Genomic DNA, 230686 nt, shown 5'->3' on the forward strand with positions numbered 1-230686 from the left:
AGCAGGAGGTGGAGCGCCTTGCAGCGCGCGTTGCAGCGCAGCTTCGAGATCGGCGCGCGGGGTGCGGGCCAGCACGGCCATCCATGCGCGCCGCGTGGCGGAGGAAGGCGAGGCGGAAGTGGCACTCATCGAAATTCCTGTTGATCCAGCGAGTGGACATTTAAGCATCTATTCATCTAAACGTCTAGACGTTTAGGGGTATGCTTGCGGAGCGTTGTCGTGCATGGCCGCCGTTTCACATTTCCATCACGGCTTGCGCACTACAATGCATGGCATAGCGAATATTTGAACCCAAGGGAATGACAGCACCATGACATCGAACGACAACGCGACGCCGGGCACGCTGCTCGAACGCGGCGCGGGCGTTGCCGTCTGGCGGCAGATCGAACAGATTCTGGCAGCGGAAATTGCAGCGAGCGGCTTTGGCGAAGACGGCCGTTTGCCGAGCGAGGGCGAACTGGCCAAACGCTTCGACGTGAACCGGCATACCGTGCGCCGCGCCATGCTCGGTCTTGCCGCATTGGGCCTCGTCAGTGTCGAGCAGGGGCGTGGCACCTTCGTGCAGCCCGGCGCGATCGACTATTCGATTGGCCGGCGCACGCGGTTTACAGAAAACTTGCGGCAGCAGCACCATGCGGCGGCGGGCACGATGTTGTCGTCCGCACGCGTGAAGGCCGAGCCGAATGTGGCGAAGGCGCTCAGCTTGCGGGCGGGCGCCGCGGTCTACCGGATCGAGACCTTGCACGAATCGGATGGCGTGCCGCTTACGTTCGCGCGTAACTGGTACCCGGCTGGGCGTTTCCCAGACTTGCCGGAGGTGCTGGAGCGTACCGGCGGCGTGACCAAGGCCATGGCCGAATTGGGCGTAACCGATTACCTGCGCAAGTGGAGCCGTATCGGCAGCGTGTTGCCTGAGCCGGAAGTGGCGCGGCGTTTGAATATCAACCGGCAGCAGCCGGTGTTGTGGGTCGAAAACGTCGACGTCGATCTGGAAGGCACACCGATTAAATACGGCTTCACGCATTTTGCGGCGGACCGTGTGCAGTTGCTGGTGGAGCACGAAGTATGAGCGCCGTGGTGGGGAACACCGGTGATCAGGTCGAATGGAATGCCGACGCACGGTTCGCGGTTTATTACGCGCCGTCGCGCGAATCGGCATGGTGGGCCGCCGGTTCGGCGTGGCTGGGGCGTGACGCGGAAAGCGGCGAGCGCTGTGTGGCGCCGCAACCGGAAGGCCTGGCGCGTGCGCTGGCGGAGCTAACCGAAGCACCACGTCGCTATGGCTGGCACGGCACGCTGGTCGCGCCGTTTCGTCTCGCTGACGGCGTGACTCAACAGCATGTGCTGGAAGCGACGCGTCAATGGGCGCATACGCAAAACCCATTCGCATTGCCGGTCGAAGCCGCAACGCTGGGCGATTTCGTCGCGCTGCGTCCCGCGGATCAGAACGGCGAAGCAAACATTGGTGCTGTTGCCGCAAGTGCATTGCGCTCGCTCGATGCACTGCGCGCCAGACCCTCCGCGGCCGATCTCGCGCGCCGTCTTGCCGCGCCGTTGAGTGAGCGGCAACGTGCGCTGCTGATCGAATGGGGTTATCCGTACGTCTTCGACGAATTCCGTTTTCACATGACGTTATCCAGCTCTCTCGCCGATGCAGATGAGCGCGCAACGCTGGTTGCATGGTGGCAGGCGCAAACGCCCGGGCTCGGGCCGCTCGCGGTCGATCACGCGGCGCTTTTTGTCGAACCCGCGCCTGGTGAGCCGTTCGTCCTGTGGCAGCGTGTGCCGTTTCAGACCCGCGAGGTGAAATAACAATGGCAGGTCGTTTGATTTATGTAATGGGGCCGTCCGGCGCGGGCAAGGATTCGTTGCTGAGTTTTGCGCGCAGCCGCCTGATGGGCGAGCCGATTCTGTTTGCGCATCGCTACATCACGCGGCCGAGCGGCAACGGTGAAGAGCATGTTGCGTTGAGCGTCGAGGAATTCGCGGCGCGTTCGGTGCTCGGTCTGTTCGCGCTCGAATGGTCGAGCCATTCACTGCGGTATGGCATCGGCATCGAGATCGATGCATGGCTTGCACGCGGGTGCACGGTCGTCGTCAACGGGTCGCGCCAGCATTTGCAGCATACGTTGGCGCGTTATCCGCGCATGGAAGTCGTGCATGTGGACGCCGCGCCGCATATCCTCGAAGCACGGCTCGGCGCGCGGGCGCGTGAGTCGGCGGAACAGGTTGCGGCCAGGCTTGCGCGACGGGCACCGTTTTCATTGCCGGAAGGGCTTCGATGCACAACGATCGATAACTCCGGAGCACTGGAAGACGCGGGGCACGCGCTGATCGCTTTTTTGCAGGCGGAAGCGGATATTCCCCGCGTTTCCCATGCTCCCCACGTTCGCTAGGCTCGACTACCCGGCCGCCGCCATGCGCTTCCGGGTCGCTTCCTGCAAACACGATACCAACTGCAGCACCGCCGGCGTGGGCAGCAAATCGCGCCGCGAGATGATGCTCAAGAAACAGTATCTTGTTCGAAAAAGATGGCGTGGCTATAGTGCTCGTCTGTTTGCCGCGTGATGCGGCGTGAATTCCATGGAGCGATAGATGAGCGAAGCCGCGCGTTTTACCGAAGTGTCCGACCTGGCGCCTGCAACCGAGAGCCTGCGCGAGATCCGCCATCACATCCACCATCATCCAGAATTGGCCTACGAGGAAGTCCAAACCGGCGCACTGGTGGCGGAGAAGCTCGAACAATGGGGCTGGCAGGTCACGCGCGGGGTCGGTCAAACCGGCGTGGTGGGCACGCTGAAGGTGGGCAACGGCACGCGCAGCATCGGTATTCGCGCTGACATGGATGCGCTGCCGATCATCGAACAAACCGGCCTGCCGTACGCGAGCGGCACGCACGGCAAGATGCACGCCTGCGGCCACGACGGCCACACGACGATGCTGCTTGGCGCAGCGCAACATCTTGCCGCCACGCGCAATTTCTCGGGCACCGTGCATCTGTACTTCCAGCCGGCCGAAGAAAGCGGCATCGACAGCGGCGCGATGAAGATGATCAACGACGGCCTGTTCGAGCGCTTTCCGTGCGACGCCGTGTTCGGTTTGCACAATCATCCGGGCGCCGAACCGGGCGTGATGTTGTTCCGCAAGGGGCCGTTCATGTCGGCGGGCGACAAGGCGATCATCACGATCGAAGGCGTCGGCGGCCATGCGGCGCGTCCGCATCTGACGGTCGATCCGGTGGTGGTGGCGGCGAGTATCGTGATGGCGTTGCAGACGATCGTGGCGCGTAACGTCGACCCGTCGCAGCCGGCGGTGGTGACGGTCGGCTCGATGCATGCGGGCACCGCGAATAACGTGATTTCGAGCAGCGCGAAGCTGGAATTGAGTGTGCGTTCGTTCAGCCCGGAAGTGCGCGCGCTGCTGAAGAAACGCATTACCGAACTCGCCGAAAGCCAGGCCGCGAGCTATGGCGGCAAAGCGGTGGTGGAATATATCGAAGGCTATCCGGTGGTGATCAATTCGGATGCCGAAACGGACTTCGCGGTGCAGGTGGCGCGTGAGTTGGTTGGCAACGACAAAGTGGTCGAGCAGACCGACATATTGATGGGCAGCGAAGATTTCGCTTTCATGCTGCAGAAACGGCCCGGCACGTTCCTGCGGATCGGCAATGGGGCGGGCGAAGACGGCTGCATGGTGCACAACCCCCATTACGATTTCAACGACCGCAATCTGCCGGTCGGCGCGGCCTTCTGGACGCGGCTGGTGGAGCGGTACCTGGGGCAATGAAGCGCCCGGATTGCTAATGAGGCGCCGCGTCAGGCGCAATGGGCGCGCGTGCGAGAAGCGCGCGCCCTGATCGAAGCCACCGGCGCGCAATCAACCGCGCCGCGCCACCATCTCCGAGACCGTCTGCGCAGCCTGCTGCAGCGGCTCCAGAAACGCCTTCACCATCTGCTTGGCCGAATTGCGCTGAGCATTGCCGCTGATGTTCATCGCCGCGATCACGCGCCCCTGGCGATTGCGAATCGGCGCGGACAGCGAAATCAACCCGCCTTCCAGTTCCTGGTCGACGATCGCCCATCCCTGGCGGCGCACCTGCGCGATCAGCTTTTTCAGCTCCTCCTTGTCGGTCACCGTGCGCGGCGTATGCGCATAGAGCGGCGTCGAACTCAGGGTCGCTTCGAGCGCTTCGTCGTCGAGCGCGGACAGCAGCACGCGGCCCATCGACGTGCAATACGCCGGCAAGCGGCTGCCGATCGACAGGTTGATGGTCATAATCTTGTGCGTCGGCACGCGCAGCACGTAGACGATCTCGGTGCGGTCGAGCACGGCCGCCGAGCAACTCTCGTGAACCTGCGACGACAGATTTTCCATCACCGGTTCGGCGAGATTCCAGAACGGCATCGAGGTCAGATACGCGAAACCCAGATCGAGAATCTTCGGCGTGAGGCGGAACAGGCGCCCGTCGGCCTCCACGTAGCCGAGCGTCTGCAGGGTCAGCAGAATGCGGCGTGCGCCGGCGCGTGTCAGGCCGGTGGCCGCGGCGACGTCAGTGAGGGTCTGTTCGGGGCGGGTGGCATTGAACGCGCGAATCACCGAGAGGCCGCGCGCGAACGACTGCACATACGAGTCGCCCGGTTTGTCCGCGGCCGGTTCGGCGCTGGCAGGAACGGCAGAAGGCGGTGGCAGGGCTTTGCTCATGGACCTTGAAAGATGCGTTCGAAGAAGGGCGCGTAGCGTTCGCGCGTTTCAGCCGGCGCGATGCGGTGCAAAGGCGTGACGATAGCGTAAGCCTTCTGTTTCGCCAACTTTGCCCGCTTTTGCGCCTAGGTCGCCGCGGCTGAAATCTGCTTTGCGCCAAGTGGCTAAGCCATTGATTATAAATAATTCGTTGACTCGGGAGGCGGACTAAACGCTAGCCTGCCTCCTGCGCGGCAGCGTCCCGATGATGATCGGCGGCGAGAAACATATACATCGCAGGCACCACGAACAAAGTAAAAAGGGTGCCGATCGAGAGCCCCGTGAAGATCACGAGCCCCATTGCATTGCGGCCCGCGGCGCCCGCGCCCGAGGCGAACACGAGCGGCACGACGCCAAGCACCATCGCCGCGGTGGTCATCAGAATCGGGCGCAGCCGCACGGCCGCCGCTTCTTCCAGGGCCTCGCGCTTCGACTTGCCGGCGTGTTGCAGCTCGTTGGCAAACTGGACGATCAGGATGCCGTGTTTGCTGACCAGCCCCATGAGCGTGACGAGCCCGACCTGCGTGTAGATGTTCAGCGTGGTCAAGCCGATGTTGATGAAGATGAGCGCACCGAACAGCGCCATCGGCACCGAAACCAGGATCACGATCGGGTCACGGAAGCTTTCGAATTGCGCCGCGAGCGCAAGGAACACGATGATCGTGGCGAGCAGCAGCGTGATGACGAAGCCGCCCGATTCCTGCACGAACTGCCGAGACTGGCCCGAATAATCTGCCGCATAGCCTGCCGGTGCGACCTGGGTGGTCGCCTTACGCAGAAAATCGAGCACCTCGCCTTGCGACACGCCCGGCACGATCACGCCTGAGATCGTCGCCGAGTTGAGTTGCTGGAAGTGGTTGATCGATTCCGGCACGACGTTGTGTTCGAGATGCGCAATCGTCGAAGCCGGCATAACACTGCCATCCGGCGTGCGCAGGTAGTAGTCGAGCACCTGCGAAGGATTCAGACGATCGGTCTGCAAGACCTGCGGAATCACCTTGTACGAGCGCCCGGCGATCGAGAAGTAGTTGACATAGCCGCCGCCGAGCGCCGACCCGAGCGCTTGCCCGACGTCGCTCTGCGAGAGCCCGAGGGAGGCGACCTTGTCGCGATCGACCACGAGCGTGGCCTCCGGCTTGTCGAGCTTCAGATCGCTGTCGACGAAGAAAAACATCCCACTTTCGCGGGCTTTTTGCAGGACCGCCTGTGAAACTTCGTTGAGGTTCTCGAACGGCTCGGTCGTGCTGATGACGAACTGCACCGGCAAGCCTTGCGAGCCCGGCAGCGGCGGAAACTGGAACGCCGCGACGCGCGCACCTGAAATCTGATTCCATTTCTGCTGCAATTCCTGCTGCAAGGCGGTCGCGCCCTTGCTGCGCTGGTCCCATGTCTTGAACAGCACACCACCGATCCCCTGGTTGAGTGTCGGCGCGCCCGTGAGCTGGAACATCTGCGCGTATTCAGGCAGCGCCTTGGAGATATCGAACACCTGGTCCGCGTACATCTGCATCTGCTGAATGGTCGCGTTCGGCGGCCCCTGGATCTGCGACAGGACGATCCCCTGATCCTCCTGCGGCGCAAGCTCCGCCTTCGAGGTCATGAACAGGTAGACCGTGCCGCAGAGCAGCAGCGCGCCCATGATGGTGAACACGGGCCACGTGTCGAGCGTTGAGTGCAACAGGCGGCCATAGCCACGATGGACGCGTTCGAACTGGCGGTCGACGAAACGCGCGAAGCGGCCGGACTCCTGGTCCGCGCGGAAGAAGCGCGAGCACATCATCGGCGACAACGTCAGCGCGATCACACCGGACACGGTCACCGCGCCGGCGAGCGAGAAGGCGAACTCGGTGAAGAGGGCGCCCGTCAGGCCACCCTGAAAACCGATCGGCACATACACGGCGATCAGCACGACAGTCATCGCGAGAATCGGTCCGCCGAGTTCGCGCGCGGCGATCAGCGCGGCATCGAAAGGCGCCTTGCCTTCCTCCTTCATATGGCGATCGACGTTTTCGACGACGATGATCGCGTCGTCCACGACGAGCCCGATCGCGAGCACGAGCGCGAGCAGTGTCAGCAGATTGATCGAATAGCCGAGCAACTGCATCACGAAGAACGTGCCGATGAGCGACAGAGGCATCGCGATCAGCGGCACGATGACCGCGCGGAAGCTGCCGAGGAACAGGAAAATCACCGCGGTGACGATCAGCAGCGCCTCGACCAGCGTCTTGATCACCTCGACGATGGCCGTGTTGACGAAGTCGGTCGCGTCATAAACGATCTCGCCGGTCATGCCGGTCGGAAACTGCTTCTGCAGCCCGGGAAACACGGCCTTCACGCGTTTGGCGACATCGAGGATATTGGCGTCCGGCGCCACCTTGATGCCGATGAACACCGAACGCTTGCCGCTGAACGCGACGTTGAAGTCGTAGCTATCGGCGCCGAGCACGACGTTCGCGACGTCTTCGAGGCGCACGATCGCGCCGTTTTTCTGCTTGATGACGAGTTGCTTGAAGTCGTCGACGGTATGCAGGTCCGTGCCCGCGTTCAGGTCGACGCTGACCATTTGCCCCTTCGTCGTGCCGAGCGTCGCGAGGTAGTTGTTGTTGCCGAGCGCCGTGAAGACGTCGCTCGCTGTCACGCCGTGCGCGGCGAGCCGTGTCGAATCGAGCCACGCGCGTAACGCGAACTGCCGTCCGCCGAGAATTTCCGCCGTCTGCACGCCTTCGATCGAATCGAGCTTGGGCTTGATGACGCGCAGCAGATAATCCGTGACGTTGTTGCTCGGCAGCACGTCGCTGTAGAAGCCCATGTACATCGCGTCGGTGGTCTGCCCGGTCTGTACCGTCAGCACCGGCTGCTGCGCCTGCGGCGGCAACTGGTTGCGTACCGAGCCGATCTGCGTGTTGATCTCGGTCAGCGCGCGGTTCGCGTCGTAGTTCAGGCGCAGTGTCGCCGTAATGGTCGACACGCCGGTGCTGCTCGTCGACGACATGTAGTCGATGCCTTGCGCCTGAGCGATTGCCGCCTCGAGCGGCTGCGTGATGAAACCGGCGATGGTGTCGGCGTTCGCCCCGTAGTAAGCCGTGCTGATCGTCACAACGGCGTTTTCGGTTTGCGGATACTGGCTGACTTTCAGGGTCGCCAGCGAGCGCAGTCCGAGCACGAGAATCAGCAGGCTGACGACCGATGCAAGCACGGGCCGCCGGATAAAGAGATCGGTGAATGTCATCGCGCGGTCTCTCTATTGTTCCTGCGGCGTCGGGTTCGGACTGTCCGAGGGCTGCACGCTGTTGTTGATGACGAGCGGCGTGCCGTTCTTGAGTTTGAGCTGCCCGCTCGTCACGACCTGCGTGCCGGCCTCGACGCCTTTGAGGATCGCAACCTGATCGCCGCGCGTCGGCCCTGGCGTGACGAACACCTGCTGCGCGACGGGCAGCTTCTTGCCTTGCGCATTGGCTTGTGTGCCCGGCTTGACGACGAACACGGTCGCGCCATAGGGGTTGTACGTGATCGCCGTTTGCGGCAGCGTGAGGTAGCGTTGTCCGGCGCCCGCGTCGATTTTCACGTTCGCATACATGCCCGGCAGCAGCTTGCGCTCGTGATTGTCCACGCTCGCTTCGATCTGCACGTTGCGCGTGGTGCTGTCGACTTTCGGGCTGAGCGACTGGATCTTGCCCACGAATGTTTGGCCGCTAAACGCGTTGGTGTCGACCACGATGGTCTGGCCGATCGCGAGCTGGCCGAGCTGCTGTTGCGGCAGGTAGAAATCGGCGTAGATCGGATCGATCGCCTGAAGCGTGACGATCGCATCGCCCGGATTGATGTATTGGCCCGGATTGATCGTGGTGATGCCGAGGCGCCCCGCAAACGGTGCGCGGATGGTCTTCTTGTCGACGAGCGCGACCTGTTGCGCGACTTGCGCCTTCTTGCCCTTCAGGTCGGCGGCGTCCGCGTCGAGCTGCGCCTTGGCGATGGCCTTGATGTCGTACTGCGCCTTGTCGCGCGTGTAGACCGTCTGTGCGAGTTCTGCTGCAGCCTGGAGCGACTGGAGCAGCGCCACGTCGCTGTCGGCATTGAGTCTGACGAGGACTTGCCCGGCCTTCGCTTCCTGCCCCGAGCTGAACGCCACCTCGCGCACGAGGCCCGCGACTTCGGTCGTAACGTCGACGCCGCGCACGGCGCGCAGGCTGCCGACCGCCGCCAGCTGCGGTTGCCACGACTGATAACCGGCGACGACCGCCGAAACGGTGGCGGGCGGCGCCGCGTTGCCCGCCATGAACTTGGCGAACATATACGAGCGGAACTGGTTGAAGCCGACGAGTGCGGCCAGCAGCAGGCCGACACAGATCAGCATGATCACCATCCGCTTCGTCATCGGTTTTCTTTCGGTCATCGTGATGTCCTTGCACGGCATTGGGCGAAGCGCCGGACTTTGCATGCCTTCGTGTCTGACAGCGCGTGTTGCAAAGAGCGGTACGGCGAGCGTTCTGTCTGGTTATGTCAATGCGTCGGTCGCTGCGTCATTGCGTTGTTGCGGCGGCGGTCGGCGCTGCAGCGTTCCACCAGCCGCCACCGAGCGCCTGGAAGAGGGCCGCGGTGTCGGCGTAGCGGGAGGCCTGGGCCTGCGCGAGGCTCACCACCGTTTGCTGGTACTGGCGTTGGGCATCGAGGAGCGCCAGGTAGCTCACGCCGCCGACGCGATACTGCCCGCGCGTCAGTTCGAGCGAATCGCTGGCGGAGCGCCAGGCGTCCGTCTGCGCTTTCAGGCCGGTCGCGTCGTGATCGAGCGCGCGCAGCGAGTCCGCGACGTTCTGGAACGCCAGCAGCACCGTTTCACGATATTGCGCATCGGCCTGTTCGTATGCCGCCTCGGCCGCGCGCTTCTGCGCGCTCAGTTGTCCGCCGTGGAAGACCGGTTGCAGCAAACCGGCGCCCAGGCTCCAGATCGTGCTGCCGGCCTTGAACACCTGGGCCGGCGTCAGGGCCTCGGCGCCGTAGCTCGCGGACAGCGTGATCTGCGGATACATCGCCGCGGTCGCCACGCCGACTTGCGCGCTGGCCTGATGCAGCACGGCGTCGGCGGCGAGGATGTCGGGCCGCTGCTGCACCAGTGCCGACGGCAGGCTCACAGGCAGCGCTTCGGGCAACGAAAACATCTCGAGCCTGAATTCGGGCAAGGTGGCGTCGCTGGGCAATTTGCCGGCCAGCACGGCGAGCTGGTGACGCGTCTGGTCGAGTTGCTGTTGCAGAGGCGGCAGCGTGGCGCGGGTCTGCGCAAGGAGGGTTTGCTGCGCGAGCACCGCCGTGCGGCCCACGCCGCCCAGTTCGAACTGCTTGCCGAGTACGCCGAGTTGCTCGTCTTCCTCCGCGGCGATCCGCTCGGTTGCCTCGATCTGCGCGCGCAGCGACGCTTCCTTGACGGCCGCGGTCACGATGTTGGCGGACATCGCGAGATAAGCGGCCTGCAACTGGAAACGCTGGTAATCGATTTGCGCGTGCAGTGCTTCGAGCTCGCGCCGTGAGCCGCCGAACACGTCGAGTTTGTACGACACGTTTACCGATGCGTTGTACAGATTGAACTCATCGACCACGCCGGGTTGGCCGAATGCGATGCCGTTCAGTTTCTCGCGCGTGGCGCCAAGCTGCGCGTCGACGCTAGGCAGAAGGGTGCCGCCGGCCTGCGCTGAGAAGTTTTCGCGTGCCTGCCGCAATGCGGCTTGCGCCGCGGTGATGTTTGGACTGTTGACGAGGGCCTGACGAATCAGCGCGTCGAGCGGTTCGCAATGAAAGAGCGCCCACCAGGCGGCGGGAATGTCCTGTCCCGGCACAAAGCGCTGCGGCAAGCCGGCGGCTCCCGGAGAAGAGGCCGTCTGGTCGGGCAGTGGCGAGGCGGTGTAGGTGTCGGTAGCGGGCGCGGGGGGAGTACGGTAATCGGGACCGACCATGCAGCCGGCGACTGCGGCGCAGCCGCATAGGGCGACGCACAGGCGCCGCTGCCGGACAATATGCTGGATAACGTCGATCATCGATCCACCTTATATCGCCTGCGTTTAACCTAAACGACAGAGCGGGCGCGGATATTCAGGCAACTTGAACTTTCGATGTTTCTTTTCCCGACGCCGCAATTTATACCACGCGGGACATTTCTACGCGTAGCCTAGCATGGCCGATCGCTGCGCTTGCGCACGAGATCACGTAGTCAGGGCGCTTGACGGACTTTCGGGCTTGGGGATTAACGTCGCCGGGACATCCAGATGAAAGAGATCGCCGCATTTCCCTTCTTTAGCCGCCGCGACAGCGAAGCGGTCCCGTGGCAGCGATCGGCCGTCGCCCCTGGCGTTGAAGTCAAAAACCTCGGCACCGCGGACGGCCGCGCAATTCAGTTAGTGAAATTCGCTCCGGGCGTGACCTTTCCGGACCATTTCCATACTGGGCCGGAATTCATTTACATGCTCGAGGGTGAGGCTGTTCAGAACGGCGAGGTCCTGTCGGCAGGATGGGTCGGCATTGCCAGCGCGGGAACCATCGATCACGGCTTCAGGAGCGAAACGGGGTGCGTGTTTCTGTTTATCTATGACCATGGGCAGGTATTTGATTCTGTGCAGCCGCCAGTGAAGGAATAGGAACACCACCGCCGACTGATGTCCGATCGGCCGTTACGACGTGCGCGCCATAGGCGTCGCGCGACTGTGCCCAGAAAACTCAGGGTTTGCATCGATGCCGCCCGAGCCTCAAATTTGTATGATGACCCGACAACCTGATTCTTCGGGGCCCCCATGTTCGACAAGATTCCTGCCCGCGCGCTGAGCGATACCGTCGCGCAGCAGTTGCTCAAGCAGATCGACAAAGGCACCTTCGCGCGCGTCGGCAAGCTGCCGACCGAGGCGGTGCTGGCGCAGCAGTTCGGCGTAAGCCGCACGGTGATCCGCGAGGCGATTTCGCGGTTGAAAAACGAGGGCGTGGTCGAGCCGCGCCAGGGCAGCGGCGTGTTTATCGCCGCGCACGGCGCGATCCGGCCGCTGCGCATCGACTATGCGGAAGCGGTCGAAACCGGCTCGGTGCTGCAGATCCTCGCGCTGCGGCGGGCGATCGAGGCGGAAGTCGCCTCGGAAGCCGCCATGCGCCGCAGCGACGCGGACATGATGTCGATCGACGCCGCCCTCGCGAAGATCGACGAAGCGGTGGCCGAAGGCGAGAACGGCGTGGCCGAAGATGTTGCTTTCCATCGCGTAATCGCCGCGGCCACCGGCAATCCGTATTTCCTCAAGACACTCACCTTCCTGAATCAGTACCTCGAGGCCGGCACCTTGGTCACCCGTCGCAACGAAGCGCTGCGCGATGACTTCTCACGCCAGGTGCGCGAAGAGCATGCGGCCATCGTCGCGGCGATCCGGGCCGGCGATTCGATGGCGGCGCGCAATGCGGCGAGTACGCATATGAACAATGCGGCCCGGCGGCTCGCCGACGCGGGCATTTGTTGAGCTGAACCAAGCCGGCGCGGGTGCCGGGTTGGGTTTTATCGCTGCGCTCGCGGCTAACCAAAGTAGAGGTCAGGCATGTCCAGAAATGTCGGCGTTATCGGTCTCGGGGCGATGGGCATGGGCGTCGCGCGCTCACTGCTGAGCGCGGGTTTTCAGGTCCACGCATGCGATCTGCGCAGCGAGATCCTGCAAGCGTTCGTGGCGGCGGGCGGCGTCGGCTGTGCGTCGCCTGCCGAGCTCGGCGCGCAATGCGAGGTAGTCGTCACGCTGGTCGTGAATGCGGCCCAAACCGAAGCGGTGCTATTCGGCGCGCAAGGCGCGGTCGCCGCGATGAAACCCGGCAGCGTGGTGATTGCAAGCGCAACCGTCGCTCCGGACTTCGCGATCGAACTCGGCAAGCGCATCGAAGCGGCCGGTTTGCAAATGCTCGACGCGCCGGTCTCCGGTGGCGCGGCGCGCGCCGCGTCCGGCGAAATGACGATGATGACGTCCGGCCCGGACACCGCTTATACCGCGTGCGAGGACGTGCTGGCCGCGATGGCGGGCAAGGTTTATCGGCTGGGCTCGGCGCACGGCGCGGGGTCGAAGGTGAAGATCATCAATCAGTTGCTGGCCGGCGTGCATATCGCCGTGGCCGCCGAGGCGATGGCGCTCGGCTTGCGCGAAGGCGTCGATCCTGATGCGCTGTACGAGGTGATCACGCACAGCGCTGGCAATTCGTGGATGTTCGAGAACCGCGTGCCGCATATTCTGAGCGGCGATTACACGCCGCTCTCGGCGGTCGATATCTTCGTGAAGGATCTTGGTCTCGTGCTCGATACCGCGCGCCGCTCGAAATTCCCGCTGCCCCTATCGGCGGCGGCGCATCAGATGTTTATGATGGCGTCGACTGCAGGGCATGGTGGCGAGGACGATTCGGCTGTGATCAAGATCTTCCCCGGCATTGACTTGCCGGCGGCGAAGTAAGCGCGGAGCCTGCCATGACCACTCCGTCCAGACGCGCGCTGCTCGGCTGTATCGCCGACGATTTCACCGGCGCCACCGATCTCGCCAACATGCTGGTGCGCGGCGGCATGCGCACGGTGCAGACCATCGGCGTGCCCGCGTCGAACGATGCCGTCCAAGCCGACGCGCTGGTCGTCGCGCTGAAATCGCGCACGATTCCCGCCGCCGACGCGGTCGCGCAATCGCTCGCCGCGCTCGACTGGTTGCGCGCACAAGGATGCCGCCAGTTCTTTTTCAAATATTGTTCGACGTTCGATTCGACCGACGCCGGCAACATCGGTCCGGTCACGGATGCCTTGCTCGACGCGTTGTCCGCAGAGGTTGGCGCAACGGCTTTCACGATTGCCTGCCCGGCATTTCCCGAGAACGGCCGCACGATCTATCGCGGCTATCTGTTCGTCGGCGACACCTTGCTGAACGAATCGGGTATGGAAAACCATCCGCTGACGCCGATGCGCGATGCGAACCTCGTGCGTGTGCTGCAGCGACAGACTGGATCGAAAGTCGGCCTCGTGCGTTATAACACGGTGGCAAAAGGCGTGTCGGCAGTACGCGAGTCTTTTGCTGCGCTTCGCGGTGACGGCGTGCGAATAGCGATTGCCGACGCAGTATCAGACGCGGATCTTTACGTGCTCGGCGAGGCATGTGCCGACCTCACGCTGATCACCGGTGGGTCCGGCGTGGCGCTAGGTTTGCCCGCCAATTTCCGTCGCGCTGGTTTGCTTGCGGAAGGCAATGATGCCGCGCAATTGCCGCGTGTCGAAGGATTGTCGACGGTGCTGGCCGGCAGTGCTTCGAAAGCGACTAACGCGCAAGTGGCGGTCTGGCGCGAAACACGGCCCGCGTTCCGCATCGATCCGCTGGCGGCGGCACGCGGCGAACCGGTGATCGAGCAGGCGCTGGCCTTTGCGCAGCCGTACCTGGACAAAGCCGAGCCCGTATTGATCTACGCCACCGCCACGCCCGACGAAGTCAAAGCGGTGCAACGCGAGCTCGGCGTCAACGAAGCGGGACACCTGGTTGAATCCACGCTGGCGTCGATCGCACGCGGTTTGCACGAACGCGGCGTGCGCAAGTTCGTGGTGGCGGGCGGCGAGACTTCCGGCGCCGTAGTGCAGGCGCTCGGCGTGCGCACATTGCGGATCGGTGCGCAGATCGATCCCGGCGTGCCGGCGACCGCGACGACGGACGCCGACCCGCTCGCGCTCGCATTGAAATCCGGCAACTTCGGCACGACCGACTTTTTCGACAAGGCGCTGCGTCACCTCGATGGAGGCGTGCAATGACCGGCACACCCGCACTCCACACGACGAGCGAAGCACGCGTGCGCGAAGAAATCTGCGTGACCGGTGCGAGTCTCTATCAACGCGGCTATACGGTGGGCAGCGCGGGCAACATCAGCGCGCGCCTTGACGACGGCTGGCTGATCACGCCGACCGATGCCTGTCTCGGCCGGCTCGATCCCGCCGATATCGCCAAGGTCGATTTCGCCGGCAATGCGGTGTCCGGCGGCAAGCCGTCGAAAACGCTGGCGCTGCATCGGGGCATTTACGCACGCAATGGCGAGGCACGCGGCATCGTCCACACGCATTCGACGCATCTGGTTGCGTTGACGCTCGCCGGCGTATGGCACGACGACGATGTTCTGCCGCCGATCACGCCGTACTACGTGATGAAAGTGGGTCACGTCCCCCTGATTCGTTACAAGCGCCCCGGCGACCCGCAAGTGGCCGAGCAGATCGCCGCACTCGCCGGCACCGTTCGTGCGGTGTTGCTCGAGCGCCTCGGCCCGGTGGTGTGGGAGCGTTCGGTGGCGCAGGCGGCGTATGCGCTTGAGGAGCTCGAAGAGACCGCCCGCCTGTGGCTAATGACGAACCCGCGACCGGCGCCGCTCGGCAATGCGGCGCTCGAAGAACTGAAAACCGCGTTCGGCGCGCGCTGGTAGACGCATGCGCCATCGTGAGATTTTGTGTGCGGAGCATGCATTCATGGCGGCTTCCGCACGCTGAACGAAACCGTTTTAAAGGAGTTGCTGCCATGCCTCGCTTTGCTGCGAATTTGACCATGATGTACAACGAGCACGCCTTCCTCGACCGTTTCGCCGCCGCGGCTAAAGACGGCTTCAAGGCTGTGGAGTTTCTGTTCCCCTACGATTTCCGTGCCGGGGAAATCAAGGCGCGGCTCGAAGCGAACGGCCTGACTCAGGCGCTTTTTAATGCGCCGCCCGGCGACTGGGCCGCGGGCGAACGCGGCATTGCTTCGCTGCCCGGGCGCGAAGACGAATTTCGCCGCAGCATCGAGACCGCGCTCGATTACACGCGCGTGCTCGGCAATCGCAAACTGCATGTGATGGCCGGTTTGATCGGCGCGGATCAGCCGAGGGCGAAGCATCGCGAGGTGTATCTGAAGAATCTCGCTTATGCCGCGAAGGCCGCGCAAGGGGACGGCATTACTGTCGTGATCGAGCCGATCAATACGCGCGATATACCGGGCTTCTTTCTGAACCGCCAGGATGATGCGCAGGCGATTTGCGCGGAAGTGGGTGCACCGAATCTCAAGGTGCAGTTCGATTGTTATCACTGCCAGATCGTCGAGGGCGACCTCGCGGTCAAGCTCAAACGCGATATGGCAGGTATCGGCCACATTCAGGTCGCCGGCGTGCCGGAACGTCATGAACCCAATATCGGCGAACTGAATTATCCCTACCTGTTCGATCTGATCGACACGCTAGGCTACGACGGCTACATCGGTTGCGAGTACCGCCCGCGGGCCGGCACGTCGGCTGGGCTCGATTGGCTTAAGCCGTATCTGAATGCCGCGCGCTAGCAAGCGACAGAGCAGCCGATCATGCAAGGACAAAGCACATCATGAAAGTACTGATTACCGGCGGTGCGGGTTTTCTCGGCCAGCGTCTCGCGCGCGAATTGTTGGCGCGCGGTTCACTGAAGGATGAGCACGGCAAGCCGCAAGCGATCACCGAACTGGTGCTGCTTGACGTGGTGCACGGAAGCGATTTCGGCGATGCGCGTGTACGCACGGAAGTGGGCGATATCGCCGAGCGCAGCGTGCTCGAGCGCGTGATCGACGACAGGACGTCGGCCATCTTCCATCTTGCCGCGATCGTGAGCGGGCAGGCCGAGGCGGATTTCGATCTCGGCATGCGCATCAATCTGGACGCGTCGCGTCTGCTGCTGGAAACGTGCCGGCAGCGTGGGCATGCGCCGCGTGTGGTGTTTACGAGTTCTGTGGCCGTGTACGGCGGCGATCTGCCCGCAGTCGTGCAGGACGACACCACGCTGAATCCGCAATCGTCGTACGGTGCGCAGAAGGCGATCGCAGAGTTGTTGCTCAACGACTACACGCGGCGGGGTTTCGTCGACGGGCGGGTATTGCGCCTGCCCACGATTAGCGTGCGCCCGGGCAAGCCGAATGCGGCGGCCTCGTCGTTCGCGAGCGGCATCATTCGCGAGCCGCTGAACGGCGAAGCGGCGGTGTGCCCGGTAGCGGGCACGACGCGTTTGTGGCTGCTGTCGCCGCGCAAGGCCATAGAAAGCCTGATCGCCGGACTCGAAATCGATGCCGCTGCGCTCGGCAACCAGCGTGTGCTGAATCTGCCGGGGATTTCGGTGAGCGTCGACGAGATGGTGGCGGCGCTGCGCGAAGTAGCGGGAGAAGAGGCCGCGAAGCGGATCGTGTGGCAGCCGGATGCGCGGGTGGAGAAGATCGTCGGCAGCTGGCCGGGGCAGTGGGATCCCTCACGTGCCGAACGGCTCGGCTTGACCGGCGACCACAGCTTTGCCGATGTGATTCGCGGCTATATCGCCGACGAGGGTATTCAGATCCGCTGATAACGCGCGTGTTGAAGCTGCCATTTCAATAATGGCATCCCGGACAGCAGAACCGTCCAAAGCCTCATGCCGGCAGGCGTAAGAACACGCTTGCCGGCATGAGCGAGTCAATCTTCAGACCTTTTGACGGGTCACGGCTAAACGCCACCGGCCTGCAGATATTCCCTGGTCCGAGGCCGGCTTTGCTTGACATGGTTTCGGGCACACGCCTATTATCGAGCCTAAGTTGTTCGATATATGACCTTGTGTTCGTATATCGAACAAATGGCTAAGATCCTGAGCCCATCGTTCATCATCCTGCGCTAAGCTGATCTGTCGCGACGGCTGCCATGTGACCGTTCCCGTTGCGTCAGCCGGGTCGATACCGCACGGTATCCAGCGCGCGTCACGCGCGAGCGGCCGGCGTCACGAACCGATATCCGCGAGCGGCGCAGCGCATGCAGCACATCAACTGGAGACATCACATGACCGAAGCATTCCTGTGCGACGCGATTCGCACCCCCATCGGCCGCTATGCGGGTTCGCTGTCGTCGGTTCGCGCCGACGATCTGGGCGCGGTGCCGCTCAAAGCGCTGATGGAGCGCAACAAGGACGTCGACTGGAACGCGATTGACGACGTGATCTACGGCTGCGCGAACCAAGCCGGTGAAGACAACCGCAACGTGGCGCGCATGTCGTTGTTGCTGGCCGGTTTGCCGCAAGGCGTGCCGGGCTCCACGGTGAACCGCCTGTGCGGCTCGGGCATGGATGCTGTCGGCATTGCCGCACGCGCGATCAAGTCGGGCGAGGCCGCGTTGATGCTTGCCGGCGGCGTCGAAAGCATGAGCCGTGCGCCGTTCGTGATGGGCAAGGCCACCAGCGCGTTTTCGCGCCAGGCCGATATCTTCGACACGACGATCGGCTGGCGTTTCGTGAACCCGCTGATGAAGCAGATGTACGGCGTCGATTCGATGCCCGAGACTGGCGAAAACGTCGCGACCGATTACAAGATCAGCCGTGCCGATCAGGACGCGTTTGCGCTGCGCAGTCAGCAGAAAGCGGCACGCGCACAACGCGACGGCACGCTCGCGCAGGAAATCGTCGGCGTGACCATCGCGCAGAAGAAAGGTGATCCGATCACGGTGTTGCAAGACGAACACCCGCGCGAAACCAGCATCGAAACGCTCGCCAAGCTCAAGGGCGTGGTGCGTCCGGACGGCACGGTCACGGCAGGCAATGCGTCGGGCGTGAACGATGGCGCGGCGGCTTTGCTGCTCGCGAATGAAGAGACCGCCAGGCGCTTCGGCCTCACGCCGCGTGCACGCGTGCTCGGTATCGCAACGGCAGGCGTCGCGCCGCGCGTGATGGGCATCGGCCCGGCGCCGGCCACGCAGAAGTTGCTGGCGCGTCTGAACATGACCATCGATCAATTCGACGTGATCGAACTGAACGAAGCGTTCGCGTCACAAGGCCTCGCGGTGCTGCGCGCACTCGGCGTGGCCGACGACGACGCCCGTGTGAATCCGAACGGCGGCGCGATCGCGCTCGGCCACCCGCTCGGCATGAGCGGCGCGCGTCTGGTGACCACCGCGATGTATCAACTGCACCGCACGCAAGGCCGTTTTGCGCTGTGCACGATGTGTATCGGTGTCGGTCAAGGCATCGCGATCGCGATCGAACGTGTATAACGGTTTGGCGTTTGCGCGGGGAAGTGCCGCAGCATCTTGCGTGTCGACGCTTCGCGTATAGCAGTCCCGTAGCCGCATAACGAACAGCCCCTTCGCTCAGGCGACGGGGCTGTTTTATTTTGCGCGGCGCGTGAATTCACAGGCTATTGAATTGATGTTTAATCGGTGTTAATGCAATTTCCTATTGCGTTGCAGCGAATGTCGTCGATAAAAGAATAATGAAACCATTGGGTCATCATGCGGTATGTATTTAATGCTTTATGCATGGCGAGTATTGTCGCCATATATAGATGATCTGGCAGGTTAAAGCAATGCTGTCAACTCGCTAGGTGCCGCTACGACGGCACGTTGTGGCATTTTGCAGCATGCCGCACGCTGATTTTAAAATCAGCAATATAAACGGCCGTAGCTTCTTGTAAGGCATGTACAATCGTTGCGCCGTACCCTTTTAGTAATTGTCACCCCGAAACTGGATGCATTCGTGGCGTTAATCGGCATCCTGCGGTTTCAGATCGCCGTCACGCCAGATCGAACAATTTCTCGAGGAGAGAGTAAATGAAGGCAGCGACGATTGGAGCAGCGTTGATGGTAGCGGCTTTCGCCGCGGCACAACCGGCGTGGGCGCAAGATGCGATGGCCAGTGCTGCGCAGGGCATCGTCAGCGCAGTGCAACCGGTGCACGTGAAGGCGCAGATCGTCGGTATCGATCCGGGCACCCGCACACTCACGCTCAAAGGGCCGGGCGGCAACGTGGTGGTCGTGCTGGTGAGCCAGGAAGTCGCGGGCTTCGATCAACTGAAGATCGGTGATCGGGTGGACGTGCTCTACAAGAATGCGTTGCTGGTGAAGGCAGACAAGGTCACCGGTCCGGACAAGGGTATTCGTGCGCGCGTCGATACCCAGGTGTATGCCCCGGCCTCGGGTGGATTTGCATCCGCGCGTCAGGTCGAAGTGCTCGCCACCGTGCAGAAGATCGATCACAAGAAACGCCTCGTCACGCTGCGCGGCGCGTATCAGACGCAAACGCTCGAAGTCGGACCGGACGTCGATCTGAAGGGTGTCAAGGTCGGCGATACGATTCACGCGGTATTCGTTTCGGCAGCGGCCGTGCAGGTGACGCCGCAATAGGTGGCACCACATCAGGTGGCGCAGTCAATGCCACGTCAGCAAACACCCCTCATTGCAGGGGTGTTTGCTTTTCTACGGCACGAAAGTACGAAGTTCGAATCGCGAGGGGCGCGCTATCGAGCCGCCGGTGGCCCCAGGCCTAACCATGCGAGCCGCCCCAGCCATCGCCTGACGAAACCACGTCTGGCAGGCAGCGCGCAACTCAACGACACGCGCGCGGTGCGTTCGCTATCCGTGCTGAGCCACACGCGTTCGCCGCGTTGCAGCCGGAACTCGTTGCCGGGTTCGAGCCAATGATCGTAAGGCGAGCTGACGCGCGTGAGCCATAGGCGCGCGCCTTGAACACTGAGCGTGCTGTCGGCATCGACACGCCACGTCAGCGTCGCGCCTCGCACTACGGAAAAATGTACGACTACCTTCGGCAGACGCTCGTCCGGTTGATATGCAGACAGACTTGAGTCGTCATCCATGCACTGCGGGCTTGCCTGATCCATCTTGCTCTCCGTCATCGAGCCGGCGGACGGAGGTACCTACAAAACAAAAGGCCCCTTCCGTTACCGGCGGGGCCTTTGGGTCCTGTTTGCAGATTCAGACTGCTAACGCGCACATGCTCCCAAACGCCTGCCGATGATGGCATGCATTGTTCGGTTTTTAATCGCGACTGCGATGGAGGTGTGCGTCAACATGCGAATGAGTGTGCCGTTTTGCCGCACGTCTTGTCAATAAAAAAATCGCAATGGATTCAAGCGACAACGCGAGGCAGGCAGAGCCGGCTCGCTTTGCTTGCTGAGACGCTGACGCGGATTTGCGCGGCGAGTGCGCTTCGCAATGCGTAGCGCTTGCGACGGATTGCGCTGCCGGTATTGTCGCCCTGACGTTCAGCCAGATAACGTGCCGGCGGTGCGAGAACGAACCAGCCATTCCAGCGCGCGAGCGCCCCGCACTCGATCGACAGCCGATCGTAGTCCGCGGCCACGCGACGCTTTCTCAGGCAATAGCGCCAGTTCGCGTAGATGTGCGCCTGCTTCGAAACGATGAAGGTGCCGCCTGCATCGAGCGCCGCGGCGACACATTGCGCGAGGTAAATCACCAGCACTTTCGGCCGCAGTCCGTACCAACGCTTGGTGAGCGCGCGAAACAGCTCGCGGCCATTGACTGAAGTGTCCGGACCCTGGACGGAGCCGATGCAAAGACGCGGCCGCCGCACTTTGCCGCCGAGATAGGCGAGGCTGAAGGTGCAGGAGACAATGCGCCGGTCCCGCGCATCGCGGATGCACAAAGTCCAGTCGCCTTCCTTCTGAAACTGTTCGATCGACTCGAGCGACACGTGCCAGCGCTCGGCGCCTACCTCGAACGATGCGATCGGCGCCGAGCCGGCTGCGGCGATGCGCGCGGCAAGTTGCGGCACGCGCTGCTGGGTCAGCGCATGATGATCGAGGCTCGCCGTGAGGCGTTCGCGCGGACTGAAGCGGGTATGGAGGAACGGCCGATGCATGCGTTCGAGCGCGGTGGGATGACGTCGCACCAGATCTTGCAAGGGTGAAATGGCGCAGCCTTTGAGCCATACTTGCGTCGAACGCCACGACATCAGCGAGCGCAGCCATAAGCGCAGGCGGCGCCAGCGATGAAACACGCTGGTGCCGGGATAGAGTGCATGAGCGGCTTGCTGAATGACCGCAAAGGACGCAGTGGCTTTCGCGAACCACGGCGAGTGGGCGCGAGCCCCCTGGCTGGAAACGGTCGTCATGGCAGATCCCTTGGCTATTTCAACGAGGCGATGCTAGTGGCGGGGATCGCGCTGCCGTGTCGAATTGCTTGAGTGTTTGTCGAGTTTTGTCGCGCTTGTCGCATGATGTGCGGCGCATCCGCTATGCTGTGCGTCGAGCCGCCTCGTCCGGTTCGTTGCCGGCCGGGTCCGCGCCGTGCGGATGCGCATGCTGAGCGGCGCCGTCGCTTGCTGGCCGTGCAGCGCTTCGTACCGTTGCCCGCCGCTATTAAATGAGTTAGCCCTGAACGATTCGTCCCATGCCATTCCGGATCCTGCTTGTCGAAGACGATGACCGCTTGTCCGCGCTGGTCGCCGGTTATCTGCGCAAACACGAATACGAAGTCGAGACCGTGCTGCACGGTAACGACGCCGTGCCGGCGATTCTCAAACGCCGCCCGGACCTGGTGATTCTCGACGTGAACCTTCCCGGCAAGGATGGGTTCCAGATTTGCCGCGAGGCGCGCGAGCAATTCGACGGCGTGATCATCATGGTGACCGCGCGCGACGAGCAATTCGACGAAGTGCTGGGCCTCGAATTCGGTGCGGACGACTACGTGCACAAGCCTGTCGAGCCACGCGTGCTGCTGGCGCGCATCAAGGCGCAGTTGCGTCGCGTGAGCGCACGCACGCCGGAGTCCGGCCGCCCGGAGAGCTATACCTTTGGCAAGTTCGAGATCAGCCGGGCCAGCCGCACGGTCAAGCTGCCGGACGGCAGCCTGCCCGATCTGACATCGGCCGAATTCGATTTGCTGTGGGCCTTGGTGAGTTGCGCGGGCGAGGTGGTGAGCCGTGACGAGCTGATGCGGCAACTGCGCGGCATCGAATTCGACGGCCTCGACCGCACGATCGACGGCGGCATTTCCAAGCTGCGCCGCAAGCTGCATGACGACGCCGGCACCCCGCAGCGCATTAAGACGGTACGCGGCAAGGGCTACCAGTTCAGCAAATCGGCGTGGGATTGACGAGGCTTACGGCAGTTGCGCTTGAGTGTGGTCGCAGTTCGACGGAGTCCGCATTGAGTTTCAATTGAGTAATACGTCGAAATATCGGCCGACAAAACTCCACAAACGCGGCATCAAATCGACAGTCACGCGAGACGGGGATGATTAGCATCGCAGCCTTGTGTAATGACAGGCTTATCGATGTCCGCTCGCGTTTCCCCACTTTCCCGCCATGCCGTGTTGATGATTCACGGCTTGGGTGGCACACGCCATGATTTCGGCGCGCTCGACCGCAAGTTCGAGCAGATCGGTTGCGACGTGCATTTGCCGTCGCTGCCGGGCCACGGTTCGAACCCTGACGCATTGAGCCGCGTGACGTTGAGCGACTACATGCAGTTGCTGAGCCGCACCTACCGCGAACTGGCTAAACGTTACGAGCGAGTCGACGTGGCGGGCATTTCGATGGGGGCCTTGCTTGCATTGATGTTGAGTGCGCGGGAGCGCATGACGACAGGGCGTCTGATTCTGCTTTCGCCGCCGTTATTCCTCGACGGCTGGGGCGGTTCACGCCTGCGTCCCTTGCGCTACCTGATGTATTGCGTGCCGGGCCTGCGCCGATTGATTCGCGTCCCGGAGGGCGAGCCGTTCGGCATCAAGAATGCGCGCATACGCAACCTGATCCGCCGCCATTTGCAGAAGGGCAGTGGCGTCCACTACCCGTACGTGCCGTTAGCGGCGATCGAGCAGGTCGACTGGATGCGCTTCGCGGTGAAGCGAGCCCTGAGCCGCGTGACATGCGAGACCCTGGTCATGCATTCGGAAGAAGACGAGGTGACGAGCATCCGTTCCGCGGAATTCGTGTGCGAACACTTGGGAAGCCGCGCCGTGACCTTGGTACGCTTGACCGACAGCTACCACATGATCACACTGGACAACGAACGAGACAGGGTAGCGGAGCAAACCTTGGCGTTCGTGCAGAGGGCGTAAGCGGCGAGCGGAAGGATAAGCAAAAAACGCATTTCAGACCCAAGCAAACCACCGATGCGCCTTGAAGAAACCAAGCTAAACTGCCGATTGGTTTTAAGAAGAACGCTTCGGCGCGCGCAGCGCCGCCGGAAGTATGACGCCCTTGTCACAAGCTTATGCACGGGCACGAACACAGATTCCAGATGCACCACTACCCTGTGTGGGCTGCGGGACCCGCTTAGCAGGGGCATCTAGCCGCTTTCTTTGCTTACTTTCTTTGCGGCGGCAAAGAAAGTAAGTGCCGCCCCGCACAGGGGCAACACTAATAGACCACTAACGCATTAAAGAACGCGAAGAGAAAAAAAATGCCACCCCCAGCGGAGCAAAAAAAACTAACCCCCTACCGCTATTGCAAATGGCGCTGGCACCGTTTCCGCCGCTCATGGACGGACACCCGAGCAGACAGAATCCCGAGCTGGTCGAGGCTATACCTGCGCGTCTACACACGCCTACTGACACTGACAGTACTGGTGCTAGCAGCATCAATAGCAACCCTGGCCCTGACACTAAAAACCTCACCATCAATCTGGCAAACGCTAACAACACCAGAAGCATCAATCCCAATCACATTGGCAACCCTACTGCTACCAGCAGTAACCGCCTACCGCTGGATGCGCCCAGTCTGGCTAGACCTGGTAATGGTCCGCGAACGCGCAATCGACTTCACAGGCGGCCGCTTCAACACCCGCGCCCGCGAATCGCACAGCGTCATAATCGGCCCACTGGCCCGCACGTTAAACGCCCTTGCCGAACGCATGGAACGCCTGATCGCCGCACAGCGCGAACTCACCAACGGCATCTCTCATGAGCTGCGCACACCTTTGGCCCGCGTGCGCTTCGCGCTAGAAAACCTCCGCGAACCCGCGTCCGCGGCCGAGTACAACAGCGCATTAGCGAGCATCGACCAGGACGTCACCGAGCTCGACGAGCTCATCGACATGAGCCTGACCTACGCGCGCCTCGAATACAGCTCCCTGCAATCGAACCTCGAATCCACCTTGCTCACGGCATGGTTCGACAGCCAGATCACCGACGCCACGCTGCTGTACGCGGACAAGCAACTCGTCCCGCAAGCAGACGTCGACGCATCGCTACGCGTGGTGATGGACAAGCGTCTCATGTCCTACGCAATGCGAAACTTGCTGCGCAACGCGAGCAAATACGCCCATTCGCGGATCATGGTCGGATTGAGCGTCAAGCATGGCAACGTGGAAATCTACGTGGAAGACGATGGCGCAGGCGTGCCGCCTGAACAGCGCGAACGCATTTTCAGTGCCTTCGTGCGGCTCGATCGTCAGACTGGCGGCTACGGGTTGGGTCTCGCGATTACGCAACAGGTGCTGCGCGCCCACCATGGCCGGATCGCCGTGACCGATCCGTTGATGCTAGGCGGAGCACGCTTCGAAATGAGCTGGCCGGTGGGCACAGTGGCGTGAAACACAAAACACACCGTACCCGCGCAGCGTCAATAGGTATGTCCCAACTGGAAGTAAAAGTTATGACGGCCGCCCGGTGCGAACGCTACGCCCAGATAGATCGGTCCGAATGAACTGGTCATCGCGGTGAAGGCAGTCACGCTGCGCTTCAGTGGCCCGCTGCCGAACTGCGAATCGCGGTTCCAGACGTTGCCGGCTTCAAGGCTCAGCCCCGCAAACAGACCGCGAATCGGCGACGCATTGAACGTGGCGAGCTGATTCATATAGGTGATCTGGCCGTACACCATCGAGTTGCCGGACAGTTGGTCGGCAGCATAGGCCGACAGATGCTGGAATCCACCCAGTGTGAAGCCGAACGGATTCGTCAGATTGGTGCCGCCGAAGTCGTTACCCGCTTCGATGCCTGCGTTGATGCTGTGCCGTCCATAGCTCGCTGCAACAAGGCTTTTTCCGTATACCTCGGTGAAGCTGTCGCTGCCCGCGAACAACGAACGTTCCACGCGTAGTTCGCCGAAATAACCTTTGCGGGCAAACAGCGGATCGTCGAGCTGATCGATCACGAGACGTGCGCGCGCGCTAAGCTGCCGTCCGTAGATATCGGGGAACAGCAACGGCGAGTTGAACGCGTCCTCGAGCGGCAAGTTGTATTGCGGCGACGCGTAGCCATGAGCGTATGCCACGCCGATACGGAAGTCGCCGAGACGGGCGAGCGGTACGCCGAAGTCGACCCCGGCGCGCTCGGTTTGCAAGCTGTATTGCGTGATCTTGACGTTGCCGGAATCGTCGTAGAGATTGGCATAGCGGCGCTGAAACTCGAGATAAGGCGCCACGTAATAGCCAAAAGAACTCGACAGTGGTTGCCGCAGCTCCGCATGCAGGTCGATCAGATCGCTGCCAACGGTCCCGTCCACTCGCCCTTCGAGCCCTGACGACGTGAGCCACGGGCGGCGATAACCGAGATGCAGCCGGAAGCCGCCTTCATCTGTCGAGCTGCTCGACAAACCCAGCCCGAACAGCAGGAAATTCGGTCCCCACAGCTTCTGCTGCGCGGAAACAATGAGCGTGTGCGCGTCGCCGTCGTCGACGAGTTGCTGGCTCACGCTGTCGAAGTCACCCGCGGTGGTGAGCGCCAGCAAGTCCTTGTTGAGCGCGACCGGATCGTAGACATCGCCGGTTTTGACATGCAGTGCGGCGCGAATACGTGCCTCAGGTACGTAGCCCTGCGAGGCGATCTCGATCTGCGTGATCCGTACCGGATGCGCCGCGGGCACACCGTGCCGGGCGCGCCACGCGGCGTAGTCGGCGGGCGAAAGCGCCAGATGCTGAAGCTGCGGCATGGCCGCGCGCGTGGCAGCAGCACCGGCGGCGATGGCCTGGCTGGCGTTGGCAAAATCGGTGAAGCTCAGCGAGCCGAGCGCCGGTTCGATCAGGACGTCACCGGCCTGCAGCTGTTCACGTTGCCGCGCAACGTTCTGGTGAATCAGAATGCCGATCATCTGCTGCATCACGTCGGCGGGCGAAGCCAGCGCATCCAGCGGTCGCAGCGGCGAGCCGATATCGACCGCGATCACGACTTTCGCACCCATATCGCGCGCCGTTTCGATCGGCAGATTGCTGACGATGCCGCCGTCCACCAGCGTGCGCCCGTCGATATCGGCCGGAGCGAACAGGCCGGGCAACGCCATGCTGGCGCGAATCGCTTGCGGCAGCGAACCGCGATCGAGCACCACCTTCTGGCCGGTGCGCAGATCGGTTGCGATCGCGCGATAGGGGATCGGCAGCCGGTCGAACGAGACGTTGCCCGGTACGGCGGACGTCCAGTCCTGCAGCAGCGCCTGCAAACGATTGCCCTGCACGAGCCCGACCGGCAAGCGGAAGCCATTGGTGCCGAAGCCGAGCGAAAGGCTGTTCACATACAGCCGCTCGTCTTCACGGCGCGATTGCGGCAGGTCGGCACGGTCGGTGACGTCGAACGCGATGTCCGCGAGATTGATGCCCGCGAGGCGGTTTTGCATGTCCTGCGCCGTCATACCGCTCGCATACAGGCCGCCGACCACGGAGCCCATGCTGGTGGCGGCGATGCAATCGACCGGGATGCGGTTTTCCTCGAGCACCTTCAGTACGCCGAGGTGGGCATAGCCGCGCGCGCCGCCGCCCGACAGCACGAGGCCGACGGAGGGGCGGCCGGCTGGCCCGGCTTCTGCGCTGCACGCGGATTCGGCTGCGAAAGCGGGGCGTGCGACGGCGGCGACCCCACACGCCAGCAACGCCACGGTGCAGTGAAAACGAAGAACGATGGGCCGGCGCCGCGTGTGCGCCGCCGTTTGTTGAAGTTGTTCGCTCGCCAACGCTCGACTCATCTGTTTTGATGCCGGAAGAAAACCGAGAGATTACATGGTTTTGCCCCGGTAAAAACAGGTGATTTTGTGCAAACGCGCGTTTGCGGAAAAACGTAGTCCTGATGCTTTTTATCCGGCATCGCGGCGGAATACGTGTTGCGGCCACGAGCGCGGTCCCTGAAACACGTCCCTCGTTCTTCGCCGCTAGCGGCGCAGCAAAGCTCGCACGGCACGGGCAGCCATCGGACGCCCCAAATCGGATGCGACGAAATGAGCCACTTTGCGCTCGGCGAGGTTGATCGTCACGTAGTCGTTCGGCGCTTTCGTGTTGAGGCCGTCGGACGCCGAGTGATACTCGATACGCAACTGCGTCGCGGTCACGACCACGCGCAGATAGCCGTAGTTGGTGTCGTCATAGTTTTCCAGCACGACCTGATCGGTAGTGGCTGAAGCCGCCTGCATGATTTGCGGCGCACGGATGGCAGGCGCACCTTGTGCAGCGAGCTTGACTAAACCGTGTCCGCCATTCCCGCACACGAGGTAGGGAATCTGCGTGCCGTCCGCATTTCGCGTGCGCGTGAAGCGTTGATAATTGTGTGCATGGCCGGACAGAAATGCATGCGGCCACACACCGTTGGCTTCGCACACCTTGTCGATCTGCGCCAGCATATCGACGCTCGACCCGTGTCCGCCCGCGCTGTACGGCGGATGGTGATCCGCGATCAGCAGGGCGCCAGTGAACTGCTCGGCCTTGACGCGCTTGAGCGCGGCGTCGAGAAAATCGAGCTGAGTACTCCCGATCTTCGGGTCTGAAATCACACCGGGATCTTCGAGCGTGTTGCTGTAAATCACCAGCACGCGCACGAACGGCGCCTCGAGCGTGAAGAAGACGCCGGGCTGGATTTGCGCGGTGCGCGACAAGCCACCGGCTTCGGGCGTAACGGCGAACGTCTCCGCACAAAAATTTCGCAGGAACGCAGTGAGACTCGCGGCGTGCGCTTCCGGCGAGACCATTCCGTCATGATTGCCGGCGCAGGCGAGGATCGGCGCCGGGTAGTCCCGATACGGTTCGTAAAACTGATCGTAATAGTACTGGCTCTCGCCGAAGCTATAGACGACGTCGCCGAGCAACAAGGCGAACTGCGGCACCTCACTGGCGTTGGCTTCGTTGAAATCCGCGGTCAATTTGTCGGCCACTTCGTTCTGCGTCGCCGGGCCTTTCGTATTGCCGCAATCTCCCAGCGCATGAAACACCAATTGTCCGGCGGCTGTGATCCTGTCGATGGCAATTGCGTTGCCGCCCATGACCTCGGCCAGCGTGAGCTGAGGCTCCACGCCGCCTCGCGGTGCGGGAAACGGCAACGGAAACAGTTTGTGCTCTGCATTGAGCTTGTCGATTTCCTTATAGGCCGCGTCGTCCGATGGATGAGGCACACGAAACACCGTCGGGTCCGCGGTCGGCTGAGGCTGTGCGAACACGGGCTTGTCCAGCATCCGCGGACGGAGCGCCGTCGCGCCGACGCTCGCCACGGGCTGGTTCGAACTGCTGGCTAGCGCAGTAGCCTTTTTGCCGGATGCCGCAGCCTTGCTGGGCGACTTTCGTTTGCCTTCTGCTTTCGCCGTGCTTTCTTTTAGCTTGGCCTGGGATTTCGACTCGCGTTTTGCCGACATGAGCGCCTCTTGAGGAAGAGTAAGCGGAGGATTGCGCAAGCGGCTTTCGCCGTTGTGTTCATCGAACCCTACGACATGTGTATTTCGGAAAAGTGTCGCGGCGCTGTCGAAACTGGCCTGCTGAAGCGCTTGGTCCCACGCGCGGAACGGGCGGAGTCTGCCCCTGAAACAATTTATGTCAGCTTATGTCGCGGTGCCTCCGAATCGCCCGGAAAGCCTTGCCCAGCGGGCCCCTGTCGTGGTGAAACAGGGTGACATATCTTCGCTGCTGATTAAATCCAGGCGTCCTTCTATAGTCCGTTTGTCGCCACGCAGCAGTGCGCAGAAGTGGCCCGAAATCAAGAAGGACATACCGTGAAAAACTGTTCGTTCGTCGTCGCAGCCACCGCCGCTTCTCCTGCCTCCGTGACGCCCGCCGCATCCGTACGTGGCGCGCTGCGCAAGCTCGCGCTCACCGCAACCGTTACCGTGCTCGCGCTCAGCAGCGCTTCTGCTTTCGCCTGGTCGCAGCACGGCACCGCCTACACGTCGCGTGGCACCTATAACGGCGCGCGTTACGGCTCGTGTGGCGGCGGTAGCTGTTCGCATGCTGGCGGCGTGGCCGGCCCCTACGGTGGCGTGGCGACCAACACGGGCACGGTGACCCGCAACGCGCCGGGCCAGTTCTCGAATTCGGGCACCGCGACGGGACGCTACGGCAACCAGGTCCAGCACGCCGGCGACACCAACTGCGCGGGCGGCACGTGTTCCCACACCGGCACCCTCACCGGACCCGACGGTAAAACAGCCACGACCTCAGGCGATGTGACCAAAACCGCACCCGGCCAGTATTCGTCGTCCGGGTCGGTCACGGGCTCGAACGGCAACACGGTCAACCACTCGGCATCGACCAACTGCGCGGGCGCGTCGTGCTCACGTTCCGGCACGGTGACCGGGTCTGATGGCGGAACCGTCAATCACTCCGGCACGGCAACGCGTGTAGCACCGGGCGTCGTGACGACGTCGACGAGCGCGACGGGCACCCATGGCAACACCGTGACGACGAGCGGAACGGTCACGACTACCGGCGTCGTTACGACGGGCAGCACGACGGTCGTGGTCGCACCGAAGCCGGTTGTTGTCGTACCGCCGCCAGTCGTTGTTCCGCCGCCGGTTGTGTATGTGCCGCCTCCTCCGGTTGTCTACGTTCCGCCGCCCCCGCCGCCGGCTGTGTATGTCGCGCCGCGTGTTGTCTATGTGGCTCCTGCGCCGCGCCCTGTCGTGTGGGTGCCGGGGCACTGGGTGGGGAATGTCTGGGTGCCGGCGCACTGGTCATGAGTAAAAACGTGCGAGTGAGAACCGGCGATGAGGCCGGCCGGATCGGTCCGCAGTGGATGAGCGAGGAGGGAAGTGCTCGGACGCTGCGGCCACGTTTCAACGCGATACGCACACGGACGCTATGCAAGGTCGGTGCGTTGGCAACGATGATCGTTGCAACGGGGATAGCGATTGCAGTCGGTGAGGGCATCGCAAGCACGGAAACGCCTGCTGTGCACCGAGCGATTGAACCTGAACAGGACTGTTCGGCGAAATATGCAGCGTTGCTTGACCTCGCCGAACTGGCGAGACGTGATGGCAAGTCGTCCGAAGTTGTGATGCGGGGACTGAGCGACCGCGGCGGCGCAATGGGCGACTGTTTGCCGACTGGCGGGAACGCCGGGGCGAGATAAACGAAGCGCGCGAATGGCCGAAGCGGCCATTCGCGAATTGTCAAAAGCGGTCTTTTAGAAAAGGCATGCCTTTGACCAACGGCCGGTCGCTACCGGCCCTGCTGCTGCAGATACTGCCTGACATCGCTCATGGTCACGCTTCCTTTGTGGCTCGTGTCGATCTGATCGAAGTGCTTGGCAACGTAGCCGAGCCCCGCGGTCTGAGCCTGCGTTTTCGTGACCGCGGCGCCATTGCTGAGAGCCGTGTTCGCTCCCAGTCGCGCTTCAAGCCGCTGCTGGGCTTCCTGCTGCAGCGCCGTGCCGGTCGTCGGCGTGACGGGAGCAGCACGGTTTTGAGGAAAGAACGGACCGTCGACTCCCCTGGCCCCGTTTGGCGGCGTCGCCGGCGCTACCGCTTGCGGCGGTAACGCATGCGCGCTGCCAACAAAGCAGCAGAGGGCGATCAACGGGGAGACACGCCGCAACATATCGATAAGGGACATGATGACTCGCATTGATTGAGTGAATAGAGTAGCGCGAACGAGGCGCATCGCGTCAGTTCAGTCAGGGTGCCGTGACTTGCGCCGTGGCAGTAGCGGTCGGCTGACTGGCTGGGCTCTCGTCGCGCCACGGCGGCGGCAGCGTCCAGAGGGCGAGCGCATCCGGAAGCGGCGTGCCGCGGTAGAAGCGCACCAGATCCCGTTTCATCAGCGGACGGGCGACGTCATCCAGATAGATCATATGTCCGCCCTGGAAGAAGTTGACCTGCAAATCCGGATTCAGACCGGGTACCGTCTGCAGCCGTGCCAGTTGCTTCTCGGTATTGAAGAACGGTGTGGCCAGATCGTGAAAGCCGTTTTCCGAGAGTACCCTGAGCTGCGGATTGAGCGTCAACGCGCCCAGCAGATCCGGGATCGTATCGGGCAAGGGCTTTCCGTCATGCGAGAAATCCCATACCTCGATGATGTTGTCGTTCAGCGGCAAGTAGGTCGCGTTCGGCGCTGTGTAGCCGAGGTAGTCAGGCATCTGCGTCGCCAGAGCCGTGGTGAACGGCTGGGAGATCAGGATGTCGGACGGGTCCCCGTCGTTTTGCAGACGCGGATCCGAGTTCGGCAATGACACGCGTCCGTCGTACCGGCCGATCGTCGTGCCTGGTATGAGGCTCGTCGAGAACGGGTTGGCGCCGAAGTAGCCTTGTAGCGCCTGCAGGGTCAAACTGGATGGCAAGGCCCACGACTGAAGCGTTTTCGCATTGGGGAACACCGGCGTGCCCAGAGCGTCCGGTATACCGAGCTGACTGAGCACCCACGACTGCGAGTACCGCCTGAACTTGTTGTATTCGTTCGTGACGAACAGGCTTGCCTGGTATGCGTAAAGGTCCTGATTGAGCGGCGCCGGCGACACCTGGTTGTAGTAAGCCGCTACTTCCGCGTAACCGGGGAAATAGCCCGCCAGCGTATCCGTATCCAATGCCAGCGCGCTCGTCGAGTTCGTGATTGCAACGGCCTCGATCGCATCTGCGAAATAGTTCAGGATTGCAGACTGAAGGACGATGCCGGTCAGATGCACGCCGGCCGATTCGAGCGCCAATGCGAGCATGTCGGTGCGCGGCGTGCCATATGACTCGCCGTACAGATAAATCGGCGAGCTGCTGCGACTGTTGACCGTCAGATAGCGCTGGATAAAGTCGCGCATGATGTTGACGTCCGCGTCGGTCGTCCAGTACTTCTGGTTCGTATTCGGCAGAATCGCCTCGGACAGACCGGTTCCGGGCGGGTCGATGAAGACCATGTCCGTGGTGTCGATCAGGCTCTCCTTATTGTCGACGAGCGGATAATTCGGCCAGTTCCCGAACACCGGGTCAGGTGTGGCAACCCGCGTCGGCGCGAACGATCCGAGCCGCAACCAGATGGAAGAGGACCCGGGGCCACCGTTGTAGACGAACGTGACAGGCCGCGGCGAGCCGTTCGTACTCGGCACGGTGTACGCGACATAGGACATCGTGGCTTCGGGGTTGCCGCTCGAATCGGTGGCGGTCAAATGGCCGGTCGTGGTGGTGTAGTTGATCGGCGTTCTGCCTTGGGTCCACTGGTAGTGCATGACCGCAGCTTTCTCGGACGCCTGAGCCGGCGCGAGGCCATCTGTGGCATTGCCCGAATAGGCGACCGGGTCGATATAGGTTTGATTGGCCGTTGGCGATTGCGACTGCGCGGCGGCCTGTGCGGTGAGCTGCTGATTCGCTGCAGTCTGCTGCATGCTCACAGCCGTGCCGGAGGACGAACCGCCGTCCCCTCCGCCGCATCCGCCGAGAAGCAGGATCGCGACTGTTAATGTGCCCAGGCTCGTTCCCAGGCCCGGCAGCCTGTTTTGGCGATGTTGGCTATTGCCGGAAAGACGCTCGTCTCGTTTCATCTCTATCCTTGGTGGTGGGTTCAGATACCGTTTCACAAAGGCCGCTATCGCCGATGAAAATACATCGGAGTTCGAAATATTAGTGATGCATCGTCGGCATGCAGCGGTGAGACCAACTTACTTCAAAGCGCATAGATTCAGATCTCTATGCAGTATGCGTAGAATAACTAAATATCTGGATTGGATATTCCGGTTCTTTTCGGGGCATTTTTCCGCAATCGAATATTCGTATATTGGCGGCAGATGAAAAATAGGTGACGCCACCAGCCTTTGTCAAGGATGTACCGGATTTCCGTAATTGCAACTTCGGGAAATTGTGCTTGAAGTCGCGCAGGGCCCGGCCGGTCGGGGCGTGACGCGTGTGTGAGTTAATCGATTATTTATTACGAAGTTAAATGTGTTTGTTTGTTAATCGTAATAATTAAAATGTACTGATCATCCGGTTTGGGTGCCGGATGCCGACAGGTAGTTATTCGGCTTCGGTGAGCACGAGCGGGAACCGGATTTCGAACGTCGTTCCAACGCCTTCGTGTGACGCAAAATCAATCTGGCCGTTTAGCACGCGGCACAGCTCCTTGACGATCGCAAGGCCGAGACCCGTGCCGGGAATATCGTCGCCTGCAGCGCGCTCGAATTCGTCAAAAACGCGGTTCGCGTCCGCAGGGGCGATGCCCACGCCGGTATCCGACACGCGAATCGACCAGTGCTCCGCATCGGCCATGGCGAAGGCAAGTTGGATCTCGCCGGACTTCGTGTACTTCGTCGCGTTGGAGAGCAGATTGACTGCAATCTGCTTAAGCTTGAGACGACTGGACGTGACTACGGATAGCGCCGGATCGAACGCTGCATGTAGCTTAAGTCCTTTGGCTTCGATGGCCGGGCGCGAGGAGGCGACGAGCTCATCGTAAAGCGCATGCAGATCCACTGGCTCGAATGTGTTCGGCGTGCCGTCGCCGAGCACGACGGAGTACTCGACCATCTGGTCAACGAGTTGCTTCATATCCGCAGCTTGCCGGTTGGCCAGCGTCAGTGCTATGTCGGCCTTTGAAGGCGCCCGTTCGATCAGTTGCAGCGCAACCGAAAACGCGTTCAGAAAATTGCGCAGATCGTGAACCACGCTGCGGGTGATCTGCATGCGCGACTCGTAAAGATCTCCGACCAGCCGCTGCTTGAGGGTCAGTTCGTGATTGGCGCGCTCGAGCCTGCCGGTGTATTCATCGATCTTGCGGTCCCGTTCGCTGACCACCTCCTTGATCGATGTGAGCGTCACCATGCTGAGCGTTTCCGCGATCAGGCGCCGCGCCCGTCCTTCATGGCGGCGTGTGAACGTACTGTCCTGCTCGGCGAATTCTTCCAGCGCGTCAGCGAGCACCTGATGGAACAGATCGAGCTCGCGCACGAGTTCCTCGATCCGGTAGCCCTGACGCCAGCGGACCAGGCCGTGTTTTCTCGCATCGCGTTCGATCGCCGGCTCGACGCGTTCGAGATCTTCGACGTCGAGCGCAAGGCATAGTCCTTCGAGAATTTCCGGCAGGTGATCGGCGAGTTGTTGGTAGGTGAGCTTGTCCGCTTCGACGAGGTCGACATCGCCGAAAACGGTTTTCATCCATTGCGCTGTCAGGCGCGTCCGCTGCTCGCGAACGAAATCGGCAAATTTGCGCAGCGGGGTAACGCGTGTTTCGGTCATAGTCGGTGCATCGGGGGTGAAGGTCCTAACAGAAGTTTCTGCCCCATTATGGCCGCAATTGCTGATTGTGGAACATGCTCTTGCGTAAGCCAGGCCAGATGAACACCAGGTTCAACCCGGCGGTCCCGATGTAGTTGTTCACGCGGCTTCATGTCCGGCAATCTTTGCCGTTCGCGTGCGGGGGAGTAAAGGCAAGGGCTCGACCTTACCGACAACGAACAGATACGACAGGGCGCCGACCACGCATAGCGAGCCCGCAACCATCAGCGGAATCACAAACGAACCCTTTGTGATCGCCAGCATGACCCCGGTAAATGTGGTGATAAAAATCCCGGCGAGATTCCCTGCAAAGTTCTGAATGCCGCCGAGCGACGCCACATGAGCGGGTGTCGGCGCCACTTCGCCAACCAGGGTCCATACATTAGCGCCGGCGAACGACAAGCTGGCGTAGGCAAGCGCGAACAGTGCGAGACATGCCCACGTGCTCTGAACCAATACCGACAACGCAATCGACGACGAGAGAAGCATGCCGATCACAAGGCATGTCTTGCGAGCCGCGGTTGCGCTCCATCCGCGCTTGAACAGACTGTCCGACACGAGGCCGCCAAGCCAGCCGCCAGGAATGGCCAGCAGCGCCGGCAGCATGCCCCATGTGCCGAGTGACGCGAGCGAGAATCCACGTGACTGCAGCAGATAACTCGGGAACCACGTGATGAAAAAATAAATCGCGAAGTTGAGACAGAAGAGCCCGATCATCATGCCCCACACCGTGCGGTAGCGAAACAGATCGAGCCACGATACCGTGCCGGCGTTCTCGTCTGACGTAACGGCTGCGGCAGGGGCGGCACGCTGTGCCAGCAGGGCGTCGACGGCCGCAGGCGCAATCGCTCGGTAGCGCTCCGGGTCACGATAGATGAACCACCAGGCGAGCGCCCACACCACACCAAGGCCCCCTGTGATCACGAACGAGCCACGCCAGCCGACAAGCGATATCAACCACGCAACCAGGGGCAGCGAGAGCGCTGAGCCGACGCGCGAGCCGCTATCGAAGATGCTGCTCGCAAGCCCACGCTCGCTGCGCGGAAACCAGTTGAACGCAACCTTGGCGAACGACGGAATCGCCGCGGCTTCGCCGACGCCGAGCATCAGTCGCACGCCCACGAGTTGCGCGAGACCGCGAGCCGCGCCGGTCGCGATCGTGAAGGCCGACCACCAGCCGACCGCCAGCGCCAGACTCACGCGCACGCCGACCTTGTCGATGAACCAGCCGGCCGGCAGTTGCAGGAACGCGTAGGTCCAGAAGAACGCGCTGAGCACGAGCCCCATGCCGACGGCGTCCAGACCCAACTCCGCGCGAATGCTCGGCGCGGCGATCGCCAGGTTGGCCCGATCGACAAAGTTGATGACGTTGGCGAGGAAACACATGAAGATCATGGTCCATCGGATGCGTGGCATGGGAGTCTCCGTTTTTTATAGCGTTATGGCGGCGCCGGCTGGCAGGGCGCCGGCGCCTTTGGTCTGGATCGTTTTATTCGGGCTTCAGGAAAGCTTGTCCATCGCTTCCCACAAGCCGTTGATATACACGGCACCGAGCGCGCGGTCGTACAAGCCATAGCCAGGCTTGCCGGTTTCGCCCCAGATCATGCGGCCATGGTCCGGGCGGAAATAGCCTGTGAATCCGGTGTCGTGATACGCCTTCACGATCGCGGCGATATCCAGCGAGCCGCAGCTAGACAGGTGGGCCGATTCTTCGAAATCGCCCTCGGGCGTGATCTTCACATTGCGAATGTGCGCGAAGTGGATGCGCCCCATGCCGCCGAATTCGCGCACGAGTGCTTCCACGTTGTTCTGCGGTCCGGCGCCGAGCGAACCGGAGCAAAGGGTGAGGCCGTTCGCCGGCGAGTCCACGATCCCTACGATGCGCGCGAGGTCGTCACGGTTCTTCACGATACGGGGCAATCCGAAGATAGGGCGCGGCGGGTCGTCCGGATGAATGGCCATTTTCATGCCGCATTCTTCGGCGACGGGAATGATCGCTTTCACGAAATATTCCAGATGCTGCCAAAGCCTTGTTTCGTCGACTTCGCGGTACTCGGCGAGCAGCGCTTTCAATTGTTCGGGCTTGTAGCTCGAATCCCAGCCGGGTAGCGCAATGCCGTTGTTCGGATCGATCTCGTCGATTTCCTTCGTGCTGAACGCGAGGCATGTCGAACCGTCTTCGAGCGTTTTCGACAGTTCCGTGCGGGTCCAGTCGAACACCGGCATGAAGTTGTAGCAGATGACCTTGATGCCCGCCGCCGCGAGGTTCCGGATGGTCTGCTGATAGTTGGCGATGAGACGGTCACGGCCCGGCTTGCCGAGCTTGATGTCTTCATGCACGGGCACCGATTCGACAACTTCGAACCGAAGCCCGGCCGCTTCGATCGTCGACTTCAGCGCGGCGATCCTGTGCGCGGGCCACACTTCGCCCACTGGCTCGTCGTAGATGGCGGACACGATATCCGTCATGCCGGGAATCTGGCGAATGTACTGCAGCGTGACGGGATCGGACTCGCCGTACCACCGGAAAGACATCTTCACGATTTCACTCCTTGGGTTGATTGCACCAGCCTTGCTGGCTCGGGAGGGAACGCGTTGTCCGGTCTCCCGATTCAGGCGGATTATGATTGGTTGACCAATTTGAGGCGATAGTGGTTTACCAGTCTATTTCCGTGCTGAGCCTTGTCCCTGCGTGATGAGCGGGCGGTTGGCGTTGATTTCAACGAAGGGAAAGCTGCTGGCGGACGAAAGTGGTGTACCATTTTTTGCGCGAGGGCCACAGATGGCGCCTCGCTATGCCTATCCACGAGCACTTGATGACCGATTTCTCCACCCAGCCATTCGCCCACAGACAGGACGCAGAAGCCACGGACCGCTCGTACATCGGCCTCGCGAAACAGATCCACGCGTTGATCGCGGCGTCTGGAGAGTTCGAAGCGGGTTCGAGATTGCCCTCGGAGCGCACCCTGGCCGACAAATTCGGCGTGAGCCGCACGCAGGTTCGCGAGGCGATCATCGCGCTGGAGGTGCAAGGTGTGGTCGAAGTGCGCGGCGGGTCGGGCATCTATGTGTCGGCAGGCATCGGCGCCAAGCCAGTGACCTTCGAGCTGCCACGCGGCCCCGGCCCGATCGAAACGCTGCGTGCGCGTGCGTTAATCGAATCCGAAGTGGCGGCGCTCGCGGCAACCGAGCGCAAGGACAGCGACCTCGACCGTATCTTCTCCGCGCTCACCACAATGCGCGAGCAGATGCATGACAAGCAGGCTAACGACGCGGCTGATCGTCAGTTTCATATGCGCATTGCCGAAGCGACCGGCAATGCGGTCCTGTTGCATATGGTCACCGCGATGTGGGACTGTGCGCGAAGCGATCCGCTGTGGGCCAAGATCGAGGAGCACTTTCATACGCCGGCGATGCGGGCGGCGTCACAGGAAGATCATCAGCGTATCTTCGCTGCCATCATGGGCCGCGATCCAGTTGCAGCGCGAGAGGCAATGCAGTCGCATCTGTCCCGCGTGGTGGGGGAGTTTACTCAAGCGTGGCGATAAGGATGCGCGCCTTTTACGCTTGACATGGCGCGTTGTCTGAACGTGCCATTTACGTGTTCTTTTTCCACCACGACACTTTTATTTTTGACGCGGAATTTATTTTCACCGTCATATGATTGCACTGTTCATTTTCGGCAGCGGCTCGCAAGATACGCCTGCGTAATTCAATTGAAAACCATGTTGTAGTCAGCACGCGCTACCCACACGTTATTAAATGCGCCACACGCAATAATCAATAAACAATATCGGATGTTTTCGCAATTCTCATGGCATCGGCCATGCGAATGCGTTGCCTATCCGTTGCCCATGCGTTCGTAGATCCTGTTGGCGGCCAACGCGCTCGCCAGTGGGAATCGAACGCACACAATTAATTACGTTCAACATCGCTCAATCACGGAGCCAACAGTTATGAAAAAGTCTTTACTCGTGGTCGCGCTTTCCGGCGCCTTTGCTATTTCGGCGCATGCGCAAAGCAGCGTGACGCTCTATGGCCTCATTGATGCAGGATTGGTCTACACGAACAATCAGGGTGGGCATAGCAACTGGCAGGAAGTGAGCAGCTCGACGCAAAACACGGTCTTCGGCCTCAAGGGTTCGGAGGATCTCGGTGGCGGCTTGCATGCGGTCTTCAAGCTGGAGCAGGGATTCCTTTTGAATAACGGAGCCCAGGCTTTCTCCGGCGATGGTTTCGGCTCTCAGGCGTGGGTCGGTCTGCAAAGCGATCCATACGGCACGGTGACGTTCGGCCGCCAGTTTGACGTGATGAACGACCTGGTCGGTCCGCTCACGGCGGAGTTCAACACGTGGGGCGGCAACATGGCTGCGCATCCGTTCGAAAACGACAATCTTGCCGCCAATTCGGTCGTCTTCAACAACACGGTCAAGTTCACGAGCCCGACGGTCCGCGGCGTCACATTCGAAACGATGTATGCCTTCAGCAATAAGGCCGGCAGCTTCGCGAACAACCGCTCATACGGCTTCGGTGTGTCCTATGCGCAGGGGCCCGTCAATCTTGCTGCCGGCTACCTGCAATTGAATAACGCGGGCAGCGCGGGCGGCGCCGCTACCACGGGCGACACCAGTGCGAACTTCCTTGCACAGCGCCAGCGTATCTGGTCGCTTGGCGGCAACTACACGTTCGGACCGGCTACCGTAGGCCTCGTCTGGAGCCATACGCAGATGGACAACGCGTCGGGCGTCTTCTCGTTCGGAACCGGCACTTACCTCGGTGCGAACGACGCTTCCGCCGGAACCCTGAGCGGCTCGCTGCGCCTCGACAACTACGAAGCGAACGTCAAGTACGCGCTCACGCCTGCGTTGACTTTATCGGGCGCGTATACCTACACGCATGGCGCGTATAACGGCTCGTCGCCGGGATGGAATACGGGGATGCTTCAGGCCGACTATTCGATCAGCAAGCGCACCGACTTCTATCTTGAAGGCGTCTATCAGAACGTGCACGGCGCACCGGCCGATTCCGTGCTCTCGCATGCCATGATCAACACGCTCTCGCCTTCGTCGACGAATACGCAGGTAGCTGTTACGGTGGGGATGCGTCACGCATTCTGATCGGCCTCGCGTCACGCGATCCGTTACGACGGATGCCTGCACTTTGGCAGGTATCCGTCGACACTGACGGTTTCATGCGTGCGATGGTCTGCACGGGTTCTTAACGGCTGAACCGCAGTTAAAAGGCTCACGCTAATCACCGGCCTTCAGGAAATCGACAAATGCGCGCAACGGTGCCGGCAAATGACGCCGGCCCGGATAGTACAGAAACGGCCCAGAAAAGCGCTGCCACCACGGCTCCAGAATCGGCTCCAATGCCCCGCTATCGAGATGCGGGCGCAGCATGTCCTCGAACAGGTGAATCACCCCCACGCCGGCGACAGCGGCACTGACTGCGAGGTCGATTGCAGCGCCGGGTCTGACGAGAAGCGGTCCCGACGGATTCAGTTGCACCACCTCGCCGTCACGCTCGAAATACCAGGTCGGCGTAGCGCCGCCGGCAAACTGGCCACGCAAGCACGCATGAGCCAGCAGGTCGCGCGGATGCTCGGGTCTGCCATGCGTGTCGAGATAGCCGGGCGTCGCGGCGGTAGCGAAGCGCTGCACACGTGGACCGATCGGCATCGCGATCATGTCCTGCTCGAGCCGCTCGTCGTAGCGAATGCCCGCGTCGCAACCGATCGACAGCACATCGACGAAGCCATCCTCCACCACCACCTCCACGCGTATGTCGGGATAGGCCTTCAGGAACTGGGGAATGACGGTCGGCAACACGATGCGTGCGGCGCTCGACGGCACGTTGAGTTTGAGCGTGCCGCTCGGCTTGTCCCTGAACCGGTTCAGGACATCCAGCGCGGCTTCCATCTCGCTGAACAATGGCGTCAGCTTTTCGATCAGACGTAATCCGGCTTCGGTCGGGGCTACGCTGCGTGTGGTTCGGTTGAGCAGACGCATACCCAGCTTCGACTCGAGACGGCGCACGGCAATGCTTAGGCTGGAGGCGGAGACGCCGCTGGTGCGCGCGGCGTCACGAAAGCCGCCGGCGCGCGCGACCGAGACGAAGGCGGCAAGATCGTTGAATTCCATGGCCATTGTTCAAAATGTTTAACAACCTGTGCAATTTAGGCCTGGTTATCGAACAATGCAATCCTCGTCATACTGCCGCTCAACCTCTCACCTCAAGGAGCGCGCTATGTCGAACTTCAGCCCTGTGGACACATTCCCGCTGGCTGGCCACCCCATGCGACGCATGGGCTATGGCGCCATGCAATTGGCCGGACCCGGCGTATTCGGACCGCCGAAAGATCGCGACGCGGCGTTCGCCGTGCTGCGCGAAGCGGTGGCGTCGGGCGTCAATCACATCGATACGAGCGACTTCTACGGCCCTCACATCACCAACCAGCTGATTCGCGGAGCACTGCATCCGTATCCGGATGACCTCGTGATCGTCACCAAGGTTGGCGCGGTTCGTGGCAGCGATGGCTCGTGGTTGCCGGCGCTCGAGCCGGAAGATATCGAGCGGGGCGTTCACGACAACCTTCGCAATCTCGGTCTCGATGCACTCGACGTCGTCAATATGCGAATCATGGGCGACGTGCATGCCCCGTCCGAAGGCTCGATTGAAAAGCAGGTCGTGGCGCTTGCCGAACTTCAGCAACGAAGGCTGGTTCGCCATATCGGCTTGAGCAATGCAACCGCGACTCAGGTTGCCGAGGCACAGGGCATCGCGGAGATCGTCTGCGTACAGAATCACTACAACCTGGTTCACCGTGAAGACGATGCGCTGGTCGACGAACTGGCAGCGAAGGGCATCGCCTATGTACCGTTCTTCCCGCTTGGCGGATTCACGCCGATCCAGTCGTCAGCGCTTTCCACGATCGCGCAAAAGATCCGCGCGACGCCGATGCAGGTGGCGCTCGCCTGGCTCCTGCATCGCGCGCCCAACATCTTGCTGATTCCGGGTACTTCGTCGGTAGGGCATCTGCGGGAAAACATGCAGGCAGCACACTTGAAATTGACTGACGAGGTGCGCGCTGAACTGGACGCAATTGGCGAATCGCTCAGGTAATTCGCGCCAAACTACCCAAACGTTCCGCCATCACAGCAGGAATTGCCGCATGGTGTGCAGGTTTTGCCGGATTGCGATGGTAGATTGAGCCCCGCGTAATCAGGAGGCGATACTGATGGCGGTGAGCTTGAACCAGTCCGGCGGTGCGTTTCCCGCGTTGACCAGTATCCGGTTCATGGCCGCATTTGCGGTTGTCATCTCGCACTACTCAGAAAATCAACTCCTGCCGTTGCCGGCCTCCGTCTTTAACTTCCTGGACGGGGGCCGTTCTGCTGTGTCGCTGTTCTTCGTCCTTTCCGGTTTTATCCTCACCTTCACCTATCGCGACAAACTCGTCCACGGAGGCGTTCGGACTTTTTACGAGGCACGTATCGCACGGATCTATCCGGTGATCCTGCTCGGCCTTCTGATGTGCGTTCCGGTGGTGATCTACCTTCTGCATGCTGCCGATACTTCGCTGATGCTGAAGTGGTATGCCCTCAAGAGTGCAATCTACCCGGCATTGGCCATTAGCCTGATTTGTCAGTTGCTTCTACTCAATGCATGGTTTCCTTTTTCGGCCATCAATCAACCCTGGAACGGACCGTCAGACAGCGTCTCCTGCGAGGCATTCTTTTATCTGCTGTTCCCGTTTCTGGTGCGCAGGATGGCTGGGTTGAGGCCTGCACGGCTCGCATTTTTTTGCATTGCGTTGTGGCTCGCGACTGGAATGTGGATCGCGCTGCTGGATGCCTATATGCCGGTCTCACGCAGCGGCGCGATGATTTACGCCATGCCAGTGACGCGGCTCGCGGAGTTCGTCATGGGCATCTGTTCGGCTCTTTACTACCAGCACCTTCAGGCAAGCGCCGGATCGCAGCATGTCAGGGGCAAGGCGCTTGTGGTCCTGGCTTTGACGGGTCTCGTGGGACTGAGCGTATGGAGGCCCGTGTCACCTTCGTTCTTCATCGACGCTCCGTTTTTTGCTGCACTGATACTGGGCCTCGCGCTACTGGAGCGGCCTGTTGTGGGCATATTGAGCTGGCGGCCTCTGGTGCGGTTAGGCGAGGCGAGCTATTCGCTTTATCTCACGCACATGCCCATCGCACTCTGGTCGTTGATGATCGGATTCGGACGATCGAATGGATGGATTGTGATTGTCTTTAGTGTGCTGGTAAGCCTGCTCTGCTTCAAATTCTACGAAGAGCCCATCCGCAAGCGCATCAAGGCACGCTTTGCGGATATGGCGACGCGGGTTCCCAATGGCGAACCGGGACAGTCGGTGATTTGATTTGAATAGCTTCGTTGCGAAGGCCACGCCATCGTGTATACGGGATTGAACGGCGGTCGATTCAAGCCGCGCGATTTTCAGCCGCTCATTGCGTTGGCGCCGACCTGTGCTTCGGCGCATACACAGGCGTTCAAGTCGCCACCGCGTCCACAATGCATTCCCGCAACCATTGGTGCGCCGGATCTCGATGGGAGCGCTCGTGCCAGAGCATCGCCATTTCATATCCCGGCACTTCAACCGGTGCCTCGACGACCCTGAGCGCGCCATTGCCGCGCACCAATCGCGCCGGCACCATCGCCACGAGGTCGGTGCTCGCGAGGACTGACATCACGAACAGGAAGTGCGGAACCGAAAGCACAACCCTGCGCGTGAGACCCACCTCAGCCAGTGCCTCATCCGTGACGCCGCTAAACCCGCCACCATCCGGCGACACGATCACGTGCTCCAGTTTGCAGAACTGGGCAAGCGTTGGCCGGCGTTTCAGGCGCGGGTGATCCGCGCGGCCTGCCAGCACATACCGCTCCTTGAAAAGCAATCGCCCGCGCAATTCGGGCGGCGCGCCTTCGCTGGTATGAAACGCCAGATCGATGTCTCCCTGTTCCGCCTGCTTCGCGATGCGTGGCGGAGCAGCTTCCACGATCGCGAGCCGCGTGCCGGGCGCGGCCGCGCGCAAGCTGGAAAGGACGGGCAGCAGGATCGTCGATTCGGCATAGTCGGTCGCGGCAACGCGCCATGTATGACTCGCTTCGGCTGGATTAAACGGGCTGGCTGGCGATACCGCGTGCTCAAGTGCGTCGAGCGCCTGGCGCAAAGGTTCGCGCAATTCTTCGGCTCTCGCGGTGGGGCGCATGCCTCGGGGACCCGGCAGCAACAACGGGTCGCCAAAGATATCCCGCAGCTTGGCAAGATGCACGCTCACCGAGGGCTGAGAGAAGTTCAGGCGTTCGGCTGCGCGGGTCACATTGTGCTCCGACAACAGGACATCGAGTGTTACCAGCAGGTTGAGATCCAGCCGTCTGAGATTATTCATAGCAATACCTGACATATTGGTTATTCATTTCCAATATACCGGCAAGAGACCTATCGTGGTGCTTTCTTGCAATGGAGGTCAGGTCATGAATGTTCTTCTCGTCTATGCACATCCGGAACCCAGGTCATTGAACGGATCCCTTAAGGACTTTTCGGTCAAGCGTCTCGAGGATGCCGGACACGTCGTCCAGGTATCCGATCTGTATGCGATGAACTGGAAAGCATCGCTCGATGCAAACGACAGCCTCGACAGGCAACCAGGCGCACGTTTCGATCCCTCTCTCGATTCGAAGCGTGCTTTCAAAGACGGACGGCAAAGCCAGGACATCGCGCTCGAACAGGAGAAGCTGAAGTGGGCGGATGCAGTGATTTTGCAGTTTCCGCTGTGGTGGTTCTCGATGCCTGCGATCCTGAAAGGCTGGGTGGAACGTGTCTATGCATATGGCTTCGCGTATGGCGTCGGGGAACACTCCGACGCGCGCTGGGGCGACCGCTATGGTGAAGGCAACATGGCGGGCAAGCGGGCGATGCTGGTCGTGACAACAGGTGGCTGGGAGTCGCATTACAGCCCGCGTGGTATCAACGGTCCGATCGACGACGTGTTGTTCCCTATCCAGCACGGCATTCTGTATTACCCTGGTTTCGACGTTTTGCCACCGTTCGTGATCCATCGGACAAGCCGGATCGATGAAGCACGCTTTTCCGAAGTGCAGAACGCGCTCGGGCACCGTCTCGATGATCTCTGGAAGACTGCTCCGATACCGTTTCGCCCGCAGAACGCTGGCGCATATGACATCCCGGCGCTCACACTGCGGTCTGATGTTGCTACGGATGAGGTCGGCTTTTCAGCGCACATTGAATAGATGCGTTGCGTTCCCCACATTCGTGAGCAGGGCGTAATTGTTAAATAGACGTTCGGTTTGGGCCGTTCCAGCTCGCCCGGAATGGCGCCAAGCTGACGGGACCGTATGCTTCGTTGAAATTTGGTTGTAAGTCGCCGTTGTTAGAGTCATTGACAGAATTTTGCCGCTAGATGCCAGACAGTGTTCTTTGGACACATAGAAAGGGGGAGAGCGACAAACCATGAAAATGAATCGTGCGTTCTGGCTCATTCTGACGCTGCTTTTGACGAACCCGGTCTGGGCGTTCCAGTCCAGGATCGTCACCATTCCCAGCGCGGCCATGCATAAGTCGCTCGAGGCGACGGTGGTGCTGCCTGACCAATACACGCACGGCAAGGCGGCCGATCGCTTTCCCGTCGTCTATTTGCTGCACGGTTCAGGTGGCGACTACACCGACTGGACCACGAATTCGCACATCGGCAAACTGGCCGACCGCTATCACGTGATCCTCGTTATGCCCGACGGCGGTCACGAGAGCTGGTATATCGATAGCCCTGTCGATCCGCGCAGCCGTTACGAAACTTATGTAGGCACAGAAGTCGTCGGATATATCGACACGCATTTCCGCACGATTGCGACGCGTGAGGCGCGCGCGATTACGGGCTTGAGCATGGGCGGTTTCGGGGCGCTGCATATCGCGCTAGACCGGCCGGACGAATTCGGCGCCGCGGGAAGTATTAGCGGAGCAGTCGATCCGCGCGGGTGCGAGGATGAGCCTGGGATCGATCAGGTGTTTGGGGATCCGACTCGCCACGCCGACTTCTGGAACAACGAGGCGATTGTCGAGAACGCGCGTAATTTCGGAAATGCGCATATTGCGCTGACGATCGATTGCGGGGTGAACGATTCGCTTGTTCAGTCGAACCGGATGCTGCATGCGCGGCTTGTCGAGTTGGGCGTGCCGCATGATTACGCGGAGCGGCCTGGCGGCCATACGTGGAAGTATTGGTCGAATGCGGTGCAATACCAGGTGCTGTTCTTTGCCAGTTCATTCAAGCGGAATGGCGCAGCGGCACAGACGTGAAGCGTGCATGGCTTGAGCCATCACTGCATGCCTGAATGCTCGGCTAGAAACTGGCAGACAATGCGATGCATTGCCTGTACGCCGGGACTCGATTCGAGCGCACGCCAGCACCCGTGTACGAGTCCAGTTCCAATCCATAACCGGGCCTGTCCGCCAGCTGCATTAACGCGTTCGACAAACACGGTCGCGTCGTCCCGCAACGGATCGTGTTCAGCCCCTAAGGCAAGTGTCGGCGGGAGCCGGTCGAAGCGTGCCGCATCGAGCGGTATCGTCCACGCAGGATAGGGCGGCCGTTCGCCCCAATACAGATCGCGAAACGCATGGACGTTGGCAAGCGTGAGCATCGGCGCGTGCGCTTCGCTTTCGCGCGCTGGCATTTGCGGGTCGGTGCCGAGCATTGGATAGACGAGCGCAAGTCCGCGCACGCCTTGAATACCGTCATCGCGCAAGCGCATCGCGACGCTGGCAGCGAGTGTGGCGCCGGCGCTGTCACCCGCCAACTGCAGTGCACCACGTGAGAGCGAATCGAACGGCAATTGGCCGGCCAGTGCGGCAAGCGTAATCTCCAGGCAATCGTCATGAGCTGCTGGAGCGCGGTGTTCGGGAGCCAGCCGGTAGTCGACCGCAATCACATCGAGTCCGGTATCCGCGGCAATTCGTGCGGTTACGATCTGGTGACTATCCAACGAGCCGAGCACAAAGCCGCCACCGTGAAAGTACAACACGGTGCCGACGGGTGTCCCGCTCGCCTTTCTACGATTCCGATAAAGCCGCAGTTTGATTGGATGGCCGGCGCTTGCGCGAAACACAGCGTCTTCGGTTGTCACATCGGCTGGCAAAGGCGGCGTGAGCGCCGCAGCATAGCGCTCGTAAATCGTGCGCTGTTCGCTCGGCGGCAATGAAGTCGAATGCCCCGCATAGATGGCAGCGGTCCGTTCGATGAACGCGGCGATCTCCGGTTCAAGCATGCTCACTCCTCGCGGCTAATACGCGGCGCCTTGACCGGCAAGCCGATCACGCGGCCCGCAAACCTGGCCGCCGGCAACACAGTATGCGCTTCTGCCAACGCCCGCACGCGCGCCTCGACATCCGGGTCGAAGGCGATAGCGCGCGGTCCACCCGTATCCACATGCAGCAGCATCTGTTCGCCCGCGGCCACCGGTTCAACGCCATCGTCAGCGAACATTTCGAGGTACAGATGCAGCCGCTTTGCATCATGCCCAAGCACGCGCATATCGACGCGAACCTGCACACCCTCCTTGATTTCATGCAGGTAGTTGATATGCGCTTCGAGCGTATAGATCGAGCGGCCGCGTTCCTTGCGCACCGAATCGGGCAGCCCGATCACATCAATCAACGCATCAGTCGCGAAGCTGAAAATCAGCATGTAGAACGCGTCGCGCAAATGGCCGTTGTAGTCGACCCACTCGGCGCGCACGACGTCGCGATAGCAGGGCAAAGAAGCGTGGTGCGGCGTTGGCATATGCAATCGTTTCCTTTATCCCTATGAAGTGCTGGCCGCAGCGATTTTATGCCGACGATGCACCCCGGCAGAGCGGGGCGTCTTTCGACACACAGTATCACTCTGCGGCAAGTATGCCGTGCCGTGCTTTGGCTTCTCCAATCGCCGCCAGCACGCTCGTAATGCAATCGTCCCGATAGCGTTCGAGTTGCTTGATCGAGCGCGCCCCGACCTGTTCAGACGTTCCGTCCACCACCCGGTTGATCAATTCGTCAGTAAGCTGCGGCGCTACCAGTTTAGTCCACGGCAGTTCCAATGCGGGGCCAAACTGCTGCATGAAGTGGCGCATGCCAGCGTCGCCGCCCGCCAGGGTATAGGTCAGAAACGTGCCCATGAACGACCAGCGGATGCCCGCGCCGAAGCGGATCGCATCGTCGATTTCGCCCGTGGTCGCCACGCCTTCGTTGACCAGATGCAGCGCCTCGCGCCACAGCGCTTCGAGCAAACGATCGGCGATAAAGCCCGGTACTTCCTTGCGTACGAGAAGCGGGCGCATCGACAGCGAACGATAAATCTGCATCGCGGCGTCGATGGTGGCCGGTGCGGTACTTTCGCCGCCGAGCACTTCGACGAGCGGCAGCAGATACACCGGGTTGAACGGATGCCCGACGATGCAACGCTGCGGATTCACCGCTCGTGCGTAGAAATCGCTTGGCAGCAGGCCGGACGTGGATGAGGCGATGATTGCATCAGGCTTCGCCGCACGGCTGATCTGCTCGTGCAAGGCGAGCTTCAATTCTTCGCGTTCGGGCGCGCTTTCCTGAATGAAGTCCGCCTGTTCGACGCAGGCTTCAATCGTATCGACGAAACGCAACCTGTCGGGCGTTGCGCCCTCGGCGAGGCCGACGCGCTCCAGGGCCGGCCACGCGTTCGCGATGTTCTCACGCAACTGTTTCTCCGCGCCGGGAGCAGGGTCCCACGCGACGACATCAAGGCCGTGCGCGAGCGCGCGCGCTACCCAGCCGCTGCCGATCACGCCCGCGCCGATTGCCGCAAATGTTTTGATATCGACGATCACTGCCATTGCTGATGTTTCCTTTGCCTATGAGTTCTCAGGTTTCGATGCGCGCTTTATCAAGCGACGCGACACCTTCACGCGTACTGTCCCGCGGCACGCCGCTCCAACTGCCGCTCGCCACGCGCGGGCAGGCCGAGCTTGCGGCGGCCTTCCGCAGGTGTCAGCGCGCGACCGCCGAGCCGTTCGATGATCTCAACCGCGCGTTGCACCAGCGTGCCGTTCGTTGCAGGCACACCTTTGTCGAGCCAGATGTTGTCTTCGAGGCCGACACGCACGTGGCCGCCGAGGAGCATCGCCTGCGCGACCATGGGCATCTGCATGCGGCCGATGCCGAAACCGGCCCATTGCGCGCCAGACGGAAGACTGTCCGCCATCGCTTTCATCGTCGTGGTATCGGCGGGCGCGCCCCATGGAATGCCGAGGCAGATCTGAAACAGCGGCGGCGCGTCGAGCAAGCCTTCCTTGAGCAATTGCTTCGCGAACCAAAGATGTCCGGTATCGAAGATCTCCAGCTCCGGCTTTACGCCGAGCTCCTGAATACGTTGCGCGCCGGCCCGCAATTGCGCGGGCGTCGACACGTAGATGTAGTCGCCGTCGCCGAAATTGAGCGTGCCGCAATCGAGCGTGCAGATTTCCGGCAGCAGTTCCTCGACGTGCGCGAGCCGCGTCAAACCGCCCACAAGGTCGGTTCCCGCGCCGAAGCGCATCGGGTCTTCGCCGGGACCGATCTCGAGATCGCCGCCCATGCCCGCCGTCAGATTGATGATTACGTCGGTGCCCGACGAACGGATCCGGTCGACAACCTCGCGATACAACTGCGGATCGCGGCTGCCGCGACCGGTTTTCGGATCGCGCACATGGCAGTGTGCGACAGTGGCGCCGGCCTTTGCCGCTTCGATAGCGGCTTCGGCGATCTGTTTCGGCGTGACGGGGATGGCCGGATGCTTGCCGACCGTATCGCCCGCGCCGGTGACCGCGCAGGTCACGATGACTTCATGATTCATGCGTGCTAGTTCCTGTGGATTGAAATGCGCGACTGGATGGATGCAAGCCGGACCGGGTTAAAGCCCAAGATAGGCTTTCACCGCAGGCAAGCCGTCTTTCCCGTCATACGTCTTCACGCCTGCGAGCCACGCATCCAGTACTTGCGGGTTCTTCTTCAGATACGCTTTGGCGGCATCGGCAGGTTTCTCCTTGTTCATCACCGACTGCATCACCACGTTCTCCAGTTGCGTCGAAAAGCGCAGATTGCTCACGAGCTTGCCGGCGTTCGGGCAACGTGTCAGAAAGTCGGGGGACGTCAGCGTATAAACGCGTGCTTCGCCATCGTTCGGACCGAATACGCCGTCGCTGCCGGTGAGGTATTTCATGTCGATCTGGATATTCATCGGATGCGGCTCCCAGCCGAGGAATACCACCCATTTCTTCGCGCGAATGGCGCGATCCACGGAAACCAGCATGCCCGCTTCACTCGATTCGATCAGCTTGAAATCGCCGAGGCCGAACTGATTGCTGGCGATCATTTTCTGAATCGCCGCGTTCGCGCTGCTGCCGGGTTCGATGCCATAGATCTTGCCGTCGAGCTGATCGCGATGTTTGGCGATGTCGGCGAACGTCTTCAGGCCGGCGTCGTATTCGTAGCTCGGTACGGCGAAGGTCGCTTTAGCGCCAGTCAGGTTGGGCGGTTGCAGCACCTGAATCGATTTCGAATCGATGAACGGCGTAATCGCTTTCTCCTGCACGGGCCACCAGTAGCCGAGCGACACATCGAGCTGTTTGCTCTTCAGGCCCGCGAACGAAATCGGCACCGAAGCGACGGTCGTCACAGGCTGATAGCCGAGTCCCTCGAATACGGTCGAGGCGAGCGCCGTGGTCGACGTGATGTCGGTCCAGCCGATGTCGGCAAAATGCACCGCGCGGCAGGTGGAGGGATCCTGTGCAAGTACCGGCGACGCAGCGACGACGGCCGCCAGACAGACAAGATGGGCAAGCAAGGCTTTGACGCGTAACTTCATGACGTTCCCCCTTCGGACACGTTGAACTGCGTGTTACGAAATGGCCGCGGCGAGAAAAACCGAGCGGCCCCCGGACCTGCGCGATACGGCTCGAGCCATGCTTGAGCAGGGCTTGAACTGCACGAGTGACGTAACGTTAATGCCCCATATTCTCGCCAAAGCGACCGCCAGCGACCCGTTCTTGCTTCCACGCGACAACGAGGGAAAACCAGCACCATTCGTCATTGCGGCGCAGCATCGATTCACCGCGTTGAATTTTGGTGCGCCTTGCCGGCTTGGGCGCTGCTTGCTACGCTCGCCCGGGACCCCGCGTTCGCTTGCGGTTTGTGTCCCTCTGTTTCCCTGATCGAGTTTGCGCACGATGCCCGAAGATATGTCGTTCCTGCTGCTGCCTGGCTTTTCGGCGATCGGCTTCATGTCGGCGGTCGAGCCTTTGCGCGTGGCGAACCGCTTTCGCGGCGATCTCTACCGCTGGCGCATTCTGAGTCTCGACGGCGCGCCGGTCGCGGCCAGCAACGGTATATCGATCAATGCAGAAGCGGCAATCGCCGATGTCCACGAGGCGCAGACGGTATTCGTCGTGGCGGGCTTCGAGCCGCTCGCCTGCTATACGCGCGTACTTGGCGATTGTCTGAAGCGGCTCGAGCGCGTCGGCGCGACGCTCGGTGGCATCGACACGGGCAGCTTCATCCTTGCGGAGGCCGGGCTCCTGAGCGGCTCGGACAGCGTGACGGTGCACTGGGAAGCGCTGTCGGCGTTCAGCGAGCGCTATCCCTCACTAAACGCAAGCCAGGAACTGTTCGAAATCGGCGCGCGGCGCATCACCTGTGCGGGCGGCACGGCGTCGATCGATATGATGCTCGACCTGATCGGCCGCAAACACGGCGCAGCGTTGGCCTCGGCGGTGTCGGAACAGTTCGTCGTGAGTCGGATCCGGCAGCGTTCGGATCATCAGCGGATGGAAATTGCGGCGCGTTACGGCGTGCACAACCGCAAGCTGATTCAGGTGATCGGCGCAATGGAACAGCATATGGAAGAACCGCTGACGCCCGACCAACTCGCCGAGGAAATCAGCGTGACGCGGCGGCAACTGGAGCGGCTGTTTTGCGCGTCGCTGAAGGACACGCCGACGCATTTCTATCAGCAACTGCGTCTCACCCGTGCGCGCGAGTTGCTGCAGCAGACCGACATGTCGATCACCTCGATTTGTGTCGCGTGCGGATTCGAGTCGCCCTCGCATTTTTCGCGGACATATCGTGCGCGGTTCGGCGTGAGTCCGAGAAGCGACCGGCAGGTGACGGGCGGCAGAAATGGCAGCGCGGTGTTGTCAGCAAGCGCGGCAACCCTTGCATCGGCCCCGGTATTGTTGGAAAGCTGAGTTCGTTGCGCGCGAGACCTCAAACATTGGGAGCCCGATTTGCCGGCTTGACGATCCATATTTCAACAAGTGTTCACGGCAATTGTGCCGTTTCTAGCAACAGTGAATTCGTTTATTAGGGGTTTACCCTATATCAGCTGCCTCCTAGACTGTCGTCACTGGCTGCAAACAAACAGGTTTGCGGCGCCGCATAAAACAATCTCTGGAGGTAGTCATCATGAAATCGCTGATCGAAGCTGTTGTTATCGCCGCTCTCATTACTGCGCCGCTCGCTGCTTTTGCTCAATCCAATCAGCCGGTAACCCGCGCTCAAGTGCGTGCGGAGCTGGTGCAACTGGAAAAGGCAGGGTACAACCCGGCTTTGTCGAATGCGGATGACTACCCGGCAAACATTCAGGCTGCTGAAGCCCGCGTCGCTGCACAAAACGGCGTCGCCCAAACCAGCGGTTATGGTTCGGCAACGAACGGCTCGTCGCAAGCAGGCAGCCGCACCGAAACGACGTCGAGCTCGTATTCGGCTCCGGTTGTCTACGTCGGTCATTAATAGGCGGTGGCGCGAGCAGTAGTCTCGCGCCTGCCTGATTGACTGCGATACACAGCGGCCCCGCTTTCACATTCAAGTGAAAGCGGGGCCGCTGTGCTATTGAGCGTTAAACGACGCCGTCGGCGCTCGTGGCCTCATGTGAGCCGTTACCCCTGAGTTGCAGTCAACTGCCTGAGTTGCTCCAACAGCTTCACTGCCGGACTCGGCAAAATCCCCTGACGGCGTCGAAACGCCGTCAACGTACGGCGCGCGACGAGACCCGGAATCGGCAGCGTATCGAACACGCCAGCCGCGCTTTCGGTGTCGTACATCGGCGTCGCCATCCAGCTTAGAAATCCCGCACGCGTCACCAGGCTTTTCAGCACCGTGATCGAGCGCGTCTCGACGGCAATCTGCGGCATGCCGAGCCCATGCTCGGCAAACACATGCTGCATATGCTCGAACGGACCCGTCCCACGAGGCGGCACGCACCACTGCTGATCGAGTGTGTCGGCAAGCGACAAATCCGTTTTGTTTCGTAGCGGATGATCGAGCGCGGCGACCACATAGCTCGTGTCTTCCCATCTGCAATCGGCAATCGCCGTAATCTCATCCGTGTCCGGCACCGCCATGCTGAGCGCGAGATCGATCTCGTGTTTCATCAGGCTGTCAGCAAGCCGGTCCCATACCCCCTCCGTGATCTCGACACGCAGATTCGGCCAGCGTGCGAGCACGCCGCTTACCGCGAGCGGCAGCACGAGCGTCGCGATGCTCGCCACCGCGCCGACGCGAATCGTCCCTTTCGCGAGGCCGCGCATCGCGTCGATTTCCTCGCGGGCGTGATCGGCTTCGCGCTGCAGCAGCGTGGCGTGAGGCAGCAGCGCGCTGCCGATCGCAGTAAGCTGCATACCCTTCGAGTGCCGTTCGAACAGCGGTGCGCCAACCTGATCCTCGAGCCGCTTGATGGTGCGGCTCAGCGCAGGCTGGGTGACGTGCAGCACTTCCGCGGCACGGCCCAGACTGCCGCTCGCGACGATGGTTGCAAACGCGTGCAATTGCTGAAGATTGAAAGTCATGCGCAAAAGTAATGCCTTTTCTCAAAAAAGGCAATTTTCAATCAACCTTGAGCTTCCGATAATGAGCCTTCAAGAAACGGCGCTCATCACTAGGAGACATGGATGACCAGCAACGCGCCCCGTTCAGACGCATCGGGATCTTCTCAACACGCATCGTTCACCGTGCGCCACGCCGTCATCGATCTCATGCGGCGCCTCGGCATGACTTCGGTGTTCGCCAATCCGGGGTCGACGGAATTGCCGCTGTTCCGCGATTTCCCGCAAGATTTCCGTTATATGCTGGGTTTGCAGGAAGCCGTCGTGGTCGGCATGGCCGACGGTTACGCGCAGGCCACCCGCAACGCTTCGTTCGTCAATCTGCATTCCGCGGCGGGCGTGGGCAATGCGATGGGCAACATCTTCACCGCGTTCCGCAATCGCACGCCGATCGTGATTACCGCCGGGCAGCAGGCCCGCTCGATTCTGCCGTTCGACCCGTTCCTCGCGTCGACGCAAGCCACCGAATTGCCGAAGCCGTACGTCAAATGGAGCATCGAACCGGCCCGCGCCGAAGACGTGCCGCTGGCGATCGCGCGCGCCTATCACGTGGCGATGCAGGAGCCGCGCGGGCCGGTGCTGGTGTCGATTCCCGTCGACGATTGGGACCGCGCCGCGGAGCCGGTGCCGGCACGCGTAGTCAGTACTGAGACGCGGCCTGAGCCGTTCGTGCTGGCGCAGATTGGCGCGTCGCTCGATGCCTGTGAACGGCCGGCTTTCGTGGTGGGCGGCGCTGTCGACCGCGCCGGCGGCTGGGACGAAGTCGTGCGTCTTGCCGAACGCCACAACGCCCGCGTGTTCGTCGCGCCGATGACAGGCCGCTGCGCGTTCCCCGAAGACCACCGCCTGTTCGCCGGTTTCTTGCCGGCCATGCGCGAGAAGATCGTCGAGTTGCTCGGCGGCCATGATCTGATCTTCGTGATCGGCGCACCAGCCTTCACGTATCACGTCGAAGGTCACGGCCCACATCTGCCGGCCGGCGCAACGCTGTGTCAGTTGATCGACGATCCGGCCATTGCGGCTTGGGCGCCAACCGGCACGGCGGTGGTCGGCAATATTCGCCTCGGCGTGGCCGATCTGCTGACACGGCCCGCGCCGAGGACGCGCCCGTTGCCCGCACTACGCACCGTATCGCCGCGCGCAGAGCCGTCTTCGTTGATGTCGGTGGCGTTCGCATTGCAGACCCTCGCCGAGGTGCGCCATGCGGACGACATCGTGGTCGAGGAGGCGCCGAGCTCGCGCCCGGTGATGCAGAACTATCTGCCGTTTACGCGCAGCGGCACCTTCTACACGATGGATAGCGGCGGCCTGGGTTATGGCATGCCGGCTGCTGTCGGCGTGGCGTTGGCGAAGCCCGGCACGCGCGTGATCGGCCTGATCGGCGACGGCTCCAGCATGTATTCGATCCAGGCCATCTATAGCGCCGTGCAGATGAAACTGCCGATCACATTCGTGATCCTGAACAATTCCCGCTATGCCGCGTTGCAGGACTTTGCCCCGGAATTTGGATTTGGTCCGAGCGATCCGGTGCAAGGCACCGATCTGCCGGGACTCGACTTCGTAGCGCTTGCTGCAGGCATGGGTTGCCGGGGCACGCGCGTGACCGACGCCGAACGCCTGCATGACGTGCTGCGCGACGCGTTGGCGTCACCCGGACCGATGCTGGTCGAAGTCGTCGTGGCTTGACATTAAGCGAGCGCCGCGCCCGCATTCATAAAACTTTCCGCAGGAGACAGGACGATGCAGAGTATTTCGATGCTGATCAACGGCGTAGCCGTGCAAGCGAGCAATGGCGCCACCTTCGAGCGCCGCAATCCGCTCGACGGCGAAGTCGCGACGCGTGCTCCCGCGGCGACGGTTGCCGACGCGGTAGCCGCTGCCGATGCCGCGGCAGCGGCGTTTCCGGCATGGTCCGCGCTGGGGCCGAGCGAGCGCCGCGCGCTGCTGATGAAGGCCGCGCATGCGCTGGAAGCGCGCAGCGAGGCGTTCGCCGCGGTGATGGCAGCGGAGACTGGCGCGTCGGCAATGTGGGCGGGGTTCAATGTGCATCTCGCCGCCGGCGGATTGATGGAAGCGGCGGCGCTCACTACGCAGATCGGTGGCGAGTTGATCCCGTCCGACGTGCCCGGCAGCCTCGCGATGGGCGTGCGCCAGCCGGCCGGCGTCGTGCTGGGCATCGCGCCGTGGAACGCACCGGTGATCCTCGCCGTGCGTGCGATCGCGTTGCCGCTCGCATGTGGCAATACAGTCGTGCTGAAGGGTTCGGAAGTCTGCCCCGGCACGCACGGACTGATTATCGAAGTGCTGCAGGAAGCGGGCTTGCCGAAGGGCGTGGTGAACTTCGTCACCAATGCACCGGCCGATGCAGGCGCGGTCGTCGAAGCGCTGATCGCGCATCCGAAGGTCCGGCGCGTCAATTTCACCGGCTCCACACATGTGGGCAAGATTATCGCGGCGACGTGTGCGCGCTATCTGAAGCCGTCGGTACTGGAACTCGGCGGAAAGGCGCCGTTGATCGTGCTCGACGACGCGGATCTCGATGCGGCCGTCAACGCCGCTGCATTCGGCGCGTTCGCCAACTCGGGGCAGATCTGCATGTCGACGGAACGGATCGTCGTCGACGAGCGGATCGCTGATCAGTTCGTTGCAAAGCTCGCGCAGAAAGCGCGCGGCCTGTCGCTTGGCGACCCACGCAAAGGGCCGGTCGTGTTGGGATCGGTCGTCGACATGAGCACGGTGCAACGCTGCAATGCGCTGATCGACGATGCCCTGGCCAAAGGCGCCACGCTCGTCTGCGGCGGCAAGGCGGAGAGCACGTTGATGCCCGCCACGCTGCTCGACCACGTCACGCCCGCCATGCGCATTTATGGCGATGAATCGTTCGGACCTGTGAAGGGCATCGTGCGAGTCAACGGCGAAGACGAAGCCGTGGCCTGTGCGAACGACAACGAGTATGGGCTTTCTTCGGCGGTGTTCAGCCGCGATATAGCGCGCGCGATGAACGTCGCGCGGCGCATCGAATCGGGCATCTGCCATGTCAACGGGCCGACCGTTCACGACGAAGCGCAAATGCCGTTCGGCGGCGTGAAGGGTAGCGGCTTTGGACGTTTCGGTGGTCAGGCGGGGATCGCGGAGTTTACGGATATGCGCTGGATTACGGTGCAGACCACGCCGCGTCATTACCCGTTCTGAAGGGCGGAGTGCCGTTGTAGCCGCTACGTGTCGCTGCGCGCAATTTCTTCGCAGCGGTACGCAGTGTCGTGAAAGCCATGCATACATGTCATGGCTTTTGCGCGAAACGGCAATGTCGGAAGCCGTTCACTCGCTCACATACTGACTAAAAAACGTGACCTCAAAAGCGCGGCGCTCAGATCGCGCGCCCAAACCAGGAGACAGCTTCATGACCAGTTATGTACCGCCGGCCGGCTCGGCCAGTGCGGCAACCGGCGAGGCCAATGCGCCACTTGCCGGCCATCAGGCGGGAGTCGAGGAGGGGCGCCATGCCGTCGATATCGGCCGCACGCTCGACGAAGGCCCTTACACCACGATGCAGAAGATCGTGGTGTTTCTCGCGGCCTTGTCGATCGTTCTGGACGGCTTCGATAGTCAGTTGATCGGCTTTGCGATTCCGGTGCTTATCAAGGAGTGGGGCGTCACGCGCGCGGCTTTTGCACCAGTGGTCGCGGCCGGCTTGATCGGCATGGGCATCGGCAGCGCGTGCGCCGGGCTGCTCGCCGATCGCTTCGGCCGCCGCTGGGCGGTGATCGGTAGCGTGCTGGTATTCGGCGCCGCCACTTGCGGCATCAGCTTTGCGCCCGACATCGTGACGATTGCCGTGCTGCGCTTTATCGCCGGCCTCGGCATTGGTGGCGCGTTGCCGAGCTCGACGACCATGACCGCGGAGTTCACGCCGGCTCGCCGCCGCACCTTGGCGGTCACCGCGACAATCGTCTGCGTGCCGCTCGGCGGCATGGTGGCGGGATTGTTCGCGCATGAAATTCTGCCGACGTACGGATGGCGCGGCTTGTTCATGATCGGCGGTGTGCTGCCTCTCGCGCTCAGCGTGTTGCTGTTCTTCACATTGCCCGAATCGCCGCGCTTTCTCGCCCGGCAGCCGCAGCGCTGGCCGGAACTCAAACGCCTGCTTGGCCGGATGTCGCGTCCGGTGGCCAGCGGTTGCGTGTTTACCGACTCGCGCGAACAGGCTGTTGAAAAACACACGGGCTTTACCGCGTTGTTCCGCGAGGGCCTGGCGCTTGATACGGTGGCGATCTGGTGCGCGTTCTGCCTATGCCTGCTGGCCGTCTATAGCGCCTTCAGCTGGCTGCCCACGATGCTGAGCACGCAGGGTCTGTCGGTGTCGGTAGCGGGGTCGGGACTCACCGCGTACAACCTCGGCGGTGTGGTCGGCGCGCTGTTGTGCGCGGTGGTGATCGCTCGTACCGGTTCGCGCTGGCCGTTGATTCTCTGCAGCGCGGGGGGCGCGGCGAGCGCGCTGCTGTTGCTTGGTGTGAACATCTCCGACCACACCGGCTTGCTGATTTTCGGTCTTGGCGTGCACGGCCTGTTTGTCAACGCGGTGCAGTCGACGATGTTTGCGTTGTGCGCTTATGTCTATCCGACCCGTGTGCGCGCAACCGGTACCGCATCGGCGCTCGCGTTCGGCCGGCTCGGCGCGATTGCCAGCGCGTTTGCGGGTGCGGTGGTGATTACGGCTGGCGGCGCGTCGTCATACCTGTGGATGCTCGGAATCGCGATGGTGATCGTGATGGTCGCGCTGATGGTGGTCAAACGCCATATTCCGAAGCCGGGCGGTTGAGGGACGCAATGTCCTGAATCGCGGCGATCCGGTGTGGCACGCGGATCGCCGCTATCTGAAGCAGTCAATCTTTGGCGTATCGGACGGCTTGCATAGCGGTCGGTATTGTCACGTCTGTCATTAGTATCGCTACATAAAAACGCTGCGTGCGGACCGCATACGGATTGGTGTGCGTTCACACAAAGCACTGGTCCAGGAGACTCGGAGAAAATGAAATACAAACTCGCTTTGGGCAGTATGTTGCTCGGTATCAGCGCTTCGTCGTTCGCACAGAGCAGCGTGACGTTGTACGGGATCATCGACACCGGCATCGAATTCGTGACGCATGCGAACGCTGCGGGCGATAGCGTCGTACGGATGCCGGGCATCACGGGCGAATTTCCGTCGCGCTGGGGGATTCGCGGCAAGGAGGGATTGGGTGGCGGGTTGTCCGCGGTCTTCGTACTGGAAAGCGGCTTTAACACCAAAGCCGGCACGCTCAATCAGGGTGGCCGTATGTTTGGGCGACAAGCCTTTGTAGGTCTCGAGAGTCCCTACGGCACGTTGACTTTCGGCCGCCAGTACACGATGACGTATTGGGCGATACTTGATTCCGATCTGCTCGGCCCTGACATTTATGGCGGTACGGGATCGTTCGATCAGTACATGCCGAGCGCGCGCAGCGACAACACGATTGCGTATAAGGGGACGTTCTCGGGCTTTACGTTCGGTGCGACCTATTCGTTCGGCCGCGATTCAGCGGGTACAGGCAATTCGCCGGGGCAGGGCACCTGTGTGGGGTCGATCCCGGGCAGTTCGCAGAGTTGCCGCGAATGGTCGACGATGCTGCGTTATGACATGAACGGCTACGGTGTGGCGGGGGCCTACGACGAACAACGCGGCGGCCCGGGCGCAGCCGCGAATCTGTACGACGGCACGGCACCTTTTGCGCTGACACAATCCGGTGACAAGGACGTGCGGATGCAATTGAATGGCTACGGACACATCGGCCCAGTAAAACTCGGGGCGGGTTGGCTTGGCCGTCACGTCGAGACGGTGTCCCCGGCGTTGCCGGATGTGCGCTCGAATCTGTACTACGTCACGGCAGCGTATAACGTGACGCCTGCCTTCATCCTGGACGGTGGCGTGTACCGCATCATCAATCGCGCCGACGACACCCGCGGCACCATCGCCGCGCTACGCACCACGTATCTGTTGTCGAAGCGTTCGGCGGTTTACCTGCAGGGTGCGTATCTGTTCAATAGCCCGCACGCCGCTTATACGGTGAGCCAGGGCGGCGGAGGCACGACGCCGGCGCCGGGCATCGGGCAACTCGGCGTGATGGCCGGCATTCGCCATTCGTTCTGAGCGATTTAAAAGGCCACGTCAGATAATCCGACGTGGCCTTCGTTGCTTTAGATACCGCCGACACACATGTACTTGATGACGACGTAGTCGTCGATACCATAGTGCGAGCCTTCGCGGCCGAGACCGGATTGCTTTACGCCACCGAACGGCGCGACTTCGTTCGAAATCAGACCGGTGTTGATACCCACCATGCCATATTCGAGCGCCTCTGCAACACGCCAGACACGGCCGATATCGCGGCTGTAGAAGTACGACGCGAGGCCGAATTCCGTATCGTTGGCGAGGCGGATCACTTCTTCATCCGATGAGAAGCGGAACAGCGGCGCGAGCGGGCCGAAGGTTTCGTCGCGAGCGACCTTCATGGCCGGCGTGACATCCGCGAGCACGGTCGGCTCGAAGAAACCATGACCGAGCGCATGGCGCTTGCCGCCGGTGACGATGCGTGCGCCTTTGGCGAGGGCGTCTTCGATATGCGATTCGACCTTGAGCACGGCGGCTTCGTTGATCAGCGGACCTTGCGTGACGCCGTCTTCGGTGCCGCGGCCGACCTTGAGTTGTTCGACGGCAACGCGCAGTTTTTCGGCGAATGCGTCGTAGACTTTATCGTGCACGTAGAAGCGATTCGTGCAGACGCAGGTCTGTCCGCTATTGCGATATTTCGACGCGATGGCGCCGGCTACGGCCGCATCCAGATCCGCGTCTTCGAAGACGATGAACGGTGCATTGCCACCGAGTTCGAGCGACACTTTCTTGACCGTCGGCGCGCACTGCGCCATCAGCAGACGGCCGACCGGCGTCGAACCGGTGAACGACAATTTGCGCACGATCGGATTGCCGGTCATTTCCGCGCCGATGGCTTTCGGCTCGCCGGTGACGACGTTGAACACTCCGCGCGGCACACCGGCGCGTTCGGCCAGCACGGCTAGGGCGAGGGCGGAGAGCGGCGTGGCTTCGGCCGGTTTGACGATGATCGGGCAGCCGGCGGCGAGCGCGGGGCCGACTTTGCGCGTGATCATCGCTGCCGGGAAATTCCACGGCGTGATGGCTGCACAGACACCGATCGGCTCTTTCGTTACGACGATGCGTTTATCGTTTGCCGGTGTGGGGATGGTGTCGCCGTTGACGCGTTTGCCTTCTTCCGCGAACCATTCCAGGAACGAGGCGGCGTAGAGGATTTCGCCTTTGGCTTCGGCGAGAGGTTTGCCTTGTTCGGTGGTGAGGATCGTTGCCAGATCGTCGGCGTTTTCGAGCATGAGGTCATGCCATTTACGCAGGATCGTGGCGCGTTGTTTGGCGGTGGTGGCTCGCCATGCTGGCCAGGCGGCGTTGGCCGTGTCGATTGCACGGCGGGTTTCGGTTGTGCCCATGCGGGGCACTGTGGCGATTGTTTCGCCTGTGGCGGGGTTTTTTACTTCGAACGTCGTGGCGTCGTCGGCGGATTGCCATTCGCCTGAGATGTAGGCTTTTGTTTTTAGGAGAGAGGGGTCTTTTAGGACTAGCGTCGGCATTTTGGGTTTGTTCCTGGGTTTTAGATGTGGGGTTTTTGCCTGCGCGGCGCTTATTGTCCGTGTTCCTGGGGCTTTGGCCTTTCCTTGTTCTGGCTTTCGTGCCTTTCCTTGTTTTGTTAGTGGTCTATTAGCGTTCCCCCTGTGCGGGGGGGCACCTACTTTTCTTTGCCGCCGCAAAGAAAAGTAGGCAAAAGAAAGCGGCTAGAAGCCTCTGCTAAGTGGGCACCGTGGTTTGCCTGGGGTAGTGGTGCGACTGGAATCTGTGTTCGTGCCGCTGCATAGGCTTGTGACAAGGGCGTCATACTTGCGGCGGCGCTGCGCGCGCCGAAGAGCCGTTCATAAAACCACTCGCTACGTTTTCGCGCTCACGCCACGTTCGCTGCGGTGGCCCGGCGTGTATCACCGCTACTGCTTCGGTGTCTCGCCGAGGCGAAGCCGATGGCCCCCACAAACCTCAACCGAAGCTGGCGGTTTCCCATGCAGACCCGTCCGCGACGCACGCAGTGCGGAGTGGGAGCTGATGACTCCTTTGTCACTAACGCGGAATGTGCGAGAACACGGATTCCAGATGTACCACTACCCCTGGCAAACTACGGTTCCCACTTAGCATTAGCGGTTTGAGCCGCTTTCTTTTGCCTACTTTTCTTTGCGGCGGCAAAGAAAAGTAGGTGCCGCCCCGCACAGGGGCAACGCTAATAGACCACTAACAATTCAAGGAAAGGCACGAAAGCCAGAACAAGGAATGGCACCAAAGCCAGAACAAGGAAAGGCAACGCCCTAAGAACACTAACAACAAGCGTCACAAAGGCAAAAAAAGCAAAGCCCACGCGGCACGCGTCCACACACCCCGCGCGCCGCGCAGGCAAAAAAAACCATCAAACAGCTACAGCAACACTCTCCTTAAGCACCGCTTCAAGAATCCCCATAGCCTCATCAAAAACGGAGTCTTGAATAGTAAGCGGGAACAGGAACCGAACAACGTTCGAATAAACACCACAAACCAGCAGCAACAACCCGCGCTCCAGCGCTCGAGCCTGCACCCGCTTGGTGAACTCCGCATCCGGCTCCGTGCCACCTGCCTTGCAGAACTCAACAGCAACCATCCCGCCCGGCCCACGCACATCGGCGATCTGCGGAACTTCGCTCTGCAGCGCGATCAGCTTCGCCTTAACTCGATCACCCAGAACCGTAGCCCGCTCGCAGAGCTTCTCTTCATCGATGATATCGAGCACAGCATGCGCGGAAGCAACCGCCAGCGGGTTACCCGCATACGTGCCACCCAGACCGCCAGGCGCCGCCGCATCCATCAAATCAGCACGCCCAACCACGCCCGACAACGGCATGCCGCCCGCCAGGCTCTTGGCCATCGTCATCAGATCAGGCACCACGTCATAGTGATGCATCGCAAACAACTTGCCGGTACGGGCAAAACCCGTTTGCACTTCGTCGGCAATCAGCAAGATGCCATGCTCGTTGCACAGCTTGCGCAGCGCGCGCACGAACTCGGCCGGCGCCGGGTAGAAACCGCCTTCGCCCTGAACCGGTTCAAAAATAATCGCCGCGACGCGTTTCGGATCGATGTCGGCCTTGAACAGAAATTCGATCGCCTTCAGCGAATCGGCCGTCGTCACACCATGCAGCGGATTCGGGAACGGAGCGTGGAACACATCAGCCGGGAACGGACCAAAGCCGATCTTGTACGGCGCAACCTTGCCGGTCAGCGCCATGCCCATCATCGTGCGGCCATGGAACCCGCCGGTGAACGCGATCACGCCCGGACGGCCGGTCGCGGCACGCGCAATCTTGATCGCGTTTTCGACGGCTTCGGCGCCCGTCGTGAAGAAAGCAGTTTTCTTCGGATAGTCGCCCGGGGCGCGTGCGTTGATCTTCTCAGCCAGTTCGACGTACGACGCGTACGGCACGATCTGATACGCGGTGTGCGTGAAATGATCGAGCTGGTCGCGGATCGCGGCCAGAATCTTCGGGTGACGGTGGCCGGTGTTGCACACCGCAATGCCCGCGGCGAAATCGATGAAACGGCGGCCTTCGACGTCCCACAGCTCAGCGTTCTCCGCGCGCTCGGCATAGAAATCGCACATCACGCCGACGCCACGGGGCGTAGCGGCGTCTTTGCGGCTCTTCAGGTCAGCATTCTTCATGGTTATCTCCTTCGCTCCTCGGTTTTTGCGGGGGGGCCGCCAACGGACGCCGCACGCTCAGCGCAGCACATGCAGCGACTATAATGAGATTTGGCTCTTAACTTCAGAGCCATTTCAATAAAAATGTAGGAGCCAATCATGCGCGCGAGCGTTTTGTCCGACTGGCTGGCGCAGCGCCTTGACCGTGGCAACGGCCAGCCGATCTATCGTCAGCTGCATCGGCTGTTGCAGCAAGCGATTCTGTCGCGTGAATTGCCGGCGGGCAGTAGGGTGCCGTCGTCGCGTCTATTAGCGCAGGAATTGGGCATCGGCCGCAATACCGTCACGCAGGTGTACGAGCAGTTGGTGCTCGAAGGCTATGTGAATTCGGCAACCGGCCGCGGCACGTTCGTCGCCGAAAGCGCGCCGGACGAGATCGTCGGCGTGCCCGATGCCGAGGCGTTGGCCGCGCCGCTCGAGTCGTTGCCTTTGCCGCTGCCTTTGCAGGGCAGCCGCGCGTTGTCGACGCGTGGCACGAGGCTCATTTCGGGGGCAGGTGTCTCGAAGCGGCAATGGGGCGCGTTCATGCCCGGCGTGCCGGATGTCACGAAGTTTCCCGCGCGCGTGTGGAGCCGCCTGCACAACAAGTATTGGCGCCGGCCGCGCCCGGACCTGCTGACCTACGCGCCGGGCGGCGGGCTGGCTTCTTTGCGGCACGCGTTGGCGGACTACTTGCGGACGTCGCGCTCGGTGCGTTGTACGCCCGAGCAGATCATTGTCACGACCGGGATCCACCAGTCGGTCGACCTGGCGGTGCGCCTGCTATCCGATCCGGGCGACGTGATCTGGACCGAAGACCCTTGCTATTGGGGCGTGCGCAGCGTGCTGCACGTGTCCGGCCTGCAATCGCGACCGATCGCCGTCGACGAAGAAGGCATCAATCCCTCCGCCGACGATCTCGCGCAGCCGCCGAAGCTGATGCTCGTCACGCCGTCGCATCAATATCCGCTGGGCATGGTGATGAGCCTCGCGCGGCGCCGCATGCTGCTCGAGTACGCGCGGCAGAATCAGTGCTGGATCATTGAAGACGACTACGACAGCGAATACCGCTACGGCAGCCGGCCGCTCGCATCGTTGCAAGGTCTGGATAGATCCGGGCAGGTGATTTACGTGGGCAGCTTCGGCAAGACGCTCTTTCCGGGCTTGCGCATCGGCTACCTGGTCGTCCCCGAAGCGCTGGCCGAGAGCTTTGCGACCGCGAGCGCGGAGTTGTATCGGGAAGGGCAGTTGTTGCAGCAGGCGATGCTCGCGGAGTTCATCGCGGAAGGGCATTTCACGTCGCATATCCGCAAGATGCGCACGCTGTACGGGCAGCGTCGCCAGACGCTGCTGGACGCCGCTGCGCACCGTTATGGCGATGCGCTGCCGGCCGTGGGCGGAGATGCCGGTTTACACCTGGTGATGCAATTTCCAGAGGGCAGTAACGACCGCGCGGTGGCTATGGCGGCACTGGAGCGCAATATCGTCGTACGGCCGTTGTCGGGGTATTACGCGCAGCCGTCGCTGGCACCTTCGGGTTTGTTGATTGGCTACGCATGTGTGCCGGACGAGGAGATCGCGCCGGCGTTCAATACGCTGGCTGAGGCGATTGACACGACGCTTGTGCAGTTTGCGTGAGCGTGGACTTGAGGGCGGGCGGGGGCGCTTTTCAGATAGCGATGCTGTAGGGGCGGACCATTGAAACGGTTTGAGTGAGGCCTAGGCCGGCAAGCGTGTCGAGGTATTCTTCGACGGACTTGGGCGGATTTTTCAACGACTTTCTGTGTTCAGCCATCGCTTCGAGAACCTTGGCTTGGTTCAGGTCGAAGAGATCAGCAATGAAGTCATCAGGATGCTGAGCGGCCACGTTGAATGTGCTCAAGGCCTCGACTGGAAAATCCTTCAGGTTGAACGTGACGATGAGTTCCGCGCCGCAATGCACGGCGGCGGCGACCACATGTGCATCACCAGGATCCGGCAAATCGATGGCCGGCATCAGATGCTCATAGTTGTCGACCAAGGCATCCCGCACATGCGCGTCCATCAGGTCGCGGACGCGATGGATCTTGACGGGGTCGAGGTCAGGACGGTTTGCAATCAGATTGCGGGTCCACTCGTCATGAATGGCCGGCGTCCAGCGCGCACGATAGAGGTCGGTTAGCGCGAGACGCATCAACAGATTTCGTAATGGTTGGGAGTACAGAACGCAAGCGTCGTAGATCGCGGTGAAATGTGACGACATCGATTATTCCAAACCCATTTCCTGTGACAACGCTGCGAGTTCGTCCAGGGCCTTGCGCCGCTCCGAATCGATTCGATCCTTATACGCCATCACGTCTTCATAACGCACTCGCCGATGCGTATTGACCTTCCGGAAAGGGATTTCTTTCTTCTCCAGCAACTGGACGAAGTATGGCCGCGACACGTTAAGCAGATCGGCCGCTTCCTGCGTAGTCAACTCGGCGTGAATAGGGATGATCGACACGGCGTTGCCCTGGCCGATTTCCGCGAGGACGTCGACGATCAGACGCACAACCGATGTCGGCAACTCCACGCTGCGCGTTTCGCCCTTGCTGTCCTTGAAGTCGAACTGTTGCGTTTCGGCGCGGCTTGAAAGCACGACAGACAGATTCCGGCCGGAGACACGGGCGAGCTCAGCCTCTTGCGCTGACGGTAGCGGCGTAGGGTGGATCGAGGTGTTCATGGCGCGGTTCCTTTCGAATTCGGTATTGTAAATCGAAATATTCGAAATCGCAATAAACGAAACGGGCGTGAGCAGGTGCGGCAGTCCCTCAAATCCGAATCAACACAGCCCCCAGCGTAACCAGTGCGCAGGCCAGGATCCGCCGCGTGGTGAGCTTCTCCCTCATAAACAGCCAGCCGATCAGCACCGCGAAGATCGAACTGAGTTCACGCAGCGCCGAGACCATCGCAATCGGCAGATAGCGGTAGGCTTCGATGATCAGGCAATAGGCGGTCAGTGCGAGCACACCGGACGCGATGCCCTTAAGCACCACGATGCGGCCGATGAACAACCCCTTCGCACCACCGCGCCAATGCCAGGCAAGCAGAAACTGCGGGACATTCCAGATCAGATAGACCCACATGATGTAACTCAGACCGTTGCCCGCCACGCGTGCACCGATTCCGTCGACGACCGAATACGTGGCGATAAAGAAGCCCGTCAGCAGCGCGAATGGCACGCTTTCGCCGGAAAAACGCATGCCGCGGCGGAACGCGAGTGAGACGATGCCGAGCGACACCAGCGCTACGCCGATGGCCGCCAACGGCTTGAGCGATTCATGCGCGAAGACCAGCGCGCCGACGAATACGAGCATCGGCGAAAGACCGCGCGCGATCGGATAGATTTGCCCGAAATCGCCGCTCTTATAAGCGCGGATCAGTGCCAGCAGGTAGCCAAATTCGAGTACGACCGACGCGAAGATATAAGGCCACGCCTCAGGTGCAGGCAAAGGAAGCACGATCACGCCGACCGCGCTGACTGCGACATACGGAATCGCCATCATGCCAAGCAGCCATACGCGGTCTTCTGATAGGTGCAGAAACGCGTTCCAGGTAGCGTGAAGCAGCGCGGAGAGCAGCACCAGCAAGACGACAAAGGTGTCCATCAGAAACCAGGGAGAGGAGAAAGAAGGCCAGCGCGCCGGCTGCAAGCACGTGATTATTCCAGCAGAACGCCGGAATGGAGAGGTGGACGACTAAAGTAAAGGGGTTTTGTGTGGCAAAGGCGGGTGATTTATGGCGCCAGGAGCCCGCCGCTTAACTCTGGCGCAACGCTTGTACTATGGCGCCCTTACACATCGGCACACCGTATCGAAGCGACCTGAACGAGGGTTGGCGAAGCGCGTTTCGCCAACCACTTGGCATTCAGGAATCGTGAAGCGGTCACGTTACACGTTCACGCAGCCACGCGGACGCCAGATCGATCACTGTCACGACCACGATCACCATGATCATTACCGCGGCCGTCTGCGCATAATTGAACGAGCGGATCGCCTCGTACAGCACCACGCCGATCCCGCCCGCGCCGACCATGCCGACCACCATCGCCGAGCGCACGTTCGATTCGAAGCGATATAGCGCGTACGAGATCCACAACGGCAGCACTTGCGGCAGCACGCCGTAAATGATTTCGTCGAGACTGGTCGCGCCGGTAGCGCGCACGCCTTCGGCCGGACGCGGATCGATTGCCTCGACCGCTTCGGCGAAGAGCTTGGCGAGCACGCCGGTGGTATGCACCCACAACGCCAGCACACCGGCGAACGGACCGAGTCCCACCGCGACGATGAACAGCATCGCGAAGACCATTTCATTGATCGCGCGGCACGCGTCCATCATGCGACGCATCGGCTGCACGACCCACATCGGCGCCATGTTGTGCGCGGACATCAGCCCGCACGGCACGGCGCACACCAGCGAAAGGGCCGTGCCCCACACCGCCACCGACAGCGTTACATACATCTCGTGCAGATAGCTGCGCCATTCGGTGAAGTCCGGCGGGAAGAAGTCCTTGGCGAACTGGCCCATGTTGCCGGAGTCGGAGAGCAGGTCGAGCGGCCGCATATCGGCACCGTGCCAGGCGCCACCCAACACGGCGAGCACGGCGATCCAACCGATAAGCGACAGCCAACTGCGCTTGCCCGCAGCGGGAGTAGCGCGCGCCGCCTGCGCGGCGAGCGCTTCGCTCGCACGCGTGGGCGACGTGATCAGATCAACAGTGTTCATTGCTTGGCTACGGCGGTGTTGAGTGCGCTCAGCTTGGCGTCGAGTGCGGCCAGTTGGGTCTTGCGGTCGTCGTCGGAAAGATGCGTGTCGCTCTCGATCTTCTGCTTCTGCTGGAACAGCGCGACCTGGCGAATCGGCAGCAACTGCTCATCCGACGATGCCGCGAAGCCGGCGTAGCCCGTGATGGCAGCCATCACCTGTTTTTCATGCGGATCGGTCTTGCCGTAGTTCACGAAGAAGTTGCGGATCTTGTCCTTGGTGGCTTGCGGCAGATCCTTGCGCCATACGAGCGGATCCGACGGAATCAGCGGCGACGTCCACAACACGCGCACTTGCGCAAACTTGTCCGGATGCTGCTTCTTCAGCGTGTCGAGCATCTCGGTGTTGTTGGTCGCGATGTCGATCTTGTTGTTCACGACAGCCAGCAGATTTGCTTCGTGGCTCGACGGCAGCACGGCCTTGAACGAGGTGTTGACCGGCGTCTTGTGCTGGGCGAACAGGTAATAGCCGGGGATCAGCGTGCCCGAGGTGGAGTTCGGATCGCCGAAACCGAGTGTGACGTCCTTCGTGTTCTTGAACACGTCGTCGAGCGTCTTGAAGCGGCTGTTCACGTTGGTGATCAGCACCGACTTGTAACCGGCGTCGCCATTCAGATACAGGACCTTCGCGAACACTTCGCCTTGCGAGCGATCCACCGCTTCGATCGCCGACGCATTGCCGAAATATCCGACCTGTACCTTGTTAAAGCGCATGCCTTCGATGATGCCGGCGTAGTCGGTCGCGAAGAACGCTTTGACGTTCAGGCCGGTTTGCTTGTTCATGTCGTCGATCAGCGGCTCCCAGCGCTGTTTCAGCACGGAGGAGGAGTCGGTCGAGATGATGCCGAGATTGATGTCCTCGGCTTGTGCGGTGGCGACGCAGGCAAATGCGGCCGCGCCGACGGTCAGCGTAATCAATGAACGCAGGAATTTCATCGCTTTGAGGTCCGGTTGAGTGAACAGAATGAGTGGGCGCGCTCAGTTCGAGTGCGCCGGATTGAGGGCGAACGCATAACGCGTCGAGGTGGATTCGGTGTCTTGCGCCGGTGCGTTGCTGTCCGCCTGATTGGCCGCGCCATCTGCGGTAGCCTCCTCGAGCAGTTCACGCGCATCGTCGCCGTAGAGTTTTTTGAGCAGGGCAGGGCTCAGCGCGGCGGAGGGGCCGTCGTAGACCACCTTGCCGCGACGCAGTGCAACGGTGCGCGGGCAGTACTGCATCGCGATGTCGACCTGATGCAGCGACACCAGCACGGTCAGTTGATGGTCGACGTTGAGGGTGCGCAGCATTTCCATCACGCGGCGTGACGATTCGGGATCGAGTGAGGCGATTGGTTCGTCGGCGAGCACGATGCGCGCGCGTTGCACCAGCGCACGCGCCAATGCCGCGCGTTGCTGCTGGCCGCCGGAGAGGTTGGCGGCGCGCTCGCGTGCATGGTCGCCGATGCCGACTTCATTGAGCGCGGCCATCGACAACGCCCGCTCCGCAGCCGGAAAGCGCCCGCTCAAACGGCGCCACAAAGGCAGCCGCGCGAGCGCGCCGATCAGCACGTTGCTCTCCACGGAAAGCCGGTTCACCAGATTGAATTGCTGGAATACGAAGCCGATATCGCGGCGAATGCTGCGCACTTCGCGCACAATGCGGCCGTTCTGCTGGATCGGCCGGCCGAGAATCGCGATCTGCGACGGTTGCGCATCCGAGGCCGTGAAGCCCGCGATATGCCGCAGCAGTGTCGACTTGCCCGAGCCCGAGGCGCCAATCAACGCCACCATTTCGCCCGGCTCGACACGCAGATCGATTTCGTCCAGCGCCTTGCGACCGTTGCCGAACGTCTTGCTCAACCGTTCGATACGAATTGCTTCCCGAATTGCTTCCATGAGTACCCCTTCATGCATCCGGCCATTGCCGGCATGTGTGGGGCTCATTCTAGGAAGCGTCTGTGACGGTTGAGTGAAGGCATCGCAACGTCTAGACGACTATATCTATATGTGTCTTTTTTGAGTCGCCAGGAAGACAGGCAGAAGTCATTCATTCGAATGGAAAATGACACCCGCATGACATGATTTGCATTGGGCGGGGCGGGCTGCGCATGATCACCTGCAGCCAGGCTATATTGCGTCATTCGGTGAGCCGTCCCCAATAACCTTGCAGTTCCTTTTCGACGTCGTCATGCAGCCTTTGAGCTTTCTGCCCGACAGTTTTGCGGAGTACGAAGATCTCAAGACGATCCTCGACCAGGGCAGCGCCAGCTTCGAGATCCGCACGGTCTGCGAGACAACGGTGCGGGGCCGGCACTTCGCTGTGCACACCGCGAGCATCGGTTCAACCGATCCGCTCGCGCCGGCAATCGGGTTTTTTGGCGGCATTCACGGACTCGAACGGATCGGCTCGCAACTTGTGCTCGACTACATGCGCGCGCTGCTCGCCCGGCTCGAATGGGACGAACTGCTGGTGCGGCAGTTGCAATCGATTCGTCTGATCTTTATGCCGATCGTCAATCCGGGCGGCATGTGGGCCGCCACGCGGGCCAATCCCAATGGGGTCGATCTGATGCGCAATGCGCCGCAGAACGCCGACGAACGCGTGCCGCTGCTGGCCGGCGGTCAACGCGTGGGCGCGTGGCTGCCGTGGTATCGCGGCCGGCAAGGCGAGCCGATGGAGCCCGAGGCCGCGGCGCTCCTGCGGGTGGTCGAAACCGACATGGCCGCGCGGCCTCTCAGCATTGCGCTCGACTGCCACTCGGGGTACGGCTGGCGCGACAGCATCTGGTTTCCCTACGCGCGCACGCGCAAGCTGATGCCGCATCTGCCGGAAATGTACGTGCTGAAAACCATGTTCGAGCGCGCGCATCCGCATCATGGCTACGCGTTCGAGCCGCAGAGCCACCAGTATCTGTTGCATGGCGATCTGTGGGACTTCGCGTACGACCGTACGCCGCCGCCCAACGTCTTCCTGCCGATGACGCTCGAACTCGGTTCGTGGCTGTGGATCAAGAAGAACCCACGTCAACTGTTTTCGCGCCAGGGCATGTTCAATCCGGTCAAGGCGCACCGCACCGCACGCGTGCTGCGGCGTCACGCGAATCTGCTTGATTTTCTCGCGCGCGCAGCGTTCTCTTCGCAACGCTGGCTGCCGCAAGGCAATCGTCGCGAGGAACTGCTGCAAAGCGCGATCGATCACTGGACCACGCCGGAAGCGCCATGAGCACTTGGATTCTGTTGCGTGGACTGACGCGCGAAACACGCCACTGGGGTTGTTTGCCTGGCTTGCTGCGCGAGGCGACCGGCACGGATCGCCTGTTGCTGCTCGATCTGCCCGGCAATGGCGAGTTCGTGCACTTGCGCGCGCCGGCCACCGTCGAAGATATGGTGGGCTTCGTGCGGATTGCTGCATTGCAAACGGGTGCTGCAGGTCCCTATCGCGTGCTGGCGATGTCGCTCGGCGGCATGGTGGCGACCGACTGGGCACAACGGCATCCCGGCGAGATCGAGCGGCTCGTGTTGATCAATACCAGCATGAGGCCGTTCAGCCGCATGCACGAGCGCTTGCGTCCATCAGCATGGCCTGGCCTGCTGGGCGTCGCAGCACACTGGCGCGATGCAACGCGCGCGGAAAGCGGTATTCATCGGCTGACGTGCAACAACGTCGAAACGCTGGGCGCCGATCTCGATGCATGGAGCGAAATTCGCCGCAGCGCGCCGGTGAGCCGCGGCAATGCGTTGCGGCAGCTTTGGGCCGCCGCGCGCTTTAGTGCGACTGCGGCGAAACCGCATTGCCCGTTGCTGATTCTCTCTTCACGCGCCGATAAGCTGGTCAATCCGGTGTGTTCGGCCAATCTCGCGGCAGCGTGGGGCGCAGCGCACCGCGAGCATCAATGGGCCGGTCACGACCTGCCGCACGATGATCCGGCCTGGACCAGCGAACAGGTTCAGGCATGGCTGAGGCAGGAGGCTGGCGAATTGAAGGCCGCGCTTTAAACGGAGGCGGCACGTTCTCCGGCAGCGGGTATAACCTAAGTGAGCTCGCGCATCGATTTCCAGGTGGCAGGCGCATAATCCTCGTTCAGACGATGCATGCGAATCAAGCGATACTCGCTATTGCCGCCCGCCGGGGGAGTTGATCATGCAAGCAAAGAATGAAGAAGCCGTCACGCACCTGCTGAACGATGTCTTTGAATTTGCGCGTGGACGATTGCCGGAGCCAACCTTCAAAGTCGTCGAGCCTTTCCTGCGGCACTACTACGATTTCGTCGACGCCGACGATCTTCAAAGCCGCTCCATCGCTGATCTTTACGGCGCAGCGCTTGCCCATTGGCAAACCGCGCAGCGCTTCGTGCCAGGCTGCGAACGGCTGCGTGTCTACAACCCGATACTCGAACAGCATGGCTGGCATTCCGATCACACCGTGATCGAGATCGTCAACGACGATATGCCGTTCCTGGTCGATTCGGTATCGATGGCGGTCAACCGCCTCGGGCTCGCACTGCATTCAGTCGTGCATCCGGTGTTTCGCATCTGGCGCGGACCGGACGGCAGCATTGTGCGCGTGGGTCAGGGCGCTGAAGATGCCGCCGATACGCGCTCGCAGCTTGCTTCGTTCATTCACTTCGAGGTCGACCGTTGCGGCGACGCAGCGAAACTCGACGCATTGCGTGACGAGATCGCAAGAGTGCTGCGCGACGTGCGCGCCGCAGTGGAGGATTGGCCGAAGATCGTCGAACTCGCGCGCGTCACCGTCAAAGGCATGAAGGCCGGCGAGGCAGGGCCGGAAGGTATGGAAGCCCGCGCGTTCCTCGAATGGATGGTGGCCGATCATTTCACGTTTCTTGGCCAGCGCGACTATGAATTGGTGCAGCACGATATCGGCTTTGGCCTGCGTGCGGTACCCGGCTCGGGCCTCGGCATTCTGCGCGACGAGTTGCGTCCCGCGGGCGCAGCGGAAATCACGCCATTGCCACCGGCGGCGGCCGATATCATCTCCGGCTCGTCGCCCATTTTCCTGACCAAGGCCAACTCGCGCGCGACGGTGCATCGGCCGGGCTATCTGGATTACGTCGGCATCAAGCTGACCGGTGCGGACGGCAAGGTGACCGGCGAGCGGCGCTTTATCGGCCTGTATACGTCCACCGCGTACCTGGTGTCGGCGGCGGAGATTCCGATCGTACGGCGCAAATGCGCGAACATCGTACGGCGGGCCGGTTTCCTGCCCAAGGGCCACCTGGCCAAATCACTGGTGACGGTGCTCGAAACCTATCCACGTGACGAACTGTTTCAGGCCGACGAAGACCGGCTCTACGATATCGCGCTGGGCGTGCTGCGTTTGCAGGAGCATCAGCGCACGCGGATGTTCGTGCGGCGCGACCGCTTTGATCGCTTCGTGTCGTGTCTCGTGTTCGTGCCGCGTGACAAGTACAACACCGATCTGCGGCAGCGCATCGCCAATCTGCTGACCGATGCGTTCAACGGGGAAAGTGTCGAATTCACGCCCTTGTTGTCGGAGTCGACACTCGCGCGCATTCACTTCGTCGTGCATGCGAAGCCCGGAGGCATGCCCCATGTCGATACGCGTGAGCTCGAAGCGCGCCTCGTTCACGTCACGCGCCGCTGGCAGGACGATCTCGCCGACGCGTTGCTCGATGCATTCGGCGAAGAGCAGGGCAACCGTCTCCTGCAACACTATGCAGATTCGTTTCCTCCCGGCTATCGCGACGATTATCCGGCCCGTACCGCCGTGCGCGATATCGAGTTGATCGAGCGCGTGCAGGGCAGCGAGCGGCTCGCCATGAACCTGTACCGCCCGATCGAATCAGGGCCGCGCGCGTTCCGTTTCAAGGTTTATCGTGCGGGCTTGCCTATTGCCTTGTCGCGCAGCTTGCCGATGCTCGAACATCTCGGCGTGCGTGTCGATGAAGAGCGGCCTTATCTGATCGAAGCACTCGACGCCACGCCTGCCTGGATTCACGATTTCGGCCTTGAACTCGCGGACGATGCGGAGTTCGATATCGAACGGGTGAAGGATCTTTTCGAAGATGCGTTCGAACAGGTGTGGACCGGCGGAATCGAAAGCGATGATTTCAACCGCCTGGTGTTGCGCGCGCAACTGAGTGCGCGCGAGGTGACGATTCTGCGTGCCTACGCCAAGTACCTGCGGCAAGTGGGTTCGACGTTCAGCGACGCTTATATCGAACGCGCGGTGACCGGCAATCCGGCGATTGCCCGCATGCTGGTCGAGTTGTTCATTGCACGTTTCGATCCGGTGCTTGGCGACACACGTGAGGCCCGTGTCGATAGCTTGCTGAAGACGATCGACAGCGCGCTCGATCAGGTGCCGAATCTCGACGAGGACCGGATACTCCGGCAATTCCTCGGCGTCATCAAGGCCACGCAGCGCACGAACTACTATCGCTTCGATGCTGACGGCCATCCGAAACCGTATCTGTCGTTCAAATTCAATCCCGCCCAGGTGCCCGGTTTGCCCGAACCGAAACCGATGTTCGAAATCTGGGTGTACTCGCCGCGTGTGGAAGGCGTGCATTTGCGCGGTGGACGGGTTGCGCGCGGCGGCCTGCGCTGGTCGGATCGGCGTGAGGACTTCCGCACGGAAGTGCTCGGCTTGATGAAGGCGCAGATGGTCAAGAACGTGGTGATCGTGCCGGTTGGCTCCAAAGGCGGTTTCGTCGTGAAGAATCCGCCGCCGCAGACTGAACGCGACGCGTGGATGCGTGAGGGCATCGCCTGCTATCAGACGTTCTTGCGCGGCTTGCTCGACTTGACCGACAACCTCACGGGTACGACGGTGGTGCCGCCGCCCGATGTGGTGCGGCATGACCCCGACGATCCCTATCTGGTCGTCGCCGCCGACAAGGGCACCGCCACCTTCTCCGACTACGCGAACGCGATCTCCCAGGAATACGGCTTCTGGCTCGACGATGCCTTTGCATCGGGCGGCTCGGTCGGTTATGACCACAAGAAAATGGCGATCACGGCGCGCGGCGCATGGGAGTCGGTCAAACGGCACTTCCGCGAAATGGGCGTCGATACGCAAGCAACCGACTTCACGGTCGTGGGCGTCGGCGATATGTCGGGCGATGTATTCGGCAACGGCATGCTGCTCTCGCCGCATATCAAACTGGTCGCCGCATTCGATCATCGGCATATCTTTCTCGATCCGAATCCCGATCCGGCGGCAAGCCTTGCCGAGCGCGGGCGACTTTTCGGGCTTGACCGGTCGAGTTGGGCCGACTACGACCCGTCGCTGATCTCGGCGGGCGGCGGCGTGTTTCCGCGCACCGCCAAGACGATTCCGTTGTCTCCAGCCGTTCAGTCGGTGCTTGGCATCAGCGCGCCGGCGCTCGCGCCCGCTGAATTGATGCGTGCGATTCTGCAGGCGCCGGTCGATCTGCTTTACAACGGCGGTATCGGCACCTATGTGAAGGCGAGTCGCGAAACGCATCTGCAGGTGGGCGACCGCGCCAACGACGCGATCCGTGTCAACGGCGCCGATCTGCACTGCAAGGTGGTCGCGGAAGGCGGCAATCTCGGTCTTACGCAACTCGGACGTATCGAGTTCGCGCAACGCGGCGGTCGTATCAATACCGATGCGATCGACAACTCCGCCGGGGTCGACTGTTCGGACCACGAGGTCAACATCAAGATCCTGCTGGGGCTGGTTGTCTCCGACGGCGAAATGACCGAGAAACAGCGCAATGCACTGCTCGCGGAAATGACCGATGAAGTCGGCTTGCTCGTCTTGCAGGACAACTATTACCAGACCCAGGCGCTCTCGATTGCGGGCCGCTACGGCGTCGAGTTGCTCGATGCCGAAGCGCGCCTGATGCGTTATCTCGAACGCGCGGGCCGTCTGAACCGCGTGATCGAGTTCTTGCCGACCGATGAAGAAGTCGCCGAGCGCCAGGCCGCGAAACAAGGGCTCACCACGCCCGAACGCGCGGTGCTGCTTGCCTATAGCAAGATGTGGCTCTACGACGCGCTGCTCGAATCGTCGATGCCGGAAGACCCGCTCGTCAGCGACATGCTGATCGAGTACTTTCCGAAGCCGTTGCGGCAGCGCTTTAGCGAGCCGATGCAACGTCACCCGTTGCGGCGCGAAATCCTTGCGACGCATCTGACCAATGCGTTGGTGAATCGCGTGGGCTGCGAGTTCGTGCATCGGCTGATGGAAGAGACCGATGCGCAGCCTGGCGACATCGTGCGCGCCTGCATCATGGCGCGCGACGTGTTCGATCTCGACGACGTGTGGCGCAGTATCGATGCGCTGGATAACCGTGTCGCCGACGATGTGCAGGCACGCATGTTCGTCGAAGTGGCGCGGCTCGTCGAACGCTCGGCGCTGTGGTTCCTGCGGCAATTGCAATCAGGGGCGGTTAGCGCCGGCGATGTTGCCGGCCTGCTTGCGCGCTGCCGCGACGCGGCGCAACGCCTTGCGCCGCAATGGCCCGCGCTGCTGCCGAGTGCCGATCTCGACGCGCTGTCCGAGCGGCAACGCGTGCTCGTGGACGCGGGCGTCGATAGCGAACTGGCAGTGCGGATCGCCAGCGGAGAGATATCGGCCGCTTTGCTCGACATCGCCGAGGTGGCGTCGACTTGCGGGCGCAGTCTCGAACTCGTGGCGGGCGTCTACTTCGCGCTCGGCACGCTGCTGAACTACAGCTGGATCAGCGAGCGCGCGGCCGCGCTGCCGGCTCCCACGCACTGGGACATGCTGGCGCGCGCCACGGCTCTGGCGGAACTCGCACGCCTGAAACGCGCGCTGACCACGAGCGCACTGGCCGGCGCCGACGAGGCATCCACGCCGGACGCATTGGTTCAGGCATGGCGCGAGAAGCGCACCGCGCAACTCGAGCGTTATGCGCGTCTGCTTGCCGATCTGCGGGCCACGGGCGGCGCAAGCCTGTCGATGCTTCTGGTGATCGTGCGGGAGATGGCCGCGCTCGAAAGGGCATAGCACGACGGGGCGCGAGAGCAAGCAGATGTGCTGCATACGTCACAGAACCCGGCGCGGAACAGCGCCGGGGTTGGACGCATGCTACCTGGCATGTCCATAATACGAACTATTGCCAACCGAAAGCGCTCTGCAAACTCACGGACCCTCTCCACGACGATGAAAGAAGAATCGCCGAAAGCCATTTTCTATGCGCTTGCCGCCAACCTCGGCATCGCTATCTGCAAGTTCGCTGCTGCCGCGTTCACCGGCTCCGGCTCGATGTTCGCCGAAGCCATTCATTCGACCGCCGACTGCGGTAACCAGTTGCTGCTGCTATTCGGCTTGCGCGAAGCGCGCAAGCCGGCAAGCCCCTTGCATCCTATGGGCGGTGGCCGCGAGATCAATTTCTATTCGCTGCTGGTGGCATTGCTGCTGTTTTTTGTCGGCGGCGCGTTTTCGGTTTACGAAGGCGTGCATCGTCTATTCGCGCGCGAGCCTTTGCAGTATGCCTATGTGGCGCTCGTCGTACTGGGCGTTTCGGTGGTGCTCGAAACGCTTTCCTTGTGGGGCGCGGTGAAGGAGATCCGCAAGTCGCATCCCGACAAACATCTGTGGCGCTGGTTTCGCGAAACGCGCGAGTCCGAACTGCTGGTGGTGGCCGGCGAGGACATTGCCGCGCTGGCGGGTCTTGCGATCGCCTTTGTCGCCGTGTTGCTGACGATGGTGACCGGCAATCCCGTCTACGACGCACTGGGCTCCATCGGCGTCGGCGTGTTGCTGATGGTGATTGCGTGGCTGGTGGCGCGCGAAGTGAAGTCGATGATTGTCGGCGAATCGGCGAGCCCGGAAGTGCGCCGCGCGATCGAGACGCATCTGCGCGGCCGCTCCGAGATTCGCAGCATCATCAACATGATTACGCTGCAGTGGGGCCGTCACGTGGTGGTGGCGGTGCAGGCGGAAATGATCGACTACGCGAGCGGGCGCGCGATGGTCGACGCGATCAACGTGATCGAAGCGGACTTGCAGGAGGCATTTCCGCAAGTACGCTGGGTGTTTTTCGAACCGGACGTGCCGCGGGTTTGATGCGTTGCCTCACTGGCGAGGATATGTCCGGTTCGTCGGTGGCCAGCGGATCGCGCTAGTGTCTCCGCTTGGGACGGCCCTTACTTTCGCGTCCGCTGGCCAGTGCACTGGCTGCTTATTTGAAACCGGTCACCGCATGGGGCACGTACAGCTCTTCCAATTGGCGGATCTCGTCCGCGCTCAGATTCAACGTCAGTGCTGCGACCGCATCGTCGAGATGATGCAGCTTGGTCGCGCCGACGATAGGCGCGGTGATCGGCTTCTTCTGCAACACCCAGGCTAGTGCGACTTGCGCGCGCGGCACACCGCGTTCCTTCGCAATCTGGCTGACGCGCTCCACGATCCGGCGGTCCGCGTCTTCGGTATGTGCGTACAGAGTGCGGCCGAATTCGTCGGTCTCGGAGCGTGCGCTTTCAGTGTTCCAGTCGCGCGTCAGGCGTCCGCGTGCCAGGGGGCTCCATGGAATCACGCCGATGCCTTCGCTTTCGCACAGCGGCAGCATCTCCCGCTCTTCTTCTCGATAGAGCAGATTCACGTAGTTCTGCATCGTCACGAAGCGCGTCCAGCCATGGCGTTCAGCCACATGCAATGCCTTGGCGAACTGCCACGCATACATCGACGACGCACCGATATAGCGCGCCTTGCCGGCCTTCACCACGTCGTGCAGCGCCTCCATGGTTTCTTCGATCGGTGTGTCGTAGTCCCAGCGGTGGATCTGATACAGATCGACGTAGTCCGTACCGAGACGCCTCAGGCTGTTGTCGATTTCCGCCATGATCGCCTTGCGCGACAGACCCGCACCGTTCGGGCCCGGATGCATGCGGCTATTCACCTTGGTGGCCAGCACGATCTCGCCGCGTTTCGCAAAGTCCTTCAATGCGCGGCCGACGATTTCCTCGCTGGTGCCGTCCGAGTAAACGTTGGCGGTATCGAAGAAATTGATGCCGTGGTCGAGCGCCTGCTTGATAAAGGGGCGCGCCGCTTCATCGTCGAGCGACCAGGGGTGGGTGCCGCGAGCGGGCACGCCGTAACTCATGCAGCCGAGACAAAGACGCGATACATCGAGGCCGGTGCGGCCCAGTTTCACATAGTCCATCGAGGTGCTCCTGTGTTGAAGTGCACAAACGCGGTGCGTGCTGACGACCCCCCATTATAGGAACGGACGCGTTGACGTGCTGGAGGGCAGATCAAACGCGCGGGTCAGCGGAGTTCAGTCGCGGTGGGTGACTTGCTGCAATACGTAGTGGAAAATAATTTCTTCGCATCTATACTTCTTTCGGCTTGAAAGCGGCCTTTCTCCCAATCTGCATCACAAGCAAAAAGGAAGAATTACGATGCTGACTCGCACACTTGGCGCAATCTCTGCCATTGCACTCGCGGCCTGCGCCGCCTTTACATCCGGCCCTGCCAGCGCGGACGACAACGATGGTTTCTCGCAAGGCGACGGCGGCTCGCACGGGCGGCCGGTCAAGGTGATGATCATTTCGATGTTTGGACCGGAAGGGCAGGTATGGCTCGATCGGCTGGGTCCATGGCGCGAGATTACGGTCGATGGCTTATCGCCCGACTACCCGACGGTTCATTGCAATAAGCAGGACGTGTGCGTCATGACGACGGGCATGGGGCATAGCAACGCTGCCGCGTCGATTATGGCATTGACGTTTTCATCGCGTTTCGATTTGCGGCATACGTACTTTATGGTGGCGGGGATTGCCGGGATCGATCCGCAGCAAGGCACGGTTGGATCCGCCGCGTGGGCGAAGTACCTGGTCGACTTCGGGATTCAGTGGGAGATCGATGGACGGGAGATTCCGCCTGGCTGGAATACCGGATACCTGGGGATCAACACCACGAGTCCGACGGCTAAGCCACCGCTCGACTATCGGACGGAGGTGTTCCAGTTGAATACCCAGCTAGCCGATACGGCGTTTGCCTTGTCGCGTAGCGTTGTGCTGTCTGATAACGCTCAGGCGCAGGCTGCGCGGGCCAAGTATACGTATGCGCCGGCGAATCGGCCGCCTACGGTCATTCAATGCGACACGCTCGCGGGTGATACCTGGTGGTCGGGGACGCTGCTTGGGCAGCGGGCGCGGGATTGGACCAAGATTCTGACGGATGGCAATGGCGTGTATTGCACGACGCAGCAGGAGGATAACGCGACGTATGAGGCGCTTAAGCGCGCGGCCTCGGTGCATAAGGTTGACCTGAGCCGCGTTGCGGTGCTGCGGGCTGGGTCTGATTTTGATCGGCCATATGATGGGCAGACCAGTGCGGATAATCTGCTTAACTATGCTGCGCAAGGGGGCTTTACGATTGCTATTGAGAACCTGTATAGGTCGGGGAATCCGCTTGTGCAGGATATTGCTACTCATTGGGGGGAGTGGCGGCAAGGGGTGCCTAAGAGGTAGGTTTTTTTGCCTTTGGCGGCGCTTATTGTCCGTGTTCCTGGGGCTTTGGCCTTTCCTTGAATTGTTAGTGGTCTATTAGCGTTCCCCCTGTGCGGGGGGGCACCTACTTTTCTTTGCCGCCGCAAAGAAAAGTAGGCAAAAGAAAGCGGCTAGAAGCCCCTGCTAAGCGGGTCCCGCAGCTCGCTCACGGTAGTGGTGCGACTGGAATCTGTGTTCGTGCCGCTGCATGCGCCAGTGACAAGGGCGTCATACTTCCGGCGGCGCTGCGCGCGCCGAAGAGCCGCTCATAAAACCAATCGCTGCGTTTCGGCATTCATGGACCTCAATCGAAGCCCGTGGTTTCCCATGCAAACCCGTCCGCGACGCACGAAGTGCGGAGTGGGAGCTGATGAATCCTTTGTCACTAACGCCGAATGTGCGAGAGCACGGATTCCAGTCGCACCACTACCCCAGGCAAACCACGGTTCCCGCTTAGCATTAGCGGTTTGAGCCGCTTTCTTTTGCCTACTTTTCTTTGCGGCGGCAAAGAAAAGTAGGTGCCCCCCCGCACAGGGGGAACGCTAATAAACCACTAACAAATCAAGGAAAGGCCAAAGTCCTAAGAACACTGACAAACAAGCGCCGCGAAGGCAAAAACAAAAACCAAAGCCTTACCGCTGCGGCGCCCGAAATGGCACCCACGCCCCCACATCCACATCCCAATCATCAAGTTCAGACGGTGTCATAACATGCTCCTTTATAAAGAGTGCAAACAACCCACCGCGATGAAAATTTCTTTTGGAAACCGAATCATCGCGGCGCATTCGCCTTACTGCCCATTCGCCACGCGAGTAACATCGCCACTAGTCCCTTCCTGCAATGCAATGCGCGCAGCCTGCGTCTGACCAATCAGACCTTTATTCGGATACGACGTACGATTCAACGCAGGCAACGACCCATCGCGATACGCCGCGACCAGCTCAGCGTTAACTTCAGCACGCGTTTTGCCGACGGTAGTCGGAGCAGGCAACGTTTGGTACGTGCCAGCATGCCCAATGCCCCCGCCGTTGCTTTGAGCAAACACCGGTGCGCTGGCAAGCAGCGAAAGAGCCAGACCTGCTAAGAGATTGCGCTTCATGATTCACTCCTGTCGATTCGTTTGCAGCACGAGCGGCGCTGCGACAGGGTGAAATGTAGACTTCGAGGTGATGAGGATAAATCGCACTTTCGCGAAATGAATTGTCGCGAATCTAGAACAATCGTGACGACGTACGCGTTATCCGGTTACTGCAGGGCAACCGCGGCATTAGAGCCGCGGTTGAAATTCACTTTTCCATAATCTGTACTTCAACTCACGCGAATCAGGCAACCCACTCCGTTATCACCGGCGTGTCGGCTATCGGAGCAGATTCGCGTTCTTCGAAAGTACGCTTCGTGCACATCGTGTCGAGACTGCCGCGTCCGCTCAGCAACGGGCAGCGGTCGAACAGCTCGGCAATCCAGTCTACGAAAACACGGACTTTAGGCGACAGATGCCGACTGTGCGGATAGACTGCGGAAATCGGCATCGGCAAAGGTTTCAGCTCCGGCAACACTTCAACCAGCTGGCCCGAACGCAGATGCGGCAGCACCATGAAGAGCGCCGGCTGAAACAGGCCGAAGCCTTCCAGACCGCACGTTACGTAAGCATCGGCGTCGTTCACCGACACAATGCTCTTCATCTTCACTTCGACTTCCTTGCCATCAACCATGAAGGCCCAATCGATCGTGCGCCCCGTGCGGCTCGAAAAATAATTGACTGCTTTGTGATTCTCGAGGTCTTCGAGCGATGTCGGCATGCCCGCACGCTCGATGTAGCTGGGGGCCGCGCATGTCACGCCCTCGAACAGACCGATACGGCGCGCCACCAGCGAGGAATCCTGTAGCGCGCCCACTCGCACCACGCAATCCACGCCTTCCTGCAGCAGATCGACGGGCCGGTCCGTCAATCCGAGCTGCAGGTCGATGTCCGGGTATCGCGTGTGGAATTCACACAGCGAGGGGATCACGAGCAAGCGCCCGATCGATCCCGGCATGTCGATGCGCAGCTTGCCGTGAGGCTTTTTATTGCCGCTCTGGAAGCTGGCCTCGGTCTCTTCGACGTCCGCGAGGATGCGCACGCAGCGTTCGTAATACGCCGCGCCGTCCGGCGTCAGCGACAAACGCCGCGTGGTCCGGTGCATCAAACGCGTGCCGAGGAACGCTTCGAGGTTCTGAATGATGGTGGTAACTGATGCGCGTGGCAGATCGAGCGTTTCCGCCGCGCGGGTAAAGCTGTTGGTGTCGACGACGCGCGTGAACACTTGCATGGCCTGAAGCCGGTCCATTGCAAACCTCCAGAAAGGGGCGGACGCACCGAGCAGGAATCGAATCCGCAGAGCAATCGCATTCGATTGTTCAGGGGCGCCGAATTGTGTTGCCGGATTATAGGCATTTATTTACGAGTCTGCCGAACCCACAATTCGCACCATTGAAGTTCTATGCGCATTGCGCGGCTCGACATGGATGCATTTAAACCGCCGTACTCGTTTGTGCCCGCCGGCAGCGGCCCGGCACAGGCTGACAGCACGGCACTCGACGTCACTGACGTGCAGATCGAAGGGCACGCACAGGACATTACGTTGCGTTTGTACCGCCAGGCACAGAAAACCGCACTGCCGGTATTGCTTTACTTCCACGGTGGCGGATTTACCAAGGGTTCGATCGATCAGGCGGACTTCGCCGCCCGGTATTTCGCAGAACACTTACCGGCGCTGGTCGTTTCGGTCGGTTATTCGCTGGCGCCGCAGTTCCCATTTCCGGCGGCGCCTGAAGACGCCCATCGCGCGGCGCTGTGGGTGCAGACACGAGCACGCGCGTTCGGCGGCAATAGCAAGAAGGTCGGCGTGGCGGGCCACGATGCCGGCGGGCAGTTGGCCAACTGCCTCGCTTTCATCGCGCGTGATCGCGGCGACGTGCGCATTGCGGCGCAAGCGCTGTTCGGACCGATGCTCGATCCAAGCCTGACGCGCCTCGGCGACGAAAAGCGCCTCGGCTCAGATATCACCGCGAAGGAATGCGCGGCGTGTTATCGCGCGTATCTGCCGCAAGCGTCGCAACGCATGCATCCGTATGCCGCGCCGCTCGAATCGTCGCGCCTCGCGGGCCTGCCGGCCACGCTGATCGCGACGGCGCAAAACGACGTGCTGCATGTGGAAGCGGAGAAATACGCGAGCGGTCTGATCGACGCGGGTGTGCTGACCCAGGTGGTCCGCTATCCCAGCGTTTCGCACGCCGCGTTGGCCGACCATCCGCCCGCCTTGCAGGAAGCGGTGCGATTTTTTCAGTGGCGCTTCGATGCACGCGCCCATCGCTGAGACACCAATAAGCAAGACTTTAATCAACGATACCGGGAGCTTCTCATGACCATCCTTCCTCTTTCCCGTCGCCGTGTGGCGATTGCCGTGCTAGCCGTCATCGTGGTGGCCGGGCTGGGTACGTTCGGCGCGATCCGCGTCGACGCGAGCTCGCCTGCTGCGCCGACCATCGTGCCGGAAGTCGACGTGGCCACCGTGGTGCAAAAGACCATCACCGACTGGCAAAGCTATTCGGGCCGCCTCGAAGCGGTCGAAAAAGTGGACGTCCGTTCGCAAGTGCCGGGCACGATCGTGTCCGTCAATTTCAAGGACGGCGCCCTCGTGAAGAAGGGCGACACGCTGTTCGTGATCGATCCGCGTCCGTACGCGGCTGAAGTCGATCGTACCGAAGCACAAGTCGCGGCGGCGCAAGCGCGTACGGGCTATACGCAAAGCGATTGGGAGCGCGCGCAACGCCTGATCGCCGACAACGCGATCGCCAAGCGCGATTACGACGAGAAGCAGAACGCGGCGCGCGAAGCGAGCGCCAACCTGAAGGCCGCGCAAGCCGCCGTCGAAACCGCGCGTATCAATCTCGGCTACACGAAGATCGTCGCGCCGGTATCGGGTCGCGTCTCGCGTGCGGAAATCACGGTGGGCAATGTGGTGTCGGCGGGTGCAAGCGCGGCGCCGTTGACCACGCTGGTGTCGGTTTCGCCGATCTACGCATCGTTCGACGTCGACGAACAAACCTATCTGCAGTACCTGAGCCGCGCGAAGGATGGCAGCAAGGTGCCCGTGGACCTGGGGCTGGCGGATGAAAGCGGCTACTCGCGCAGCGGCACGATCGAATCCGTCGACAACCGGCTGGATACGTCGTCCGGCACGATCCGGGTGCGCGCGCGCTTCGATAACCAGGACGGTGCATTGATCCCTGGTCTCTATGCGCGCGTGAAGGTCGGCGGCAGCGAGCCGCATCCGGCACTGCTGATCGACGACGCCGCGGTGGGCACCGATCAGGACAAGAAGTTCGTGCTGGTGGTCGATCAGAGCAACCACGTCGTGTACCGGGAAATCGCAGTGGGCGGCATGCAGGGCAACCTGCGCGTCGTCAAGGGCGGTTTGCAGGCAACCGACCGGATCGTCGTGAACGGTGTCCAGCGCGTACGTCCGGGCGATGCAGTGCGCGCTCACATGGTGCCCATGACCACCGATCAGGATCCGAACAGCGCGCCGCTTGCGCAGACGCGAGCAAAAGCAGCGGACAAGAATTCGTGAGTCTCGTGCGCCGCGCTTGGCCAGTCACGTTGACCGGCCGTAGCAGGCGCATGCTCCAACGTTAAGAGCTTCCCATGAACATATCCAAATTCTTCATCGATCGACCGATCTTTGCCGGCGTGCTATCGGTATTGATCCTGCTGGGGGGCATTATTTCGCTCTTCAAGCTGCCGATTTCGGAGTACCCGGAAGTGGTGCCGCCTTCGGTGGTGGTGCACGCGCAATATCCGGGCGCCAATCCGAAAGTGATCGCGGAGGCCGTTGCGGCGCCGCTTGAAGAGCAGATCAACGGCGTTGAGAACATGCTGTACATGCAGTCGCAAGCCAATAGCGACGGCAATCTCACGCTGACGGTGACCTTCAAGCTCGGCACCAATCCGGACCTGGCGACGCAGCTCGTGCAGAACCGCGTCAACCAGGCGCTGCCGCGCCTGCCGGAAGACGTGCAACGGCTTGGCATCACGACCATCAAGAGTTCGCCGACGCTGACGATGGTGGTCCACCTGATCTCGCCGAACAATCGCTACGACATGACGTACCTGCGCAACTACGCGTTGCTCAACGTCAAGGACCGCCTGGCGCGGATTCAGGGCGTCGGCGAAGTGCAGTTGTGGGGTTCGGGCGACTACGCGATGCGTGTCTGGCTCGATCCGCAGAAAGTCGCACAGCGCGGTTTGACGGCGACCGAAGTGGTCAACGCAATCCGTGAGCAGAACATTCAAGTGGCAGCCGGTGTGATCGGCGCATCGCCTTCGGTGCCGGGCACGCAACTGCAGTTGTCGGTGAATGCGCGTGGTCGTTTGAAGACTGAGGGCGAATTCGGCGACATCATCGTCAAAACTGCGCCGGATGGCGGCGTGACGTACCTGCGTGATATCGCACGCGTCGAACTGGCGGCGTCGGAATACGGCTTGCGTTCGCTGCTCGACAACAAGCCTGCTGTGGCGCTCGCTATCAACCAGGCGCCGGGCGCGAACTCGCTCGCGATTTCCGACCAGGTTCGTTCCGCGATGAAGGAACTGGCGGAAGACATGCCGGCAGGCGTCGAATACAAGATCGTTTATGACCCGACGCAGTTCGTGCGCTCGAGTATCGAGGCGGTGATTCACACCCTGCTCGAAGCGATCGCGCTGGTGGTGATCGTGGTGATCGTGTTCCTGCAGACGTGGCGTGCGTCGATCATTCCGTTGATCGCAGTGCCGGTGTCGATTGTCGGTACGTTCTCGTTGCTGCTGGCGTTCGGCTTCTCGATCAACGCGTTGTCGTTGTTCGGGATGGTGCTGGCCATCGGGATCGTGGTGGACGATGCGATCGTGGTGGTGGAGAACGTCGAGCGGAACATCGAAAATGGGCTCAGTGCGCGCGATGCGACTTATAAGGCCATGCAGGAAGTGAGCGGGCCGATTATCGCCATCGCGCTGACGCTGGTTGCCGTGTTCGTGCCGCTCGCTTTCATGACCGGCTTGACGGGTCAGTTCTACAAGCAGTTCGCGATGACCATCGCGATCTCCACGGTGATCTCGGCGTTCAACTCGCTGACGTTGTCGCCGGCGTTGTCCGCGATGCTGTTGCGTGGCCATGGTGCCAAGGAAGACTTCCTGACGCGTGTGATGAATCGCGTGCTGGGCCGCTTCTTCAAGGGCTTCAACAAGGTGTTCCATCGCGGCTCGACGGAATACGGCCGTGGCGTGAAAGGCGTGCTGCGTCGTAAGGGCGCGATGCTCGCGGTCTACGCGATCCTGCTGGGTGCAACGGTGCTGATCTCGCGCGTCGTGCCGGGCGGTTTCGTGCCGGCGCAGGACAAGGAATACCTGATTGCGTTTGCGCAATTGCCGAACGGTGCATCGCTGGACCGCACGGAAAAGGTGATCCGCGACATGAGTGCGATTGCCTTGAAGCAGCCTGGCGTGGAAAGCGCGGTGGCGTTCCCTGGTTTGTCAGTGAACGGCTTCACCAATAGTTCGAGCGCGGGCATTGTGTTCGTCACGTTGAAGCCTTTCAAGGAGCGTGGCAACAAGAAGCTCTCGGCCGGTGCGATTGCCGGTGCGCTGAACCAGCAGTACGGCGCGATCAAGGATTCGTTCGTCGCGGTGTTCCCGCCACCTCCGGTGCTGGGCTTGGGTACGCTGGGCGGCTTCAAGATGCAGTTGGAAGATCACGGCGCGGTGGGCTATGCGGAGTTGAACAAGGCTGCGGAAGCGTTCGTGAAGAAGGCAGCGCAAACGCCTGAACTCGGACCGACGTTCTCGAGCTATCAGATCAACGTGCCGCAATTGAACGTCGACCTGGATCGCGTAAAAGCCAAGCAACTCGGCGTGCCGGTCACGGACGTGTTCAACACGATGCAGATCTATCTGGGCTCGCTGTATGTGAACGACTTCAACCGCTTCGGCCGTGTGTATCAGGTGCGGGTGCAGGCTGATGCGCCGTTCCGTCAACGTGCCGACGACATCCTGCAACTGAAGACGCGCAATGCTGCAGGTGACATGGTGCCGTTGTCGTCGCTGGTGACGGTGACGCCCACGTACGGTCCGGAAATGGTGGTGCGTTACAACGGCTATACGGCTGCCGACATCAACGGTGGTCCGGCGCCGGGCTTCTCATCGGGCCAGGCGCAAGCCGCGGCCGAACGCGTGGCGGCGGAAACCTTGCCGCATGGCGTGAAGCTCGAATGGACCGACCTGACGTATCAGCAGATCATCGCCGGCAATGCGGGCCTGTGGGTGTTCCCGATCAGCGTGCTGCTTGTGTTCCTCGTGCTGGCCGCGTTGTATGAAAGCCTGACGCTGCCGCTCGCGGTGATTCTGATTGTGCCGATGAGCGTGCTGTCCGCGCTGACCGGTGTGTGGCTCACGGGTGGCGACAACAACATCTTCACGCAGATCGGTTTGATGGTGCTGGTGGGGCTGTCGGCGAAGAACGCGATTCTGATCGTCGAGTTCGCTCGCGAACTCGAACATGACGGGCGTACGCCGCTGGCTGCGGCAATCGAGGCGAGCCGCTTGCGTCTGCGGCCGATTCTGATGACGTCGATCGCTTTCATCATGGGTGTGGTGCCGCTGGTGCTCTCGAGCGGAGCGGGTTCGGAGATGCGTCACGCGATGGGTATCGCGGTGTTCTTCGGCATGCTCGGCGTGACGCTGTTCGGCCTGATGCTGACCCCTGTGTTCTATGTGGTGCTGCGTACGCTGGCGGGCGGGACGATTCACGTCGCGCAGAAAGACGCGCCGCACCTTGGTGCGCCGGTGACGGACGCCTGAGGAGAAAATAATAATGAAGCGTTTTGAATCTTTAAGCGGGTGGGGCAGAGCGGCTGCCAGCGGTTTGCTGCTGGCATTGCTCGCGGCCTGCTCCGTGGAGCCCACGTATAAGCGGCCCGACGTGGATACGCCGGCTGCGTTCAAGGAAACGCCGACTGCTGCGTCGGCTGCGTCCGGAGCGTCGGCTACATCGGCTACCTCCGCCGCATCGCCGCAGGACACGGGCACCTGGAAGCAGGCTCAGCCCGCCGACGACGCGCATCGCGGCGAATGGTGGACGATTTTCGGCGACCCGCAGTTGAACGCGCTGGAAGAACAGGCGGCTGCCGCGAATCAGGACTTGAAGGCGGCTGCAGCGCGCGTGCAGCAGGCGCGTGCGGTGACGCAGGCGGCGAAGTCGGACTGGTTCCCGAAGTTCGACGCGGGCTTCGGCCCGACGCGTGAACGGGCTTCGGCGGCCTCGCAGTTTCAGCCGGATAGTGCGGGCGGGACGAACGGCACGATTTGGCGTGCGCAGGTTGGCGCATCGTATGAAACCGATCTGTTCGGGCGGGTTGGTTCGAACGTGAATGCGTCGCGGGCGGACGAGCAGCAAAGTGAAGCGTTGTTCCGGTCTGTGCAGTTGTCGCTGCAGGCTGATGTTGCGCAGAACTACTTTCAATTGCGCGAGCTGGACACGGATCAGGATCTGTATCGCCGTACCGTGGCGTTGCGCGAGGACACGCTGAAGCTGGTCGAACGCCGTTTCAAGGAAGGCGATATCGGCGAGCTGGATGTTTCGCGCTCTCGCAACGAACTGGCGAGTGCGCGTGCCGATGCAGTTGGTGTGGCACGTCAGCGCGCGGCCTCCGAGCACAGCCTGGCGATTCTGCTCGGCAAGCCGCCGGCGGATTTCTCGTTCGCGGAGGCACCGCTCGTGCCGGTGACGGTGCGTGTGCCGCCAGGTTTGCCTTCGGCTCTGCTCGAACGTCGACCGGACATTTCGGCGGCGGAGCGGGCGATGATGGCGGCGAATGCGCGGGTCGGTCTGGCGAAGTCGGCGTTTTTCCCGAAGCTCGATATCACGGGTGCGGCTGGTTTTGAATCGGCGACGCTGGGCGATCTGTTCAAGTGGTCGAGCCGCGCGTTTATTCTCGGGCCATTCGCCGGTACCGCGCTGACGTTGCCTTTGTTCGACGGTGGCCGCCGCAAGGCAAACCTCGCGCAAGCTCGCTCGAAGTACGACGAAGATGTCGCGCAGTATCGTCAACAGGTGCTGGTGGCGTTCCGTGAGGCCGAGGACAACCTTGCCGATCTGCGTTTGCTCGACGATCAGATTCGCGAGCAGAACGATGCAGTCGTGGCCTCGCAACGCGCGGCGCATCTGTCGCGCACACAGTACACGGAAGGCGCGGTCAGCTATCTGGATGTGATCGACGGCGAGCGGCAGGTGCTGACATCGCAACTGCAGGCGAGCCATCTGTCGGGTACGCAGGCGGTGGCGACGGTCAATCTGATTCGCGCGCTGGGCGGCGGCTGGGGTGATGTGAAGCCTGCGGGCGATGAGGCGGTGGGGGCGGTCGCGCCGGCTTCGGGTGCGGTTGGTGCGTCTGCTTCTACGTCTACGTCTGCTTCTGCGTCGGTGGAACAGGTGGCGAAGCGCTAAGGTTTAGGTTTAGGTTTAGTTTGTTGGCTGGTGAAGAACGCCGGGTTGCGCGAAAGCGCGGCCCGGCGTTTTTTCTTTGGTGACGTGGTGTGCCTGCTCCATGGGGCAAGCCCCAAATCATTTTTCCGGCTTTCCTTCCAAAAATCCGTTCGTAGACCGCCGGTTTCCCGCCGTCTATGATGATTCGCACCTCATCTGGAGAGAGGCGATGACCTGTCCGACCTGCCGCTGTCCGCGCTGATCCGCCCGCGCGTTCTATCGCTGCCGCACGCCGGTTAAACCGCGTGCTGCAGATTTCTGTTGTCCGACCGATTTCGGCGCGCCTGCCCGCATGCCGCGGGACCGGCTCGCCTCGAAACACACCACGCCCCCATCCTAACGAGTTCACCATGCGCATTTCTCTGACCACTGCACGGCGTTTTTTCAAGGCGCGGACGCTGACGTTCCTCGGCGCGTTCGGCCTCGCGCTAACGTTGTCCGCAACGCCCGCGATCGCGGCGGACACGCCCACGCTGAAAATCGGCACTTCCACCAGCCCGCAAATCGAGGCGCTCAAAGTCGCCGCGCGCGAAGCGAAAGAGCAAGGGCTGGACGTGAAGATCATCGAGTTCACTGACTGGAATACGCCGAATGCGGCGCTCGCCAACAAGGATATCGACGTCAACTATTTCCAGCACATCCCGTTTCTCGAGAACGCAAAGAAGCAGGGCGGTTATAACTTCGTCGCAATTGCACCGGGCACGATCATGAAGATCGGCCTGTATTCGAAAAAGATCAAACGCTTCGATGAATTGAAAGACGGCGCCACCGTTGCCATCGCTAACGATCCGGTCAACGGCGGTCGTGGTCTGTTGTTGCTGCAACGCGCCGGTCTCATCAAGCTGACGCCAGGCATTGACTATCGCGCTACGACGCTGGACATCATCGACAACCCGAAGCACCTGAAGATCGTTCAGCTCGAGGCCTCGCAATTGGCCCGCTCGCTCGACGACGTCGATCTCGCCCAAGGCTACCCGAGCTTCATCAAGCTCGCGGGCACCACCGACCCGAATAGCGCATTGTTGTTCGACGGTCTGGAAAACAAGAACTACGCGATCCAGTGGGTCGTGCGTCCGGAAAGCGCAAATGATCCGCGTATCCGCAAGTTCATCTCGATCTATCAGCATTCGCCCGCTGTGCGCGCGGCGCTCGACAAAGCCTTCGGCAGCCTCTACGCCGTCGCCTGGTAAGGCGCGCCGCTAGCAACGTTGCAACCAGCAAGGAGCCGCACGATGGCGAAGAAAAAGATCCTGCTGAACGCGTTCAATATGAATGCGGTCGGTCACATCAATCATGGTCTGTGGACGCATCCGCGCGACCGTTCGGCGCATTACACCGACCTCGACTACTGGACGAGCCTCGCGCAAACGCTCGAGCGCGGCAAGTTCGACGGGATCTTTCTCGCGGATATCGTCGGCGTATACGACGTTTATCAGGGCAGCCCGGAAACTCCGTTGCGCGAATCGGTGCAGATTCCGATCAACGATCCCTCGCTGATCGTGCCCGCGATGGCACACGTGACGAAGCATATCGGCTTCGGCGTCACGTCGAATCTCACTTACGAGCCGCCGTACCTGTTCGCGCGCCGCATGTCGACGCTGGATCACCTGACGAAGGGCCGGGTGGGCTGGAACATTGTCACCGGCTATCTGGACAGCGCCGCGCGCGGCATGGGTCTCGCGCAACAGATCAGCCACGACGACCGTTACGATCGTGCGGACGATTACATGGACGTGGTCTACAAGCTATGGGAGCAAAGCTGGGAAGACGACGCGGTAGTGCGCGATCGCGAGGCGCGTATCTTCTCGCATCCTGACAAGGTGCATCGCGTGAAGCACGACGGTCCGTACTATTCGATCGACGCCATTCATTTGAGTGAGCCGTCGCCGCAACGCACGCCGGTGCTATATCAGGCGGGTTCGTCGAGCCGGGGCGTCGATTTCGCGGCGCGTCACGCGGAATGCGTGTTTGTCGGCGGGCAGAACAAGCAGCTCACGCGCTCCATTGTCGACGACATTCGCGCACGGGCGGTTAGCTTCGGCCGCGCGCCGGACGATATCAAGATCTTTGCCGGCATCACCGTTGTAGTCGGTGAAACAGAACGCGCTGCGCAGGAAAAATTCGAAGAGTACCGGCGTTATGCGAGCGCTGAGGGTGGCATTGCGCATTTCTCCAGTTCGACCGGCATCGACTTCTCACAGTACGAACTGGACGAGCCGATTTCGTATGTGAAGACCGAATCGATGCAATCGGCCGTTGAAGCGATTTCGAAGAAGAGCGTGAGTGGTGTATGGACCAAACGCAAGGTGCTCGAACAGATGACGCTCGGCGGCCGCGCGAAGCCCGTAGTCGGGTCGCCGCAGCAGATCGCGGACGAGCTGGTGTCGTGGATAGAAGAGGCCGGCGTTGACGGATTCAATCTGACGCGCACCGTCATGCCCGAATCGTTCGAAGACTTCGTCGACCTGGTGGTGCCGGAATTGCAGAATCGCGGCGTCTACAAGGAAGACTACGATCCGGCGCCGACGCTGCGCGAAAAACTTTTCGGCGGCGGCCGCGCGCGACTGCCTGAGGTGCATGCCGGCGCGCAGCATCGGCGTAATGTACCAATTACGCAAAGCGGCGCGCGATCCACCGTGGACGCTTGAGAGGAACGAAGCCATGGCTCATCTTTTTGACGCGCCGCAATTCATTGAAGACGCACCGTCTCTCGCCTTGAATCGTGATGCGGCCGATGCCGCGCAAGAAGCCGTGGTATTCGACGACGTGGGCAAGGTGTTCGCTAACACTCGCGGTGTGTCGACTGCGGCCCTGGCGAACATCACGCTGAAGGTGGCGCGAGGTGAAGTGTTCGGCATTATCGGCCGAAGCGGCGCAGGCAAATCGACCCTGCTGCGGCTCGTCAATGGTCTGGAAAAACCGAGTTCCGGCGCCGTGCTTGTGAATGGCGTGAGTGTCGGCGAGCTCGACGAACGCGGGCTGGTCACGCTGCGGCGGCGTATCGGCATGGTGTTCCAGCACTTCAATTTACTCTCCGCGAAAACGGTGCGCGAGAACATTGCGTTGCCGCTAAAAATCGCCGGCGCGCCTAAAGCTGCGATCGACAAAAAGGTTGACGCCTTGCTCGAACTGGTCGGCTTGTCGACCAAGCGCGATGCCTATCCGGCGAGTTTGTCCGGCGGGCAGAAACAGCGCGTCGGGATTGCGCGCGCCCTTGTGACCGACCCGGACATACTGCTGTGCGACGAGGCGACCTCCGCACTCGATCCTGAAACGACGCAAGCCATTCTCGCGTTGTTGCGCGATATCAATCAGCGGCTCAACCTGACCATCGTGCTGATTACGCACGAAATGCAGGTCATTCGCGAGGTCTGCGATACGGTGGCCGTGATCGAGCGTGGTGAAGTGGTGGAGACGGGGCCGGTATGGCGCGTATTCGGCGACCCACAGCATGATGCGACGCGCGCGTTGCTGCGGACCCTTGTGCATGATCTGCCTGCGGATCTCGCCGCGCGCGTCAAACCGTTGCACGAGATCGAACAAGCGGATGCGCAGATTCTGCTCGACGTGCGCTTCACCGGCAACGATGCGCGTGAGCCTGACCTGGGCGGGTTGACGTCCGCATTGAGCATTGAAGGTGGCCGCGTGAGTTTCGTGCATGGCGGCATCGACCGGATTCAGGGGCACGCGCAGGGGCGTCTGGTAGTGTCGGCGGAGGTGCGCGCGGACGCGGAAGGCACGGTGCAAAAGCAAATCGCGACACTGCTCGAGCGTGCGCGTCACTATGCCAATCACGTCGAGGTGCTCGGTTATGTCTGATCTCTGGCTCTCGGAACTCGCAGATGCCATTCGCGACACCATCGTCATGGTCGGCGTATCGGCCTTCGTTGCGGCGCTGATCGGAATTCCCCTTGCACTGGTGCTGGTTACCACCACACGCGGCGGCATCTTTGAAAAGCGTGTGGTGAACAGCACACTCGGCGCGCTCGTCAATGCGTTCCGCTCCACGCCGTTCATCATTTTGCTGGTCGCGCTGTTGCCGCTCACGCGTTTGCTGATCGGCACGACGATCGGCGTATGGGCTGCCATCGTGCCGCTCAGCATCGCAGCGATTCCTTTTTTTGCGCGCGTGGCCGAAGTGAGCTTGCGCGAAGTGGACCGCGGTTTGATCGAAGCCGCGCAGGCAATGGGCGCGCAGCGCCGGCATATCATCCGGCATGTGCTGCTGCCTGAAGCGCTGCCGGGCATTCTCGGCGGCTTCACGATCACGGTGGTGGCGATGATCGGTTCCTCGGCCATGGCGGGCGCGGTGGGCGCCGGTGGTCTCGGCGATCTGGCGATCCGCTACGGCTATCAGCGTTTCGATACGACCGTGATGGTGACGGTGATCGTATTGCTAATCGTGATCGTGACGGCGGTGCAGTTTGTCGGCGATCGCTTCGTGCGACGGCTTGCGCAACGCGCATGATCTTCGCCTTTCGCCCGCTATTTGCATGACGAATACGCGCTTGCGGCCCACGTTTTCAGCGCTGACGCCACGGTCTATCATCCTATTTGCGACGCTGGGCGCAGCGAGACTCCCGCTCGCCAAACTTCTCCACGTGGACATTGCATGAACGAACCTCGACATCCCGAGGCGCTGCAACCGCTGCAACCGCTGCAACCGCTGCAAACCGGCGCTGCGCCTGTGGTGCGCGATCTGACCGGCTTGCTCGATGCGTTGCGCGCCAGCGCGGCTCAGCGCGATCGCGACGGCGGCCACGCCGCGCAGGAAAAACAATGGATCGCCGACGCAGGGCTGCTCACGCTCGCCGTGCCGCGTGAATTCGGCGGTTCCGGCACGCGCTGGCCCGAGATCTACGAGACGATCCGCCAGATCGCGCGAGTCGACAGTGCGCTCGCGCATCTGCTTGGCTTCACGTGCCTGCAGGTGGTCAGCGTCAATGTATGGGGCAACCCGGAACAACGTGCCCGCTATCTGGGCGGCACCGTGGAAGAGCGCTGGTGGTGGGGCAATGCGGTCAATCCGCTCGACACGCGACTCGTTGCAAGCGCAACCGCCGACGGTGGCTATCTTTTAGATGGGCAGAAAGGATTTTGTTCGGGTACGCGCGGCTCGCACATGATGACGGTTTCCGGGCACGATCCGGTCGCCGGCAAAGCGGTGTTCGCGGTGGTGCCAACCGCGCGTGAAGGCATTACCGTTCACGAAGACTGGAATCCGATCGGTCAGCGGCAAACCGATAGCGGCAGCGTCTCCTTTGTGCAAGTCAAGGTTGAACCGCACGAGGTGCTGGAGCGGGCCGACACCTCATACGCGAGCCTCCGCACGCTGATCTCGCAGCAGGTGCTGATCAATCTGTTCGTCGGCATCGCGCAGGGCGCGCTCGAAGAAGCACGCGCCTATGTCACGCAGTACGGCAAGCCGTGGATATCCTCGGGCGTCGAAAAAGCCACCGACGATCCTTACCTGATCCAGCGCTTTGGCGAGATGCGTCTGCAGGCGGTGAGTGCGGAAGCGCTGGCAGTGCGTGCCGCCTACGCGCTCGAAGACGCATGGCAACAAGGCCCGACGCTGGACGCCGAAACCCGTGCACAGGTGGCGCTCGCCACCTCGGAGGCGAAAATCGTCGCGCACCGCGCCGCGCTCGACGTCAGCGAAAAACTGTTCGATGCCTGCGGCGCGCGCGCCACCCACGCGCCACTCGCGCTCGACCGCTTCTGGCGCAACGCTCGCGTGCATACGCTGCACGATCCACTCGACTATCGCGTACGCGACGTCGGCCGTTATGCGTTAAGCGGGACATTGCCGGAAGTTTCTTTGTACACTTGAGGCGGTTCGCGGCGGCCTGCATGAGGCGTCGCGGTTTATCCCCTTCAAGAGACCACCGGCTTGCAGTTCAAATTACCGACCACCGCAACGGCGCCGTTTTGCCCATCCGAGGTGCAAGGCACGGTCGCCGTTACGCAAGGCGCGCCGTTCTGGAAAAAAATCCTGCAATTCGCGGGGCCAGGCCTGCTGATTTCGATCGGCTACATGGACCCCGGCAACTGGGCCACCGATATCGAAGCGGGCTCACGTTACGGCTACAGCCTGCTGTTCGTCGTCATGCTGTCGAGTCTTGCGGCGATGGCGCTGCAATGTCTGAGCATGCGGCTCGGCATCGCCACCGGGCGGGACCTCGCGGAATTGTCGAGACTGCGTTACTCACCAGGTGTCGCGCGCTTTCAGTGGCTGCTTGCCGAACTGTCGATCGTGGCCTGCGATCTGGCCGAAGTGCTCGGCGGCGCGCTGGCTTTCCACCTGCTCTTCAAATGTTCGCTGACCACCGGCGTGTTGCTGACCGCGTTCGACACGTTGATCGTGCTCGGCCTGAAGGGCAAGAATTTTCGCGACCTTGAAGCGATCATGCTGGGGTTGATCGCAACGATCGGCGTCGGTTACATCATCGAACTGGCGCTGGTGAAGCCGCATTGGCCGTCAGTCGCGCAAGGACTGATTCCTTCGTGGCAGGCACTCAGCAGCCGCGAGCCGATGTATCTGGCGATCGGCATTCTCGGTGCGACCGTGATGCCCCACAACCTCTATCTGCATTCGTCGATCGTGCAGACCCGCGCGGTTAAACGCGACTCGGCCAGCATCCGCTCGGCGATCGGCATGTCGCGCATCGATACGATCGTCTCGCTGATCATTGCGCTGCTGATCAACATGGCGATCCTGATTCTCGCGGCGGCTGCGTTCCACGCGACCGGCCACAACCAGGTTACCGAAATCGAAGACGCGTACAAGCTGCTGGCGCCGATCGTCGGCACCGGTTTCGCGGCGGTGCTGTTCGCGATCACGCTGCTGGCGTCGGGGCAAAGTTCGACCTTCACCGGCACGGTGGCGGGGCAGGTCATCATGGAAGGCTTCCTGAAGCTGAAAATTCCGTGCTGGCAGCGGCGCTTCATCACGCGGGCGCTCGCCTTGATTCCGGCGCTGATCGGCGTGCAGATGATGGGCAACGGCGCAGTCGGCAAACTGTTGGTCGCAAGCCAGGTTGTGTTGAGCCTGCAACTGCCGTTCGCGCTTTATCCGCTGATCCGCATGACCAACGATCGTTCTCTGATGGGCGAATTTGCCAACAGGCTGCCGACGCGGCTCGTCGCCTGGTCGCTGTTCGTGGTGATCAGTGCGGCGAATCTGTGGCTGGTGGTGCAGACGGTGGGACTGGTCGGCTGATGCGGCAAAGGGGGGTAGCGGGGTAGCGCCTGGTGCCTGGCGTCGGTTGCTAGATGTGAGGTGTCCGCGTCAGGCCGAGAACCACACAAAAAAAAGTCCGCGGGATGGCGGACTCTTTCCAAGGTGCTTCGGTTCGAATCAGGCTGGACCGGCCCTCATCGATTCCACTTAACTCAGGCGGCTTGCGCGATCTGCGCTGCTTCGAGCGCTTCCTGACGAGCGGCGGCCGCCTTTTTGGTCTTGCCGGCGCGCGATGGCGGTTGGCATGCGCCACACACCACGTTGTGTTGGAGGTCGTGCTTGTGCGCGACGAACTTGCCGGTGCAACGGCAGCATTTGGTCAGTTGCAGGATGTCGGCGTCGAAGAAACGCACCAGCGTCCATGCCCGCGTGAGATCCAGCACCGGTTCGGAGTCGCTGTGCTGGCAATGTTCCAGATACAGGCGATACCCTTTGGTCAGCGCATCCAGGTGCGAGCAACGCGCTTCGTTCTTCAGGAACAGGTACGTGTTGTAGAACAACGACGCGTGGATGTTCGCCAGCCACGTCATGTACCAGTCCGCTGAGAACGGCAGCATGCCCTTGGGCGGCGACACACCTTTGACCTCGCGGTACAGGCGGATCATGCGGTCGCGCGAAAGCGTCAACTCGCTTTCGAGCACCTGCATGCGCGCGCCGAGTTCAATCAGCGCGATGGCACGGAATACTTCTTGTGCGTCTTCCGTCAGGCTACGCTTGAGCATCGCGGTCACCTCGATTAAGCAAACTGCTCAGCAGGCTGGCCTGCAAGCAGGATTGCCGCGTGAGTCGGTGCAACTGCTGCGTGCTTCGTCGTTTGCGTCAACGCCGACAACATCGAGTGGTCGTTGAAGCGGAAGAAGCATAAAAGCTGATCGGAAGCGGCCAGCTTGACGATCTGCGCGAGCGACAGCCCGGCTAGCAAATCAGCCAGTTCCGACGACAGTCCCAGTCGGAACATGCCGACCGGTTTGTCCTCACGCAACATACGTTGCGCGAGCATGATGTAAGACAAGTTGATCTCGCGGATTGAATCCAGCGTCTCGCTGCTACGGTCCATTTTCTGTTTTCCGAAGCCCCGAATTACTAAGTCGGCTTTTTTTGCCGTTATGTCTTTTATGCCTCGCCGGAAACGTTGTCCTCCGGCTACATGTCACCACCTGATACAGATGGCGACTTTTTGATACATCGCGTTACATTTCGTAACAGCTTGGGACGAATTGTATGAAGGGCAAAACAAGAAATCAATCCCTTCTCAAAAAAATATCTCAAAAAGATACATCAAATTTCGGTAAGTCTTTCACGGTCCTGTAATAGACGATGCTTAGCGGGTTTTTTGCGGCCTCGGAATTTCGTCTGATCCATGAAAACCCTTGTGTAGTGGGCTTCAGAGTCATCCATCTGAGCAATGGCGTGTACCCGGTCGAGAACCGGAAAATCATGACGGAATCAGAAAGGAAATAGAAAGCGAGCCCAATTGAAAGTAATAAATACCGTTCGTTGGAACTGCAATGGGGACGAATCAGACGTGTAACATGTTGATGCGGCCCCAGTTACAAACGAGGCCGCATTTGTAACTTCTAGCAACCGTTTGCGCGGATCCGTTCGACTTCGAGGCCGAACAGCGGGCGCAAGCGGGTGCCGAGCACGTTGCCGGCGAAGGCGGCGACCAGCCACAGCCAACCGTGCAAGCTGCCTGACACGATGCCGCTGAAATAGGCGCCGATGTTACAACCGTAGGCCAGACGGGCCCCGTAGCCGAGCATCAGGCCGCCGACCACCGCCGCGATCAGCGAGCGGGCCGGCACCTTCCAGACCGGTGCGTAACGGCCGGCCAGTGCGGCGGCCGTCATGGCGCCGAGGATGATGCCGATGTCCATCACCGTGGTGACGTCATGTGTAACAGGAGCGGCCAGTGCGCCGGCGTTGGCGTGAGAGGCCCAATACGGCCAATTGGCCACGTTGATGCCCAGTGCGGCAAATATCTTGGCGCCCCACAGCGCAAACGCCGACGTCACACCCCATGGGCGACCGGACAGCGCCAGCGTCGCGAAGTTGAGCAGGACCAGCGCGATTGCACCGACGAACAACGGCCACGGACCGTGCAGCCATGGCGACGCGTGCGGCGGACGCTGCGGCTCGTCGACCAGCCCGCCATGGCGGCGCCGTTCGACCCATACGGTGAGCGCCGCGATCGCAGCGAACATGAGCAGATTCAGCGCGATCGCCCAGCCGAGACCGAGCGCGGTCACCATCGAAAGCGGTTTGAGAGACGGCAGTGCGGTCCAGAACGGCATATGAGCGGTCGCGACAACCGAACCGATGACGAACGCCGCCAGCGTGACGATCATGCGCGTGCTGCCGCCGCCTACGGTGTAGAGCGTGCCGGACGCGCAGCCGCCGCCCAGCTGCATGCCGATGCCGAACATGAAGGCTCCGACCAGCACGGATGTGCCGGCCGGTGCGACGAGGCCGACCACCGGCCGGCCGAACAGCGTACCCGCGGCGAGCGCCGGAAAGAACAGCAACACGCCGAGCGCCAGCATCAGCATCTGGGCGCGCAGACCCGCGCCGCGGCCGTCGGCGATAAAGACTCGCCACGCCGAGGTAAAACCGAACGCCGCGTGATAGAGCGACAAGCCCAGCAAGGTGCCGACGATGTAGAGCGCTGCCTGACGACCGCTCACGGTCTGTGCCAGATAGACGGCGCCCAGCGCGATAAGAAGGAGTGCGGCACCTAGCGGTTTCGGATTGATGTCGAAACGGCGTGGTACACGCGGAAGGGAAGTGGCAAGGTCGGACATGGTGTTTGACTGGCGAGCGGCAAATCGAAGATAGCCCGAGGGCGGCGGATAAGCCGCTTCGGGGTTGGTGCAGCGGAAAGGTGATTGAAAAAGATAGCACGTATCGCGCGTTGAAGCAGGGCACCCGAAAGCCGTTACATGAAGCGCGCCATCAGATCAGCATCGTGAAACACGCCGCCGACGTTCAATGCTTCCACCTCGCAACCATATTTGCGAAAGCCAAGCGACTCATAGAGTTTGCGTGCCGCTTCGTTGCGGCTACCCACCATCAGCTGGATTTGCCGTAGACCTTCTATCTGCGCCGCTCGCGCCAGCAACTCATTAAGCAAGGCGCGCCCGACTCCGCGGCTCGCTGCTTCCGGCGCGACATACATACCGACGACGGAAGCCTTGTGCCTTTCCTTGTCGCTCTGGTTACGAAGCAATCCCACTACACCGATCAATGGCGTATTAGCCGATTCATAAGCACCGAGCAAAAAATCACCTTCGGCTGCGCGTGTGCCTTCCAACATCGCATCGTGCCGAGCGGCGCCCTTGGCCACCGCGTCCTCGTAGCTTTGACCGAACGACTCCGGATGCGCCTTCAGCCCGCGCAGGCGAAGCTGAAAGTAGGCGTCGCGGTCGGCGAGACCGAGTTGGCGGACCAGTAGGGCGTTGTTGATCAAGTGTGGCTCTCCGTGTGGTTTGAACGATGCTGCAAGCGGGAACAATTCAGCTTTCGATATTGCGCTCCAGGTTTCTGTGGTGCTGCTATGACTTCACAGCTTCAGCCCCTTGGCCTTCGGCGCGCTGGCTCGCGGCAAACTCACGCAGCGCGGCCGCGGTTTCCTGATCGGCGGGAAAGAACGCTTCAATAGCAAGCTCCGACAGTGTGACATCTACCGGTGTGCCGAACACCGTGGTCGTGCTGAAGAACGACAGGACGCCGATCGGCGTGCGCAACCGCAGCGGCACGGCGATCTGATTACCTACCGTGTCGTCGTGGTCGGCCGCTTCCGCGCCGGGTGGAGCGGGATATGCAGCGAGTTCGTCGCGCAGTGCGCTTAACGTGTCGTCACCGCTCACCTCGATTTGTCGCTGAAGCCGGGACAGCGCGTGCGCCCGCCAGGCATGCCAGTTGACGATCGACGCCGCGATGCCTTCCGGATGCAAGCTCAATCGCATCGCATTGACCGGCGGTTTCATAAGCTCAGGGCTTGCGCCTGCAAGCAGCGGCGCAAGCGCATTGTTCGCGGCAACGATGGTCCAGTGACGGTCGATCGCGAGAGCCGGATACGGCTCGTGACCTTTGAGCACCAACTCAACTGCCTCGCGTGCGGCGGCTAACTGCGGGTCCGTCAACGGGCGTTCGCGGAACAGCGGCGCATAACCCGCCGCAATCAGCAGTGCATTGCGCGCGCGCAGTGGCACGTCGAGCCGCTCAGCGAGGTGCATGACCATTTCCCGGCTAGGCACCGCACGGCCTGATTCGACGAAGCTCAGATGCCGCGTTGAAATATCGGCTTCAGCGGCGAGCAGCAACTGACTCATTCTTCGCCGCTGCCGCCATTCGCGCAGCAGATCGCCGACCGTGCGGCTTGCTGTCGGCCCGTTCGACGGGATGGTTTGTGCAAGAGAGAGTGTGTTCATGTTGCCGATGATAGCCAAAGCGCGTTAGCGATCCATTACCTGACAGGTAATGGAATACCCCGGGAATACCCGGGAATGCTAGGCAATACCGTGGAATGTCCGAGAAAGCGTAGGAGCACCCACGAATACGCAGCTCATTCAGGGCGTCACCCCAGGCGACAACACGCCAGGCGCGAATCAGGCGGGCGCTACGCCTTCCGGCACGGCGTTGAGTTTGACGCCCAGCGCGCGCAGCAATTTGAACACCGTGTCCATGCGCGGTTTGGAGCCGGGCGCGAGGGTTTTATAGAGGCTTTCGCGCCCGAGTCCGGCGTCCGCCGCAACCTTCGCAATGCCGCGTGCTTTTGCGATGTCGGCGATCGCGGCGAGGAGCAGGTCGGCGTCGCCTTCTTCCAGCGCTGCGTTGAGATACTCGGCGATCATCTCTTCGCTATCGAGGTAATGCGATGCGTCGAACCGTGCGGTTTTGACTTTGCTCATGACAGTTCCTTTCTGATGTCTGCCCACATTGATTTGGCATGCCTGATGTCGGCTGGCTGCGTGGATTTATCGCCACCGCAGAGCAGCAGGAACACCATGCGCCCTTCGCGCGCGAAGTAGACCCGATAGCCGGGACCGCAATCGATGCGCATCTCGGACACACCGTCTTCCAGCAGCTTGACGTCGCCGAAATGACCTCGCTCAGCACGCCGGACTCGTACCAGGATTTTGGCCCTCGCTCTCAAGTTTGCGAGGCCGGCAAGCCAGTGGTCGAATTCCTCGGTGCGCTTGACCGTGTACACAGGCGGTGAACCGATTTGTTGATGAGTGTATCCCGTTGGATACGGTCTTGCAAGTGTGAAAACCATATTAAAAAAGCGGCTTGTGTCCGCGCCCATTCAGTTCGTCACATGCCGCGAGTCGACGCTGCGCGGCCCCCAATTCCGCCATGAGGTTAGCGGCTGACGAAGTCGGTGACGATTCAGCCAAATGGCCTATCCGGTGGGCAAAACAGCGCGGTTCTTCACGCCGGTGCATCTCGATGCTTACCTCCAACGTAATCGACGCGCTGCGCTCGAGCCGTCAATCTTCACTCCGAGCCCGCCGCATACAACGTGTCTGCCGAGCGTAGTGCTCAGTCATGCCAATCAAGGAGTCTGAGATGAATGCGCATACCGATCTGATCGACCGTTACTTCGACGCATGGAATGAAACCGATGCAGTACGCCGCCGGGAACTGATCGCCGCGACATGGACCACCGATGCCGACTATCGCGATCCACTGCTGGCAGGCGCGGGCCATGAGGGCATCGACGCGATGATCCGCGCGGTGCATGAACGCTTCCCGCATCACACGTTTCACCGCACGACGGAAGTCGACGGTTTCGCGAACCGCCTGCGTTTTTCGTGGGCACTCACCACGCCGGCCGGCGAGGCGATCGTCAAGGGATCCGACTTCGGCGTGCTCGACACGCACGGCCGCTTGCAGGCGGTGACCGGTTTCCTCGACCAGGTCCCTGCCGCTACCTGAGCTCACGCAGTCTTTTTCACGGAGACGATCATGCACGAGTCCGTTGCCGTCACGGCTCCCGGTACTGTCCTCACGGTCACGCGCCTGTCGGGCGCTGTCGACGCGCTCTCCAGCGCGATCGCCGGCTTTGCTCTGCTGGCCGGCACGCGCGCGTTCACCTTCACAGCGTTGCTGGCCTGGCGCGAGCCGGTGCTGGGCGGCGCGGGTCTCGTGCTGCTCGCATTGGTTGGATGGTTGCGGTGGCGGTGTCGCGCAATGCCGCTCGCCGCATCGTGCGGGAAAGCGGATTGACGGTGAGCCGCCGGCAACGGACCGTGCGCCACGGTCTTGCTACAATCGATCGCGACGCGCCACAAGGACAATCCGCTCGAATCCGGGTGGCCGGCGGCCAATCGACCCTCAAGGAGACACCGTGCTGAAGAATCTGGACCCGCTGCTGAATGCCGATGTGCTGCATGCGCTACGCTCGATGGGGCATGGCGACGAACTGGTGGTTTGCGACGCCAACTTTCCGGGCGCGTCCGTTGCGCAGGAGACGGTGTTGGGCAAGCTACTGCGTCTCGATGGCGTGAACGCGCCGCGTGCCATTCGCGCGATTCTGTCGGTGATGCCGCTGGATACCTTCATCGAGCGCCCTGCGTCGCGCATGGAAGTGGTCGGTGAGCCGAATACGATTCCGGCGGTTCAGCGCGAAGTGCAGCTCGAGATCAATGCGGCGGAAGGGCGCGAGGTGCCGTTTGCTTCTGTTGAACGTTTCGCTTTCTATGAGCGGGCGCGCAAAGCTTATTGCGTGATCGCAACCGGCGAAGAGCGCGGTTACGGCTGCTTCGTTTTTACGAAGGGTGTCCTGCTCGCGCCGGATGCGCCGCAGCAGTAGCACCTCATAGCACCTCACGACGGTGACGAAATCCATGAGCTTCTCGATAGACAGTCTCGATCATCTCGTTCTGAATGTCGCTGACGTGGAAGCCAGTGCGGCCTGGTATGCACGCATGCTCGGCATGCGGCGTACCGAGTTTAAGTCGCGCACCGGCACGCGCGTGGCGATGACATACGGCAATCAGAAGATCAACTTGCGTCCCGCGGATGCGGACACGGTCGCATGGTTCACCGGGCGTGAGCCGGTGCCGGGGAGCGCCGATCTGTGTTTTGTCACCACCGCGAGCCCCGCTGAGGTTAAAGCTCACTGGCTCGCTCAGGGTGTCGAGATAGAAGCCGGCCCGGTTGAACGCGACGGCGCACGCGGCAAGATGACCTCGGTGTATTGCCGCGATCCGGATGGCAATCTGATCGAGGTCGCGACATATCCCCGCGCTTAGGCACGACGTCGATACTGTCCGTGGCGTGCACGATCGGGCACGCGCTGTGCGCTCGGACACTGTTTTCCTTCCCTTGAGACGGCGCAGATTGCGCCGTTCATGCCGGCCCACGCTTGGAAAAGGCGGGCAGCGCACCTATTCTCAGATGCAAAGTAGGGAACTGCGGCCGTCTGGCCGGGTCTGCTGCTTATTCATTTACAGGAGCCCCTCATGACGCGTCCCGTCGATTCCGGCGTGATCCTCATCGCGCGTATTGCCCTTGCCGTGCTGTTCTTATGGGGCGGTGTGATGAAACTGCTGGGCTATGCGGGCTTTGTCGGCTATCTGAATGCGAAGGGAGTGCCGCTCGTCCAGGTCGCCGCACCGATTGCAACGGCGGTCGAGGCAATCGGTGGCCTACTGCTGATCGTCGGCTTCAAGATCCGCCCGCTCGCGCTCATCATGGCCGTCTACACCGTGGCAACCGCAGTGCTGGGCCACGATTTCTGGAATGTTACCGATCCCGCTTTGCAACGCGACATGGTGATCCACTTCTGGAAAAACATCGGTATCGCGGGTGGTTTCCTGCTCCTGTTTGTGACCGGAGCGGGCCGGATCAGTATCGACGGCGCACGCTCGCCACGCGGCGGGCTGAATCTCTGATCACGCAATTGAGGTAGTCTGTGCAGGTCGCTTTTGATTGTGGCTGTAATCAAGGGAGCAAATAATGATTCAAAGCTTTGAGCAAACCATTGGCGGCAAGGTCACGCAGTTGTGCGCAAGTCTCGGCGAAGGGCCTACGCCGCATCGCGTCATCATCAGCCTTGCCGATTCGGCGAAAACGCTGGTGGTTCTGGATGCATCGGGTCTTATCAGCACGATCAAGGCCGAAATCGAGCAGCCGGAAAAACTGATCGCCGACGCGATCACCAAGGCGCAAAACGAAGGATTGATCGAACGCGCGATCGACACCGGCACGATTCAGGAAGCTCCGCTGTAAATACGTGCGGAGGCAGCGCGAGTTGTATCGCGCCTGCTGGCGCCGTATAAGCGTTGAAAGAAGACTCCTGCGATGCCTAAGCATCGTGGGGTCTTGTTTTGCACTCAGGTTGAATCGGTGCGATGTTCAGTGCGATTTGCCAACTTGCCCACGACAAGTCCCGTGCGGCCTCAAGGCCGACGCCTGCGGCTCCGGATGGACAAGGCAGCCCGTTACGCCACCAACCACCAGCAAACCGACCGAAATGGCCGTCGCGGCCTGCATCCCGGCGACGATCTGCGTGGCAGCCGCGCCGCTCGCCAATGCGCCGAAGGCAGCCACACCCACCGCACCGCCGGCTTGCCGGGCGGTATTCAGCACGGCGGACGCAGTGCCGGCGCGCTGCGCTTCGACGGAAGCCAGCACGGCGGTCGTCATCGCCGGAACCGCGAGACCCATTCCGGACGGAATTAGCAGGAACGGCAACAGCAAGCCGATGAGCGGCGTGGACACATCGACGAAATGCAGCAGGCCGTAGCCGAGCCCCGCCGTGATTGCGCCGGCGATCATCGGCACACGTACGCCGAAGCGCCCGACCACCCAGCCGCTCGCCACGTTCGAGAGCAGAAAGCCGCCCGTCAACGGCAGGAACGCGAGGCCCGCCTGCAGCGGGGTGTAGCCGCGTACGCGCTGCAAATACAGGCTCAGCACGAATACCATGCCGTAGTACGTCAGATTCACGCAGATGCCGAACAGCACCGCCGCATTGAAGGTGCGCTTGCTGAATAGCGAGAGCGGCAGCATCGGTGCTTCGACACGCGATTCCACGACGATAAAGGCGGCGGCCGCGATCAGAGCGAGTATGAAACCGCAGGCGACCAGCGGATGGCTCAGCCCCAGCGGCCGCCATTCGATCACAGCGGCGACGAAGGCGGTGAGCGCGACGATCGCAAGGGCCTGGCCGCTCAGATCGATGCCACGGGGGATTGCTGTGGTCGTAGCCGATGCTGTTGCTGTAGCGCCAGTTGCAGTTCTTGCACCAGTGCTCGCCGTTGTCTCAGCCCCCGTGCGAGTTTCAGTCGTAGCAGGAGGCGAAACCGCTCCTTGCGTATCTTTCCGCGCGGACCCAGACCGCGGCACCCAAAGCAAAGTCGCCAGCAAACCGGCTACGCAAATCGGCAGATTGACGAGAAAGATGCTGCGCCAGCCGAATGCCGCGATCAGCACACCACCGACCACCGGTCCGGCCGCGATCGAAATCGCGCCCGCGGCGGTCCACAGTCCGACGGCGCGTGCCCGGAGCTTCGGATCGTGGCCGTATGACTGATTGAGTAGCGCCAGCGAGTTCGGTAGCATGGCGGCGGCGCCGATGCCTTGCACGGCGCGTGCGGCGACCAGCATGGTGGCATCGAGCGCGAGTCCGCAGGCGAGCGACGCGAGCGCAAACAGCACGATGCCGGCCGCGTACATGCGCCGTGTGCCGAGCCGGTCGCCGAGCGCGCCCGCCGAAAGCATCAGCACGGCGAACGCGAGCGTGTACGCGTCGACGACCCATTGCAGGCCAGCAACGTCTGCATGCAGGTCTGCGCCGATCTTCGGCAGAGCGATGTTGACGATGGTCACGTCGAGTTGCGTGACGACGAAGCCGATGCTGACGGTCGCAAGGACGCGGCCGAGGGCCGGCGAGACGGGGGTATGGGAAGAGTTCATGAGACACATCGTAGGCCGATGCGGCGCACGATGTTTCGGTCCGGCGTGAAGTGTCGATGTCGCCGGAATTGCCGGAGAGGCTGAGCGTGAAGCCGATGGAAACAACGGCGCACCAGGCGATGCGCCGTTACAAAACAGCTCGATTAGCGCGCTTGCGGCGCGTCTTTGATGAACAGTGTGGTCAATGCTCCGACAATGCAGATCGCGCCGACATACAGCGGCGCGGCCATCGGGTTCGACTTCATCATCAGCGAAACGGCGATCGGTGTGAGGCCGCCGAACACTGCGTAGGCAACGTTATACGAGAACGAGATGCCTGAGAATCGCACGACCGGCGGGAACGCCTTCACCAGCACGAACGGAATCGCGCCGATCACACCGACGAACAGGCCGGCCACCGCGTACAGCGGCACCAGTGCCGACGTATCGACGGCAAGTTGCTGGAACATCACGTAGTACGTCACGGCCAGCGCGAGGCCGCCGATGAAAATCGTGCGCCCCGCACCGATGCGGCCGGCGATTGAGCCCGCCATCACGCAGCCGATCGTCAGACACAGCGTCGCCACGCAGTTCGCCAGCAACGCCGTGGCCGGCGCGATATGAAACTGCTTCTGCAGCAGCGTCGGCGTCATCAGAATCACTACGACGATTGCAGCCGACAGCATCCACGTGAGCAGCATCGACACGATCACGGCGCGGCCGTGGTCGCGCAGCACAGCCTTGAGCGGCACTTCCGCGGCGATCGCCTTGCGTTGCTTGAGCTCGGCGAACACCGGCGTCTCATGCAGCCAGCGGCGCAGGTAAACCGAGAACATGCCGAACACGCCACCCACCAGGAACGGGATGCGCCATGCGTAGGCGGAGATTTCCGCCGGCGCGAAGTTGCGGTTTACCGCCGAGGCGATCAGCGAGCCGAGCAGGATGCCTGCCGTGAGGCCGGCTGTCAGCGTGCCGCACGCATAGCCGATGTGCCGCTGCGGCACGTGCTCGGAAACGAACACCCATGCGCCCGGCACTTCGCCGCCGACCGCAGCGCCCTGCATCACGCGGAACAGCAGCAGCAAGACCGGCGCCATCACGCCGATGCTGGCGTAGGTAGGAAGCAGACCCATCATCAGCGTCGGCACCGACATCAGCAGCACGCTCAGCGTGAACATGCGCTTGCGGCCGAACAGGTCGCCGAAGTGCGCCATGATGATGCCGCCCAGCGGCCGGGCCAGATAACCGGCCGCGAAGATACCGAAGGTCTGCACCTGACGCAGCCAGTCCGGCATCGCGGCGGGGAAGAACAGCTGGCCGATCGCCGGCGCAAAGAATACGAAGATGATGAAGTCGTAAAACTCCAGCGCCCCGCCGAGCGCGGCGAGGCCGAGCGTCTTGTAGTCGCTTCGCCCAAGAGGGCGTGGGGTGACAGCCTGCGCTCCACCCAGATTTGTCGCTTGCATTGCTTGCTTCTTGTCTTGAATTGGAAACCACACGTGGCGCGTGGAAATACGGCGGTCGTCGGGCGAGAAGTGTGGCAAGCGCTGGGTAGAGCACGGGACACCGGCGCGCCGGCCCGGATAGGGCAAGCGCGATGACGACTGGGGCCAGGGCGGGGATTTTACAGGATGAAAGCCGATCGCTTTGGGAAGTGCTTAATTAGATTGGGAAAAGTTCCCGAAACGGGGTTTTTCGAAGGCAGCCAGGACGGCTTGCCTGTGTGTCGTGCGAGCCGCAGCGGTCGCGTGTAGGAATGCAGCACACACGGGTCGGAAGGGGGCGATTGACGCGCAAATTAGGAATGCTCCTATGGGATGGCTTGGGCGTCCCTCCGAGAATCGCGTCCGAGCTATCAGTTAAGAGTCATCCCATGCGCATTGCCATCCTTCAGCGTGACCCCGTCACACGTCAGTCGATCGAAAAGATTCTCATGAGTGCCGGCCATACCTGTATGGTCTACGACGACGGTCTGAGCATGTCGAAAGCGCTCGCCCGTTCCACCGTGGATCTGCTGGTGCTGGACTGGCAAGGCACTCGCCTGTCCGGCGCCGAAGTCCTGAGGTCGGTGCGTGCGGTCGGTGGCGACCGCCTGCCGGTGCTGTTCGCTTCGGCCGAGACGTCGGAGGACAGCGTGGTGCGCGCCTTTGTCAGCGGGGCAGACGACTATGTCGGGCTGCCGTTGCGTCCGGGCGAGTTCCGCGAGCGCGTTGCGGCCTTACTGCGCCGCGCCTATCCGGACCGTTTCAGCGCCGCGAGCTTCGATGTCGGCCCCTACCACTTCGACACGCATCGCCAGCTCGTTATGCTGCGCGGTCAGCCGGTGCCGCTATCGGGTACGCAATACCGGCTGGCGTCGCTGTTCTTTTCCAATATTGGCCGCGTGATGTCGCGCGACCATATCTTCGCGATGGTGTGGGGCCGTGAGTTCCGCGAATTCACCCGCACGATCGACAGCCATGTGTCGCGCTTGCGTTTGCTGCTCGAGATCGAGCCGCAAAACGACTTCCGGCTGCAACCCGTTTACAAGAGCGGCTATCGGCTGCTGCATTTGCGGCAAGGTGAGGTGGCCGCCGAAAAGCAGGCGGCCTGACAAACTGGCACATCACCGGCCGCGCCGCGGCCGGGAGCACCTACCCATCAACTCGCCGCAAGTTAAACCGCAACTTAAACCTGCGGCAGCGTCGGCCGGTTTTCAATCGACTGGCGGATCAACGCTTCAACGGCTTTGCGCTCATCCCCGGCCAACGGCAGACGTGGCGGCCGCACCGGCTCCGTGCCGAGCCCGACGATCGTCTCGGCCAGCTTGATGTTCTGCACCAGCTTCGACGAAACATCGAGTGCGAGCAGGGGCGCGAACCAGCGATAGATCGCGCGCGCTTCTTCAAGACGGCCCGCCTTCAGCAACTTGTAAATCACGACCGTCTCGCGCGGAAACGCGCACACGAGACCGGCCACCCAGCCATGCGCGCCCATCAATATCGCTTCCATCGCGAGATTGTCGACCCCGCACAGAATCGCGAAGCGGTCGCCGACCACGTTGATCAGATCGGTCACGCGCCGCACGTCGCCGCATGATTCCTTGATCGCGACGATCTTCTTTTCGTCGGCGATTTCCGCGAACATCTCGGGCGTCATGTCGACGCCATAGGCCAGCGGATTGTTATAGATCATTAGCGGCAGCGCGCTCGCATCGGCGACGCTGCGAAAGTGGTGCAGCGTTTCGCGCCGGTCGGACAGATAGCGCAGCCCAGGCAGCACCATGAATCCGGCCGCGCCATGCCGGCTGCCGGCTTCGGCCTGGCGGCATGCGTCGAGCGTGCCGTTCTCGGCGATCGTCAGCAAAACGGGCACACGGCCGCGCGACGCTTCAACGGCGATGTCGAGCACTTGCAGCTTCTCGTCCAGCGAGAGCGTCGATGCTTCGCCGAGCGATCCGCACACGATGATGCCGTCCACACCCGCGTCGATCTGCGCCTCGATATTCTTGCCGGTCCATTCGCGGTCTATGCTGAAATCCGCGTGAAACTTGGTGGTAACTGCGGGCAATACGCCTTCCCAGATATGCGCCACGACTGCTCTCCTGAGTGTGTTGAGTCGAAGCGCAGTGTAAGCAGGGAAAATGCTGCCGTCTTGCGTGATTCGCGCGTGACGGATGACGATTTCAGCATAGCGGCTGTGCCTGTATGCCTAGCAAGGCCAAGCGGACCGGCTATTTCAGCACAGGACGCAAAATACGTCGAAAGCATGTGGACTGGGCCTCACATGCATTCTGGACCTCGCTCGATAGAGGTTGTGCAGACGCGGCACCAGCCTGATTTCAATAGTCGACGCCTGCGCGGATGGACAGATAAGATATGCTGAAATCGTCACAATCCACGATTATGCACACCAAGACTTCGGCGCCCGGCATTCCTACCATGTGCGTCATGAAAACCCTAGATATCATCGACTCGCACACCGGCGGTGAACCGACCCGCCTGGTGGTGTCGGGTGGCCCGGAGCTTGGCGGCGGCACGCTGGCGCAGCGTCTCGACGTGTTTCGCACGCATTTCGACGACTGGCGCGCGGGCATCGTCACCGAACCGCGCGGCTCGGACGTGGTGGTCGGCGCGCTGCTGTGCGAACCGGACGACCCTTCGTGCGCGGCCGGCGTGATCTTTTTCAACAACGTGGGCTATCTCGGCATGTGCGGGCACGGCACGATCGGTCTCGTCGTCTCGCTCGCGCACATGGGGCGGATCGGGCCGGGGCTTCATCGGATCGAGACACCGGTCGGCGTCGTCGAAGCGACGCTCAACGAGGACGGCAGCGTGGCCGTGCGCAACGTGCCGGCGTATCGCTATAGGCAAGGCGTGCAGGTGGACGTGCCGGGCTACGGCATGTTGACTGGCGACATCGGCTGGGGCGGCAACTGGTTCTTTCTCGTCGCTGATCACGGGCACTCGCTGGAGGCGGCGCGTATCGCCGAGCTGACCACGTTCAGTACGGCAATCCGTGATGCGCTGATCGCGCAGCGCATCACTGGCGCGGACGGCGCCTTGATCGACCACATCGAACTCTTCGGACCGGGCTCGCGAGACGGCATCGACAGCCGCAGCTTCGTCCTCTGTCCCGGCAACGCGTATGACCGTTCGCCGTGCGGTACCGGCACGAGCGCGAAAATCGCCTGCCTCGCCGCCGACAGCAAGCTGCCCGAAGGCGCGGTGTGGCGGCAGGAGAGCATCATCGGCAGCGTATTCGAGGCGAGCTATCGCCGCGCCGGCGATGGCGTCTCGGTGATTCCGACCATCACCGGCCACGCGCACATCATGGCCGAAGGGCGTTTGTGTTTCGACGAGCGCGACCCGTTCGCATGGGGCATCCGCACGGCATGACAGCGGACGCGTTGATCGTCGGGGCCGGCATTGTCGGCGCGGCTTGCGCGGCGGAGCTGGCCGCGCTCGGCATGCGCGTTAAGGTACTCGACGCGCAGGGCATCGGCGGCGGCGCGACGGCAGCGGGCATGGGCCATATCGTCGTGATGAACGACTCGCCCGCGGAATTCGCGTTGAGCCGCTATTCGCGCGACTTGTGGCTGGCGCTCGCGCCGCAGCTGCGCACGCGCGACGCGTTCGCGCGCTGCGGTACTTTGTGGGTCGCCGCCGACGATGAGGAATGGCAAGCCGCCCGCGCCATGCATGCCGCCTTCGAAGCGCAGGGCGTCACCGCTCAACTGCTCGACGCGGCCGCGTTGCGGGCGTGTGAGCCGGCGCTGGCGGCATCGATGGCGGGCGGCCTGCGGATCGAACACGACAGCATCGTGTATGCGCCGACGGTTTCCGAGTGGCTGCTGACGCAATCGTCAGGAGTCGAGAAGATCCGTGTGCGGCTCGGTACGCGGGTTACCGCAATTAGCGCGCGTGGCGTGACGCTGGCCGACGGCGAGCGCGTCAGCGCGGAGCACGTGATCGTGGCCAATGGTCTGGGTGCTCAGCAACTGCTGCCGTCTCTGCCGTTGCAACCGAAGAAAGGTCATCTGCTGATCACCGACCGTTATCCCGGACTCGTTCGCCATCAGCTGCTCGAGCTGGGCTACATCAAGAGCGCACATCATGCGGCCGGTACCTCGGTGGCGTTCAATGCGCAGCCGCGGCCTACAGGCCAGTTGTTGATCGGCTCGTCGCGCCAGTTCGATACAACCGATCCTGCCGTCGACATGCCGGTGCTCGCGCAGATGCTGCAGCGCGCAGCACATTATCTGCCGGTCCTGCCGACGCTCAATGGCATTCGTGCGTGGACCGGCTTTCGTGCTGCGTCGCCGGATGGTTTGCCGTTGATCGGTCCGGCCGGTGATTTTGCACCCGGCGTGTGGCTTGCGGTTGGACATGAGGGTCTTGGCGTGACGACTTCGCTGGCAACCGCAAAGTTGCTCGCCGCACAGATCACTGGGAACACTGCACCGATTCCCGTCGAGCCTTACTTGCCGGTCCGTTTTGCGCAACAGGTGGCCCATGGCTGACGCCGATGCAACATACCTTCACTTGACGATCGACGGTAGAAGCGTCGAGGTCGAAGCCGGCACGATCGTGGCCGCGGCGCTTGCCATGGCGGGCGCGGGCCGTACGCGGACGTCGGTCAGCGGCGAGCCGCGTGCAGCGCTGTGCGGGATGGGTATCTGCCAGGAGTGCCGCGTCACGATCGACGGTCGGGCGCATGTATTGGCATGCCAGACGCTTTGCCGCGAAGGGCAGGTGGTTTGCACTGACGCGGCTGCGACAAACGCGGCCAATGCAGTCAACGTGGCCAGCGGGCTAGGCGCCACTACCAACACAACCACCACGGACAACCGATGAAGCAGCACTTCGACATCGTCGTGGTAGGCGCCGGTCCAGCCGGGTTGAACGCCGCGCAGGCAGCGGCGCGCGCGGGTGCCACGGTCGCGGTGCTCGACGACAATCCGCGCGCAGGCGGTCAAATCTGGCGGCAAGGTCCCGGCCATCCGCCGCAAGTGCCGCTACAAGGCCTGCTCGCCGTTTTGAAGGCGCAATCCAACGTCACCGTTTTGCCATCCACTCGCGTAATCGCGCCTTTGAGTCCGCGAGGTTTGCTGCTCGAGTCGGCTGAGCACGGTGGCGTGTCGATCAGCTACGATCGATTGATTCTCGCGACCGGCGCGCGCGAGCGGCTATTGCCATTCGCCGGCTGGACGTTGCCCGGCGTGACCGGTGCGGGCGCGCTGCAGGCACTCATCAAAGGCGGCATGCCGGTACGCGGCGAACGGATCGTGATTGCAGGCAGCGGTCCCTTGCTGATCGCGGCGCTTGCCACCGCGCGTGCGGCGGGGGGGCGCGTGCTGGCGGTCGTGGAGCAGGCCTCGGCATTTGAGGTCGCCCGCTTCGGAGCCTCATTGCTGGGCGAGCCGGCGAAGTTACGGCAAGCCTTTACCATGACGCGCGGCTTCGCGGGCGTGCGTTACTGGACCGGCAGCATTGTCCGGAAAGTTCATGGCGATGGCCGCGTCGAGCGCGTGACGATCCGGCGCGGCGAGCATGAGTCGACGCTCGACTGCGACCGCATCGCCTGCGGCTATGGACTCGTGCCGAACATCACGCTTGCGCAAGCGCTCGGCTGTGCGACCACCGAAGCGGAGGAGATCGTCGTCGACGACGAACAGCGGACTTCGGTCGACGGCGTGCTGGCGGCAGGCGAATGCACGGGCGTCGGCGGCGCGGAATTGGCGGGTGTGGAAGGCGAGATTGCCGGGCTGGCCGCGAGCGGCGTCTCGGCAAACCGCACCGCATTGCAAGCGCAACGAGCCCGATGGCAGCGTTTCGCGAGGCGCGTCGAAACGGCCTTTGCCTTGCAGACCGCCGCGCGCACGCCACCCGACGACGCCACGCTGCTCTGCCGTTGCGAAGACGTCAGCCTCGGCGAGGCGCGCGCCTATCCGGATTGGCGCGAGGCCAAGCTGCATACCCGCTGCGGGATGGGCGCATGCCAGGGCCGAATCTGTGGCGCCGCGGCTTCGCTGTATTTAGGCTGGCAAGCTGCAGCGCCGCGCCCGCCGTTCAGTCCTGCGCAAATCGGTACGTTGATGGCAATCAGCGAGGAGCCGTCGTCCGCTGAATGACACAGCCGTCCATTCGTCCGCTGGATATTTTCGGCAACGCGTGGCCCTATAATCGACCGCAAGCGCCACCCCGTGCAGTCGCGCGGATGAACGCACCAACGGCACCCAACGCACAACCGCACCGACCACGGAACCCGCACGATGAACACGCTGGCTCATCCGCTCGAACCGGACGACGCAACGCTGTCCGGCATGCTGTCGCATTTCACGCTACTCGAGCCCGTGTTCGATGCGATGCCGGACGTCGTGTTCTTCGTCAAGGACGCGCATGCCCGCTATGCGCTGGTCAATCGCACGCTGGCTTCACGCTGTGGCTTCAAGGAAAAGTCCGCGCTGCTCGGCAAGACCGCCGAGGACGTCTTCCCGCACCGTTTCGGTCGCATCTACACCGCCCAGGACAAAGCAATCATCAACGTTGGCAGCCAGATGATCGATCAGCTGGAGCTGCACCTGTATCCCGGCCGTCAGCCGGGATGGTGCCTGACCTGCAAGCAGCCGTTGCGCGATCCGGCGGGGAAGGTGGTCGGCCTTGCCGGCATCTCCCGCGACCTGAAAGCGGACGAAAGCAGTCATCCTGCTTACAGCCGGCTGGCTGAAGTGGTGCAGTCCATTCAGGAAAATTACGTGCAGCCGCTGAATCTGAAACAGCTTGCTGCAATGGCGGATATGTCGGTGGCGCAACTGGAGCGTTACTTTCACAAAGTGTTTCATTTGACGCCGCGCCAGGTGTTGCTGAAAACGCGGCTAGACGCCGCTACCGCCTTGCTGGTTTCACACGACAAGGTCACCGACGTGGCCGCACTCTGCGGCTACACCGACCACAGCGCCTTTACGCGTCAATTCAAGGCGACCGTCGGCGTCACGCCGACCGAGTACCGGATGCTGCTGCACGGAACCTCGCGAAGCTGAGCCGCCGCGCACATGGTTCGTCGCAAGCATCATTACTACGTCTATGTCGTCGCACTGGACGACACCGTCTGGAACGAGGCGCGCTTTCGCCGCGCGAATCCGGATTACCGGTTCGACAAGCCGTGCGTGTATGTGGGAATGACGGGACTGGACCCGGATCTGAGATTCGACCGGCACAAGGCCGGCATTCAGGCAAATCGCTATGTGCGCGATTACGGCCTGCGCCTCATGCCCGAATTGTATGAAGTTTACAATCCGATGCCTTACCGCGGCGCACAGGATATGGAAGTGGAATTGGCGATTGGACTACGGGAGGCGGGGTACGGCGTCTGGCAGGCGTAACTAAAATCTACAACGCGCCTTATTTCACACCGAGTCCGCGCAACACTGCATTGCCTTCGGGCGTCAGACGGATATGCGAGGCGCCGGCGTCGCCGGAGACCGTTTCGATCAGGCCGGCTTCGTGAAGCTGCGGAATCTCGGGTTTCGCGGATGCGTCGATCGGCGCGTGCAGCAACAGCAGCAGCGTTGCCAGTTCGTGATGGCTCAGCAAGCGACGCAGAATCGTGGGCTTTTTCGCCGGTGCGGGCGAGTCGTTCGTGTTGTGATCGGGCTGGTTCATGAAGCGCACCTTGTGCGGATTAGTGTCGGATGGATCATGCGGATGAAGTCTTAAACGATTCTTAAGACACCATTGTGATGTAACACCGTGACACTATGATTGCGCCGGAACAAGTTACCGACCGTTACACCTGGCCGATTATTGCGTCTGCTTACCTTACGGCGCGCAAGTTTTGCTCGCCGATTCTATCCACAGATTGTTCACGTGGCGTTTGCCCGCGTAGAAGCGATAAGTCGTCGCGCCGTTGTCGCTACGGACCTTGACGATATTCGAATCGCCGAAATCGAGCATCTGACCCTGCGGAATCGCGGTCGATTTGAACGCGGCGTTGTGGCTGGTCGCCACTTGCGTCAGGCAGGCGACTACGTCGCTGACCGAGCGTTGCGTGGTGGTGTCCGTGACGGGCTCGCCGGCATCCGGATTCTTCTGGAAGTACGCGCAAGCGCTGAGAAGCAGGGGAACTGACAGGACTACGGCAAACTTCTTCATATCTCTCCTGGCGTTTCATTCGGCTGACGGTACGCGCCACACCCGTATGGGGCAGGGTGCGCGCGGCACTGGCCGCGGATCAAACGCCATTATATCGGTGCGGCGCGCCCGCTTGAGCCGATGGAGCATGCGCCGTGCCCGATCTGCGCGAATTCGCGGGTGGAGGGCCGCGAACCGCAAACCACCGTCCACCAGCATTGCCGGCCGCAAACTCCTACTTGCGTCGCTGAGCTTGCGCTGCGAGCCGTACGGCTGCATTGGCCGCGCCATAACCGTCGTAGCCGCCGCGCCGTTCGACAATCTCCAGGAAAAAGCGCTGATCGAGTTGTTCGGTGTAAGCGTGGAAGAACTCGCCACCGCGTTCGTCGCGGTCATACAGGATGTTGTGCGCGCGCAGCGCCTCGAGCGTCTCGTCCGGCAGCGCGTAGCGGGCGGCGAGGTCGTCGTAGTAATTGCGCGGAATGCGCAGCACTGGCAGACCGTCGGCGACGAATTCGGGAACTGCGCTGAAAATGTCGCCGGTGCTGAACGCGACGTGATTCAGGCCCGAGCCGTGGTAGGTATGCAAGGCTTCGGCCACCGCCGTGTGATGGTCCACGGAGGCGTTCAGTACGATTCGCACCGAACCGTCGTGACTGCGCAGCGCGCGGCTGCGCACCAGCCCGTACGGGTCGGGCACCAGCACGCCGGGCTCGGCCTGGAAGCCGAGCGCGGTCCGCAGAAACAGAACCCATGTATCCAGCGAAGGCGCCGGCACCGACAGGCAGACATGGTCGATGCGCGCGAGCGGTCCCACTTCGGTCGGACCGTTGACGTCGGTGAGCACGAAATCGGCTTCGAACAGGGTGGGCTGGTCCGGAGTCTCGTCGACGAAATAGTTCAGGCTGCCGTCGGGCGCCTGCACGGCCGGCAGCACGCGTTCGTTCGGGCCGATCTGGCCCGAGAACGGGGCGTAGCCGAACCCGGCGGCGCGCTCGAACGCCTGATTGGCGTCATCCACGCGAAATGCCGACGCGCACAGCGACAAACCATGCTGCTGGAAGAAGGCATTGGCGAATGAATCCGGTTCAGCATTCAGCACAATCGACGCCGCGCCGTGCTGAAACAGCGTCACATCTTTCGAACGATGCTGGCCGGCCTGACGGAAGCGCAGCTTGCCGAGCCAGTCGACGAGATGCGCGCGGGTAGTGTGGTCGACCGCGAACTCGAGAAATTGATAGCCGACGTGCGCGGGCGCGGCGGGCGATCGATAGAGCTCGCCGACCGGCTGCCGGGTGGATTCAAGCAGCGCTCGGGTCTGTTCCTCGAGGAACAGCAATGAGCGATGGCCGTCCGCCGCGGTGATGGCGGTTGGCGCGGCGCGAAAACCGTCGTTGAAAATTTCGAGCGAAAGCGGCCCTGAGTAGCCGGTTTTCACGACCTGGGCGGTAAAGCCTGCCAGATCGAAATCGCCTTGGCCCGGGAAGCAGCGGTAGTGGCGACTCCATTCCAGCACGTCCATGGCGAGCTTCGGCGCATCGGCAATCTGCACGAAGGCGATGCGATCGCCCGGGATATCGGCGATCGCGTCCACCGTATCGTTCAGCGACAGCGTATGAAAGCTGTCGAGCACAAGCCCCAGATTCGGATGATTGACCGCGTTGACGAGTTTCCATGCGTGGCGGTAGGTCTTGACGTGCTTGCCCCACGCAAGCGCCTCATAGCCGGCTATCACGCCGGCCGCTGCGGCCGCGCGGGCCAGCGCGCCGAGCTGGTCGGTCATCAGCGAATCGTCGCCGATGGTGTCGGGGGAGACGTTGCTGCACACCAGAATCCGGTCCGTACCCAGTTCGTGCATCACGTCGAACTTGCGTTTCGCCCTATCCAGATTGCGTTCGAGGCGTTCCGGGCTTACGCCGTCGAAATCGCGGAACGGCTGAAACAGCATGATCTTCAGCCCGAGATCCTCGGCGATGCGCCGCACGTCGGCGGGTGAGCCGTCGAAATACAGCAGGTCGTTCTCGAAGATTTCGACGCCTTCGAAGCCCGCCGCCTGGATTGCGGTCAGCTTTTCGACGAGGGTCCCGCTGATCGACACGGTGGCAATCGAACGTTGCATGAACGGCTCCTGCAAAAACGATGAAACGACTGGTGGGGCTGCGCGAAGCGGCCGCTGTGCGGCGTCCGCGTGTCTTGCTGTCCGCTATGCTGCAATGCGCAAAATGGTCTAGCTAGTTACCGTCAACCAGCAGGCCGCAGGCCAGAACTACCCATATTAGCGGAATTTCCCGACAGTCTATACAAACTAACTAGATGGTACAAATTCGTATAAACCCCGAATGACGATTGCGGGTAATGCGCGCACACTGCGCTTACGTTGTAGAGCCACGGCGCATGCTGTGGCCCGCTTTATGCCTTACTTTTGCAGGAGTGGTCGTCATGAGTTTTGCATCAGTGCTGGTCCTCAACGGACCGAATCTCAACCTGCTCGGCACGCGTGAGCCGGCCATCTACGGCTCGGAAACGCTCGACGACGTCGCGCGGCTCTGCCGCGACGCGGGCGAGCGGCTGGATCTGTCGGTCGATTTCTGCCAATCGAATGCGGAACATCAACTCATCGACTGGCTGCATGCGGCGCGCAGCAAGGTTGACGGCATCGTGATCAATCCGGCGGCTTACACGCATACCTCGGTGGCGATTGCCGACGCGCTCTCTGCGATCGAAAAGCCCGTCATCGAGGTGCATATCTCGAACGTGCATCGCCGCGAAGCGTTCCGGCATCACTCGTACGTATCGGCGGTGGCCGAGGCGATCATCGTCGGTTGCGGCACGCAGGGGTATGTGCTCGCTCTGGAGCGGATGGCGGTCATCCTTAAGAATAGGGCGGCCAAATGAACGCACAAGCGAATACCCAGACAAACGCTCAGGCGAGCCCACAATCGTTTCTCGTCGGTCTGATCGGTTCGGGCATCGGCGGATCGCTTAGCCCCGCGATGCATGAGGAAGAGGGCAGCAAACTCGGCCTGCACTATGTATATCGGCGCGTCGATCTGGAGGCGCTGAAGCTGGACATCACGGCGCTCTCCGATTTGCTCGTTTCAGCCGAGCGCATGGGCTACAACGGGCTGAACATCACGTACCCCTGCAAACAGGCCGTGATTCCGCTGCTCGACGAACTCTCCGACGACGCGCGCGCACTCGGCGCGGTCAACACCGTCCTGTTCAAGAACGGCAAACGTATCGGCCACAACACCGATTGGTCCGGTTTTGCGCGCGCGTTTCAACGCGGCCTGCCGGACGTATCGCTGGAACGCGTCGTGCAACTGGGCGCGGGCGGCGCGGGCGCAGCGGTCGCGCATGCCGCGCTGACCATGGGTGCGCAGACGCTCACGCTATTCGACGTGGACGCCGAGCGTGCCGCATCGCTCGCCGCGGAATTGCAGAAGCGTTTCCCCGCCTCCACCGTCAGTGCCGGTAGCTCGCTCGCAGAATCGCTCGCCGCCGCTAACGGCCTGATTCACGCAACGCCCACCGGCATGGCGAAATTGCCGGGCTTGCCGCTGCCGGTTGGATTGCTGCACCGCGATTTATGGGTGGCGGACATCGTCTATTTCCCGATCCGCACCGCGCTGCTGCAGGCGGCCGAAGAACTCGGCTGCCGCACGCTGAGCGGCGGCGGGATGGCGGTGTATCAGGCGGTCGACGCGATGCGTATCTTCACGGGCCTCGAACCCGACGCCGAGCGCGTTTACACGCATTTCCAGTCCTTGTTGCAACGCCAGGCCAGTAGCACATAAGCCATACATATCCGGTACGTAACCCGACCGAGGAGACAGAGACGCCATGCCACAACCCATTCATTCCACGCCCGCCGAGGCGACTCGCCAAACGGCTGCCACGGTAAGCACCGCGCGCCGCTCGAAAGCCCGCTATCAGATTCTTTCGCTGCTGGCGGTCGGCACAATGATCAACTATCTGGACCGCACGGTGCTCGGTATCGCGGCGCCGCAACTGACCAAAGAACTCGGCATCAACGCCGCGCTCATGGGCTTGCTGTTCTCCGTATTCTCGTGGAGCTATGTGGCTTCGCAGATTCCGGGCGGTCTGTTTCTTGACCGCTTCGGCAGCAAGCTCACGTATTTCCTCTCGATGACGTTCTGGTCGCTGTGCACGCTCGCGCAAGGGCTCGTGCATGGTATCGGCGCGTTGTTCGTGTTCCGGCTCGGCCTCGGCGTTTCGGAAGCGCCGTGTTTTCCGACCAATAGCCGCGTGGTGGCCACATGGTTCCCACAGAGCGAACGCGCGATGGCGACCGGCACCTACACGGTCGGCGAATATATCGGCCTCGCGTTTTTCAGCCCGTTTCTGTTCATGTTGATGGGCACGTTCGGCTGGCGTTCGCTGTTTTACGTGGTGGGCGGCGTGGGTCTCGTGTTCGGTGTGATCTGGTGGATGTTCTATCGCGAACCGCACGATCATCCGTCCGTCAATCAGGCGGAGCTTGACTATATCGAAGCAGGCGGCGGTCTGACGCACAGCAAGAAGGACGCCGATGTTTCCGGCGCACCGGCTGCATCGGCGAAGAGCGGCTTCGAATGGCGCACCATCGGACGCCTGCTCAAGCATCGTCAATTGGCCGGCATCTGCCTTGGCCAGTTCGCCGGTAACTCGACGCTCGTGTTCTTCCTCACCTGGTTCCCGACGTATCTCGCCACCGAGCGCCATATGGCATGGCTGAAGATCGGCTTCTTCGCGATCATGCCGTTCATTGCCGCGTCGATCGGCGTGATGTTCGGCGGCATCTTCTCGGATTGGCTGCTGCGCCGCGGCAAGTCGCCGAACGTGGCGCGCAAGCTGCCGATCATCGCCGGTTTGCTGCTCGCCTCGACGATCATTCTCGCCAACTATGTCGAGAGCAACGTGGCGGTGATCGCGATTCTGTCGGTGGCGTTTTTCGCGCAGGGGATGGCGGCGCTGGGCTGGACGCTGGTGTCGGATATTGCGCCGGATGGACTGCTTGGCGTGACGGGCGGCATTTTCAACTTTGCGGCCAATCTGGCCGGCATTGTGACGCCGCTGGTGGTGGGTTTCATCGTCGCGGCAACCGGTTCGTTTGTCGGCGCGCTGGTGTTCATCGGCGCGATCGCTTTGATTGGCGCGCTGTCGTACATCTTTATCGTCGGCGATATCAAGCGGATCGTGCTGGTGGACTGAACAGCACATATCGTTCGAACGGCTTTCATTGAGTAAAAAAAAGCGGGACCTGGCTAACACCAGGTCCCGCTTTTTTGTTTCAGGTTTGCCTTAGTCTTCCTTGCGCACGAAACGCAGCACGGCGTCGACGATCATCGCGCGATGGCGCGCGCGCAGGCGCGGGTGCGACGGATCGCGGCCGAACGCTGTACCGAAGGTATGGCGATTGCCGACACGGTGAAAGCACAGCGAGCTGATCATCAGATGCAGGTCGATCGCATCGACGTCGCTGCGGAACAGTCCCGCTGCGATGCCGCGCGAGAGCAGATCTTCGATCGTATGAATGACGGTGACGTTGCGGCCTTTGAAGCTCTTCACCTGCTCGACGTACTTCGCGCCGTGAATGTTCTCGATCGTAATGAGGCGGACGAAGTCGCGCTGGCGATCGTGATAGTCAAATGTAAACTCGACCAGCGCGCGCATGCCCTCGATTGGATCGAGTTCACTGACGTGCAGATCCTGTTCGAGCGCGCGAATGTCGCCATACACTTTTTCCAGCACGGCCTGGTACAACCCTTCCTTGCTGCCGAAGTAGTAGTACAGCATGCGCTTGGTGGTGTTCGTGCGCTCCGCGATTGCGTCGACGCGTGCGCCGGTCAATCCCATCGCGGAGAACTCCTGCGTCGCGACGTCGAGGATGTTGCGCTTCGTCTGTTCGGGATCGTACTTGCGTCGGGTGTCGGACGCGATGCCGTTGGTATCAGGCTCGGCGGCCTTGCTTCCCTTTTTCATTGTGTATTCGAGCGGCGATGACGGCGCATTCTAGCACGCTGAAACCAGCCTCCGGAGCGGGTCTCGGGCATAAGCGGCGGCGTATTGAGCCAGCTGTCGGGTCGCTTACTGAGTAGCGTCACGGCGCCGGCCGGGCCGAAGGGCGCCGGGCGGCGAGCGCGTCGCGCGTCTGCATGGCGGTGTAGGTGAGTTGCGCGGCCGCGAGACCGAGCGCGCCGTAAGTGCGCGTCAGGCCGAAAGCCGCGAATGCCTCGGGCACCGGCCGTTCGCCGGAGATGGCCGCCGCCAGCAATTCGCCCGAGACGGTGGTGGGCGCCATGCCGTGGCCGCCGAAGCCGACCGCGTACCAGACGCCGTCCGTATTGCGGCCGATTTGCGGCATCTTGTGCCGCGCGTAGCTCATCAGACCGCCCCAGGCGTGCTCGATCCGCACGTCATGCAACTGCGGATAGACCTTCAGCAGATCACGCCGTAGCAGTCGCGCGATGACGTCGGGAGCGCGGTCGCGTACTGAGATGCGGCCACCCCACAGGATGCGTGTGTCGGGCAACGGACGGTAATAGTCGAAGGCGAAGCGGGTGTCGTAGACGGCGGCGCGGGTGTCCATCGCGTCTTTCAGGCGGGCGCCGAGCGGCTCGGTGGCCATCACGTAAGTAGCGATTGGCAGCACCGCGCGGTCGACCTGCGCATAGACGTTGCGCGCATAGCCGCCACCGGCCATCACCACGTGGCGTGCTTCGAGCGCGCCCTGCGGCGTGTGCACCACGAAGCCGGCGCCGTCGCGCCGGGCGCCGCTGCGCTGTAAGCGCACAACGGGCGACTTCTCGTGAATCTGCACGCCCGCGTTGGCCGCTGCGTCCGCGATACCAAGTACATATTTGAGCGGATGAAAGTGGAACGCGTTGCGCTCGAACAGGCCGCCGTGATAACGGTCGGTCTTCAATTGTGAAGCGAGCTCCGCGGGCGCCACGGGTTCCCACTCAACGCCGAACGAATCCCGCATCAAACGCCGCTGCGTGTCGAGCCTTGCAGGTTCGTCGAACCAGTTGGCGAGGATCACACCGGCATCGGTTACATCGCAATCGATGCGGTAGCACTGGATACGTTGCCTCATCAGATCGACGGCGTCGGTTGTCAGCGCATAGAGTTCGCGGGCGCGGGCCGGCCCGAGGGTTTTGAGCAGATCCGCGCAATCGAGGCTGTATCCGCCGAACACGAAACCGCCGTTGCGGCCGGAGGCGCCGAAGCCTACCTGTTCGGCTTCGAGCACGGCGACGTCGGTGACACCCCGCTCGGCGAGTCCCAATGCCGTGGATAAGCCCGCAAGGCCGCCGCCCATGATGCAGACGTTGACGCTGCGCCGGCCGGTTAGCGGCGCGTAAGCGGACGAGTGCCCGGCAGCGCGGGTGACAGTGGCTTCGTACAAGCTTTGCATAGTGCTAAGGGTAGATCAGGACACCGGCAGCAGCTTGCCGCTGAACACCACCGGACCTGTAGGAGCATTGTGATCGGGCGAGCCGCCCGGCGCTTCGATCGAGACCGCCAGCGCCGCATAGCTCTCCGGCTTCTGCTGACCGGCCGTGACCTTGCCGTTGGCGCTGTCCGGCAGCATGCCGAGCGACACCGGATGGCCGTTGGCCGGGATGCCCCACAACTCCATCGCCCGGCCGGCCGGCAGGTCGACCTTGCCGAGCGGATGCAGCGTCATGGTCGAGCGGGCTTCGTCCCATGCGACCAGCATGACTGGATGCGCGTCCTTGTCGTTCAGCACCGCGACATGCGAGACGGCTGCTTCCGGCTGTTGCGCGACGGTCGGCGCAGTCGACGGCGTCACGCCCGACGGCAACAGCGAGCGCACGGCAACCACTGCCGCGATTATGGCGAACCCCGTCACGCCGATCGCCCAGCCGCGCCAGAACGCGAGATTCTCGAAAATGCTGCCGGACGGACGCGCGGGTTTTTCGACCACGGTGCGCGGTCGTGCCGCCTCGCGCGCCGACGTCAGGCCGAGCCGCCGCTCGATAGCATCCCAGACAGCAGCCGGCGGCATACGCGGCTCGGCGAGTTCGGCTAGCGGCGAGATTCTCCGCTGCCATTCTTCGACAGCCTGACGAATCACCGTATCGTGATCCGCGTAGCGTTGGAAGCGTCGTCGGGCGCCGCCGCGCAGCGTGCCGAGCGCATACTCGGCGGCCAGCATATCGACCAGTTGAGGATAGCGATGGAGATTCATCACTCACCTCCCAGGCAGGTCTTCAGCTTGGCAAGGCCGCGCCGGATCCAGGATTTGATGGTGCCAAGCGGCACCGTCAGCGCTTCAGCGATCTCGCTATGGCTCTGGTCACGCAGGTAGGCGAGAGCCACCGCCTGACGCTGCGCCGGTTCCAGCTGCTGCATGCAGCCGGCCAGCAGACGTGCCTGCAGGCTGACCGCGCTCAGTGCTTCGGGATCCGGATCGCCGGTTGCCACAAGATCGTCCAACGCATCGCTCCATTCGGTTTCCTGCTTGTTGATCCGCCGCAGGTGATCGAGAGCACGGTTCCGGACGATTGCCGACATCCACGTCATGGGGGCGGAGAGTGCCCGCCGATAGTCGCCCGCAAAGCGCCAGATGTTGACGAAGCTGTCCTGCAATACTTCCTCGGCCCACTCGTGCCTGCTCAATATACGGAGCGCAAGACCAAACAGTTTCGGAGCGACGAGATCATATAGCTCGCGTAGTGCCGAAGCATCCTCTTTGGCAATGCGTTCGAGCAACTCGGCGAGGGTTTCCGGCGTCAGTTCTCGAGGGTCGGCGGTCATGGAAAGTGATGTGGTGAGCTTGCGGGCCTATGTTACTCAATTTCCTTCCGACCTTATATGTGGTTTTTCCCCCGTGTGCTGCATCCACCAGGCGTATGGCCGCGTATGTGGATGCAGGACCCGGGGTTTGCGTCCGAGGGTTGCGCGTGGGCGCTCATTGTTTTGCTTTGGACTGCTCCAGGTTGAGAGTTGAGCTTAGATGCCCCAGCGCAATACCAGCGGGTCGAGTCGCCGTGCGACTTTCAGCAAGCCTGCGCGTGTGGCCGGATGAATCGGCGGCAGCGGATGGCGCACTGCGTCCGAGCGAATCACGCCGCCTTCTTTCATCAAGGCCTTGCACGATGCGAGGCCGCCCTGGCGGTTTTCATAGTTGATGAGCGGCAGCCATTCCTGATAGTGGGCGGCGGCCGCTTCGGTGTCGCCCGCGGCATAGGCGTCGACGATCAGGCGGATGCCGTCCGCGTAGCCGCCGCCGGTCATCGAACCGGTTGCGCCCGCATCGAGATCGGCCATTAGCGTGATCGCTTCTTCGCCATCCCATGGACCTACCACGGCGTCGCCACCCAGTTCGATCAGCTCGCGCAGCTTGTTCGCCGCTTGCGGCACTTCGATCTTGAAGTACGACACGTTCTGCAGTTCACGCGCCATGCGGGCAAGAAACGGTGCGGATAACGCCGTGCCGCTGACCGGCGCGTCCTGGATCATGATCGGAATTCCGATTGCATCGGACACGGTGCGATAGAACTCATAGATACCGCGCTCGCCGATGCGGATCGTCGCGCCGTGATACGGCGGCATGATCATCACCATCGCGGCGCCCGCTGCCTGCGCGCTGCGGCTGCGTTCAGCACACTGGTACGAGCTGAAATGCGTGGTCGTGACGATCACCGGCACGCGGCCCGCAACGTGTTCGAGCACCACGTGCATCAGCGTGTTGCGTTCGTCGTCGGACAGCGCGAACTGTTCGGAGAAGTTCGCCAGAATGCACAGGCCGTTGGAGCCCGCGTCGATCATGAAATCGATGCAGCGTTTCTGGCCTTCCAGGTCGAGACCGCCGGCCTCGTCGAAGATGGTCGGCGCGACGGGGAACACGCCGCGCATGGGAGCAGGGTTGTGGGTATGGGTCATGGTGATGTGCGTTGTGCCGAGGTGAGGTGACGACGTGATGAGGCGTGGGTGTTTGAATGTCTCCGTCGCTGACTATACGGCGCGGTGCGTGGCGGGTATATTGAATTGTTTCCATCTTGTGATCGCTTTTGCGACTCACCTTGCGATTCACCTCGCGGCTACCCGGCAATTCATGAAAGACACCCTGAACGTCCTGCTGTCGAGACTACGCATGAAGCAGTTGCAATTGCTGATCGCGCTCGACGATCATAAGTCGCTGCACAAAGCCGCCGGCGCGATGTCGATGACGCAATCGGCCGCCAGCAAGGCGTTGCAGGAGTTGGAGTCGATGCTCGAGGCGCCGCTTTTCGAGCGCTCGAAGAGCGGCATGATTCCGAACCAGCTCGGCCACTGCGTGATCCGCTACGCACGGCTCGTGGCGACGGACCTTACCGCGCTCTGCCAGGACGTCGCCGAGATACGCTCGGGGCGCGGTGGGCGGCTTGCGATCGGCGCGATCATGGGCGCGATTCCGGAGTGCGTCGTGCCGGCGCTGAACGATCTGCATGCCGGTCAGCCGGGCCTGTCGATCGAAGTGATGGAAGACACCAGCGCGCGCATGCTGCTGCAACTCGACGAAGGCCGGCTCGATCTGGTGATCGGCCGTGCGGCGGTTGCCGCCGATCCGTCGAAATATCACTATCGCCCGCTTGGGGATGAGCCGTTATCGGTGGTGGTGGGTTATGGCCATCCGCCATTGCCGAGGAAAGAAGTGAAGCTGCGTGACCTGGCCGGCCACCGCTGGGTCATGTATCCATCGCATATGCCCTTGCATGCGTTGCTCGAACGGGAGATGGATCTGGCAGGACTCGAGATGCCAGACAACCCGATCTCGACTGCCTCCACTTTCGTGACAGTCGCATTACTGCAAAGCAGCGCCGATCTGGTTTCGTTGTTGCCGACCGCGATCGCGGAGTTATTCGTGCGGCAGAAAATGTTGCGCTTCGTGCCGGTCAAACTGAAGTCGCCGTCACAAACTTTCGGGATTGTGACGCGCAAAGGCGGCGTGCTGTCGCCGCCGGCTGAGCAATTCATCGAGTTACTGCGTGGACGGACGATGGGAGAGGGGGAAGGGCGAGCGGCGCCGGCGCAAAAAAACGCCTGAATCTGCTTTCTTCTGACGCGCGAAAGACCCTCAATATCTCACGCCAATCGGCGCTCCGCCAGCTTGGTGAGAAGGTGTTGCTGCGGCGACACTTTGGGGTAAATCCGAACCGATTGCATGCTCGCGTTCCGCGCTACACTTGATCGAAGGTGCGCCAGAATCAAGAGAATGGCGCACGCTCGGGGAGAGCAGCCATGAATCGGCCACTGATTCGGTTACCGCTTCGCGCGACAGGCACGGCGCCCGTCAGGAAGTGGCTTAAATGGGGGCTGGCAGTGGGCTTCGTGCTCGCGCTGGCTTTGGCGGCCCGCTTTGTCCAGGTCGAGATCGAAACGTCTCGACTGCAGGCGCGCTATCTCTCCGAACTCACGCGCGACGTGGGTTTCTCCACCGAGAGCGGTCCAAGTCATTCCATCCGCTTCCCTCAAGCAGACAAAGGCCCTTACGACAGCCGCCTCGGCTACGCGTTGCTGCCGTCGTTCCAGAAGCGCCTGCTCGAACGCGGGTTTGAAATCAGCGCACAGTCGCGTGATTCCGAGCGAATGCTGTCGCTGGCCGATAGCGGTCTATTTATTCCCTACGCCGAAAAAGACCAGGCGGGGTTGCAACTCTTCGACGGTACCGGCGCGCCGCTCTTTGGTGCACAGTATCCGGGCCGCGTTTATGACAGCTTCGATTCGATCCCGCCGCTGATCGTCAATTCGCTACTGTTTATCGAAGACCGCTATCTGCTCGATCCGGATCAGCCGAACCGCAATCCGGCGATCGATTGGGGGCGCTTTAGCCACGCGCTCGTCGACCAGGGCGCGCGCGTGTTCAACCGGCATCAGTCGACGCCCGGCGGCAGCACACTCGCTACGCAGATCGAGAAGTTCCGCCACTCGGCGGGCGGGCGCACGGCAACGCCGCCGGAGAAATTGCGGCAAATCGCATCCGCTTCGGTCCGAGCCTATCTGAATGGTCCGCAGACCATGCCCGCGCGCCAGCAGATCGTCGTCCACTATCTCAACTCGGTGCCGCTTGCCGCGCAGCCGGGTATTGGTGAGATCAATGGCATCGGCGACGGTCTGGCCGCCTGGTACAGTCGCGATTTCAACGACATCAACCGCATTCTCAAAGCGCCGTCGACAGAAGAGAATCTCGCTGAGCAGGGCGTGGCATTTCGCCAGGTGCTCTCGCTGATGATCGCGCAACGTGCGCCATCGTATTTCCTGCATCACGGCTATGCCGAACTTGAACGTCTGACGGATAGTTATCTGCGCTTGCTGGCGAGCGGTGGTGTTATTTCGAACCCGCTGCGCGATGCCGCGTTGTCCGCGCAAGTGGATCTGCGCCGCGCACCGGAAAAAACGCACAACGCCGACTCGTTCGTGTCGCGCAAGGCTGTGACGTCGATGCGTTCGCACCTGTTGGCGGCGCTCGGCATTCCGAGTTTCTATGAACTCGACCGGCTGGACATGCAGGCAACGGGCACGCTCAACAACGCCGTGCAGCAGGCCGTGAGTGAACGTCTTGCCGCCGCCGCGACGCGCGACGGCGCAAAAGCCGCGGGGCTCGTCGGCTATGAAATGCTGCGCGCCTCCGACGATCCATCGAGAATCGCCTATAGCTTTACGCTGTTCGAACGGCGTGACGGCGCGAACCTGGTGCGGGTGCAAACCGATAGCGTGAACCAGCCATTCGACATCAATTCCGGTGCGCGACTGAATCTCGGTTCGACCGCGAAAATGCGTACCGTGGTGACGTATTTGCAGATTGTCTCCGAGCTGCATGCGCGTTATGCCCCGCTGAGCACAGCGGAGCTGAAAGCCGTGAAGTACGATCCGAACGATCAGCTCACGCGCTGGGCGCTGGACTATCTGGCGCATACCTCGAACCGCTCGCTGCAAGCCATGCTCGACGCGGCGGTGGAACGCAAATACTCGGCAAGTCCGGGCGAAACGTTTTACACGGGCGGTGGCGCGCAGACTTTCAACAACTTCGAATCGGACGACAACAGCCGCATTCTCACCGTGCACCGCGCATTCCAGCATTCGGTGAATCTGGTGTTCGTGCGGCTGATGCGCGATATCGTCCACTACGAGATGGTACAAACCACCGGACCGTCGGCGCAATGGCTGGGCGATCCTGCGATCCGCAAGATGTATCTCACGCGTTTCGCCGATCAGGAAAGCCGCGTGTATATGAATCGTTTCTACACGAAATACCACGGCAAGGCGCCCGAGCAGCAGTTGGCCTTGCTGCTGCTCGGCGTGCGCAAATCGCCGCCTAAGGTAGCGACGGTGTTGCGCAGTGTCGCGCCGGATGAATCGAATGCGTGGTTCAACGCGAAGATGCGTGCGGCGCTGAAGAACACGCCGGCTGCCTCCATCCTGGACGACGAGGACCTGGCGAACCTGTACGACAAATATGCAATCGACCGCTTCAATCTGAACGATCGCGGCTACATTTCGAGCGTGCATCCGTTGGAACTGTGGACGCTCAACTATCTGCGCGCCCATCCCGACGCGACGCTCGACCAGATACAGAATGCGAGCCGCGATGTGCGTCTGTCGACCTATTCGTGGCTCTTCAAGACCCGCTATCACGCCACCCAGGATCGCCGCATCAAGCGGATGGTCGAACTGCGCGCCTACGATGCGATCGGTAAATCGTGGCAGGCGCTCGGCTATCCGTTCGCGACGCTCACGCCGTCGTATGCGGCGGCGATCGGCGCATCCGGTGACCGGCCGGCTGCGCTCGCGCAACTGATAGGCGTGATTGCCAACAACGGCAACAAGGTGCCGACCGAAAGTCTCACGCAACTCGACTTCGCGAAAAACACGCCGTACGAAACGCATTTCCAGCGTGCTGCGGTGGCGCCGCAGCAGCAGTTGTCGCCGGAGATCGCCGGGGTGGTCAGAGGGCTGTTGCGCGATGTCGTATTAGGCGGTACGGCTAAGCGTCTCGCGCAGGGCATGACGTTTCCCGATGGTCAAACACTCGAAATTTACGGCAAGACCGGCACCGGCGATCAGCGCTTCAATGTGTGGGCCAAAGGCGCACGCCTGATCGAGTCGCGCAAGGTGAACCGCAGCGCAACCTTCGTGTTTGTGATGGGAGACCGTTTCTACGGCACGCTGACCGCCTGGGTGCATGAGCCGTATGCGGCGCATTACGAGTTCACGAGTGCGCTCTCGGTGCAGTTGCTGAAGTCGCTGGCGCCGGTGCTGCAGCCCTTGCTGCAAAATCCGCCGGCTAAAACGGCTGCGATAGCGAAAGTCGCCGCGCAATGAGCAAGGGCGCCTAATAGCCGGCGTCCGTCGCTGGCTTAAGGAAGAGCTCGTGCACGGGCGCGAAATGCGCATACAGCGGCAGAATTGCGCCGCCCATCGCTCGCGCGTCGGCGCCGATGGTGCCTTCCAGCAGTTGCGGACGTACCATACCTTCCCATTCGAAGCGATCGAGCACGCGCTCGGTTCGGCGGATGATTTCGCGGACCAGTTGCCGGTCGAGTTCGCCGTCGATCACCACCGCTTCCAGGTCGAGCAAGGCTGCCGCATTGGTCAATGCATTGGCGATCGCAGGACACGCCGTGTCGAGCCATTGTTCGGTCTGCCGCCACAGTTCGGGCGACAACGCGCGATGATCGTGCGCGGCGGCGGGCGGCACGCCTGCATCGCTCAATAGCCGTTCCAGAACGAAACCCGATGCTGCATGTAGCAGTTGCCGCGCCGGTTTGCGCGCGCTGCCGTCCCGCAGCGGTATCGAGCCGACCGCACCAGCATTGTCGTGTGGCCCGGCATGCAAACGGCCGTCGATCACCAGGCCGCCGCCGATAAACGTACCGACGAACAGATAGAGAAAATTGTGAATCCCGCGGCCCTGGCCCATCACGAGTTCTGCCGCGCAGGCGGCGGTGGTGTCTTTAGCGAACTCGACGGGCAAGCCCGTCATCGTCGCGATGCGACTACGCAAGTCGATCTCGTGCCACGCTTCCAGCGCGTCCTGCGGCGCGCCGAGAAAGTCGCGCCAGCCGCCGAGCCACAACGGCGCCGCCACGCCCACGCCAACCACTTTGTTCGCCTTTGCGCCGAGCGTCTGATTCACACGCGCCAGTTTGCTTTCGAGCGCGGGAAATAGTGTGCGCGGATCGGGATAGGCATAGTCGAATACATCGCGGCACACCACGTGGCCCGCGAAATCCATCGCCAGCACGTCGAGGCTGCGTCTGCCCACCTTGATGCCGATGGTGTACGCGCCATCCGCACGCAGTGCGATCGGCACCGACGGTTGACCGATGCGGCCGCGCACGCGCGCCTGCTTTTCGAGCAGGCCGTCGTCGATCAGACGGTCGACGATCATCGAGACGGTCTGCATCGACAGACGCGTGAGACGGCCCACGTCGGCTTTCGGCAGCGGCCCATGCAAACGGATCGCTTGCAGGACGATCCGTTCGTTGAACTGCCGCATGCCGACCTGGTTCGAGCCGACCGTGCGTTTGAGAGGCGAACGTGTACCGGTGGTGTCCATCGTCGTGTGCCCCTCAGCGGGATGCGTGCATCATGCAATCGCCTTGACGTCCGCCTGCTTCGCGCCCGTCATGATCGCCACGGCCTCCGACATGTGGATGTCTTTGGTGTTGACCACCGCGGCACGCCTGCCGAGCCGCTGGATATGAATACGATCCGCGACTTCGAACACGTGCGGCATGTTGTGGCTGATCAGGATCACCGGCAGGCCGCGATCACGCACGCGGCGAATCAATTCGAGCACCATGTTGCCTTCCTTGACGCCGAGTGCGGCGGTGGGCTCGTCGAGAATCACCACGTGCCGCGCGAACGCCGCGCTGCGCGCGACAGCCACGCCCTGACGCTGTCCGCCGGACAAGGTTTCGACCGCCTGGCGCATCGAGCGGATGCCGATCTGCAGATCCTTCATGTGCGCGGTGGCTTCGTCGAGCATGCGGCGCTTGTCGATCATCTTGAAGATCGAACCGCGCCAGCCCGGTTTGACGAGCTCACGGGCGAGAAACAGGTTTTCGGCGATGCTCATGGCGGGCGCCACCGCGAGTTCCTGGTACACGGTTTCGATGCCTTGAGCGCGCGCGTCCAGCGGGCTGCGGAATTTGACCGGCTTGCCGTCGAGCAGGATTTCGCCTTCATCGGGGATGGTGGCGCCGGACAGCGCCTTGATCAACGACGATTTGCCCGCGCCGTTGTCGCCGATCACGGCGAGGATCTCGCCGGGCAGCACTTCGAAATCGCAGCCGTCGAGCGCGGTGACGTTGCCGTAGCGTTTGATGAGTCCGCGCGCCTGCAGAACGGGCATCACGGCAGAAGCGGAAGTAGGTGTCGACATGACAGGTTCCTTTGGGCGTTCAACCGCGACGATGGGAAAGTTTGTCCGCGGCAACCGCGAGAATCACCAGCATGCCGGTGATCAACACCTGGTAGACCGAAGAGACACCGATTAGCGTCAGGCCATTACGAAACACGCCGACGATCAGCGCGCCGAGCAGCGTTCCGCTAATCGAGCCACGTCCGCCGAATAGACTCGTGCCACCCAGCACCACCGCCGTAATACTGTCGAGGTTCTCGGTTTGCCCCGCCTGTGGATCGCCGACACCGGTGCGCGAGACAGACAACAGCGCGGCGATGCCATAGATCGCACCGGCCAGCGTATACACGGTAAGCAGGATCTTCTGCGACGAGAGGCCCATCAGGCGCGCGGCTTCGGGGTTATTGCCGAGCGCGTACAGATGCCGGCCGGGCACGGTGTCGCGCAAGACGAACCACGTCGCCCCATACATCAGCAACGTCAGCACCGTGCCGTAGGTGACGTCAGCGGGCCCGAGTTTGAACGTGTTGCCGAGGAACATGATCGCGTCCGGCAGGTTCGAGACGCTCTCCGCGTTCGAATAGATCTGCGTGAGCGCGAATGCGATGTTCAGCGTACCGAGCGTGACGATGAAGGCGGGCAGTTTGATCCGCGTGATCAGCACGCCGTTGAGCGCGCCGAACAACGCGCTCGCGGCGATGCCGCACAGAATCGCGAGAACGGGCGGCACGCCGAGCGTGACCGCGAATTTGGTCATGATGATCGAGCCGAACGCCATCACCATCCCGCACGACAGATCGATCCCGCCTGTCAGCACGATCAGCGTCTGGCCGATGGCGATGACGGCGACCACCATCGTCTGCTGCAGGATCAGCGAGAGGTTCTGGAACGACAGGAAGCGGTTGCTCTGCGAAATGAAGAAGCCGCAGGCCAGCAGCAGGGCGATCAGCGGTCCGATTTCAGCGAGCGATGGCAAACGGTCGGTGAAGGTGCGCGGGTGGCCGGCAGGCGCGGAAGGTGTCGACATGATAGGTGTCCTCGATGCATGAACGTGGCGGGCAGGCCACGTGGCAAATACGGAGACCGGCCATCTGGTGGGCCGCCGATCCGCGGTGTACCCCGCGGCCGTCGGTTCAGTGGCTGGCAATCCGTGAGCGGCCCGCGAAGTGGGCCGCCATTCAGTGCGCGTTACTTGTTGCCCCAGCAGTTGTCGAGGCCGTACTTTGTATCCTTGCTGTCGACGCCGGACATCGGCTTGTCGGTGATCAGCGTCACGCCCGTGTCCTGATAGCCGGAGACTTTCTTGCCGGTCTTCGCATACTCGACACCCGCCGTCACGCCGAGCGAGGCCATCTTCAGCGGATACTGCTGCGAGGTCGCGGCAATCGCACCGGCCTTCACATTGCGGACACCTTCGCAGCCGCCGTCGATGGAAACGATCATCACGCTCTTGTCCTTGCCCGCTGCCTTGAGCGCGCGATACGCACCCGCTGCAGCCGGTTCGTTGATCGTGTAGACCACGTTGATATCCGGCGATTTCTGCAGGCAATTTTCCATCGCCGTCTGGCCCTTCGACTGATCACCGCGCGTGTCCTGGCTGCAGACGATCGACGGATCGCCTTCCTTCACGCCGAAGCCTTCCAGGAAGCCGTTATGACGCAGCACGCCGACCGAGACGCCTGGCGCAAGATCGAGCGTGGCGATCTTCGCGGGCTTGCCGTTCATGGCGGCTTTCGCGTACTTGCCGATCAGCACGCCGGCCTTGAAGTTGTCGGTGGCGAAGAGGGCGTCCGTGGCGTCTTGCGGATCGGTCGGCGTGTCGAGCGCGACCACCATCACACCGGCGGCGCGCGCTTTCTTGATGCTCGGCACGATCGCCTTGGTGTCGCTCGGCGTGATCAGAATCGCTTTCGCGCCGGCCGTCATCATGTTTTCGATGGCGGTGACCTGGCTCGCGTTGTCGCCGTCGAACTTGCCGGCGGCGGTGAGCAGTTTGGCGCCGTCTTTCGATGCCGCTGCTTCAGCGCCCTGTTTCATCTTCACGAAGAACGGGTTGGTGTCGGTCTTGGTGATGAGGCCGACGACAGGCTGGTCGGCCGCCTGGCTCGCGCTCGCACACCACACGGCCGATGCCGCGACGCACATCGACACGATTTTCCTGGCGACAGGATGCCTGCGGGAATTCAGATTCATGGGACGCTCCTCCGGTTATTGGTCACGACGTTGTGAACTGCGGGTGATTGCACACGCGAACGCTGCGCGCTTGCCGCCTGCTTGCGATCTGGTTTCGAAGCTGATGCGATTCCAATGCAATGCGAAACTGGCTGCTTAAATCACTTTAGTTGATTTAGTACAGCAGGCGCGAGGACGCTCGTCAAGGAAGCGATCGGGAGGGGCGTCGACATGTCAAAGCGGCCGCCAGGGCGGCAGGCCTTACGTGACGGGGCTTTGCGGGAGTGGTGCGATGCAAGATCGAGCGCCGGTACTTCGGGAAAGTCCTGGCTCAATTGAAAGCTGGTTGAAATATTAATTGATGCGTTGCGACGGGTTTGACTGTCGTCGCGAAGGTATGAGGCGGCGGCCAGAAGCAGCGATTCTCAGCGGCGATGACTGCAGACTTTATCTACGCCGTGAGAATCGTGGCGAGCGTACCCGCAGGAACTCACCCTCGCGGCGTGAGCCTTTGACGCTTCGTTTCGAGTTGCGTGACAACGCGCTGCAAGATCCGTTCAGCCGGCCCCGGCGTCGTCACGAACTTGCAGCCGATCACGAAGCGCAGATCGCCCTTCGGCGTAGTCAATTGCCGTGGCGCGACGATTTCCAGATCGAGGAGAAGCGTGCCGAAGCTGCCGAATTGCAACGTGACGTTGCGCAATACGGTGCCACTCTCAAGCGCGCCGAAACGTGCATCAGCAGTGTTCAACGCCACGCCGCCCAATGAAAGATCCTGCAATTCGAGCCTGAACGAACCGCCGTCCACATACGGCCCGCTAGCGATGTACGGATCCAGCACGGGCGTTTGCACGCGGAAGAATTCGCGGCGCTGAACGTAGTACAGGAGCGAAGGGAAAGCGGCCTCGAAAGCCGGGCGTCCTTCGAACATGATCGGATCTGCGTTAAGCGTCGTGAACTCCGTGCGAATGCCGCCCGGCAAACTGCGAAAGATCAACTGGCGGGCAGACGGCAGCGCGTAATTGTCCAGCTGCGTACTGCCGGCGTCGAAGATAAAGCGCGCATTGCGCGAATCGACCTCGAGTATCTGCGTCACGATCTGGCGGCCGTTGAATTCCACCGTCACGAAGTCCTGTCCGGCCATCAGCTTGCGAAGACAAACTGCGATTTGCAAGGGATGGCGCTGCGCGAAGGTCGAGTCTGTGTCGGTGGTCTGTTCGGCGAGATCGGCGTCCAGCAGAAGAGCGGCATTCATTTGAGTATCCATGCTTGTTATGGCCTTGGCCTGGCCGGTTGGGGAGCGCGGGCGGCATGTAAGTCATGCCGGCGCTCAGCCTTTTCCTGCTTTATTGCAGGGACCGTGCCAACTGCATGGATGGACTGATTGAAACGGTGTTTTTGCCGCGGAACCGCTTGATACGGGCGTTTGCGGACGGCGGTCCGGAAGGTGGGGGCGGCCGTAGCCAGGGTTCGCTACGTAACGTCCCCGATGTTGTTACGGCCACGTTACCTCGGGCGCGGCACCCCCGTCGACGCGCGCACAACCAGTTTCGGCGCGGAGGAAATCCGCATCGGCACGCTTGCCGCCGATTGATGACCTGCTTGCCCATACGACGATTCGATCAACTCGCGCAGCAGCGACACCGCCAGGTCGGCGACTTCGACAGTCGGCACGGCGACTGTGGTCAACGCGGGCCGCGATTCGCGCGCCAGTTGAATATCGGTAATGCCGATCACGGACAGATCACCCGGCACGTTCAGGCCAAGATCGGCGGCGGCGTGCATCGCGCCGAGCGCCGGCAGATCGTTGGTCGCGAAGATCGCGGTGAGTTTCGGATCGGCTTCCAGTAGCGCCCGCGCCGCGGCGTAGCCGCCTTGTATCGTATCGGGCGCATGCTTGACCTTTCCTTTCGGCGCGCCGGCCGAATGCAGCGCATCGACAAAACCTTCGTAACGCGCTGCGTGAATACCTGAAGCCTTGCTGCCGACAATCGCGCCGATCCGCCGATGCCCGAGCGTCAGCAGATGCGTGCCGGCCAATTCGCCTGCCAGACGAAAATCGACCGCGACACATGGCAGCCCCGGCGGCTCATTGGGCCGTTCCCACATGCACAGGACAACGGGCGTGCCGCGTGATTCGGTCGTATGAAGGTCTGCAAAGTCCAGGTTCGCATTGGTGACGAGCACACCTTCGGAAAGCGTCCCCGCGATCTGGTCGAGATAGGCTCGCCCGGTCAGTGGATCTTCGTTCGTATTGCAGATGATCACGAAGTGGCCGCTGCTGCGCGCCGCGTGTTCGACCGCGAGCGCGAACTCCGGATAGAACGGATTGGCAATGCTCGACACCATCAACGCCAGCGTCGGCGCGCGGCCCTCGGCGAGCGCGCGGGCGGCCAGATGCGGGCGGTAGCCGAGCGCGTCGACGGCGTCGAGCACCCGCTGCCGGGTGCTCGCGCCGACCCGGCCGCGATTGCGCAGCACGTTCGACACCGTGGCAGGGGTGACGCCGGCGTGACGCGCGACTTCGCTAAGGGTTGTCATAATGCGTATTCAATATTTGGGATGGGTGTCCGACATTTGCATCACAGCCCAAGGCGCGGCACCATTTGCCGCACAGACAAAACGATATCGGAGACAGGTAAGGCCCCAGCGATCGGTTGCGATCGATTTTTTTCGGCCCTACTGATTAAGCGCTTAATCTCCGACGTCGAGCCGATTAAATCACGGAGTCGATGCGATGGCGAGCATTTCGTTGAGGGGCGTGCAGAAGGCGTATGGCGACGGCGCGCTAGTGATCCGCGATGTCGATCTGGAAATAGGCGAGAACGAGTTCTGCGTGTTTCTCGGTCCGTCCGGATGCGGTAAATCCACCTTGCTGCGGATGATCGCCGGCCTCGAAGACGTGACCGACGGCGACCTGTCGATCGCCGGCCGTCTCGTCAACGACGTCCCGGCCGCGCAGCGCGGCGTGGCGATGGTGTTCCAGAGCTATGCGCTGTTTCCGCATATGACCGTGTTCGAGAACATGGCCTTCGGCCTCAAACTGGCCAAAACCCCCAGGGACGAAATCGACCGCAAGGTGCGGGAAGCCGCGCGCATCCTTCAACTTGAGGCGCTGCTCGAGCGCCGGCCCAAAGCACTGTCCGGCGGCCAGCGGCAACGTGTGGCGATTGGCCGGGCCATCGTGCGTGAACCGGGCGTGTTTCTGTTCGACGAGCCGCTCTCCAATCTCGATGCGACGCTGCGCGGCCAGACCCGCATCGAAATCGCGCGGCTCCATAAGCAGTTCGCCAAAGCCAGCGTGGTGTACGTCACGCACGACCAGATCGAAGCGATGACGCTCGCCGACAAGATCGTGCTGCTGCATGCGGGTAAGGACACCGAGCGCTACGGCAGCATCGCCCAGATCGGCGCGCCGCTCGAGCTGTATCACCGGCCAAAGAGCCGCTTCGTCGCCGGTTTCATCGGATCGCCGCGGATGAATTTCTTGCCGGGGCGGGTGGCGTCGGTTGATCCGCAGGGCGTGGTTGTTACGCTCGATCACACTGACGAAAACGTGCGCGTGCCCGTCAGCGGCGATGGACTCAAGGCGGCGCAACCGGTCACGCTCGGCGTGCGTCCGGAACACCTCGAATTCATCGACGCGACAGCTTCTGACAACCCACAGGACGCGGTTCTGAGCCGCAGCGTATCCCTCGTCGAACAGCTCGGCGAGCACAGCTACGTCCACCTCGATCAGCCCGGCGGCGCCACGCTGATCGCCAAGGCGCCCGGCGACACACGCCTCGCGCCGGGCGACCGCGCGAGCTTGCTCGTCCCCAGCCGCGCTTGCCACTTGTTTACCGAAGACGGCTTTGCTGCCGCTTCGCTCGAATCCGTCGAACACTACGCATAGAGGACATTCGGATGCGCCTTGGAGTCTGTTATTACCCGGAACACTGGCCGGAGTCGATGTGGGAAGACGACGCTCGCCGGATGAAAGCACTCGGCATCGAGCAGGTGCGTATCGCCGAATTTGCGTGGAGCCGGATGGAGCCAACGCCTGGCGAGTACGACTGGGGCTGGCTCGATCGCGCGGTCAACGTACTCGGCGCGGCCGGTTTGCAAGTTGTCATGTGCACCCCCACCGCGACGCCGCCCAAGTGGCTGATCGACCGTCATCCGGACATTCTGCCGATCGGTGCCGATGGCCGTCCGCGCGCCTTCGGCTCACGCCGCCATTACGATTTCTCCTCGCCTTCGTATTTCACTGCATCGCAGCGAATCTGCACGGCAGTCGCCGAGCGTTACGGCAAGCATCCGGCCGTTGCCTACTGGCAGACCGATAACGAATTCGGTTGCCATCACACGGTGGTCAGCTATTCGCCGGCTGCAGTGGGGCGCTTTCGCGAGTGGCTCAAGGCGCGCTATCAAACCATCGATGCGCTGAACCGTGCGTGGGGCACGGTATTCTGGAGCATGGAATACCGTAGCTTCGACGAGATCGACGCGCCGGTGGCGACCGTCACCGAAGCGCATCCGTCGCACCGGCTCGATTACCGCCGCTTCGCCTCCGACGAAGTGGCGCGCTACAACCGCATGCAGGTCGAGATCATCCGTGCGCATTCGCCGGGGCGGCCGGTCGCGCACAACTTCATGCAGCTCTTTACCGAGTTCGATCATTACAAGGTGTCGGCCGATCTCGACATTGCCGCATGGGACAGCTATCCGCTCGGCGCGCTCGAAGAGCAGTGGTTTGCACCGGACGTGAAAGCGCGCTGGTTGCGCAGCGGGCATCCCGACTTCGCGTCATTCAATCATGACGTGTACCGCGGTATGTCGAAGCTGCCGTTCTGGGTGATGGAGCAGCAGCCGGGCCCGGTGAACTGGGCGCAGTGGAATCCGGCACCGCTGCCCGGCATGGTGCGGCTGTGGAGCTGGGAGGCGTTCGCGCACGGCGCGGGCTGCGTGTCGTATTTCCGCTGGCGCCAGGCGCCGTTTGCGCAGGAGCAGATGCACGCTGGCTTGAATACACCCGATAACCGGCTCGATGTGGGCGGCAATGAAGCTGCGCAGGTTGCCGACGAGATTCGCGCGGTGCTCGCCGCGAATGCCGACGCTAACGCAGCGATCCGCTCGAAGGTTGCGCTCGTCTACGACTACGAAGCGAAATGGCTCTTCGAGATTCATCCGCAGGGCGCGGACTTTCACTATCCGCGTTTCGCATTCGAGTATTACTCGGCGCTGCGCTCGCTCGGGCTGGATGTCGATATCGTGCCGGTCGATGCAGCCCTCGACGGCTATCGTTTGATCGTCGTGCCGCCGCTGCCGGTTGTGCCTGCGGATTTCGCCGCCCGGCTGGCGAGCTCGGGCGCGCAGGTCGTGCTGGGTCCTCGCACCGGTTCGAAGACGGCGGACGTGCAGATTCCGGCGAACCTGCCGCCGGGCGCGCTCGCTTCTGTGTTGCCGCTGCGTGTGTGGCGTGTCGAATCGATGCGGCCGAATGTGACCGAAGCTGTGGTGCTCGTGAATAACCGGAACTCGAGCGCGGAGGACGGCGTGGCGCGCCACTGGCGTGATTTCATCGACAGCGATACAGCGGATTCGCTCGACGTGCGTGCCCGTTTCGCTGACGGTCATCCTGCTTATGTGAAAAGCGGCGCGTTTCATTACTTCGCGAGCCTGTTTGACGATGCGCTGACGGTCCGCCTTCTGAAGCAGATCGCTGAAGAAGCGGGCGTCGAAACGACATCGCTCGGCGACACCGTGCGCTTTAGCCGTCGCGGCGCGCTGACCTACGTGTTGAACTACGGCGACCAGACGCACACGCTGGCCAATGTCGCCGACGACGCTTTCGTGATCGGCTCACGCGCCATCGAACCGCAAGGTGTGGCTGTGTATCGATCAGGCAACTGATTTATAGGGCCGAACGAAGGATTCCATGCAGTAACAACAACGACGCAAAATCAAGGCATAAAGGAGACAGCAACATGGCACTGAAACCTCGCAAGATTCTGCTGGCACTTGCGCTGGCTGCGGCCGCCGCAGGCGTGTCCGTCGTCAGCACGGCGCAGGCCGGCACGCTCGCGGTCAACATCGCATTCAAGGGCGCAAGTCAACGCGCCGTCTGGCAGTCGATCATCGACGACTTCAAGAAAACGCATCCGGGTACGGACGTGAAGGTGTCGTTCGTCGATGAAGAAGCCTACAAAGTTCAGTTGCCCGGTTGGCTCTCCACCGTCGCGCCCGATATCGTGAACTGGCATGACGGCGAGCGGATGGCGTATTACGCGCAGCGCGGCCTGTTCGAGGATCTGAGCGGCGACTGGGCGAAGAACGGCTGGAACGACATGTATGCGTCGACGAAGGAAGCGTCGTCGTATAAGGGCAAGCAGTACGCCGCTCCGACCGTGTATTACTCGTGGGGCATGTTCTATCGCAAGGACCTGTTCCAGAAGGTCGGCATTACCGGTGAACCGAAAACGTGGGACCAGTTTCTCGACGACTGCAAGAAGCTGAAAGCGGCAGGCATTACGCCGATTGCCGTGGCGGGCCGTGATTCATGGACGCTGGCCGGCTGGTTCGATTATCTCGACCTGCGCCTGAACGGCAACGCGTTCCATCAGAAACTGATGGCGGGCGATATCGCGTACACCGATCCGCGTGTGAAGAAGGTCTACACGACGTGGAAGCAACTGATCGACGCCGGCTATTTCATCGACAATTCGCTTTCCTACGATCTGGATGCGGTGCAGCCGTTCCTGTTCCAGGGCAAGGCCGCGATGATGCTGATGGGCACCTTTATCACGGGTGGCTTCCCGCCGAACGTCAAGCCGGAAATGGGCTACTTCCAGTTCCCGATCATCGACGCGAACGTGCCGACCGCCGAAGACGGTCCGGTTGAATCGCTGCATATTCCGTCGAAGGCGAAGAACAAGGCGGATGCGCATGCGTTCCTGGCGTTTGTCCAGACGCCGGAAAATGGCGCGAAGCTGGCGGCCGGGCTCGGCTCCTTGTCGGCGAACAGCAAATCGCCGGAACCTGAAGATCCGATTTCGAAGATCGGCTTCCAGATTCTCGCGAATACGAAGGGCGGCATTGCGCAGTTCTACGATCGCGACATGACGAAGGAAATGGCCGATGAAGGGATGAAGGGGATGCAGCAATTCATCTCCGATCCTTCGAAGCTCGACGAGGTGCTCGCGCAACTCGAGCAGACGCGTAAGCGGATCTATAAGAAGTGAGGGGTAGCGGCTCGGTCGTAGGTTCTGGCTTGGGCCGCTACTTGTTGCATCAGATTGGCAACTATGTTGCATGGGACCAGCGTACGGCACTAAAGCGCCCACGCTGGTCGACAGCTTTGCATGGGACCAGAGTAACGCGCTAAAGCGCGAACTCTGGTCGACAGGAGATTGATTGTGTCGCATTCCGTCACCCGTCACACCGTCGGCGGCCCTGCCGAACCGGGCGGTCCTGGCTTGCCCGGTTCGGGCGTGCCGGCCTCGGGCGGTGCATTGCGCGGCGGGCCGCCTGGCGCGGCGCGCCGGCGCCGTCCGTCGCCGACCGCGCGTCGGCAGCGGCGAGCCGCTTTCCTGTTTCTCGCGCCGGCCTGCGTGATGGTGGCGATCTACGTCGTGTGGCCGATCATTTCGACCATGCGCCTGAGTTTTTTCAACTGGGATGGGATGACTGACCCATCCTTCGTCGGCCTCGCAAACTACATCGAGTTGTTCCATACGCCGACGTTCTACACGGCGCTGAAGAACAACCTCATCTGGCTGCTGCTGTTCCTGCTTGCGCCGCCGATGGGGCTCGCCGTCGCGCTCTATCTGAACCAGGCCGTGGCCGGCATCCGCATCGTCAAATCGCTGTTCTTCGCGCCGTTCGTGCTGTCGGGCGTGGTGGTTGGCCTGATCTTTTCGTGGTTCTACGACCCGACCTTCGGCTTGCTTGCAGTGATTCTCGGGCACGGCGTGCCGGTACTCGGCGACCCGCGGTACGCGACCCTCGGGATCGTGTTCGCCGCGCTGTGGCCGCAAACTGCGTATTGCATGATTCTTTATCTAACCGGTCTGACATCGCTGAACGCCGAGCAGATCGAGGCGGCGCGAATGGAAGGCGCGCGCGGCTGGTCGATGTTGTGGCACGTGATCCTGCCGCAATTGCGGCCGACCACGTTCATGGCGATCGTCGTCACGGTAATCGGCGCATTGCGCAGCTTCGATCTGATTTCGGTGATGACGAGCGGCGGACCGTTCGAAAGTTCGACCGTGCTCGCGTACTACATGTACGACCAGGCAATCAAGTACTACCGCATCGGCTACTCCGCGGCGGTGGCAGTTGTGCTGTTCGCCATCATGCTGGTGTACATCGTCTATCACCTGCGCCGCATGCTGCGCACCGAGCAATAAGGAGCCGATCATGTTTCCGATCCCGATCGACAAATGGAAGCCGGTGACGCGCCGCGCGTACAAACTGACCTTGCCGCTCGCGCTGCTGATCTGGTTGCTGCCGATGATCGCGGTGCTCGTGACCTCGGTGCGCTCGACGGAAGAGTTGAGCGAAGGTAACTATTGGGGCTGGCCGAAGCACTTCGCGATGTTCGATAACTATCGCGAGGCGCTGACGACCTCGCCGATGCTGCATTACTTCTGGAACAGCGTGCTGATTACAGTGCCCGCAGTGGTGGGTTCGATTGCACTTGCGGCGATGGCGGGATTCGCGCTGGCTATCTATCGGTTTCGCGGAAATTCGACCTTGTTTGCGACGTTTGTTGCGGGCAATTTCGTGCCGGTGCAGGTGTTGATGATTCCGGTGCGGGATCTGTCCTTGCAGCTCGGTCTGTTCAATACGGTGAGCGCGCTGATTCTGTTCCATGTGTCGTTTCAGACTGGATTTTGTGCGCTGTTTCTGCGGAACTTCATCAAGCAGTTGCCGTTTGAACTGGTCGAGGCGGCTCGGATCGAAGGCGCCAATGAGTGGACCGTGTTCTTCAAGATCGTATTGCCGTTGATTCGTCCCGCGCTGGCGGCGCTGGCGATTCTCGTGTTCACGTTCGTTTGGAATGACTACTTCTGGGCGCTGTGTCTGACGCAAGGTGACGATGCTGCGCCGATTACCGTAGGTGTCGCGGCGTTGAAAGGGCAGTGGACCACGGCGTGGAATCTGGTTTCGGCGGGGTCGATTCTTGCCGCGTTGCCGTCGGTCGCGATGTTCTTTGCGATGCAGAAGCATTTTGTGGCGGGGCTGACGTTTGGGGCGACGAAGGGGTGAGGTAGGCGTTGGTAGAAACCCAACGCGCAACCTTCACTGGGCTAGCTCACATTGAAATGCACGCGGATGTCCTGTCGGCTTTCGATCGGATGCCCAGCTTGCATCGCCGGAAAGAATCGCCATTTACGGAGCGTTTCTAGCAGGATCTGATTGAGGCGCGGGTTGGAGGTCGGCTTGATGAGTTCGACATCGACCGAGCCGTCAACGTGAATGGCGAAGCGTGCCGTCGCGACGGTTTGATACGCCTGGTCACGTAAATCGTCAGGGAGTTCCGGCAACGGTTGAGCAATGGCGTGCGCGGTTGCCTCGCCGGACGACGTGGCCGATGGCGTGGCGTTTGCTCTTTCTTCGGAAGAGGGACCGGCAGCACGAGCGGGCGGTTCGGCTGCTGGCTTTGGCTCTTGAGCCGTTGGCGCCGACTGCGCGGGCGTAGCGCTCTGTGTCGATCGCACATCCGGCTTCGATGGGACAGGTAGTGTCGTGCGTACTTGTGCTGACACGTGAGGGCGCGGATCGGCAGGCTGTTGTGACTTTGCCGGTGCGATCGGAGCAGGCGTAGTGTGCGCAACCGGAGCCTGCGGAGGATCGAGTTCTACCACCCGCATCTCGAGTGGCTTATCAGGCGTATGCATAGACGGCGTTGTACCCAACCAACTCCCCAGCTGAAACAAAAACCCAATCCATACGACTAGCGCGACCAGCACCGCTAGCGCAATCCGCATCCGCGGAGAATCGTCCACAGTGTCCGCGAATCGCATCCGGCTACTCACGACGCACGGCGATCAAAAACCGCTCAGCGCCCGCGCGGCGCGCGGCCAGCATCGCCTGAACGACCACGCCGTGGCCCGCTGTGTCGTCAGCAGCGATCACCACGTTGCCGTCCGCTTGCAGCAGGCGTTTTACCGTCGGCTCGACCTGATCAAGATGGACGGACTGATGATTCACAAATACCTCGTTGCTGCTGTCCACTGAAATGGTAAGTGGTTCATGTGCCGCCATCTTTTGCGCGCTGCCGGCAGGGAGATTGACCTTGAGTGCATCGAGCCGCTGCATCGCAAGCGATGCGAGCATGAAGGTCGCCAGCAGAAAGAACATCACATCGATCATCGGAATGATTTCGATGCGACCGCGCTTAGCCGCGCGCGAGCGCTTGAACTTCACGGCTGCGCTCCCACGGACGTGTCAGCAACGGCAAGGCGGATTTCGCTGAGCCGCGCATTCGCGAACGACTCGAGTTCATCCATGAGTCGTTCGAGCCGGCGGGAAAAATAGTTGAACGCAAAGAGCGCGAACAGCGCGACGACGAGACCGATCGCGGTTGCCACCAGCGACTGTGCCACGCCGCCGGTCACGCCACCTGGATCGACGAGACCATCGCCACCGAACAACTGGAACGAATGCATCATGCCGACGATGGTGCCCAACAGACCCAACAGAGGCGCCGCCGTCACGATGGTTTCCAGCACCCAGAAACCTTTGCTCATGTCTCGTTCGATTTGCGCGGCGACCGATTGCGCCTTCGCCTCGCGCAGCCACAGCGGTACAGAAGGATCAGGCGCCCACGGCGCGCTCATCCGTCTGAACGCGTTCTGACTGGAGACATCCTTCAATCTGCCGGCCCAATCAAGGGCTGAACCGGCCGCCGCAATCTCGTGTGTGCCACGCAGCGTGCCCGACAACCGGCCAAAACGCAGAAAGACATAGGCCCGGTCGAGGGCAATGGCGACGGCCAGAATAGCGAGTATCGTCAGCGGATAGATGACCCATCCACCTACGCGTACTGCCGCTAGAACGCTTGTCCAATCTTGCATGCTCTACCTCTTCGTAGCTGGACAGAATCAGAAGTGCTTGGTGACGCCGGCGTAGACGGCGAAATGCGGGCCGTACTGCGGGGCGCCGACACCGATACCCGACCCGTCGCGCAACTCATAGACGCGGTTGAATGCGTTAATCACGACGAGGCGCGCATCGAATTTGCCGATGAGCGGTTGATTAAAGTGCTGTATCACCCCGAGATTGACTTGCGCGTAGAGCGGCAGTCGATCCGTGTTCGCAAAGCCGCTGCGCAAACCGCTTCCGACGAGTCCGTCGAACGTGAAGGTCGTTCTGCCGAGATCGTAGGTCCCGCCGAACGACGCGGTGATGCGTTGGTCGTGATCCAGATAGACCCAGTGATTGTTGATATAGGCGAGTTCCGCCGGATCGAAATTGAACTGCGCGGAATCGATCTGCGTGCCCTGCGCGCGGCTCCACGCGAGATTCATATACGCAGATACGTTGTCCTGTTTGTAGTTGGCCGTGAACTCGACGCCATACACGCGCCCCTCCCTGTAGTTGAACGGCGTGAAGATAAGCGCTGAGCCGAACTGTCCTTCATCGAGCAGGTTCGCCGACTTCTTGTAGTAAGCGTCGAGCCCGACCGTCACGTTCGATCCAAGACGCTGGGTCACGCCGAGATCGAAATAATGGCTGCGTTCCGGTTGCACCTGGTCGTTCTGGTTCGATGGACTCTGGTTGGTCGTGCCATTGAAGCGGCTGATGGTCGAGCCGGATACCAATTCGAACGCAGGCGGCGTGAAATAGCGCGCGTAACCTGCGTGGAGGGTCGTGGCCGGCGTCAGCGCATAGACGAGACCGATGCGTGGGCTAAGCTGGCTCGCGCTGACATATTCGTCCATCTTGTCGTAGCGAAGACCATAGTTCAGCGTGAGCTTGTCCGTGATTTTCCACTCGTCCTGTACGTAGGCGCTGTACAGATAACCGGTCTTGCTGCTGGAGTCCTGAATGTTGAAGGGCTGATCTGAAAGCTGGTTGCCGTTGCTGTCCGTCGCGAATACGTTGACGCTGTCGTTGAACACGGCGTGTTCTTGCTGGAAGAAGATACCTGCCCGCACCGTATGCTTGTCGTTCAGCCGCCAGGTCGTGTCCACCTGTGCGCCATTGGCCGAGTTACTGTGAAAATCCTGTGACGCCACGCCGTTAAACAGGAGATCGCCGACCGGATCGGGATTGAATTGCGTCCGCGTGTAGCGGGTGAACAGGGCAACCTGATAGTCGAGTGCGCCGCCATTGGTGCCCTGGAGGGCCACCACCGCGAAGTTGTTCAACTCCGATTGCGTTTCGTTCAGTTGGCTCGAATCGAACGTGTTGCTGCCGTTGAGTGTGAAGTTGGTCGGCAAGCCGGGGGTGTTGGGAATCTCGAACTGGTTGCTCGTCGTGCCGAACATCACGCTCACTCGGGTGAGCGGGTTGATGATGTACGACATGTAACCGAACGCGTCGCCTTGACGGGTGTGATCGTGAATCGCGTTGGCACTCGCAGTGGGATTCTCGATCCCGAGGTTGTTCATGCCGAGCGAGCCACTGAAGTAGTAGCTGAACGGCCCCTCACTGCCGAATACATCTGCGCTGGTCTTGATCGTCTGATGGCTGCCGCCGAACACGTCGATGGAGCCACCGTTGCCGGCATCGCCCGTCTTCGTGCGGATGTCAACCACGCCTGCCGTGCGGTAGCCGTACTGCGCCGGTAACGCGCCGGTGAGCAGGTTCACCTGGTCGATGATGCGAGTGTCGAGTGCCTGGCCGAAACCGCTGATTGGCTCGGGAATGATGATGCCGTTGATGCGGTACTGCAGATTCGCGTGATCACCGCGCACGTGCAGTTGTCCGTACGAGTCGCTCGCCACGCCGGGCGCCTGGAGCAACACCTGGTTCAACGGCGTGTCTTGCCCCGCGGGCAGCGCATTGATATCGGCCTGGCCGAAACGGTACACGCTGCTGCCGGTTTCCGGCAGTAGTCCGTTGCGGGCTCGATCGAGACGCTTTGCGTTCACCTGAACGTCGAGCGTGTCGCTTTGAGCGAGTTTGACGCTTACTGCGCTTTCTGCACCTGCTGTCGTGGTCGTCACGCTGCTGCCGCTCGCAAATCCCGGTGCCGTAACCACGATCGCGTAAGTGCCCGGCGTCACATGGCCGATCGCAAAACGGCCGTCCGCATCCGTCTTTGCCTCATTGACCGCGGCGCCGCTTGCGTTCTGAACGCTCACGGTCGCGTTCCGGACGGGCTTGCCTGCTGCGTCGGTGACGGCGCCTGTTACCGAACCTTCGTCGGGCGCGGCATGGGCGTGAGCGGCGATAGCGAACAGCAGCAGGGCTGCATGGGAGACACGCGTGCGGTTTTTCATCGTTATTTGTTCAGGGTGAGCACTGGGTGGATGTGTTTTCTGTCTTGCCGACGTTTTTTCCAGGACGAAATACGGATGACCAGGCGTGCGCCGACCGGTCCCGATCAAGCGGGCACCTTGTCGTCATTCGTCACGAGGAATGTTATATCATTACATCGCAAAACAAAAATGACAACCCAATGGAGGGCACGGCGAGCGATTGGGGAAGGCGAGGAGAGGCGTTCTACGCGTGAGGGGCGGTCCGGATCCGGACCGCCGCAATTGTTCGGCGCGAGGGGGGATGCTCGCGCGGTGATTTCGACGAACGGTTTGCCCGTCGCCGCCGATGACCCGCGTGTCACGCAGTCATCGGCGAGCGTTCATGCGTTCACATCAATCGGCCTGCAGACTCAATGTGCAAAGCCGTTGCTCTTGATATAGGCGGACAGTTTCGCGATATCCAGACTGCCCCATCCGGTCGGATAGTCCCAACCGGTTCCCGCCTTGTAACCATAGCCGCCGTAGCCGTTGTTGCCCGATTTCACGTCGTGCACCAGCGAAGGCGTCGAGCTAATGGCGCTGTAAAAGCTGGCTGCGGGGAAGCCCAGGCTATTCGAGTTCGCGGTCTGTAAACGTGCCCACAGTCCGACGAAGATCGGCGAAGCGAGGCTCGTCCCGCCAATCTGCTGCAGCTGACCGTAGTTGTAAATCAGTGCACCGGTGCTCTGCGCCGCGTCGAAGGAGATGTCGGGCAGCAGGCGCTGGCTCGGCGTGCCGCTCACCGCCGATTGCCACGACGGCTTCGCCTCGTACACGCTGTAGCCGCCGCCGGTCGCCCAGAGCTTGCCGTTGCTGTCGAGCCCTTCATTCCAGACGGTTTCGCTCGAGTAGACGCCTGCTGACGTCGTGTAAAGCGTCGTGCCGCCGACGGCGATCACATTCGGCGACGAGGCCGGCCACGATACCGAATAGGTGCTGCCGTCCGGGTAGCCGCGGTTGTTGCACTCGTACACGCCCTCATCGCCGGACGACACCGAGAAGGTTTGCCCTTGTGCAGCCGCCGTCGAGAAGATGCGGTCTTCGGCCTGCAGCGTGCCGTCCGCGTTGGCATCGGCTTCACACCAGCCGAGCGACACGTTGATCACCTTCGCGACGTTATCGGACACCGCCTGATTGAACGCCTGCGTGAGGCCGGTGTTGCCGGACGCGCTTTGATCGGCCATATAAAACAGTAGTTGCTGCACGGCGCCGCCTGCGGAACCGACAATCGACTGGCTGTCGAGGTCCCATTCACCCTGGCCGTCCTGATCGTCGCTGTAGTCGCCATTCGACGACCCGGTCTGGATCGTCTGTGTGTTGACGGGCGCGAGACCGTTCGCGCTGGTGAACTGCTGGAGATCCTGCAGCGTCTGCGAGACGCCGCCGATCGTGATGATGCCGACCGTCGTGTTCGCCGCGGTGGGCGCGCTGCTGGCGTCGTAGATCGTCGGGAATTCGGTCGGATTGTGACCCTTGGCCGTACCGGCGGCCAGCGTCTTCGCGGCGGAACGCTCGCCGACCTTCAGCATCGGATGGGCTCGCGCGACGTTCTGCAAGCCGAGCACCGAACCGACTATTTCGCCGAGATCCTGCGGCACTTGTGCCGGCGCCGTGTTCGCGTAGCCGGCCTTGCCGTTCAACTGGTAGCGAACCAGCGGCGTATTGAAGGCCGCTTTGACTGCACCGGCGCTGCCGTCGGCGGAAATCAGCAGACGGTTCGGCGCGACGTGAATATTAACGAAGCCGTTCTTTCGCAAATGCGCGACGACGGCCTGCACTTGCGCTTCGGTCGGCGCGTATTGCGAGAGGAATTGCTGACGCTTGAGGAATTTGCCGAACTGCGCGTTGCCCGGCTGGTTGACTGCCTGCGCGAATTGCTTCAGTTGCGCCTCATCGCGAAGCTTGAGACTGACCACGACATGTGCGGTCTCGCCGGCGGCGAGTTCGAGCAGCGGCGTCGCACTGCGCGCCTCGACCTGGGAGGGCGTCACAAACGCCTTCGTGTCGGTGGGCGCCCACAGCGTGGACGCAGGTGATGCGCCGAACGCGGCGAACGAAGCAATGGCGAGAGGCAAAGCAACGACCGCGTAACGGTTTAGACAAAGGACCGTCTGTTTTGCGGCTGACGACTTCATGTGACCTCCTGAGATAACAGCGCAACGAGACGCCGAATCTTCCGGTGGCTGATTCCGGTCGAGTCAAATAAATAGGGATTTCGTCTGGAAGCGCTGTTCTGAATGGTTAATAGGGGCACTCAGTTAAATCCGTGAGCGCCGCCAAATTACCGTTCATTACAGATTATCGATACCTATCAGAATAGATAGTTGAGAGGGAGTGGAAGTCGAGAATGAACGAGGGCGACTACTTAGAAATATTATTGTTATCAGTTAGTTATGGAGTTGTTGATTGTTCGGCAACGCCTAAGTACATGGCGCGCTGCAATGGAGGTAGGACTCTAATTGATTTAATGAGCCCATCGTTCTGGTATTAATTACAAAATCATTTCTTTATGCTAATTCGATAGCGATCCATCGGGATTCGAAGAGTTTCCAATTAAAATGCATGTCTGCTCGATTGGAGTTAATTGAGCTGTATCGTCAAAGGGGAAATCAAAAAATAATGCGACCTGTGACCGACTCGTGAGCGCGGGCGGACGCCTCATGACACCACCGTCCGCTCGCCCCCGGCACAGGCATTCGCCAGCCCGCCAGTCATTCGCTGAATCCCGAACCACTCCCAGACGTGCATCGTCAGCGGTTAGCTGCCGAAGTACGGCGAGCAGAAGCTTACGGGGCCGACACACGCCGGCATCGCCGCGTCTGCTGAACGAGCGGGCGTGCTGGACGAGCGTTGGCCTGCCGCCGTCGAACCCGACATCGCCGGACCTTCGCCACTCGTGTTCATCTTCAGGCGTGCGGCCTGCTGCGCGAAGATCGGGTTGATCTCGGGATACGACGTGTCGGTCACGAGGTTCGAGCCGTTAGCTTCTGCCTGAACCAGTTCCTGGCGCACTTCCGCGCGGGTCTTTTCCTGCGCCGATGCCTGAGTGACTGCGCCGGCCGACGCAAGGAGGATCATCGAAAGAGTCATTGCAAGATTGAGTTTCATTTGGATGCCTAATTAAGGTTGATTGAATCTAACAATCCATGTGATTGAGAACCACGTCTTTACCTGTCCACCAATGTGATCTACGTGCTGCTGAAGCTGCGCAGAAGCGTTTCTGCTTTCGCTCGTAGACCGTCTGTTTGCTGCCGTCCACGTAAGGGCAAACACATCGCCTGGCGGCTTATTCCAGATTTTTTCTGCAGCCCCGGTGGAATGGTACAAAACTTACAATTGCCTGAAGGCGCCGACGAAACCCTGTACGCCACCGTACCGACTTCCCCCTCCTACGCGAGCACCGTCGTTGCAAGCCCTCTGCTTTTCTCCGTCACCGCGGATCGAAACAGTTTCGTGTGACAAGGCTTCCCTGACCGATTTGTGCGCCATCCCCATTTCGCCCGGAGCGGCCAACCGCTTGATCGAACCGATCACGCGGAATGCCATGTCACGCCCGGCGCAGCAGGGGCGCCGCCACGAGCGCAACACATCTATCAAGCACGCACGAAAGCGTGCAAGGGACACAAAATGTCAACCAGCGATTCGATTCTGGAGGAGCCGCAAGCCTTCCTTCCTCACGCCAGCGTGGCGGCTTACGCCGCGATCTCCGGCATGGATGCCTACCGCGCGTTGGTCGCCGAAGCTGAGCGCGATTACACAGGATTCTGGGCGCGTCTCGCGCGCGAAACGCTCGAGTGGAAAAAGCCGTTTTCTACGGTTCTCGATGAATCGCGTACGCCGTTCTATGAATGGTTCAACGATGGCACCCTCAATGCGTCCTACAACTGCCTCGACCGTCACGTCGAAGCCGGCAACGGTGAGCATGTTGCGGTGATCTTCGAAGCCGACGACGGCACCGTCACGCACGTCACCTACCAGCAATTGCTCGAACGAGTGAGCCGCTTTGCCAACGCTTTGCGAACGCGCGGCGTGAAGAAAGGCGACCGCGTGGTGATCTACATGCCAATGTCGATTGAAGGCATCGTGGCGATGCAGGCGTGCGCGCGCATTGGCGCGACGCACTCTGTTGTGTTCGGCGGCTTTTCGTCGAAATCGCTCAATGAACGGATCGTCAACGTGGGCGCGATCGCGCTGGTGACCTGCGATGAACAGATGCGCGGCGGCAAGGCGCTGCCGTTGAAGAGTATCGCGGACGAGGCCCTTGCGCTGGGCGGCTGCGAAGCGGTGAAAAGCGTTATCGTCTATCGGCGCACGGGCGGCAAGGTTGCGTGGCACGAAGGGCGCGACCTGTGGATGCACGAGCTCACAGAAGCCGCAGCAGACACGTGCGAGCCCGAATGGGTCGGCGCGGAACATCCGCTCTTTATTCTGTATACGTCTGGTTCGACGGGGGTGCCCAAAGGTGTGCAGCACAGCACGGGCGGCTTCCTGATGTGGGCCGCGCAGACCATGAAGTGGACCTTCGATGCGAAGCGCAGCGACGTATTCTGGTGTACCGCCGACATCGGCTGGATCACTGGCCATAGCTACATCGCGTACGGCCCGACAGCGATCGGCGCGACCCAGGTCGTGTTCGAAGGCGTGCCCACCTATCCGAACGCCGGCCGTTTCTGGGAGATGATCGCGAAACACCGCGTGACTGTGTTCTACACTGCGCCGACCGCGATCCGTTCGCTCATCAAGCTTGCCGAGTCCGATCCCAAAGTTCATCCGGACCGTTACGACCTGTCAACATTGCGTTTGCTCGGCACAGTCGGCGAGCCGATCAACCCGGCCGCGTGGACGTGGTTCTACGAACACGTCGGCCATAGCCATTGCCCTGTCATCGATACCTGGTGGCAAACGGAAACGGGCGGCCACATGATCGCGCCGATGCCGGGCGCGACGCCACTGGTGCCGGGTTCGTGCACGCTGCCGCTGCCTGGCATCATGGCCGCGGTCGTCGACGAAACCGGGCAGGATGTGCCGAACGGGCAGGGCGGCATTCTCGTCGTCAAACGGCCGTGGCCGTCGATGCTGCGCGGCGTCTGGGGCGATCCGGAGCGCTATAAGAAGAGTTACTTCCCCGAAGAGCTCGGCGGCAAGCTGTACCTCGCCGGCGATGGCGCGGTGCGTGACGAGGACACCGGCTACTTCACGATTACCGGCCGTATCGACGATGTGCTCAACGTGTCAGGCCACCGGCTCGGCACGATGGAGATCGAGTCGGCACTCGTCGCGAACCCGCTGGTGGCGGAAGCCGCGGTCGTCGGCCGTCCCGACGAGACGACCGGCGAAGTCGTCGTCGCGTTCGTGGTGTTGAAGGGCGAGCGGCCGACCGGTGACCAGGCGATCAGAATCGCGACCGAATTGCGCAACTGGGTCGGCAAGGAAATCGGGCCGATCGCAAAGCCCAAGGAAATCCGCTTCGGCGAGAATCTGCCGAAAACGCGCTCGGGCAAGATCATGCGCCGCTTGCTGCGCTCGCTGGCGGCCGGCGAAGAAATTACCCAGGACGTATCCACGCTGGAAAATCCGGCGATTCTCGATCAGCTCGGGTGATGGTTCGCGAAGGCCGCGAGATTGCCGGAGCGTTTTTTATCTTCAGGAGCAGGCCATGGTCAGCGCACCGATTCGAACCACACTTGCGAACCCCGCGCCACTGGGTCTCGCCGGTTTTGCATTGACAACGTGGCTGCTCAGCATGATCAACGCCGGCTGGTTTTCCGGCGAGTCAATGGGCCTCGTGCTCGCTTGCGCGCTCGCTTACGGCGGGACCGCGCAGGCCATTGCCGGGATGATGGAGTTGCCGCGCGGCAATACCTTCGGCGCGACGGCCTTTCTAAGTTATGGCGCGTTCTGGTGGTCGTTTGCACTGTTCGTGCTTTTTTTACACGACAAGGTGCCGCCCGCGTTCGTCGGTTGGTATCTGTTTCTTTGGGGCGTCTTCACGTTTTATATGTGGCTGGCGACCTTTCGCTCGCCTCGCGCGCTGCAGTTCATCTTTCTGGCGCTCTGGATCACCTTCGGCCTGTTGGCTGGAGGAGAGTGGACGGGTTCAGGCCTGGTGCGGATGGCGGGCGGCTATATGGGACTCATCACCGCGGCGTTGGCGTTCTATCTGTCCGCAGCGGACGTGATCAACGAGGTGCACGGGCGAGTGGTTCTGCCGGTCGGCGATCCACGGGTGCTTAGCCGGCATGCTGTGGCGCTCTGATAGACCAGTTGGGCGGCGCGCGCAAACCGCGAGCGTCGAACACGCACCACGTTGCGTTGAGCAGGCACGAGGCAAAACTTTATGAACCTGTCGGGAAGAGTGGACGGCGATGGCTGGACGGTCACGGCTTGTGCACGCGAAAGCGGCACTGAATTTGGCTGTCTGATCGGTACGAGCGTTGCCGCGCCGGATGGTGTGGTCGTGCGTGAATTCACGCACGACCGAAACTTCAGCACGCCGCAGGAGGCCGTGCTGGACGGCCTGAAGCAGGGCATGTCGTGGGTGGATCTGACGACCTCGAATACGATTTGCGCTGCCTGAGCGCGCCGTATTTCCCACCCTCGACGCGACGTCGAGCGCCCCGGCTCTCTAGTGCGGCGGCATCTCATACATCACAGCGGCAACGTCGGTATGCCCCGGTTTGGCCGACTCCACGTGCGTGGTTTGCGCCTGGCGACTCGGTATCAGCAATACCGGACAGCACGCACTGCGCACCACGCGTTCGGCGACGCTGCCGAGAAACAGACGCTTGAAGCCGCGCCGGCCGTGCGTGCCGAGCACCAGCAGGTCCGCATTGAATTCGTTCGCCGTGATGCGGATGCGCTCCGAAATATCCTCGCCGATCGGCTCGACGTCCACCATGCGCGGCGTGCCGGCCACGTTTTCGTGTTTCATGCGTGCCAGTGCGTCTGCCAGCAGCCGTTTGCCTTCTTCCACAAACGCGTCATGCAGGATCGTCGGATCGTAGCCGGAGGCGTCGTACGCCATCAGCGGATTGTCGACGACATAGAGCGGCTGCAGTTGCGCGCCGCTCTCGCTCGCGAGTTGCAAAGCGGCGTTGAATGCATGCTCGGACGTGTCGCTGCCGTCGATTGCTACCAGAATGTGTTTATACATATCAGCCTCGAAGAGTTTGTTCAAAGAGTTGCCGTGTCACTTAAACGGCTCTCAGATCGGGCAGCAGGCGGTCGAATTCCCGCCTCACCACGCCGTAGCATTCGCACACGCGTTCCTCTAGACCCGACCGGTCGACCACTTCGATATGGCCGTAGCTGTAGCGGATCAAGCCCGCGTCCTGCAGCTTCATGGCCGCTTCGGTGACACCGGACCGGCGCACGCCGAGCATGTTGGCAATCAACTCCTGGGTCATCTTGAGTTCGTTCGACGGCAAGCGGTCGATACTCAACAGCAACCAGCGGCACAACTGCTGATCGATCGTGTGATGCCGGTTGCAGACGGCCGTTTGCGCCATCTGCGTGATGAGCGCCTGCGTGTAACGCAGCAGCAAGCGTTGCACCGGGCCGGCACGATGAAACTCTTCTTTCAGAATGCGCGCGTCGAGCCGGTATGCCTTTCCGGCGCTTTGCACGACCGCGCGGCTAGGCGTCGTTTCGCCGCCCATGAAGAGCGCGATACCGATCAATCCCTCATTGCCGACAATCGCGATCTCGGCCGACGAGCCGTCTTCCATCACATAGAGCAGCGAGACGATCGCGGTGGTGGGGAAGTAGACATAGTCGAGCCGGTCACCCGATTCGTAGACGACCTCCCCGAGCGGCATATCGAGCGCGATGAGATGCGGTGCGATGCGTTCCCACTCTGCTTTCGGCAGCACGGAAAGCAAATGGTTATCTTTCGGTTGATGTGTGGTCAACATGAACCACCCCACAGTGTCCTGCCGAAAAACGACCTCGTATTCGCAGAACTGACTTGAAAAGTTTTCAGGTCCTCCTGACGGGGCGGTTGCGAAATCGACTGGAAAGCGGTTTGGAAATCGCCGGTGCATACAGGGCCAGCAACCATTCTGGCACGCTTCGTGGTGCGCGTCTGTACGGTGGCGTTCACGTCTTGAGCGCATGGCTCATGCAACCCAGCTGACAGCCATCGCGATGACCGTAATCGCCATCACACCGGTAGCAATCCAGCCGAGGACGCGCAGCACCAGCGGCAACGTGAAGCGCGACATGATGCCGGTTCGCATCGACAGATGCATCATGACGATCATGACCGGCACGGCGACCACCCCATTGAGCACGGCGCTCCAGAAGAGCGCCTTGACCGGGTCTATCGAGGTGAAATTCAAGCCGACGCCGATCGCTGTCGCCGCCGCGATCACGCCGTAAAACGCCTTCGCCTGCAGCGGCAGACGGGCCAGACCGACCCGCCATGCGAACAGTTCGCCCACTGCGTAGGCACCCGAGCCGGCCAGTACCGGCAGCGTCAACAAACCGGTGCCGATAATGCCGGCCGCGAAAATGGCAAACGTGAACGGTCCCGCGACCGCTCGCAGCGCTTCCGCTGCCTGAGCCGACGTCTGGATATCGTTGAGCCCGTGAGCATGCAACGTCGCTGCTGTGGTCACGACGATAAAGAACGCGATGGTATTCGACAGCGCCATGCCGAGATAGGTGTCGATGCGGATTCGCGCGAACTCGGCGGGGGCCTCCCACGGTGCGTGAGTGAGCGGATGGGCGCCGGGCCGCTCCAGTTCGTCTTCGACTTCCTGTTCGGCCTGCCAGAAAAACAGGTAAGGGCTGATCGTGGTACCCATGACCGCGACGATGGCCACGATGTAATCCGGCTTGGCCGAGAGCGGCGGCCAGATCACTGCCCAGCCCACCTGGGTCCACGGCACTTTGACGACGAACGCGCAGATCACATAGCTGAAGAGCGACAGGCACAGCCATTTGAGTATCGACACATAGCGTGAGTAACGCGTAAAAACTTCGAGCGCTACCGAGAGCAGGCCGAAACCGCAGACATAGAGCAGCGCGGGGCCCGAGATCAACAGCTTGAGCGCCGCGCCCATCGCGCCGAGGTCCGCGCCCAGATTGATGATGTTCGCAATCAGCAGCAGACTGACGACGCTGGTGGAAAGCCAGCGCGGATAGTGCCGCCGCAAATTGCCGGCGATGCCACAGCCGGTCACGCGCCCGATGCGCGCGCTGATTTCCTGGATCGCGGCCATCAGGGGGTAGCTGAACAGGAGGGTCCAAGCAAGGCCATAGCCGAATTGCGCGCCGACCTGCGAATAGGTGGCGATGCCGCTCGGGTCGTCGTCCGAGGCACCGGTGATAAGGCCGGGCCCCATCACCTGAAGCAGTTTCGGGCGAGTCGGCTGCTTGACCGGATCGCGGGTTAGCGTATCCATGGCCGGGAGCTCCTGGTGGCGGGCGCGGCCGCCTCCACCCGTCGGATGGTTGCGGGGCCGCCGGTTCGGTCGTCACCACGCCTTCATGCGCAGTGCGGCCGGCGTGACACGGGCAGCCATCGCACTTCTTTTGCTGATGTGCGGCGTGTCGAGTCGAGTCGAGTCGAGTCGAGGGTGCGCCGATTCGCCGATGCAGTCGGTACGGTGTCGTACCACGCTACCCGGCTACCCACTTTGCATGTGCCCGGTGAAACGACCTGAGCATTGCGAAGCCCAGCACCCCGGCCTAACGAAAAATCTCGGCGATGAGGTTGGCCACCGTGCGGATCCGCTCGCTATCGCGTAGAGCGGGATGCAGCACCATCCACACATCCTGGTCGAGCGCCTTGATATGTTTCTCGATGCAGACGAGATCGCTCGTGGTGTCGCCCGCGAGTTGGGCAAGCACGCCGAGCCCGGAGCCGCCCAGCACGCCGTCGAATACGCCCATGCCATAGCTGCTTCGAAGCGAAGGCGCCGGCGCGCCGGGCAGGGTTTTCAGCCATTGCGTGGCCGGGTGATCGGGTTGCCGGTCGTCATAGCCGACGAACGACAACTTGTCCCACTCTTTCCGGGTAATCGCTGCCTTGTGGCGCAGGTAGTAGTCGCGCGAACCGAACAGCCCGAAGCGGATCCGGCCGATGCGCCGTACATACAGATCGCCCTCGTCCGGGCATTCGGACCACAGCGCGATATCCGCTTCGCGGCGGGCAAGGCTATACGGCCGCCGCGAGGTCAGCACCTCGATGGCGAGGCCGGGCAGCCGGTCCTGGAACGAGCCAAGCAGTTTAAGCAAAATGTAAGATGGCCATTCGACGGCGTTGATCCGCACCGTGCCGTGAGCCGCTGCGCCGCCGGTCACGTCCGCGGCACGCTCGATCTGGTGGGCCAGATCCTCCATCTGCTCGGCCCAGGCCAGCACGCGCGCGCCGAATGCCGTCACCGTACAGCCCGACGGCACCCGGTCGATAAGCGGCTCGCCCAGCCGCCGTTCAAGCTCGGTCAGGCGGCGCGACAGGGTGGGCGGACTCAGATCGCATGCCGTCGCGGCGGCTCGCATCGTGCCGCCGCGGGCGATCGCCACCAGAATCCGCAGGTCGTCCCAGTCAACGTGTTCCATTTTTGAAACGCTCGATTTTGAAATTAGGCATAGCATAACGTGGATCGCGAGGATAGCATTGGACCTGGCCATACTCGTCCCAGCATCTGGCAAAGAAACCCGAGGGCTTCATTGGCAACTGGCGGCAAGTGTGGTGAACCTGCCCATCACACGACTCAACGGCTATCAGTCACTACGTAGACCGAACGAGCGATACGGAGACATCAATGATTCGTCATTTCCAACCGGCGCGGCGTCGCGCTATCGTAGCCAGCGCAGCTTTCTTCGCAGTGTCGATTCTGCCGGGCGCAGCGTTCGCTCAGGCCGCCCACAAGCCGAAAGTCGCACTGGTGATGAAGTCGTTGGCGAACGAGTTTTTCCTGACCATGGAAACCGGCGCGAAAGACTATCAGAAGCAGAACCCCACGAAATTCGATCTCGTCACGAACGGCATCAAGGACGAGACCGATACGGGTAATCAGATTCGCATCGTCGAACAGATGATCGTGTCGAAGGTCGACGCACTCGTGATCGCACCAGCCGATTCCAAGGCGCTGGTGCCGGTTCTGAAGAAAGCGGTCGATGCCGGCATTATCGTGGTCAATATCGACAACAAGCTGGACCCGGACGTGCTCAAGTCGAAAGACCTGAACATCCCGTTCGTCGGCCCGGATAACGCCAAGGGCGCGCAGAAGGTAGGCGACTACCTGGCCAAGCGCCTGAAGTCGGGCGACAACGTCGCCATTATCGAAGGCGTCTCGACTACCACCAACGCGCAGCAACGCACGGCCGGCTTCAAGCAGGCCATGGCGACGGGCGGCATGAAGGTCGTCTCGCTGCAATCGGGTGAGTGGGAAATCGACAAGGGCAACGCCGTCGCGAGCCAGATTCTCAATGCGAACCCGGACGTCAAGGCGCTGCTGTGCGGTAACGACAACATGGCGATCGGCGCGGTATCGGCCGTGCGTGCAGCGGGCAAGGCGGGCAAGGTGCAGGTGGTGGGCTATGACGACATCAACGCGATCAAGCCGATGCTCGCCGACGGCCGCGTCCTCGCCACGGCCAATCAGTACGCCGCCAGACAGGCCGTGTTCGGTATCGATACGGCTTTGAAGGCAATCGCTGAACACAAGAAGCAGTCGGAATTGTCGGGCGTCGTCGAAACGCCTGTCGATCTGGTCACCAAGTAAGATTGGGGCAACACGTGGCCCGCGTCGTTTGCGGGCCACCCCCGCCTGATCTTTGTCTGGCTTTATCAATCTGATGTCCACTCCCAACCTATCCTTGGCCGTTGCCCCGCCCGTGCTGACTGTGCAGGGCATCGGCAAGACCTACGCCGGGCCGGTGCTCGCCGATATCTCGCTGGATCTGTACGCGGGCGAGGTGCTGGCGCTGACCGGCGAAAACGGCGCGGGCAAGAGCACCTTGTCCAAGATCGTCGGCGGCCTCGTTACGCCGACCACCGGTTCAATGACGCTTGGCGGCGCAGCTTATACGCCGGGCAGCCGCAAGGACGCCGAGGCGCTCGGCGTGCGCATGGTCATGCAGGAGTTGAACCTGCTGCCGACCCTCTCGGTGGCGGAGAACCTGTTCCTGAATCGTTTGCCGCAGCGCGGCATGTTCGGCTGGATTGATCGCGCCAAACTGCGCGAGGACGCCCGGCATGCCATGGCGCAAGTCGGGCTCGACGCGATCGACCCTGACACGCTGGTGGGCACACTGGGCATCGGCCATCAGCAGATGGTGGAGATCGCGCGCAATCTGATCGGCGATTGCCGCGTGCTGATCCTCGACGAACCCACCGCGATGCTGACCGCCCGCGAGGTGGACCTGCTTTTCGAGCAGGTCGAACGGCTCAAGGCGCGCGGCGTCGCGCTGGTGTACATCTCTCATAGACTTGAAGAATTGAAGCGTATCGCGCGGCGCGCAGCTGTGCTGCGTGACGGGCGGCTCGTGCATGTCGACGAGATGGCGAACCTCTCGGCCGACCGTCTGGTCACGCTGATGGTTGGCCGCGATATCGGCGAGCGGATCGATCTCGGCGAACGGCGCATTGGCGAAGTGGCGCTCAAGGTCACGGGCATGACCCGCGAGCCGGTCGTGCGCGATGTGTCATTCGAAGTCAAAGCAGGCGAGATTTTCGGTATCAGCGGTCTGATCGGCGCAGGCCGTACGGAATTGATGCGGCTCGTCTACGGGGCCGATCGCGCGGACGCCGGTACGGTGTCGATCGCACATGGCGGCGGCCCGCTCCAGCCGGTGACGGTATCTTCACCGTCGGACGCGGTGAAGAACGGCATCGCGCTGATTACGGAGGACCGCAAAGGCGAGGGCCTCCTGCTGACGCAACCCATTGCCGCCAATATCTCGCTCGGCCATTTGCGCTCGGTGTCAAAGAACGGTGTGGTGGACGCGCGTCGCGAAGCGGCGCTGGCGCGCAAACAGATCGACGCTATGAGCATCCGCAGCTCGGGGCCGTCTCAACCGGTGTCGGAACTCTCCGGCGGCAACCAGCAGAAGGTGGTGATCGGCCGCTGGCTCGCGCGCGATTGCACGGTGTTGCTGTTCGACGAGCCCACACGTGGCATCGACGTCGGGGCGAAGTTCGATATCTACGCCCTGATGGGCGCGCTTGCACGGGAAGGCCGCGCGTTGGTGGTGGTGTCGAGCGATCTGCGCGAATTGATGTCGATTTGCGACCGGATCGGGGTGATGTCGGCGGGACGGATGACGGGCATGTTCGAGCGCGGAAGCTGGACCCAGGACGCGCTGCTCGCAGCGGCGTTCGCGGGCTATACGAAACGCGACGCGCTGCTGCACGACCCGATCGAACCCGACGCGAAAGCGCCCGACTCAGCGGCGCCCGATCAAAAATCTGTGGAGTATTGAAGCATGACTGCACCAACCAGCCTGCCTTCCGTGCAGAACGAACCGCCCAAGGACGCGAAGCCGATCGGCACGCGCCTTGGATTCTCGAACTATATCGGCCTGCTCGGCGCGTTGCTCGGGATGATCGTCCTGTTCTCGCTGCTGAGCTCGCACTTCCTCAGCTACGACACGTTCAGCACGATCGCAAACCAGATTCCCGATCTGGTCGTGATGTCGGTCGGCATGACCTTTGTGCTCATCATCGCCGGGATCGACCTGTCGGTTGGCTCCGTGCTGGCGCTCGGCGCGGCGCTCACGAGCGTGGCGGCCTTGCAATGGCACTGGCCGGCGCTGCCTGCCGCCTTGCTCGGCATGGCGGGGGCGGCCTTGACGGGCTGCGTGACCGGCGCGATTACCGTGGCCTGGCGGATTCCGTCGTTCATCGTGTCGCTCGGCGTGCTCGAGGCGGCCCGCGGTCTCGCGTACCAGATGACCAACTCACGCACGGCCTATATCGGCGATGCGTTCGATTTCCTCTCCAACCCGATCGCGTTCGGCATTTCTCCCGCGTTCCTGATTGCTATCGTCGTGATGGTCGTCGCGCAGTTGGTGCTGACCCGCACGGTGTTCGGACGTTATCTGGTCGGCATCGGCACGAACGAGGAAGCGGTGCGCCTCGCCGGCGTCAACCCGCGTCCGTACAAGATTGCTGTGTTCGCGATGATGGGCTTGCTGGCCGGCCTCGCGTCCCTGTTCCAGATTTCGCGGCTCGAGGCTGCGGATCCGAATGCCGGCGCGGGCATCGAATTGCAGGTGATCGCGGCGGTCGTGATCGGCGGAACGAGCTTGATGGGCGGACGCGGCTCGGTGATCAGCACCTTCTTTGGCGTGTTGATCATCTCGGTGCTGGCCGCGGGTCTTGCCCAGATCGGGGCAACCGAGCCGACCAAACGCATCATCACGGGGGCTGTGATTGTCGTGGCCGTCGTGCTGGATACGTATAGAAGCCGACGTCGCGCTGCATAAATATTGACCCATTAATGACCGTCAGCGACCCTTCGTGGACGGTCAGCAGGAGAGTGAACGTGTCGAAAGAAGTGAAGCCGGGCCGCGTGCTCGTGGTGGGCAGCATCAATACCGACCTCGTCGCCCGCGCACCGCATTTGCCGCGGCCGGGCGAGACGATCAGCGGACAGGAGTTCTCGCAGGTTGCCGGCGGCAAGGGTGGCAACCAGGCCGTGGCGGCCGCCCGCATCGGCGCGCGCGTGGCGATGGTTGGGCGCGTGGGGAAGGATGCGAACGGCGCCCAGCGGGTCAAGGATCTGGAAGCTGAAGGAATCGATTGCGCGGGCGTCGAGGTCGACGCCGTGCAGCCCACCGGCGTCGCCATGGTCACAGTCTCGGACGACGGCCAGAACACGATCGTGGTGGTCGCGGGCAGTAACGGTGAGTTCACGCCTGAAGGCGTCGCGCGCCACGAAGCGGCGATCAAGGCGAGCGACGTCGTGGTCTGCCAACTGGAAACGCCCTGGGATTCCGTCCACGCAACGCTCGCGCTCGCCCGGCGCCTCGGCAAGATCACCGTGCTGAACCCGGCGCCCGCAACCGGCCCGCTGCCCGCGGAATGGCTGCCGCTCGTCGACTACCTCGTGCCGAACGAGGTCGAGGCCGCGATACTCGCCGGCCTGCCGGTCGAATCGCAAAGCGGCGCGAGAAGGGCGGCGCTGGAGTTGCAACGCGGCGGCGCCCGCAACGTGATCGTCACGCTCGGTGCGCAAGGCGCCTACCTGTTGCCGGAAGGCGGTGAAGGCATGCATTTTCCCGCGCCACAGGTGAAGGCCGTGGATACGACCGCGGCCGGCGACACCTTTATCGGCGTCTTTGCCGCGCAACTCGCCTCCCGGCAGCCGCTGGAAGGTGCAATCAGCCTTGCGCAACGCGCGGCTTCGATTTCGGTGACGCGCGCCGGTGCGCAGCCGTCGATCCCGACTCGCGCGGAAGTCGAAAGCGCAGCCTGAAACGGATGCCTGTTGTGACATGAGGCAGTCCGGCCTGCAACTCTGGGTAGCTTGACGTTGAATGACCGGCACCATCTCCGGATGGTGTTCCCCCTGGTTTGATCGCGATCTCTACTGGAATAAAAGGACTAAACATGAAATCACAATGCATAGGCATCCTGATGATAACGTCGCTGCTCGCCGCATGCGGAGGCAACGTGACGACTACCGATCCGCTCGCCAACGCGCCGAAGATCATCATCGATTCGGACTTCAACACGATGGGCGACGACGGTCAGTTGTTCGCCATGACCACACAGTTGATGGGGCAGGGCAAGGTCAACCTGCTCGGGCTGACCGTCGTGACCGGCAACGACTGGTTGCTCCAGGAAGAAGCGGATGCCCTGAAGGCGGTGGAGCGCATGGGCGTGCAGAACGTAGTGGGCGTCTACGGCGGCGCTGACTATCCATTGCAATATGATGTGGCGAGCATTCGTGCGCAGCAGGCTGCCAACCCGCAAGGCTATTTTGGCGCGTGGATGCGGCCGGAACCAACCCAGCAATCCCAGCTTGTGGCGCCGCCGGACGGCTTCGCGGTGTCGACGAAACTGCAGACGCAAAGCGCTGCAGACTTCATGATCCAGACCATCAAGCGCTATCCGAATCAGGTCACCATTCTCGAGGTCGGCCCGCCCACCAATCTCGCCACGGCCATCAAGAAGGCGCCGGAGATCGTGCCGCTGATCAAGCGGATCGTCTACATGGGCGGCGCGATGGCGGTGCCGGGCAATGCGAATGCAGTGGGGGAACTCAACTGGTGGTTTGATCCGCTGGCCGTGCGCACGGTGCTTCAGACCACGATCCCTCAGGCCGTTATTCCCCTCGACGTCACGAATACGGTGCCGCTCACGCAGAGCATCTTCGATCAGATCGTCAACAACCCGAACAAGCAGACCGCGGTAACCAAGGCGTATGGGATCGTCAACGCCGGGTCGTTCGGCGACAACACGCATCTGTTCGACACACTGACGATCGCTTATTTCATGGATCCGACCTACGCCACGCAAACGAAAAGCGCCTACCTCGATATCGACACCACGAGCGGCGAGGATCAGGGGCATGTGACGGTCTATCCCGATCAACCCGCGGCGGGCGCGTCACCGAACAAGATCACGTACGTCACGCAGTTCGACAACAATCGTTTCTTCAGCCTCTACGTCGATCTGCTTACGCGCCCTGTGCCGATTACCTTGCCTTGACGAGGAATTACATACACACGCACGGCGGATTATTTGCAACGCAGGGCCGAGGTCCCGCTCAGACCCGGCCCGGATCGAGCAGGTTCGAGCTGAAATCGCAGCACTGCGCGGCGAGCCGTGCGATTTCGGCATTCAACGAGTGCGGTTGTTCCGCGCGATGCATCGCGACGTATGAGACAGGCGGCAGCGCCGGTCGCGTCTGAATCATCCCGAGCGCACCGCGTGTGACCATATGGTTCAGGCATGCCTTCGGTAGATAGCTGATGCCGAGGCCCGAGAGCGTCAGCCCGATCTGCGCGATCAGACTGTTGCTCGCGAGAATGCGTTGCATGCTGACCCCGTGCTCCTGCAGGAAGCGGCTATAGATAAAGCCTGTTCCCGACAGACCGCCCTGCAGGATCAGCGGGTACTGCGCAATCTCGGCGAGCGGAAGGACGTCCTGCTTCGGCGCCAGTGCCGGCGCGCACATCCAGGCATTTTCCACTTCACCGACCTGCGTCATAACGAAGGACTCGGTGCTGTGGATTTGCGGCACGACGATGATGTCGATCGTGTCGTCCGCAAGCCGGTCGCGCAGCGTTGCATTCAAATCCACCTCGGCTTCGACCACGACCTTGGGATACGCCGCCTGGATCGCGCCGATCAGCCGGGGCAGCCACGTCAAGGCGGTCAGCTCCGTCACGCCAATGCGGACCTGGCGCACCAGCGCTTCTTTTGAGCTGATCCGCTCGACGATCTGGTCGCGCCGTTCGAGCAGTTCTTTCGCGTAGGCGAAGAACTCGGCGCCTTTCTCGGTCAGCCGCGCGCTGCGGTGCGCGCGGTCGAATACCGTCAGGTCGAAGGCGCGCTCGAGTTCCTGAATCCGCTTCGAAACGGCCGACTGCGTGGTGTTCAGGCGGCTCGAAGCGGCCTCGAACGAACCCAGTTGCACGATCCAGTAGAGCGCTTCCATCTGCTTGAACGTCAGCATCGCGCCGTCCTTTGCATGAATTAAAGCGATAGTTTCTCATACAAAAAAATCGCTTTTTTTACTTATTTCGGCTGCTTAAGGTTTCTCCATCGCCCCGCCCCCAAATCTGGAGAGAGCATGGATACTGTCGTCGAAAGGCCGCCTGTCAACCATATTGAGCGCAAACCGCGTGTCGGACTTGCGTGGCAGATACTGATCGGTCTCGTCATTGGCGTTGCCACGGGACTCGTGTTGAACCACTTTCCGCAAATGCGGGACGCGACCATTTCAGGGCTGTTGCAGCCCGCCGGCGACATTTTCATCAAGCTGATCAAGATGATCGTGGTGCCGATCGTATTCACGAGCATGGTGGTCGGGATCGCCGGTGTCGGAGACGGTAAATCGTTCGGGCGCATCGGCCTGAAGACGCTCGTGTACTTCGAGGTGGTCACGACGATCGCGATCCTCCTCGGGCTGATTCTCGGCAACGTGTTGCAGCCGGGTGTCGGCACCGACATGTCGCAGCTCGGCCACGCCGACATTTCCCGCTATCAGCAGGCAACACAGCAGGTGCAGGGGCATCATGGCCTGATGACCCTCGTGCTTGGCGTGATTCCGGACAATATCCTCGCTTCGATGGCCAAAGGTGACCTGCTGCCCGTGATCTTCTTTTCGGTGTTATTCGGCCTTGGTCTGCAGTCGGTCCCGGAAGAATTCCGCAAGCCGGTAATCGTCATGCTCAAGGGCGTCGCGGAAGCCATGTTCAAGGTGACGAATATGGTGATGCGTTACGCGCCGATTGGCGTATGCGCGCTGATCGCGGTGACCGTGGCGAGCTTCGGCTTCGGTTCATTGCTGCCGTTGCTTAAGCTGGTGGCCGTCACGTATCTGGCGATCGTGCTGTTTGTGCTTGTCGTGCTCGGCATCACCGCCCGGCTGTTCGGCTTTCGTATCTTCACGTTGCTGCGGGTTATCAAGGACGAACTGATCATCGCGTTCTCAACCTGCAGCTCGGCAACCGTGCTGCCGCAACTGATGAAGAAGATGGAAGACTACGGTGTGCCGAAAAGCATCACAACCTTCGTCGTGCCGACCGGCTACACGTTCAATCTCGACGGCGCATCGATCTATCTCGGCATTGGCACGCTGTTCGTCGCGCAGTTGTACGGCATTCATCTTGGCTGGCAGGAACAGATGGTCCTAGTATTGACGATGGTTGTGACGTCCAAGGGTGCAGCCGGCGTGCCGGGTTTCATGTTCGTGATTTTGCTCGCGACGCTTGCAAGCGCAGGGTTACCGCTCGAAGGGCTCGCGTTCATCGCAGGCGTGGACCGCGTGATGGATATGGGGCGTACCGCGCTGAATGTGGTGGGTAACGCGCTTGCGCCGCTCGTCATCGCCAAATGGGAGCGCCAGTACGACGCGGAGAAGGGCAAAGCGTATGTCGCGTCGCTTGACGCTTGAGCGGACACGGTTCGCGGCACGACATCATTTAGCAGAAAGATCAGGAGCATCCAGATGAGCAGTAATCAAGGCGAGTTCTTTTCCGAGTCGCTGATGCAGGAGATCAAGGCGCGTTTCCACCACGTCGACCACGACATCGACGGGAGCGAGCGACTCTTCTTCGACAACGCAGGTGGCTCGTTCCGCCTCAAGGCGGCCGTCGACGCATTCGCGCGAATCGATGCGCTGCCCGATTGTCCGGAACGCATTCACGCACGCGCGCGCCATCTTCAGGACGTTCAGGCGCGCGGCGAGGCGGACATCCGCACGATCCTCAACGCGAAGGACGGCAGCATCTACCCATCGTTGACCGCGTCGGGCGCGATGTTCGACATGGTGCGCGCGATCATGGAAAACGTGCCGGGCACCAACGCCGTCACGACGATCCTCGAGCACCCGTCTTCTTTCGACGCAATGACGTACTACGCGCAACGCACGGGCAAGTCGTTGCGTGTTGCGCCCAGCAATCCGGAGACGGGCGGCGTGGACGTGGATGCGATTCTGTCCTTGATCGACGCGGACACAGCGCTGCTCAGCGTGATGTACGCGTCGAATATTTCCGGCGCCAAGTTCGATATCGCGGCACTCGTCGAGCGGGCCCGAGAAAAGAAGCCCGGACTCTTTATCGTCGTGGATGCGGTCCAGCACGCGCCGCATGGTGTGATCGACCTGCAGAAGACACCGGTCGACGGCATCAATTTCGCACCCTACAAGTTTTTTGGCTGCCGCGGCTCCGGCATCTCGTGGCTGTCGCCACGAGTGGCCGCGCTGCCGCATCACCGCCTCGACGCGAAGCAGGAAGGCGTGTGGGAACTCGGCAGTCCGGCGCCCGCGCAGTTTGCGGTCGTGACCGAGATCGTCGAGTACGTGACGTGGATTGGTGGCCAATTCAGCGATGCCGATACGCGCCGTGAGCTTTTCGTGGAAGGGATGAAACGCATCGAGTTGCATGAGCGCGCGCTACTATCCGCGCTGCTCGACGGCCAGGGTGGGCGGCGCGGTTTGCGGCGACTCGATGGCGTAGAGGTGTTCTGGGATCATGCCGATCTTACGAAACGCGATCTGATCCTGGGTATCGGCTTCGCGAATCTGAGCCCGACCGATGCAGTGCGCGAGTACGAGAAGCGCGGCGTGATCGTCTACGAGCGGATCGCTTCGAGTCTGTACTCGGGCCGCATGCTGAAGTCGTTCGATCTGGCGGGCGCGGTGCGCATTTCGCCGCTGCATTGTCATGCACCCAGCGACGTCGAGCGCTTTCTTTCTATTACAGAAACGCTGACGACACTGTAAGGCGGCCCCATACGCAGACCCCAATTACGGGGCGCATAGAAAGTATTGCGCCCCTTTACTCCCGCACCTCGCTCGCTACCTCTGCCGCGCGGCGCATCAACGCTTACCGTCGACGCTTACAGCACTGCAGGTAATCCGTAGAAACACAACCGTAGCCAAACTGTAGCGTCGTTTGTCTAGGATGCCTCCATCGCCCATGTATCGATCAATGGAGGTACCCGATGCTCAGCCACCACGAACTTGCGACCCTCATGCTGCTTGGCGACACGGACAAGCGGCTGGAAGATTTCGACCCGGACGTATTGGCGTTACGCCGTTACGAGTTAGTGGAAATTCGCCAGCGTGACCGGCAAGGTTCGACACTGCAACTGACCCGTCAGGGCCGTGAATTACTGGAGCGTCTGCGCACGGGCGCGCAGCAATGAGCCGATACGGCGCGATCACAGCTCACCCCGCATGCCGGGCCGTGTGCATCGCGCCGCGGCCGAAACCCGGCCACGAGGGCCAATCCCTTACGGAGTCTCACAGCCTGCCAAACGTTTGCGCTATTTGCACGATTATGTCTGACGATTGAGAGGGTTAAAGATTTGCGTTTTGCATGTCGTTATCCAGTCAAATAAGTCAGGACCATTGCACATACCCGCGCCTCATGAAGACGCGGGGTGAGCGAGGCAATAGCTCTACGGGGGATTGAATTTTGAATCAGCAACGATCGCCATGGTCGCGCGCAGCGGCTCCGGGCGAAGTCATCTATTCCGAAGGCTTCGCGGGCGACGCCGTCATCTACGTAATCGCAGACGGCAAAGTCGAAATCTCCACCCAATGCGACGAAAAGAAGGTCATTCTCGCCACGCTCGGCAAGGGCGAGTTTTTTGGCGAAGCCTCGTTGTTGCCAGCCGAGCCACGAGCGCACACCGCGAAAGCCATCAGCTTCTGTCAATTGACCGTCATCGCGGCAAGCGTGGTGGAAGAGGAGCTCGAACGCGTATCGCCGCTGCTGCGCCATATCGTGCGCACCATGATTCGACGTGTGAGAAAGAAGGACGATGTCCTCGCTACCAACACGCACGCTGATTTTCTGCCAGGGGTTCTCTCCTACGCGCATGTTCTGTCGCTGATGGCGGGTATTGAGAGCGCAGACCGGGTGGATGGGCGCGCGCGCCGCGGCCAGGGGGAGGAGTGCTCGGTGCCCCTGCCCGAAGTCATCAAGAAGTGTCATGCGATTGCCGGTCATTCCCGTCCGCACGTGATGGCGATGCTCAAGCGCATGGAAAAACTCAACCTCGTTACGCTCGAGCCAGGCCGCTCTGATCGCGTGAGCACCCTGTCGGCGCGCTATTCGGCGCAGGACGGCGCAGCCGGCCGGCAGCTCGTGACTTTCGATCCCGTGCGGATCACGGAACGGGCCCAGCAGGTGGCGGACCACGATCTCGACGTGTCGATCAACAGCGAACTGGAACTGATCGAACTGGCCGACCTGGAAGCCCTGATCGGTGTCGAGAAGAACCTGATTCTCAACAAGCTCGCGCATGCGGAAATCGCCGAAGACATCTTTGCGTTCCGCAAGACCAAGGTACTGAACTACGTCGAGGAAAAGGGCGTCACGTATTTTTCCCGGCGTACTCCCCGTGGCGCAAGCGAGCTGAAGTCGCTGGCCGATCTGGAGTTTGTCGACCAGCGAACCCTGTTCGAAGCCATCAGCGCTTTCGACACCTATGACCTCGCGAAACTGCTTTCCGCCGTGACCGGCGAGGCGATTTGCGATCGCCTGTTCTCGGTGATGACCGAGGCGCGCAAGAAGGAGGTGTCGTGGGTCATGCGCCGTGAGATCAAGATCGATCCGCTCGAGATCGCCGAGATCGAGGAGCGCTTCATCGAGACCGTGCGCACGATCAAATCGCCGGCTGCCGCGCCGCTTTCCAACGTGGATGCCTGACGCCTGACGGTCGGACCACGGACGCTTTCAGGTCCGGTCCGATCAATGACGCAGCCGTTCGAGAGGATGTATGGATCTTTTGACGCTATTTGGCGCGCTGTTCGGCGTGACCGCCATCGTGGCCGGATTTTCGCTCGAGGGTGGTCACTTCACCTCGCTGTTTCAGCTGGAGGCGTTCGTCATCGTTTTGGGCGGCACCTTCGGCGCGGTGATGATCCAGAACACGTGGGCGAGGTTTTATGACGGCATAAAGCAGCTGCGGCTCGCGTTCGTGAAAGCGCGGCAGGTCGACCGGCAAAGCTTGTCGATTCTGCTCGAGTGGGGCGATCAGGCGAAGCTGAACGGCATGCTCGTATTCGAGTCGATCGAGGCGGGCAACATCAATCCGTTTGCCAAACGAGGTCTCGAGCTTCTGGCCAACGGGGTGTCGACTGCCGTGCTCGAAGACGCCCTGCAACGCGAACTGGATGCCTACGAGCGCAACCACATGGCGGCTGCCCGAATATGGCAGCAGGCCGGCGGCTATGCGCCCACGTTCGGCATCTTGGGGGCGGTGCTCGGCCTGATTCAGGTCACGGGCCATATGCTCGAGCCGGCGCAACTCGGGCAGGGGATTGCGGTCGCCTTTGTGGCGACGCTATACGGTCTCGCGTTGGCGAATCTGGTCTTTCTGCCGCTGTACGGAAAGATCAGGGCACAGGTGGATAGCGAATTGCGCTTCAGACGTTTGTACCTCGACGGCTTGCTCGCGATTTCGCGCAAGGAGTCGCCCCATACGATCGAAACCCGGCTCGCGGGCGACGTCCGGGAGCGATCGGCGGAGTTGCTGGGGTAACCAGGGGTCGCCCTGGGATTGCCCTGGGATAACTCGGGATAGCCGGCCTCGATCGGTTGGCGCTAGCGCGCGAGGCGCCCATTCAAACGCAATTCGGAAGCACACGTTTCGAGCATGACAATCTCCTCGGGTAACAAGCGCCTTGCGGCGGACAAAGCCGGCTATCGGCACGACGATGACGACGGCGATGGCGAGGCGCAATCCGGGCGCTGGTTGATCTCCTACGCGGACCTCATCACCACGTTGATGGTGCTGTTCCTCGCGCTTTACGCGCTGCAACTGGCGAAGAACCGGGAGCTCGAAGTCAGGATGCTCGAGCGCCGCGAGGTGAAAACGGCGACGGCTGCCGGCAGCGCCCACGCGCCGGTGGCAGCGGTGCCGGGCGCACCGGAAGCCGCGAGACGGCAGCTTCTTGCCTTGCTGGCGCCGCTTCAGGACAACCGGCAGATCACGATTTCGAATGCATCACAGGGCGTGGAAATCGCCATCAACGCGAAAATTCTCTTCAACTCGGGCGACGCGCGCTTGTTGCCGGAGTCGTTCGGCGTCCTGGATCAGATCGCAGGGGTGCTGCGCGACCGTTCAAAGAACAACATCCTCGTCGAGGGGCACACGGACAATGTGCCGATATCGACAGCGAAGTACGAGTCCAATTGGGAGCTGTCGTCGGCACGAGCCGGCGCCGTGGTTCGATTCTTTGCCGACAAGGGCATCGAAGCTCACAGAATGGCCGCCATTGGCAGGGCGGACAACTTCCCCCTGATCATCGGCGACGATGCCGCAGCGCGCGCCGCGAACCGCCGCGTCACCATCCTCGTGGCATATTGAGTCGCAAGCAGCGTGAGTACGCTGCGCGTCAACACGGATCTCTCTACGGTCCACATGAATCAAAACCGGCCATTTCTTGCCGCATCTTACTCAGCGCTGAACTAAGCCGGACACCGCGTGCTTCGCGAGCATCCAGGAGGCTATGCGACGCGCCAGGTGCGAAGTTTTTTATCCACCGTCCGCAAAACCCCATCGTTTGAAACGCACCTTTTCGCCGCGTGACGCGCCACCAGCAAGGCGCTGCGTTTAGTGCGAGGCGAAGCGAGTGCATCGCTTACGCCACGCAAAAAAATTCGTGCGACAACCGGCCTGTCCCACGTCCAAGCGATTCATAAATCCACCGTCAATCCCCGTAGTGCGGGCCAGCACACATAGCGATGCAGGCGCAGGCGCGTCAATCTCGCAACCTGTCCGCCAGAACGACAGCTTGCTGTCTCAACCTTGCGACATACCGGTCCACGACCTGTAAAAGCTACTTTTGTGTGTTGAGACCCGGCATTTTTGACCTGGGCATTCGTCAAACCATTGCCAGTCATCGTGGCTGCGGGTTTCCCCACCCTCCAGAATTCACGCGTGGCGCATCGCGGCAACCCGCCGCCACGGCCGCTCGCGGCGTATCAAACACGCATCATCGCGTGATGCGAACTCCCTTCTGCGGGGTGCACCGAATCGCTCATCACCGCCCAGCAAGGTTTTGAGGGCACATGGCACAGCGCGTGCAATAAGGGAGTCACAAAGCGAAACACGTTGCAGCCGGGAAGCAGCAAGCGAGCAGAAGCAGCAGAAAAAAATCCCGGCAGCAACAACAGTCTTCGTAGAACGCGTCGGGGAGTTCAACGCGCTTTACGGGGTGCGGCGGGGCCAACGAAAAACGGATGTCGATAAAGCACGGCGCGAACGATCGATACGGGGTATCGACGATTCGTGACCGGGACGACGTGAAGCGCTGACCTCGCCACTTTTTCCGTCTCTGTGGACGGACCTCAACGCCGCACCGGTGGACCTGTTTTCAGGCAACTGGCGCGGCACAAACCGAAGTCAACTTTCACTCTTACGGGGGTTAGCATGAAGAACACGATCCAACAATTTCTGCGCGAAGAAGACGGTGTTGCAGCGATCGAATATGGCCTGCTGGCCGGGCTGATTGCGGTGGCGATCATCACGACGATTGGCTTGATCGGCACGCGTCTCAACAACGTATTCACGTTCGTGTCGACGGCGTTGAACGGCGTGGCCAACCCGGCTGCCTGATTCAGCCTGCACCACCAGGCGCACACCGATCGCGCACCCTGTCTCGACGGTCCTGCGAGACAGGGTAGCGACGGCCTCGCGCCAACAAGAAACGACTCCTGAAGGGCAATTCGATCCTTGAAACGGAGCAGACAATGAACGGGGTTCCTTTTCCGGTTGGACCGTGCGTAGTCACGTTGGCATTGCTCGCCGCATTGTGGGACATGCAAACGCGCCGGATTCCTAACTGGCTGGTGGCGACGGGATTAATTGCGGCGATACCGGTGCAATGGTTCACGCAAGGCGGTATCGACGGGATGGAGATGTGGTTGGGCGGCATGCTCCTAGGCGGCGCGATATTTATGCCGGGCTACGCGATGCGGCTGATGGGCGCCGGCGACGTGAAGCTGATGGCTGCGATCGGCGCTTTCTGTGGCGCTTACGGCGCACTCGAAATAGGTTTGGTGACCTGTGTGATTGGTGGAATCGGGTCGCTTGCAATACTGCTCCGGCGACGCCAGATGCGCGCCGGACTGAGCGGGGTGGCGGCATTGCTGGTGAGCTGCACGACGCCGGGCAACGGCGCAAGGCAGCGGCAAGGCGGTGTAGCCGAAAGTAGTGCGACGGGGTCTATGCCGTACGGAGTGGCCATAGCAATAGGCAGCGCACTCGTGTTGTTTTACAGCGTGTGACGCGGACCAGCAGGCCAAAAAAATCGGGGGTTCAAAATGAAAAATGCGCGCGCTGTAACGATGCTGCTGATCGCGACGCTGGCCGGCCTTACCGCGGTCGTGTTCGCTTCTCGTTGGATGATCTCGCAGACGTCGAATGCCACCACCAAGGTGGTGGTGGCCGCAACCGACATCAATCTCGGTCAGCGGATCGGGCCGGACTTTCTGAAGCTTACCGACTGGCCATCGAACAGCGTGCCGCCCGGTGCGTACACCGACGTCCAGAAACTCGACGGCCGCGTGCTCAAGGAAAGCCTCTTGCACGGTGAGCCGATTGTCGACGCGAAGCTGACACCGGTTGGCACGCTTGGCGGCCTGTCGGCGGTCATCGGCGAAGGCAAGCGCGCCATCACGGTACGGGTGAACGACGTGATCGGCGTAGCGGGCTTCGCGCTGCCGGGCAACTACGTCGACATCATCGTCAACACACAAAAAGACAATCGCGATCCCGGTGCGCAACGCGACCAGAACATTTCGAAGATCGTGCTCGAAAAGATTCTCGTGCTGGCCGTCGCTCAGGAAGTGGGCCGCGACGAAACCAAGCCGAAGGTGGTCGATGCGGTGACGCTCGAAGTGTCGCCGGAACAGGCCGAGAAGATCGACCTCGCGCGCAGCATCGGCACGCTCTCGCTGGTGTTGCGCAACCAGATCGACCCGCAGGCGATCGACACCGCCGGCGCGACCAAGGCCACGTTGCTCAAGATGCCGGTTGCGGTAGTTGCCGCATCCGAACCGAAACCGGTGCACATCATCCGGAAAGTGGCGGTGCGCGCGCCGGGCAACTGTGTCCGCGTGCTCGACGGCGCCGACGCACGACAAGAATGCTTTTGACAGGCCTTAGCCTGCAAGCCGTGACCGAGACGTGACTGACCACCAGGTCCAGCGCGTAAAAAAAGCGGCACATAACGGGGGTAGGACATGAAAGCCAGAACGAATCAGCGCGCTTGCGCGCCGCAGGACCCGCTTGGCCCAGGAGAATCGCGCGGACTGCATGCGCGCTCAGCCCGCGGCCGGACCCGGATCGCTGAAGCTTGCACCTGCGTGGTGGTCGGACTGTATCTGTCGATGCTGCCGGTCGCGCAAGCAGCCGGTCAGAATGCGGCAGCCAATGTGCCGGGTTTGCCGGATATGCCGGTCACTTTGGCGTCAAACGGAGCCGTGCATCTGACCATCGCGGCAACGGGCATGAACGGCGGCGCTTCTTCCGGCGGCACGGCCCAAGCCACCCGCGGACCCAATTGCAGCGGCCCGGTGGCGGAACATACCTCGGTGACGATCCCGGTTGGCAAATCGACGATGGTCGACGTGCGCGAACCCGTGCGCAGCCGCACCGTCGGCAATCCGTCGATCGTGCAGGCGATGCTGGTGTCGCCGCAAACGCTTTATCTGCTCGGCTCGGACGTCGGCACCACCAACATGATCGTGCAAGGCCGCAGCGGCTCCTGCACGATCATCGACGTGAGCGTCGGCGCGGACCCGGGCGGCCTGCAACAGACGCTCGCTGCACTGATGCCTGAGGAAACCGGCATCCAGGTCAAGACAGCCGCCGATACGCTGGTGCTGACCGGCACGGTCACCGATGCAGTGAAGGCGGAGCGCGTGATGGAACTGGCGCGCGCCTTCGTGGCCCGGCCGACCACCGCGTTGCAAGGCGGTGCGCCGATGGGAAGCGGCCCGCTGCCGATCGGTGCGGCGCCACGCGCGATGGGCGCGCCGGCACCGGCGCTCGGTGGCGGGAGTGGCGAGCGCATTATCAACATGATGCATGTGGCCGCGCCGCAGCAAGTCATGCTCGAAGTGAAAGTCGCCGAAGTCTCGAAGACCCTGATCGACCAACTGGGCGTCGCCGCCAACATCCAGGGCGGCATCGGCAGCTGGAGTTTCGGCTTGCTGGCCAACTACCTGTCCGGCGGATTGAGCGCGCTGACCGCCTCGAAAGCGAACAACCTGCCGCTCAACCTCGCGGTCGACGCGCAGAAAACCGATCAGCTCGTGAAGATCCTCGCCGAGCCGAATCTGATGGCGATCAGCGGCCAGGAAGCAAGCTTCCTCGCGGGCGGCAAGGTCTACATTCCGGTGCCGCAAAGCAACGGCTCGGGCGGCACGACGATCGTCCTGCAGGAAGAGCAATACGGTGTCGGCCTGACCTTCACGCCGACGGTGCTCGAAGGTGGCCGTATCAATCTCAAAGTGTCGCCGGAAGTGTCGGAGCTGTCGTCGACCGGTGTGGTGGTCAGCGCCGGCAACTCGAACACGACCTCGATCCTGCCGCTGATCACGACGCGGCGCGCCTCGACCACGCTGCAGGTGTTTGACGGTCAGAGCTTTGCGATCGGCGGTCTCCTGAAGAGCAACGTGACTGGCTCGATCAAAGGTCTGCCTGGCGCGGCTGAACTGCCGGTGCTCGGCGCGCTGTTTCGCAGCACCAGCTACGAACAGGACAAGACCGAACTGGTGTTCGTTGTGACGCCGCGTCTCGCCAAGCCGCTGCCGCAGCACTATCCGCTGCCGACCGACGGTTTCAGCGACGCCAACGAAGGGAACGTGTATCTGACCGGCCATATGGAAGGCACGAAGCGCGCCGCGCCGGCAGCAGGGGCCACGGCACCGGTTGCACCGAATTCGCCGAGCGCGCCCTCGACACCGGCCGCGCCTGACATGCCCGCGGCAATCAGCCAGACACCGGTGGTGACCACGCCTGTCGCAACGCCGGCCACGTCCACGCAACCGTTGCCACCCACGCAACCCAAGCCCGGCCAGGACGATCGTACGCCGGCCCCGGTGGCCGCGACCACCCCGGCCCGCTCATCGACGGCAACGGCCGGCGGCGCGTCGCAGCAACTCACCGCCGTGAAGCCCGAACCGGCCCACGACGCCGCGCTCGTCAGCCAGGCATCGGCGACCAGCGCCGACTCACACGCCGCGCGCTGAATCGCGGCTCATCGGAGATCGACATGACATCCACCAAGACACTGATCCGCGCTGCCGTGTGCGCAGGACTGAGCGCCGTGCTCGCCGGCTGCTTGACTTCAACCCCGCACTGGGACGCGACGTTCGGCGACTCAGTCAACCAGATCAAGGAAATGCAGACGCTCAATCCGCAAGCCTCGGCCAACACCGATCCGGTCGCAGGCATTGACGGCACGGCGGCGGCCGCGGCGCAGAAGAGCTATGCCAAATCGTTCACGGCGCCACCCGCGCCGACCAACAGCTTCACCATCGGCATCGGTTCGTCGAGCAGCTACTGAAACACGCAGCAAGTCGGCTCGAACTCGAGCCAGCGGAGACACACCATGATCGACACCCTCCTGATTTCGTCCAGCGCCGAGCGCGCGCCGCGGATCTCAGCACGTCTCGAAGCAAGCGGCATTGCGTTCCGGCTGCGCACGCTGCACGGCACCGCGAAGCAGTTGCGCGTGCACGCGGCGGCGATCAGGAGCGCCGATCTGCTGATCATCGACGATGCCGAGCTGACGCCGCGCGAACTGAGTGGTATCGAAGAGGCGCTGTCCCACACGCCGAATCTGCACTGCATGCTGGTGACGCCTGCGCCTTCGACCACGCTGTTGATGGCGGCCATGCGCGTCGGCGTGCGGCACGTGCTGTCCTGGCCGCTCGACGAGGCCGAACTCGCCGACGCCCTCGCGCATGTCTCAGCGAAGAAAAGTGCGGGCGTGCGTCGTGACGGCCGCGTGGTCTCGTTCACGTCGTGCAAGGGCGGCAGCGGTACGACGCTGATCGCCGTGAATCTCGCTTACGCCCTCGCGGCGCAGCGTGACAAGCGTGTGCTGCTGATCGATCTGAACCAGCAGTTCGCCGACGCGAGTTTGCTGGTCGCCGACAAACCGCCGCCCGCGACGCTCGCCGACCTGTGCGCGCAAATCGACCGGCTCGATGCCGCCTTCTTCGAAGCCTGCGTGATGCACGTGCACCCGAATCTCGACGTGCTGGCCGGCGCGGGCGATCCGGTCAAATCGGGCGAGCTGCGCGCCGCGCATCTGGAACGGATCCTGACGCTGGTGCGCGAGCAGTATGACGCGGTACTGATCGACGTCGGCCAGAACATCAATCCGCTTGCCATTCATGCGCTCGATCACAGCGACTCGATCTGCGTCGTGGTGCGGCAGAACATCCTGTATCTGCATGCCGGCCGCCGCATGCTGGACATTTTCAAGGAGCTCGGTTATCCCGCGAGCAAGGTGAGAGTGATCGTCAACCAGTATGACAAGAGCGCGCGCATCGATCTGGCGACGCTCGAAGAAACGCTCGGAGCGAAGGTCGCGCATCAATTGCCGCGCGACGAGAAGCAGGCCACCGAGGCGCTTAACCACGGCGTGCCGCTCGTCACGTCGGCGAAGGGCGGTGCGCTTGCCCAAGGCATCGCGCATCTGGCGGACATGATGTGGCCGCGCCCTGTCGAAGCACGTAAGAGCGTGCTAGGCCGTCTGTTCCCGCGCCGACCGAATTCGCCGCCGCAACTGAAAGCCGGACACTAAGCCGGGGCAAGGCAAACCGAACCCGGCTGCCATCGAAACAAAGCGGAGAGCACCATGTCATTGCGCGAACAGTTGATGATGCAAAACGGCACGATACCGTTCGACGGCACCAACGGCGGCGCTGCAGCTGCCGGCGTTGCCGCGGAAAGTCTCGCGGCGCGGCGCGCGTACCAGCAACTCAAGATGAACATTCATCAGGCGATCATCGACCGGGTGGAGCTCGACAAGCTGCAACGGCTGTCGCCCGAACAGATCAAGCGCGAACTCGCGCAACTGGTGGAGCGGATCGTCGACGAAGACAAGATTCCGATGAACGAGCTCGAACGCCGCCGTCTCGCGCAGGACGTGCACGACGAAATGGTCGGCCTCGGTCCGCTCGAACCGCTGCTCAACGACCCGACTATCTCGGACATTCTCGTCAACACATCGCAGCACGTGTACGTGGAGCGACGCGGCCGCCTCGAACACACCGACGTCACGTTCTACGACGACGCCCATCTGATGAAGATTATCGAGCGCATCGTCTCGCGCGTGGGCCGCCGGATCGACGAGTCCACGCCGATGGTCGACGCGCGCTTGCCCGACGGCTCGCGTGTCAACGCGATCATTCCGCCGTCGGCGATCGACGGTCCGCTGGTGTCGATTCGCCGCTTCGCGGTGAATCCGCTGACGGTGGCCGACATGGTGACCAATCAGAGCTTCACGCCGGCGATGGCGCAACTGCTCGAAGCGCTCATCAAATCGAAGCTGAACGTGTTGATCTCGGGCGGCACGGGCAGCGGCAAGACCACGCTGCTCAATCTGCTCTCCGGTTTCATTCCGGGCGACGAACGGGTCGTGACGATCGAGGACGCGGCCGAACTGCAGATGCGCCAGGAGCACGTGCTGCGACTCGAAACGCGCCCGCCGAACATCGAAGGCAAGGGTGAAATCTCGCAGCGCACGCTGGTGCGCAACGCGCTGCGGATGCGCCCCGACCGCATCATCCTCGGCGAAGTACGCGGCGCCGAAGCGCTCGACATGCTGCACGCCATGAACACCGGCCACGAAGGATCGATGGCTACGCTGCACGCAAACACGCCGCGCGATGCGTTGACGCGGCTCGAAAACATGGTCGGCATGGCGGGTCTGACGATGCCGATCAAGGCGATCCGCCAGCAGATCGCTTCGGCGATCACGGTGGTGGTGCAGGCCTCGCGTTTGACGGACGGACGCCGCAAGCTGATGAGTATTCAGGAAGTCACCGGCATGGAAGGCGACATCATCAACATGCAGGAGATTTTCACGTTCAAGCGGACCGGTGTCGACGAAAACGGCATGATCAAAGGGCATTTCTGTGCGACCGGCGTGCGGCCGAAGTTCTGCGACCGGTTGGCGGGCTTCGGCATTGCGCTGCCGGATCAGATGTTCGATCCGGCACGGCGCTTCGAGGTGTGAGCATGCCTAACACAATGGCTTCAGGGAGACGGACATGAACACCTCGTTTATCGGCTTTGCGGTGCTGGCGTTTCTTGCGATCGTGCTGCTGATCGAAGCCGTCTATCTGTTCTGGAGCAGCCGTCATGGCACGGCCGTCAAGCGCATGGACGAGCGCCTCCGCGCGCTCACGGCGGGCGGCAATATCAGCACCGAGCAATTGTCGATTCTCAAGCAGCGCCTCCTGAGCGATTCGCCGTTCATTACGCGGCTGCTGCTGCACGTGCCGCGTGTCCACGCGCTCGACCGTCAGTTGCAGCAGTCCGGGCTGCGCTGGTCGGTGGCGCGGTTTGCGACCTATACGCTGCTGTGCGCGCTCGTCGGCGCCGTGCTGGGTTTCCTGATACAGGCACCTGCCCTGGTGATGACCGCCCTGGCCGTCGTGCCAGGTCTGCTGCCCATGATGATTCTGCGCCGCAAGCGCGCAAAGCGCGTGCTGCAACTCGAGCGTCAGTTGCCCGACGCAGCAGACCTGATTTCCCGTGCGCTGCGCGCCGGCCACTCGTTTCCTGCCGCGCTCGGCATGGTCGGCGAAGAATTGCCCGACCCGCTCGGTGGCGAATTTGCGCTGGTGTTCGACGAGATCAACTACGGCGTGTCGATGAACGATGCACTCCTGAACATGGTGAACCGCGTGCCGGTCGAGGATCTGCGCTACTTCGTGATCGCCGTGCTGATCCAGCGTGAAGCGGGCGGCAATCTGGCGGAGATTCTCGGCAGCATCAGCAGCATCATTCGCGAGCGGCTGAAACTGCTTGGGAAGGTGCGTGTGCTATCGGCGGAAGGGCGGCTGTCCGCATGGATTCTCGGCGTCTTGCCGTTTGCGATTCTCGCGCTGTTGTCGCTGCTCAATCCGGGCTACATCAGCGTGTTCTGGAAGGATTCGGCCGGTGTGCAACTCGCCGCAGGAGCGCTCACGATGATGCTGTTCGGCATCGTGTGGATGCGCAAGATCGTGCGCATTCATGTCTAGACCGTCCGTTCCATAGGTTCGAAAAGAGGAGCGCGGGCGCGGCCCGCAGACCATGAAAACAGAACAGATCGTCATGCTGGGGATGATGTTCCTGATCGTGTTTGGCGCGGCGCTGAAAGCGATGATGCTGCTGAAGCCCGATCCGGTGCAACGGCGTATCGAGGAGATCGGGCAGTCCGGCGCCATCAGTCTTGCCGATGCAGAAGGCGATGCCGGCGCGCAGAAGAGCTGGGTCGAAACTGTCACCAAGGTATCCGAACGTGTGGCCAGGCTTTCGCTTCCGAAAGAGGATTGGGACAAGTCGGCGCTGCGCCTGCGCTTTGCGAACGCGGGCATCCGCACACCGTCCGCTCCGGCCATCTATTTCGCCGCCAAGACGCTGCTGGCCCTCATTCTGCCCGCCGTCGCGCTGATTTTCCTCAGCAATGTCTTCGACGCTGACAAGCGGATGGTGTTGCTGCTGGTCGTGTTAGCGGTATCGGCGGTCGGTTTCTATCTACCGAACCTGGTGCTCACGCGCCTGATCGACAGTCGCCAGCGCAAGCTGTTCGAAGATCTGCCTGACGCGCTCGATCTGATGACCGTTTGCGTCGAGGCGGGCCTCGGGCTCGATGCGGCGATGATGCGCGTCACCCAGGAAATCGGCGTAAAAAGCCGTGCGCTGAAAGACGAGTTCGAAATGGTGCTGCTGGAATTGCGTGCCGGATCGGGCCGCGACAAGGCGCTGCGCAATCTGTCGCTGCGCACCGGCGTCGAGGATATCGATACGCTCGCCGCGATGCTGATCCAGGCAGACCGCTTCGGCACCAGCGTCGGCGATTCGCTACGTGTTTATACCGACAACCTGCGCACCAAACGGCGCTTGCGCGCCGAAGAGCAGGCTGCGAAGATCGCGTTAAAGCTGCTCTTTCCTCTGATGTTTTTCATTTTTCCGACGCTTCTGGCCGTGCTGGTCGGCCCGTCGGCGATCCAGGTCGCGCGCCAACTGCTTCCGACCATGACCGCCATGTCGGGTGGCTGAGCGATTGAGCGAACCATACCTACCGGGGAATTCCATGTTTGCGTCGAGCCCGTTTCCTGAACTGCTGATCCACGCGCGGCACTGGCTGAGCGGCTTTGCGCTCGCTCTGGTGATGATGGGCGTGGGCGCGGCGCTGGAGCGGCGCTGGCCTGCCGAGTTGCTGCAGTCGCGCGCGGGGATGCGTTTTAACGTCATCTACGCGGGGCTGTATATGGGGCTCGCGGAAGCCATGCGGCCGCTGATGGCGGTGGCGAGCGTCGCGATCATCAATGCGCTCGGCGGCGGCTGGGTCGTGCTGGCGTCGCGGGGGTGGGGCGCACTCGCTTCCATCGTGGTCGTGCTGTTGACGTTCGATCTGCTGGAATATGCGTTTCACCGCTTGCAGCATGCGTGGCCCGTGCTGTGGACGTTGCATTCGCTGCACCACAGTGCCACCGATTTCAATGTGACGGTGACGTTCCGGCACCACTGGGTCGAGGTGTTCCTCAAGGGCTGCCTGCTCTATCCTGTGGTCGGCGTGCTGTTCAAGGTCGAGCCGTGGATCGTCGGTGTCACAGCGGTCATTTTCATGTTCGGCAATTACTTCGCGCATATGAACCTGCGCGTCGACCTGGGTCGCTTCACGACGTGGGTCAACAATCCGCAATACCACCGCCTGCATCACTCGAACCGCACCGAGCATTTCGACCACAACTTCACGCAACTGCTGCCGCTGTGGGACCAACTGTTCGGCACGCTGTGGGTGCCGGCGAAACATGAATGGCCGGGTACCGGCCTGGACGACGGCGCACAACCGCGTTCGCTGCTCGCTGCGCTGAGCTGGCCGCTGCGTTCGCATGCCGGCCTTGGCGCCGTTCTGAACGGAAAGCGTGTCGAGATTCTGGACAAGGAGGCGAAATGAAAGCCATCCGGCGTGCCACCCGCCTGACATCCGCCCCAAGAGACAAGACGCGCAAGCAGCGCGGCGTAGCGACGATCGAGTTCGCGCTGCTTGCGCCGCTGCTGTTCCTGTTGCTGTGCATTGCGATGGACCTGGGCATCGCCCTATGGGTCAATCTGACGATGCAATACGCGGTGCGGGAGGGCGCCCGTTACTCGGTAACGGGGCAAAGCAATCTCGATCCGAATGCGACCAACCAGCAGCGTTATCTGGCGATCGTGCAGGAAATCAAAAATAGCTCGATGGGTCTCTACACACTCGTTTCACCGAGTTACGTGATTACCATCAACGGCGCGACCCAGAGCTACACCACGCAGACGAGTTACAGCACCGGCATGTTCGGCAATCCGGGCGACATCGTCGTGTTGCAGATCAATTGCATCTGGCCGCTGCTGACGCCGCTGGTCAAGCCGTTCTTTGCCAATGGCAAGTTCAGTTTCAGCGTCGCGGCCACGATGCGTAACGAGGGCTTCTGACATGCGCACCCATTCCTCGCGAAGAAGCCGCCACGCAGCCAGAGGCATCGTCAGCGTGGAAATGGCGCTGTTGCTGCCGATCCTGATCGCGTTGGCGCTGCCGGTGTATGACGTCGCGCGCAATATCCAGGCGCAGATGATTCTGATCAACGTGAGCCGCGAAGGCGCGAGCCTGTCGTCGCGCGCGTCGCTCACGTATCCGATGCAGACCATCATGTCGTCGCTGACCTCGACCACGCCACCGCTGAACATGAACGCGCACGGGATGATCTATATCACCGAGATCATGGGCAACAACAACTGCGACAGCAACGGCAACAACTGCACGGGCGTCGTGGTCGCCCAGTATCGCTGGAACGGCGGCAATTATTTTCCGGCGAGCCAGTTGTGGAACTGCGGCAGCAGCGGCACGCGCTGGGCCACCGACGGCACCGGCAGCTGCAGCGGGATTCCCGCGGCGGGGAGCACGTCGCCGGTGGTGAATCTGTTGCAAGGCAAACTTTCCGACGGCCAGATCGCGTATGCGGTCGAGACGTTCTATTTGCAAACACCACTGATCGGCTCATTGAATCTGGGCGGCGGCATCAAGACGCCGGCGCTCTCGCCCAATCTCTATGCAATGACGGTGTTCTGATTCAGGCAGCAACGGATTCAAATAAAAAAACGCAGGTCGGGGGATGCAATGAAAACAAGAGCGGCACATAAACGGCAGAAGGGCTCGGTCAGCATCATCGTGGCGGTGTCGCTGATTGCGTTGCTGGGCATCATCGGACTCGCGGTGGATTCCGGCTTCGGCTACATGATCAAGGCGCGGCTCGACGCCGCTACCGACGGCGCGGTGATCGCGGCCGGCGAAGCGGTCACGCGCGGCAATAACCAGACTGAGCAGACCGCCAACGCGCAACAGGCGGCCACCGCTTTCTTCGCGGCCAATTATCCGGCGGGCTTCCTCGGCTCGAGCGTAGCGGCGGGCACGCCGTCGATCGCGTTCAACGCCGGCACGGTCACGATCGGCATGACGGCGCAGGCGAGCGTGCCGGTCACCTTCATGCAGACGCTCGGTTTCAAGGTGCTGAACGTGAGCGCCTCGTCGCAGGCGATCCGCAAGACGCTGGATATGGCGTTCGTGATCGATAACACCGGCTCGCTGAATACGTCGGGCGTGCCGGCTGCCGTGCGCTCGAATGCGGTGGCGTTCCTCAATAATTTCGATGTGACCAACGATCGCGTGGCGCTGATGCACTTCGCGTACGGCACCGTAGTGGACGTGCCGTTCAACGGCAATACACGCGGCTTTGATCGCGCGACGATGGACGCCGATATCAACAAATACACCTTCAACGGCAGCACCAATTCAGCTGAAGCGATCTGGAATGCACGCAACCAGTTGAATACGGTGATCACGCAACCGTCCAGCCTGCGAGTGATCGTGTTCTTCTCGGATGGTGCGCCGAATAGCTTCTCATCGTTCTTCACGACGAATCAGAGCGGCTGCAATAACAACGCCGGTACGCTTGCGAGCCCCGATAGCGCGGGCACGATGTCGGGCCTGTACAGCATGGGCGCATTGAATAAAAAGCTGGCCTCGCCGTGCTACCAGAGCGACGCGACCAAGCTCGTCACCGCCATGCCGAAGTGGTACAACGCGCACAACGTCAACGAGCAGATTTTCCCGATCTGGCCCGTGACCGCACCGCGTGCCGTGCCGAACGGCAACATCACGTATGTGAACGTCAACCGCGCATCACGCAATCTGCTCGAAGCGATGGCGGCGCAGGCGCGCATCGAGGGCACGTATGTGTTCACGCTGGGCTATGGGCCCGAACTCATCGCGCCGGCTGGCCCGGACAATGAACTGGGCGAGGACGTCCTCAAATGCATGGCTAACACGCCGGATTCGCTGCCCCGTTGCTACAACCCGGCACAACCGGTCGGCGTGTTTTGTTACGCCGCGACGCCTGCCGATCTGAAGCCATGCTTCACGCAACTGGCCTCGCAAATTCTCCGCATTTCCAAGTGAGCACGCCATGACACCGACGACATCTTTGCAGGATCTGCCTCTCGCGCTCAGCCCTGTGGACGCGGCGACGCTGCCTTCGGCATCCGCATCCGATATGGACGCGTCCACCGGACTGCGTCGTGCACTAGTGGAAATTGCGGCCCGGCTCGGCGCTGCGACAATGCTGAGCCTGTTCGCCTACGCCGCGATCATGCAGTGGCGTGCGGCGCCCTCGCGGATCACGCTGCTTTTGCTGGTGGTGGCCGCGTGTGTGACGGTCGGTCTTTCGCTGTTTTCGCGCGTGCCGATGAAGCGCGACTGGCGGCTGTTCGCGTTCATCTGTTCGATGGGCGGCACGTATTACTTCCTCGCCGTGCGCCTTGCACCCGGCGCGCAACTGGTGCCGGAGATGGTCGGCGCATCGTTGCAACTGTTGGGGATTTTCTGGCAGCTATTCGCGAAGGCGTCACTGCGCCGTTCGTTCGGCATCTTGCCGGCGAACCGCGGCGTCGTATCGCGCGGCGCGTATCGCTTCGTGCGTCATCCGATGTATCTGGGTTACTTCATCACCGACATCGGCTTTCTGCTGGTGAACTTCGGCCTGCAAAACCTTCTGGTGTACGGCTGCCAGTTTGCCTTGCAGGTCGGACGGATCGTGCGGGAAGAGCAGCTTCTATCGGCTGACGAAAGTTATCGGACGTACAAGGGGCGGGTACGTTATCGCGTGATTCCCGGCGTCTTCTAACCAACACTCGCCCCACGCACCGCCTTCCCACCCGTCAAACAAACAACCATAGTAGCCACGACGAGCACGCATAACGCCACGCGCAAGCCAAGCAAACCCGCACCGAGTCCGATCAACGGCGGCCCCACCAGAAAGCCGGCATAACCCGCCGTGGCCGCCATCGAAACACCGACAGCCGGCGTCTCAGTCGAGCGGCCCGCCGCACTGAAAATCACCGGGACGATATTCGCGAGGCCGACGCCGACCATGGCAAAGCCCACGCAAGCCGTGAGTACGGTGGGCAGGCTCAACACCAGCGCGAGTCCAGCCGCCGCCAGCAGGCCGCCGAAGCCGATCACCTTGCTCGAACCGAAGCGCCGCACGGACACATCGCCGACGATGCGGCAAGCCGCCATCGAGAACGCAAACGCGGAATAGCCGACCGCCGCGACGCTGGCCGCTTCGGTCAAGGTAGCGCGCAAATACACCGCGCTCCAGTCGGCCACCGCGCCTTCCACCATCATGCAAAGGAACGCGAGCAACGCAAGCTTCATCACTTTGGCGTTGGGCAACGCGAAGCCGCTGGAGGACGCGGCCGCGCGCGGACCGAGATCACGCAACGCCAACACCGCGGCAGCGGCCATGAGGACGGCGATGAACACGGCCGGCAGCATGAGACCGCCGATCACGCCGACGCCGTTTTTCTGCAACATGGCGCCCGTCGCCGCGCCGAGCAGGCCGCCCGCACTCCACGCCGCGTGAAACGACGACATGATGGGCGACTTCCATTGCGTTTCGATCGTGCTGGCGTGGCCGTTCATCGAGACGTCGAGCGCGCCGTTCGCCGCACCGAGCAGGAGGAGCACGATGCCCAGTGTCGCCAGGTTCGGCGCAAAGGCGGGGAGCGGGAGCGCGATGACAAACGCAGCGCCGAGCAGCGCGGTGGCCCGGCCGCTGCCGAAGCGCGGCGCCAACTGTCCGGCCAACGGCATCGCGATGATGGCCCCCAGCGCGAAGGCGAACAACGCGATCCCCAACGAAGTGTCGCTGAGCGACAGGCTTTCCTTGATACGCGGCACTTCGACTGCCCAGGCGCCGATCCCGAATCCGTTGGCGAGAAACACGCCGAGGGTGGCCACCCGCTCCTTGAGCGGTTTCATGAGCGGTGTGCTGATCGGAGTAACGAGTGTTTTCATGAGCGCGCCACCATCACGTTGTCGCACACCGCTGCGAGTTGGGTACGCCGCGCGGCCGTCACATCCGCTTCGACGAATAGATGGTCCACGGCGCGCGCCGGCGCAACGTAAAACGGCGCAGCGGTCATCAGTTTTTCCGACGTCACGGCGATGGCGACCTGGCTGCTTGCCTGCACCATCGCCCGTTTGAGTTCGGCCTCTTCAGCGTCGAACGCGGCGACTCCTTCATCTGTATCGAACGCGCACGCACCCAGAAAGCAGAGGTCGGCCTTGATCTGCTGGATCTGCAGCAAGGCGGTGGCGCCGGTCGCGCCGGCTGCATGCTGAGCGATGCGCCCGCCGATAAGAATGATCTCGAAGCCCGGCCGGTTCAGGAGGCGCGCGCAAGCCTCGGGCGAGTTCGTCACGACGGTTAGATCCGCGTTGTCCGGGAGCGCCGCGGCAATCGCGACATTCGTCGACCCGGTGTCCAGCAAAATGATCTGTTTGGGCCGGACGATGGACGCCGCGACGACGGCGAGAGAGGCCTTCCGATCCACGGCTTCGTGCATGCGAACCGAGGCGTCTACGCCGGCAGGCGAGATCAACAGGGCGCCGCCGTACACGCGTTTGCAATGGCCCTGATCGGCCAGCTCGCGCAAGTGACGGCGGACCGTATGTTCAGATGTTTGGAGTTCGGCAGCGAGTTCGGATGCCAATACGCGGCCTTGAGCACGCAACCGTTCCAAAATCAGCTGTTCCCGCTCCTCGGGCAGAAGCCCGTCCACTGCGTCCTGCCTCGTTCGTTGCATGACTTCACCTTGCTCGATTGCGAAACGATCATAATCGAGCATAATTTAACGTAAACGAGCAGGGCGAGCAACGGTGCAGTCGAAATTCTTCTGAGGGACGGATTCGGCAGGTCGTAAAGCGTTTGCGTCGGCGCCGGCGGGGCGGTCTGCAATCTGCTTAACAGGGCTGGAGGCCTGTAATCGCCGAGGCCGCGATCCACGCGCGCCATTGCGACGTGAAATTGAATTCGGCATCGATTGCGAATGCCGAGTCGAGCGCTTCGTTGAGCGTCGTTCCACGTTGCAACGCATCGAAAGCCGAATGCGCGGCGGCGCATTGAACGAGTATCTGCGGCTGCCACTGCGGTCGCACGACCAGTACATGGGTCGGTGACTCGAAATTTGCCGGAAAGGAGCCACCTGGCTGATGCGCTGCCCAGATATCGGCGATCGCATAGCGCGACGAGATGAGCGCGCAGGCGGGATGCACGGCCAGTTTCGCTTCGAGCAAATCCTCGGGGCGGATGGCGGCCCATTCTGCAGGCGTAAGCACGTTGGCGTCCGCGGCAAAGTAGGCCAGATGCAGCGACCATTCGAGACGCGCGAGATCGGCGAAATAGCGGAAACGGGGAGCCTGTTCGTAGGTTTCGACGAAAGCCGGTAGCGCTGCGCCGAAGCGATTGAGGTCGCCGCTCTGTGACGGATGGGCTTCTGCGTAAGCCACCGACAGCGCATTGAAGTAGTCTTCACCGACTAACACCAACAAGACGGGATAGGCGCTCGCGAGTGCAGTCCGCCGGTGGGCGCGAATGCTGCTCCGATAGAGGTCGACGCGCTCGCGCAGATTGTCCGCGAGTTCGTTGCCGTTGCCTGGTGTTTGTTCAGAGACGCATGCAGCGCTCTCAGCGCGACTTAGCGCCTGATGGACTCCACGCCCCGTGCATTGCAGTTGCGCAAGCACAGGCCGCTGTTCGCCCTCCAGCGATTCAGCGAACATGCGCTGCAGTGACTCAAGCGGCGTGCGCATTATCGGCATCGTGTTGATTCGAAGGGGTGAGGGCCGATCGCCTGGCGTGCACGGTGTTCTGAATATCACGTACGCGATCCGCTTCATCGAGCAAGACGCTTAACGCCGGTACATCGGTATCCCACTCGATCAGCGCCGGTATCGTGCCGAACCGCTGCAGTGCGTATTCATAGAGCGCCCAGACTTCGTTGACGACGCGTGAGCCGTGATCGTCGACGACGGCGATGTCCGTCACGCGATGACCCGCAAGATGAATCTCGCCAATCGTGCCGATCGCCAGCGCGTTCATGGCCGCGACGGCGTCCTCTCCATGATTGCATTGGTTCACGTATAGGTTGTTCACGTCGAGCAATACGCCGCAACCCGTGCGTGACGCAAGTTCGGCAAGAAATGCAGTCTCGCCGTACTGATCGTCGCGGAATCGAACGTACGTGGAGACGTTTTCCAGCAAAACCGGCCGGCCGAGCGTGTCCTGCAATTCGCTGACACGCGAAGTGAGCAGCGAGAGCGCCGCCTCGGTCAAAGGCATCGGCAAAAGATCGTTCAGATGGCCAGCCGATGTCGCGCCCCAGCAAAGATGTTCGGAGACGGCAGCCGGCTCGATCCGCTCGATCAGACGTTTGAGCTTCGCAACGTGAGCGAGGTCGAGTGGCTTCGTCGAGCCAAGGCCGAGACCGACCCCGTGCAAACTGACAGGCAGGTCGCGTCGCACGGTGTCGAGCACGTGCAGGTCGAAGCCGCCGTCGCCGAAATAGTTTTCACTGTGCACCTCGACCCAGTCGACCGCAGGCGTAGCGTCGAGGAAGTCGCGGTAATGAGCATGGCGCAACCCGATTCCGATGCCGGGCGGCGCGCAGGCAGAAGGGACGAGGGGATGCATCATGGGCCCGGACTGGCACAGGAGCGCCGCATCCGCATCAGGAATGCTGCTCGTCGAACTTGCCGCCCATCTTCTGGCAGGTTCCTTTCGGCACGGTCTTGAAGTCGCCTTTGTCGTTGTCGACCTTGGCCTCACCGGCGCAGCCGTGCACACCGGTCTTGCTCGCACAGTCGTTCTGACCGGCCTTGGCGATGCCAAAGCACTGAACCTTCTCGTCCGCATGCGCTGCGCTGATGCCGGTGGCGGCGAGTCCTGCGAGGGCCGCGGCGATCAATGCCGGCCGGCTAAGTTTCGAGTTCAATTTGCTTCTCCTGAGTAAGCGGCGGTGGATCGCTCGCCGCACCATTTCAACCGTCGCTTCGCCATGGGCTGCTTCGGGGCTGAGACGGTGCGCCTGATTCGCAGCGCCGCGGCCACGCGTAAGCCGATTTTAAGCCTGCCGCACTAATTATCCGGCATGTTACTGGCTCATCGTACTCGCGCTTTTCACGGCACAGGAGGCGGTGACTTTCTCGCCGTCGCTGAATGAGAACGCCAGCGGGATCGTCGTGCCGATCTTGAGCGGCTGTTTCGGATGCTCCAGCATCACGTGATAGTTGCCCGGTGCAAAGACGAGCGAGCCGTGCGCGGGCACCGCCACCTGATGGACCATCGCCATGGAAGACGTGCTGCCCTGGCTTTGCGTCTGATGCAGCATGGCCATGCCGAAAGCGTCAGTGCTGATACCGGTGAGATTGACGGGCTGATCACCCGTGTTGCTGGCCTTGAAATAGCCACCCGATGGCAGATCGCCCGGCAACGCGCGGATCCAGCAGTCCGATACGCTCACGGCTGCAGCGGCACCGGCGAAGGCCTGAATGGATGATCCGCACAGCAAGGCGGGGAGGAGAAGTTTGCGTGTTGTCTTCATGAGGTGTTCCTTGTTTTTAACAGCGGAAATGAAGCGTTAAGCAGCTTGCCGCGTGGCGCGGCCAAAAATCGTGCGATCGGCAAGCCACACTGCGAGCAACGTGGCGCCCATCAACGGAAAGACGATACCGAGCAGAACGAGACTGGTTTTCCAGCCACGCATCGGCGGTGCGGCACGTTCGCGCGAGGGTGCGCCGAGCGAGCGCTGCGGGCGTCGCTTCCACCACATCACGCAGCCGGTCACGGCCATTCCCGCGAGCCCAAGCGAAATCGCAGCGCAGAGGATCTGATTGGCGACGCCGAAATAGCGGCCCATATGCAACGACGTGCCGTACGACACGGCTTTCGACACCGCGCCGTAATCGCCGTAGCGGATGTCTTTCAGCACCGTGCCGCTGTATTGGTCGATGTACAGCGTGCGCTCGTCTTTCGGGTCGGCGGGAAAGTACGAGACGGTGTAGACGCCCGTAGCGGATGACGGCAGCACGATGCCGTAGCCGCTCTGGACACCGAGCGATGCGACGAGGGCGACGATGCGTCCGAGCGGCAGCGCTTGCGCCGCGTGTGCATCGGCGGATTGCGGCACCGGCGTGTTGCCGACGGCCCATGGCGTGAGCGGCAACGGCAAATCGTCCATCACCATGCCCGGCATCGAGTCCATGTTCGCCTGATCAGCGCCGTGCGCCGCTTGCGTTTCACCACGCGCTCCCGGCAGGACAGAACGCAACGGCAAACCTCCCCACGAACCTGGCGGCGCGCCAAGATTGGCGGCGGTCGCGAGCGCCTTGAACTGCTTACCCCATGAGCCTGTCCACGGCAGACCGCTCAGCACGAAGATGAGCGCACCGAGCGCGAGCCAGATACCCATCACGGCGTGAAGATTCTTCCAAAGCGCGCGTCCTTGCAGCGAGAAACGCGGCACCAGCGCAGCACGTGCGGTGGTCTTCCCGCGCGGCCACCAGAGTGCGATGCCGGTGCCGATCATCACCAGCGTCCAGCACGCGGCCAACTCCATCAGCAATTCGCCTGGTTTGCCGAGCAGCAGCTTGCGGTGAAGCATGCGGTCCACCTGCATGAAGCGGCGCTCGACGCTTAGCGTGCCCAATACTTCGCCGGTGTAGGGGTTCAGATAGACACTCTGTTTTTCGCCGTCGGCGAGGCGAAAAATGAACTCGGTGCTGCGATCCGGTGCGCTCGCGATAGGAGCCGTCACCGCGCGCGCATCGGTCGGCATCGCCGCGCGGGCTTTGGCGAGCAACGCGTCTTCAGTGAGCCTTGGCGTGGCTTGCGGTTCGACGATCAGGCGGTGCGGGTAAAGCAGCGGTTCGATTTGCGGCTGGAAGCAATACAGCGTGCCGGTGATCGCAAGCACGACCAGAAACGGCATCACAAAGAGACCTGCGTAAAAGTGCCAGCGCCAGAGCGTTCGGTAGCCGGCATTCGCTGCGCCTGTTGCCGAGGTCGCGCGTTGTGCGGTGGTGGTGGACATTCAATCCTCCTGAAGCAAAAATGGGTCGATCGGTTTGCGCAGTGATGCACGCGCTGGTTTGCAACTCACGAGTGCAAACCGCGCATGCCAATCGCGTGTTCACATACGCAACTTTGCTTCGACGTAAAACGTGCGGCCCGGATACGGGTGATAGACGAAGTAGCGCGCGTCAAACAGGTTGTCGACGCCGATACCAACTTCACTCAGCTTCGTCGGCTTGAACGTGAATTTCGCGTCCGCCACCGTGTACGAACTGGTGCCGCCGAATACATCGGGATTCGTGTCGGTATTGGTGAGCGTGTTGTATTCACGGCCGGAGTAGCGCGCGGCAAGCGTGATCGCTGCGCGTTCGTCGATGTGATACGTCGCGGCGAGATTCGCGCGCCACAGCGGAATCCGATAGAAGTACTTGCCGACGGTGGCCGGGTTCTGCGCATTCGCGATGATCTTCGACTGCGTGTACGCCACGCTCGCCAGCAGATCGAGACCACGCACGAATACATCCTGTCCCGAGTAGCTCGTTTCGACGCCACGCGAGCGCACCTTGCCGATGTTCTGGAAATTCGTCACATTTGGAATCACGGTCGTATCGGTCTGACTGAAGATCGTGTTCTTCACGTCGTCCTGAAACAGCGAGAAGCGGAACACGCCATTCCAGTGCGCCCATTCAGCGGTCAACTCCTTCGAGAGATCGTCTTCGGGCTTCAGGTTCGGATTGTTGTTGATGATCGAGGAGCCGTTGATTTGCCCCTGGAACATCTCACCCACCGTCGGAAACCGATAGGCGCGGCCAATCGATGCGCGCAAGCTCAGATCGTCAGTGACATCGAACGACAATGAGGCTTTCGGCGAAAAGTGATGCTGGTTCGCGTCGCTATACGGAAAGGCCTTGCCAGGCAGCGCCTGCGAGCCGCCGTAGGCTTGCCAGTCTTCGTACCGTACGCCGTAGACCAACTTCCAGCGCGGCAGAAAGTGCCAGGCATCCTGGGCGTACAGCGCCTGGGTCTGCGTCTTGCCCTTGAATGCATTGGCAAACGAGGTCGCCGCGCCGTCGCGCCAGTTCAGCGTGTTGTAGCTCTCGTTGTCGAGGAAATAGTTGTCGTAGTGATAGCCGAAGCTCAGCGCATGACTCGTCAGGCCCGCTTGCGGCGTGACGGGTGTGTAGGTGGTGCGCAGATCGAGCGTTTTCCAGCCGGTGCCGTCGCCAAAGATCACCGTGCCGGGGCCGTTGCCCGGCGCGCCCGAATTCGCGGTGCGCGCCACGCTGTTGCCGACGTCGTAGTACGAAGCGATCGCTTCGCCATTCCAGCCAGTGGCGTTGCGGGTTTTCAGCGTGAGGCCGTATAGCCAGTTTTCGCTGTAGCCGAGGCTCGGGGCGAAGGCGGCCGCTGGAATCGTGTACTCGTAGCCGCCGATCGCGACCTTGCCGCTGTATACCGGGTTGCCGTTCGCGTCGCGCAGGAAACTCGACGTCGCGCTGTTATAGGTCTGGTGCCAATAGCCGAGTGTGAAGGCGGCCTGCAGTGTCGGCGTGAAGTCGTACTGCATCTTCAGCTTGAACTGGTCCTGTACCGTGTGTTCGATCCCTTCGCCGTTCACGCCGAGCACCGCGGTCGGCGTATTGGTCTGGTTGTTGTAGAAGTACGCACCAGTCACCGGTGTGTCGCCGGCTTTCGCGGGCGTACTCGACTTGGCCAGCGTGGCGAATTGCAGCGGCTGGCTCGTGTTCTCAAGGTGATTCACGCCCAAGCGATACGAGAACTTCCCGATCTGATCGCCGATCGACGCGCTCGCCTCACTGCCGTTGAAATTCTGATTCACGCCGAACAGGCTGAAGTGCTGGGTGAAGGCTTTGACGTCCGCGTCGGCTTCGAACTTCTTCGGCATGCGGGTGCTGATGAGCACCGTGGCGCCGAGCGAATTGCCCGGATAGAGCGCGGAAAACGGCCCATAGATCACGTCGACCTGCTGGATCTCGTCGGGAAACACCATCGACCAGCGCGGCGGAAACGAATAACTGTTGCCGAGCAGATTGCTGAGCAGCAGACCGTCCGCATAGACGAGACCGCGTGCGCTCTGCGTATTGCTGGTGCCGCGTACGGCGATGATCGAGTTCAGATCGCCGATAAAACGCTTGCGCACGGCAAGGTTCGGCATGTACTTCAACACGTCTTCGGTATTGACGACGTTCCAGTTGTCGAACTGTTCGCGCGTTACGGTTTCGACCGAAGCCGGCAGATTAGGGTCGACGGCGCGCGGGGTGGCGACGGAATTGGCACTGGCGGTGACGCTGACAGCAGGCAGCGTGGCGTCGGCGGGTGCGCTATCCGCGTGAGCCGGGGAGGCGATAAATGCCGGCGCCAAGGCCGGAACTAGCGCAGAAAAATAAGCCGGGAAATGCGACAGCGGCCGCCGGCCGGATGGAATGCGCCGGGCGCCGCGGCGGGCGCAAAGGGGCAGCCTTCGCAAAGCGAAGTTGAGCATGAACGTTTCCTTGATGCATTGAACAGGCGATCGCACGCCCCCTCAACGGGTGCGGCAAATGCGCGATCAGGAACAACAGCGATCAGGAAACGGCGGGCGGGCCTCTTGGGCGTCCGGACGGGAACGCGCCGAGCGGTGTGAAGCGGGTGGAGAGGGCGGGCGGCACGGTGCCGGCAAGCGCGAGCGCGGGCGGCGGTTCGACGGCCGCAACAGTCGGCATGGCGACGTGATGCTGGAGCAGATGGCAGTAGCCGCATGCGCCGAAGGCGTCGTCGTGGCTGAGGTGGACGGGCGCCGGCTTGGCCTGCGTGGATTGGTTCACCAGGCTCTGACTAGCCGGCTGTAGCGCCGAACAGAGCGCCGCGAAGGGCTCGTTCGCGCGGTTCGATACCAGCATCTGACTCACGACCGGCGCGAACACGACAAGCCACATGGCGATCAGGCCAAGCCATGCGGTCATGCGGTTATGGGAGCGTGGAGTCATGGTGATGAACGTAAAGACGCGGGCGATTCTAGCACTGCCGCGCGGTCTTTTCTCCTGTGATTCCGCCTATAGCGTCGGATTAGAAGGCCGAAACCGGCTCATTTCGGGGCGTTACAGCGTGACTGTTTCCCTTAAGCTGCATGGTAAATGTTCGGCTTTCCCTGTCGGCGCTTCGACCTCCTGCGCGGCCGCGCAGATACGCGAAACGCCGGACAGGGCAGGCAAAACACGATTGACCCGGCTGACCGCCGCCACCCGTTACCACGACTCATGACTGCCACGCAGACGCCAGCATCCTCGATAGCCGACATCAATCAGCAGGCGGCATTGCTCTGCAAAAGCGGGCAATTCGCCGATGCCTGGTCGTTGGTGGAGCCGATCCTCGACCCGCACGACGAGGTGGAGGAAGACGCGCGGGCCGACGCGTTGAATATTGCGGGCGCCTGCTGGTACGGCATGGGCAATCTGTCCGACGCGGAAACCTACTGGCGCCAGTGTCTGCGCGCCAAACCCGACTATGCCGAGGTGTACAGCAGTCTCGGCATGCTGCTCAAATCGCACGGCCGCCTGTCGGCGGCCAAGGCGGTCTATCGGCAACTGGTCGCGCTGCGGCCCGGCCAGGCCGACGCGCACAACAATCTCGGCACCGTGCTCTACGGGATGGGTTACCGGGAAGAGGCCGAGGCATCGTATCGTCAGGCGGTGACGATCCGCCCCGACTACGCGGAGGCGCACTACAACCGGGCTATCGTATTGCACGAACTGCGTCGCCTGCATGAGGCGGAAGTGGCCTATCGCGAGGCGCTGATCGGGCTGCCGGAACACGCCGAGGCGCACAACAACCTGGGCAACGTGCTGATGGAACTTGGTCGCGTCGCAGAGGCAGACGCTGCCTACAGGCAGGCGCTGACCATCAAGCCCCAGTATCCCGAAGCGCTCAATAACCTCGGCGGCGTGCTGAAGGCGACGTATCGTCTGCCCGAGGCCGAACTGGCCTGCCGGCTCGCGCTGGCGATTCGCCCGGATTACGCGGAGGCGCACCTCAACCTCGGTGCGGTGCTGGCTGATCTCCAGCGTCTGCCCGAGGCTGAGGCGGCGTACCGGGAGGCAATCGCGCATCGCCCGGACTATGCCGAGGCGCACTACAACCTCGGCCTCGCGCTAACCAGCCTGGAGCGTCTACCCGAGGCCGAAATGGCTTACCGGGAAGCGATTCGCTGCCGGCCCGACATCGTTCACGCGCACAACAATCTGGGCTGCGTGCTTCGTCAGCTCGACCGTTTGCCGGAGGCGGTCGAGGCCTTCGCACAAGCACTTACGCTTCGTCCTGATCTCGCCGAGGCTCACTACAACGTCGGGGCCGCGCTGGCGCAACTCAAGCGGCTGCCGGAAGCCGAAGCCGCTTACCTGCGGGCGCTCGCTTTACGCCCCGATTACGGCGATGCCAGGTTCGGTCTGGCTGTGCTGGTGCTCAGCATGGGCCGCTTTGAAGATGGCTGGCGCTTGTACGAGTGCCGCTACGACCAGCCGGGTTTCGTGCATCACAAGACGCGTTCCATGTTGAGCTGTCCGCAGTGGCAAGGCGACTCGCTCGCCGACAAGTCCTTGCTGGTCTGGCAGGAAGACGGGCTTGGCGATATGGTCCAATTCAGCCGCTATTTCGCCTTGCTCAAGGCGCAAGGGGCCGCGCATATCGCCTTTGCGTGCCAGCCTGCCTTGCACCGGCTGATGGCTACGGTGGACGGCGTGGATGCCGTGCTCGATCACGATACGGCGTTGGCCCATGTAGCCGCATCGACATACGACTGCTGGACGAGCTTGTTGAGCGCGCCGCTGCACTTGCGTACGGCAGTGGACACGATTCCGCGCCCGGTCCGTCTCGCGGCCGAGCCGTCGCTCGTCGAAAAATGGCGGCCGATGCTCGAGACCCTGCCGCCCGGCCGCAAGGTCGGGCTGGTGTGGAAAGGCAATGCGAAACACCATAACGACGCGAACCGGTCGATCCCAACGCTAGCCACGCTTGCGCCGCTCTGGAGCGTGCCGGGTCTGAGCTTTGTGAGTCTGCAAAAAGGCCAGGGCGAGGACGAGGCGCAAAACCCGCCCGCCGGTCAGCCGCTGCTCGAACTCGGTTCGGCGGTGAACGATTTCGCGGACAGCGCCGCGATCATCGAACAACTCGATCTGGTGATTTGCGTGGACACGTCCATGGCGCATCTGGCCGCCTCGCTGGGCAAACCATGCTGGATAATGCTGCCGGAGAAAGACATTGACTGGCGCTGGATGCACGAGCGCAATGATTCGCCGTGGTATCCGCACACGCTGCGGCTGTTCCGCCGGGCAGTGGGCGAAGACTGGGCCGTGTCGGTCGAGAGAGTGCGGCAGGCGTGTGTGGAGCGGTTTGCCGTTGAACGCGCTACTGAACTCTGAACTCCTCCGGATTCCTCACTTGATCCGCTGCCCGCGCTTGCGGCCCGCTTGCGCTGAAGCGTGAAACTGGCTCTCGGTCGCCTCGATCGCGTGGCCGAGGAACTGCAGGAACATGCTCATCGCGACGGTCGTGGTCAGGTCGGAGCGTTGATAAAGGCAACTGAACGACTTCGCGCCCGCATCGGCGAGCGCAGTCCACGCAAGCTTGCGTTGCGTCACGTCCTCCGCCACATTCTCCGCGATCAGGAAGCCGATCCCGACACCGTCCGCAACGAGCCGGCGCACCATCGAAACCGAACTCGTCTCCACCAGGGGACGCGCCTTGCGTTGGTCGCGGTGGTCGATCTGATCCACCATGGCCCGCAACTCCGTATCCGGTGTCATGAGGATAAGCGGGTAGTCGAGACAGTCGCGTAGCCGGGGCCGCTTGCCGAGCTTCGTCAGCGGATGCCCAGGCGGCGTGACGAGCCCGAGGTGTTGCGAGAAGGCGCGCACTTCCACGACGCCGGGCGGCGGCTTGCGACGCAGGCCATAGCCGATGTCGGCTTCACCGGTCTCCACCCACTTGAGGATGCTCTCGCCGTTGCCCGAGCGCACGCTGTACGTCACCCCTGGATAGCTCTTCATGGCGGCCTGAATGGCTTCGGGCACCAACTGCTCGGCCGACGAAGGCGACACCGCGAGATTGATATGCCCGCGGCGCAGCGAACGCAGGTCTTCCACCTGAGTCATTGCGTTGTCGAAATCGCGCTGTCCGCGCCGCACCGCAGCAATGATGATCTCGCCAGCCGTGGTGAGTTGCATGCCGCGCGGCAACCGGTCGAAAAGCGGCGAGCCGACCTGCTCCTCGAGATTAAGAATTTGCTGGTGCACGGCGGCCGCGGTCAGGTGCAGCGATTCGGCGGCTTTGCGGATCGAGCCGCGCCTGACTACCTCGTCGAAACAACGGAATGTCTGCGATATTGGACGCATAAATAGACCGTATAGTTTTTCCATACGGCCCGTTAAGAATAATCAGATTTTATTGACGGAACGGATAGCCTAGATTTCGCTTCATCATCTTAACGGAGCGAACCGTGACCACGACAGTCGATCAAATTACCCAGCGGCGCCGCGGCGTCGGCTTCATCGCTCACGACCCCAGGGTTTCATTCGGCGGGTATACGCTGATTGCTCCGCAAACGGCGGGTGGCCGCGTCTATCTCATCGATATCGAGGGCGCCGTCGTGCACGAGTGGAAGATGCCGGTGCGGGCCGGACGCCACGCCGTGATTCTTGCCAACGGCAATCTCGGCTACAACGGCAACCATGCAAAATCGGAAGACCGTTACGCCCCATGGTCGATGTGGCACGGCGGCGATTTCTCCGAAGTCACGCCTGGGGGCGAGGTGGTCTGGCATTACGAAGATCCCGCACATCATCATGACGCGCAGTGGCTCGCCAACGGTAATTTGCTTTACGCCGCGTGCGCACCCGTGCCGGCGGGATTTGCCGAGCGCGTGCAGGGCGGCACGGCGCACGGTCCCGACGAAGTCATGTACGCCGACGTGATCCGCGAAGTGAATCGCGCGGGCGAGCTGGTGTGGGAATGGAAGGCATGGGAACACCTCCAGCCCGAGGACTTTCCGATCGCGTCGGGTTTCGGCCGCTATCACTGGCCGCTCGTGAACGGACTCGGCGTGAATGCGAACGGCGACGTGCTGATGAGTCTGCGCACCACGTCGGGCATCATCGCCGTCGATCGCAAGACCGGCGGCGTGACGATGCACATTCCGCCGAGCGTGGTGTCGCACCAGCACGCACCCGTGGCGCTCGCTAACGGCAACATTCTTACGTTCGACAACGGCAATTTCCGTAGCGGCGCGCATGTGGCTTTTTCGCGCGTGCTCGAAATCGATCCGTCGAACAACGAGGTGGTGTGGTCTTACGCCGACGACATGGTGAATGCGTTCTACAGCGCTTTCATGGGCAACGCGCAACGACTCGCGAATGGCAATACGCACATCACCGAGTCGGCAACGGGCCGCCTCTTCGAAGTGACGCCCGCTGGAGAAGTGGTGTGGGAATACGTGATTCCCTGGTTCGACCAGTACCCGGACGAAGCGGCGCGCAAAACCGGCCCCGGCCAGTTGAACAGCGTCTTCCAGACCTTCCGCTACAGCCGCGAGCAATTGCCGTGGCTGCGCGCCTGAACGCCGCGTTTTCGATCCCTCGGGGGTAACGTGAATCCAGACCCAGCCACACATAGCGTCGATACGCGCCTGCCTGCGTGGCAACTCGCGCTGTTCGGCTTGCAGCATGTCCTGTCGATGGCGGCTTCGCCCGTCACCGCGGTTTTTCTGGTGTCGAGGATGCTGTCGCTCTCATCGGACATGACCGTGCATCTGATCGGCGCGACCTTCTTTGCCTGTGGCGCCGGCACGCTGTTGCAATCGCTCGGGGCGGGGTCGATCGGGGCGCGGCTGCCCTTTGTAATGGTGCCGGGCGGCGCGCCCGCCATGCTGTTCGCCGTCATCGCCACGCAGACGGATCTGCGCACTGCCGCGGGCGCGGCGATTCTCACCAGCCTGTTCTACTGGCTCGTCCTGCCGGTATTCGCGCGCTGCCTGCGGTTTTTCCCGCGTGTGGTGGTGGGAACGATGCTGCTGCTCGTCTCAGTGAGCCTCATCAAGATTTACGCCGGCATCATCGTCGGCCAGCCGGGCACGCCTGGTTTCGCGCGGCCGCAGTCGCTTGGCCTTGCGTTGCTCACGATCGTGGCGACGCTGGCCGTGGCGCGCCTTTTCAAGGGCACGGCGGGGCGGCTTGCTGTGCTGCTCGGCCTTGCGATGGGCACGTGTGCCGGCTGGGCTATGGGACTGATGCCCGCAGGCGGTATGTGGGGTGGTCCGCTCTTCACGCTGCCGGTTTTGCTGCCTTTCGGCATGCCGCGTTTCGACGTGCTTGCCGCGCTGCCGATGCTGATCTTCAGCGTGATTTCGATGGCCGAGGCAACGGGGCAGACGGTTGCCGTCGGCGAGATCACCGGCAGGAAGATCGACATGCGCCGCGATGTGCCGAGGACGATTCGCGGCGATGCGGTGGCGTCGCTGCTCGGCTCGCTGCTGGGCACCTCGCTCATCATCACGAGCGCGGAGAACATCGGCGTCGTGCAGACCACCGGGGTGCGCTCGCGCTACGTGACCGCGACGGCGGGTGCGATGTTGATGGCCATCGCGCTGTTTGCGCCGCTCGGACGCTTCGCTTACGCCATTCCCGCGCCGGTGGTAGGCGGCACGGCGCTGATCGTGTTCGCGATGATCGGCGTGATGGGCGTCAATCTGCTCGGCAAGGTCGACCTGCATGCACGCGGCAATCAATACACGCTCGCTGCCGCGCTCGTTGCGGGGCTGATACCGATTCTGGTCCCCAACGTCTACGCATCGTTCCCGGGCTATGTGCAGATCGTATTGGGCAACGGCATGGCGGCGGGGACGCTCACCGCCATCGTCGTCAATCTGGTTTTCGGCGCATGGCATCTAAGGCCCGCGGAAAAGATCCAACCAACCTGATGAACTCGGGCTTTAACTTCTAACGCACGGCCACGCAGTTCTCCCTCCAGCGCTTCAACCAACACGCCATGAAAACCCATTTCGCTTTCCGCGCGACACTCGTCGCGTGCTTGCCTGCGCTCGTCGTTTCGACTGCGGCCAACGCCCAGAGCAGCGTCACGCTGTACGGCAGTCTCGACGCGGGTCTTGGCTACGTGAGCAACCTGCACGGCGCCCATGCGTATATCGCCGAGCAGGGCACCTTTCAGGCCGACCGCTTCGGCTTCCAGGGCGTCGAAGATATCGGCGCGGGCCGTTCGGTGGTATTCAGACTCGAAAGCGGTTTCGTCACGACAACGGGCGCGTCCGCCAGCAGCACCTTCTTCAATCGTCAGGCCTACGTGGGCCTGTCCGATCCGATGTCCGGCACCGTGACGCTCGGCCGTCAGACCGACTGGAATTTCGATTGGCTCGGCTCGGTGTCGACCGGTCAACTGCTCGGCGACTTCTCTGCGTTTCACCCGGGCAATCTCGATGGCCTTGGAAGCACCTTGCCGGTTCAGTTGTCGAGCACCGTGAAGTGGAAGAGTGCGAACTACAGCGGACTCAGTTTCGGTGCGCTCTACGGATTTCCCGGCGCGTCGGCCAGCAACACCAATGGACGGACCATTAGCTTCGGTGCCAACTATACGAACGGGCCGCTCAAACTGGTGGCGGTGTATTCCGAATACCGCGACCGTTTGCTGCCGCTTTCCAATGGACTCGGCCTGACGTCGTTCGAAGGACAGACGCTCGCGCCAGGCGCCACCTTCAACGCGAAACAGGTACGCGACATGGGAATCGGCGGATCGTATCGTTTCGAACGCGTGACGCTGCATGCGCTCGCAACGGATGTGCGAATCCAGTCGGACGGCGGCAGCGAGCACTTTCGCACCGTCGACGGCGGCGTCAACGTGCGCCTGACGCCCGCGGAGGAGATTGCGGCGGGGGCATGGACTGCGACCCTCGCGGGGTATCGCTGGACTCAATTGACCGTGGCGAACGTGTATTCGCTTTCGAAAGCAACGCAACTCTATGCCGATCTGATGTTCGAGACCGCAGGTGGCGGGGTGGTGGCGAATACGCTCGGGATCGGCGCGGCGTCAGGTGGAAGGCAGACGGTGTTTCTGAGCGGGATACACCATCTGTTCTGATTCGATCGCGGGACGACGGAGTTGCAGGCGCGCTGTGCCGCGTGTTCGGGAACATCGTTGAACAACGCGCTCCTCAAGGCTCCAAGCCGGTCTCGCGTTGAACCGCCCCATTCCAATAAACAGATTAGATGGCATTGCACGCTCCTTTAGGTGCTTCCTCGCCACCTTCGAAACCTACAATAGTACCCATCACATAGTGAATACAGGTGGGTTGGAAATGGCAGGCAAGGCGATGTTGGTGGTGAGCGCGCATAGCGCCGATTTCGTGTGGCGAGCAGGTGGTGCAATCGCTCTGCACAAAAAAAACGGATACCGTACGAAGGTCATGTGTCTTTCTTTCGGCGAGCGCGGAGAATCGGCGAAACTCTGGCGCAAGGGCGAAATGACGATCGAGAAGGTCAAGGCGGCGCGCAAGGAGGAGGCCGAGCGGGCCGCGGACATCCTCGGTGCGGAAGTCGAATTTCTTGATCTCGGCGATTACCCGTTGCGCGTGCCGGACGAGGCTCTGATGCGCCTCGTCGATGTGTACCGTGAACTGCAGCCGGCGTTCGTATTGAGCCATTCGCAGAAAGACCCATACAACTTCGATCACCCGCTCGCCATGCACGTGGCGCAGGAAGCGCGGATCATCGCCCAGGCCGAAGGTCACAATCCCGGGCAGAAGGTGGTCGGTGCGCCGCCCGTCTACGCGTTCGAACCGCATCAAACCGAACAATGCGAATGGATGCCCAATACGTTCCTCGATATCACCGAGGTCTGGGACACCAAGCGCCGTGCGATCGAGTGTATGGCGGGCCAGGAGCACCTGTGGGAGTACTACACGCGCGTCGCCCTGCAACGCGGCGTACAGGCCAAGCGCAATATCGGCATCACCGCCGCGCGCGATATTCAATACGCGGAAGGCTATCAACGCATCACCCCGGCCGTGACGGGAGAACTGGCATGAAGCGAGGCGTTGTGGTGACGACTATCCGCCGCGCCGATCCGCGCGACGTGGCCGTGCTGCAGCATGCGGGCGCCGCCACCGTTCACGAGGCGCAGAACCGGCTAGGCCTGCTTGCGTCGTACATGCGACCGATCTACTCGGGGCCGGCTATCGCGGGGTCGGCGGTGACGGTGCTGGTGCCGCCCTCGGACAACTGGATGCTGCACGTTGCCGTCGAGCAATGCCGCGAGGGTGACATTCTCGTTGTGGCGCCGACTTCGCCTTGCGAGGACGGTTATTTCGGCGACCTGCTCGCGACCTCGCTTACGGCACGTGGCGTGCGCGGACTGATCATCGACGCGGGATGCCGCGACGTCGCCTCACTCAGGGAAATGAAATTCCCAGTCTGGTCGAAGGCCGTGTCCGCGCAAGGGACGGTCAAGGAAACGCTCGGTTCGGTGAATATCCCGGTGGTATGCGCGCAGCAGATCGTGCATCCCGGCGACGTCATCGTTGCGGACGATGACGGCATTGTCGTCGTGCCGTTCGATACCGTGGCGAGTGTCGCGCAGGCGTCGCAAGCCCGCATCGCGAAGGAAGAGAAGACGCGTTCGGTGCTGGCCGGCGGCACGCTCGGTCTCGACTACTACGCGATGCGCGAGAAGCTCGCGCAAAAGGGCCTGCGCTACGTCGCCTCGGCCGAAGATATTTGACGGAGAGGCGAGGTCATGCCCAGTCGCGCACAAACGCGCATTCCGTGCATGATGATGCGCGGCGGCACGTCGAAAGGCGCCTATTTCATGGCGACGGATTTGCCGGCCGATCCCGCTCTTCGGGACCGTGTTCTGCTTGCCGTGATGGGCTCGCCCGATCCGCGCCAGATCGACGGCATCGGCGGCGCCGATCCGTTGACGAGCAAGGTGGGGATCATCTCGCCCTCCACGCGCGACGATGCCGACGTCGACTATCTGTTTGCACAAGTCGTCGTGAACGAAGCGCGGGTCGATTTCGGACAGAACTGCGGCAATATTCTCGCGGGCGTCGGCCCGTTTGCGATCGAACGCGGTCTCGTGGATGCACGCGACGGCAGCACACCGGTCGCGATTCACATGGTCAACACCGGGCAGATCGCGGTAGCGACGGTAAGCACGCCGGGAGGCCAGGTTACCTACGAAGGCGATGCCCGCATCGACGGCGTGCCAGGCCTCGCAGCGCCGATTCCGCTCGAGTTCAGGGACACGGCTGGTTCCACTTGCGGCACGCTGCTGCCTACGGGGCATCTCAAGGATACGGTCGACGGTATCGACGTGACGTGCATCGACAACGGCATGCCCCTCGTGCTGCTGCGAGCGCGCGATCTCGATCGCACCGGTTACGAAACGCGCGAGCAACTCGACGCGGATGACGAACTGAAAGCGCGCATCGAAAAGATCCGGCTTGCTGTGGGGCCAATGATGAATCTCGGCGACGTGAGCGCGCGCACGGTGCCGAAGATGTGTCTGGTGGCCGAGCCTCGCCACGGCGGCACGATCAGCACGCGCAGCTTTATTCCGCATCGCTGCCACGCGTCGATCGGTGTACTCGGTGCGGTGAGCGTGGCCACGGCCGCGGTGCTGCCGGGTACGGTCTGCGAGGGCCTTGCCGAGGTGGACGCTGACGGCGCGCGGAAGCGCGTGTCGGTTGAGCACCCGACAGGCGAGTTCACGGTGGAACTCGTTCTCGGCGGAAGCCCTTGTCAGCCTGAAGTGCTGAGCGCGGCGCTCTTGCGCACGGCGAGGTGGCTATTCGACGGAGCAGTCGGCATTCCTTCGGCAGTGTGGCCGGCACGGACATAAGCGGACTTCAGGCGGGTCGCTTCGCTGGGTTTCAGCGCGGTTAGCGGTATTGCGGGTTGTTTGTGGAGTTCAACCCGATAAATAAGTCAGAGGCATCCGCGCTGATTGAAATTCTGCCTATTCTTAAAATTGATGCGCGTTGTAATAAATGTTTCGCAATGTCGAGGTAGGGATGGTCGCCTCGATAAAGTTTCGGTCTGTAAATACAATATTCAAATATAAACAGACTCAGCGAATTCAAAATGAATCGATCGTGTTAATTAAGCCGTCGATTCAAACATTGGTGTGTTGAATGGATCAGCCATCAAACCATGCCCGGCGGGCATCCACGGGGCTGTGGCAGTGTTATCGAGGGGCATTGCGGGGCCCTGTAATGCGGAAGTATTCAACAGACAAAATAGCAGTTTTGATAAAGCGCATCCCGCATATTGCATTTGAAAATTGAGCGGTTATGATGGCGTCTCCCAGATGCGATTTCTCGAACGATCGCTTGCGGAGACGGCAGGAACATTTGCCGGGCATTAAAGCTGGAGGGGGTAATTAATACTTCCCGCGCAGATGGACTAAATCGAGGAGACGATATGTTGAGTCCCCATGAATTCGCTACGTTAATGCTCATCAAGAACGCCCCGGATCAGATCGAACTGGGCCGCGCCGAGCTCGACGCTCTGCTCGAGCGACAACTCATATCCCTGGAAAACCTCGCGTCGGGACGTTCACGTCCTCAGATCACAAGCGAAGGCGATTCCATTCTCAAGGCGGTTGCCCGGATGCGCTAGGCATCTGCATCTGCGACACCCACATCGATTTATTCACCATCGCGATCCGCCGCAGCACACCCGTCCGATCGGGGCTTCGCGTGCCGGACCGAACTTTGAGGAATTCACAATGACTCTATTGAGTCCCGAGCAGGTTGCTGCACAGAAGGCCAACGTCGACGCGTTCTTCGGGGTGGCCGGAAAGATCTTTGAAGGCTTCGAGAAACTGGCCGCGCTGAACCTGCAGGCCGTCAGGGCCACGCTGGCCGAAACGCAGGAAAACATGGCGAAGGTGTCTGGCACGACGGAGCCGCCGCAATGGTTCGCGCTGCAAGCCGGTTTCACCGCACCCTTCGCGGAAAAATCACTGTCATACAGCAAGCAGGTGTTCGAGATCGCATCGAGCACTCAGGCTGAAGTCACGCAACTCGCACAGGCGCACTACGAGCGCTATAACGACCGCGTGCAGGCATTCGTCGAAGAAACGGCGAAGCATGCTCCCACCGGCTCCGAAGCAGCAGTCGCCGCATGGAAGTCCGCGATTGCCGCCACCACGACCCTGTACGAAACGCTGCAGAAAACGGGGCAACAGGCTGTGCAGTTTGCCGAAAGCAATCTTGATGTAGTCACTGCCTCGGCATCGAAGGCCGTGCAAGGCAACTCTGAGAAGGCTCCCGTAGCCGCGGGCGCGAAGCGATAGAACTGAAGCCGATAGTTCGCTAGTTCCGCAATGGAGGTCGCGATGAGTGAAGCAGTGGGAATCGTTATGGGTTCGTTCGTGCTGGCGATGGCGCCTGTGTTCGTCGCCGCTCATTATTACCGGGAGCAGATGCGTCGCAAGCGGCTTAGACATCTCGATCACCGCCACTACTGGCCGCATTGGAGCAAAGCCCGGCATTGAGCCTCCGCGCTCGCCAAGGCTGTTATTGCCGTACCTGGGTGCTGCTGCGTTCCAAGGCGCAGCAGGCACCTTCGGATTCTGCTGGACGTCTTGACCCACAGAATTTTCCAAGCCAAGGCTTCACGCCTTGGCTTTTTTTTGTGCGCGTCTCTCATGGAAATCCCGTACGGCTCCTTGGTCTCCGTGTAAGCCGAGGGAAGGATTCGCTCTCCTAGAATCGGCCCATCGATGCAGACGGGCGGCACTCCGCCGCACCGGACAATAACGGAGACAATCGATGACCCCTCGCATTCGCACGTTGCGCCATATCGCCGTTGCTTCCGGCCTGCTGTTCAGTCTTGCGTCGCAGCACGCGATAGCCGCTGACGGCGAGAAGATCACGATCATGGTCGGCGGTATCACGAAGCTGATCTATTTGCCGGCGCGCCTGACCGAACAACTCGGCTATTTCAAGGATGAAGGGCTCGACGTCGAACTGCTGTCGCAGCCGGCAGGCGTCGATGCTGAGAACGAACTGCTGGCCGGCGCCGTTCAGGCCGTCGTCGGTTTCTACGACCATACGATCGATCTGCAAACCAAGGGCAAGGATGTCAAGGCGATCGTCGTGTTCGGGCAGGTGCCGGGCGAGGTCGAAATGGTATCGACCAAAGCGGCCGAAACGGTCAAATCGATGGCGGACGTGAAGGGCAAGACGCTAGGTGTGACCGGCCTCGGTTCTTCGACAAGCTTCCTGACGCAATACCTCGCTGGACAGCACGGCATCCCGTCCACGCAATACACGATGCTGCCGGTGGGCGCCGACGCGAGCTTCATCGCGGCGATCAAACAAGGTCGCATCGACGCCGGCATGACGACTGAGCCGACTGTCTCGGCATTGCAGAAGTCCGGCGACGCAAAGGTGCTTGTCGACATGCGCACAGTGGAAGGCACGAAGGCGGCATTGGGCGGCACCTACCCGGGATCGAGCCTCTATGTGCAGGCGGCATGGGCCGATTCCCACAAGGCGGAAGCAGCGAAGCTCGCGCACGCGTTCGTTCGCACGATGCAATTCATCAACACGCATAGCGCGGAAGAAATTGCAGCGAAGATGCCTGACGACTATCAGAAAGACAAACCGCTCTACGTGAGCGCGTTGAAAGCATCGCTGCCCATGTTTACGAAGGACGGCAAGATGCCGGCCGACGGTCCCGAGACCGTGCTGAAGGTGCTGTCGGCGTTCAACCCGTCGGTCAAAGGTAAGCATATCGAGCTGGCGAAAACCTACACCAACGAGTTCACCGGTTCGAAATAAGCCGGCGCTTGCCGGTCACTGCTGCGTGTTGGTTGCGGAGTGATTTCGTTGCGCCGCCGGTGCCGCTTTCGCGGTACCGGCGCCTCGCCCGCATTTACCTGATGAATCCCGCTGTTTCCAAAGACGCTCCGGTGATCGAGTTCGACGCCGGTGGCGTAACGCTTTTATCTCCGAACGGCCTGCGGCGCTGAAGTGGGTCGGCATCATCTTGCGCGGCATCGATACCACGTAGCGAGCGCCGAATTATCGACGTATATCGGTGAATTCACTTAGTTGTGCCGGTGATGCGGGAAAGCGGCGTGAAGGATTGAGAAAACTAGGATTGCGCTCATCGACTGATCGGGGCTGTTGTTCGGATCTCCGGACCGCAGTCACCGCAGTCGGCGAAAACGAAAATTTCAACGTTGTAATCAGAGGAGACGATCGTGAAGAAAAAGTATCTGGCTTTGGCCGCTACGGCAGGCGCTTTTGCGGCAACCGGCGCGCACGCCCAATCGAGTGTTCAGCTCTATGGCCTGATGGATCTGAGCGTACCGACCTATCAGTCGCACGCGAATGCGAGCGGCGATCACGTGATCGGCATGGGTATCGGCGGCGAACCGTGGTTCAGCGGCAGCCGTTGGGGCCTGAAGGGCGCGGAAGATATCGGTGCCGGTTCGAAGATCATTTTCCGGCTTGAAAGCGAATACGTTGTCGCCAACGGCCAGATGGAAGATCCGGGCCAGATTTTCGACCGTGACGCATGGGTCGGCATCCAGAACGATACGTTCGGCAAGATTACGGCAGGCTTCCAGAACACGATCGCACGCGACGCATCGACGATTTATGGCGATCCGTACGGCACCGCGAGTCTGACGACGGAAGAAGGCGGCTGGACGAACGCGAACAACTTCAAGCAGATGATTTTCTACGCCGCCAGCGCGACCGGCACACGTTACAACAATGGCGTGGCATGGAAGAAACTGTTCGACAACGGCATTTTCGCCAGCGCAGGCTACGCATTCGGCAACTCGACGAGTTTCGGCTCCAACGCCAACTACCAGGCAGCGCTCGGGTACAACGGCGGCCCGTTCAACCTGTCGGGCTTCTATAGCCACGCGAATCGCGTCGGCTTTACCAACCAGTCGTTCTCGGTGGGTGGCAACTACACGTTCGGTATTCTGCGCGCCAACGCAGGTTACTTCCGTTACCTGGGCAATCAGGGCGCGCTCGGCCAGCGTCAGGACAATGCCTTTACGGTGTCGCTCAAGCTGTCGCCGAAGGGGCCATTCGACTACGAACTCGGCTATCAGCAGATGCGGGTACACAACGCCGCTTACAACAGTGACGGCGATATCCCGAACGCGAACATCGGCGCTTTCGATCCGACGTCGGGCCTCCACAACGGTTACAAGGAAACGCTGTACTGGTCGGCGTTCTATCACCTGTCGAAGCGTACTGAGGTGTATCTGGCGGGCGACTACATGAGGCTGCATGGCGGCTACACAGTCGGAACGACGTTCGGCGCAACCAATCAGCTCGAACTGACTTCGGGCGTGCGCACTCGCTTCTGATGCAGGAATCAGATTCGCTCTGAACCGTTCATCGATGTGCTCCTGCTAGCGGCGGCGGACTTATCCGCCCGCCGCTTTTTTGGGGCTCACCATGTGCAACCTCCCACGCCGACGATAGGTCCAAGAACTAGCGTATGCGGTAGATAGGAGGAGGTGTGCGATGAACGGTCGAGCAGCAGTACGGTGCATTTGCGCCGCTTTACTCACGTTACTCACGTTACTCACGTGCGGCTTTCTGGCCGGTGTTGCCGGGTGCAATGCGCTAAGCGGTCCACCGGCGGCGGAATGGCCAGGGCCTCACACCCCTTATCCTTTCCCGGACGATGTTCCGCATCGTACCGAATGAGCCGCACGCACTCCGTCGCGCCACTCCAAGTCAACCGACGGCCCCGCACGCGACGTTCGGTGCTGTGTACGGGGATGGATATGCAGACGTGGGGCCGCTGACGAGGCGCAGTCGCTGAGTCGCCAATACGTCGGCTTCCGTCGTTTCGCGTCGGGTGAGCGCGGTGCCGGTGGCGCGCACAGCGGTCAGGGGCTCGTTCACAGCACAGCTCAGCGTTTTGCCGTCGGAAAGGTGCACCGTTGTCGAATAGGCGTAATTCGGCTGAGCGGCTTGGCTATCGGCAGCCCAGAACGCGGTGAAGGCGAATAGTGCGAACAAAAAAGATTGGCTTTTCATAGTGCTTCCGTTGTCTTGATCGTCACTATTCGACCAAGGCAACAGCGGCATATTCTGGCGATCTTTGTAATTCTGAATTCCAGATTTCAATGACATTAGCCACGCTAAAGCTGGTTTGCAGCGATGCTGATCGTCCGCGTGACATCGACAACCGAGAGCCGGATCGCGTCGATCAACGCACGCGCAGCGGGTGAGGGCGTGCCGGCTGCCCGCATGGTTAGGCCTATGTCGCGCCGGGTGTTGTGCAACTGCACGTCGAGCATCGTCAACTGGCCAGATTGAACTTCGTAGTGCAGTTGCTGACCCGACAATGCCGCGACCATGTCCGTGCCGAGCAGCAGCCCACGAATCACGGCGAGGTCGGCCGTCTCGACCGTGGGCATGGGCGGCTTCACTTTCATTCGCTTGAATTGCGCTTCGAACAGCGCGCGAGCCGGCGCATTGCTGCGCGGCACGATCCACTGCGCGTCGCGCAAATCCATGATGGTCAGATCGCGTGCGCGAGTGAGCGGGTGATCGCGACGCACCAGAACGACCATATCTTCCGACATCAGGCGCTCGTTCTTCAAACCGCTGCTGGCGTCGTTATCGCGCAGCGCGCCGAGAATGAAGTCGATATCGCCCGCGCGCAGGCCGGCGACCAGCGCCTCATAGGCGCTTTCGTCAGTGACGACTCTCACGCCCGGATGCTGCGTGGTCATCCGCGCAATCGCCTTGGGCAGGAGCAACGTGCGCCCGAGCGGCAATGCGCCTACCGTCACCGCACCCTGAATCTTGCCGTGCAAGGCGGCGATATCGTCGGGCACATGCCGCAATTCGTTCAATGCGCGGCGCACGTGAAGCAGAAACGTTTCGCCCTCCGTGGTGAGCAGGATGCCGCGCGCGCTGCGATGGAACAGACTCAAACCGGAGCCGCTTTCCAGCACCCGGATCGCTGTGCTGACGGCCGGCTGACTGATGCCGAAGGTCTTCGCCGCACTCGGCATATGCCGATGACGGGCCAATGCGATGAATAGCTGAAGCCGCCGGGTGTTGAGCAGATAGGCCGGCAACGCGCCTTCTGCTGTCGGCCGCCGGCGTGCCTGCCTCGTGGAGCACCACTGCGCGAGTTCTTCCAGTTCGGCGAAGATCCGCTCGCACCGCTGCAGCACGGCGCGGCCAACGGGCGTTGGAAGCATGCCGGAGGGGCCGCGATCGAAGAGGGGCTCGCCGAGTGCCGACTCGAGTTCCTGTACCGAGCGCGTCACAGCCGATTGGGCGCGAAATAGCGCCGCTGCCGCACGCGTGGCGCTACCCATGTCGGCGACGAGTCGAAATGCGCGCAATTGCGCCAGGTTGAGGAGTTCTTTGCTGCTCACGGATGGCGGCGTTCCGGCTGGCGGATGTTCAACGTGTCCGCGATGGTGTGCTGGGTGATCTCGTTCATGGGTGTCTGCTTATTCGAGGCCATCAAGTATAGCGACGCATCAGGTCCCGTACCACGCTTGCCAGACGGCTTGCGACTTCGTTTCCCGGGCATCTGTTTTGTTTATCGCATGTGGATAGTCAGGAGTGTAGGCCGGGACTCGGCACGCTCGCCAGTGATACCCGACACCCTATATCCGGTGGGGCTTCCAGCGCTTATCCGTGCGCCGGCCATGGGCATTCGGGGTGCTTGCGAGCAATTTAATCGGTGCAAATGTGGTTTACCCGTACTTTCGGCAAGCCTGCATGATCTTTATGGTTGCACCTCAAGATGGTTGCAAAGGCTGCCACCCCGGTAGCGGCGACCCATCCGATTGGCGCTTGTTGAAGCACGGCACGAAGTAACGGAAGACAACGGGATATGGCAAGGATCATTGGTGGAATCGGCACGTCGCATGTGCCCACTATCGGCATGGCGTACGACAAGGGTAAGCAGAACGATCCCGCGTGGGCGCCGCTCTTCAAAGGCTACGAACCGGTGGCCGACTGGCTCGCCGAGCGCAAGCCGGACGTGATGGTGATGTTCTACAACGACCACGCAAACAGCTTCTTCTTCGATTGCTATCCGACCTTCGCACTGGGTGTATCGGCCAATCACGAGTTCGCGGACGAGGGCGCGGGCAAGCGCCCGCTGCCGGACATAGCCGGTCATCCTGATCTGGCGATCCATATTGCCGAGCAGCTCGTCAACGACGAGTTCGATCTGACTATCTTCCAGGACCGTGCGCTCGATCACGGATGCAATTCCCCGCTTTCACTGATGCTGCCGCACGACGGCGGCTGGCCGATGTCGCTCGTGCCGATGGAAGTCAACGTGCTGCAATATCCGCTGCCCACCGCGAACCGCTGCTACCGTCTCGGTCAGGCGCTGCGCCGGGCGATCGAGTCGTTCGAGCAGGACCTGGATGTCGTGGTGGTCGGCACCGGCGGGTTGTCGCACCAGGTCCACGGCGAGCGCAGCGGCTTTAACAATACCGATTGGGACATCGAGTTCCTCGATCTGATCGTGCATGAGCCGCAGCGGCTCGCCGCGATGAAGCATGTCGACTATGTGCGCCTTGGCGGCGCGGAGAGCGTGGAGACGATCATGTGGCTCGCGATGCGCGGCGCGCTCGGGCCGAAGGTTCGTGAACTGCACCGCAGCTATTACCTTGCGACGAGCACAGCGATGGCCGTGACCCTCTACGAAGAGGAGGTGACGCAATGAACCCGCAACTGATCGGTATCGAGGAATTGACGGGTACGTATCCGTTCGATATTCGCCAGAGCATGAAAGCGATGCGCCTGAACCGTTTCTTCTGGCAGATGCGCGAAGCGCCGGCTCGTACGCTGTGGCTGGAGAACCGGACCGCTGCCTACGACGCGGTCGGCCTGACGACAGAGGAGCGCGCGCTCGTCGACAACACAGACTGGATCGGACTGATTCGATATGGGGTGTGTTTCTTCGTGCTCGAGAAATTTGCGCGCGTGGTGAAGATCACGAATCTGGGCATGTACGCCAGCATGCGAGGCGAAACACTCGAGGCGTTTCTGAAAACGCGCAGGGTGCCGGAGGCCGTCTAAGGCGACTCGACCTTGCGTCACACCTTTTTTTAGCGGCTTTTTCATTTCAATACCAAGAAGACCCGGCTTCGACAGAACGCCGGGGCGGGAAACTGTTTTCTCCGGAGACACGCATGAAATCTGCAGACTCAGTCGACATCAAGGCGTTTATCGACGCACGCAAGATGTCGGCGTACCAATGGCTGGTCCTCGTTCTATGTTTTCTCATCGTCATGATGGACGGGCTGGACACGGCCGTGATGGGCTTTGTCGCGCCCGTCATCATGCATGACTGGAATGTCAGCCGGGCCGCCTTCGGTCCCGTGATGAGTGCCGCGATGGTCGGCCTTGCAATCGGCGCGCTGTCTGCAGGGCCGATTTCCGATCGCATCGGGCGCAAGAAAGTGTTGATTGCCTCCGTGCTCTGCTTCGGCTTCTTCAGCCTGACCTGCGCATTCGCCGACTCAGCCCTGGAACTCGTTGTGCTGCGCTTTCTGACGGGACTGGGCCTCGGCGCCGCGATGCCGAATTCGACCACGCTGCTCTCCGAATACGTACCGTCGCGCAGTCGCTCGCTGCTGCTCACGATCATGTTCACCGGCTTCAACTTCGGTTCGGGGGCCGGCGGATTCGTGGCGGCTTCGCTGATTCCGCACTTTGGCTGGCGCGCGGTGTTCATGTTCGGCGGTATCTTGCCGATCCTCAGTATTCCCGTGTTGTTGTTGCTGCTGCCTGAGTCCGCACGTTTGATGCTGGTGCGGAAAATGTCGACCGAACGCATTGCGGCAACGCTCGGCCGTGTCTGCGGACATGTCTTCGGTCAAGACGTGCGCTTCACCGCACCCGAACCGGTGGTCACAGCGAAGGCACCGGTGCGGATGCTGTTCGCGGACGGCTACGCGTTCAGCACGCTGATGCTGTGGCTCACGTACTTCATGGGCCTGCTGATCATCTATCTGCTCACTGGCTGGCTGCCCACGTTGATCAAGGACGCCGGCCTGCCGGTCGAGCGTGCTGCCGCGATCACCGGCATGTTCCAGTTGGGCGGCACCGTAGGCGCCATTGCGGTCGGCTTCGCGATGGACCGCATGGATCGCAACGCGGTGATCGGTGCGGCGTATCTGCTCGGTGGGGTGTTCATCTTCGCGCTGGGCATGGGCACGCTCAAATCGAACCTGCTGCCGGTTCTCGTTACCTGTGCCGGCTTTTTCATGAGCGGCGCACAGACCGGCCTCAATGCGCTTGCCCCGAGCTGCTATCCGACACGTGCCCGCGCAACCGGCGTGAGCTGGATGCTTGGGTTCGGCCGGCTCGGCGGCATTCTGGGATCGCTCGTGGGGGGCACGTTGCTGTCGCTGGGATTCAGTTTCGAAACCGTATTCGCGGTGCTCGCCGTGCCTGCGCTGATTGCTGCCGTGGCGATCGTCATGAACCGTCTCGCGCTGCGCTTTATCACTAGTCCCGTGGCCGACGCCTGAGCGCGGTTGCAACGGCGGCCCCACGCAGCGGCTTGCTGGCCGCTGCGCGCACGGCATCCCTTACCAGAAGTTATTGAAGGAGAGCAGACATGGGCGGCAATTTCAGCGTGAGCGGAAGCGGGCTCAACAAGGGCGAGGCGACGAATGTGACGGAATGGCCGAACCGCATGGCCATGATTCGCGCGGGCGTGATCGGTGGATTGGTCGGCGCCGTGATCATCTGGATTTACGAAGCACTCATCTGGGTAGGGGCGCAGCACCTGATGCCGTTGGCGGGGATTCCACGGAACGCGACGGGGCTGGTGTTCGGCAAACAGGTGCAGGAATCAATCGGTGTGTGGGCGTATATCGTCGGCACGGGCATTCACTTCGTGTTCGCGTCGGCGTGGGGTGTTCTGTTCGCGGCAATCTGGCCTTACTTTCGCCGGCGCGGATACGAAGCCACTTTCGTGGCGCTGTTTTACGCGGTTTTCGCGTGGATCGTTATGCATGTGGCGATCATGATCGCCTCCGATAACCATCCGAACTACTACGACCCGGCTGTGATCATCGGTGGCTTCATGTCCCATATCTTCTTCACCGTCCCCCTGGCCTTGACGGTAAAGCGACTGCTGCAACCGCAAGGGCAATAGAACAAAGTGTTTGGCGAACCTCGAGCGTCAATGCCGATTAAGACAATTTCAACAAGACGTACGATTTGGAGATCTGCAGCATGAATAAAAGTATCAGACGAGTAGACGTTGTGCTGTTGGGAGCAGCGATCGCGGCTTCTGTGCCGGCTTTCGCGCAAAACAGCGTCACGTTATACGGTATCGTCGACAACGGCTTTTCTTATACGAACAATCAGACGTCGCTTGGCTCCACTAGCGGAGGAAAATCGGCCGTCAAAATGGCGCAAGGTGTATTTGCGGGCAGCCGCTTCGGCCTCAAGGGCGCGGAAGACCTGGGTGGCAACACGAAAGCGATCTTCCAGCTCGAGTCCGGCTTCAATTCGGCAACCGGTGCCCAGCAATACAGCAACGCGATGTTCGGCCGCCAGGCGTGGGTCGGCCTGACCAACCCGACGTACGGTACCTTCACGGCGGGCCGCCAATACGCTTCGTACTACCAGATGCTCTCACCGTATAGCCCGACCACCTGGATCACCGGCTACTACGGCGCGCATCCTGGCGATATCGACGGCCTCGACACGATCTACCGTGCGAACAACACGCTGGAGTACACGTCGCCGAAGCTCTATGGCCTGACGGTGAGCGGATCGTATTCGCTGGGCGGCGTGGCGGGCAGCACGAACCAGGGGTCGACCTGGGCGACCGGGATCCAGTATGCGATGGGGCCGATCGGCCTCGCAGTCGGCTTCTCGCGAATCAACAACTCGACCGCGGGCGGCGGCTCATGGGGCTCGGATTCGACCACCTCGAACGGCGGTTCGCAAATCGGCGTATCCGCGTTGACGAACGGCTATCAGACCGCGCAGGCGCAACAGCGTTTCGCGGTGGGTGGCGGCTATAAGTTCAACGGCGCGTGGGATATCACGGCGACCTATTCGAACGTCCAGTACATTCCGGGCACTGGCTCGAAGTTCCACGATACGGCGATCTTCAATACGGCGGGTACCGTCTTGCACTGGAAACCGGCCGTTGCGTGGGATTTTGCCACGGGGTACAGCTATACCCGTGCTACGCGCGCGAACGGCATTCAGGACAGTGCGCAATACCACCAGTTCAATCTCTCCGAGTACTACGCGTTGTCCAAACGCACGGGTTTGTATGCGTTGGAGGCCTATCAGAAGGCGAAGGGCAAGACGCTGGGCACCAACGGCGCCGGGCAGATCATCGACGCCACGGCGACACTCGGCGATGGGTATAACACCACGCCGTCTTCCTCAGGCAGTCAGTTGGCGGTGGGCGTGGGCCTTATTCACCGGTTCTGATTGGTAGTTTTTGCGGTGGGAAAGGCCGGGGGCAGTTCAGACCCGGCCTTTTTGCTTTTCGTGAACGCTTGCACGGCCGCGTGCCGGTTACCGAAACCTATTACATCCGAGGTAATTGGCGAGCCGCACGCTCACGCCTAATCTTCGGTCATCGCGCAACTCATCCCGAGCGGCGCTTACGATCGAGGACACACCATGTCGACGTTTCACATTCACACGATTGAATCCGCACCCGAACAATCCAGGCCGGTGCTTCGGCAACTCGAGCAAAACTTCGGCCTTATCCCTAACATCGCGGGGGCGATGGCTGGATCGCCGGTGTTGATCGGCGGCTTCATCGGCATCTTCCAGAAGGTTCATGCGGGTACTTTCACGGAAGCGCAGATACAGACGCTATTGCTGACTAACGCAGTGACCAATGCATGCACGTGGGCGGTTGCGTTTCATACTGCGCTCGCGCTGAAAGAGGGTCTTTCACCCGTCGATGTCGAAGCGATTCGCGATGGCCGCGTACCTGCCGATCGCAAGCATGCCGCGTTGTCCACCTTGACGAAAACGGCGATTGAGAAGCGTGGACACCTGGAGGACAGTGACGTGAACCAGTTTCTCGAAGCCGGCTTCCGTCAGGATCAGGTGCTCGAGGTTCTCACGGTGCTCGCTGCTTCCACTATCACGAACTACGCCGGCAACATCACCAAGCCTCCGCTCGAAGCATCGTTCCAGGAATATGTCTGGACCGCGTAGGTCGCGTCTGGCAGGGCCGGTCCGCAACTGGGAGTATGCTGACCGGCGCGGTTCGAACGACCGGTTGGCGCCGGACATCTGCGATGCTCCGGCGCCACCGATCACCGAACCTGATCTGTATCGACTAACGGACCACAGACCGATGAATCCTGCGAATCCCGAAAGGAAGACGCCGCCGAACGACCTCGGCGCGTTGTTGCGTCACTGGAGAGACATGCGCGGCATCAGCCAATTGGACCTGTCGTTCAAAGCGGGTGTCTCGCAGCGTCACATTAGTTTTATCGAAAGCGGACGCAGCGTGCCGAGCCGGCAGATGCTGTTGGACATCGCTCAGACGCTCGACATTCCTCTGCGCGAACGCAACACGCTGCTATTGGCGGCGGGCTATGCGCCGATGTATGCAGAAGGCGCCTGGAACGCGCAGGAAATGCAGAGCGTCACGAAAGCACTTGGGCGAATGTTGCGCCAGCACGAGCCGTTTCCCGCGCTCGTCATGGACCGCTACTGGAACGTGCTGATGACCAACGAATCCGCGCCGCGCTTTTTCAATTGCTTCATCGATATGGCTGCGCGCAAGGGACCGCGTAACATGCTGCATCTGATTTTCGATCCGGATGGAATGCGTCCGTTCGTTGCCGATTGGCAGGCGGTGTCGAATAGTCTGATTCAGCGTGTCTATCGGGAGTCGGTTGGTCGCGTGGTCGACGAACAGACGCACGAGTTGCTTGCCGCGTTGCGCGCCTATCCGGATGTGCAGTCTGATGTGAAGTCTTCTCAACGGACCGTGGAAACCGGGGCCGCTGCTGCGGCCATGCCGGTGATCCCCATCGGTTTCATCAAGGACGGCAAGGTCCTGAACTACTTTTCAATGGTCGCAACCGTGGGCACGCCACAAGCCGTCGCGGCACAGGAGTTGCGTATCGAATGCATGTTCCCCGCAGACGACGAGACAGAAGCGCGTCATCTCGAGATGATCGACGCGGTCCAGCAACAACACTGAACGGCGGCGCCGGCTAACCACGCCAGCGCCGCCTGAACCCGTCAGAACCGGTGCCGCAAGCCAATGCTCACAATAGCCTGGGACTGCGTGTCCGACGAGTGGCTGTTGCCCTTGTCGCTGACCGACGCGGTCGCCGCGACCGGATTGCCGAGCGCATCCAGCGTGACGCCGGACGCGTGCTGATAGCCGCCCATCAGATAGACCGTCGAACGCTTCGAGAGGTTGTACTGCGCGCCGAGCGTCACGTTGTGATATTGCGCGCGCTCATCCACACCTTCCACTTCGCCGCCGCGCGTGTAGCTGTAGCCTGCGAACAGTTGCACGGCGGGGCGGATCGTCCACTGTCCGAACACGCCCGCGATATTGAACGTCGCGTGCCCGTTGAACAGCGAATCGGCGCCCGAGCGGTACTGCACGTTGCTGTAGTTCACACCGAGAATGGCCGGACCGAAATTGTACGTAGCGCCCGCGCCGATGATCTGTTGCGATTGCGCGCTCGCGTAGCCTTCATTGATCGACGAATTGAACAGGCCGTCGTCCGTGCCGTTCCATTTGCCGACCGTCGAGTCTTTCGGCCCGCTCTTGCTGTTATCCGAACGCTCGTAGCCGACGCCCACATGCAGCGGGCCGTTGCCGTATCCCGCGCCCACGCTCCACGTGTTCTGCTGCTTCAGGCTGCCCGGTTGACCGCCGAATCCATACAGCGCGCCGAACGTAAAGCCCGAGTAGTTCGCGCTCGTGTACTTGATCGAGTTGTTGACGCGCGCGGTCTGGTCGAGATCGTCGATATCGCCCGGATGCGCGCCGAAGCCGCCCACGAACGCGACCGGCGAAACGGGCGCGACGAAGTCGTTCAACGAGGTGTACTGGCGGCCGAGCGTGACCGTGCCATATTGCTGGCTGCCGATGCCGACAAACGCCTGGCGGCCGAACAGTCCACCGTTCTGGCCGGTCTTGCCGTTGGTGATGTCGAAGCCGTCTTCAAGCAGGAACAGCGCGTTCCAGCCGCCGCCGAGGTCTTCCTGACCCTTGATGCCGAAGCGGCTGCCGGAGAGGTTGCCGCTCGTCAACGCGACGTTCGAGTGTCCCGTGTAAGCGCCGACGGAGCCGGTGCGCTCGTTGCTGCGATAGCTGATACCCGCATCGACGATGCCGTACAGCGTGACAGAGCTCTGCGCGGCCGCAATGCCGGCGAAGGACAACAGCAGGGGTGCAGCAATCAATTGCTTTTTCATCGTGGTTATAGCTCGGTTGGATCGTCTATCTCAGGTCGCCTGCACGGCGATCTCTCTTTTTTCCGCGCGCACGCAGTCCGCTCCTGACCAACGGAGCAGATTGCGTGACGCGGGGGAGGCGGCTTGCGCGACCCTTGTTACTCGCCCTGATTGCGGGCGCGCTGCAAGGGCATGTTTAGCGGCTTAGTGGCTTAGCGCCGCACCAGGTGGCATCTCGGGCGCATGCACCGCGACAGTCTTGCGGACCTTGGCGACATCCGCCGCGCTGACCGTCGAACCGGTGTTGCCCCAGCTAGTGCGCACGAAGTTCGTGACGTCAGCGACTTCCTGATCGTTCAGGCGCCAGCCGAAGGCCGGCATCGTGAACGAGGAGGGCGCGGTTTTCGTACCTTCGAGCGTGTTGCCGGTCAGCAGCACATGAATTAGCGAGGTCGCGTCCTTGCCTTGCACGACAGGATTGCCGCCTAGTGCCGGGAACACGCGTGTATAGCCGCGGCCGTCACTGCGGTGGCAGGCGGTGCAGTTGTCGCGGTACACGGCGGCTCCTGGCGCTGTGGCGTCGCCGGTGCGCAGAGCGTGAGCCGCCGTATCGTTGTACACGTACGGCGTTTCCTTCGGATCGGTCGACGGCAGCGTCTTCAGATAACGCGCGATTGCCGTCAGGTCGGCGTCGTTCATATGCTGCATGCTGTGCTGAACGACGTCGGTCATGCCGCCGAATGCCGCGCTGTGCTGCGTGCGTCCGGTCTTCAGGAATTGCACGATATCGGCCTCGCTCCACGAGCCGATGCCGGTGCGTGGATTCGCGCGCAGGCTCGACGGGACCCAGCCATCAATCGCTGCGCCGCCCGCGAGAAACTCCGAGCCGTCGAGATCGCTCAACGCGCGTTCCTGCATCGTCACCGCACGCGGCGTATGGCAGGCGCCGCAGTGGCCGAGGCCCTGCACGAGATAGGCACCGCGTGCGACCACCGGGTCGGCATAGTGCTTCGAATTGAACGCCACGGGATCAGGCGCGAACAGATAACGCCAGATGCCGAGCGGCCAGCGCATCGACAGCGGCCAGACGATATCGACAGCACGGTTCCCCTGGTTCACCGGTGCGACGCCTTGCGTGAAGTACGCATACAGCGCATGCATGTCGTCATCGCTCAAACGTGCATACGAGGGGTACGGCATCGCCGGATACAGCGTGTCGCCGTTCGGCCGCACGCCTGCACGGACCGCGCGATCGAACTGCGCGAAGGTCCATGAGCCGATGCCGGTCTTGCGATCGGGCGTGATGTTGGTCGAGTAGATCGCGCCGATCGGCGTGTCGAACTTCAGGCCGCCCGCGAAGGGTTTGCCCGACTGTGCGGTATGACACGCGATGCAGTCACCGGCACGCGCGAGATATTCGCCGTGCGCGATCAACGCCGCGTCGGATTGACTTGGGGGCGTTGCCGCTTGCGCGGCGAGCGGAACGGACAACGTAGCCGCCACGCAGAACGACGCTGCGCGCACGCGTCTGAATGCCTGACCCAGGCGTTTCACATCGATGTTTTTCTTCATACGCTCACCAGCGGGCCGGGGTTCTTCAGATACTGCTCGCGGATCGCACGCGCCGACCAGTAGGCGAGTGCGGCGACAAGGCCGGTCGGGTTGTAGCCGATGCCTTGCGGGAACGCCGACGCGCCCATCACGAACACGTTGTGCACGTCCCAGCTTTGCAGGTAGCGGTTCAACACGCTCGTCTTCGGATCGGTACCCATGATCGCGCCACCGACGAGGTGAGTCGTCTGATAGCGGCGCGAATCGAAGTGCGCGCCGAATTCGCGCGTATAGATGCCGATCGATTTCGGCCCCATCTGCTGCGCGATCTTGTGCATCTGCCCGGTCACGTATTGCGCCATCTTGATGTCGTTGTCCTTCCAGTCGAAGGTCATGCGCAACAGTGGCTGGCCGTATGAATCGCGATAAGTCGGATCGAGATCGAGGAACACGTCGCGGTACGACATGTTGGAGCCGTGCGCATCCATCGAAATCGTATGCGCATAGTGGTCCTTCACCGACTTCTTCCAGTCCACGCCCCAGTTGGGCGTGCCGGCCGGCGTCGCGATGCCGCTGATCGGTTTGGTGCCGGCCTGATTCACCCACAACGGCGAGCCGCCGACAAAGCCGAGCGGACCGTGATCGAAGTTGTCGGCATTGAAGTCGTCGACGGCGACGCCGTTGCCGCCCGCGCCGATGAACGGATTGGTGAAGGTGTCCTTGTCGAAGAACGCGGTGATCGTCGAGAGGTTCTGATACGCGAAGTTGCGGCCGACCACGCCTTCGCCCGAGACCGGGTCATACGGCTTGCCGATGCCGGAGAGCAGAAGCAGGTGGACGTTGTGATACTGGAACGCCGCGACGATCACGAGATCCGCAGGCTGAAACACTTCGTTGCCCGCCGGATCGACGTACGTCACACCCTTGGCGCGCTTTTTCGTATCGTCGAGTTCGACGCGCAGCACGTGGCAACGCGAGCGCAGTTCGAAATTCGGCGACTGCTTCAGCGCAGGCAGGATGTTCAGATTCGGCGACGCCTTCGAGTACATGTAGCACGCGTAGCCGCTGCAGAATCCGCAGAAGTTGCACGGGCCCATCTGCACGCCGTACGGGTTCGTGTACGGACCCGAGGTATTCGCCGAAGGCAGGCGGTACGGGTGCAGTCCGAGTTCGCGCGCGGCCTTGCCGAAGCGTTCGGCCGAGTAGGTGTTCAACTGCGCGGGGAGCGGGAAGTTGTCACTGCGCGGCGCGTCGAACACGTTACCGTCGCCGACCACCTTGCCGTTGACCTTATAAGCTTGGCCCGAGGTGCCGAACACTTTCTCGGCGAAGTCGAAATGCGGTTCGAGTTCGTCGTAGCTGACGCCGTAATCCTGAATCGTCATGCCGTCAGGAATGAAGCGCTTGCCGTAGCGCTCTTCATAGTGGCTCTTCAGACGCAGCTCTTCCGGCGTGATGCGGAAATGCACGCCCGACCAGTGCAAGCCGGCGCCGCCGACGCCTTCGCCCGGCAGAAACGCAGCAAGCTGCCGATAAGGCAGTGCCGTTTCGCCGACGTTATGACGGATCGATACGGTGGTCTTGGAGAGATCGAGGAACAGCTTCTTGCGGACGTTGTAGGTCAGCTCGTCGATCGTGTTCGGATACGCGCCGTCCGGATAGGTGTCGCGATACTCGCCGCGTTCGAGCGCGACCACTTTGAGGCCGGCTTCGGTGAGTTCCTTCGCGAGGATCGCACCGGTCCAGCCGAAGCCGATGACGACCGCGTCGACGTGCGGTTTGGTTTGAGTAGTCATCAGGTGCGTTTTCCTTCAATCGACACGGGGCCATACGGATAGGCCTGGCCGTTCTGGTTGACGAAGTCCATGAAATCGGCGCGCGCGCCGGGGAAGCCGATCATCTTCCAGCCGCCCATGTCGCGATTGCCGCCGTGGATTGGGTCGCAGAAGTAGCCTTCGCGAGTGTTTTGCAGCAACTGGCCGAAGAAGACGCCGGCCGGCACATCCGCGAGTTCGATCGAGCCTTTCTCGAGCGCGGTGAGCACGGTGTCGCGTGTGGGGGCGTCGAGCGTGTCGAACGGCTTCGAGTAGGTCTTCGTGCAGTAGGCGTTGACCGCCGCGATGCCGAGCCGGTACAGATCGCGCGGCACGAGCTTCAACTGATAGCCGAGTTCCGGCGCGCCTTGCGTGAACGGGCCCTGCATGTACCAGAGCGCGCCGTGCGCATACGGCGTGTCCATTTGCCGGTCGATGAACTCGGGCACGCCGGATTCGACCGCACCCGGGCCTTCGCTGTCCGATGGAATCAGGCGATCGACCGCTGCGTGGATAAACGCCCATTCCTTCGCGTCGAAGAAATGCGGCTTGTAGTCGACGCCGGAGGGCTGGCCCGCGGAGGCGGCGCCGCTCGCGCCCTGAGCAGTCGTGGCGGATTGCTTGACTTCACAACCGGCGAGAGTCCCGGCTGGAACCAGCGCGACAGCCGTGCGTAAGAAGCCGCGGCGGGAGGTAAGAGGAGATTGAGCCATATTGTTCTTTATCGCGAGATTAGAACGCGCCGTGCTGCGCACGGACGGTCGTCGGATTTGGGCGCCATAGTAAATGGAACCGGTTCCAAAGTGTCTCTACTTTTTTACAATAAGCTGTTTCGTGAAGTGATTAAATGACGTCTTGAAAGAAATATGTCTTTCAAATCATAAGTGTTTTGCCGCGCGGAGCACTGGGAAGTTGACGCGAAAAAGCGACGCTTTTTGCTCCGGCCATGGCTCTGAGCGGCCGTTCGGGTGAACGTGGTTTACCCGCGCTTACAGCACGCTGACAACGGCAAGCGGTCGCCGGTCGGGCCTGAGACGGCCATACGGGGCAGGTGAATCCCGCTATATCTTCCAGCCGTATTGCGCGAGCCTCGACGCAAGAATACTTTTCGCCTGCCGCAAACGCGCGAAAACAGACGAAGCCTACAAATTGAAAGAAATTCCGCGCTGAAGGGCTCTTTTCGACGCCTGTGCCTCGCGCCGCCGGGGGCACACATCACGACGATCATCAAGGAGACAAGCTGTGCTTCCCGCAACCATGCCGATCAACGTTGGCAATACCGCTTTCATGCTGCTGTGCGCGAGCCTCGTCATGCTGATGACGCCGGGTCTCGCGTTTTTCTACGGCGGCCTCGTCGAACGCAAGAACGTGCTGGCGATCATGATGCAGAGCTTCATCTCGCTCGCATGGACAACCGTGCTGTGGTTCGCGTTCGGCTACTCGATGTGCTTCGGCCCAAGCTGGCACGGCATCGTCGGCGACCCGACCTACTATGCGTTTTTGCGCGGCATTACGCTGCAAACCATGTACACGGGCAACGACGCGGGCATTCCGCTGGTGGTCCACGTTGCCTATCAGATGATGTTTGCGATCATCACGCCGGCGCTGATCACGGGTGCGTTCACCAACCGCGTGACGTTCAAGGCCTACTTCCTCTTTCTGACCGGCTGGCTGGTGCTGGTGTATTTTCCGTTCGTGCACATGGTCTGGAGTCCGGATGGACTGTTCGCGAAGTGGGGCGTGCTCGATTACGCGGGCGGCATTGTGGTCCACAACACCGCCGGATTCGCCGCGCTAGCGTCGGTGTTGTATGTGGGACGCCGTCAGACCCTCACGCACAAGCCGCACAACGTGCCCTTGATTGCGCTCGGCACGGGCCTGCTGTGGTTCGGCTGGTACGGCTTTAACGCCGGCTCCGAGTTGCGCGTCGACGCCATCACGGCTTCGTCTTTCCTGAACACCGACGTCGCCGCTTCGTTCGCTGCCATTACGTGGCTGCTGATCGAATGGGCCAACGCACGGCAGCCGAAATTCATCGGCTTGCTGACCGGTTCGGTCGCCGGCCTCGCGACCATCACGCCCGCAGCCGGCTATGTGTCCTTGAGCACCGCCGCGATAATCGGCATTTCTGCTGGTGTGATCTGCTATTACGCTGTTGCGCTGAAAAACCGGCTCGGCCTCGACGACGCGCTCGACGTGTGGGGCGTACATGGCGTGGGCGGCCTCGTCGGTACCGTTCTGCTCGGCGTGTTCGCGTCGAAGGCGTGGAATCCGAATGGCGCGGACGGCCTGCTGTTGGGCGGCGGCGCTTTCTTCGTCAAGCAATGCGTGGCGGTATGCGTGTCCGGCGTCTGGGCGTTCGTGTTCACGTGGGGCATGTTGTGGCTGATCAACCGCGTGACACCCGTTAAGGTGGGTGAAGCCGCCGCGCAGCATGGGCTCGATACCGAGTTGCATGGCGAAGTGGCTTATCTGGACGCGTAGGCCCATGGTCGCCTCTGTGCTAGCGTTGGGTCTTGGCTCAACGTTAAGCGCAGCATCCATGGAAAATCTCCTCAAAAAGCTCGACCTCACCTCGCTGCGCCTGTTCGTCGCCGTCTGCCAGGAGCAGAACATCGCGCGCGCGGCTGAGCGCGAGTTCATCGCGTCGTCCGCGGTGAGCCGGCGCATCGCCGAAATCGAGGCATTGATCGGCTTGCCGGTGATTCAGCGCCAGTCGCGCGGCATTACGGTGACGCCGGTTGGCGAGACGGTGCTGCGCTACGCGCTCGCGATCATCGGCAACATCGAACAGATGAGCGCCGAGTTGTCGCGCTTTTCCTCGGGGGCGAAGGGGCGGGTGCGGGTGGTGGCGAATCTCTCGTCGATCGTGCAGTTTTTGCCGGAGGACGTGGCCGCTTTCGGGCGCGCGTTTCCGGAGGTGTCGATCGAACTGGAGGAGGAGAACAGCGCCGACGTGCTGCGTATCGTCGACGAACACGGTGCGGACTTTGGCATCTGCAATCCGGTGGCGGGCAGTGAAACTTTCGAGCAGGTGCCGTATCGGGAAGACCGACTGGCGGTGCTGGTGCCGGGCGGTCATCGTCTGGCCTCGGCTTCTCGGGGCGTGGCCTTCGACGAGTTGCTCGACGACAGCTTCGTCGGCCTGCGCAGCGAGAGTGCGCTGACCAAGCTTCTCGCACAGCAGGCGGCCAGCGCAGGGCGGCAGATCGACGTCAAGATCCGCGTCAGCAGCCTCGACGCGCTGTGCCGGATGGTCCATGCCGGCCTCGGCATCGCAATCGTGCCCGAGCAGGTGGGGCTGCTCTATGTGAATGCGCTCGACGTGCGCTTACTGTCCTTGAGCGACGCCTGGGCGGTGCGGCATCTCATCATGATCTTCAAATCGTGCGATCAGTTAAGCGCCAGCGCGGCGGCGCTGGTCGGGTTCCTCGGCAGCAAGCCTTAGCCCGCGGGGCGCCTCGCACCATTCTCCAAACAAGACGTCTGCGTTGCTGGACCGGCACTTCGGCATTGCCTACGCGCGCCGTATAGTGGGCGCAAGGAGAATGCTCATGAGCGATACGATTCGTCTGGACGGCCGCGTGCTGTACCTGTCACAGGACCCTGCGGTGATCGAGGCGCAACTCGCCGGCGAAAATTTCACGCGCGCCACCGCCGGTGCGCTGCGCGATAACGTCTCCACCGACGAAATCACACCGGTCACCGTCATGCTCACCTATGACGAACGCCTCGGCCAGTATCCGTACGTCGGCTTCAAGGCGGGCGAGCGCATGCCGATCGGCCGCGATGCGGTCAGGAACGGCGGCTTCCAGGTGACGGTGGCGGGCAAGCGCTACGGCAAGGGGTCGTCGCGCGAATCGAGCCCGTTGGCGGAGTTGTCGGCGGGCATTCGCCTGATCGTCGCGGAGAGTTTCGAGCGTATCTATCAGCAGAACTGCGACAATATCGGCATTCTCACGACCACCGATTTCTCCGTGCTCGATCGTCTGATCGCAGGAGAGGCGGTGCCGATCGACGAGTTTCTCAAGGGGCGCGATGCGCTCACGCAGCAGATCATTCGCAGCGGCGGTTTGCTTGCGTACAGCAAGTTCGCGGACTGGCCGGCGCCGCGTGTGCGGGAGATGGCAAACCCGGCAAACGAAGCAAGCACCGCCGAACCGAAGACGCTGGTCGAGAAGATCATCGAGCGCCATCTTCATCCCGGCATCGAAAGCGCGCAGCGCGGCGACGGCGTATTCATCGCCGCCGACTGGCGCTTCAGCCACGACTACTTCACCGGCATGTGCGCGCATCTGATGCATCGCGCGTTCGGCAAGCCTGCGCCGCTGCATGCGCCGGATCACATCATCGCGTTTCAGGATCACCTGGTGCTCGCCTCGCAAAGCATTCCGCACGTGCGCGACGGATTGCTGCCGGGCGTTGCTAACCTGATGGAAGGGCACACGTCGTTCTCGCGCGACTATCCGGTGCGCTCGCACGGCGCGCTCGACAACTCGCCGGGTTCCGAAGGCATCTGTCATGCGCTGATGGCCGAGCAGTACGCATTGCCAGGGCAGGTCGCATGCGGTACCGACTCGCACACGCCGCATTCCGGCGCGCTCGGTTGCCTCGCATTCGGTGCGGGCGCAACCGAAATCGCCAATAGCTGGGTGACGGGTTACGTGCGCTGCAAAGTGCCGGAGACCTTGCGCATTGAAATCGACGGCACGTTGCGCGACGGCGTCACCGCGAAAGACCTCGTGCTGCATCTGTTGCAGATGGACGCGATCCGCTCGGGCGGCGCGATCGGTCTCGTGTTCGAATACGGCGGCGCCGCGGTACGCGCGATGTCGATCGACGAACGCGCCACGTTGACCAACATGGTCGCGGAACTGGGCGGCTTCACGGGCATTGTGGAGCCGGACGAACGCACGGTGGCGTTCCTCAAGGAGCGCCGCGGTGTCGATTTCACCCTTGAAAACTGGATGAAAAGCGATTCAGGCGCCACGTATCGCGACACGATCCGCATCGACGCCACCGCCATCGAACCGATGCTCGCGCGCCCGGGCGATCCGGGCAATGGTGTGCCGGCGCCGCAACTGGAGCAGGACATCGCGATCGATATCGCGTATGGCGGCTCGTGTACGGCGGGCAAGCGCGAAGACTTCGACTTCTATCACGAGGTATTGCGCTGGGGCGTGGAGCAGGGCATGCATGTGCCCGAGGGCACGCGTCTCTTTCTGCAATTCGGCACCATGGCCGTGCGCGCCTACTGCGAGAACCAGGGCTATTTACCGGTTTTCGAGCGTGCCGGCGTGACGCTCGTGATGCCGGGCTGCGGTTCGTGCGCGAATTGCGGACCGGGGCAGTCGGCCGATGCGAGCGAGGTGACGATCAGCGCGATCAACCGCAATTTCCCTGGCCGCTCGGGGCCGGGCAACGTGTGGCTCGCGAGCCCGTACACCGTTGCGGCGAGCGCGCTGGCCGGAAAAATCACCACCTTCGAACAATTGAAGCGCGCCCGCGGCTAGAATGCTGGCCGGACCTTGCGGCCCGGCATCGTGGTGCGTGCGACATCCGAAAGTACCCAAGGCCGGCACAAGACCGGCTGCGGCGAGCATCATCGTGCATCGCCTGAATGACCTGCATCACCAGGAGACAAACAATATGACATCCCCCGATCACGCTCGGTCCGTCGCGCGTAGTGCCGGCGGCGCGGCGTCTTCCGCAAGCGCAACTGCCTCGGCGTCCGCTGCGTCCACCACGCTCGACGCCGGCAGCATCTCCGCGCGCCTCGACCGGCTGCCCGCCACGCGTTCCATCTGGAAGCTGGTGGTCCTGCTGAGCCTCGGCTTCTTCTTCGAACTTTACGATTTGCTGTATTCGGGCTACGTCGCGCCTGGCCTCGTCAAAAGCGGCCTGCTGACCGCGACGACGCACGGCCTGTTCGGCTCCACCGGCGTCGCGAGTTTTATCGCGGCTCTGTTCAGCGGGCTGTTCATCGGCACGATCGCGTGTGGGTTTCTGGCGGATCGCTTCGGACGCCGCGCCGTGTTCACGTATTCGCTGCTGTGGTACACGGCGGCCAACGTCGTGATGGCGTTTCAGGAAACGGCGACGGGTTTGAACTTCTGGCGCTTCGTGGCGGGCGTCGGTATCGGCGTCGAACTGGTGACGATCGGGACGTATATCTCGGAGCTGGTGCCAAAGCAGATTCGCGGCCGCGCTTTCGCATGCGAACAGGCGGTCGGTTTTACAGCCGTACCTGTGGTGGCTTTTCTCTCTTATCTATTGGTGCCGCGCACGCTGTTCGGTCTCGATGGCTGGCGTTGGGTGGTGCTGATTGGCGCGCAC

204 protein-coding genes and 2 pseudogenes (2 of these 206 running past the window's edge) are annotated in these 230686 nt (G+C 61.8%); 121 read left to right on the forward strand and 85 right to left on the reverse strand.

The window, feature by feature from the left end; translation table 11 throughout:
* Positions 1-129 carry the start of a phosphonate C-P lyase system protein PhnG gene (gene phnG / locus KHO30_RS07150; protein ID WP_093634777.1) on the reverse strand. 357 nt of this gene lie to the left of the window's left edge, so only the first 129 of its 486 coding nucleotides appear in the window; the start codon lies at positions 127-129; its stop codon lies off the left edge, out of view.
* 181 nt (positions 130-310) lie between these two features.
* Between phnG and phnF the strand changes: the two genes are divergently transcribed.
* From phnF to phnN, 3 genes are read left to right on the forward strand one after another with little or no spacing between them, the layout of a single operon-like run.
* On the forward strand, positions 311-1069 hold the full coding sequence (phnF, locus tag KHO30_RS07155) for a phosphonate metabolism transcriptional regulator PhnF (protein ID WP_093634776.1): 759 nt from the start codon (positions 311-313) through the stop codon (positions 1067-1069).
* On the forward strand, positions 1066-1812 hold the full coding sequence (locus tag KHO30_RS07160) for a DUF1045 domain-containing protein (RefSeq protein WP_211700420.1): 747 nt from the start codon (positions 1066-1068) through the stop codon (positions 1810-1812). Before phnF ends, KHO30_RS07160 begins: the two co-directional genes overlap by 4 nt.
* Positions 1813-1814: 2 nt before the next feature.
* Positions 1815-2396, forward strand: coding sequence for a phosphonate metabolism protein/1,5-bisphosphokinase (PRPP-forming) PhnN (gene phnN, locus KHO30_RS07165; RefSeq protein ID WP_211700421.1), 582 nt, complete (start codon positions 1815-1817; stop codon positions 2394-2396).
* Positions 2397-2402: 6 nt separating this feature from the next.
* Here the strand turns inward: phnN and KHO30_RS07170 are convergent.
* A pseudogene (locus KHO30_RS07170) lies at positions 2403-2507 on the reverse strand (LysR family transcriptional regulator); the annotation flags it as partial.
* A gap of 88 nt (positions 2508-2595) precedes the next feature.
* On the opposite strand from KHO30_RS07170, the gene KHO30_RS07175 reads away from it, so the two are divergent.
* Positions 2596-3786: a M20 aminoacylase family protein gene (locus tag KHO30_RS07175; protein ID WP_211700422.1), complete on the forward strand. Its 1191-nt coding sequence runs from the start codon at positions 2596-2598 to the stop codon at positions 3784-3786.
* 90 nt (positions 3787-3876) lie between these two features.
* Here the strand turns inward: KHO30_RS07175 and KHO30_RS07180 are convergent, their stop codons facing one another.
* The 4 genes from KHO30_RS07180 to KHO30_RS07195 all read right to left on the reverse strand — a co-directional run bounded on the left by KHO30_RS07180 (position 3877) and on the right by KHO30_RS07195 (position 10766).
* A complete protein-coding gene (locus KHO30_RS07180; RefSeq protein WP_200652623.1) occupies positions 3877-4701 on the reverse strand; it encodes an IclR family transcriptional regulator in 825 nt (274 codons plus the stop codon).
* A 214-nt stretch (positions 4702-4915) separates the two neighbouring features.
* Positions 4916-7969, reverse strand: coding sequence for an efflux RND transporter permease subunit (locus KHO30_RS07185; RefSeq protein ID WP_093634771.1), 3054 nt, complete (start codon positions 7967-7969; stop codon positions 4916-4918).
* A gap of 12 nt (positions 7970-7981) precedes the next feature.
* Entirely contained in the window at positions 7982-9133 is a 1152-nt protein-coding gene (locus KHO30_RS07190; RefSeq protein ID WP_211700423.1) for an efflux RND transporter periplasmic adaptor subunit, read from the reverse strand.
* Between the two features lie 127 nt (positions 9134-9260).
* Positions 9261-10766, reverse strand: coding sequence for an efflux transporter outer membrane subunit (locus KHO30_RS07195; protein WP_211700424.1), 1506 nt, complete (start codon positions 10764-10766; stop codon positions 9261-9263).
* A gap of 228 nt (positions 10767-10994) precedes the next feature.
* Here KHO30_RS07195 and KHO30_RS07200 point away from each other — a divergent pair, with 228 nt between their 5' ends.
* From KHO30_RS07200 to KHO30_RS07240, 9 genes are all read left to right on the forward strand, one after another.
* On the forward strand, positions 10995-11363 hold the full coding sequence (locus KHO30_RS07200; RefSeq protein WP_211700425.1) for a cupin domain-containing protein: 369 nt from the start codon (positions 10995-10997) through the stop codon (positions 11361-11363).
* 153 nt (positions 11364-11516) lie between these two features.
* On the forward strand, positions 11517-12221 hold the full coding sequence (locus tag KHO30_RS07205) for a FadR/GntR family transcriptional regulator (RefSeq protein ID WP_211700426.1): 705 nt from the start codon (positions 11517-11519) through the stop codon (positions 12219-12221).
* 75 nt (positions 12222-12296) lie between these two features.
* The gene (gene ltnD / locus KHO30_RS07210) at positions 12297-13187 is read left to right on the forward strand and encodes an L-threonate dehydrogenase (protein WP_200623111.1); all 891 of its coding nucleotides are present in this window, start codon (positions 12297-12299) and stop codon (positions 13185-13187) included.
* Positions 13188-13201: 14 nt separating this feature from the next.
* On the forward strand, positions 13202-14512 hold the full coding sequence (gene otnK / locus KHO30_RS07215; protein ID WP_211700427.1) for a 3-oxo-tetronate kinase: 1311 nt from the start codon (positions 13202-13204) through the stop codon (positions 14510-14512).
* Entirely contained in the window at positions 14509-15171 is a 663-nt protein-coding gene (gene otnC, locus KHO30_RS07220) for a 3-oxo-tetronate 4-phosphate decarboxylase (RefSeq protein WP_211700428.1), read from the forward strand. The genes otnK and otnC overlap by 4 nt, the downstream gene beginning before the upstream one ends.
* 92 nt (positions 15172-15263) lie before the next feature.
* On the forward strand, positions 15264-16052 hold the full coding sequence (gene otnI / locus KHO30_RS07225; RefSeq protein WP_211700429.1) for a 2-oxo-tetronate isomerase: 789 nt from the start codon (positions 15264-15266) through the stop codon (positions 16050-16052).
* A 41-nt stretch (positions 16053-16093) separates the two neighbouring features.
* A complete protein-coding gene (gene denD / locus KHO30_RS07230) occupies positions 16094-17074 on the forward strand; it encodes a D-erythronate dehydrogenase (protein WP_211700430.1) in 981 nt (326 codons plus the stop codon).
* Positions 17075-17538: 464 nt separating this feature from the next.
* Positions 17539-18741 carry a 3-oxoadipyl-CoA thiolase gene (pcaF, locus tag KHO30_RS07235; RefSeq protein ID WP_200620377.1) on the forward strand — a complete coding sequence of 401 codons (1203 nt, stop codon included), beginning with the start codon at positions 17539-17541 and terminating at the stop codon, positions 18739-18741.
* A 555-nt stretch (positions 18742-19296) separates the two neighbouring features.
* Entirely contained in the window at positions 19297-19869 is a 573-nt protein-coding gene (locus KHO30_RS07240) for a hypothetical protein (RefSeq protein WP_211700431.1), read from the forward strand.
* Between the two features lie 113 nt (positions 19870-19982).
* Here the strand turns inward: KHO30_RS07240 and KHO30_RS07245 are convergent, their stop codons facing one another.
* Both KHO30_RS07245 and KHO30_RS07250 read right to left on the reverse strand, forming a co-directional pair.
* The gene (locus KHO30_RS07245; RefSeq protein ID WP_200620375.1) at positions 19983-20363 is read right to left on the reverse strand and encodes a DUF2917 domain-containing protein; all 381 of its coding nucleotides are present in this window, start codon (positions 20361-20363) and stop codon (positions 19983-19985) included.
* A 248-nt stretch (positions 20364-20611) separates the two neighbouring features.
* A complete protein-coding gene (locus KHO30_RS07250; RefSeq protein ID WP_211700432.1) occupies positions 20612-21616 on the reverse strand; it encodes a DUF535 family protein in 1005 nt (334 codons plus the stop codon).
* 278 nt (positions 21617-21894) lie between these two features.
* On the opposite strand from KHO30_RS07250, the gene KHO30_RS07255 reads away from it, so the two are divergent.
* The 3 genes from KHO30_RS07255 (at position 21895) to KHO30_RS07265 (ending at position 25040) form a co-directional block, all read left to right on the forward strand.
* Positions 21895-22599 (forward strand): response regulator, encoded by a 705-nt coding sequence (locus KHO30_RS07255; RefSeq protein WP_211700433.1) that lies wholly within the window; start codon positions 21895-21897, stop codon positions 22597-22599.
* Positions 22600-22779: 180 nt separating this feature from the next.
* Positions 22780-23565, forward strand: a complete 786-nt coding sequence (locus KHO30_RS07260) for an alpha/beta hydrolase (protein WP_167378386.1) — start codon at positions 22780-22782, stop codon at positions 23563-23565.
* 344 nt (positions 23566-23909) lie between these two features.
* The gene (locus tag KHO30_RS07265) at positions 23910-25040 is read left to right on the forward strand and encodes an ATP-binding protein (protein WP_211700434.1); all 1131 of its coding nucleotides are present in this window, start codon (positions 23910-23912) and stop codon (positions 25038-25040) included.
* Between the two features lie 29 nt (positions 25041-25069).
* Here the strand turns inward: KHO30_RS07265 and KHO30_RS07270 are convergent, their stop codons facing one another.
* On the reverse strand, positions 25070-27400 hold the full coding sequence (locus tag KHO30_RS07270; RefSeq protein WP_211700435.1) for a patatin-like phospholipase family protein: 2331 nt from the start codon (positions 27398-27400) through the stop codon (positions 25070-25072).
* A 183-nt stretch (positions 27401-27583) separates the two neighbouring features.
* Positions 27584-29050: a metallophosphoesterase family protein gene (locus KHO30_RS07275; protein ID WP_211700436.1), complete on the reverse strand. Its 1467-nt coding sequence runs from the start codon at positions 29048-29050 to the stop codon at positions 27584-27586.
* Between the two features lie 354 nt (positions 29051-29404).
* Between KHO30_RS07275 and KHO30_RS07280 the strand changes: the two genes are divergently transcribed.
* Together KHO30_RS07280 and KHO30_RS07285 are read left to right on the forward strand one after the other, a co-directional pair.
* Positions 29405-30367, forward strand: coding sequence for a hypothetical protein (locus KHO30_RS07280; RefSeq protein ID WP_200652717.1), 963 nt, complete (start codon positions 29405-29407; stop codon positions 30365-30367).
* Positions 30364-30759, forward strand: a complete 396-nt coding sequence (locus KHO30_RS07285; RefSeq protein WP_244179362.1) for a hypothetical protein — start codon at positions 30364-30366, stop codon at positions 30757-30759. The genes KHO30_RS07280 and KHO30_RS07285 overlap by 4 nt, the downstream gene beginning before the upstream one ends.
* 89 nt (positions 30760-30848) lie before the next feature.
* On the opposite strand, the gene KHO30_RS07290 is transcribed toward KHO30_RS07285, so the two are convergent.
* The 5 genes from KHO30_RS07290 to uxuA form a co-directional block, all read right to left on the reverse strand.
* Positions 30849-31241, reverse strand: coding sequence for a 2-oxoglutarate dehydrogenase (locus tag KHO30_RS07290; RefSeq protein WP_234486853.1), 393 nt, complete (start codon positions 31239-31241; stop codon positions 30849-30851).
* A gap of 61 nt (positions 31242-31302) precedes the next feature.
* On the reverse strand, positions 31303-33150 hold the full coding sequence (locus tag KHO30_RS07295) for a S10 family serine carboxypeptidase-like protein (RefSeq protein ID WP_211700437.1): 1848 nt from the start codon (positions 33148-33150) through the stop codon (positions 31303-31305).
* Positions 33151-33619: 469 nt separating this feature from the next.
* Positions 33620-34837, reverse strand: coding sequence for a sensor histidine kinase (locus KHO30_RS07300; RefSeq protein WP_093634751.1), 1218 nt, complete (start codon positions 34835-34837; stop codon positions 33620-33622).
* Between the two features lie 138 nt (positions 34838-34975).
* Positions 34976-36292: an MFS transporter gene (locus KHO30_RS07305; RefSeq protein WP_211700438.1), complete on the reverse strand. Its 1317-nt coding sequence runs from the start codon at positions 36290-36292 to the stop codon at positions 34976-34978.
* A gap of 84 nt (positions 36293-36376) precedes the next feature.
* The gene (uxuA, locus tag KHO30_RS07310; protein ID WP_211700439.1) at positions 36377-37417 is read right to left on the reverse strand and encodes a mannonate dehydratase; all 1041 of its coding nucleotides are present in this window, start codon (positions 37415-37417) and stop codon (positions 36377-36379) included.
* Positions 37418-37692: 275 nt separating this feature from the next.
* On the opposite strand from uxuA, the gene KHO30_RS07315 reads away from it, so the two are divergent.
* Both KHO30_RS07315 and KHO30_RS07320 read left to right on the forward strand, forming a co-directional pair.
* The gene (locus tag KHO30_RS07315) at positions 37693-38424 is read left to right on the forward strand and encodes a FadR/GntR family transcriptional regulator (RefSeq protein WP_093634749.1); all 732 of its coding nucleotides are present in this window, start codon (positions 37693-37695) and stop codon (positions 38422-38424) included.
* A 408-nt stretch (positions 38425-38832) separates the two neighbouring features.
* Positions 38833-39993 carry a porin gene (locus KHO30_RS07320; protein ID WP_211700440.1) on the forward strand — a complete coding sequence of 387 codons (1161 nt, stop codon included), beginning with the start codon at positions 38833-38835 and terminating at the stop codon, positions 39991-39993.
* 132 nt (positions 39994-40125) lie between these two features.
* Here the strand turns inward: KHO30_RS07320 and KHO30_RS07325 are convergent, their stop codons facing one another.
* The gene (locus KHO30_RS07325; RefSeq protein WP_093634747.1) at positions 40126-41019 is read right to left on the reverse strand and encodes a LysR family transcriptional regulator; all 894 of its coding nucleotides are present in this window, start codon (positions 41017-41019) and stop codon (positions 40126-40128) included.
* 106 nt (positions 41020-41125) lie between these two features.
* Between KHO30_RS07325 and KHO30_RS07330 the strand changes: the two genes are divergently transcribed.
* Both KHO30_RS07330 and KHO30_RS07335 read left to right on the forward strand, forming a co-directional pair.
* A complete protein-coding gene (locus tag KHO30_RS07330; protein ID WP_211700441.1) occupies positions 41126-42001 on the forward strand; it encodes an aldo/keto reductase family oxidoreductase in 876 nt (291 codons plus the stop codon).
* Between the two features lie 115 nt (positions 42002-42116).
* A complete protein-coding gene (locus KHO30_RS07335; protein ID WP_211700442.1) occupies positions 42117-43271 on the forward strand; it encodes an acyltransferase family protein in 1155 nt (384 codons plus the stop codon).
* Positions 43272-43401: 130 nt separating this feature from the next.
* On the opposite strand, the gene KHO30_RS07340 is transcribed toward KHO30_RS07335, so the two are convergent.
* On the reverse strand, positions 43402-44316 hold the full coding sequence (locus KHO30_RS07340; protein ID WP_093634744.1) for a LysR family transcriptional regulator: 915 nt from the start codon (positions 44314-44316) through the stop codon (positions 43402-43404).
* A 70-nt stretch (positions 44317-44386) separates the two neighbouring features.
* Between KHO30_RS07340 and KHO30_RS07345 the strand changes: the two genes are divergently transcribed.
* Together KHO30_RS07345 and KHO30_RS07350 are read left to right on the forward strand one after the other, a co-directional pair.
* On the forward strand, positions 44387-45163 hold the full coding sequence (locus tag KHO30_RS07345; protein WP_200620362.1) for an NAD(P)H-dependent oxidoreductase: 777 nt from the start codon (positions 44387-44389) through the stop codon (positions 45161-45163).
* A 220-nt stretch (positions 45164-45383) separates the two neighbouring features.
* The gene (locus KHO30_RS07350) at positions 45384-46226 is read left to right on the forward strand and encodes an alpha/beta hydrolase (RefSeq protein ID WP_211700443.1); all 843 of its coding nucleotides are present in this window, start codon (positions 45384-45386) and stop codon (positions 46224-46226) included.
* Positions 46227-46246: 20 nt separating this feature from the next.
* Here KHO30_RS07350 and KHO30_RS07355 read toward each other — a convergent pair whose 3' ends face one another.
* From KHO30_RS07355 to KHO30_RS07375, 5 genes are all read right to left on the reverse strand, one after another.
* Entirely contained in the window at positions 46247-47194 is a 948-nt protein-coding gene (locus tag KHO30_RS07355) for an alpha/beta hydrolase (RefSeq protein WP_211700444.1), read from the reverse strand.
* A gap of 2 nt (positions 47195-47196) precedes the next feature.
* Entirely contained in the window at positions 47197-47709 is a 513-nt protein-coding gene (locus KHO30_RS07360) for a thioesterase family protein (protein WP_211700445.1), read from the reverse strand.
* Between the two features lie 97 nt (positions 47710-47806).
* Positions 47807-48772 (reverse strand): L-carnitine dehydrogenase, encoded by a 966-nt coding sequence (locus tag KHO30_RS07365; RefSeq protein ID WP_211700446.1) that lies wholly within the window; start codon positions 48770-48772, stop codon positions 47807-47809.
* Between the two features lie 68 nt (positions 48773-48840).
* Entirely contained in the window at positions 48841-49770 is a 930-nt protein-coding gene (gene cdhC, locus KHO30_RS07370; protein ID WP_211700447.1) for a 3-dehydrocarnitine:acetyl-CoA trimethylamine transferase CdhC, read from the reverse strand.
* Between the two features lie 57 nt (positions 49771-49827).
* Positions 49828-50781, reverse strand: a complete 954-nt coding sequence (locus KHO30_RS07375) for a choline ABC transporter substrate-binding protein (protein ID WP_211700448.1) — start codon at positions 50779-50781, stop codon at positions 49828-49830.
* A gap of 361 nt (positions 50782-51142) precedes the next feature.
* Between KHO30_RS07375 and KHO30_RS07380 the strand changes: the two genes are divergently transcribed.
* Positions 51143-52159 carry a GlxA family transcriptional regulator gene (locus KHO30_RS07380; protein WP_211700449.1) on the forward strand — a complete coding sequence of 339 codons (1017 nt, stop codon included), beginning with the start codon at positions 51143-51145 and terminating at the stop codon, positions 52157-52159.
* A 217-nt stretch (positions 52160-52376) separates the two neighbouring features.
* On the forward strand, positions 52377-52703 hold the full coding sequence (locus KHO30_RS07385) for a DUF4148 domain-containing protein (protein WP_211700450.1): 327 nt from the start codon (positions 52377-52379) through the stop codon (positions 52701-52703).
* Positions 52704-52849: 146 nt separating this feature from the next.
* On the opposite strand, the gene KHO30_RS07390 is transcribed toward KHO30_RS07385, so the two are convergent.
* The gene (locus tag KHO30_RS07390) at positions 52850-53758 is read right to left on the reverse strand and encodes a LysR family transcriptional regulator (protein ID WP_211700451.1); all 909 of its coding nucleotides are present in this window, start codon (positions 53756-53758) and stop codon (positions 52850-52852) included.
* A gap of 102 nt (positions 53759-53860) precedes the next feature.
* On the opposite strand from KHO30_RS07390, the gene mdlC reads away from it, so the two are divergent.
* The 4 genes from mdlC to KHO30_RS07410 all read left to right on the forward strand — a co-directional run bounded on the left by mdlC (position 53861) and on the right by KHO30_RS07410 (position 59960).
* Positions 53861-55480, forward strand: coding sequence for a benzoylformate decarboxylase (gene mdlC, locus KHO30_RS07395; RefSeq protein WP_211700452.1), 1620 nt, complete (start codon positions 53861-53863; stop codon positions 55478-55480).
* A 54-nt stretch (positions 55481-55534) separates the two neighbouring features.
* Positions 55535-56986 (forward strand): aldehyde dehydrogenase, encoded by a 1452-nt coding sequence (locus KHO30_RS07400; protein WP_211700453.1) that lies wholly within the window; start codon positions 55535-55537, stop codon positions 56984-56986.
* Positions 56987-57341: 355 nt separating this feature from the next.
* Positions 57342-58613, forward strand: coding sequence for an MFS transporter (locus KHO30_RS07405; RefSeq protein ID WP_244179368.1), 1272 nt, complete (start codon positions 57342-57344; stop codon positions 58611-58613).
* A gap of 210 nt (positions 58614-58823) precedes the next feature.
* Positions 58824-59960: a porin gene (locus KHO30_RS07410; RefSeq protein ID WP_093634731.1), complete on the forward strand. Its 1137-nt coding sequence runs from the start codon at positions 58824-58826 to the stop codon at positions 59958-59960.
* A 47-nt stretch (positions 59961-60007) separates the two neighbouring features.
* Here the strand turns inward: KHO30_RS07410 and gabD are convergent, their stop codons facing one another.
* Both gabD and KHO30_RS07420 read right to left on the reverse strand, forming a co-directional pair.
* Complete coding sequence (gene gabD, locus KHO30_RS07415; RefSeq protein ID WP_093634730.1) at positions 60008-61468, reverse strand: NADP-dependent succinate-semialdehyde dehydrogenase; 1461 nt, start codon at positions 61466-61468, stop codon at positions 60008-60010.
* Positions 61469-62343: 875 nt separating this feature from the next.
* Positions 62344-63627: a 4-aminobutyrate--2-oxoglutarate transaminase gene (locus tag KHO30_RS07420; protein WP_093634728.1), complete on the reverse strand. Its 1284-nt coding sequence runs from the start codon at positions 63625-63627 to the stop codon at positions 62344-62346.
* 138 nt (positions 63628-63765) lie between these two features.
* On the opposite strand from KHO30_RS07420, the gene pdxR reads away from it, so the two are divergent.
* Positions 63766-65283, forward strand: coding sequence for a MocR-like pyridoxine biosynthesis transcription factor PdxR (gene pdxR, locus KHO30_RS07425; protein ID WP_211700454.1), 1518 nt, complete (start codon positions 63766-63768; stop codon positions 65281-65283).
* 31 nt (positions 65284-65314) lie between these two features.
* On the opposite strand, the gene KHO30_RS07430 is transcribed toward pdxR, so the two are convergent.
* The 6 genes from KHO30_RS07430 to phnC all read right to left on the reverse strand — a co-directional run bounded on the left by KHO30_RS07430 (position 65315) and on the right by phnC (position 70304).
* Positions 65315-65887: a PIN domain-containing protein gene (locus KHO30_RS07430; protein ID WP_093634726.1), complete on the reverse strand. Its 573-nt coding sequence runs from the start codon at positions 65885-65887 to the stop codon at positions 65315-65317.
* A gap of 3 nt (positions 65888-65890) precedes the next feature.
* Positions 65891-66349 carry a helix-turn-helix domain-containing protein gene (locus KHO30_RS07435; protein WP_200622201.1) on the reverse strand — a complete coding sequence of 153 codons (459 nt, stop codon included), beginning with the start codon at positions 66347-66349 and terminating at the stop codon, positions 65891-65893.
* Positions 66350-66437: 88 nt separating this feature from the next.
* Positions 66438-67274 (reverse strand): DMT family transporter, encoded by an 837-nt coding sequence (locus KHO30_RS07440; RefSeq protein WP_211700455.1) that lies wholly within the window; start codon positions 67272-67274, stop codon positions 66438-66440.
* Between the two features lie 277 nt (positions 67275-67551).
* The gene (phnE, locus tag KHO30_RS07445; protein ID WP_200572676.1) at positions 67552-68391 is read right to left on the reverse strand and encodes a phosphonate ABC transporter, permease protein PhnE; all 840 of its coding nucleotides are present in this window, start codon (positions 68389-68391) and stop codon (positions 67552-67554) included.
* Positions 68388-69365, reverse strand: a complete 978-nt coding sequence (phnD, locus tag KHO30_RS07450) for a phosphonate ABC transporter substrate-binding protein (protein ID WP_093634723.1) — start codon at positions 69363-69365, stop codon at positions 68388-68390. Before phnD ends, phnE begins: the two co-directional genes overlap by 4 nt.
* Positions 69366-69407: 42 nt before the next feature.
* Positions 69408-70304 carry a phosphonate ABC transporter ATP-binding protein gene (phnC, locus tag KHO30_RS07455; protein WP_211700456.1) on the reverse strand — a complete coding sequence of 299 codons (897 nt, stop codon included), beginning with the start codon at positions 70302-70304 and terminating at the stop codon, positions 69408-69410.
* Positions 70305-70596: 292 nt separating this feature from the next.
* On the opposite strand from phnC, the gene KHO30_RS07460 reads away from it, so the two are divergent.
* The 4 genes from KHO30_RS07460 (at position 70597) to KHO30_RS07475 (ending at position 78453) form a co-directional block, all read left to right on the forward strand.
* Positions 70597-71631 (forward strand): M14 family zinc carboxypeptidase, encoded by a 1035-nt coding sequence (locus KHO30_RS07460; protein ID WP_054043398.1) that lies wholly within the window; start codon positions 70597-70599, stop codon positions 71629-71631.
* Positions 71628-72404 carry an alpha/beta fold hydrolase gene (locus KHO30_RS07465; protein ID WP_211700457.1) on the forward strand — a complete coding sequence of 259 codons (777 nt, stop codon included), beginning with the start codon at positions 71628-71630 and terminating at the stop codon, positions 72402-72404. Before KHO30_RS07460 ends, KHO30_RS07465 begins: the two co-directional genes overlap by 4 nt.
* Before the next feature lie 145 nt (positions 72405-72549).
* Positions 72550-77391: an NAD-glutamate dehydrogenase gene (locus KHO30_RS07470; protein ID WP_211700458.1), complete on the forward strand. Its 4842-nt coding sequence runs from the start codon at positions 72550-72552 to the stop codon at positions 77389-77391.
* Between the two features lie 156 nt (positions 77392-77547).
* On the forward strand, positions 77548-78453 hold the full coding sequence (locus KHO30_RS07475) for a cation diffusion facilitator family transporter (RefSeq protein WP_054043383.1): 906 nt from the start codon (positions 77548-77550) through the stop codon (positions 78451-78453).
* Between the two features lie 115 nt (positions 78454-78568).
* Here the strand turns inward: KHO30_RS07475 and KHO30_RS07480 are convergent, their stop codons facing one another.
* The gene (locus tag KHO30_RS07480; protein ID WP_211700459.1) at positions 78569-79549 is read right to left on the reverse strand and encodes an aldo/keto reductase; all 981 of its coding nucleotides are present in this window, start codon (positions 79547-79549) and stop codon (positions 78569-78571) included.
* 238 nt (positions 79550-79787) lie between these two features.
* On the opposite strand from KHO30_RS07480, the gene KHO30_RS07485 reads away from it, so the two are divergent.
* Positions 79788-80861: a purine-nucleoside phosphorylase gene (locus KHO30_RS07485; RefSeq protein ID WP_211700460.1), complete on the forward strand. Its 1074-nt coding sequence runs from the start codon at positions 79788-79790 to the stop codon at positions 80859-80861.
* An 808-nt stretch (positions 80862-81669) separates the two neighbouring features.
* Here the strand turns inward: KHO30_RS07485 and KHO30_RS07490 are convergent.
* Positions 81670-81978, reverse strand: coding sequence for a DUF4148 domain-containing protein (locus KHO30_RS07490; protein ID WP_054039092.1), 309 nt, complete (start codon positions 81976-81978; stop codon positions 81670-81672).
* A gap of 223 nt (positions 81979-82201) precedes the next feature.
* The gene (locus KHO30_RS07495; protein WP_211700461.1) at positions 82202-83206 is read right to left on the reverse strand and encodes a LysR family transcriptional regulator; all 1005 of its coding nucleotides are present in this window, start codon (positions 83204-83206) and stop codon (positions 82202-82204) included.
* 174 nt (positions 83207-83380) lie between these two features.
* Between KHO30_RS07495 and KHO30_RS07500 the strand changes: the two genes are divergently transcribed.
* The 10 genes from KHO30_RS07500 (at position 83381) to KHO30_RS07545 (ending at position 97658) form a co-directional block, all read left to right on the forward strand.
* Positions 83381-84235 carry an alpha/beta hydrolase gene (locus KHO30_RS07500; protein ID WP_093634909.1) on the forward strand — a complete coding sequence of 285 codons (855 nt, stop codon included), beginning with the start codon at positions 83381-83383 and terminating at the stop codon, positions 84233-84235.
* Between the two features lie 45 nt (positions 84236-84280).
* The gene (locus tag KHO30_RS07505; protein ID WP_093634717.1) at positions 84281-85492 is read left to right on the forward strand and encodes an efflux RND transporter periplasmic adaptor subunit; all 1212 of its coding nucleotides are present in this window, start codon (positions 84281-84283) and stop codon (positions 85490-85492) included.
* 74 nt (positions 85493-85566) lie between these two features.
* Positions 85567-88752: an efflux RND transporter permease subunit gene (locus KHO30_RS07510; protein ID WP_200618265.1), complete on the forward strand. Its 3186-nt coding sequence runs from the start codon at positions 85567-85569 to the stop codon at positions 88750-88752.
* Positions 88753-88765: 13 nt separating this feature from the next.
* Positions 88766-90397 (forward strand): efflux transporter outer membrane subunit, encoded by a 1632-nt coding sequence (locus KHO30_RS07515; protein WP_200618266.1) that lies wholly within the window; start codon positions 88766-88768, stop codon positions 90395-90397.
* A gap of 389 nt (positions 90398-90786) precedes the next feature.
* Positions 90787-91626 (forward strand): MetQ/NlpA family ABC transporter substrate-binding protein, encoded by an 840-nt coding sequence (locus KHO30_RS07520; protein ID WP_211700462.1) that lies wholly within the window; start codon positions 90787-90789, stop codon positions 91624-91626.
* Positions 91627-91668: 42 nt separating this feature from the next.
* Positions 91669-93084 (forward strand): LLM class flavin-dependent oxidoreductase, encoded by a 1416-nt coding sequence (locus KHO30_RS07525; protein ID WP_211700463.1) that lies wholly within the window; start codon positions 91669-91671, stop codon positions 93082-93084.
* A 13-nt stretch (positions 93085-93097) separates the two neighbouring features.
* On the forward strand, positions 93098-94255 hold the full coding sequence (locus KHO30_RS07530; protein WP_211700464.1) for a methionine ABC transporter ATP-binding protein: 1158 nt from the start codon (positions 93098-93100) through the stop codon (positions 94253-94255).
* A complete protein-coding gene (locus KHO30_RS07535; protein ID WP_211700465.1) occupies positions 94248-94904 on the forward strand; it encodes a methionine ABC transporter permease in 657 nt (218 codons plus the stop codon). Before KHO30_RS07530 ends, KHO30_RS07535 begins: the two co-directional genes overlap by 8 nt.
* A gap of 144 nt (positions 94905-95048) precedes the next feature.
* Positions 95049-96269 (forward strand): acyl-CoA dehydrogenase family protein, encoded by a 1221-nt coding sequence (locus KHO30_RS07540; protein ID WP_211700466.1) that lies wholly within the window; start codon positions 95049-95051, stop codon positions 96267-96269.
* 60 nt (positions 96270-96329) lie between these two features.
* Positions 96330-97658 (forward strand): Nramp family divalent metal transporter, encoded by a 1329-nt coding sequence (locus KHO30_RS07545; protein ID WP_093634709.1) that lies wholly within the window; start codon positions 96330-96332, stop codon positions 97656-97658.
* A 173-nt stretch (positions 97659-97831) separates the two neighbouring features.
* Here KHO30_RS07545 and flhC read toward each other — a convergent pair whose 3' ends face one another.
* The 7 genes from flhC to KHO30_RS07580 form a co-directional block, all read right to left on the reverse strand.
* The gene (gene flhC, locus KHO30_RS07550) at positions 97832-98401 is read right to left on the reverse strand and encodes a flagellar transcriptional regulator FlhC (protein WP_054039111.1); all 570 of its coding nucleotides are present in this window, start codon (positions 98399-98401) and stop codon (positions 97832-97834) included.
* Positions 98402-98415: 14 nt separating this feature from the next.
* The gene (flhD, locus tag KHO30_RS07555) at positions 98416-98736 is read right to left on the reverse strand and encodes a flagellar transcriptional regulator FlhD (protein WP_028194930.1); all 321 of its coding nucleotides are present in this window, start codon (positions 98734-98736) and stop codon (positions 98416-98418) included.
* A 520-nt stretch (positions 98737-99256) separates the two neighbouring features.
* Positions 99257-100480 carry a YeeE/YedE family protein gene (locus tag KHO30_RS07560; RefSeq protein WP_211700467.1) on the reverse strand — a complete coding sequence of 408 codons (1224 nt, stop codon included), beginning with the start codon at positions 100478-100480 and terminating at the stop codon, positions 99257-99259.
* Positions 100481-100614: 134 nt separating this feature from the next.
* Positions 100615-101145, reverse strand: coding sequence for a GNAT family N-acetyltransferase (locus KHO30_RS07565; protein ID WP_211700468.1), 531 nt, complete (start codon positions 101143-101145; stop codon positions 100615-100617).
* An 85-nt stretch (positions 101146-101230) separates the two neighbouring features.
* Positions 101231-102109 (reverse strand): helix-turn-helix domain-containing protein, encoded by an 879-nt coding sequence (locus tag KHO30_RS07570; RefSeq protein WP_211700469.1) that lies wholly within the window; start codon positions 102107-102109, stop codon positions 101231-101233.
* Positions 102110-102286: 177 nt separating this feature from the next.
* Entirely contained in the window at positions 102287-102589 is a 303-nt protein-coding gene (locus KHO30_RS07575; RefSeq protein WP_054039070.1) for an addiction module antidote protein, read from the reverse strand.
* Positions 102586-102957, reverse strand: a complete 372-nt coding sequence (locus KHO30_RS07580) for a type II toxin-antitoxin system RelE/ParE family toxin (RefSeq protein WP_093634906.1) — start codon at positions 102955-102957, stop codon at positions 102586-102588. Before KHO30_RS07580 ends, KHO30_RS07575 begins: the two co-directional genes overlap by 4 nt.
* Positions 102958-103250: 293 nt before the next feature.
* On the opposite strand from KHO30_RS07580, the gene KHO30_RS07585 reads away from it, so the two are divergent.
* The 6 genes from KHO30_RS07585 (at position 103251) to KHO30_RS07610 (ending at position 105917) form a co-directional block, all read left to right on the forward strand.
* Complete coding sequence (locus KHO30_RS07585; protein ID WP_211700470.1) at positions 103251-103619, forward strand: nuclear transport factor 2 family protein; 369 nt, start codon at positions 103251-103253, stop codon at positions 103617-103619.
* Between the two features lie 30 nt (positions 103620-103649).
* The gene (locus KHO30_RS07590; protein WP_093634707.1) at positions 103650-103910 is read left to right on the forward strand and encodes a hypothetical protein; all 261 of its coding nucleotides are present in this window, start codon (positions 103650-103652) and stop codon (positions 103908-103910) included.
* Positions 103911-104031: 121 nt separating this feature from the next.
* Complete coding sequence (locus KHO30_RS07595) at positions 104032-104496, forward strand: RbsD/FucU family protein (RefSeq protein WP_054039064.1); 465 nt, start codon at positions 104032-104034, stop codon at positions 104494-104496.
* A 34-nt stretch (positions 104497-104530) separates the two neighbouring features.
* Entirely contained in the window at positions 104531-104938 is a 408-nt protein-coding gene (locus KHO30_RS07600) for a VOC family protein (protein ID WP_211700471.1), read from the forward strand.
* Positions 104939-105148: 210 nt separating this feature from the next.
* The gene (locus KHO30_RS07605; protein WP_211700472.1) at positions 105149-105580 is read left to right on the forward strand and encodes a DoxX family protein; all 432 of its coding nucleotides are present in this window, start codon (positions 105149-105151) and stop codon (positions 105578-105580) included.
* Positions 105581-105644: 64 nt separating this feature from the next.
* Positions 105645-105917: a hypothetical protein gene (locus KHO30_RS07610; RefSeq protein WP_093634704.1), complete on the forward strand. Its 273-nt coding sequence runs from the start codon at positions 105645-105647 to the stop codon at positions 105915-105917.
* A 126-nt stretch (positions 105918-106043) separates the two neighbouring features.
* Here the strand turns inward: KHO30_RS07610 and KHO30_RS07615 are convergent, their stop codons facing one another.
* Together KHO30_RS07615 and KHO30_RS07620 are read right to left on the reverse strand one after the other, a co-directional pair.
* Positions 106044-107606, reverse strand: coding sequence for an MFS transporter (locus KHO30_RS07615; RefSeq protein ID WP_425312883.1), 1563 nt, complete (start codon positions 107604-107606; stop codon positions 106044-106046).
* Positions 107607-107749: 143 nt separating this feature from the next.
* Positions 107750-109051, reverse strand: coding sequence for an MFS transporter (locus KHO30_RS07620; RefSeq protein ID WP_093645307.1), 1302 nt, complete (start codon positions 109049-109051; stop codon positions 107750-107752).
* 407 nt (positions 109052-109458) lie between these two features.
* Here KHO30_RS07620 and KHO30_RS07625 point away from each other — a divergent pair, with 407 nt between their 5' ends.
* The gene (locus KHO30_RS07625; protein ID WP_093645309.1) at positions 109459-110178 is read left to right on the forward strand and encodes a response regulator transcription factor; all 720 of its coding nucleotides are present in this window, start codon (positions 109459-109461) and stop codon (positions 110176-110178) included.
* Between the two features lie 74 nt (positions 110179-110252).
* Here the strand turns inward: KHO30_RS07625 and KHO30_RS07630 are convergent, their stop codons facing one another.
* A complete protein-coding gene (locus KHO30_RS07630) occupies positions 110253-111158 on the reverse strand; it encodes a dihydrodipicolinate synthase family protein (protein WP_211700474.1) in 906 nt (301 codons plus the stop codon).
* Between the two features lie 347 nt (positions 111159-111505).
* Here KHO30_RS07630 and KHO30_RS07635 point away from each other — a divergent pair, with 347 nt between their 5' ends.
* The 6 genes and pseudogenes from KHO30_RS07635 (at position 111506) to KHO30_RS07660 (ending at position 116448) form a co-directional block, all read left to right on the forward strand.
* Entirely contained in the window at positions 111506-112462 is a 957-nt protein-coding gene (locus tag KHO30_RS07635; protein ID WP_211701003.1) for a 4-hydroxyproline epimerase, read from the forward strand.
* Positions 112459-113586 carry an NAD(P)/FAD-dependent oxidoreductase gene (locus KHO30_RS07640; protein WP_211701002.1) on the forward strand — a complete coding sequence of 376 codons (1128 nt, stop codon included), beginning with the start codon at positions 112459-112461 and terminating at the stop codon, positions 113584-113586. The genes KHO30_RS07635 and KHO30_RS07640 overlap by 4 nt, the downstream gene beginning before the upstream one ends.
* Positions 113579-113839 (forward strand): annotated as a pseudogene (locus tag KHO30_RS07645) (2Fe-2S iron-sulfur cluster-binding protein); the annotation flags it as partial. The gene KHO30_RS07640 and the pseudogene KHO30_RS07645, both read left to right, overlap by 8 nt.
* A 77-nt stretch (positions 113840-113916) precedes the next feature.
* The gene (locus tag KHO30_RS07650; protein WP_211700476.1) at positions 113917-115197 is read left to right on the forward strand and encodes an FAD-dependent oxidoreductase; all 1281 of its coding nucleotides are present in this window, start codon (positions 113917-113919) and stop codon (positions 115195-115197) included.
* A gap of 141 nt (positions 115198-115338) precedes the next feature.
* On the forward strand, positions 115339-116106 hold the full coding sequence (locus KHO30_RS07655; RefSeq protein ID WP_093645317.1) for an AraC family transcriptional regulator: 768 nt from the start codon (positions 115339-115341) through the stop codon (positions 116104-116106).
* A gap of 12 nt (positions 116107-116118) precedes the next feature.
* Positions 116119-116448 (forward strand): hypothetical protein, encoded by a 330-nt coding sequence (locus tag KHO30_RS07660; RefSeq protein ID WP_093645319.1) that lies wholly within the window; start codon positions 116119-116121, stop codon positions 116446-116448.
* 19 nt (positions 116449-116467) lie between these two features.
* On the opposite strand, the gene KHO30_RS07665 is transcribed toward KHO30_RS07660, so the two are convergent.
* The 3 genes from KHO30_RS07665 to KHO30_RS07675 all read right to left on the reverse strand — a co-directional run bounded on the left by KHO30_RS07665 (position 116468) and on the right by KHO30_RS07675 (position 119315).
* The gene (locus KHO30_RS07665; protein ID WP_093645322.1) at positions 116468-116728 is read right to left on the reverse strand and encodes a hypothetical protein; all 261 of its coding nucleotides are present in this window, start codon (positions 116726-116728) and stop codon (positions 116468-116470) included.
* A gap of 156 nt (positions 116729-116884) precedes the next feature.
* Positions 116885-117217, reverse strand: coding sequence for a hypothetical protein (locus KHO30_RS07670; protein WP_093645324.1), 333 nt, complete (start codon positions 117215-117217; stop codon positions 116885-116887).
* A gap of 214 nt (positions 117218-117431) precedes the next feature.
* Positions 117432-119315, reverse strand: a complete 1884-nt coding sequence (locus KHO30_RS07675) for a bifunctional sugar phosphate isomerase/epimerase/4-hydroxyphenylpyruvate dioxygenase family protein (RefSeq protein ID WP_211700477.1) — start codon at positions 119313-119315, stop codon at positions 117432-117434.
* A gap of 320 nt (positions 119316-119635) precedes the next feature.
* On the opposite strand from KHO30_RS07675, the gene aroQ reads away from it, so the two are divergent.
* Genes aroQ through KHO30_RS07690 form a run of 3 tightly spaced genes read left to right on the forward strand, consistent with a single transcriptional unit; the run spans position 119636 to position 122410 of the window.
* Positions 119636-120091 carry a type II 3-dehydroquinate dehydratase gene (gene aroQ, locus KHO30_RS07680; RefSeq protein WP_093645328.1) on the forward strand — a complete coding sequence of 152 codons (456 nt, stop codon included), beginning with the start codon at positions 119636-119638 and terminating at the stop codon, positions 120089-120091.
* Positions 120088-120993: a shikimate dehydrogenase gene (locus tag KHO30_RS07685; RefSeq protein ID WP_211700478.1), complete on the forward strand. Its 906-nt coding sequence runs from the start codon at positions 120088-120090 to the stop codon at positions 120991-120993. Before aroQ ends, KHO30_RS07685 begins: the two co-directional genes overlap by 4 nt.
* Before the next feature lie 46 nt (positions 120994-121039).
* A complete protein-coding gene (locus KHO30_RS07690) occupies positions 121040-122410 on the forward strand; it encodes an MFS transporter (protein WP_093645333.1) in 1371 nt (456 codons plus the stop codon).
* A gap of 90 nt (positions 122411-122500) precedes the next feature.
* Here KHO30_RS07690 and KHO30_RS07695 read toward each other — a convergent pair whose 3' ends face one another.
* The 5 genes from KHO30_RS07695 to KHO30_RS07715 all read right to left on the reverse strand — a co-directional run bounded on the left by KHO30_RS07695 (position 122501) and on the right by KHO30_RS07715 (position 127111).
* Complete coding sequence (locus KHO30_RS07695) at positions 122501-123181, reverse strand: TetR/AcrR family transcriptional regulator (protein WP_093645335.1); 681 nt, start codon at positions 123179-123181, stop codon at positions 122501-122503.
* Between the two features lie 118 nt (positions 123182-123299).
* Entirely contained in the window at positions 123300-124616 is a 1317-nt protein-coding gene (locus KHO30_RS07700; RefSeq protein ID WP_211700479.1) for an NAD(P)/FAD-dependent oxidoreductase, read from the reverse strand.
* 15 nt (positions 124617-124631) lie between these two features.
* Positions 124632-125414, reverse strand: coding sequence for an anti-sigma factor (locus KHO30_RS07705; protein ID WP_211700480.1), 783 nt, complete (start codon positions 125412-125414; stop codon positions 124632-124634).
* Complete coding sequence (locus KHO30_RS07710; protein WP_211700481.1) at positions 125414-125983, reverse strand: RNA polymerase sigma factor; 570 nt, start codon at positions 125981-125983, stop codon at positions 125414-125416. Before KHO30_RS07710 ends, KHO30_RS07705 begins: the two co-directional genes overlap by 1 nt.
* Positions 125984-126178: 195 nt before the next feature.
* On the reverse strand, positions 126179-127111 hold the full coding sequence (locus KHO30_RS07715; protein WP_211700482.1) for a dihydrodipicolinate synthase family protein: 933 nt from the start codon (positions 127109-127111) through the stop codon (positions 126179-126181).
* Between the two features lie 172 nt (positions 127112-127283).
* Here KHO30_RS07715 and KHO30_RS07720 point away from each other — a divergent pair, with 172 nt between their 5' ends.
* Together KHO30_RS07720 and KHO30_RS07725 are read left to right on the forward strand one after the other, a co-directional pair.
* The gene (locus KHO30_RS07720) at positions 127284-128255 is read left to right on the forward strand and encodes a LysR family transcriptional regulator (RefSeq protein ID WP_200651439.1); all 972 of its coding nucleotides are present in this window, start codon (positions 127284-127286) and stop codon (positions 128253-128255) included.
* Between the two features lie 194 nt (positions 128256-128449).
* The gene (locus KHO30_RS07725) at positions 128450-131530 is read left to right on the forward strand and encodes a transglycosylase domain-containing protein (RefSeq protein ID WP_211700483.1); all 3081 of its coding nucleotides are present in this window, start codon (positions 128450-128452) and stop codon (positions 131528-131530) included.
* Between the two features lie 10 nt (positions 131531-131540).
* Here the strand turns inward: KHO30_RS07725 and KHO30_RS07730 are convergent, their stop codons facing one another.
* The 6 genes from KHO30_RS07730 to KHO30_RS07755 all read right to left on the reverse strand — a co-directional run bounded on the left by KHO30_RS07730 (position 131541) and on the right by KHO30_RS07755 (position 138287).
* Complete coding sequence (locus KHO30_RS07730) at positions 131541-132767, reverse strand: ROK family transcriptional regulator (protein WP_093645348.1); 1227 nt, start codon at positions 132765-132767, stop codon at positions 131541-131543.
* Between the two features lie 30 nt (positions 132768-132797).
* Entirely contained in the window at positions 132798-133595 is a 798-nt protein-coding gene (locus KHO30_RS07735; protein WP_093645350.1) for an ATP-binding cassette domain-containing protein, read from the reverse strand.
* Positions 133596-133614: 19 nt separating this feature from the next.
* Positions 133615-134601 (reverse strand): ABC transporter permease, encoded by a 987-nt coding sequence (locus KHO30_RS07740; RefSeq protein ID WP_093645352.1) that lies wholly within the window; start codon positions 134599-134601, stop codon positions 133615-133617.
* Positions 134602-134762: 161 nt separating this feature from the next.
* The gene (locus KHO30_RS07745) at positions 134763-135767 is read right to left on the reverse strand and encodes a sugar ABC transporter substrate-binding protein (RefSeq protein ID WP_054039031.1); all 1005 of its coding nucleotides are present in this window, start codon (positions 135765-135767) and stop codon (positions 134763-134765) included.
* Positions 135768-136236: 469 nt separating this feature from the next.
* Entirely contained in the window at positions 136237-137001 is a 765-nt protein-coding gene (locus tag KHO30_RS07750) for a flagellar brake protein (protein ID WP_211700484.1), read from the reverse strand.
* 251 nt (positions 137002-137252) lie between these two features.
* On the reverse strand, positions 137253-138287 hold the full coding sequence (locus KHO30_RS07755; protein WP_211700485.1) for a LacI family DNA-binding transcriptional regulator: 1035 nt from the start codon (positions 138285-138287) through the stop codon (positions 137253-137255).
* Positions 138288-138483: 196 nt separating this feature from the next.
* Between KHO30_RS07755 and KHO30_RS07760 the strand changes: the two genes are divergently transcribed.
* The 5 genes from KHO30_RS07760 (at position 138484) to KHO30_RS07780 (ending at position 144998) form a co-directional block, all read left to right on the forward strand.
* Complete coding sequence (locus KHO30_RS07760) at positions 138484-139641, forward strand: ABC transporter ATP-binding protein (RefSeq protein WP_211700486.1); 1158 nt, start codon at positions 138484-138486, stop codon at positions 139639-139641.
* 11 nt (positions 139642-139652) lie between these two features.
* Positions 139653-141641, forward strand: a complete 1989-nt coding sequence (locus tag KHO30_RS07765; protein ID WP_211700487.1) for a beta-galactosidase — start codon at positions 139653-139655, stop codon at positions 141639-141641.
* Between the two features lie 74 nt (positions 141642-141715).
* The gene (locus tag KHO30_RS07770; protein WP_093645364.1) at positions 141716-142969 is read left to right on the forward strand and encodes an ABC transporter substrate-binding protein; all 1254 of its coding nucleotides are present in this window, start codon (positions 141716-141718) and stop codon (positions 142967-142969) included.
* Between the two features lie 174 nt (positions 142970-143143).
* A complete protein-coding gene (locus KHO30_RS07775; protein ID WP_208620745.1) occupies positions 143144-144136 on the forward strand; it encodes a carbohydrate ABC transporter permease in 993 nt (330 codons plus the stop codon).
* A 10-nt stretch (positions 144137-144146) separates the two neighbouring features.
* The gene (locus KHO30_RS07780; RefSeq protein WP_054039020.1) at positions 144147-144998 is read left to right on the forward strand and encodes a carbohydrate ABC transporter permease; all 852 of its coding nucleotides are present in this window, start codon (positions 144147-144149) and stop codon (positions 144996-144998) included.
* A 41-nt stretch (positions 144999-145039) separates the two neighbouring features.
* Here the strand turns inward: KHO30_RS07780 and KHO30_RS39185 are convergent, their stop codons facing one another.
* The 6 genes from KHO30_RS39185 to KHO30_RS07810 form a co-directional block, all read right to left on the reverse strand.
* Positions 145040-145450, reverse strand: a complete 411-nt coding sequence (locus KHO30_RS39185; RefSeq protein ID WP_244863966.1) for an energy transducer TonB — start codon at positions 145448-145450, stop codon at positions 145040-145042.
* A gap of 310 nt (positions 145451-145760) precedes the next feature.
* On the reverse strand, positions 145761-146159 hold the full coding sequence (locus KHO30_RS07790; RefSeq protein ID WP_093645370.1) for an ExbD/TolR family protein: 399 nt from the start codon (positions 146157-146159) through the stop codon (positions 145761-145763).
* Positions 146156-146809 carry a MotA/TolQ/ExbB proton channel family protein gene (locus tag KHO30_RS07795; RefSeq protein WP_200618297.1) on the reverse strand — a complete coding sequence of 218 codons (654 nt, stop codon included), beginning with the start codon at positions 146807-146809 and terminating at the stop codon, positions 146156-146158. The genes KHO30_RS07790 and KHO30_RS07795 overlap by 4 nt, the downstream gene beginning before the upstream one ends.
* Positions 146810-146836: 27 nt before the next feature.
* Positions 146837-149182, reverse strand: coding sequence for a TonB-dependent receptor (locus tag KHO30_RS07800; RefSeq protein WP_211700489.1), 2346 nt, complete (start codon positions 149180-149182; stop codon positions 146837-146839).
* A gap of 389 nt (positions 149183-149571) precedes the next feature.
* Positions 149572-151335, reverse strand: a complete 1764-nt coding sequence (locus tag KHO30_RS07805) for a S53 family peptidase (RefSeq protein WP_211700490.1) — start codon at positions 151333-151335, stop codon at positions 149572-149574.
* 622 nt (positions 151336-151957) lie between these two features.
* On the reverse strand, positions 151958-152308 hold the full coding sequence (locus tag KHO30_RS07810; protein ID WP_211700491.1) for a DUF4148 domain-containing protein: 351 nt from the start codon (positions 152306-152308) through the stop codon (positions 151958-151960).
* Between the two features lie 519 nt (positions 152309-152827).
* Between KHO30_RS07810 and acs the strand changes: the two genes are divergently transcribed.
* The 3 genes from acs (at position 152828) to KHO30_RS07825 (ending at position 155777) form a co-directional block, all read left to right on the forward strand.
* Entirely contained in the window at positions 152828-154801 is a 1974-nt protein-coding gene (acs, locus tag KHO30_RS07815) for an acetate--CoA ligase (protein ID WP_211700492.1), read from the forward strand.
* A gap of 55 nt (positions 154802-154856) precedes the next feature.
* Positions 154857-155456 carry an acetate uptake transporter gene (locus KHO30_RS07820; protein ID WP_211700493.1) on the forward strand — a complete coding sequence of 200 codons (600 nt, stop codon included), beginning with the start codon at positions 154857-154859 and terminating at the stop codon, positions 155454-155456.
* 81 nt (positions 155457-155537) lie between these two features.
* The gene (locus KHO30_RS07825; RefSeq protein ID WP_200618302.1) at positions 155538-155777 is read left to right on the forward strand and encodes a UDP-glucose 4-epimerase; all 240 of its coding nucleotides are present in this window, start codon (positions 155538-155540) and stop codon (positions 155775-155777) included.
* A 48-nt stretch (positions 155778-155825) separates the two neighbouring features.
* Here KHO30_RS07825 and KHO30_RS07830 read toward each other — a convergent pair whose 3' ends face one another.
* The 4 genes from KHO30_RS07830 to KHO30_RS07845 form a co-directional block, all read right to left on the reverse strand.
* Positions 155826-156353, reverse strand: a complete 528-nt coding sequence (locus KHO30_RS07830; protein WP_211700494.1) for a universal stress protein — start codon at positions 156351-156353, stop codon at positions 155826-155828.
* Between the two features lie 40 nt (positions 156354-156393).
* On the reverse strand, positions 156394-157113 hold the full coding sequence (locus tag KHO30_RS07835; protein ID WP_093645389.1) for a Crp/Fnr family transcriptional regulator: 720 nt from the start codon (positions 157111-157113) through the stop codon (positions 156394-156396).
* Between the two features lie 204 nt (positions 157114-157317).
* Complete coding sequence (locus KHO30_RS07840; RefSeq protein WP_211700495.1) at positions 157318-158607, reverse strand: NRAMP family divalent metal transporter; 1290 nt, start codon at positions 158605-158607, stop codon at positions 157318-157320.
* A gap of 286 nt (positions 158608-158893) precedes the next feature.
* Positions 158894-159766: a LysR family transcriptional regulator gene (locus tag KHO30_RS07845; RefSeq protein WP_054038995.1), complete on the reverse strand. Its 873-nt coding sequence runs from the start codon at positions 159764-159766 to the stop codon at positions 158894-158896.
* 206 nt (positions 159767-159972) lie between these two features.
* Between KHO30_RS07845 and KHO30_RS07850 the strand changes: the two genes are divergently transcribed.
* The 5 genes from KHO30_RS07850 to KHO30_RS07870 all read left to right on the forward strand — a co-directional run bounded on the left by KHO30_RS07850 (position 159973) and on the right by KHO30_RS07870 (position 165869).
* Positions 159973-160935, forward strand: a complete 963-nt coding sequence (locus KHO30_RS07850) for a sugar ABC transporter substrate-binding protein (RefSeq protein ID WP_054038992.1) — start codon at positions 159973-159975, stop codon at positions 160933-160935.
* Positions 160936-161008: 73 nt separating this feature from the next.
* A complete protein-coding gene (locus KHO30_RS07855) occupies positions 161009-162634 on the forward strand; it encodes a sugar ABC transporter ATP-binding protein (protein WP_211700496.1) in 1626 nt (541 codons plus the stop codon).
* Positions 162635-162637: 3 nt separating this feature from the next.
* On the forward strand, positions 162638-163639 hold the full coding sequence (locus tag KHO30_RS07860; protein ID WP_054038990.1) for an ABC transporter permease: 1002 nt from the start codon (positions 162638-162640) through the stop codon (positions 163637-163639).
* Between the two features lie 59 nt (positions 163640-163698).
* Entirely contained in the window at positions 163699-164631 is a 933-nt protein-coding gene (gene rbsK, locus KHO30_RS07865; protein ID WP_211700497.1) for a ribokinase, read from the forward strand.
* 134 nt (positions 164632-164765) lie between these two features.
* Positions 164766-165869, forward strand: a complete 1104-nt coding sequence (locus KHO30_RS07870; RefSeq protein WP_211700498.1) for a nucleoside hydrolase — start codon at positions 164766-164768, stop codon at positions 165867-165869.
* Positions 165870-165927: 58 nt separating this feature from the next.
* Here the strand turns inward: KHO30_RS07870 and KHO30_RS07875 are convergent, their stop codons facing one another.
* Complete coding sequence (locus tag KHO30_RS07875; RefSeq protein WP_211700499.1) at positions 165928-166839, reverse strand: LysR family transcriptional regulator; 912 nt, start codon at positions 166837-166839, stop codon at positions 165928-165930.
* Positions 166840-166956: 117 nt separating this feature from the next.
* Between KHO30_RS07875 and gltP the strand changes: the two genes are divergently transcribed.
* The 20 genes from gltP to KHO30_RS07975 all read left to right on the forward strand — a co-directional run bounded on the left by gltP (position 166957) and on the right by KHO30_RS07975 (position 187297).
* Entirely contained in the window at positions 166957-168282 is a 1326-nt protein-coding gene (gene gltP, locus KHO30_RS07880) for a glutamate/aspartate:proton symporter GltP (protein ID WP_211700500.1), read from the forward strand.
* A 54-nt stretch (positions 168283-168336) separates the two neighbouring features.
* On the forward strand, positions 168337-169611 hold the full coding sequence (locus KHO30_RS07885) for an aminotransferase class V-fold PLP-dependent enzyme (RefSeq protein ID WP_211700501.1): 1275 nt from the start codon (positions 168337-168339) through the stop codon (positions 169609-169611).
* Positions 169612-169832: 221 nt separating this feature from the next.
* Positions 169833-170036: a hypothetical protein gene (locus tag KHO30_RS07890; protein ID WP_093645406.1), complete on the forward strand. Its 204-nt coding sequence runs from the start codon at positions 169833-169835 to the stop codon at positions 170034-170036.
* A 272-nt stretch (positions 170037-170308) separates the two neighbouring features.
* A complete protein-coding gene (locus KHO30_RS07895) occupies positions 170309-171547 on the forward strand; it encodes a Crp/Fnr family transcriptional regulator (protein ID WP_211700502.1) in 1239 nt (412 codons plus the stop codon).
* Positions 171548-171617: 70 nt separating this feature from the next.
* Positions 171618-172382 carry a flagellar motor protein gene (locus tag KHO30_RS07900; protein WP_054038978.1) on the forward strand — a complete coding sequence of 255 codons (765 nt, stop codon included), beginning with the start codon at positions 171618-171620 and terminating at the stop codon, positions 172380-172382.
* A gap of 114 nt (positions 172383-172496) precedes the next feature.
* Entirely contained in the window at positions 172497-173210 is a 714-nt protein-coding gene (locus KHO30_RS07905) for an OmpA family protein (protein ID WP_211700503.1), read from the forward strand.
* Positions 173211-174275: 1065 nt separating this feature from the next.
* On the forward strand, positions 174276-174461 hold the full coding sequence (locus tag KHO30_RS07910; protein WP_200651424.1) for a Flp family type IVb pilin: 186 nt from the start codon (positions 174276-174278) through the stop codon (positions 174459-174461).
* A gap of 134 nt (positions 174462-174595) precedes the next feature.
* Positions 174596-175132, forward strand: a complete 537-nt coding sequence (locus KHO30_RS07915; protein WP_211700504.1) for an A24 family peptidase — start codon at positions 174596-174598, stop codon at positions 175130-175132.
* 36 nt (positions 175133-175168) lie between these two features.
* Positions 175169-176002 carry a Flp pilus assembly protein CpaB gene (gene cpaB, locus KHO30_RS07920; RefSeq protein WP_200651422.1) on the forward strand — a complete coding sequence of 278 codons (834 nt, stop codon included), beginning with the start codon at positions 175169-175171 and terminating at the stop codon, positions 176000-176002.
* An 87-nt stretch (positions 176003-176089) separates the two neighbouring features.
* Positions 176090-178102: a type II and III secretion system protein family protein gene (locus KHO30_RS07925; RefSeq protein ID WP_234487633.1), complete on the forward strand. Its 2013-nt coding sequence runs from the start codon at positions 176090-176092 to the stop codon at positions 178100-178102.
* A 23-nt stretch (positions 178103-178125) separates the two neighbouring features.
* Positions 178126-178419 carry a hypothetical protein gene (locus KHO30_RS07930; RefSeq protein WP_200651421.1) on the forward strand — a complete coding sequence of 98 codons (294 nt, stop codon included), beginning with the start codon at positions 178126-178128 and terminating at the stop codon, positions 178417-178419.
* A 45-nt stretch (positions 178420-178464) separates the two neighbouring features.
* On the forward strand, positions 178465-179667 hold the full coding sequence (locus KHO30_RS07935) for a CpaE/TadZ family protein (protein WP_200651420.1): 1203 nt from the start codon (positions 178465-178467) through the stop codon (positions 179665-179667).
* 54 nt (positions 179668-179721) lie between these two features.
* The gene (locus KHO30_RS07940) at positions 179722-181104 is read left to right on the forward strand and encodes a TadA family conjugal transfer-associated ATPase (protein WP_200651419.1); all 1383 of its coding nucleotides are present in this window, start codon (positions 179722-179724) and stop codon (positions 181102-181104) included.
* Positions 181105-181138: 34 nt separating this feature from the next.
* On the forward strand, positions 181139-182116 hold the full coding sequence (locus KHO30_RS07945; protein WP_200651418.1) for a type II secretion system F family protein: 978 nt from the start codon (positions 181139-181141) through the stop codon (positions 182114-182116).
* Positions 182117-182168: 52 nt separating this feature from the next.
* Positions 182169-183137, forward strand: coding sequence for a type II secretion system F family protein (locus tag KHO30_RS07950; RefSeq protein ID WP_200651417.1), 969 nt, complete (start codon positions 182169-182171; stop codon positions 183135-183137).
* Positions 183138-183171: 34 nt separating this feature from the next.
* Complete coding sequence (locus tag KHO30_RS07955; RefSeq protein WP_211700505.1) at positions 183172-184038, forward strand: sterol desaturase family protein; 867 nt, start codon at positions 183172-183174, stop codon at positions 184036-184038.
* Positions 184035-184553, forward strand: a complete 519-nt coding sequence (locus KHO30_RS07960; protein WP_200651415.1) for a TadE/TadG family type IV pilus assembly protein — start codon at positions 184035-184037, stop codon at positions 184551-184553. The genes KHO30_RS07955 and KHO30_RS07960 overlap by 4 nt, the downstream gene beginning before the upstream one ends.
* A 1-nt stretch (position 184554) precedes the next feature.
* The gene (locus KHO30_RS07965) at positions 184555-185187 is read left to right on the forward strand and encodes a TadE/TadG family type IV pilus assembly protein (RefSeq protein ID WP_211700506.1); all 633 of its coding nucleotides are present in this window, start codon (positions 184555-184557) and stop codon (positions 185185-185187) included.
* A gap of 48 nt (positions 185188-185235) precedes the next feature.
* Positions 185236-186573, forward strand: a complete 1338-nt coding sequence (locus KHO30_RS07970) for a TadE/TadG family type IV pilus assembly protein (protein WP_200651413.1) — start codon at positions 185236-185238, stop codon at positions 186571-186573.
* Between the two features lie 7 nt (positions 186574-186580).
* Positions 186581-187297 carry a methyltransferase family protein gene (locus KHO30_RS07975; protein WP_200651412.1) on the forward strand — a complete coding sequence of 239 codons (717 nt, stop codon included), beginning with the start codon at positions 186581-186583 and terminating at the stop codon, positions 187295-187297.
* Here the strand turns inward: KHO30_RS07975 and KHO30_RS07980 are convergent.
* The 9 genes from KHO30_RS07980 to KHO30_RS08020 form a co-directional block, all read right to left on the reverse strand.
* Positions 187294-188472, reverse strand: a complete 1179-nt coding sequence (locus tag KHO30_RS07980) for an MFS transporter (RefSeq protein WP_093637853.1) — start codon at positions 188470-188472, stop codon at positions 187294-187296. The genes KHO30_RS07975 and KHO30_RS07980 overlap by 4 nt on opposite strands.
* Positions 188469-189263: a DeoR/GlpR family DNA-binding transcription regulator gene (locus tag KHO30_RS07985; protein ID WP_200651411.1), complete on the reverse strand. Its 795-nt coding sequence runs from the start codon at positions 189261-189263 to the stop codon at positions 188469-188471. The genes KHO30_RS07980 and KHO30_RS07985 overlap by 4 nt, the downstream gene beginning before the upstream one ends.
* Positions 189264-189420: 157 nt before the next feature.
* Complete coding sequence (locus KHO30_RS07990; RefSeq protein ID WP_200651410.1) at positions 189421-190269, reverse strand: HvfC/BufC N-terminal domain-containing protein; 849 nt, start codon at positions 190267-190269, stop codon at positions 189421-189423.
* Positions 190253-191152, reverse strand: a complete 900-nt coding sequence (bufB, locus tag KHO30_RS07995) for an MNIO family bufferin maturase (protein ID WP_244863967.1) — start codon at positions 191150-191152, stop codon at positions 190253-190255. Before bufB ends, KHO30_RS07990 begins: the two co-directional genes overlap by 17 nt.
* A gap of 34 nt (positions 191153-191186) precedes the next feature.
* A complete protein-coding gene (locus KHO30_RS08000; RefSeq protein WP_234487631.1) occupies positions 191187-191450 on the reverse strand; it encodes a BufA1 family periplasmic bufferin-type metallophore in 264 nt (87 codons plus the stop codon).
* A gap of 159 nt (positions 191451-191609) precedes the next feature.
* Positions 191610-192059 (reverse strand): copper chaperone PCu(A)C, encoded by a 450-nt coding sequence (locus KHO30_RS08005; protein WP_211700507.1) that lies wholly within the window; start codon positions 192057-192059, stop codon positions 191610-191612.
* Positions 192060-192095: 36 nt separating this feature from the next.
* A complete protein-coding gene (locus KHO30_RS08010; RefSeq protein WP_211700508.1) occupies positions 192096-193547 on the reverse strand; it encodes a PepSY-associated TM helix domain-containing protein in 1452 nt (483 codons plus the stop codon).
* Positions 193548-193646: 99 nt separating this feature from the next.
* Positions 193647-196031: a TonB-dependent receptor gene (locus KHO30_RS08015; RefSeq protein ID WP_211700509.1), complete on the reverse strand. Its 2385-nt coding sequence runs from the start codon at positions 196029-196031 to the stop codon at positions 193647-193649.
* A gap of 82 nt (positions 196032-196113) precedes the next feature.
* Complete coding sequence (locus tag KHO30_RS08020; RefSeq protein WP_200651405.1) at positions 196114-196515, reverse strand: DUF2946 domain-containing protein; 402 nt, start codon at positions 196513-196515, stop codon at positions 196114-196116.
* On the opposite strand from KHO30_RS08020, the gene KHO30_RS08025 reads away from it, so the two are divergent.
* Both KHO30_RS08025 and KHO30_RS08030 read left to right on the forward strand, forming a co-directional pair.
* Positions 196514-196789, forward strand: coding sequence for a hypothetical protein (locus KHO30_RS08025; protein WP_143131738.1), 276 nt, complete (start codon positions 196514-196516; stop codon positions 196787-196789). The genes KHO30_RS08020 and KHO30_RS08025 overlap by 2 nt on opposite strands.
* Positions 196786-198942, forward strand: a complete 2157-nt coding sequence (locus tag KHO30_RS08030) for a tetratricopeptide repeat protein (protein WP_211700510.1) — start codon at positions 196786-196788, stop codon at positions 198940-198942. Before KHO30_RS08025 ends, KHO30_RS08030 begins: the two co-directional genes overlap by 4 nt.
* Before the next feature lie 15 nt (positions 198943-198957).
* Here the strand turns inward: KHO30_RS08030 and KHO30_RS08035 are convergent, their stop codons facing one another.
* Positions 198958-199914 carry a LysR family transcriptional regulator gene (locus KHO30_RS08035; protein WP_211700511.1) on the reverse strand — a complete coding sequence of 319 codons (957 nt, stop codon included), beginning with the start codon at positions 199912-199914 and terminating at the stop codon, positions 198958-198960.
* A gap of 104 nt (positions 199915-200018) precedes the next feature.
* Between KHO30_RS08035 and KHO30_RS08040 the strand changes: the two genes are divergently transcribed.
* The 11 genes from KHO30_RS08040 to KHO30_RS08090 all read left to right on the forward strand — a co-directional run bounded on the left by KHO30_RS08040 (position 200019) and on the right by KHO30_RS08090 (position 210928).
* Positions 200019-201134, forward strand: a complete 1116-nt coding sequence (locus KHO30_RS08040) for an aryl-sulfate sulfotransferase (RefSeq protein ID WP_211700512.1) — start codon at positions 200019-200021, stop codon at positions 201132-201134.
* A gap of 30 nt (positions 201135-201164) precedes the next feature.
* Positions 201165-202493 (forward strand): uracil-xanthine permease family protein, encoded by a 1329-nt coding sequence (locus KHO30_RS08045; protein ID WP_211700513.1) that lies wholly within the window; start codon positions 201165-201167, stop codon positions 202491-202493.
* A gap of 68 nt (positions 202494-202561) precedes the next feature.
* The gene (locus tag KHO30_RS08050) at positions 202562-203665 is read left to right on the forward strand and encodes a porin (RefSeq protein WP_211700514.1); all 1104 of its coding nucleotides are present in this window, start codon (positions 202562-202564) and stop codon (positions 203663-203665) included.
* A 217-nt stretch (positions 203666-203882) separates the two neighbouring features.
* Positions 203883-204611 carry a PIG-L deacetylase family protein gene (locus KHO30_RS08055; protein ID WP_211701005.1) on the forward strand — a complete coding sequence of 243 codons (729 nt, stop codon included), beginning with the start codon at positions 203883-203885 and terminating at the stop codon, positions 204609-204611.
* A complete protein-coding gene (locus tag KHO30_RS08060) occupies positions 204608-205303 on the forward strand; it encodes a 4-carboxy-4-hydroxy-2-oxoadipate aldolase/oxaloacetate decarboxylase (protein ID WP_093637892.1) in 696 nt (231 codons plus the stop codon). Before KHO30_RS08055 ends, KHO30_RS08060 begins: the two co-directional genes overlap by 4 nt.
* Positions 205304-205318: 15 nt before the next feature.
* Positions 205319-206425 (forward strand): 4-oxalomesaconate tautomerase, encoded by a 1107-nt coding sequence (locus KHO30_RS08065; protein ID WP_211700515.1) that lies wholly within the window; start codon positions 205319-205321, stop codon positions 206423-206425.
* 581 nt (positions 206426-207006) lie between these two features.
* Positions 207007-207204, forward strand: coding sequence for a hypothetical protein (locus KHO30_RS08070; protein ID WP_054038930.1), 198 nt, complete (start codon positions 207007-207009; stop codon positions 207202-207204).
* Positions 207205-207313: 109 nt separating this feature from the next.
* Positions 207314-207883, forward strand: a complete 570-nt coding sequence (locus KHO30_RS08075) for a phasin family protein (RefSeq protein WP_200618334.1) — start codon at positions 207314-207316, stop codon at positions 207881-207883.
* Positions 207884-207925: 42 nt separating this feature from the next.
* Positions 207926-208084 (forward strand): hypothetical protein, encoded by a 159-nt coding sequence (locus tag KHO30_RS08080; RefSeq protein WP_166618145.1) that lies wholly within the window; start codon positions 207926-207928, stop codon positions 208082-208084.
* Between the two features lie 277 nt (positions 208085-208361).
* Positions 208362-209375 (forward strand): ABC transporter substrate-binding protein, encoded by a 1014-nt coding sequence (locus tag KHO30_RS08085; RefSeq protein WP_093637902.1) that lies wholly within the window; start codon positions 208362-208364, stop codon positions 209373-209375.
* Between the two features lie 425 nt (positions 209376-209800).
* Complete coding sequence (locus KHO30_RS08090) at positions 209801-210928, forward strand: porin (protein WP_211700516.1); 1128 nt, start codon at positions 209801-209803, stop codon at positions 210926-210928.
* Positions 210929-211304: 376 nt separating this feature from the next.
* Here the strand turns inward: KHO30_RS08090 and KHO30_RS08095 are convergent, their stop codons facing one another.
* Both KHO30_RS08095 and KHO30_RS08100 read right to left on the reverse strand, forming a co-directional pair.
* Positions 211305-211706, reverse strand: a complete 402-nt coding sequence (locus tag KHO30_RS08095) for a hypothetical protein (protein ID WP_211701027.1) — start codon at positions 211704-211706, stop codon at positions 211305-211307.
* 8 nt (positions 211707-211714) lie between these two features.
* Complete coding sequence (locus KHO30_RS08100; RefSeq protein WP_200618337.1) at positions 211715-212968, reverse strand: LysR substrate-binding domain-containing protein; 1254 nt, start codon at positions 212966-212968, stop codon at positions 211715-211717.
* A 467-nt stretch (positions 212969-213435) separates the two neighbouring features.
* Between KHO30_RS08100 and KHO30_RS08105 the strand changes: the two genes are divergently transcribed.
* The 7 genes from KHO30_RS08105 (at position 213436) to KHO30_RS08135 (ending at position 219771) form a co-directional block, all read left to right on the forward strand.
* A complete protein-coding gene (locus KHO30_RS08105) occupies positions 213436-214281 on the forward strand; it encodes a gallate dioxygenase (protein ID WP_093637918.1) in 846 nt (281 codons plus the stop codon).
* The gene (locus tag KHO30_RS08110; protein WP_211700517.1) at positions 214278-214637 is read left to right on the forward strand and encodes a protocatechuate 3,4-dioxygenase; all 360 of its coding nucleotides are present in this window, start codon (positions 214278-214280) and stop codon (positions 214635-214637) included. The genes KHO30_RS08105 and KHO30_RS08110 overlap by 4 nt, the downstream gene beginning before the upstream one ends.
* 113 nt (positions 214638-214750) lie before the next feature.
* Positions 214751-216094 carry an MFS transporter gene (locus KHO30_RS08115; RefSeq protein WP_211700518.1) on the forward strand — a complete coding sequence of 448 codons (1344 nt, stop codon included), beginning with the start codon at positions 214751-214753 and terminating at the stop codon, positions 216092-216094.
* Between the two features lie 89 nt (positions 216095-216183).
* Complete coding sequence (locus tag KHO30_RS08120; protein ID WP_093637928.1) at positions 216184-216726, forward strand: hypothetical protein; 543 nt, start codon at positions 216184-216186, stop codon at positions 216724-216726.
* 80 nt (positions 216727-216806) lie between these two features.
* The gene (locus KHO30_RS08125; protein WP_211700519.1) at positions 216807-218027 is read left to right on the forward strand and encodes a porin; all 1221 of its coding nucleotides are present in this window, start codon (positions 216807-216809) and stop codon (positions 218025-218027) included.
* A gap of 195 nt (positions 218028-218222) precedes the next feature.
* Positions 218223-218771 carry a carboxymuconolactone decarboxylase family protein gene (locus tag KHO30_RS08130; protein ID WP_211700520.1) on the forward strand — a complete coding sequence of 183 codons (549 nt, stop codon included), beginning with the start codon at positions 218223-218225 and terminating at the stop codon, positions 218769-218771.
* A 142-nt stretch (positions 218772-218913) separates the two neighbouring features.
* On the forward strand, positions 218914-219771 hold the full coding sequence (locus KHO30_RS08135) for a helix-turn-helix domain-containing protein (RefSeq protein WP_200652873.1): 858 nt from the start codon (positions 218914-218916) through the stop codon (positions 219769-219771).
* 41 nt (positions 219772-219812) lie between these two features.
* On the opposite strand, the gene KHO30_RS08140 is transcribed toward KHO30_RS08135, so the two are convergent.
* The 4 genes from KHO30_RS08140 to KHO30_RS08155 all read right to left on the reverse strand — a co-directional run bounded on the left by KHO30_RS08140 (position 219813) and on the right by KHO30_RS08155 (position 225063).
* Positions 219813-221006, reverse strand: coding sequence for a porin (locus KHO30_RS08140; RefSeq protein ID WP_211700521.1), 1194 nt, complete (start codon positions 221004-221006; stop codon positions 219813-219815).
* 183 nt (positions 221007-221189) lie between these two features.
* Positions 221190-222557: a c-type cytochrome gene (locus tag KHO30_RS08145; RefSeq protein ID WP_211700522.1), complete on the reverse strand. Its 1368-nt coding sequence runs from the start codon at positions 222555-222557 to the stop codon at positions 221190-221192.
* Entirely contained in the window at positions 222554-224332 is a 1779-nt protein-coding gene (locus KHO30_RS08150) for a GMC family oxidoreductase (RefSeq protein WP_211700523.1), read from the reverse strand. Before KHO30_RS08150 ends, KHO30_RS08145 begins: the two co-directional genes overlap by 4 nt.
* On the reverse strand, positions 224332-225063 hold the full coding sequence (locus KHO30_RS08155) for a gluconate 2-dehydrogenase subunit 3 family protein (RefSeq protein ID WP_211700524.1): 732 nt from the start codon (positions 225061-225063) through the stop codon (positions 224332-224334). The genes KHO30_RS08150 and KHO30_RS08155 overlap by 1 nt, the downstream gene beginning before the upstream one ends.
* A 529-nt stretch (positions 225064-225592) precedes the next feature.
* On the opposite strand from KHO30_RS08155, the gene KHO30_RS08160 reads away from it, so the two are divergent.
* The 4 genes from KHO30_RS08160 to KHO30_RS08175 form a co-directional block, all read left to right on the forward strand.
* The gene (locus KHO30_RS08160) at positions 225593-226834 is read left to right on the forward strand and encodes an ammonium transporter (RefSeq protein ID WP_200562106.1); all 1242 of its coding nucleotides are present in this window, start codon (positions 225593-225595) and stop codon (positions 226832-226834) included.
* A gap of 58 nt (positions 226835-226892) precedes the next feature.
* Positions 226893-227798 (forward strand): LysR family transcriptional regulator, encoded by a 906-nt coding sequence (locus KHO30_RS08165; RefSeq protein WP_211700525.1) that lies wholly within the window; start codon positions 226893-226895, stop codon positions 227796-227798.
* Between the two features lie 106 nt (positions 227799-227904).
* Positions 227905-229863: an aconitase family protein gene (locus tag KHO30_RS08170; RefSeq protein ID WP_093637958.1), complete on the forward strand. Its 1959-nt coding sequence runs from the start codon at positions 227905-227907 to the stop codon at positions 229861-229863.
* Between the two features lie 136 nt (positions 229864-229999).
* A protein-coding gene (locus KHO30_RS08175; protein WP_211700526.1) for an MFS transporter crosses the window boundary here: on the forward strand, positions 230000-230686 show its 5' portion. 783 nt of this gene lie beyond the right edge of the window; 687 of the gene's 1470 nt are visible here — the first part of the coding sequence; its start codon is at positions 230000-230002; its stop codon lies beyond the right edge, outside the window.

The sequence above is a fragment of the Paraburkholderia aspalathi genome (assembly GCF_905220735.1).
Classification (GTDB): domain Bacteria; phylum Pseudomonadota; class Gammaproteobacteria; order Burkholderiales; family Burkholderiaceae; genus Paraburkholderia; species Paraburkholderia aspalathi.

What these genes read in the sequence shown, in the direction of transcription:
- phnF (WP_093634776.1), top strand. Translation starts at nt 311, where the DNA reads ATGACATCGAACGACAACGCGACGCCGGGCACGCTGCTCGAACGCGGC.
- KHO30_RS07160 (WP_211700420.1), top strand. Translation starts at nt 1,066, where the DNA reads ATGAGCGCCGTGGTGGGGAACACCGGTGATCAGGTCGAATGGAATGCC.
- phnN (WP_211700421.1), top strand. Translation starts at nt 1,815, where the DNA reads ATGGCAGGTCGTTTGATTTATGTAATGGGGCCGTCCGGCGCGGGCAAG.
- KHO30_RS07175 (WP_211700422.1), top strand. Translation starts at nt 2,596, where the DNA reads ATGAGCGAAGCCGCGCGTTTTACCGAAGTGTCCGACCTGGCGCCTGCA.
- KHO30_RS07180 (WP_200652623.1), bottom strand. Translation starts at nt 4,701, where the DNA reads ATGAGCAAAGCCCTGCCACCGCCTTCTGCCGTTCCTGCCAGCGCCGAA.
- KHO30_RS07185 (WP_093634771.1), bottom strand. Translation starts at nt 7,969, where the DNA reads ATGACATTCACCGATCTCTTTATCCGGCGGCCCGTGCTTGCATCGGTC.
- KHO30_RS07190 (WP_211700423.1), bottom strand. Translation starts at nt 9,133, where the DNA reads ATGACCGAAAGAAAACCGATGACGAAGCGGATGGTGATCATGCTGATC.
- KHO30_RS07195 (WP_211700424.1), bottom strand. Translation starts at nt 10,766, where the DNA reads ATGATCGACGTTATCCAGCATATTGTCCGGCAGCGGCGCCTGTGCGTC.
- KHO30_RS07200 (WP_211700425.1), top strand. Translation starts at nt 10,995, where the DNA reads ATGAAAGAGATCGCCGCATTTCCCTTCTTTAGCCGCCGCGACAGCGAA.
- KHO30_RS07205 (WP_211700426.1), top strand. Translation starts at nt 11,517, where the DNA reads ATGTTCGACAAGATTCCTGCCCGCGCGCTGAGCGATACCGTCGCGCAG.
- ltnD (WP_200623111.1), top strand. Translation starts at nt 12,297, where the DNA reads ATGTCCAGAAATGTCGGCGTTATCGGTCTCGGGGCGATGGGCATGGGC.
- otnK (WP_211700427.1), top strand. Translation starts at nt 13,202, where the DNA reads ATGACCACTCCGTCCAGACGCGCGCTGCTCGGCTGTATCGCCGACGAT.
- otnC (WP_211700428.1), top strand. Translation starts at nt 14,509, where the DNA reads ATGACCGGCACACCCGCACTCCACACGACGAGCGAAGCACGCGTGCGC.
- otnI (WP_211700429.1), top strand. Translation starts at nt 15,264, where the DNA reads ATGCCTCGCTTTGCTGCGAATTTGACCATGATGTACAACGAGCACGCC.
- denD (WP_211700430.1), top strand. Translation starts at nt 16,094, where the DNA reads ATGAAAGTACTGATTACCGGCGGTGCGGGTTTTCTCGGCCAGCGTCTC.
- pcaF (WP_200620377.1), top strand. Translation starts at nt 17,539, where the DNA reads ATGACCGAAGCATTCCTGTGCGACGCGATTCGCACCCCCATCGGCCGC.
- KHO30_RS07240 (WP_211700431.1), top strand. Translation starts at nt 19,297, where the DNA reads ATGAAGGCAGCGACGATTGGAGCAGCGTTGATGGTAGCGGCTTTCGCC.
- KHO30_RS07245 (WP_200620375.1), bottom strand. Translation starts at nt 20,363, where the DNA reads ATGGATCAGGCAAGCCCGCAGTGCATGGATGACGACTCAAGTCTGTCT.
- KHO30_RS07250 (WP_211700432.1), bottom strand. Translation starts at nt 21,616, where the DNA reads ATGACGACCGTTTCCAGCCAGGGGGCTCGCGCCCACTCGCCGTGGTTC.
- KHO30_RS07255 (WP_211700433.1), top strand. Translation starts at nt 21,895, where the DNA reads ATGCCATTCCGGATCCTGCTTGTCGAAGACGATGACCGCTTGTCCGCG.
- KHO30_RS07260 (WP_167378386.1), top strand. Translation starts at nt 22,780, where the DNA reads ATGTCCGCTCGCGTTTCCCCACTTTCCCGCCATGCCGTGTTGATGATT.
- KHO30_RS07265 (WP_211700434.1), top strand. Translation starts at nt 23,910, where the DNA reads ATGCCACCCCCAGCGGAGCAAAAAAAACTAACCCCCTACCGCTATTGC.
- KHO30_RS07270 (WP_211700435.1), bottom strand. Translation starts at nt 27,400, where the DNA reads ATGAGTCGAGCGTTGGCGAGCGAACAACTTCAACAAACGGCGGCGCAC.
- KHO30_RS07275 (WP_211700436.1), bottom strand. Translation starts at nt 29,050, where the DNA reads ATGTCGGCAAAACGCGAGTCGAAATCCCAGGCCAAGCTAAAAGAAAGC.
- KHO30_RS07285 (WP_244179362.1), top strand. Translation starts at nt 30,364, where the DNA reads ATGAGTAAAAACGTGCGAGTGAGAACCGGCGATGAGGCCGGCCGGATC.
- KHO30_RS07290 (WP_234486853.1), bottom strand. Translation starts at nt 31,241, where the DNA reads ATGTCCCTTATCGATATGTTGCGGCGTGTCTCCCCGTTGATCGCCCTC.
- KHO30_RS07295 (WP_211700437.1), bottom strand. Translation starts at nt 33,150, where the DNA reads ATGAAACGAGACGAGCGTCTTTCCGGCAATAGCCAACATCGCCAAAAC.
- KHO30_RS07300 (WP_093634751.1), bottom strand. Translation starts at nt 34,837, where the DNA reads ATGACCGAAACACGCGTTACCCCGCTGCGCAAATTTGCCGATTTCGTT.
- KHO30_RS07305 (WP_211700438.1), bottom strand. Translation starts at nt 36,292, where the DNA reads ATGCCACGCATCCGATGGACCATGATCTTCATGTGTTTCCTCGCCAAC.
- KHO30_RS07315 (WP_093634749.1), top strand. Translation starts at nt 37,693, where the DNA reads ATGACCGATTTCTCCACCCAGCCATTCGCCCACAGACAGGACGCAGAA.
- KHO30_RS07320 (WP_211700440.1), top strand. Translation starts at nt 38,833, where the DNA reads ATGAAAAAGTCTTTACTCGTGGTCGCGCTTTCCGGCGCCTTTGCTATT.
- KHO30_RS07325 (WP_093634747.1), bottom strand. Translation starts at nt 41,019, where the DNA reads ATGGAATTCAACGATCTTGCCGCCTTCGTCTCGGTCGCGCGCGCCGGC.
- KHO30_RS07330 (WP_211700441.1), top strand. Translation starts at nt 41,126, where the DNA reads ATGTCGAACTTCAGCCCTGTGGACACATTCCCGCTGGCTGGCCACCCC.
- KHO30_RS07335 (WP_211700442.1), top strand. Translation starts at nt 42,117, where the DNA reads ATGGCGGTGAGCTTGAACCAGTCCGGCGGTGCGTTTCCCGCGTTGACC.
- KHO30_RS07340 (WP_093634744.1), bottom strand. Translation starts at nt 44,316, where the DNA reads ATGTCAGGTATTGCTATGAATAATCTCAGACGGCTGGATCTCAACCTG.
- KHO30_RS07345 (WP_200620362.1), top strand. Translation starts at nt 44,387, where the DNA reads ATGAATGTTCTTCTCGTCTATGCACATCCGGAACCCAGGTCATTGAAC.
- KHO30_RS07350 (WP_211700443.1), top strand. Translation starts at nt 45,384, where the DNA reads ATGAAAATGAATCGTGCGTTCTGGCTCATTCTGACGCTGCTTTTGACG.
- KHO30_RS07355 (WP_211700444.1), bottom strand. Translation starts at nt 47,194, where the DNA reads ATGCTTGAACCGGAGATCGCCGCGTTCATCGAACGGACCGCTGCCATC.
- KHO30_RS07360 (WP_211700445.1), bottom strand. Translation starts at nt 47,709, where the DNA reads ATGCCAACGCCGCACCACGCTTCTTTGCCCTGCTATCGCGACGTCGTG.
- KHO30_RS07365 (WP_211700446.1), bottom strand. Translation starts at nt 48,772, where the DNA reads ATGGCAGTGATCGTCGATATCAAAACATTTGCGGCAATCGGCGCGGGC.
- cdhC (WP_211700447.1), bottom strand. Translation starts at nt 49,770, where the DNA reads ATGAATCATGAAGTCATCGTGACCTGCGCGGTCACCGGCGCGGGCGAT.
- KHO30_RS07375 (WP_211700448.1), bottom strand. Translation starts at nt 50,781, where the DNA reads ATGAAGTTACGCGTCAAAGCCTTGCTTGCCCATCTTGTCTGTCTGGCG.
- KHO30_RS07380 (WP_211700449.1), top strand. Translation starts at nt 51,143, where the DNA reads ATGCCCGAAGATATGTCGTTCCTGCTGCTGCCTGGCTTTTCGGCGATC.
- KHO30_RS07385 (WP_211700450.1), top strand. Translation starts at nt 52,377, where the DNA reads ATGAAATCGCTGATCGAAGCTGTTGTTATCGCCGCTCTCATTACTGCG.
- KHO30_RS07390 (WP_211700451.1), bottom strand. Translation starts at nt 53,758, where the DNA reads ATGACTTTCAATCTTCAGCAATTGCACGCGTTTGCAACCATCGTCGCG.
- mdlC (WP_211700452.1), top strand. Translation starts at nt 53,861, where the DNA reads ATGACCAGCAACGCGCCCCGTTCAGACGCATCGGGATCTTCTCAACAC.
- KHO30_RS07400 (WP_211700453.1), top strand. Translation starts at nt 55,535, where the DNA reads ATGCAGAGTATTTCGATGCTGATCAACGGCGTAGCCGTGCAAGCGAGC.
- KHO30_RS07405 (WP_244179368.1), top strand. Translation starts at nt 57,342, where the DNA reads ATGCAGAAGATCGTGGTGTTTCTCGCGGCCTTGTCGATCGTTCTGGAC.
- KHO30_RS07410 (WP_093634731.1), top strand. Translation starts at nt 58,824, where the DNA reads ATGAAATACAAACTCGCTTTGGGCAGTATGTTGCTCGGTATCAGCGCT.
- gabD (WP_093634730.1), bottom strand. Translation starts at nt 61,468, where the DNA reads ATGCCGACGCTAGTCCTAAAAGACCCCTCTCTCCTAAAAACAAAAGCC.
- KHO30_RS07420 (WP_093634728.1), bottom strand. Translation starts at nt 63,627, where the DNA reads ATGAAGAATGCTGACCTGAAGAGCCGCAAAGACGCCGCTACGCCCCGT.
- pdxR (WP_211700454.1), top strand. Translation starts at nt 63,766, where the DNA reads ATGCGCGCGAGCGTTTTGTCCGACTGGCTGGCGCAGCGCCTTGACCGT.
- KHO30_RS07430 (WP_093634726.1), bottom strand. Translation starts at nt 65,887, where the DNA reads ATGTCGTCACATTTCACCGCGATCTACGACGCTTGCGTTCTGTACTCC.
- KHO30_RS07435 (WP_200622201.1), bottom strand. Translation starts at nt 66,349, where the DNA reads ATGAACACCTCGATCCACCCTACGCCGCTACCGTCAGCGCAAGAGGCT.
- KHO30_RS07440 (WP_211700455.1), bottom strand. Translation starts at nt 67,274, where the DNA reads ATGGACACCTTTGTCGTCTTGCTGGTGCTGCTCTCCGCGCTGCTTCAC.
- phnE (WP_200572676.1), bottom strand. Translation starts at nt 68,391, where the DNA reads ATGAACACTGTTGATCTGATCACGTCGCCCACGCGTGCGAGCGAAGCG.
- phnD (WP_093634723.1), bottom strand. Translation starts at nt 69,365, where the DNA reads ATGAAATTCCTGCGTTCATTGATTACGCTGACCGTCGGCGCGGCCGCA.
- phnC (WP_211700456.1), bottom strand. Translation starts at nt 70,304, where the DNA reads ATGGAAGCAATTCGGGAAGCAATTCGTATCGAACGGTTGAGCAAGACG.
- KHO30_RS07460 (WP_054043398.1), top strand. Translation starts at nt 70,597, where the DNA reads ATGCAGCCTTTGAGCTTTCTGCCCGACAGTTTTGCGGAGTACGAAGAT.
- KHO30_RS07465 (WP_211700457.1), top strand. Translation starts at nt 71,628, where the DNA reads ATGAGCACTTGGATTCTGTTGCGTGGACTGACGCGCGAAACACGCCAC.
- KHO30_RS07470 (WP_211700458.1), top strand. Translation starts at nt 72,550, where the DNA reads ATGCAAGCAAAGAATGAAGAAGCCGTCACGCACCTGCTGAACGATGTC.
- KHO30_RS07475 (WP_054043383.1), top strand. Translation starts at nt 77,548, where the DNA reads ATGAAAGAAGAATCGCCGAAAGCCATTTTCTATGCGCTTGCCGCCAAC.
- KHO30_RS07480 (WP_211700459.1), bottom strand. Translation starts at nt 79,549, where the DNA reads ATGGACTATGTGAAACTGGGCCGCACCGGCCTCGATGTATCGCGTCTT.
- KHO30_RS07485 (WP_211700460.1), top strand. Translation starts at nt 79,788, where the DNA reads ATGCTGACTCGCACACTTGGCGCAATCTCTGCCATTGCACTCGCGGCC.
- KHO30_RS07490 (WP_054039092.1), bottom strand. Translation starts at nt 81,978, where the DNA reads ATGAAGCGCAATCTCTTAGCAGGTCTGGCTCTTTCGCTGCTTGCCAGC.
- KHO30_RS07495 (WP_211700461.1), bottom strand. Translation starts at nt 83,206, where the DNA reads ATGGACCGGCTTCAGGCCATGCAAGTGTTCACGCGCGTCGTCGACACC.
- KHO30_RS07500 (WP_093634909.1), top strand. Translation starts at nt 83,381, where the DNA reads ATGGATGCATTTAAACCGCCGTACTCGTTTGTGCCCGCCGGCAGCGGC.
- KHO30_RS07505 (WP_093634717.1), top strand. Translation starts at nt 84,281, where the DNA reads ATGACCATCCTTCCTCTTTCCCGTCGCCGTGTGGCGATTGCCGTGCTA.
- KHO30_RS07510 (WP_200618265.1), top strand. Translation starts at nt 85,567, where the DNA reads ATGAACATATCCAAATTCTTCATCGATCGACCGATCTTTGCCGGCGTG.
- KHO30_RS07515 (WP_200618266.1), top strand. Translation starts at nt 88,766, where the DNA reads ATGAAGCGTTTTGAATCTTTAAGCGGGTGGGGCAGAGCGGCTGCCAGC.
- KHO30_RS07520 (WP_211700462.1), top strand. Translation starts at nt 90,787, where the DNA reads ATGCGCATTTCTCTGACCACTGCACGGCGTTTTTTCAAGGCGCGGACG.
- KHO30_RS07525 (WP_211700463.1), top strand. Translation starts at nt 91,669, where the DNA reads ATGGCGAAGAAAAAGATCCTGCTGAACGCGTTCAATATGAATGCGGTC.
- KHO30_RS07530 (WP_211700464.1), top strand. Translation starts at nt 93,098, where the DNA reads ATGGCTCATCTTTTTGACGCGCCGCAATTCATTGAAGACGCACCGTCT.
- KHO30_RS07535 (WP_211700465.1), top strand. Translation starts at nt 94,248, where the DNA reads ATGTCTGATCTCTGGCTCTCGGAACTCGCAGATGCCATTCGCGACACC.
- KHO30_RS07540 (WP_211700466.1), top strand. Translation starts at nt 95,049, where the DNA reads ATGAACGAACCTCGACATCCCGAGGCGCTGCAACCGCTGCAACCGCTG.
- flhC (WP_054039111.1), bottom strand. Translation starts at nt 98,401, where the DNA reads ATGCTCAAGCGTAGCCTGACGGAAGACGCACAAGAAGTATTCCGTGCC.
- flhD (WP_028194930.1), bottom strand. Translation starts at nt 98,736, where the DNA reads ATGGACCGTAGCAGCGAGACGCTGGATTCAATCCGCGAGATCAACTTG.
- KHO30_RS07560 (WP_211700467.1), bottom strand. Translation starts at nt 100,480, where the DNA reads ATGTCCGACCTTGCCACTTCCCTTCCGCGTGTACCACGCCGTTTCGAC.
- KHO30_RS07570 (WP_211700469.1), bottom strand. Translation starts at nt 102,109, where the DNA reads ATGAACACACTCTCTCTTGCACAAACCATCCCGTCGAACGGGCCGACA.
- KHO30_RS07575 (WP_054039070.1), bottom strand. Translation starts at nt 102,589, where the DNA reads ATGAGCAAAGTCAAAACCGCACGGTTCGACGCATCGCATTACCTCGAT.
- KHO30_RS07580 (WP_093634906.1), bottom strand. Translation starts at nt 102,957, where the DNA reads ATGGTTTTCACACTTGCAAGACCGTATCCAACGGGATACACTCATCAA.
- KHO30_RS07585 (WP_211700470.1), top strand. Translation starts at nt 103,251, where the DNA reads ATGAATGCGCATACCGATCTGATCGACCGTTACTTCGACGCATGGAAT.
- KHO30_RS07590 (WP_093634707.1), top strand. Translation starts at nt 103,650, where the DNA reads ATGCACGAGTCCGTTGCCGTCACGGCTCCCGGTACTGTCCTCACGGTC.
- KHO30_RS07600 (WP_211700471.1), top strand. Translation starts at nt 104,531, where the DNA reads ATGAGCTTCTCGATAGACAGTCTCGATCATCTCGTTCTGAATGTCGCT.
- KHO30_RS07605 (WP_211700472.1), top strand. Translation starts at nt 105,149, where the DNA reads ATGACGCGTCCCGTCGATTCCGGCGTGATCCTCATCGCGCGTATTGCC.
- KHO30_RS07610 (WP_093634704.1), top strand. Translation starts at nt 105,645, where the DNA reads ATGATTCAAAGCTTTGAGCAAACCATTGGCGGCAAGGTCACGCAGTTG.
- KHO30_RS07615 (WP_425312883.1), bottom strand. Translation starts at nt 107,606, where the DNA reads ATGAACTCTTCCCATACCCCCGTCTCGCCGGCCCTCGGCCGCGTCCTT.
- KHO30_RS07620 (WP_093645307.1), bottom strand. Translation starts at nt 109,051, where the DNA reads ATGCAAGCGACAAATCTGGGTGGAGCGCAGGCTGTCACCCCACGCCCT.
- KHO30_RS07625 (WP_093645309.1), top strand. Translation starts at nt 109,459, where the DNA reads ATGCGCATTGCCATCCTTCAGCGTGACCCCGTCACACGTCAGTCGATC.
- KHO30_RS07635 (WP_211701003.1), top strand. Translation starts at nt 111,506, where the DNA reads ATGTGCGTCATGAAAACCCTAGATATCATCGACTCGCACACCGGCGGT.
- KHO30_RS07640 (WP_211701002.1), top strand. Translation starts at nt 112,459, where the DNA reads ATGACAGCGGACGCGTTGATCGTCGGGGCCGGCATTGTCGGCGCGGCT.
- KHO30_RS07650 (WP_211700476.1), top strand. Translation starts at nt 113,917, where the DNA reads ATGAAGCAGCACTTCGACATCGTCGTGGTAGGCGCCGGTCCAGCCGGG.
- KHO30_RS07655 (WP_093645317.1), top strand. Translation starts at nt 115,339, where the DNA reads ATGAACACGCTGGCTCATCCGCTCGAACCGGACGACGCAACGCTGTCC.
- KHO30_RS07660 (WP_093645319.1), top strand. Translation starts at nt 116,119, where the DNA reads ATGGTTCGTCGCAAGCATCATTACTACGTCTATGTCGTCGCACTGGAC.
- KHO30_RS07665 (WP_093645322.1), bottom strand. Translation starts at nt 116,728, where the DNA reads ATGAACCAGCCCGATCACAACACGAACGACTCGCCCGCACCGGCGAAA.
- KHO30_RS07670 (WP_093645324.1), bottom strand. Translation starts at nt 117,217, where the DNA reads ATGAAGAAGTTTGCCGTAGTCCTGTCAGTTCCCCTGCTTCTCAGCGCT.
- KHO30_RS07675 (WP_211700477.1), bottom strand. Translation starts at nt 119,315, where the DNA reads ATGCAACGTTCGATTGCCACCGTGTCGATCAGCGGGACCCTCGTCGAA.
- aroQ (WP_093645328.1), top strand. Translation starts at nt 119,636, where the DNA reads ATGAGTTTTGCATCAGTGCTGGTCCTCAACGGACCGAATCTCAACCTG.
- KHO30_RS07685 (WP_211700478.1), top strand. Translation starts at nt 120,088, where the DNA reads ATGAACGCACAAGCGAATACCCAGACAAACGCTCAGGCGAGCCCACAA.
- KHO30_RS07690 (WP_093645333.1), top strand. Translation starts at nt 121,040, where the DNA reads ATGCCACAACCCATTCATTCCACGCCCGCCGAGGCGACTCGCCAAACG.
- KHO30_RS07695 (WP_093645335.1), bottom strand. Translation starts at nt 123,181, where the DNA reads ATGAAAAAGGGAAGCAAGGCCGCCGAGCCTGATACCAACGGCATCGCG.
- KHO30_RS07700 (WP_211700479.1), bottom strand. Translation starts at nt 124,616, where the DNA reads ATGCAAAGCTTGTACGAAGCCACTGTCACCCGCGCTGCCGGGCACTCG.
- KHO30_RS07705 (WP_211700480.1), bottom strand. Translation starts at nt 125,414, where the DNA reads ATGAATCTCCATCGCTATCCTCAACTGGTCGATATGCTGGCCGCCGAG.
- KHO30_RS07710 (WP_211700481.1), bottom strand. Translation starts at nt 125,983, where the DNA reads ATGACCGCCGACCCTCGAGAACTGACGCCGGAAACCCTCGCCGAGTTG.
- KHO30_RS07715 (WP_211700482.1), bottom strand. Translation starts at nt 127,111, where the DNA reads ATGACCCATACCCACAACCCTGCTCCCATGCGCGGCGTGTTCCCCGTC.
- KHO30_RS07720 (WP_200651439.1), top strand. Translation starts at nt 127,284, where the DNA reads ATGAAAGACACCCTGAACGTCCTGCTGTCGAGACTACGCATGAAGCAG.
- KHO30_RS07725 (WP_211700483.1), top strand. Translation starts at nt 128,450, where the DNA reads ATGAATCGGCCACTGATTCGGTTACCGCTTCGCGCGACAGGCACGGCG.
- KHO30_RS07730 (WP_093645348.1), bottom strand. Translation starts at nt 132,767, where the DNA reads ATGGACACCACCGGTACACGTTCGCCTCTCAAACGCACGGTCGGCTCG.
- KHO30_RS07735 (WP_093645350.1), bottom strand. Translation starts at nt 133,595, where the DNA reads ATGTCGACACCTACTTCCGCTTCTGCCGTGATGCCCGTTCTGCAGGCG.
- KHO30_RS07740 (WP_093645352.1), bottom strand. Translation starts at nt 134,601, where the DNA reads ATGTCGACACCTTCCGCGCCTGCCGGCCACCCGCGCACCTTCACCGAC.
- KHO30_RS07745 (WP_054039031.1), bottom strand. Translation starts at nt 135,767, where the DNA reads ATGAATCTGAATTCCCGCAGGCATCCTGTCGCCAGGAAAATCGTGTCG.
- KHO30_RS07750 (WP_211700484.1), bottom strand. Translation starts at nt 137,001, where the DNA reads ATGAATGCCGCTCTTCTGCTGGACGCCGATCTCGCCGAACAGACCACC.
- KHO30_RS07755 (WP_211700485.1), bottom strand. Translation starts at nt 138,287, where the DNA reads ATGACAACCCTTAGCGAAGTCGCGCGTCACGCCGGCGTCACCCCTGCC.
- KHO30_RS07760 (WP_211700486.1), top strand. Translation starts at nt 138,484, where the DNA reads ATGGCGAGCATTTCGTTGAGGGGCGTGCAGAAGGCGTATGGCGACGGC.
- KHO30_RS07765 (WP_211700487.1), top strand. Translation starts at nt 139,653, where the DNA reads ATGCGCCTTGGAGTCTGTTATTACCCGGAACACTGGCCGGAGTCGATG.
- KHO30_RS07770 (WP_093645364.1), top strand. Translation starts at nt 141,716, where the DNA reads ATGGCACTGAAACCTCGCAAGATTCTGCTGGCACTTGCGCTGGCTGCG.
- KHO30_RS07780 (WP_054039020.1), top strand. Translation starts at nt 144,147, where the DNA reads ATGTTTCCGATCCCGATCGACAAATGGAAGCCGGTGACGCGCCGCGCG.
- KHO30_RS07795 (WP_200618297.1), bottom strand. Translation starts at nt 146,809, where the DNA reads ATGCAAGATTGGACAAGCGTTCTAGCGGCAGTACGCGTAGGTGGATGG.
- KHO30_RS07800 (WP_211700489.1), bottom strand. Translation starts at nt 149,182, where the DNA reads ATGAAAAACCGCACGCGTGTCTCCCATGCAGCCCTGCTGCTGTTCGCT.
- KHO30_RS07805 (WP_211700490.1), bottom strand. Translation starts at nt 151,335, where the DNA reads ATGAAGTCGTCAGCCGCAAAACAGACGGTCCTTTGTCTAAACCGTTAC.
- KHO30_RS07810 (WP_211700491.1), bottom strand. Translation starts at nt 152,308, where the DNA reads ATGAAACTCAATCTTGCAATGACTCTTTCGATGATCCTCCTTGCGTCG.
- acs (WP_211700492.1), top strand. Translation starts at nt 152,828, where the DNA reads ATGTCAACCAGCGATTCGATTCTGGAGGAGCCGCAAGCCTTCCTTCCT.
- KHO30_RS07820 (WP_211700493.1), top strand. Translation starts at nt 154,857, where the DNA reads ATGGTCAGCGCACCGATTCGAACCACACTTGCGAACCCCGCGCCACTG.
- KHO30_RS07825 (WP_200618302.1), top strand. Translation starts at nt 155,538, where the DNA reads ATGAACCTGTCGGGAAGAGTGGACGGCGATGGCTGGACGGTCACGGCT.
- KHO30_RS07830 (WP_211700494.1), bottom strand. Translation starts at nt 156,353, where the DNA reads ATGTATAAACACATTCTGGTAGCAATCGACGGCAGCGACACGTCCGAG.
- KHO30_RS07835 (WP_093645389.1), bottom strand. Translation starts at nt 157,113, where the DNA reads ATGTTGACCACACATCAACCGAAAGATAACCATTTGCTTTCCGTGCTG.
- KHO30_RS07840 (WP_211700495.1), bottom strand. Translation starts at nt 158,607, where the DNA reads ATGGATACGCTAACCCGCGATCCGGTCAAGCAGCCGACTCGCCCGAAA.
- KHO30_RS07845 (WP_054038995.1), bottom strand. Translation starts at nt 159,766, where the DNA reads ATGGAACACGTTGACTGGGACGACCTGCGGATTCTGGTGGCGATCGCC.
- KHO30_RS07850 (WP_054038992.1), top strand. Translation starts at nt 159,973, where the DNA reads ATGATTCGTCATTTCCAACCGGCGCGGCGTCGCGCTATCGTAGCCAGC.
- KHO30_RS07855 (WP_211700496.1), top strand. Translation starts at nt 161,009, where the DNA reads ATGTCCACTCCCAACCTATCCTTGGCCGTTGCCCCGCCCGTGCTGACT.
- KHO30_RS07860 (WP_054038990.1), top strand. Translation starts at nt 162,638, where the DNA reads ATGACTGCACCAACCAGCCTGCCTTCCGTGCAGAACGAACCGCCCAAG.
- KHO30_RS07870 (WP_211700498.1), top strand. Translation starts at nt 164,766, where the DNA reads ATGAAATCACAATGCATAGGCATCCTGATGATAACGTCGCTGCTCGCC.
- KHO30_RS07875 (WP_211700499.1), bottom strand. Translation starts at nt 166,839, where the DNA reads ATGCTGACGTTCAAGCAGATGGAAGCGCTCTACTGGATCGTGCAACTG.
- gltP (WP_211700500.1), top strand. Translation starts at nt 166,957, where the DNA reads ATGGATACTGTCGTCGAAAGGCCGCCTGTCAACCATATTGAGCGCAAA.
- KHO30_RS07885 (WP_211700501.1), top strand. Translation starts at nt 168,337, where the DNA reads ATGAGCAGTAATCAAGGCGAGTTCTTTTCCGAGTCGCTGATGCAGGAG.
- KHO30_RS07890 (WP_093645406.1), top strand. Translation starts at nt 169,833, where the DNA reads ATGCTCAGCCACCACGAACTTGCGACCCTCATGCTGCTTGGCGACACG.
- KHO30_RS07900 (WP_054038978.1), top strand. Translation starts at nt 171,618, where the DNA reads ATGGATCTTTTGACGCTATTTGGCGCGCTGTTCGGCGTGACCGCCATC.
- KHO30_RS07905 (WP_211700503.1), top strand. Translation starts at nt 172,497, where the DNA reads ATGACAATCTCCTCGGGTAACAAGCGCCTTGCGGCGGACAAAGCCGGC.
- KHO30_RS07910 (WP_200651424.1), top strand. Translation starts at nt 174,276, where the DNA reads ATGAAGAACACGATCCAACAATTTCTGCGCGAAGAAGACGGTGTTGCA.
- KHO30_RS07915 (WP_211700504.1), top strand. Translation starts at nt 174,596, where the DNA reads ATGAACGGGGTTCCTTTTCCGGTTGGACCGTGCGTAGTCACGTTGGCA.
- cpaB (WP_200651422.1), top strand. Translation starts at nt 175,169, where the DNA reads ATGAAAAATGCGCGCGCTGTAACGATGCTGCTGATCGCGACGCTGGCC.
- KHO30_RS07925 (WP_234487633.1), top strand. Translation starts at nt 176,090, where the DNA reads ATGAAAGCCAGAACGAATCAGCGCGCTTGCGCGCCGCAGGACCCGCTT.
- KHO30_RS07930 (WP_200651421.1), top strand. Translation starts at nt 178,126, where the DNA reads ATGACATCCACCAAGACACTGATCCGCGCTGCCGTGTGCGCAGGACTG.
- KHO30_RS07935 (WP_200651420.1), top strand. Translation starts at nt 178,465, where the DNA reads ATGATCGACACCCTCCTGATTTCGTCCAGCGCCGAGCGCGCGCCGCGG.
- KHO30_RS07940 (WP_200651419.1), top strand. Translation starts at nt 179,722, where the DNA reads ATGTCATTGCGCGAACAGTTGATGATGCAAAACGGCACGATACCGTTC.
- KHO30_RS07945 (WP_200651418.1), top strand. Translation starts at nt 181,139, where the DNA reads ATGAACACCTCGTTTATCGGCTTTGCGGTGCTGGCGTTTCTTGCGATC.
- KHO30_RS07950 (WP_200651417.1), top strand. Translation starts at nt 182,169, where the DNA reads ATGAAAACAGAACAGATCGTCATGCTGGGGATGATGTTCCTGATCGTG.
- KHO30_RS07955 (WP_211700505.1), top strand. Translation starts at nt 183,172, where the DNA reads ATGTTTGCGTCGAGCCCGTTTCCTGAACTGCTGATCCACGCGCGGCAC.
- KHO30_RS07960 (WP_200651415.1), top strand. Translation starts at nt 184,035, where the DNA reads ATGAAAGCCATCCGGCGTGCCACCCGCCTGACATCCGCCCCAAGAGAC.
- KHO30_RS07965 (WP_211700506.1), top strand. Translation starts at nt 184,555, where the DNA reads ATGCGCACCCATTCCTCGCGAAGAAGCCGCCACGCAGCCAGAGGCATC.
- KHO30_RS07970 (WP_200651413.1), top strand. Translation starts at nt 185,236, where the DNA reads ATGAAAACAAGAGCGGCACATAAACGGCAGAAGGGCTCGGTCAGCATC.
- KHO30_RS07975 (WP_200651412.1), top strand. Translation starts at nt 186,581, where the DNA reads ATGACACCGACGACATCTTTGCAGGATCTGCCTCTCGCGCTCAGCCCT.
- KHO30_RS07980 (WP_093637853.1), bottom strand. Translation starts at nt 188,472, where the DNA reads ATGAAAACACTCGTTACTCCGATCAGCACACCGCTCATGAAACCGCTC.
- KHO30_RS07985 (WP_200651411.1), bottom strand. Translation starts at nt 189,263, where the DNA reads ATGCAACGAACGAGGCAGGACGCAGTGGACGGGCTTCTGCCCGAGGAG.
- KHO30_RS07990 (WP_200651410.1), bottom strand. Translation starts at nt 190,269, where the DNA reads ATGCGCACGCCGCTTGAGTCACTGCAGCGCATGTTCGCTGAATCGCTG.
- bufB (WP_244863967.1), bottom strand. Translation starts at nt 191,152, where the DNA reads ATGATGCATCCCCTCGTCCCTTCTGCCTGCGCGCCGCCCGGCATCGGA.
- KHO30_RS08005 (WP_211700507.1), bottom strand. Translation starts at nt 192,059, where the DNA reads ATGAAGACAACACGCAAACTTCTCCTCCCCGCCTTGCTGTGCGGATCA.
- KHO30_RS08010 (WP_211700508.1), bottom strand. Translation starts at nt 193,547, where the DNA reads ATGTCCACCACCACCGCACAACGCGCGACCTCGGCAACAGGCGCAGCG.
- KHO30_RS08015 (WP_211700509.1), bottom strand. Translation starts at nt 196,031, where the DNA reads ATGCTCAACTTCGCTTTGCGAAGGCTGCCCCTTTGCGCCCGCCGCGGC.
- KHO30_RS08025 (WP_143131738.1), top strand. Translation starts at nt 196,514, where the DNA reads ATGGTGATGAACGTAAAGACGCGGGCGATTCTAGCACTGCCGCGCGGT.
- KHO30_RS08020 (WP_200651405.1), bottom strand. Translation starts at nt 196,515, where the DNA reads ATGACTCCACGCTCCCATAACCGCATGACCGCATGGCTTGGCCTGATC.
- KHO30_RS08030 (WP_211700510.1), top strand. Translation starts at nt 196,786, where the DNA reads ATGACTGCCACGCAGACGCCAGCATCCTCGATAGCCGACATCAATCAG.
- KHO30_RS08035 (WP_211700511.1), bottom strand. Translation starts at nt 199,914, where the DNA reads ATGCGTCCAATATCGCAGACATTCCGTTGTTTCGACGAGGTAGTCAGG.
- KHO30_RS08050 (WP_211700514.1), top strand. Translation starts at nt 202,562, where the DNA reads ATGAAAACCCATTTCGCTTTCCGCGCGACACTCGTCGCGTGCTTGCCT.
- KHO30_RS08055 (WP_211701005.1), top strand. Translation starts at nt 203,883, where the DNA reads ATGGCAGGCAAGGCGATGTTGGTGGTGAGCGCGCATAGCGCCGATTTC.
- KHO30_RS08060 (WP_093637892.1), top strand. Translation starts at nt 204,608, where the DNA reads ATGAAGCGAGGCGTTGTGGTGACGACTATCCGCCGCGCCGATCCGCGC.
- KHO30_RS08065 (WP_211700515.1), top strand. Translation starts at nt 205,319, where the DNA reads ATGCCCAGTCGCGCACAAACGCGCATTCCGTGCATGATGATGCGCGGC.
- KHO30_RS08070 (WP_054038930.1), top strand. Translation starts at nt 207,007, where the DNA reads ATGTTGAGTCCCCATGAATTCGCTACGTTAATGCTCATCAAGAACGCC.
- KHO30_RS08075 (WP_200618334.1), top strand. Translation starts at nt 207,314, where the DNA reads ATGACTCTATTGAGTCCCGAGCAGGTTGCTGCACAGAAGGCCAACGTC.
- KHO30_RS08080 (WP_166618145.1), top strand. Translation starts at nt 207,926, where the DNA reads ATGAGTGAAGCAGTGGGAATCGTTATGGGTTCGTTCGTGCTGGCGATG.
- KHO30_RS08085 (WP_093637902.1), top strand. Translation starts at nt 208,362, where the DNA reads ATGACCCCTCGCATTCGCACGTTGCGCCATATCGCCGTTGCTTCCGGC.
- KHO30_RS08095 (WP_211701027.1), bottom strand. Translation starts at nt 211,706, where the DNA reads ATGTCATTGAAATCTGGAATTCAGAATTACAAAGATCGCCAGAATATG.
- KHO30_RS08105 (WP_093637918.1), top strand. Translation starts at nt 213,436, where the DNA reads ATGGCAAGGATCATTGGTGGAATCGGCACGTCGCATGTGCCCACTATC.
- KHO30_RS08110 (WP_211700517.1), top strand. Translation starts at nt 214,278, where the DNA reads ATGAACCCGCAACTGATCGGTATCGAGGAATTGACGGGTACGTATCCG.
- KHO30_RS08115 (WP_211700518.1), top strand. Translation starts at nt 214,751, where the DNA reads ATGAAATCTGCAGACTCAGTCGACATCAAGGCGTTTATCGACGCACGC.
- KHO30_RS08120 (WP_093637928.1), top strand. Translation starts at nt 216,184, where the DNA reads ATGGGCGGCAATTTCAGCGTGAGCGGAAGCGGGCTCAACAAGGGCGAG.
- KHO30_RS08125 (WP_211700519.1), top strand. Translation starts at nt 216,807, where the DNA reads ATGAATAAAAGTATCAGACGAGTAGACGTTGTGCTGTTGGGAGCAGCG.
- KHO30_RS08130 (WP_211700520.1), top strand. Translation starts at nt 218,223, where the DNA reads ATGTCGACGTTTCACATTCACACGATTGAATCCGCACCCGAACAATCC.
- KHO30_RS08135 (WP_200652873.1), top strand. Translation starts at nt 218,914, where the DNA reads ATGAATCCTGCGAATCCCGAAAGGAAGACGCCGCCGAACGACCTCGGC.
- KHO30_RS08140 (WP_211700521.1), bottom strand. Translation starts at nt 221,006, where the DNA reads ATGAAAAAGCAATTGATTGCTGCACCCCTGCTGTTGTCCTTCGCCGGC.
- KHO30_RS08145 (WP_211700522.1), bottom strand. Translation starts at nt 222,557, where the DNA reads ATGAAGAAAAACATCGATGTGAAACGCCTGGGTCAGGCATTCAGACGC.
- KHO30_RS08150 (WP_211700523.1), bottom strand. Translation starts at nt 224,332, where the DNA reads ATGACTACTCAAACCAAACCGCACGTCGACGCGGTCGTCATCGGCTTC.
- KHO30_RS08155 (WP_211700524.1), bottom strand. Translation starts at nt 225,063, where the DNA reads ATGGCTCAATCTCCTCTTACCTCCCGCCGCGGCTTCTTACGCACGGCT.
- KHO30_RS08165 (WP_211700525.1), top strand. Translation starts at nt 226,893, where the DNA reads ATGGAAAATCTCCTCAAAAAGCTCGACCTCACCTCGCTGCGCCTGTTC.
- KHO30_RS08170 (WP_093637958.1), top strand. Translation starts at nt 227,905, where the DNA reads ATGAGCGATACGATTCGTCTGGACGGCCGCGTGCTGTACCTGTCACAG.